This is a genomic window from Saccharicrinis aurantiacus, from assembly GCF_947489045.1.
Lineage (GTDB): Bacteria > Bacteroidota > Bacteroidia > Bacteroidales > Marinilabiliaceae > Saccharicrinis > Saccharicrinis aurantiacus.
Window position 1 is genome coordinate 1 of the sequence record NZ_CANLCN010000007.1, and the last position, 230,686, is coordinate 230,686.

Consider the following 230,686-nt stretch of genomic DNA (forward strand, 5'->3'; position numbering starts at 1 on the left):
CGAGTGGTACTAATTACCCGAAACTTTTAGTTAAGTATTAGAATTAGAGTATGATTTTGGTTGAGCTAGTATGTTATTATTTTAGTTATAAATTATAAGTTTTAAGTTATAAACGAATAAGCGCGTTTATCATTTATCCCTTATCCTTTATCATTAAAGAAAGATATTAAGGTGGTTATAGCGTAGGGGTTCCACCTCTTCCCATTCCGAACAGAGAAGTTAAGCCCTATAGCGCCGATGGTACTGCAGAAATGTGGGAGAGTAGGTCGCCGCCGACCTTTAAAAAGAGCAATTACATTTATTTGTAGTTGCTCTTTTTGGTTAAAGGAAATTAGATAAGAGATAATAGTATCAAGATACAAGACACAAGTATCAAGACGATTTAAATTGCATAATACAAGCTGTCAATCATCTTATTACTTGATACTTTTTACTTGATCCTAAAAAACGCCGAGGTAGCTCAGCTGGTTAGAGCGCATGATTCATAATCATGAGGTCGGCGGTTCAAGCCCGCCTCTCGGTACAGATAATACATCAATAATGGTAAAGCCTTGCAGAGTTTCTGTGAGGCTTTTTTTGTGCCTTAAAATGGACTTTGAATCTTTATTATATTACTACTTGAATAGTTTTTGTGTGTGGGATTGAAGTGACATCCTTTGTGAGCCCATTATGGCGAAGCAAAGATATAACGCAAAGCCCGACTCACAGGGGCACACCCAAAATAGAGTCATCTTCTGGTTTTGAGGTTTTGGTTTAAAATATTATCTTCAAATGAGTTATTGCCAAACCTATTGCTATGTCTTTTCAAACTTATTCTTTTATTAAATTCTTATTTTGTTTGTTACTCGGTAGGCTTCTGGGTGATCAAATAGGTTGGAGTTCGCATTTTTATATTCCTCTGATAATTGGTTTTTTATCTTTGGTGCTATTCTACGTTCACCCTAATATATTATCTTATAGGAGTAGGCATTGGATTGGAATAATAGTTAGTTTTCTCTTTGTTTTTATTGGAATAGTTACTTCCCCAGATAGGCAGAAGGAAGTATTAAGTTGTGATAAGCCGCTGATATTTTCAGCAGTTGCTAAGAAGGTGTTGAAGAATTCAGGTGGGCAACAGAGTGTGCTGTTTAACTGTATAACGGTTGATAGTTTACGATCACAAAGCTTTAATGCAATAGCTTATTTTAAATGTGATATTATTGGTAAACGTGTATTACCAGGGGATAAATTAATTGTTAACACGAGAATTAATCCTTTTAAGGAAACGGGAAATCCTTTTTCGTTTGAATATTCAAAATACATGGCGTCAAAAGGCGTGTTTTATTCTTTTTATATAAATAAACCCAATTTCATAATAGTTGATTCAGAATACAATTACCGTCGTTATTTCTATAAGCTACGCGAAGCTGCTGAGTCTCGATTGAAATTATTAAGGTTATCACCTGACGAATATGCAATTATTTCAGCTTTATTGTTAGGTAATAAAGACCATTTAGATTATGATCAGAAACAAGCTTTCTCAGACTCAGGAGCTATGCATATACTTGCAGTTAGTGGCTTGCACTTGGGTGTTATATTTATGTTGGTTACCTCTGTTTTAGGCAAAATTACCCGCAGTAGATTAGGCGTATTAAAAGTTATCATCACAGTGAGTATATTATGGCTTTATGCTTCGGTATCTGGTTTGTCGCCATCTATTGTTCGCGCAAGTATAATGCTTACTATATTTTTGATTTCAAAATTGGTGAGTAATAAGTATAATGTATACCACACTTTAGCTATTGCTGCGTTTATAATTCTCGTTGGTAACCCATATGCCCTTTTTAATGTTGGCTTTTGGTTGAGTTTTTTAGCTGTTGGATCTATTATCTACTTTTTTCCGCTTATAAATGCCTTGCTTTATTTCAGGAAGCCATGGAATAAGTTGGTTTGGGATATTGTTTCAGTATCATTAGCTGCACAGATTGGAACTATATTATTGGGTGTTTTTACCTTTAAGTTCTTCCCTCTTTGGTTTTTAGTTTCTAACATATTAATGCTCCCAATCTTGCCTGTTATATTATTATCGGCTTTACTAATTGTTTTAACACCCGAGGGTGGTTTTGTTGCTGATTTATTTTCAGGGATATTAAAAGATGGTTTGTGGTATATCAACGAGATTACCAATTATGTGAGTGATTTGCCAAATGCACGTTTCACTCTAGTACAAATTGGTTTTTACGAAATGCTAGTTTTGTATTGTATCTTATTGAGTTTGGTTTTATGGTCAAATACAAAACGCCTAATATATTTGAATAGTTGTCTATTGTTGTTAGTTCTTTTTATGGCCTTTAATATTGCTGACTATTGGCAAAAAGGTAAGCGTAATTTATTAGTTATTGCAAATGTAAAAGGAAGTAGTTTAATATTTGAATCAGATGGTAAAAATGGATATGTAATATCAAATGATACGCTTGAGGATCGAATAATTAATCAGGTCGTTAATCCTATACAGCTTCACGAAGGACTTGATAGTTTGATATATGTAGTTTCAGAAACTGAAGTTTTAATGCCTTTTGAGACTTCTGATAAGCGGATACTACGACTCAATGGGGAGTGTAATAATATTGCAAGTTGTTTAGATCGCTTTAAGACTGATATTGTTATTATTACCAGTAAAACACCTCTTAGCACTATTCAGCATTTAACTCAATTGAAAAATATTCAGCTTATATTTGATTCTTCATGGAGCGCAAGAGGTCTTAGAAATATCAGAAAAATTAAAAGAAATAGCACTTCTTATTTTGCTAAGGATGGGGCTTATGTTCTTGTTGATCAGCTATAATTTCACTTTGGCTCGTTTTATGTATTGGCTTATTTGATAGAGGGAATCATAGACTGAAGTATAGTTAATGTTCAATTATCATTGAATTAAGCTTATTTATAGAATAAGTGATACGAATTAATTTATATAGATTAAATTTGTATCGATTTTCAAAAATAGTACTTTCGAGGTCAATTTTATTATTGAATTAAACAAAAGATGAGAATTATAATTGCAGGAGCTGGTGAAGTGGGTACGCATGTGGCAAAACTTATGTGTAATGCTAATCATGATGTTATTCTGATTGATGATAATGCAGAGCGTTTGCAGCAAATGGAAGCACATTTCGACTTAATGACTATAGTTGGGTCGGTGTCATCAATTGATGATTTAAAAAGCGCCAATGTAGAGTCATGTGACTTGTTTATTGCAGTGCCTCCTTATGAAGAATTGAGTATTATGTCTGCTATTCTAGCTAAAAAGTTAGGAGCTAAAGTAACTATAGCACGAATAAATAATTACGAATATCTTTTACCTGAAAACAAAGAGTTCTTTCAACAATTAGGAGTTGATCAGTTAATTTATCCAGAAGAACTTGCTGCTAAAGAAATAATGACATCTCTGAAAAGAGTTGGAATTAGACAGCAGATTGATTTTTCTGATGGACAATTAATTCTGTATGCAATTAAGATTAGAGAGAATGCACCAATAGTAAATAAAACACTTGCTGAAGTCGGTGAAATTCATAGTCAGAAATTATATAATATAGTTGCCATTAATAGGGATGGGGAAACCATTATTCCAAGAGGAAATGAATCGTTTAAACATAATGATTTAGCTTATTTTATCACTACACCTGAAGGAACACAACAATTAATGACAGATGCTGGCAAAGAGCAATTTGACATTAAAAATGTGATGATTCTTGGTGGTAGTAGAATTGGAAAAAAAGTAGCCCAACGCCTTGAGGATGATTATAATGTAAAACTTATTGAAATTGATAAGGAGAAAAGTAATCGCTTAGCTGATGAGTTAGAGCGAACGCTTGTTATTAACGGTGATGGAAGAAACCTTGAATTATTAAAAGACGAAGGGATTAAGAAGATGGATGCCTTTGTTGCTGTAACAGCTAATTCAGAAGTTAATATCTTAGCCTGTCAGTTGGCAAAAAAAATGGGTGTCCGTAAATCGGTTGCTGAAGTTGAAAATATGGATTATATTGATTTGGCAGAAAATGTTGGTATTGGTACGCTCATTAATAAAAAACTGATAGCGGCTAGTTATATATATAGGTATACTGTAAAGGCCAGAGTTTCACATGTTAAATGTTTAACTACTTCAAAAGCTGAGGTGCTTGAACTTGTTGCGAGTGATGATTCTAAAATAATCAAAGGTAGACTATCAGAAATTAAATTACCTAAAGATGTAAATGTTGGTGGTATCATTCGTAATGGTCAGGCTATTATTGCTACCGGCAATACTCAGATAATGCCTAATGATAAAGTGGTTATTTTTGCAATGCCATCTGGAATTAGAAAAATAGAAAAGATGTTTAACTAAGTGTTTCTATTTATTAGTTAAAAGAATACATTAAATTACTATTACGCAAAGGGTGTTCGTCATGTTAAATCATCGCATTGTATTGCTTATATTAGGCTTGCTTCTAGTGGTAGAAGGAGTCTTTATGTTATTAACATCAGTTGTCTCACTGATTTATGGTGAGTATGACTTGCCTTATTTTTTAGTATCTGCTTTAATATGCATTTCAATTGGAGGATTATTTTATCTCACCAATAAAAATACCGATAAATCTATCGGGAAGCGTGAAGGGTATATTGTGGTAACATTAGTGTGGCTCGTGTTTTCATTTTTTGGTCTCTTGCCATTTTGGTTAAGTGGAGCAATTCCTTCTTTTACAGACGCATTTTTTGAAACCATGAGTGGTTTCACCACAACCGGATCCTCAATATTAAATGATATTGAAGCACTACCTCATGGTATTTTATTCTGGAGGAGTATAATACAATGGCTTGGAGGTATGGGTATTATAGTTTTATCCTTAGCCATATTGCCGATTTTGGGAGTGGGAGGTATGCAGCTTTTTGTAGCAGAGGTTCCAGGGCCTGTACCAGATAAACTACACCCTAGAATCGCAGATACAGCAAAACGTTTATGGGTTATTTATTTATCATATACTGCAGTTGAAACGATTTTACTTTGGATTGGAGGAATGACATTGTTCGATGCAGTTTGTCACTCATTCACTACAATGGCTACAGGAGGTTATTCAACTAAACAGGCTAGTGTAGCCTTCTATGATTCTGCATTTATTCAGTATGTAATTATCATTTTCATGTTTGTTGCAGGTGTTAATTTTTCATTGTCATATGCAGCCTTGCATGGTAAATTTAAAGCTGTCATTAAAGATGAAGAGTTTAAATATTATACTTTAATAACGGTTTTTGTATCTGTTTTAGTAGCAGTTGTATTGTATTTCTCAGGAGATGTACCACATGTAGAACAAGCTTTTCGCGATGCTCTTTTTCAGGTAGTATCTTTAATAACAACAACCGGTTATGCAACGGCCGATTATATGATTTGGGTACCTACTATTAGTATTATCATGTTTATGCTAATGTTTGTTGGAGGTAGTGCAGGATCTACTGGCGGGGGAATTAAGGTAGTTAGAATAGTCCTTCTGATTAAAAATGCCTATTACGAGCTTAAAAGATTAGTTCACCCAAATGCAATTATACCTGTTCGTTATAATTCACGAGCGGTATCGTCACCAATTCTTACAAATATTTTGGCTTTTATAGTTATTTATATGGCAACCGTTGGGGTTAGTATGGTTATTATGTCTGTTATGGGTTTTGATTTAGATTCATCCATTGGTGCTGTTGCTACATGTTTAGGAAATATAGGACCAGGGCTAGGAGAGTTCGGACCGGCATCAAACTTTGCTGCTGTTCCTGATTTTGGTAAATGGTTTTTGTCTTTCCTAATGTTATTAGGACGATTAGAAATATTTACTGTAGTATTAATTCTCACTCCATACTTTTGGAAAAATTAATTGTAGGTGAGTTTTGTATTTCTATTACATTATAGCCTGCATTTTATTGCTCCCGGTTTAATAGCTTGGCTTTTTTTTCGCGATCAGTGGAAGAAAGCATGGTTGATTATGCTGGCTACTATGCTAGTTGATATTGATCATTTATTGGCTAATCCGATTTTTGATCCAGATAGGTGTAGTATTGGATTTCATTTATTACATAGCTATCCAGCCATAGTTTTATATACCGTAATGTTATTCTTCAAAAAGACAAGAATAGTAGCTGTTGGCTTATTGTTTCATATGTTCACAGATTGGCAAGATTGTATGTGGATGAAGTTAGGAGTACATTAGTACTCCAAAATGCCTTTTCCTTCACGTATTAGTTCTACATCACCATTGGTACAATTAACTATTGTGGAAGGTGAGTTATCGCCAAAACCGCCATCAATAACTATGTCTACTAGCTTATGATACTTTTCATATATAAGTTCAGGATCGGTAGTATATTCAATTATTTCATCATCATCAATAACCGAGGTACTCAATATTGGGTGGCCTAATTCATTAATTAATTCTCTAATAATATTATTATCAGGTATCCTAATACCAACAGTTTTCTTATTGTTCTTAAATAGTTTAGGAACGTTTGAATTGGCATCTAAAATAAAGGTAAACGGACCAGGTAGGTTTCGTTTCATTATTTTAAATACATTATTATTAATGTTCTTGGTATAATCTGATATGTGGCTTAAATCGTAACAAATAAAAGAAAGGTGGTCCTTTTTTAGGTTGATATTTTTAATTCTCGCAACTCTTTCAACGGCCTTTGTATTATTAATATCGCACCCTATACCATAAATAGTATCCGTAGGATAAATGATCACTTTACCCTTGCGTAACTCTTCCGCAATGAATCTTATATCTTTAGGATTTGGATTTTCAGGGTAAATTTTAAGTAGCATAATTCTTTTATTAAGTTAAAGGATTGGAGGCTTACGAATGTTCAGACTAATAAATGGTTAATACTAAAAAAGCCACCCTAAAAAATTAGGATGGCTTTAGTAGAGCGAAAGACGGGGATCAAACCCGCGACCCTTAGCTTGGAAGGCTAATGCTCTATCAGCTGAGCTACTTTCGCATAATGTATTCTCTAGTTGTTAAACTGAGAGCCAATGGAGGGACTCGAACCCACGACCTGCTGATTACAAATCAGCTGCTCTAGCCAGCTGAGCTACATTGGCAAAATAAAGTTGGTGGGCAGAGCAGGATTCGAACCTGCGAAGTCGAAAGACAACGGAGTTACAGTCCGTCCCAGTTGGCCGCTTTGGTATCTGCCCAAACAATATTTTATTCAATAAACTTTGTCTTAAACGCCTTAAGACTGTCTCTTAATGTTTTCTACGTTTAGAAAACTGAGAGCCAATGGAGGGACTCGAACCCACGACCTGCTGATTACAAATCAGCTGCTCTAGCCAGCTGAGCTACATTGGCGGGTGGGCAAGCTACCTGCATCGCACCGCTACAACCATCTACCCTTGCTGCCGTCAGGCCCTGGGGGAATTCAATAGGAGCTGGTCGTACAGGACTTGCCCGTTTTTCTTAGCGGTTGCAAATGTAGGCAAAAAGCTTAACCCTGCAAGCGATTTGAATAAAAAAAATGAATTAATTTTGCATTAATTATTTAATGTTCTTGTTATCAATAGTTTATTTTTTGAACTTTTTTTGATAAAAAATCGAGCTTTCTTTAGCAATTAGATTTTTTATTCAGATCCAGAATTAATTTTAGCGGATGTAGGTTTGATATTAATGTAGAATTGGATACTTTGCTCATTCAAATATTAATCATAAATAGTACAATTTAAAATTTTGAAAATGGAAAACCCGAAACGATCTTTAATTAACAAGAGCCTCGAAGATGGATTAATCCTAGGTGGAGTAATCGTGTTTATAAACTTTATTTCTTATTTAATAATTGATCTCGAGAGTATTTCTTTTATGGCTCTTATGTCGGTTGGTGTAATTGTTGGGATTCTACCTTTAATTATCGGATTGGTTTATTTTATTAAAAAATATAAAAAGGTTGAGCTAGGTGGAGTAATAACACTTAATCAAGGAATTAAATATGGTGTTCTCGTTACATTTATAGTAGCGTTATTCTCGTGTGTTTACAATATTACGTTCAATAATTTTATTGCTCCTGATTACGTAAAAGAATCCCAAGAGATAATCGCTGAGAAGACGATCGGTTTTATGCAAGATATGAATGTACCTGATGAAGCTATTGAAGAAACCCTCAATAAATTAGAAGAAGAACGAGAATCTACTATTAAAAAGAGTAAGTTTGTATCTCCGATATTATCCATACCAGGCACTGTAGTTATTGGTTTAATTATATCCTTAATAATATCGGCAATTATTAAAACAAAGAAACCGCCTTTTAGTGAGGTTGTTTAAGTATAGCATATGAATTTATCGATTGTAGTGCCGCTTTATAATGAAGTGGAATCAATAGTGGAGTTAAAGGATTGGGTAAGCCGGGTTGTTGCAAAAATGAATATTGCATACGAAATCATTTTTATAGATGATGGTAGTAATGATGGATCGTGGGGCCTTGTTGAAGAAATGGCTGCAGCTCATAAGGAAGTATTGGGCATTAAATTTAGACGTAATTATGGCAAATCGGCAGCCTTATTCTCAGGTTTTAAAGCTGCCAATGGTGATGTTGTTATTACAATGGATGCCGATTTACAAGATAATCCGGATGAAATACCCGCTTTGTATAATATGATTGCTGAGGAAGAGTATGACCTAGTAAGTGGATGGAAGCAAAAGCGACACGACCCAATAGGTAAAACTTTGCCAAGTAAATTATTTAATCGTACTGCGCGTGTGATTTCAGGTATAAAGTTGCACGATTTTAATTGTGGACTAAAGGCCTATAAAAAGGATGTCGTTAAGAATATTGAAGTGTATGGCGAGATGCATAGATATATTCCAATATTGGCAAAGAGAAGTGGCTTTAATAACATAACAGAAAAAGTAGTTATTCATCGTGAGCGGCAGTATGGTGTATCTAAATTTGGTATGGAACGTTTTCTAAAAGGTTTCTTAGATCTGTTATCAGTTAGTTTTATTTCAAAATTTGGTAAAAAACCCATGCATTTATTCGGTGGCCTCGGAACATTAATGTTTTTGGTTGGATTTATTGCATCAAGCTATTTGGGTATAAATAAACTATACCATGTTTATCATGGCATTAAAATGCAGCTATTAACTACAAGCCCTTATTTTTATATTGCTTTAACTTCGATGGTTATCGGATCGCAACTATTTTTAGCAGGCTTTTTGGCAGAGTTAGTTTCTCGCAATAGCCCAGATAGAAATCAATATCATATAGAAAAAGAAGTTAATTTATAAAGTTGAAACCATGAGCGAATTTTACCATTCAATTTCTGAATCATATGATCAGTTGTTTCCTTATAATCCTGTACAGGAAGAATTTATCACGCGTAATTTAATGTCCTTGTCAGGAAAGAAGATTTTGGATGCAGGTTGTGGTACTGGTAGTTTGGCTATTTCAATGGGTCGCAAAGGAGCTAGGGTTGATGGTTTTGATCTCGATGACTCGATGATTGCTGCTGCCAAAGCAAAGAAACCTCAGGCCATTGATGTAAATTTTGCTGTTGGAGACTTGAAAAATGTTAACCAGAATTATAAGGAGGGGATGTATGATTTTGCCTACTGTTTTGGCAATACTCTCGTTCACTTAGATAATTCAACTGAAGTTGAGCAATTTATTTCTAGTATATCAGAAATCCTTAAGCCTGAAGATTCAATGTTAGCCATTCAGATTGTTAATTATGATAAGATCATGGCTAAGCGTGTGAAAAAGTTGCCAGCTATCGAAAACGATAAGGTGTTTTTTAAGCGCTTTTACAAGCATCTTGATAATGGTAAAATTGACTTTTTAACGACTTTAAGCGATAAAAAGACTGGGGAAGAGTTAAAGAATTCACAAATTCTGACGCCGATATTGGTTGAGGATTTAATGGATATAGCTGCCAAATACTTCCCGTTTGTAGAGGCTTTTGGCTCATTTAAGGAAGAAATGTGGACCGATGGTAGTTTTCATACTATATTACTTGCTTCGCGATAAAGTAGCTATAGCTGTTTTTCTATGTGTTTTTTAATTTCTTCAATATCGCTGGGGTTAAACCACGTAATTTCAGCGTCGCGTTTAAACCATGTAAGTTGCTTTTTAGCGTAACGTCGAGAGTTTCGTTTAATTAGTTCAATGGCTTTTTCAAAGTTATATTCGCCATCGTAGTGGGCAAAAAGTTCTTTATAACCTACTGTATTTAATGAATTGAGCTCTTTAAGCGGATACACTCCTTTTACTTCATCCTCTAAACCTGCTTCAAGCATTTTGTCAACCCTCAAATTAATTCGCTCGTATAAATCAGCTCTATCCATTGTAAGACCAATTTTAATCATATTAAATGGTCTTTTTTTGATTGAGTTCGTACGAAGGGAGCTGTATGGTTTTCCTGTCATCAGGCAAATTTCAACAGCATGTATTACTCGTTTATGATTTTTTAGGTCAACAATATCGTAAAACTCAGGGTCGAGTTTCTTTAATTGTCGCCTAATGTTTTCAATGCCTTCTTCTTCGTATTGTGCTTTAAGTGAATTGCGTAACTCTTCATCTATTGTAGGTAAATCATCTATACCTTTGCAAACAGCATCAACATACATCATTGATCCACCTGTTAAAACTAGGGTATCGTGCTTATCGAATAATTGTTTGCTAAGCTTCATCACATCTTGCTCAAATTCCCAAGCACTATAGTAATCCTTAATAGAATGTGTAGCAATCATGTGGTGCTTAGCCTGACTAAGTTCTTCTGAGGTAGGAGTTGCTGTACCAATATTTAATTCTTTAAATATTTGTCTCGAATCAGCAGAAATTATCTCTGTATTGTAGGAATTGGCAATGTTTATTGCAGTACTTGTTTTGCCAATTCCCGTAGGGCCAACAATTATTATAAGAGTTTTCGACATTTGTGATTAAAGGTCTTCTAAATTGTCAGAATATGAAATCATAGGATCGTTATCATCCTTAAATTCATCATCAAACTTGTCAATATCAAATTCGTTAGAATCATCACCTCCTTGTAAAATATCATCCATATTAGCTGGTTTAGGAGGATCTCCTACGCTTCTTAATACTTTTGGATCTTTACATTTTTTATTGTCTACTTCAAAAACTTCAATAAAAATATTTCTGTCACTGAATAGATCGAATGTATACAGAAGTCTTTGTTTAGCTTCAGAAATGTAATCTCCTAATTTAGCTTCAGCCATGGTAATTACAGCATCATCTGATTCAGGGTTCATATCCATTAATGGTATCTCAATTTCTTTTGTCCAGTCGTTATCTGTTTCGAAAAAAGAAGCCATTTCTCCATTTTTATAACCTAAGGCACCTTGTAAAAAGTTATGAAGGTCTAAAAATGTATTTTCTGAGTCTATTTCAACGTCTCTAATAAAGTTTTCACTCTCATCAGAAATCAATCTTAATCTTATAGCCATTGTTCAAAATTTTGGAGGGCGAATATATTTAAATTACAGCAATTTATTGGTGTTCTATCATGTTCTATTAACAAAAAGCACACCAGTTTGTTTATAATGAGCACTATGTGAGTTTTTTAATGAGTTTATTGTATGATATAGGATAAACATATCTTTTTGTATGTTTGTGGCACTTTAATTAATAATGTTTTCTATATGTTTAAGTTATGTGTTAGTATGTTGGTTTTATTCACTTTAGTATCGTGTAAAAACGCGAATAAGAAAAGTGAAGATTCTACTAAATTAAAGAGTGAAAAAGCGATTTTGATGGATTTGGAGTTGGGTAAAACAGTTTATCGAGCTAATTGTGCTGCATGTCACCAACGAAATGGTATGGGAATTCCCCGCGTTCATCCTCCTATTGTGAATACTAAAAATTCAGAAGGCGATAAGAATTATTTAATAGAAACTGTTCTTAATGGAGCTCGTGGAGAAATAAAAGTTGAGGGAGAAAAATACAATAATGTAATGACCAATTTTAAGAAGTTATCTGATAACGAAATTGCTCAAGTCTTAAATTATATTCGTAATGGTTTCGATAACAGCGCAGAAGTAATAATTGCCGAGGAGGTTAAAGCATTACGTTAATACTTCTTATTCAGTAGGTGTTAAAAGGTATAATCTTGCAAATAGAAACCAAAGAAGTAAATAGAGTAAGTAAATTATCTTTATTATTTGTGGAATTCTACAAATTGTTATTTTTTTACACAATATTCTCAAAAATTGATATTCATGACAATCAAAAAAGGTTACACAAGCCAATCAATACATACTCCATTTTCAAAAAAAGATGCTCATAATTCCCTTCATATGCCAGTTTATGATGGCGTGGCTTACGAATTTGATTCTGCTGAAGAAATTGAAGAGGCTTTTATGGGAAAGAAGTTCGCTCATGCATATAGCAGAACAAGTAACCCTACAGTTGAGCACTTTGAGAATAAGTTAAAAGCGGTTACTGAGGCTTCGAGCGTTATTGCCCTATCATCTGGAATGGCGGCTATTTCAAATACATTTTTAGCTTTGGTTGAGTCGGGGGCTAATATTATTTCTTCAAATCATCTATTTGGCCACTCCTATGCTTTATTGAAAAGCACTCTTCAGCAATGGGGGATTGAAGTTCGTTTTGTAGATATGAGCGACCTTAAGGAGATAGAGAAGAATATTGATGGTAAAACGCGCGCAGTATTTTTCGAAACCATTACTAATCCGCAATTAGAAATTATTGATATTGCAGTGGTAGCAAAATTGGCTCATGCACATAATATTGCTGTTGTTGCAGATACTACAGTTACTCCTCCATATGTTTTTAAATCTGCTAAATTCGGTGTTGATATTGAAGTAATGTCTACTACCAAGTTTATTTCTGGTGGTGCGGCGGCTGTTGGTGGTGCTGTGGTTGATAATGGTACTTTCAATTGGTCTAAGCTTCCTGCATTAAATAAGTGGGTTGCTAATTTCGAAACCAAAGCGTTCGAATTTAGAGTACGCAAGGAAATATTCAGGCATTTAGGTGGATGTATGTCAGCACATACAGCGCACTTTTTAAATTTAGGGCTCGATATTTTGGCTTTGCGTTTAGATAAGTGTGTTCAAAACTGCATTGAATTAGGGAGCTTTTTTAAGGAGCATAATAAAGTTAAATTGGTAAGGTATCCTGGTTTAAAAGGAGATGAAGCCTATGCTTTGGCGCAAACACAATTTGGAGGAAAGCCAGGTGCGGTTATGACTATTGACTTAGCCTCGCAAGAAGAATGTTACTTGTTTTTAAATCGTTTGCAAATGGTACGTAGAGCTACTAATTTAAATGATAACAAAACTTTAATTATTCATCCTTGGTCAACAATATATAGCGAGTTCTCAGAAGAGGAACGTGCTGAAATGGGAATACGTAAATCGATGATTCGTATTTCTATTGGGATTGAAGATGCGGAAGATTTAATAAACGATTTTAAACAAGCTTTGGAGGCCATATAAATTTATGTTTAAACGACTACTAGCGTTTGTTGTAATTGTTTTTTGTATTACAAAGATTGATGCGCAAACAGACACAACTCAGCATTATCCTAAAAGTGTTGAGTGGATTACTGATGTTGCAGAGTGGGGGATTGATTTAATTACATTTGAGCGTGAAAATTATACTTTCTTCGTGATACCAATGGCTGGCTACGAAGAAAGAACAAAGTTCTCTTTTGGAGTTATGCCGGTTTGGAGGTTTTATTTAAATAATTCAGATGAAGATTCTGAATATTTTCGACCCTCAAATATTAGTCCATCAGTAATGATATCTACAACAGGTATGTATGAGTTGGATTTATCATCCGGTTTTTACACCAATAACAATTGGCTATTTGAAAATAAATGGCTTTTTCAATTTATGCCCGACCGTTTTTATGGTATAGGTAATCAGGATAAAGGAGATATTTATTCTGACTTTGATATGGAAAAGTTCGAATTTACAGGAACCGTTTCCAAAGGTCTTTCTAATACTGTATTCTTAGGTGTGAATTATGATTTAGGTTTTTTTGATATTTCTAATATAAGCGGAACTACTTTAAATCAAGATGTCCTTGGATATGAAGGTGGCTTTGTAATGGGAATTGGGCCAACAGCTTACTATGATAGTAGAGATAATATTTCCTATCCAAGTAGTGGTCAGTATTTAGCTATTTCCTATGATTATTACTTCGGAGATTATGATTTTTCATCCTTTAAAATTGATGCTAGAAACTATATAAAGCTGAGCGAAAATGATAAAGTATTAGCTTTTCAGGCTTATTTGAATTCAGCTTATGGAGATGTACCATTCTTTCGTATGCCAACCTTAGGAGGTAAGCGTTTGTTTAGAGGAATAGACAGACCGTATAAATATATGGATACTAATGTTGCGTATTTGCAAGCAGAATACCGTTCTCCCTTATGGTGGCGGATTGGTTATGTATTAAATACTGGTGTGGGAAATGTGTTTAATAAGTGGGATAACTCTATAGTTGAAGATGTTCATGTTATGTTTGGTGCAGGTTTTCGCTTTCAGTTATTGCCAAAAGAGAAGTTAAGTTTTCGTGCTGATTTTGGTATGACTAATCGGGGTGATAAGGGGGTTTATTTTACTTTAGGGGAAGCTTTTTAGTTTTAAATCCTATTATAAAGGTGGGTTAAAATTGACTTTTGACTTGCTTGTTACTTCATAACTCTGTTTATTTGTAAATCATATTAATTTGAAAGGTTATTGCTATGAAGGTATCGAAAAAAACAGAATATGGTCTACGTTTTCTATTGGCATTAGCTGAGTTGGGTGAAGGAAAATTTATGGGGATTTATCAAATCTCTTTACGACATAAAATTCCAATGAAGTTTCTTGAGGCTATTGCTGTTCAGCTTAAAAAGTTTGGTATGCTCGAGGTGAAGAAAGGAGCAGGTGGTGGTTATAAATTAAAATATCGTCCTGAAAGGATTAGTTTATTGATGGTTTTTGAATGCCTAGAAGATGCCACTCGTAAAGATTATGAACTAGATGGTGATATATCGAGTAATCAGAAGGCTGTATCTCTCGTTTTAAATAATGTTATTGGTGATGTTAGAGATGTGTTGGAAGCTAAAACATTATCTGATATACAAGGAGAATATAGAAATCTAAATGAAAGTTTAATGTACTATATTTAGTAGTATCTCATAAAGAGTTTTTAAAAGGAGTCATTCGTAATAATGGCTCCTCTTATGATTTAAAATCTTCCAAACTATCATTAAGAGTTTTTGATTCATTAAAGAGATACGATGAGTTGCCGCTTAGTTCTTCAGATAGTCCAGCGTTCGATTGTGTTGTGGTATTAATTTCGTTAACTGCTGAAGTAATTTGATCTGAACCTGTTTTTAACTCCATGCTTGCACTCGTTATTTCCGTCATAAGCTCTTGGGTGATCTTCATGGTTGGAATGGTGTCATCTAAGTTTTTAATGAGTTCTTCAGATAATAGTTTGCACCTCTCCGAGAGTTCTTGAATTTGCAAGGCAGATTTGCTACTGTTTTCGGCCAAGTTTTTAACTTCAGCAGCTACAACATTAAAACCTTTGCCTGCTTCACCAGCTTGCTTGGCTTCAATAGATGCATTTAGTGCGAGCAAATTTGTTTCTGTAGCTATTGTGTCAATTACTTTTATATGGCCTGTAATATCAAGTATTGCCTCTTCAAGTTTGCGCGCTGAGATGCTACTTTTGTTAAGGGCGGTATTGCTTTCTTCCGATTTTTGTTTCGTTAATTGTGCATTGTCAAAAGATGCAGAAATGTTCGCGCTCATTTCTTCCATTGATGATGAAATCTCTTCTATGGAACTTGCCTGTTCGCTATTGCCCGTTGATAGGTTCTCTGCCATAATATTCATATCGCTACTCATATTATTGATCGCGTGACTTGAAGCTTTTATTTTGGCAAAAGCGTTCACTAAAATACTGCTAAGTTTATGAGTAGATTCATCTAGTAATTTGAGTTCTCCCGAGTATTTGGTTTTGTCTTGTTTTTCTAAATTAAGATTCCCATTTGCCAATTGATTGATATTTTCAATGGCTTTGTTTAGTGGTGTTTTTACCATTTTATAGGTCAGGTAGAAAAAGAAGGCCGTATTGCCAAGTCCGAGTGGTAGAGCAATCCAATAGGAAAAATCATCAGGGTAGGTGTATAGGAATTTACTAATGGAAGCGTTGATGATGACGTTAACAATCCATAGGAACCCAATTCTCTGAAATACGCTATTTTTAAAAAATAAACGTAGTGTAAAGTAGCCCACAATTGAGCCGGCGATAAGCATCCTGGATAATTCAAAAAGTGTGGTAAGCATACGATTTCAATATTTAAGTGTGTGGTGGCTTGTGTTTCAATGTATAACAAATTCGAGAATTATGAAAGATCTTGTTGATAACTGAACGGGTTTTGGTGATTAAATAAGTAAGGTAATTTAAGATGTGTGTTATGGGTATTGGTGTTCTTATTTAATCATACTAAAAAAGTATGTAAATGGTTTTTGTTAAAATTCTTGTGTTTATTTATAGATAAGATATTGTAAATTAATAACTTGTAATATTTTCATGGACTAAGAATTGTTATTAATCATACTATTAAGATATGACTAAAGGGTGATTTTGTCTTGTGAGGTATAAATTCTTCTATTATGTTTGTCTCAGAATTAAAATAGTAAATCAATAGGAAATCATATAAACAACTAATATTATGAGCGGAATTGCACAGAACGTTACAGAATTAATTGGTAAAACACCACTAGTACAAGTAAACAGATTAAACGAAAGCGAAGCGCAAGTAGTTGCCAAACTAGAATATTTTAACCCAGCTAGCTCAGTGAAAGATCGAATTGCATTTGCAATGCTTGAAACTGCTGAAAAAGCAGGAGACCTAAAAGAAGGAACTGTAATTGTAGAGCCAACAAGTGGAAATACAGGTGTAGGTTTAGCTTTTGTAGCTGCAGTTAAAGGGTATAGATTAATTTTAACAATGCCTGAAAGTATGAGTATTGAGCGTCGTAAGCTTTTAGTAAAGTTTGGTGCTGAGTTAGTACTTACTCCTGCAGCTAAAGGGATGAAAGGTGCTATCGAGAGAGCTCAAGAAATTGCTGATGAGCACGAAAGTTCATTTGTTCCACAACAATTTAACAATCCGGCGAACCCAGCTATTCACAAAGCTACAACAGCTGAAGAGATTTGGGCTGATACAGATGGTAATATTGATGTTTTTGTTTCAGGTGTTGGTACAGGAGGTACTTTAACAGGAGTTGGAACAGTATTGAAAGAAAAGAATCCAAATATAAAGATTGTGGCAGTAGAGCCTGTTGACTCACCAGTTATTTCAGGTGGACAACCAGGACCTCATAAAATTCAAGGTATTGGAGCTGGTTTTATTCCAGGAAACTTAAATACAGACTTAATTGATGAAGTAGTAAAAGTTTCAAACGAAGATGCTGTACATACTAGTCATAAAGCTGCTAAACAGGAAGGTTTATTGGTTGGTTACTCTTCAGGAGCTGCGCTATGGGCTGCATTAGAAGTTGCTAAAAAGCCAGAGAATAAAGGAAAGCGTATTGTGGTACTTCTTCCTGATACAGGAGAGCGTTACCTAAGTAGTTTTGAGATTTAATAATATTCATAAATCTTTTTTCTAAAAGTATTGTTAAGGATTATTGTATAGGTGCTACATGTGCCACAATAATCCTTTTTTATAAACCCTCGAGCATATCTATAAACCAATGCTCACGAATAAATTCAGACAAACAGAATGATTCAGTCTTTACAAAATATATTTTCGCCAGAGCAGGTTAAGCAGGCTCAGGAGTTGTTTGCTTCTTTATCTGCAGAGCAGCGCATTTGGGCATCCGGTTACCTAGCAGGTTTAAATCAGTCGGGAGAACTATTGGGACAAAGTCTCGTAAACGGATCTTCTAATGGAGCCGCTACTGTTGAAACTAACGTTCAAGCGCCAGCAAAACTTACTATTTTATACGGTACGCATACTGGAAATTCAAAGTTATTGGCTTTGCAAGCACAAGAGCAGGCAGAAGCTGCAGGTGTTCAGGTGCAGTTATCAGACATCCAAAAATATAAAAATAGAAATCTAAAAGAAGAAGAAAACCTTTTAGTGATTGTTTCTACGCATGGCGAGGGAGATCCACCGGTTTCTGTTGAAGATTTTTATGCCTATATACATGGTAAAAAAGCACCTAAATTATCAGCTCTAAATTTTGCGGTACTAGCCTTGGGCGATAGTAGCTATATCAACTTCTGTAAAACTGGTAGGGATATTTACGAGCAACTAACAAAGTTAGGTGGCAAAGGAATTTATGATATTGTTGAGTTGGATGTAGATTTTCAGGATGCTGCGGCCGTTGCGATACCAAGTATTGTTGAAAAGTTTGCTGGTCAAAACGGTCAAGCTGCTGTGTCGGCACCAACAGCAAAAGCAACAAGTGCTAATAAAGCCAATGAGTGGGTTGAAGCAGAAGTGCTCGAGAAGGTATTATTAAATGGTAGGGGTTCTGCAAAAGAGACGTATCATATTGAAATAGATATTGAAGAAACAGGCATTGTTTACGAAGCCGGAGATGCACTTGAAATAACAGCAAAGAATAGTGCAGCTTTAGTTGCAGATATTTTGGAGCAGTTAGCTATAGGTGCTAGTACGGTTGTTCAGGTTGAAGGTAAAGATGTAGCTATTCAAGAAGCATTAATCAATCAGTTTGAATTAACGGTTGTTACCCTTCCTGTTCTTAAAAAATATGCTGATTTAGCATCTAACGACAGTTTAAATGCGATAGTTGCTGACGAGGAGAAAATTGGGGAGTTTCTTTATGGATTAGATTTTCTTGATTTAATTAAGGATTATCCAGTTAAACTGGAAGCCCAAGCCTTGGTTGATTTACTTCGTAAATTACCAGCACGCTTGTATTCTATTTCATCAAGTTATGCGTACAATCCTGATGAAGTACATGTTACTGTAGGTGCGGTACGATTTGTAAATAAAGGACGCGAGCGCAACGGTGTTTGTTCAAGCTTCTTAGCAGATCAGATTCATCCGGGTGAGAATGTTTGGGTTAGAGTTCGTAAAAATGAAAGTTTCAGATTACCAGCCAACGAGTCTAACGTAATTATGGTCGGACCAGGAACAGGTATTGCTCCTTTTAGAGCCTTTTTACAAGAGCGCGAAACGCAAGAGGCAGAAGGTAAAAACTGGTTGTTTTTTGGCGATCAACATTTTGAGTCAGACTTTTTATATCAAACTGAATTATTGCAATACAGAGCAGATGGTTTACTACAAAAGATAGATGTAGCATTCTCGCGCGATCAGGAAGAGAAAGTGTATGTGCAAGATAGATTACGCGAAAATGGCGCTGAGGTATTTCAATGGTTAGATAATGGAGGTTACTTTTACTTATGTGGCGATAAGGATAGAATGGCCAAAGATGTGAAAAAAGCTTTGGTACAAATTATCGAGGAACATGGAAAAATATCAACACGTGAGGCTGCTGATTATTTAAAGAAGCTAAGAGCCGACGGATATTTTAGAGAAGATGTTTATTAGTAAGGCAATCCGTAACCTATCAACCTGAATTCGATGTAAAATTTTGGATTCAGACCATTTATAAATAGTAAGATTCGATTAAAAATTATGAAAGAATAGCGGGCTATTTTGAATAATTTTTAAGATGAAGGTTACTGTTTATAATGAGACAATTTATGTCTTTTGATTAAATAACACATATACTGCGTTAAATTTTTCTAGCTAGCTCGCTAGCTTTGCAAAATTTGCCTTGTATATAAGTTCTTAAATCAATCTGAATTCAAAAATTTTAATTGAAATCAGGTTTTAAAAAAGTAAGATCATGGCAGAAGTAAAGAACAACGAAATATTTCCAGAATGGAACCCCTCAGATGTCGAAGGCATCAAATCGCGAAGTAATTTCTTACGCGGTACACTCGAAGAAGGATTGGCGGATTTAGCCACCGGTTCTGTAAGTGAAGACGATACACAAATGATTAAGTTTCACGGTAGCTATCAGCAAACCGACAGAGATTTAGATGTGGAGCGTAAAGGGCAGAAGCTTGAGCCTTTATATAGTTTTATGATTAGAGTGCGTATTCCTGGAGGTTTGGCATCGGCCGATCAATGGATTGCATTTGATGAAATATCTAAAACACATGCTACCAGCAATACCTTAAAGTTAACTACGCGTCAGGCATTTCAATTTCATGGCATTATCAAGCAAAAGCTTAAGCCAACTATGCAAGCCATTAACGAAACCTTATTGGATTCAATTGCTGCTTGTGGCGATGTCAATCGTAATGTAATGTGTAGTACCAACGAAGCGTTATCGCCATTGGTACCTGCAGCCTATCAAATGAGTAAAGATATTAGTGAGCATTTGTTGCCACGCACAACTGCATATCACGAAATTTGGCTGAATCAAAAGTTATTGGTAAATGGTAGGGTAGATGAGGAGCCTATTTACGGAAAGCTTTATTTACCACGTAAATTTAAAATTGCCATTGCAACACCTCCGTATAACGATACAGATATATTTTCAAACGATATTGGTTTAATTGCCATTGGTAAAGACGATAAACTTACGGGTTTTAACGTAGTAATTGGTGGTGGTTTAGGAATGACTTTTACCGAAAAAGGGACTTACCCTCGCCTTGGCGATGTGGTTGGTTATGTGCCTTACGAGAAGACGCTTGAAGTAGTTGAAGAAATAGTAAAGCTGCAACGCGACTATGGTAATCGCGAAAATCGCCGCAAGGCTCGTTTAAAGTATACTGTAGATCGTTTAGGGCCCGATAATTTTAAAGGTCTCTTGCAAGATCGTTTGGGTTATTCTCTTGATGCGCCAAAACCATACAAATTCAAAAGCAATAGCGATGTATTAGGCTGGAAAAAAGCCAAAAGTGGTAAGTGGTTTTTAGGTTTATATATTGAGCATGGTAGAGTAAAGGATACCGAGGATTATAAACTAAAAACAGGATTACGTGCCATTGCCGAGCTCAAAAAATGTGACTTCCGTTTAACCGGAAATCAAGGTTTATTACTTGGTGCCATTAAGGATGAGGATAAAAAAGAAATTGAAGCCTTATTGAAAGAGTACAAAATATGGCCTAAGCCAAAAATGAGCGAAGCCCGTAAACACGCCTTAGCTTGTGTAGCTTTAAATACCTGTACTATGGCTTTTGCTGAAGCAGAAAGGTATCTGCCAAAGCTAATGGATAGAATAGAAGAAGTGTTGGCTGAAAGTAATTTAACCAACGACGACTTATTAATAAGAATGACTGGATGCCCGAATGGTTGTGGTCGACCGTTCCTAGGAGAAATAGGATTTGTTGGGCGTTCAATGGGTAAATATAATATGTATTTAGGAGCCGGTTTTACAGGCGATAGATTAAATACACTTTACAAGGAAACCCTATCTGAGGAGCAAATTATTGAAGAGCTTCGAGTACTACTACCACGTTATGCAAAAGAGCGTAATAAAGGAGAAAAGTTTGGTGATTTTGTGGGCCGTGTAGGTATAATTCAGCACGAGCCGGCTGTGAAAGTAATATAGAACCATATAGATTTAAGATAGTGTATTTAATAAAGACTGGGGTTGAATGACTTTAGCTTCGGTCTTTATTATCACAGTTGTAATATTAGTTCTGTTTCTCACTTTCTCAAGTTATATAGTGTTCAAAAACTATCTGTAAATCAATCTTGATGTTCGTATAAATATCAGGATGCTAAATTTTAACTCATGAAAGAAAAAAGATATAGAACCCTACTCAAAACTGTTTCGTGGCGAATAACAGGTACCATCGATACCTTTGTTATTTCATATTTAATAACAGGGCATATAGGTTTAGCTGCATCCATAAGTGGAGTAGAGGTTTTTACCAAAATGTTCCTATACTATTGGCACGAACGCCTTTGGAATGTTATTAAATACGGTAAAGAAAAACCAAAGCCGCCAGAGTATTATATATAAGTGATATCAAGTATCAAAATTTGCTATTAATGCAATGCATGATAGTAATAATTTGAGTGTCTCGTTTACAGGCCTTTTTAAAAGCAGGCTTTATTTTCTAAGCTTACTGTTGTTCATACGGCACAGTAAGTCGGGTTTTGGCTAAGCACCAATAAACACCCATTTTATTATCAATTAATACCCAACAGCATGTTTAAACGATTCAGAAGTACCAGGTTAAGTCCTGAAATAAGAGATAATCATGCCGATGTAGATTTACAAACGCGAGATTTAATATACCCCTACTTTCTAGTAAGTGGTGAGGCCCGTAAAGAAGCTGTACCTAGTATTGAAGGTGCATTTAAGTTTTCACTCGATTTATTGTTGCAAGACCTAGAAGGAACCATTGCCTCAGGCATTGATAAAATTCTTTTAAAAGGAATTGTAGATGATCGCGAAAAATCAAAAGATGCACGTGCAGCATTTAAGCACAATAATCTGATTGAATTAGCCGTAAAAAAAATAAAGGAAACTTATCCTTCCTTAATCGTAATTACCGATGTAGATTTAACACCCTACACCAGTCACGGACAAGGCGGTATTTTGCGCGGACTAACAGTTGATAACGATAAAACCATTGAAATATTAGCAAAAATGGCCGAGAGTCATGCTCGTGCTGGTGCCGATTTTGTAGCACCATCAGCCATGATGGACGGACAAGTGCATGCCATCAAAACGCACCTTAAAAAACGCGGTTATCCCGATGTTAAATTAATGAGTTTTGCAGCCAAGTATGCATCCAATTATTACGGACCAGATAGAGGTATCGACGGTTTAAACCCTGCTGGGCGCGAGCAAAAAGCCTATCAGGTTGATTATCGCACCCGCTTGCAAGGACTCGATGAAGTTGCCACTGATCTCGATGAAGGGGCTGATTGGGTTGGTATTACCCCGGCGCAAACCTATTTAGATGTTATTGTGCGTTCGCGCATTAAATTTTCATCGGCACAAATTGTAGGCTATCAATCCTCAGGCGAGTACATGTCTATTGTAAATGCCGCCAATCAAAATCTATTGGAGCAACAGCCCGCTATGATTGAGTCGCTCACTGCCATTAAACGCGCCGGAGCCAATTATATAGTTACCTATTTTGCCCCCGAAATGGCGCAATATCTCAACGGAGATCCGTACTATGTAATATAGTATACGGACATAAAATATAAAGAAGCAATTCCGATACCTGATGGGTTTTATAGCAGTAATGCTATTGAGTCTGTCGGGTATTTTCATTTTAAACCGCACAGCCCTCCTATCATTTCTTTTTAACCTGGATTAGTAATAGATAGGTTAATGTATATTGCAGGTTTAATAATTGGGTGTTCCCCTCGCCATTAACAACCATAAACTAAAAACACTATTCAGGCTCGGGTCGGGCTTTACATTATATCTTTGCTTCGCCATAATGGGCTCACAAAGGATGCCATTCCAATCCCTAACACAGGTCTGCGGTGTCTTTCCCTATTTACTCATTGCTTGTGTCATACGTAAAAAAGTCAGAATACTCCTTTGTAAATAATCCCGATAGTGTGGTTACGTATGCCTTATCATTATAAAACGAGATAGATGAAATTTTATGGCCTTTTAATCCATCATTTACCAAATATTGCCAGCTTATTTCAGTATCGCTTAATGAGAATTCTAAAATTTGACTATTGTAATACCCAATAAGTCGCCCGTTTATTACTGAATAATTAACTTGATGCAAGTTGCCGATATTGCTACTAAGTACCTTCCAGTTTAAGCCCTTGTCATCAGAACATAAAAAATCATAATCTGAAAATGCATATAACTTTCCATTAAATTCAAATATTTTCACCAGGCTTGTTGGGTATATGTAGTCTACCTTAAACTCATCATCAATTCTAATAGTGTGATACAGGCATGATGCAAAGAAATATTTACCAATAGAATGCAGGCTCCTTATTGATCCCATTTCTTCTTCTAACGGTAGTTTTACGGTGTTGGCAATCTCTATATAAGACCTACCGTATTCATTGATAATTGATAGTTCTGTAATGATAAATTTTGCATTAATATATGTTGAAGATTGTTCTCCATCGCTATAACTGTAGTAGGGTATTAAACATTGGTTTTTGTGATTCATTACAAGGGCTTTGCTTGTAGCGTAATAAGGCGCACAAACTCTACTGCATGTAGAATCAATGTCTGGGATAGAAAGAAAGTCATAAGTGTGGCCATGACTTGGGTTTTTTGTTGCATTGAATGCTACACCTTTTTCTCCTGTTCTTGCAATAATCTCAGAAGTGATAAGGGTTCTTTGATGTATATTTAGATCGTTTATTAATACATAATTTGTAAAATTTTCTTGCTGTGCTGATTTATCGTATTCAACTTTATAAAAACCATTAGGTCCACTGGCGTAAAATGCGCTGGTATCCGAATAACCATTTGTTAGAATCTTATTTTCATATTGAAAATCTTTGTGTGCTTTCCAACTGTATAAATCTTCGCCATTTATTATTTTCTCCTTAGTACAGGATGTTAAACTAAATATGGCAATGGCAAATAGGTTAGCGATTAGTGAGAATTTCATAGTGTATTTTGTTTGAGTTTCAGTTTTATTCGCCGCAAATATAATATAAATATGTAACATAATATGCGGATTTGCTTTCTGCTAAAAAAGCTTATTCTCTCAATAATTTATAAAACCAAATCTAAGTTATTTAGGACAATGTTGATTTCTAATGATGACGATAATAGATTTACGCGTATCATCGAGTGTCAATCTCGCATCAAGGATACCCAATCTCGCATGCGAGATTCACCTTCCTTGATGCGAGATTGGGTATCAGAGGTGCGAGATCGCCATACCTGCATGCGAGATTCATGAAATACCCCTGCGAGATTGGCTTCCTCCTATGCGAGATTCACCTCCGCCATAGCGAGATTGAACTTCCTTGATGCGAGATTGGGGTTCCCAGATACGAGATTCACCTCACCGTATGTGATATTGTATGTTTTTTATTTGAATTTGATGGATTGGAGTAAGCGCTTGAGAAAGCCCCATGCGAGATTGTTGAAAAATCGCATGGGAGACTTTATTCACTATCTTTTAAATCTTCCAGAGCCTTTAGGCGCTCTTGGTAATAAGTTTTTAATTTAGAAATGGCTTCGGCACCGCCTGATTTAATGATCTTTTCCGATTTTGAATTATCGGTTTTTGCATAGGTGTTAAACAGATCGAGCCAGCCCGAATTAGAACTGCTTTTTCTTTGCGTATTTAGCTTTTTATCATCGCTATCCTTGTCTTTCTGATTGCCTGAAAACAACTGTTTGATGATATCTTTTGCTTCAATATCCGATAAATCGGCCAATTCCATTATCGATTGCATTTGTATGCCAAACGAGTTTACCGAAAAATAATCGAGGCGCAAATCAATGGGCAGTTTGTTAATTCCTCTATACAATTTATGGTAGCGCATTATGGTTCGCTTGGTAACGCCAAACTCCGCCGCTAAATTCTCAGCCTCATTGGTATCTGATTTTTTGCCTTCGGTAATAATGCTGTTGTAAATATATCCTATATGGTAATAATACCCCTGTTTGCTTAAGTTACGACGCGAAAGTTGTCGGCGCGACATGTAAATTTTCAGCTCATTAATGCTTTTTATATGCTTAATCTGATCCTTATCAAAAGGGAAATTCAGAATAAACTGTGGCGTAGCATCGCCCATTTCGTCGCTTAACTCACATATGGCCTTGTATCTATGGTGGCCATCAACAATAATGTAAAGAAGTTCTTCCGATTCCGGATTTTGCCATAAAAGAATGGGTTCGCGCACGCCATTCTCCTTAATATCTAGCTTAAGTGCATTATATTCCTCGGTTTGTAGTGGAGTAATATGGCTGTTGAGCTCTTCGTTAATGGTAATGCTTTGGCGAATAGATGCATGTACCGAGGCGTTGGCCGGATTTTCGGCTAGCTTTTGGTTGGCGTCGTTAAAGTTTGTTGGCGATTTAAAACCATTGTCCTTTTTCTTTCCTTTGGCAGCGGATTTATCTGTTGGCTTATCGTTTTTTGATCCTATTCGTCCCATGGTATTACAATAATTCTTTAATTATCGATTCAATTTCTTTTCGCGATTCATTGGCTTCATGATCATCGTACAATGTTTTCATTCGCTGAACACTTTTAGGTACTTGAGTACGCGATGAGAATTTTGTTTCTAAAACTCTGATATCAGTAATGTGTTCTCTTACGTAGGCCATGTTGGTTTTGTGCACCATGGTGTTTGCTTTTACCAAGGTGAATAATAAACCCTCCAACGAAAGTGTGCCTTGTTTTACCGACGATTGTAAATTTATGAATTTTATCAGGTTTACAATCCCCTGTACGGCCGACTTCTCGGGCTGTACTGGTATCAGCACGCTGTCGCTCGCTAAAATGGCGTTGGTAACCAAAATATTCATGGCCGGGGGGTTGTCAATCAGCACAAAATCATACTCTCCACTTACCTTTTTTAATACCTGATCGAGTCTGAATGAGCCAACGGCACCCATTGAGGTGAGTTCATTTTCAAGGTTTTGTAACAGTAGGGTAGAAGGGATGATATGAAAATCGAGTTTTTTACGTCCGCCCACCAAAGCATCGTATCTACACTCTAAAGGATCCACATAACGAGGGTTGTCCTCCAATAGCATACAGTTGTATAATTCAACATCTGAATCTTGTTTGTGGTATAATTCTTCACCCTCTTCATCGGTGTGCGAATAAGTACCCAATATATCCGTTAAACTTCCTTGGGGATCATTATCAATTAATAAAACCTTGTAACCACGCTCAGCCAATCCACGACCAATATTTGCAGTGAGTGTTGTTTTTGATACACCGCCTTTATTGTTCACAATAGAAATTACTTTAGCACCTTCTTGTGGTTCAAAACCATATTTTTTTAAGATGCTTAGGATGCTTTCAAGTGATTCGGCTTTTATCTTTTTCACCCTACCGTGCATTAAATAGGATAGGTTGCGATCGGTAATTCCCGCTTCTTTCTCCAAACCTGAGATACTTAAAGACGGATTATTGCGTAGAAAGATTCTTATTTGATCAGAAATATTCATGAGATAAATATGATTAAAGTGACAATTGTGTCACCTTACGGTTTAATTTCTCACAATATTAATACATAATTACCTATAATCACAATGTTGTGATGCATTAAATTACCCTGTATTACTGTTTTATTTGGTGTAGGTGCTTTTTTCGCAGTTAAAATGTGCCATATCTCACAAAATATTGCAAGATGACTCATTCGTGTATACGAAATGTTCAGATGGGTGGTTAATCTCGATGGGTATACTTCAGACAAAAACACATATTAAAATTAGATATTGCATATCGCTAGGCGTTATTGTGTATTATAATCTTGTTTCAATAGCGACCGAAATGATTTGTTAATTTATTTCTAAGCTGTTCGCGAATAGTCTTTTTTGAATGTGTGTTTTTATAAGATTTTAATTAAGCGCCTTGTTAGGGTGGCCTCTTTACAAAGGGCTTTTGTTTTATTTGAGGCTTTAGTAAGATTGGCTAGCTGAGAGCTTTGCTCTTAGATCCGCCAGCCGCACTTAAGCATCAAATAAATAAGAAAGTTTTTTGTAAAGCAGCCTTGAATTATTGCCGTAAGCGAACGCAGTATCAAGTTCACTTGAATAATGCTGAGTGTGGCAATAATCTTGAAGAAATTTCTTTGCCCTGCCTTTGCCGGCAGGCAGGTTCCGTTTCTTGCTTCAAGGCATCGGGACGATTAAGAATTGAGTATTCTTAATGGTTTCAGGATGAAGTTGGGCAAACAGCCCAATACGTAATATTATTTAGGATAACATTGATCTTGTATAATCAATATATATTCTATATTTTGACACGCCTTGAACCTCACCTCCATATATGGGACTAATGATTTATGAAAAACACGAATATACCTAAACATCAGTTTAAATATAGCTTGAAGCGGGTTGATGGATTCGATATCAATTCATTATCTAAAGTAGAGGAACTTAGAGGCGAGTCGTTATATGAGCCGCATACAATGGGGTTTTATATTCTCATTCATGCCAAAAAAGCAAGTGGTATTCTTTCCATCGATTTTAAACAAATTTTATTGCGCGATAATATAATTATCCCAGTAGCTCTTGGGCAAGTAATACAATACGATAGAAATGTTGTGATGAAAGGGGATGTTATAAAATTCACCTCTGATTTTTTGTTAAAAGAGAAGGTAAATCTGTGTTACCTCTATGGTTCTATTCTGCTAAATCCTCATGTATCCTCACCTGTTTTTGCAGTAACTAAAACCATTAAACAACAAGTAAAAAGTATTATAAAAGCATTTGAAAATAAATGCAATTCTTTTCAATACGAAGAGCTCTTGCGTTGTCACCTGAAAATTTTGATTATTAATTTAGAATCCAAAAACCTCGACGAGGTTAATGATGACGTAGAAACAGATATATTTGAAGATTGCTATTTTTATGAGTTGTTAAACAAGCGTATCAGTTATCGTTTAAAAGTGGTTGATATAGCGGATGAGTTAAAAATTACACCCAAAAAATTAAATCGCCTCTTAAAAAAGAAGACCGGAAGAACCACAAAAAGTTTTATAGATGAACGCCTCATTTTGGAGATTAAACGTTTATTGGTTCACTCAGATATGACCATAAAAGAGATTGCCTATCAGCTTCATTTTGATGAGGTTTGCAATATGTCTAACTATTTTAAGCGACATACATCCATCAGTCCCCTTCAGTTTAGAAACGAATCAAATAGTGTTTTTTTATAAGCAATTGGCATTTTTTTATAAATACCTATCCTTATTCTTTAGTCATATTTGGAGCTATTAAACAAAACACATCTGATTAAGGTTATGAAAAAAGGTAATGGAACATCAAGAAGGCAGTTCTTAAAAATTGGTGCCTTAGGTTTAGGCGGACTAGTTATTAGCGAACGTTCTTATAAATATTTTAAACGAAGCAATGTAAAAGCTAAAATCGTTATTGTAGGCGGTGGAGCTGCAGGTATTACAATGGCCGCTTATTTGAGTGAAATGATTCACGATGAGGATATCACCATAATTGAACCCAATGTAAAGCACCATTACCAACCTGGGTATACAATGATTGCTGGAGGCGTTTTTGATGCGGATGATGTGGTAAAAGATACCAAGTCCTTATTACCTCGCAATGTAAAGTGGATTCAGGATTCGGTAAAAGAACTAAATCCTGAAAATAACTCCTTAACCACCAAAAAATCAGGCGTAGTTGATTACGATTACATGGTGTTAGTGCCTGGCGGACAATTGAATTTTGATTTAATTGAAGGCATTTCACGTAAGGAATTAGGCAAGGGGAACGCGCATTGTATATACGATTTTAATGGTGCACAAAAGTGTTATGAAGCCATTACTAAGTTACCTCAGAAAAAGGATGCACAGCTTGTATTTGCAGATACTTATACCAAAATTAAGTGTGGTGGTGCTCCTAAAAAGATTGCTTTCATGACCGAAGATTATTTGCGTAATGAGAAGGCACGTCAAGGAAAGCAGGTTAATTTTTATACCAATAGTGGTAGCTTGTTTAAACCTGCTGTTTTTGGCGATAGGTTAGAAGAGTTGTTTGAGCAGAAAGAAATTAAACCGCATTTTCAACATCGTTTGGTATCGGTAGATACCTATGCTAAAAAAGCAGTGTTTGAAAAATTACCAGCTCCTACATTAACGGCCACTCCTTTTGATGCCAACTACGAAAAAGTGAATCTCGATTACGATTTCTTACATTTTGTACCACCAATGAGTGCGCCTGATTTTATAAAAAAATCGGATGTAGTAGTCAAACAAGGCGACCTAAAACATGGGGGTTGGGTTGACGTAGATAAGTATACAATGATTCATAATAGATATTCTAATATTGTATCGTTGGGTGATGTTTCGTCGTTACCAACTAGTAAAACCGGTGCTGCCATACGCATACAGGCACCAATTGCTGCAAAAAATTTAATTGCCATTATGGAAGGCAAAACACCAACTGAGAAATACAATGGATATACTGCATGCCCTATTGTTACTGAATACGGGAAAGTATTGATGTGTGAGTTTGGGTACGATAAGGAAGTGATGCCAAGTTTTTCTATGTTAGATCCGGGTGTTGATAGAAGTATGTGGTGGATGCTGAAAAAGCATGGTTTAAAACCAATGTACTACCACGGAATGCTAACAGGCCTAATGTAAAATAGATATAGCTAAGGTGACATTAAAGTCACTTTAGAGTTTGAAAAACCCTTGCTTGAGGGTGTAATGTAAAAATTAGAGAGATGAAATGAATCATCTCTCTAATCTATTTATAAGCTGTCTTTATTTTAAATCAAATCGATCTAAATTCATTACTTTATCCCATGCAGCAATAAAGTCGATAACAAACTTTTCTTCAGCATCAGAACTACCATATACTTCTGCTAAGGCTCTCAATTCTGAGTTTGATCCGAATATTAAATCCGCTCTAGTAGCCGTATATTTAATAGCGCCAGTTTTACGATCTCTCCCGTCGAAATATTCCTTGTCTTCTGATGAAGGCACCCAAGCAGTATTCATATCCAGAATATTCACAAAAAAGTCGTTGCTTAATACGCCTTTTTTATCCGTAAATATACCATGCTCTGAATTGTTATAGTTGGCATCTAAAGCACGCATTCCACCTAAAAGAACTGTCATTTCTGGTGCACTTAAGGTTAATAGTTGTGCTTTATCTACCAATAAATCTTCAGTGCTAACTCCATACTTTTGTTTTAGGTAGTTTCTAAATCCATCGGCAACAGGCTCAAGTACAGAGAAAGATTCTGCATCCGTTTGCTCTTGGCTAGCATCCATCCTGCCAGGTGTAAATGGTACTTCAATATCGTAACCTCCATCTTTGCTCGCTTTTTCCAAAGCAGCACAACCTGCCAGTACAATTAAATCGGCCATCGAAACTTGCTTGTCTCCGCTTTGTGCCTCGTTAAAAGCCTGTTGAATTACAGTTAATGTATTCAATACTTTTTTAAGTTGTGAAGGATTATTGGCTTCCCAATTAATCTGTGGCTCAAGCATAATTCGTGCACCATTGGCACCACCACGCTTATCAGATCCTCTAAAGCTCGATGCTGAAGCCCAAGCAGTCGAAATTAATTCTGACACGGTTAATTCCGATTCTAATACCATCTTCTTTAAACCCTTAACATCCTCAGGGGTAATTAGTGTGTGATTTACCGCAGGAATAGGATCTTGCCATAGCAAATCTTCAGATGGAATTTCGGGCCCTAGGTACAAGCTTTTTGGACCCATATCGCGATGTGTTAACTTAAACCATGCTTTTGCAAAGGCCTCAGCAAACTCCAATGGGTACTCATAGAAACGGCGAGATATCTTTTCGTATTCAGGATCGAAACGCAAAGATAAATCAGTGGTAAGCATTGTAGGAGCATGTTTTTTAGAAGGATCGTGTGCATCAGGAACTATATCTCCAGCATCCTTGGCAACCCATTGATGTGCACCTGCCGGACTTTTAGTTAATTCCCAGTCGTACTTAAATAGGTTTTCAAAAAAGTAATAACTCCATTTGGCAGGTGTTTGTGTCCAGGTAACTTCAAGTCCACTTGTTATTGTATCGCCACCTTTACCTGATTTAAATGAACTCATCCAACCTAAACCTTGCTCTTCTAAATCAGCAGCTTCAGGTTCAGGGCCAACGTGAGCTGCATCACCAGCACCATGTGTTTTTCCAAAGGTATGCCCACCTGCAATAAGGGCCACTGTTTCTTCATCATTCATTGCCATGCGCGCAAAAGTTTCTCTAATATCTTTTGCTGCGGCTAAAGGGTCAGGATTTCCATCAGGACCTTCAGGGTTTACATATATTAATCCCATTTGCACTGCGGCTAATGGATTATCCAAGTCTTTTTCTTTAGAATAACGTTGGTTGCCCTCAAGCCACTCCGATTCGTTACCCCAGTATACATCCTCTTCAGGTTCCCACACATCAGCTCTACCACCAGCAAAACCTAAGGTTTTAAATCCCATTGATTCGAGAGCAACATTACCTGTAAGAATCATTAAATCGGCCCAAGAAATTTTGTTGCCATATTTTTGTTTTATAGGCCAAAGTAAACGACGTGCTTTGTCGAGATTACCATTATCGGGCCAACTGTTTAAAGGTGCAAAACGTTGCTGACCTGTTCCTGCTCCACCACGGCCGTCGCCAGTTCTGTAGGTTCCTGCACTGTGCCAAGCCATACGTATAAATAAAGGACCATAATGGCCAAAGTCAGCAGGCCACCAATCTTGCGAATCCGTCATTAGTTTATGAAGATCGGACTTAAGAGCCTTAAAATCTAGTTGCTTAAAAGCCTCCCCATAATTAAAATCATCATGCATTGGATTAGATAAGCTAGAGTTTTGACGCAGAATATTTAGCTTTAATTGCTTTGGCCACCAATCTCTATTTTGAGTGCCGCCTCCTGTGTGTTTGTGTTTTCCTACGGCACCTGTAACGGGGCACTTGCTTGCATGTTCTTTGTGTTCTTCCATGATTTGCGTTTTATTTTTACGTATTAGAAATTTCGTATTGCATAAGTAGCTCTTGAACTGGATTTTAAATTTATCCAGAAGTTACTTTGTTTCAGGATGAAAATCTAGTTTTACATTGATTTTACCTGATTTCAATAAGAAAAAAAACACTCAGAATAAGCTTATAAATATGGGGTTGAATCTTATAAATTTTAGATGATTTTTATTGATTCTCGAAATGCAGAGGGTGAGCAGCCCACATGTTTTTTAAAATAATTTGCCATGTTAGCAGCTTCATCAAATCCTAATTGATGAGCAATTTCTTTTATACTCAAATTGGTATAAGATAATAAGCGCTTCAATTCTAAAACAATTCTCTCGTCGAGCAGTTGTTTGGGGCTTTTATTTACCGTTTTTTTAAGAGCAGCAGATATTTTTTTGCCATCAGTATTTAATAATTTAAATATGTCGGCTATTTTAGTTTTGTAATTAATGTGGTGGCTAAGCTCCTGATAAAAGCTAGAGTATACGTTAAATGGTAAATCATTTGAAGATCCTACAGACTGTCGTTTAATTTCCTCAACTTTTAAAATAATAAGCTTAAGATAGCTGCGGAGTACTTCTTGATATTCAAATGTATTGTTGTTGATAAATGCTTTTTTAAGCATCATGATAAGTGTGACGAGCTCATCATCACATTGAATTTGAATGGGTTTAATAAACGGATTAAAGGTGAGTGAATTAAATAAATATTTTAGATTAACTTCTTCGTGTATTAAGAAATTGGAAGTAAAAACAATCGTAAATCCTTTAATATTTTGGTCTGCAATATGACTTTGTACTTGTCCACTGATTAATGGAATTAGTGTATTTTTTTTGATGCTAAATTTTTCGAAATCCACTTCGTGCTCACCTTCTCCATCAGAAACAAAAAAGAATTGATGAAAATCGAGGCAGTGTGGCTTAAATATTCTTTCTCCAACTCTTTCATAAACATCTGATATTTCATCCATCTTAAATTCGATGTCTTTGTACCATTCTTTTTTATAATAATGTGTTGGAATCGTTTTCATGTATATAATTTGAGCATGCAAATTAATTAAAAATTTCAATTAAGGTTTAATCCCCTTAAAATGGACTTTTAATTAGTTACTTATAATTGCTGTTTCTTCTGCTTTTCAAGAACCATCTTCGCATTTTAATTCCGTGATAATTCTGTGATACTTATATCATACCTTTACAAAAATGGGATATGCTATCTGTTTTTAAGGACATAAATACTTTGGATTAAACCTTTTTATCATAAATGTGGTTTGGTATTAAGTAGCTTATCAATAAACTCAGCTCTATGACAAAAGTATTATTAGTAGAAGACGATGAAAACATAACGGATTTGTTAAGCATCCACCTAAGTGATTTAGATTGTTCCACTGAGATTGCCAACGATGGTAAACTAGGGTTTGATATGGCCATGGAGCATCAGTATAATTTAATTGTGCTTGATGTTATGTTGCCTGGAATGAATGGAATTCAAGTCTGCCAAAAACTGCGTGCCCTGGATAACCATACCCCAATATTAATGCTTACGGCTAAGTCGGAAGAAATTGATTTGGTATTGGGTTTAGAGTCGGGGGCCGATGATTATTTAACCAAGCCTTTTGGTATCCGCGAATTTATTGCACGTGTTAAAAGCATCTTGCGCAGGCAAGAGGTAAACAAGCAAGAAACCGAAAGTAAAGAAAGTACGCATCATCAGTTTGAGGGATTGGTGATTGACGAACTCAAACATCGTGTTATACTTAATGGTGAGCGAATAGAACTTACCCCAAAGGAATTTGATTTGTTGGTGCTGCTTTGTAAAAACCCCGGGCGAAGTTACGATAGAGATCAGCTGCTGAAAATAATATGGGGATACGAGTTTAATGGATACGAACATACGGTTAACTCGCATATTAACAGGTTGCGAGCTAAAATTGAACCAGATATTACCAATCCCAAGTACATATTAACCACTTGGGGTGTAGGTTACCGATTTAATGATGATATAGATTAGATGTTAGATGAATAGGTTTTAGATTGTTAGTGATTTATTATAAAGGGATCATATAAGGAGCTTGGTTGGTCGGCCTCTTTTCAAAAGGTTATCGTTTTAACTAAAGCTTTAGTAAGACCAGAAAGTTGAGAGCTTCGCTCGAAAATCGTCTGGCCGCACTTAAGGTTTAGGTAAATAAGAAAGCCTTTTGAAAAGCAGCCTTGATTTTTTTTGCTTCTATTTTTTGCATCAAGACAAAAAAAGAAGTCAGGTTTGGGCAGACAGCCCAATACGATATTGTTATTTATGATGCTATGGTCTAGATCTATTGTTTTAATATGTTCATTTTATTACTTAAGAAGAAAATCTCATGGGAATAATAAACTTCAGAAAAAGCTTATACTGGCGCTTGTCGCTATCCTTTTTATTGGTGCTTTTGCTATTGGCAATTTCGTACATAGTAATTGTTACTTATGCCACCGATAAATACTATAACGAAACCACACAAAGGCTAAATGCTGAGGTGGCTGATTATTTGGTAAAGGAATCTCCACCCTTTAAAAATGGGGAAGTTGATAAGGAATCACTGGGTGTGATTATGCATTCTATGATGGCTGTAAACCCTGGTATAGAGGTTTATTTGGTGAGTCCTGATGGCGAAATATTATCCTTTGTGGTGCTTGATAAAAAAGTGAAATTGAGTAGAGTAAATACTGCACCCATTAAAAGTTTTATAGGCAGCAAAGGGCAACAATATGTATTGGGCGATGATCCGCGTAACCCAGGTGAGGAAACAATTTTCTCGGCCACTGAAGTACATCAGGATGGTCTGTTTTTAGGATATGTATATATAGTATTAGCCAGCGAAAAGTATGAAACTACACATGCTTTGGTATCCAATAGTTATTGGATTAAGTTGGGTGTAAATTCTTTTCTGTTAACTCTTATAGCTGCTTTTACCATTGGTTTAATTTTAATATGGGTGCTTACCCGTAACCTTCGGGTGATTATACAAACGGTAAAGCAGTTTGCTGATGGCGATTTACATGCGCGCATTCCTGTGAGTAATAAACAAAATGAATTGTCGGTGTTATCAACCAATTTTAACGATATGGCTGATACCATCCTTAAAAATATTGATGAGCTTAAGCAAGTAGATAGTTTACGAAGGGAATTAATAGCCAATGTATCGCACGATTTACGTAATCCGCTGGCCATTATTCAGGGCTACATTGAAACACTGTTGATGAAATCGGATAGCTTGAGTAAGGAGGATACCATTAAATACATGAAGGTGATTCATAAAAGCAGCGAAAAATTAACGCGTTTGGTGGCCGATTTATTTGAATTATCGAAGCTTGAAGCCCGACAAGTGCAATTGCAAAAAGAGCCGTTCTTTGTGCAAGAATTAATTAGTGATGCTTGTTTAAAATCGAAGTTATTAACCGATAATAAAAACATAAGTGTTGAATCAGTAATTAGTGAAGGTATACCAATGGCCTATGGCGATTTGGCTATGATGGATCGGGTTATTCAGAACTTGCTCGATAATGCCATTAAGTATACGCCAGCCGATGGTCATATTAAGTTGTTGGTTGATAAAGTGGATGGAGGAATAAATGTGAGCATTCAGAATACTGGTGAAGGTATACCCGAAAAAGATTTGCCTAATATTTTTAATCGCTACTATAAGGTGGATAAAGAAAAAGAAGGCATTGAAGGTACCGGCCTTGGATTAGCCATAGTAAAGAATATTCTAGAGGTGCATCAATCGCAAATTAAGGTGGAGAGTACCGTTAATGAAATAACCAATTTCCACTTTACACTGCCTGCTTATAGTGCTTAAATAATTGTTAATTTTTATTTGCAGCTAGGAAAGCGTTAAGGTATTTTATTCAATAAAAACGTAAATCTTAAATAATCAAGGGTCCAGTTATATACTTTAACTGGGCCCTTTGTTCTACTTCATATTTCTATCATAAACTAAAATTAATTGCCACTTTTTTAAAACTTTATACTTCCGTGATAATATCGTGATACTTAATCAGGAAATTTGAATCAAAATAATAACTCAATAAAAACTTTAATTATGAAACGATTTAGATTTCCTTTAGCAGTTCTTTTTTTATCACTATTTATTATTTCATGTGATAACGATGATGACAATGATGATGTTATGCTTGATAATATGCTAACACTCGATATTAAATACTTAGAAAACCTAGGCGCCGATGAGGTGTATGAGGGTTGGATTGTAGTTGATGGTAAGCCAGTAAGTACAGGTACCTTTACTGTTGATGATGATGGTAAACTATCAAAAACAACTTTTACCGTTGATGAAATGTACTTAATAGCAGCTACTGATTTTGTACTATCTATTGAACCAGCTAACGATGATGATCCGGCACCGAGTGCAATAAAAATACTAGGTGGTAGTTTTTCAGAGTCGTCAGCAGATGTGAGTGTTAGCCATGGTGCAGCTTTAGGTAGTACTTTTAAAAGCGCAGCTGGTAAATACATATTAGCAACACCAACAACAAACTCAATGGAAGATGAATTGAGCGGTGTTTGGTTCCTAAGCTTAGAGAGTGGTGCACCTGCAGTAGGTTTAAATTTACCTGAACTACCAAGTGGATGGGCCTACGAAGGTTGGGCTGTAATTGATGGAATGCCAGTGAGCACAGGTACTTTTACCGAGGTTGATATGGCTGATAATGCAGCACCTTACAGCGGTACTGATAACCTAGGGCCAAGTTTCCCGGGAGAAGATTTTATTCAAAATGCTCCTGATGGTTTAACATTCCCTACTGATTTATCAGGAACCACAGTGGTGATCTCCATTGAGCCAAGTCCGGATAATAGCTCAGCTCCATTTATGTTTAAGCCTTTAGTAGCACCTGTAATGGAGGACGCAATGGATCATAAAACTTATGACTTCATGAATAAAGTAGCAGAGACTTTCCCAATGGGAACAGTAACGAGATAGTAGATGGATTTTAATAACAAAGAAACCCACTGGTTGAAAAGCTAGTGGGTTTCTTTGTTGTATGATTTTACTTATTTAAGCTCTGAAACTTACTTTTTTTAATAGGAATGGCCATAAAATTAGCTGCGGACTATACAAAACATGCGGAAAACTGCCAAAAGTATACCCAGAGATGGGTAAATAATACTCGGAATAGACCAAAAACTAGTGGAAAGCTACTATAATTTAGTGGTGGAGTATATAAAATGTACTAGCGGAGGGGGCAAATATACCGGGGGACTAGTAAAATCAAGGGGTTTGAGAAATGTTATAATTTAAAACCCAAGGCTTTTACCACTGTATCTTTACGCATGCGCGAGATGCTTACTTGCGATTTATCGTGCATTAGCAGATAACCACCATCCGTTTTAACGTAAGCTTTTACTTCCGATTTATTTACCAAGTGCGACTGGTGTACACGCAAAAAACCTTCGTCGCTCAATAATTCCTCAAACTCTTTTAGCGTGCGCGATACTAAAACTTTTGATCCATCGATTAAATACACATGTGTGTAATTATTATCGCCTTTGCAGCGAATAATTTCTTTGGTTTTAACAAATAGTACTTGATCCGATGAGGGGAGCCCAATGCGTTTTTCACTTGCATTGTTATTTAAATCTAATGTTTCCCATTGTTCTTGCAAATTACTTTGCGCCGAAGTAATTTTTTGACTTACACGCTCAATGGCTTGGTTTAAATCAGTATCGTTTAATGGTTTTAGTAGATAATCGAAAGCACAAAAACGAATGGCCTTTATGGCATACTCATCAAAAGCGGTGGTAAAAATCACTTCAAAGTTCCTATTGGGGATGGCATCAAGCATATCGAAACCGCTACCTCCTGGCATTTTAATATCCAGAAATATTAATTGAGGGTTGTGTTTTGTAATAAGCTGTACACCATTTAAAGCATTGTGTGCAATATCAATAATAGTGATGTTTGGGTGGTTTTGGTTAAGCTTATTTTTAAGATATTGGCAATTGTTTGGTTCATCATCAACAATAATAGCTGATATGTTTGTTGGTTTATTCATCATCAAGGGGTAAAGTAATTTTTACTAAAGTACCTTTTTCTTTACTGTTAATATCCGATTTATTCAGGATTTTTATGTTCTGATGATTATCCGATGCATGGTAAATCATATTAAAACGCTTTTGCGATAGCTTAATACCTTGACCATTGATCATATTCTCTTCTACAGGATAATAGCCACTGCCATTATCGTCGATTGAGCACATTATTACGCCATTATTTTTAGCTATACAAATGCGTATTTCTCCTTTGTTTTGTAAGGATGATATACCATGGATAACGGCATTCTCAATAAATGGCTGCAATAACATGGCCGGTACCTCGGTGTTGAATAAATCGAGGCTTTCATCCACCTCGATATGATAAAAGAAATTAAAACGCAGCGATTCTAATTTTAAGTAAGTACGGCTTGCCTTAATTTCTTCGTTAAGCGATATCATACTTTTGTTGGAGTTGTGCAATACCTGTCGCATTAAGCCCGAAAACTCACCAATGTATTGCGACGCTTCGTTATTTCTATTGTCGCCTACCAAATGCTGAATTGAGCTAAGGGTGTTAAACATGAAATGTGGGTTGAGCTGCGAGCGAATGGCTTTGAGCTCTAAGTCTAACTTCTCGCGTTTGTGTTGCGCTATTGCTTTATTTCGTTTTTGCCACCAGTATACACTCAATAGGCTTATAATTGTAAGAGTAATAAATGCTAAAACTCCCCAAACTAAATTACTCTTGTTGAATTCTACGGTATTAAAATCATCTTCGCGTAAGTCGAGATAACTTTGTAGCCAATTAATAGATTCTGTTAAATAAGAATCGTATCCTTCGACATTGGTAGGTAAAAAGTACGAAGTACTTTCTATTATTCCATTAGGGTTTATCAGGAAACTAGCGTGTTTGGAAGAAATGCCGTAAGGCTTTGTAGAAGGAAACTGCCAGTTAGGATTACAAAGAATAGTTCCGTTATAGTATTTAGTTAAAGAATCTATTTTTTCGGAAGTAATTACTTTATCCGTTAAAATCAACAAGGGTTTAACTCGCTTGTCATTTAATTGCTTAAAATAATTTCCTAGATCTTTTACACTTTGTAATTCAATATCAGCCTCGGAATCAATAAACTTAAAGTATACCCATTTGCCTTTATAGTTGCTTAAGTTTACTTGTTTACCCTCGAGTGTGAGTGATGTGAAATTGGGTGCCGCAAGTCCTTTTTGTATTTTTAGGGCATCACCAATATCGTTTTTAAAGTAAGTGGCAATTTCACTTTTAGGGTACATTTGGCAAAAATCTTTCACCAATTCTTGTGCATCGCTGTTGTTTCTATTTAATAGCAGTTTTTGTATTTGATTGGCAAGGGCATAATATAGCACATCGTCTTTAAAAATAAGTTTAGCCAAGGTAAACTGATCTTTTGTAGCATTGGTACTGAATAAATTAATCTGATTCTTTTTAAATCCGCAACACTGTGTAGTTTGATTCAACTGATATTGTAAAAACGAGCCTATATATTCCCTCATTTCGTTTGATGAATAACTACCGTAAGTATTAAAATCTGCTGCAGCTAAAAATGTATTTTGCCAATTGTTATCATAACCATTTGTAAAGTAACCTTTCTGATTACAGAATAGGGATGCATTATAACATCCAAAATAAATGCTTGCTTTTAAATGTTGTTTGCTGAGCGCCGATATGTTTTTAGTTTCAGTCTCCTTTATTAGTTTATTTTGTAATTGAAGCATTTCGGTTTTTAGGTGGTCAACAGAAGTGTAAGTTCCCCATTGTAATAGGTTAATTTGATGCTTAATCTGTTCGTGTAAAATGAATTTAGTAGCATTGTTTCCTGAAAACTCCCAGCTATTTTGTGCATTGTTGGCATCAATATTCATAATGACGTTATCTCCAGGTTCAAAGAAGAATTGTTTAGTTATTGAATTTTCATCTTCAACATCGCCTATTCTAAAATTAAGTTCGCAAGCTCTATTTAAAGGGAAAGTCCAGTTAAAATATCCACTTTCATCCACTTCTAAAGAGTCGAACTGAAAATAATAACTATCAGGATATTTATTGAGAATGTATAGGCTAAGCTTGCGTGCATTTAAGTTTTTTATAGTTCCGCTTAGTTTAAAAGTTGTATTAGCGGCTTTTATGGTGTCATCTATAAACTCGACTCTATGATAAGGTATGTTCTTTGTTTCATAGGTGTACCTACCTTTAGTAAAGCGGCCTTTCTTTTGCGAAAATAGAAGTGGCCCTTCACACGGACTATTCATGTAGTTGGTATCAAGTATTTTTGGATGCCAATAAGCAGGCTGAAAGAATAGTAAGGAATCTTTTTTGGTAAGATATCCCATGGGAATTGATGTATCACCCTTTCTAATTATCGAGTCTTTCATTTGTTTCGCATCATAGCTAAGCGGAAATGCACCTTGCGTTATGTCTTTTATAAAGTTTTGCTTGCCAAAATAATAGCTTTCAGATTTTTTGCTGATATATTTATCAAAGTCCTTTTCATCAGATGGTATTAACGCAGTTTTGTTAAGGGCTTGAGATGTACTTATATTACCATCGGATTGAACTACTATTTTATATTTATCGCCAATCTGATTCAATAAAGAGAAGTCCTCTTCAATAAACGGAAGTGCGCCCGTATGTGTATCAAAATGATGATAAGAGTTATGAGTAATAGCCCTCACTATTTCAGCTTGTAGTTCAGTCGAGTCCGGATATTCCTTGAGCGCTTTAAATGCTACGAAGTATTCATTATACCATGATTCTTTTAAAGAATTCGGATTCCATCCGCGTAAATCTTGAAGCTGCAAGCTTCTTATCATAAAGGTATCCCCCTGTTTTATGTGGTATTGAATATCAGATGGCGTGTTGCTCGCCATTGTGTTAATGGAAAAGCAGAATACGAGAATGATGAGCTTGAGAAGTTTCATAGTTTTAAAATAGAGTAGGTGCAAAAATGTAAAATAAGTAATTAAAATGGATAAAGACTGGGTAATAATTATTCTACTGAATAGCTATAATTATTTATTCAGTATAGATCTTAACTCTCTCTCCAAATCGGATTCCTCACCGTCTTTTACTTCAGTGGGCCGCGGAGCACTGTAATTTGCTAATTTACCATCCTTATCAAAAATCATATAGCAAGGAACCCAGAATATTTCCATAAAGTTATGAAGGCTTGAGTCAAATCCATTTTCAAACAGGTAATGATTGTCTTTAGTCTGTGATACCTCATATAATGTATCCCAAAGATTATCATTATTTCCATCAACAGTTATGTATACGAATTCAATAGGCTTGTTGGCAAGTTTACTTTTAAGTTTTTTAGAATGTGGCATCGCCATTCGGCATGGGCCGCAATATGGTGACCAAATATCTAGGTATACTACTTTTCCTTTAAATTGTGTCATCATTTCGCCAAAAGTGGATTTTACACCTGCACTATCTACGACAATGGCATTAGCCATTTCTGGGTGTAAAGGCTGACCTAGTAAGGATTGTTTGGTTTTATATTTTTTAATGGCAGTGGCCACTTCGTAGGATGCAATTTCATCGTTATTGAGTTTATAAAATGCATCAATAAATTTTTGATCATAATTAGATTCACTTAGTTTAGACTGTATTTGTGCTGCCATAGCATATGACCTTGTTTTACCAGATAAAGAGTCGTTAATGGCAATAAATTTGGCATCATCTTTACTTATTTTATCATCTTTAATTCTAATTATCTCGCTTATTTCGTGTACTACACTTGCTATGTAATCATTATAAATACTATATTTTGTATCGTGGTCATTTAGTAGAGATAGATCATATTTTTCAGTATATATTTGAGGCCATTTTACCGAGTCGCTATCTATTTTGTATTTGTGGCAGTAGAAACGTTTGGCACTTTCAATGGCACCATATCTCGCATACTTTATATCGGCTAAATAGTAATTGATAAATGCTTCTTCAAGTTGATAGGTTTTCTGATAATTGTATAAAAGCTGTGTTCGTCCATCTATAAAACGATTTACCTGATAAGCAAAAGTATCTAAGTTTAAATCATCGCTACATAAAGCTTTATAGATATAATCGGAATTGAATTCACTTTTCTCAATTGCTTGTAGAAAGTTGTTTTTGTTGGCTCCTTTACCCTTAAAGAGTATAGAATCACCATCTATATCTATAATGATATTATCTCCAGGAAAAAAACAAACGGGTTGCGTGTAATTACCCACTTGCATTTGTCCGTTCATCAGCCGTTTTGTAGGAATTTGTAAGGTGCAAGTTTGGTTTACAAACACGCCTTTGTAGTCATCGGATAAATATGAAATGGGATTATCGTTCATATACTGAAATTCAATTTCAGTCGGGTTTCCAGAAATTATATTTCCGGTTATTTTTACAGGCTTTTGTGCATTAGTAAGGATGCAGCATAATATACTAAAACATAGTAATGAAAGCGTTTTCATATAGGCTTTTTTTAGGATTTATAATTATGCTAAGTTATCCTACAAAGCCTACTTTAAGTAGTAGCATGAGTATATGGTTGCTTATAATTAGAATTTGGTAAGCTCCGTATGTAACTCTACTTTAAAACACCATATCTTCATTTTTTTATTTTGGTTTTAGCATGGTGTTATCTAATGATTCACTAGGTTTATGGTTCGCACATTAAAAATACTTTTTCAGGACTATAGAAGCTCCTGTCCTATGCCATATTTAAACGATGGCTTTAATGAAATTGGGGTTAAATTTAGGGGTAATGTCTGACGGATTTCATCTGTTTTGTTACAAGTAAAAAGTGAATGTAATGCAATAAAATAAGGCGGTTTCATTACCTTATTAAAGTGGAATATTAAGGATGGAATTCCTCTTCTTGCCTTTAGAATATCGAGGATGTAGATTCAAATACCCCTCGTTTATAGGACTAAAAATAGGAGATGAAACCATTCAAATGATAGTATATTACAATATTAAAATAAAGAATAATTACACTATCTAATATTTAAATTTCCATCATGAATATTACAAATTACCTCAAAGCACTTATCATTCTAATGCTTCTATTTCCGCAATTGGCAAAAAGTCAAGAAAAGCCCAATCTTGTGATCATCTATACCGATGAGCATAATTTCAGAACGCTAGGTTGCTACCGTGAGCAACTAAGCGAAGATCAGGCTTTTGTTTGGGGAAAGGGTGTTGAAGTAAAAACACCAAATATCGATAGATTGGCGCACGAGGGTTCTATCTGTAACAATTTTTATGCGTCATCTCCGGTGTGTACGCCATCAAGGGCTTCTTTTGTATCGGGTAAATATCCTATTGCAACACGTTCGTACCGAAACGATATTCCTATGTATGATGATGTGCAAACTTTTGCTGAGGTACTAAAAGAAAGTGGTTACGCTACATCTTACATTGGTAAGTGGCATTTAGATGGTGATGCCAAACCTGGTTTTGAACCTGCACGTAAATTCGGGTTTACTGATAATAGGTATATGTTTAACCGAGGGCACTGGAAAGCACTTGATGATGAAAATGGAGAACCAATTATTTATGGCAAATATGATGCTGAGACCCAAAGGCAGCAGGTTAATTTAAAAAAGATAACAGATGAAAACTTTACTACTGATTATTTGACCACAAAAGGCCTAGAGGTTTTAGAGCGTGATAAAAAAGGACCTTTCTGTTTGATGCTTTCTATTCCTGATCCGCATACGCCAAACACAGTTCGCCCTCCTTATGATACTATGTATGAGAATTTATTTTTTGAACAACCTAAAACCATGCAAACACCAAAGGATAAGATGCCAAAATGGGCAGCTGTTGGTGGCAAGAGCGAAGCAAAAGAACTCGATCAGGGAAAAATGCAACGTTACTTTGGAATGGTTAAATGTATTGATGATAATGTGGGGCGTATTCTTCAGTTTTTAGATGATAATGATTTAGCCGATAATACCATTGTATTGTTTACATCCGACCATGGCGACTTAATGGGCGAGCACCGCAAGCACAATAAAGGAAACCCTTACGAAGCATCGGCAAAAGTGCCTTTTGTATTGCGTTATCCGAATAAAGTGAAATCGGGAAAAGTGATTAATAAGGCATTTACATCTACCGATTTTAAACCTATTATTTTGGGTTTAATGGGTGCCAAATTTACTGAAGAAACACATGGGATTGATGCCTCCGGCGATTTTACATCGAAGAAAAAAGTAGTTACCGATGATCGTATTACTTACATGACAAGCTCAGCACAATCGTGGATTGCTAGTTTGAGCAATAGATACAAATTGGTATTATCAACAGGAAGCGAGCCATGGTTAATTGATTTACAGAAAGACCCAAATGAAGAAATCAATTTCTATAAGAATCCAGAATATAAAGAGATTGCAAAAAAAATGCAAAGCGAATTAATACGCCAAGCAAAATTGTATAAAGACCCTGTTTTTACTAGTAATAAGAAATTGCTTTATGAGTAGTGTTCTCTAAGGAAGATAGGGATAGAAATTAGTAGTAAGATAAAAGTATAAAGATGAATTCAGATACTTATGAATCTCTTTATACTTAATACTATGTTTAATTAAATAGTAACAACTATGAAAAAAATTACATCATTTATTTTATTGATTATTGGATTAGCCGCTTGTGCTCCTAATCCATCTCCATCCAAAGAAAAACCAGAATATTATGAAGCTAATTGGTCGTCGTTACAAAAACATCAAACACCGCAATGGTTGCTCGATACCAAGTTTGGTATTTATTCTCATTGGGGAGCACAATCTGTAACCCTAGAAATGCAACAGCACGATATGCCAGCTCATGAAGCTATCACGCATTGGAAAGGTAACAAGTTTAATGCTGCTGAATGGGTGCAATTGTTTAAAGATGCTGGAGCTCAGTTTGCGGGACCGGTGGCATGGCATGTGAATGGTTGTTTAAATTGGGACAGTAAAATCACCGATTGGAATAGTTTAAAAAAAGGCCCTCAAATTGATATTTATGGTGAGTTGGCCAGAGAAATAAAAAAAGCAGATATGAAGCTTGTGGCTTCATTCCATAGCACTACACTGTGGGGCACGATGAGTAAAAGAGATGATACTTACATGGAACCTGGTAACGATTATTCTAAAAGGGGTAATACACCTAAAGTTCATGGAGCTGGAGGACGATATAATTCTGAATACCTAGAGGGTTGGCTTGATAGAATGACAGAGGGTTACGAATTATATCAGCCAGATATGGTTTGGGTTGATGTAGGTTTTGGAGGTACAGTTGGTCCTGAGAAAAAGCATATGATTAAAGAGGGCAAGATTATGCAGTCGGATAAAGACTTGTTTATCGATGGCATTCGCGAAGATATACAACAACGTTATATCAGTGGTTATTTCAATGCCGCTCTTGATTGGGGTAAAGAGGTGGATCTGTTTTATAAGAGTAACGACATCCCTCCGGGTATCGCTATGCGCGATATTGAGAATGGTAACCTTGATGGTTTACAATACGACCCATGGATTGCCGATATTAATATGCAGCAACATATGGTATGGCCTACAGTTTGGTTTTACAACCCTAAAAATGAAATAAAGGATGCTAACATGCTTATTGATATGTTGGTTGATATCACCGCTAAAAACGGTCGCGTTTTATTAAATGTGCCTCCCAAAGCAGATGGTTCTTTTGCCGAGAATATTAAACAAGAGCTCTATAAAATGGGCGATTGGCTAAATTTAAATGGAGAAGCTATTTATAGTACTACGCCTTGGGTATTTTATGGTGAAGGCCCCGCTTACGTAAAAAATACAGGTCATCATGGACAAGGAAAAAATAAAGGACGCGATATCCCAAGTTACACTTCCGAGGATATACGTTTTACACAAAAAGATGGCGTGTTATATGCCATTGTTTTAGATTGGCCAACGGAAGCCATAGAAATCAAATCTCTAGGATATGAAGGAAAGTTGTATCCCGATGAAATAAAAAATATCAGCCTTATTGGGAGTGATGCATCCATAAAATGGGAACATAAAGCCCAAAGTTTAAAGGTGCAGTTTCCTGATAAGAAACCATGCGATTTTGCCTATGTGCTTAAAATAGAACGTAATAAATTGTAAGCTAAGATACCTACTTGAATATGAAAAGAAACTACTTAATAGTACCATTTATTGCATTTTTATTGAGCTGTACAGGTTCATATGATACCACTGCAAAAGTTGAGGTAAAACTATATGAAGCGGATTGGAGTTCTCTGCGCAAGCATCAGTCTCCACAGTGGCTTGATGGAATGAAGTTTGGCATCTATTGTCATTGGGGGCCACAAACAGTTCAGGTAGCTTCGGGCAATAAAGAAATGACAAGGCTTGATGCAATTGAGCAATGGAAAGGGGAACGCTTTGATGCCAAAGAGTGGGTCGATTTGTTTCAGGCTGCTGGTGCTCAGTTTGGCGGCCCTGTTGCATGGCACGGAAGTGGCTTATTAAATTGGGATAGCGATATTACTGAATGGAACTCAGTGCAAAAAGGACCTAAAGTAGATATTTATGGAAGCTTGGCAAAGGAGCTGCGCAAGCGAGGAATGCCAGTAATATCTTCTTTTCATACGGGAAATTTTTGGGAGCGTATGTGGGGGCCAATTTCAAAGGAAAATAGTACTTATCTCAATCCGTATGAGGATAACTCAGCATATGGAACTATGAATAATGGGAGAGTGGCCGACGTTATATACGACGCTTGGTATGCTCGTATATCAGAAGCTGTAGATAAATATCAGCCTGATATGATTTGGTTTGATACTGGTTTTGGAGGTACTGTAGGAAAGGAGTTAAAGGGCCAAGTTGATAGAGGTCGCTGGTTGCCACAAGCCAAACCGGAGCTTGGCGGAACGCCTGAAAAGTATCAACAAAAAATGATTAGTCACTTTTTTAATAAGGGCATAGAGTGGGATAACGAAGTTGAGGTAATTTATAAATCGCACGATATACCAGTAGGTATTGGTATGCGCGATATTGAAGATGGTAATCTTGTGGGCTTACAGTACGCCCCATGGATGGCTGATATTAATATGCAGCGCCATTACAAGTGGTATTCAACTTGGTTTTATAATCCGGTTAATAAACCGAAAGACGCGGGCACTTTGGTGGATATGTTAGTGGATATCACCAGTAAAAATGGGCGTATCCTATTAAATGTTCCTCCACAAGCCGATGGTACTTTTGCAGAACCAATAAAGAAGGAACTTTACGCCATGGGCGATTGGCTGAAAATAAATGGAGAGGCCATCTACAATACCATTCCATGGGTGTTCTTTGGAGAAGGACCTACCGAAGTAACGCACCCTGGGCATCATGGTCAAGGTAAAAAACATGGCGAGTTTATTCCGAAATACACAGCTGAGGATATCCGTTTTACCCAAAATGGGAAAAACTTATATGTCATTTGTATGGATTGGCCAGGAGAGGAAGTCGCAATAAGAACCCTTAGTTCGATGGGTAAATTATTTCCGGGATCCATAAAACGCATTAGTATGCTTGGTTCTAAAGAAGCAATTGAATGGAACCAGGATGATGAAGCATTAGTGGTTAAAATGCCTAAAGAAAAGCCTTATGATTTTGCTTATGTACTTAAAATAGTGAGGGAATAAGTATGTAGATGTGATGGATAAGAGATAATAGATTTTAGATTGAGATTCATTCTTGTATTTTGTATATCAGTCTAAAATATATTGTCTCTTATCTAACATCTCCTATCTATTCGCTGTTGATAACTGAAATTTAAACTTAAAGGCCTGCTCACTCATCATGGTTTGCATATCAGGTTTATTACCTCCCTGACCTTGCATAGAAGAAGCACCACCAGGTCGCATTCCACCACCGGGACCTCCCATACCAGGGCCACCCATTCCTCTACCACCGCCACCTTGGCCTCCGGGTCCGCCCATACCAGGACCTCTGCCACCTTCAGGCATCTGCATAGCTAGAACACGGGGTTCAATCATAAATTCAATTTTGTCTGCAGATTTCTGTTTGTCATGTGGTTCAACAAGTTCAGCAATTGGAATTTTAAATTCAATATTCATTTGGTTTAAATCATCCCAAGCAATATCGTAGGTAAAAGCTTTATCAGAACCATTGTTTTTTGAGATGCTAGTTACCCCGCTTACAAAACCTTCAGTATTAATGGCACCCATTAAAAATAGCCACAGTTGCTTGCGCTCTTCCATTCTTTGACTTCGGTCTTTCTGTCCTCCGCCTGATTGTTTATTACCCATTTCAGAGCCACCATTTTCTTTAGATCGGCTTTGGCCTTGCATTACCGGAAATATTATGGTAGCCCTTAGTTTGGGTTTTGTACTGGCGTTTACATTAAGGTTGAAACCCGATGACATTATTTTGTTTTGTATGGCTGTTTCTTTCACCTGAAAAGCCAAGTATAGGTAAGACTCATCGTTTTTATAATGATACATTATTTTTGATTCAGGATCGTAATATTTTAGCATTTCGCCCCAATCTTTAACCCCTCCATCAATGGTGATTTTACCATCATCCCATTTGCCTATTTCTTTTTGACTCGCATTTTGCTTGCTGCGTTCCATTTGGTTTTGTTGGGCTGTTTCTAATTCCGACGCTGTTATAAAACCATCACCATCTTTGTCAATTCTATCAAAATTGCTAGATAGTCGATTAAACTGTTCGTGCTGTTCTAATTCTGATAGACTAACCTTACCATCATTATCCAGATCAATTAAGGCAATTATTTCTTCAGGAGTATGTCGCTTTCTCTGTTGTTGGTTCTCCTGAGCGGAAGACCATTGACTAATAGCTATGGCACATGCTAAAACAAAAATCTTTTTAAAACACTTCATATAATACATTTATTTTTTTGCAAAAAATAAGTTATAAGTGTTAAATGATAAGTTATAAATTGTTGCAATGCTGCCCTCAAGCAGTAAATCCGTTTATAACTTAAAACTTAACATTTATCACTCGATAGTTTATTTAATATTAAAATTTCGTAAGCGATAGGTAAACGAAAGCATTACATAGCGTTGTAAGGCATTTGTTCTTATATCTTCAATGTAAGCATCCGTTACATTGCGCGTAATATTCTGGTTTTGGTTAAGTGCATCGTATACGGTGAGCTTTATTTCTGCAGCCTGATTTTTTAGGAATTTTTTACCCAATTCGCCATTTAAAATAAAGAACGATTCTTTGTAGGCATTATCAGTCCAATAATAATATTGATGCGAGCAAGAAGCCCTAAACACAAAGCCTTTCCAGAAAATAAGACTTAACTCACCTGTGGTATTTTGGTTGTAATAATTGTTGTTTTGCTCACTTTGTAAACTACTATTGGCTAAGTTGTAACTTGAGTTAGAACTGATGGTAAAATCTACATTCTCGCTTATGTTACTTGCTAAGGTTACACCTGCCGTAAAAGTATTGTCATCAGAATATATTTCTTCATCATTATAAATACCGGGGGTGTGGGTATATCGATAACCTAACGACATATTTAAGTTGGTTTTAATCGGGTTTATAGGTACTCCGTACGAACTCATCAATCTAACATTCCAATAATTATCCATGTTTTCAGGCGTAATTAGCTGGCTACCCTGCGGTAGTGTTATGGAGTTGTTAATAACAGTATCTCTTGTGGCGAATAAGGTGTTGTTTCCAATATAGTTTTGAGTGTATTGAGCACTTCCCATTATAAAAAACATGGTGCCATTATCCATATTCGACGATGTGTATCGTGCCATTAAACGATGATTTGTGCTTTCGTTCAAGTTAGGATTACCCATTGTTAACTGCAGTGGATTAGAATTGTCTATGGTGTTTTGCAATTGACTTACCGTAGGTTGTTGCGTGCTACTATTGTAAAATACCATTAGGTTTTTATTCCATGCCAAATTGGTTTTAAACCTGATGTTGGGCAAAATGGAATGGAAAGATTTGCTGATAGTATATAATTCAGGATACTGTTGCTCACTCTCCAATGTTGAGTATTGGTAATCGAGGCCAACGGTTAAAAAGGTTTTATTCTTTTTGTACATATATCCACCACCTGCTCTGTGGGTGGCGTAAACACTGGTAAATACATTTGATAAATCGGTATTATGATCGGTATAATCACCACCATCGTAGTTATAATCGAATACATTTCTATCGCCATCATCAAAAGTATAATTCGAATTGGCATTAAGCATAAGCTGACTGTATCTACCCATTGGTTCGGTATAAACCACTTTTGCACCTACTTTAGTTTTAGGATTTGAGTAGTCGGTATATTGGTTTAAGGAATCGCTCGGAAGCATCATTTCATCTTCAATGGTACGCGACATCTGATAACTATCAGATTGTTTAGAATTGTAAGTAGTATTTCCGCTTAGCGAGAAGGTTCTGCCTTTTTTTGAGAATTTGTGCATCCACACTATTTCATTCCCCAAACTATAACCAGCCATGTCGGTTGATAGCATATTTTCGGTTTTATTTACCAAAGTGTCGTTTATAAAGCTACTTCCTAAGATATTACTTTCGGAGTTATTGCCCTGAAAACTAAAACGAGGGATGATTAAGAGTTTGTTGTTATCGTTAATATCGTAATCAAATCTAAAATTAAATCGGTGGTTGTAATTGGTGCTATTTGCTTCGTTAGTTTCGGTATAATATTGATTGAAACCATCATCCTGAACAAAGTAATTTTGGTAGATATCTTGCTCGCTAAGGTTATCTGATTGGTTAAAAAAGTAACTACCCGATACCTTTATTTTTTCGCCCCATTGGTCGGCATAGTTTAGCCCTAAGGAGTGCGTTGTAGAAACACCATCTTGCTGACCTACCATGGAGTTTGAGTTGGATGATCCACCACCTCCTCCAGGTCTGCCACCTCCAGGTCCGCCTTTAAAACCACCCCCTTTTCTGTTACCACTGCTACCGATTGCGCCCAACAAATCATCGTTGGAAAAATCTTGCTTGTTAATATTGTTTGATTGACCAACAATAGAAATACGTCTATCGCCATTAAAAAAGTTAATGTTTCCACCGGCGCTGTATTTGTCAATACCATCGCTTCCGATGTACATATGTCCAAACTGGCCATTCTTTTTAGTCGCACGAGTCACCACATTCATTACTTTGGTGGTGTTTCCATCATCAAAACCTGTGAAGCGCGACTGCTCACTCATTTCGTCAAAAACTTCTATGCTTTGGATAATATCTGCCGGTATCGATTTTAAAGCTAGGGTAGGGTCTTGATCAAAAAATTCCTTACCGTCAACGTAAACTTTTTTTACTTCCTCGCCCTGCGCCTCAACAGTACCGTTACTTACTGTTATACCTGGCATCTTTTTTATTAAATCTTCAGCATCGGCATCGGGGTTTACCTTATAGGCATCGGCATTATACTGAATGCTATCGCCACTAACAGTGGCCAATGGTACATTTTTTTTTACAATAACTTCGTCTAGCTCATTTGCTTTGGGAAGGAGGGTAATGGTACCAACATCAGAATTGGTATTTATATTACTAAGCTTTTTACTTTGTACAGCATAACCTAAATAGCTAATTTGAATGGTATAATCACCAACAGGCACATCTGAGAAAATAAAATTACCTTGTTCATCAGTGGTTATAGAGTAGTTGTTATCGCCAGCCAAAAGTATATGGGCATTGCTAAGAGCCTTTTGATTTTGGTTACAAACTTTCCCTTTAATAATTATTGGTTCTGCCAATAAGTTTATTGATAATAAAAATAGGGCAATTAGTAATTGGAGTCTTGAGATAATCATTGCTATTATTTTATATCTCTTTGACGACAAAACTTAAATTACCCTTCACATTATCTGTTAGTCAAAATAATTATTTATCATAAAGATGGTATTGTGTTTTTTGTTACTTTCGCTTTTGTAAACATAAAACTTTAATTAGTTGTATACTTTACGTACCTAACCTAGCTATATCAAGGACTTATACTCTTAAGTCTTTCTTCATCTGTTTTTAGGTTTTTTATGTAAGGTAGATAACTATTAAGGTTATTCTTTAATCTAATATTTAAAATAGAACGATGAAAAAACTAATGATTACGGCTTGTTTAAGCATTCTACTAATAAGCTTAAGTGCTCAAATTAACAAAGGTGATTTTCTAATTGAAGGATTAGTGAATTATAATCAAAGTAACTCCTTAAGAGAGTCTAAGCCGGATTCTTGGAGTAAGAAGAATACAGGTAAATCGGAGAATCTATATTTAAGTCCTCGTGTGGGTTATTTTGTAAATGAATCATTTTTATTAGGCTTGGGTGTTAGTTATTCTCAGTCTAAATATAAATCTACTACAGATTTTGATGATTATAGTAATCATTATGAAACCACTAAAAATATGGTATTTATTAACCCTTACATTACTAAGTATCATAAGATAGGAGAGAAACTATATTTCAATTATACATTTAATGTTTTATTTGGGAAGGGAGTGGATAAATCCGAGGATTATGATGAGGGATCTAACGCTGGTACTAATAGAAAAGATGAAAGTAAAGTATCTGAATTGAAATTGAATGTAACTCCGGGGTTGACTTATTTTGTTTCTGATAGAATAGCTTTTGCAGCTAATATAGGTAGGTTACATTATAGTAAATCTAAAGAAATCCTACAAGATGTAGAGGATGAACCAAAGACTGAGCGTGAGTATTATGGTTTGAATTTGAGCCTAAACACTTTCACTTTAGGATTTCAGTTTTACCTACGATAGTTACAAGTTTAAAAAGATTGCAATTTAATTTTACAAGATACAAATGAAAAAAATATATATAGTTGCATGTTTAAGCATGTTATTTCTGAACTTGAGTGCCCAGTTTGAAAAAGGAAATTTACTTATTGATGGCTCGTTTAACTGGAATGGTAGTAGTTACGATGGAATCAGAAATATTTATTATGAGGAATATGATAAGATAAAGAGTAAATCAAACAGCTATACAATAGCGCCAAGTCTCGGTTGTTTTGTGTCAGAATCATTATTGGTAGGTATCGGAATATCATATAAGTATAGTACGAGTAGATCTGAGTATAACGAAGAATGGTATAGTGATTATTATAACAGAATAATAGAAGAGGAAATGGGTAAGGTTGAGAAAAACAGACTATTCTTATTTAACCCTTACGTTACCAAATATCATAAATTAGGTGAGAAATTATATTTCAATTATACTTTTAATTTACTGATAGGTTCAGGTTCTGAAACAGGCTATGATTATTCGTATCCTATAAACGATGACGATATTAAATATACTTATTATTCACATGACGATCCTATTGATATCTTTGAATTTGGGGCAAATATAACGCCAGGCTTAACTTATTTTCTTAACGATAAGTTTGCCGTGAATTGTAATATAGGTCAAATATACTATGTCAAAAATATTCGGAAGCCAGCGGAAGGTTATAACAAACCAGAAACTGCAAATGAGAATTTTGGGCTGAACCTTGATCTAAATACCTTTATGTTAGGATTTCAGTATTATATCAGATAGTATGTGTAGCTTAAATGTTTAAAGCTTTTAATAGAAAAACATATTCTATTATGCTAATAATTTTGAGTATAAAAAAAGTGAGTTCAATAAAATGAACTCACTTTAATTAGTCTCAATATTTTGTAATACTATTTAGTTTTAAAAATATCGCTAGGCGCATCTTCTAACTCAATTTTAAAACCTATGGCATTTTTAGCCGGTCGTTCTTTAGGGAGCTGAATAATTAGTTCATTATCCTTCTGTATCCAATTAATAGTTTCATCGTAACCCATTATTGAAACGCTTTTTATAGCATCGTTAATAACTCTATTCTCAGAACCTAAAGCGCTTAAAGAAAGGGTTTCTTTACCTTCTGCCCACTCTAATAAAAATGCATAAATAGTTTGGCTTTTCTGAGTGTATCTAACATCATCAGCAGTAAAACCTTTATCCTTCATATTGCCATGCAATACCATTTTAGCATTGGTAGGTCCTTGTCCGAACACAGTAAATGGAGTAGTTGAATAAATACCTTCGCCATTAATTTTTAACCAAGCACCAATTTCTTTTAATATCGCTTGTTGGTCGGCAGGTATTTCGCCATGTTTATTTGGAGCTACGTTTAATAATAGAACACCATTTTTACTTACAATATCAATTAAGTCGTTAATGTAAGCTCCCGGTTTGCGCATATCATAAGGCTCTGAGTACCCCCAACGCCATCCGCCAAGCGACATATCGGTTTGCCATGTTTCTTCGCGAATACGATCTAATTTTCCACTTTCAATATCTAAAACAGCAGCTCCGTCAGGTATAGGTTTCCACTTAATGTTTTTGTAATTCACAACAACCTCTTGGTTATTTTTTAAACCTTGATTGTAGTATTTTGCTAAGTATTTTTTACGTGCTTCTTCATATTCCGGTTCACATAAGCCAAGGTCAAACCACATTAAATCGGGTTTATATTGCGTCATCATATCAATGGTGCGTTTGTACCAATGGTTTACAAATTCAGGAGTGGCTGGCGACCACCTTTCGTGGGCTTTCCAATAAAAATCCTGTAGTTTCGGGTCTGTAGTTTCATACTTCTCGTCGTAAGTCCACCAGTGCCATGCATACGCATAGTGCGACGACATACCCACTTTCATATCTTTGGTCTTAGCTTCTTTAAATAATTCGCCTACAATATCACGTTTAGGACCCATATTTACGGCGTTCCAGCGCGTAACCTTAGAATTGTATAACGCAAATCCATCGCAGTGCTCGCCTACCGGAACCACATATTTAGCACCAGCCTCGTTAAATAAGTCAATCCATTCTTTTGCATTAAAGTTTTCAGCCTTAAATTCAGGAATAAATTTTGTATAACCATAATCCTCAGGCTTACCAAAGTTTTCAACATGGTACTCGTAAGCTTTTGAAGCTTTAGAGGTTGGGTTCCCCAAGGCATCTACAGTACCCTCATTCCACATATGGTATCCATACCATTCACTATCTTTTGCGGGTACAGTTGTTGGTCCCCAATGTATGAATATACCAAACTTCGCATCTTTATACCACTGTGGTATTTCGTATTTTTTTAATGATTCCCAATCTGCTTTATACGGCTTTTGTGCAAATACTGGTAGGCTAAAGCAGATTGTTAATAGAGTCGTAATAAACTTGAATTTGTTCATTTTATGTCTGTGTTTGTAGTTTTGAATAAATCGTTTATGTATAAAAAAGTTATGGTGTAAAAGTAAGCTTTAGACTTGCCTTTTTAGGTAAGAAAAAATGAGTAATTAGGGGGATATATTACAGAAAGGAGATGATTTGGAACAATCTGATAGACAGAATTGGTTTAAGTAAGGCGGTGTATCAGAATAGACAATAGAATGTGCAATAATACTTAATAATTGTACCCCACACATCTTTTAAGGTGTGTAGTTTAATTGATGTATGGGGTACTTGTTATATTAGAGAAATTTTATTGTTTGATAGATGTAAATAAAGCTTCGATGTTTTCTGGCGCAATGTCTGGTAATATTGCTTCATGACTAGGTGAAATAATTAATCCAGATGGAAACAGTTTTTTAATTTCATGAACTCTTTCCTTAATTTCGTTAGGTGTGCCGTTAACTAATAATTCCTGAGCATCAACACCACCACAAAATACACCATTATTAATAGTTCTTTTCAAATTCTCAGCACTCATATCTGTTGCTAATGCTTGTATAGGATGCACAATATCAACTCCCATATCATATAGATCGTTAATTATAGGATGTATACTTCCACATGAGTGATGAATTACTTTTAGTCCGTAACTTTTAGCTTGTTCTACTAATTTTCGTGTACCCGGAAAAACATATGTTCTCAGCATATCAGGGTCAACCATTAAAGCGGTTTGGCTTCCAAAATCATTTCCAATTAGTACACCATCTAGTCTTCCTTTAGTAGCCTCGTAGAATTGGCCATTCAATTCTAAATAGAAATCAGTTATTCTATTAATGACTGCTTCAAACATATCAGGATACATCATCATGGTAGTAAGGGCATTTTCCATACCAAAGGCCGCACAAGTATCCTGAAAATGAGCACTCCACATAATACCAAGTTTAAAGTGATTGTCAGGCGCTTCATTTAAAACTTGTTCGGTTCTTTTAATATCGAGATAATCCATCGGGTTTGGCCAGTCAAAGGTATCTATGATGGAAGGATCTACTTGCCCCTCAAAAAAACCTGGTGCCGTTAATGTTCGTTCATCTTGGGTACCGCCTTCGTCAATTTTAGCAAATTGCAAGGCACAACCAACATCATTAAATGGCGCATTATTATACGGAACTTCAATGGGCCAAACGTCGTCTTGTAGTTTTTGTTTCAAAGCTCCAATGCTATCAACATTAAAGTATTTAAATAATTGGGGCAGCGCGGCCGGAACAGGTAAACCCAACCAACTAGCTGGGTAATCAACAGGTTCTCTGTTGATAGTGGCAAAAACTCTTTCTTTTGGTGTCATATTGTAGATTAATTTAAAGCTGAATACAATGGTGAATTTAGCTTGAATAGTAATTTTTACCCCCTAATATTCCGACTAAATTTTGCATAAATCCGACATTTTGTTGCGTACTATTGTAGTGTTGTAAAATCAATAAAATTATGTTGGCACCAGGACTTATAAATGACATTAAGGTTAATATTTTTAATACCTCCAAGGTTACAGTTGGTATGGATTGGAATTATTCCAATATTGTGAGTCCGTTTTCACGTATATATTTAATAACGGAAGGAGAGGGTTTTGTGCTTCCAAACAATCAGATGTACAGATTAAAACCCGGATACTTGTATTTTATTCCAAGCTATACACACTGTGGTTATCACTGTGTTGAATCTTTGACTCAGTATTATTTGCATTTTACCCATCAACTTTCAAGTGGTATTAAGATATTTGATAATATTACGATACAACACGAGGTGAAGGCGAGTTTGTTAGATTATAGTTTGTTTAATAGATTGTTAGAATTGAATCCATCTTTGGCATTAAAATATTCCGACCCTAATATTTACGAGCAACGTAATTGGTATTCTAATAATATGTCGCACTTATCTAATGGAGTTCAGCTCGAAACTATCGGAATATTAAAACAGCTGTTTAGTAGGTTTATTGTTGATATTCCAGGAGAACCATCAAGCTCAAAGGCAAAAAGCAAGATGTATAAGGTTTTTGTTCATATTTCGGAGAATCTTTATCAGGATATAAAAGTTGAAGATCTTGCACAAATAGCTTGTTGCTCAAAAGACCATTTTTCTCGGCAGTTTAAAAAGCTAACTGGTATGTTGCCTACTGATTTTATAAATAACAAACGAATAGATAAAGCAAAGGAAATATTAATAACTACTTCAAAGTCGCAAAGACAAATTAGTGAAGAAATAGGCTTTAATAGTCAGCAATATTACACCCGAATCTTCAAGAAGATTACTGGAGAGACTCCTGCAGAATACCGTAAGATGGGGGGCTTAATATAATAAGGGGGTGGAGTAAATGTTAATTAGTAGGGTTCTATATTAGATATTTTTATGTAATTATTTGTTTATCAGTGTTGAATGTGATGCTCCCCTTATAGGGGTAATTGTATCCACTGCTTTTTATTATTATAGGGAGTAATTTTATTTTGTTATAAATTACTAATTAATCTTAAGAAGCTAATATGAAAAGAAAATTTACTTTTTTTACAAAAACGATTGGTATAATTGTTTGTTCGACATTATTATCACTTACTAGCAAAGCTCAGTACTCAACTATTTATGAAACAGACTTTAGTACATTAACAAATGGGCAGAATATCCTTTTAGAGAAAGAAGCAGATGAGATAATTTGGACTGGATCGAATCAAATTTGGAATAATTTTGTTAAACGAGAAGCTGGCTTACAAACTCATAGTAATTGGCGTGGTGCACACCTTTCTGGTAAACCTATAGGTACATGGGCAGTAGGTAAGAGTGTTAAAGTTACAACAGAAGTTATTATTACAGATTCAGGTATATTTGATGAAGTTATTAATGTTGGTGGTTCAGTTACACGCGACTTAATGTTTGGAATTACAGAAAGGGAAGATCATCAAAATCCAGGTTTAGATGCTGAAGGTAATCCTAAAGAACGTGGAGATAACCCTTCCTATGGGTCAGCTGTATCTATTGGTTTTGAATTAAGAGATTTATCCGATACAGAAGGTGAGTTACAAATACGTTTAGTTAATTTAACAAGTCAACTATTTGTAATTTCAGAAATTGCAAATAATGATGTTATTCGATTTGAATATACAGCGACAAAGATGGCAGAAGCAAATACTTTTAATGTAATCCTTGATATTTTCAGGAATGAAAGTAAAGTATCAACTTTATTGGGAACTTTTGAGCAAGCAGCAGTTTATAATGCGGCAGCTGAAATGACAGTGTTTAATGCCTACTGTAAAATACCATATAATGCTGGAGGTGTTTCAAATGGAACAGATGAAAATCATGGATTATTGTGGGCTTCAATGAAGTTAGAAATAGGGGATAATCCTACTAGTTTTTTACCAGAGACAAAAGACGAAGTAAAAGTTTACTGCTCAAATGGCGTATTATTTATTAATAATGTGAGTAACGAAGTTTCAGCTTACAAAATCTACGACATCCAAGGTGCTATAGTTAAAGAGGGGACTTTAGCATCCAATAAAATACAAATACCATTAACCCTAAATAAAGGTATTTATTTGGTAAGGGTAGGAAACACTACCACTAAGATTATTTTATAGATATTGTTTTCAATCATTTAATTTTTGTTTTAAAGAGGGTGCAGTTTCTGCATTCTCTTTTTTTTGCTCTAATATTTTATGGATTTAACACATTGAACTCTTCTGTATTATAGGTTTTATCCCCTAATTATTCTAAAGTTACCCACCTTTACTTTGTTGTGTACAGCCTATATTGCATTTGTTAATTAATGTTTAATAATTATAAAATATATGTATATGGATAACAGATACACTAATTTAAAAACAATATTACTTTTTATTTTTCTTGTGCCCTTTACATTAGTGAATGGACAGTATATAACAGTTTACGAAAATGACTTTAACAGTTTTGTCGGAAATTTAGATACTGATAAGTTAGATGATAACATAACGAACGCTTGGGTAGGAGCGAATCACCCAAATGGTTTAGCTTCAGATGGTGCTGGAGGTATAACTACTATAAGCAATTGGAGAGGGTATAATATGTCTGGTAATCCATTAAACTATTGGAAAGCTGGCAATTCTATTAGAATTACAAGTGATGTAAAGATTAATGACATTGATTTGACTAACGGAAATGCGGCTCGCAATTTTCTATTTGGGATAACTCAGAGGGTGCCTTTAAGCGGCAACACAGTAACTGCAGATAAAAACTCAAGTGGTTCTGATGTAACATTGGGTTTTGAAACTTATACTAATAATGGATTATTCTTTCGTTCAATAAATGATAATTTAATTAGTCATACTGCTGCAGATATAACTGATGGTGATATTGTAAGGTTCACTTATACAGTTACTAAAAAGGCAACAGAAAATATGTTTGATATAGAGCTAAAAGCTGAAAAAGTAGAAGGAGAAAATGTGATTGAAATAACTACTTTGAATAAAGCAGATCTAATGCATGAAAAGCTATATCAAGAGCGTGGAGATATGTTGGCATTTACTGTATATATTAAGCAGGGGCTGCAAGGCGCAATGTCATGGGATTATTTAAAATTAGAAATGGAACAAGCACCATATCCTCCTAATCCATCTGCAACTATTACTTCTGCTACCGATGGATACTCGCGTGGTGATAATATTACAGTAATGGCAACTGCCACACCCAATGCTACATCTGGGTCTCCAATTGCTAGTATGGAATTGAGTGATGGTATAAATACTTACCCTATGACCAATAATGGAGGTACATACGAGGCTAGCTTTGCTGCTACTAAATGGCAATATAACCTAACTGTAACAGCAAAGGATGAAGATGGTGTTACAGATGCTGATATAAAAATAATTACAATGGTTGAGCCTGCTTATGCAGGAGGTGATGGAGATACTAATCCTTATCAAATCAATAGTGCTGCGTTGTTAAGTGAAGTATCTCAATATGTAGGGCACTATAGTAAGAATTTCATATTAACATCTGATATTGATATGGATGGACATGTTTATCATCCTATGGGATATACCACAACTAATGGTGATATAACAAAATTTACTGGAGATTTTGATGGAGATAATCATGTTATTAAAAACTTAACGGTTACTCGTCACGAAGATCAAAATAATCAGTTCTTTGGTATGTTTGGAGATGCTTCTGGTAATATTATGAATTTAGGATTAATTAATGTAAATATTAATGCTGATGATAATCAAATTGATGAGCGTATTGCGGCATTCTGTGGTCAATTGTACGATTTTCATTCAGTTGAAAACTGTTACGTTTTAGGAGGTACAATTAGAGGTAGTGGAAAGGTTGGTTCTATTGTAGGTTATTTACCTAAAGGTAGTGTCACAAACTGTTTTGCTGATGTAAATATTGTAGCAAACTATAGTAGTGGAGGTATTGTTGCTATGCTTGGTGATACTTGGGCTAATGGTAATGCTTCAGTAAGTAATTGTGCATTTTATGGTCACATTAAGGATAATGGTGTTGAAGGCACTGCAAATGCTGTAGTAGGCCTTATTACTGCTTATACTGGCGATCCGGTATATACCCCTACAGTTAGTAACTCTTATTATGATGAAAATTGCGGTGTTACCGATGATAATGCAACATCTTTAACTGCTGTTGAATTACTAAATCAAGGAAGTTATGTAAATTTCGATTTTACAACTACACCTACATGGAAAATGCTTACAAATGGTGTTGCGGTTTTAAATTCATTTGATGATATTGATTACGGTGGTATTTTTGGTAGTGTTGAAGCTACTATTGAAGTGGAGCAAAATGATGAAGTAACAGTTCCATCTTATATAAATTCGCTGACTGCAATAAATTGGGAATGGACGATTTCGGATAATAGTATTTCACTGAATGGATCGGATAGTAGATCAGCTTTATTTACAGCTCCTATTGTGAGTCAAGATACTGATGTTACATTAAGTCTTACTGCTACCAACGATAATGGAGATATGTTTACTGGTTCAACGGTTGTTACCATTATTTACGATACATCTACAGCATTAGAGGTTGATAAAATAAGCAATATTGTGGTGTACCCTAACCCAATTCAGGATATGGTGTATATTAATAATGCTGCTGTTGGTGATAATGTAGTTGTTTATAGCGCAACCGGAAATGTTGTAAAAGCAGTAGTTGCATCAGATGAATCATTATCTATTGATATGTCAGATCAAGCAACAGGTGTATACATTATTAAAGTAGGAAACGAAGCAATTAGAGTGCTAAAGAAGTAATTTTCAATCATAGATTTTTTGTTTTTTAGGAGGGTACTTTGTGTACCTTCCTTTTTATAATATCAATTCAATTTTAGAATAAGCCCTAAATTATTTTTAGCAGTTTTATAATGTAAGCACGCACATTAACTATTTAAAACTTAAACAACCAATTTATAGGCAAACAAAGCTCAATTAAAACTTAAATTAGCTTTGTACAAATACACAAAGCTTGTTTAAGTCTTGTTTTTGCTTTACAAGTATCAACATAGCACAATTAAAAATTAAACAAGCAATATTGATGTTTATCTCACCTAAGAAATTACAATCAAATAATCTATTCCAAAAACACATACCACATCACGTTAGGTAAAATTTAAAAAGAGACGAAATTTAAAGTGTTACTATTATACTGGTTTTGTAAAGTGGTGTATTTAATTGTTGGTTATTAGTTATATAGCTTAATTATTCTTTCGTTTTTATCTTTTAGAAATATTGCATTTTACTTAAATAGGGGGTGTTTTCTTGAGTTGTTAAATAGGTTAATCCATAATTTACCCCTTTCATAAAATCTAAAATTTTGCCAAAGCAAATAGCTTTACCTTGTAATTTTGATTCATAAGAAATGTTAAAAAGTATTTACTAATTAAAAATTCTTTATATGAAAAAAAATTACTTTAAAATGATGTGTGTAATTGTTGTGCTAGCGATTACATCTTTTACGAGTGTTAGTGCGCAATATATGACACTTTATGAGAATGATTTTTCACAAGAAACAACAGGAACTTATCATCTTGGAACTGAATTGACACCAAATCCATGGACAGGGCTTAATTTTACTAACGCTTTTTGGAAAAAAGAAAATGATAACGGTTTGAACTTTGGTAATTGGAGAGGGGTAAATCTTAGTAGCGATCCATTAATAAATTGGCTTGAAAGCAAAAGGGTTAAAGTAACTTTTGGCTTATACCTTAATGTAGATGGAAGTGATAAAGCGAGAGCAGGTTTAATTGTTACTCCTGATGGTAGTAATGTAGTTCCTAAGGTTGGTTTTGAAATATTATCATACTCAGCTGCTGGTGGGCTAGAAATTAAAGTAGGTGGTACTACTTTCACAACTGCTGGTATTCCTAATGGAACATCTATAACTATTGAACAGGAAATAACAAAAAGTTCTACATCGGGTGAATTCAGTACAGTAACCGTAATTACTGATGGAACTACGGAATACTTAAATGAAACTATTGTATGTACTGATGCTGATTTATATGACACGGCTTTCAACGGAAACAATACATTGTTTAATTGCTATAATCAAACTACAAATAACATGGCCTTTTGGTCATCATTCAAGTTAGAAAGGGATATTCCACTTGGCTTCTTTGCAAATGGAGGTGCTTCTCAAACAGTTACTCCAAATACAACCGTTACTTTAAATGCAAGTTCCACATTCGATGGAGTAGCTGTAAATGATGCAACTTATCTTTGGGAGGCTCCTAATGGAATTACATTATCAGATGTTACAGCTGTTTCACCTACCTTTGATACCCCTACTACAGGCCGTATTACTGAATATCTATTTAAAGTCACAGCAACCAATGTTGGTGGTAGCTCAGAGACTTCTGTTTCTTATACAAAGGTGCTAATTAACCCCGATGACATATTCGGTTCTTCTACAGAGCCTTATGAAATTTCTACTGCAGATCATTTATTTAACTTGAGTCTTACAGGAGAAACTTATTTAGGAAGTGATTTTGTTTTAACTGGGGATATTGATTTAACTAACGAAGATTACTTCACACCAATTGGTGACTACACAGGAACTTTTGACGGACAAAACCATATTATAACAGGCCTTAAAATTATGGAAGAAAGCGGACATGTTGGTTTATTTACTCGCATTAAATGGGGCTCTCTCGTTAAAAATATCGGTTTGGTAAACCCAAATATCCTAAACACAGGTGATGGTAATACCGGTGGAATAGTTGGCTATTTAGATGCTGATTTAGTAGAGAACTGTTTTGTAATGGGTGGTGAAATAACTGGTTCTAAAAGAGTAGGAGGAATCGCGGGTACTTGTGCAAACTGGTCTGGTGAAATAAGAACCATTGTGAAAAATTGTTTTACTTACACCAATGTAATGGGAGCAGAACCAGGTGGCCTAATTGGTGCATCTAATGGAGGAAGTGGAAATATGATATTAGAGGACTGTGCAGTATATGGTAATGTGATGTATGAAGGAACAACTGATATGGGACCTGCAAGTATTGATGGAACTCCGACTGACATAGTACTTTCAGATATCTATTTTAAAGGCGGGATCGCAACTTCCAGCGCTATTGCAGGTGAAACTGAACTGTTATCTACGGATTTAGCAGATATAGCATCTTATCCGGGTTTAGAAACAACAATTTGGGGAATATCACCTAAATTTGGTTTTGCAGTATTGAGTGTCTTTGATGTGGAGTCTCTTGATATTGCTTTAGATATAGAAAATGACATTAAAGAAGTAAGCTTAAATGTTTACCCTAACCCTGTAGTTGATGTATTAAATATAACAGATGTAGCTGACGGTTCAATAATAACTGTATATAGTGCAACAGGAAGTATAGTTTCAGTAATAAGAGCAGCTGGTGGTTTAACTCAAGTTGATTTATCATCTCAACCAACAGGAGTATATCTTGTTAAAGTAGCTGATAAAGTTACTAGAGTACTAAAAAAATAATTTTGGATTAGATTTATTATAGAATGTAGTTTGGAGGAGGATGCAGTGATGCATCCTCCTTTTTTTATTGTATCTGTTTAAGTATGTTTTCTAATTGGGCTAACTCGCCACTTAAATGAAAAACTCGTTGAAAATGTGTAATTGAATCATTAGGCATTAATTCTTTCATTGCTGAGGTGCTTTCTAATTCGTAAAAAGCATTCTCATTAGGTTCAGAAAAGTCCATTGGTCCATGATTATAAACTTGTATAGGTTCCCCTAAGTATGGATTATCTTGAATGCTAACCTCAGAGTTAAAATATAAGGTATCATCCGTTCTTTGGTATTGTACAATTGTTAAAGTTTTGTTTTCAGGAGAAAGACTAGCAAAAGTATTTCCCATTAAAACATCAGGATTAAAACCTAACTTATTTCTATACTTTCCATCTGCCTTGTATTTCAGAATGCCATTATTAATAAGAATTCGGTCTTCATTAATATCACTTAAATAAATGCCAACTTCATTAAGTTTTACGTCTTTTTTTAAGGGTATGTATACATTGGTATTGTCGCTTCCTGGAAGCATAGCTAAACTCCAAATACAGGGAAGTCCGCTTTGTTTAGTCCACTGTATAGTATCTTTGTTAATAAGAGAATGTTTACTGTTAAAAGCAACGGCCTTTATGCTACTATTGAGTTTAATGCCTAGGTTAGTTTCTATCTCAAGTTTTTTTAATAGCGAAATAGTTTTATTCACACGGATGTTAAATTCAGTTCCTATAAAATTTCTTAACTGCATTTCTTTATACATCGAAACCAAACTTTTGCTTTGGTTAATAACTTCATAGGGTTCAGCATTAAAAGTATCTGGTACTTTCCAATTATCCTCGTCAATGGGCTTTATTTGTTGATAGTAGAAAGAGTATTGTCCACCAAGTGGCCCTATCCACAAGCGATCCTCTCCTCCAATATTTTGTCCCGTATTAAGGCTGTCATTATCAAAAGCATTGTAGTTAACCCAACCATTACTTGTCCCCTTAAGCCCATTATTTGAAGAGCTAATAACTCTTCCTTGATAGTGCGGGGTAATCATTACTCTCGATTGCCCATCTTCTGAGCTTAACTCAATAACTTCCGTGTTCTTCTTAATAAAATCAAGGTCGTAATTATAGGTTTTTGTAGGAGGTGTTGTACAAGAGTATGCTGTAAAAGCTATCACTATTAATGATAAAATATTTTTCATGACATAGTTTGTTTATGGGTGATTAATTTCTGAAGCAAAAAAAAGGTAGAACGTAAAAGCTCTACCTCTGTATGTGTTAATGATATTAGTCTTTATTCAAAACCTTTGTACTTTTGTTTTAATTTGTTGAGCTCTCTCGCCAAATTCTGTTCTCTTTCAAGCGCCCATTTACGATGTTTATCCAATTCGTCTTGTTTATCGTTAAGAGATTCCTTTGTTTTAGTGGTAACATAGTTACTTCGCTTAAATAAGAATACCAATACCGCAATTGCAATAATTAAAACAAGCACAATTAACCACATCATTGTACTGTAAGTACCCTTAAGCATCAAAAAGCCCATAAAAGAGAAACTATCCTTCTCATTACTAACTAAGGTTAATTTCTCATTAGTTTCAGATAAGTTTTCTTTTAGCTTATTTATTTCCTTAATATGGTTATCGTTAATTACTTCTAAATCCTTAATTTGATCTTTGTAAATCTGAATAGAATCTAAAGAATTAACTTTTAATTTATTTAATGAAGAGGTTTTTACAACTTTGTATGATTGGTAGGATTCGGACTTAGTAATTACAAAATCAAATTGTTCTTTTAAATTTAATTCTTGACCTTCTAAGCCTGATTTAACAATTTTGGCAGGCGTTGCGTTTTGTTCTTGTGCATTTATATCTTGATTGAATATTCCAATAATAAAAGCAAGAATAATAGTTGTTGTGTAAAATGCATTCTTCATGTAGCTATCAATTATATTACAAAACTAAATTTAAACCTTTTTTTTAGTTATAACAGATTAAATTTTAGTTCTATTGTTAAAGAGATTAATTAAAACGACACTAAGGTAACGCAAAAAATAGCATAAGGTTATATAAAATGATGTTTTTTGTTGATTAAAGGTGTAATTTTGGTGATGAATGATGATTATTCATGTCTGCAAATAAAAAATCCTGAGTCGGAGCTCGACTCAGGATTCAATTGTATATTTTATAATACTAAATTATAAGCTACTTGCTAAGTCAGCATTGGTTTTTTTAACCCCAGCAGCAGACTCTGTTAATTTAGCTTTTTCAGCATCTGAAAGTTCAATTTCAATGATCTTTTCAACACCATTTTTACCTATTACACAAGGTACTCCGATGCAAATATCGTCTAAACCATATTCTCCATCTAATAATACCGAGCAAGGGAAAATTTTATTTGAATCTAAAGCAATAGCACGTACCATTTCAGAAACAGCAGCACCTGGAGCATACCATGCGCTAGTACCTAATAACTTAGTTAATGTTGCACCACCTACTTTAGTTTCTTCAACTACAGAACTTTTTTGATCCTCAGAAAGGAATTCTGAAACAGGAACACAGTTACGTGTAGCTTTTTCAATTAAAGGAACCATACCTGTATCGCTATGTCCACCAATAACCATTGCACTAACTTCAGAAGAAGGACACTCAAGAGCTTCAGCTAAACGGTACTTAAAGCGAGCGCTATCCAATGCACCACCCATACCAATAATACGGTTTTTAGGTAAACCTGTAGCTTTAGCCGCAAGATAAGTCATTGTATCCATTGGGTTACTTACGATGATTAAAGTAACATCAGGAGAGTATTTAATTAAGTTTTCAGAAACTTGCTTAACAATACCTGCATTAATACCAATTAACTCTTCACGAGTCATACCCGGCTTACGAGGTATACCACTTGTAATAACAGCAACATCACTACCTGCAGTTTTTGAGTAATCACCAGTTACACCAGTAATGGTAGTATCAAAACCATTTAAAGAAGCAGTTTGCATTAAATCCATTGCTTTACCTTCAGCAAAACCTTCTTTGATATCAACTAAAACAACTTCAGCAGCAAAGTCTTTGATAGCTACATATTCCGCTACACTTGCCCCTACGTTACCAGCTCCAACTACGGTTACTTTCATAATTATATTTCTTTTAATTTTATTGAGATAATTTATTTCTATTTTTCCAAAATGCTAAGGTGTAATATCATTACAAATTCTACACGAAAGCCATAATTTATGAATTTGGAGAGACAAATATAAATAGATGCATTTAATTGAAGATATTTTTCAGTAATTAAAACAGATGTTTCATAACATTATTAGTGCAATTTCCACTATCAATTTAATAGGCTTTTAATAACTTCAGTTATGAGGTACAGTTAATCTTTTATTCAAACTTATTTGGGCGGGTTAATAACACGGTTTCATTTTCGCTGATACCTTCTATAATTCTCATTTTCGTTTCGTTTTCACCTCCTGTTTTAACGTATGTTTTTATTGGTAATCCGCTAGTTTTTTTGAATACGTATTTAATGGTATCATTACCAAAAATAGCTTCACGTGGAAGTATTAGTTCAGATGGATAATCAGCAACCGTTATCATATTGGTGGTGGTCATGCTAGGGAGAATCTTTTTCTCTTTTGCATTTATCTGAATCAATACCTTAAAGCCATTCATGCCTGTACCTGATATGGGTTGTCCTATATTGGCTATTCGAATAACTTCACCCTTAAAATTATCATCAGGAAATGCATCAATACCAATTTTTACTTTTTGCCCAACTTTCACTTTCGCGATATCAATTTCCTTAACAATTGCTTCAGAAACAAGTGTGCTTAAATCTGGTATTATGGCAATTGTAGGACTCCAAGGGCCAACATCACTATTAACTTTTACTTTATGACCACCCCAGCCTCGCGCATACACAACCATACCGTTTGAGGGAGATGTAATTTTTAATTGTGCAACTAATTCAGTTAGTTCGTTTTGCAGTTTAAGGGCATCTTGCAGTCTTTTGTTAGCTCGGTTAATTTTTACTTTATGTCTGTTTTGCTCTTTACTTAGGGTTCTTTTTTTTCTACTTAATTCTAATTGAGCCAATTCTAATTCTATTGCGGTCTGACGTTGAATGGCCTTTGATTCAAATTTCGATTGTTCAACTTTTATTTCTTTTTCAAGAATATCATCTGAAGCGTTAATTATCTGATCGCGAAAAGCTACAAGGGCAATGGTACTGTCCAAGGCGGCATTATCAAAAGCTAACTGATATTCATCTACTTTTTCCATGCTTTTTTTAAGCCTGTCTTCAACATCAGCAGGATCTAGAGTAGCTACATAATCACCTTTTTTAACTTGTGTGCCTTCAGCTACTAGGTCAGTTATTTTTAAACCCCAAATACGGAGTTTTCTATTTTTAAGTAGGGGAGGTATAGAAATTTCCTCATATTTTAAAGCTTGTATCTCTCCTGTAGCTTCAACTTCCATAGTAAATGGGCCTTCTTTAACATCCACTGTTTTACCACTATTAACTATTGCTGAAGGTTTAAATATAAAAAAGGCAATTAAGCATAAGGCGCTTATTCCTATTATGAGTTGATTTCTTTTGGATACTTTATTGAGCATAATTTTATTTTACGTCTTGTTATAAAGTGAAGCTTTTATAATAGAATACACATCTTATTTCTGAAGTAAATCATCAAGTTCATGAATTAATGATTCATGTGTTTCAAAATCAAAAAGTGTTTTCTTTCTGATGGAGAAATAACTATTCCAATAAGATTGTATACTACTGATGTAATTTCTTTTAGCGGCATCTAACGAGTTTCGAGCAGCATTAAGTTTTATCACGTCTACTTTATCAATTAAAAAGCGTTGCTTGGTTACTTCATAACCCATTTGTGCAATGGTATCAGCTTTAGATGCAATTTTAACTTGTTGTTCTTGCATGTTAAATTCCATTACGCTGATAAAAATATCTTGTTCAAAATCTATCTTAGCCTGCTTTACGGTGGCTTCAGTAACTTCTCTGTCTGATTTCGCCATTTGTACTTTTCCTTTTCGTTGTCCCCAATCAACTATTGGCATATCTAATGAAAAGCGCAAGTTTTCCTCTGTTCCAAAAGGGGTTTGATAGGCAAGTCCTAAATCATCCGTATTTTTATTAAATCCTACGTTTCCGTAGATGTTTGCATTTATACCATTTTGACTTCTGGTCTGCGCTAAATTCCTATCGGCTTCAATTAATTGTTGTTGAAACTGCAGAATTTCAGGATTATTGGCAAACGCTTCATCCATTGCTTCATTCACATTTATTTTAAATTTTGGGATGTCTCTCGGAATTATACATTGTATGAATACATTATCATCAAATCCTAAAAAAGAATTTAAAGAAATACGCGCCTGGTGCAAGTTAACTTTTGCCCGAGCCAATGCCATACTTGCATTCAGATAACTTAATTCTAAATCTAATAGTTCGTCTTGCGTTACAGTACCAATTTCAAACCTGCCTTTTCCTATTCGATAAAGTGTATCTGCGTTTGAAACATTAGTTTCAGCTATTGATAAGTTAATTTCGGCATTGACCAGATTGAAAAATGAATTAGTTGATCTAATTGAAAGTTCCTGTAAACTTTGCAAGTATTCTCTTTTGGCTTGTTCAAATTTAAGAGGTTCAAGTTTTGCCTGCCACTTAAATTGGTTGAAACCATTTAAAGGTTGCGAAATGCCTATGGTAACCGGAGTTGTGTAATACGATAGATTTCCAGACTCAAAATTTTGTATGCGTTGTAGACTCGTAGATGCGTTGATTTTAGCACCAGTAGGTGTAATATTCTGACTAATTTGTAACGAAGCATCAGATGTAAGTCGTTCTGTTGGAACAAATACATCTTCGTTTGTATCAGGGTCGTACCTTGAGATAACAGAATGCTGATAGTTAATTGGAGTAGAGGTTAAGCCTAATAAAGGTAAACGCTCTGCTTTGTAACTCCTGAATTCCCAGTATCGGGATAGATACATGTTTTTTTGTCGGAAACTATAAATTGACTGAGAATAGGCAAACTCAATTGCCTGATCTAAACTCAGGCTGAGTGATATACTATCGGTTTGCGCATAAACACAGTTTATTGAAAAGGATATTATGAGGGCAATTATTATTTTTTTCATCTGTATACTGATTTGTACTATGGAATAAAATCCAGTTTACTTATATGTTCTTTATCTGCAAATAATCTTACTATTAGTGCTATTAGTGGCGAAGCGATTCAACAGGATCTTGACTTGCTGCGCTTTTTGCTGGGATATAACCAAAAACAATTCCTACTGTGGCAGATACTCCAAAGGCAATAAATACCGATATAAAGGAGACAATTGTTTTTATGCCAGCAGTAGCTTCTATGGTGTAGGCCAATAAAACGCCTAACACAATACCAATTAATCCACCCCCAATACTAATTAGGGTAGATTCTGCTAAAAATTGAACAATAATATCTTTACGAGATGCGCCAATAGCTTGTCGTGTACCAATCTCTCGGATACGTTCCCACACTGAGGCTAGCATAATATTCATAATACCAATACCTCCAACTATAAGCGATATGCTTGCAATGGCTCCTAGCACGATGTTAAAAATATCATTGGTTTTCTGTTGCTGCTTCAACAATAATTCAGGAACAGTAACCTCAAAATCGTAAAGGTTAGCATGCCTTCTTAGCAACATTCTTTTTATTATATCAGCTGTAGCACTCAACTCATTGGTTTCTTTTACTTGAATGATAATTTTATCTAGCTGATTTTCTATTGTGGCTTTGTCTTCAGAGTTTGAATTATTACCGCCACGGCTCATTTGTTCAAATATTTTCGGATTAATTCTAGATCTATCTTTAAACCTTAATAGGAGTGCTTTTGTAGGGATAAATATTTTATTATCCGATGAGGAAATTCCCATTTCATCAGATGCGGAAGCAGTAAAGTCTCGTTTCTCGGCAACGCCAACAACTCTTAACCAGTTTTCGCCAACCTTAATGTATTTGCCAATTGGGTTTTCTTGATTAAAGAATTTTACTTTAATATTATTGCCAATAACACAAACAGGTACTCCCTTTTCGTTTTGCTCATCGCTAAATATTTTACCCTTAACAATGCCAATGTTTAGTAAGGAAAAATACTCAGGAGCTACACCTTCTAAAACAATGGGATAACTTTTATCGTATTTAACCGCATAATAATTCATTGATATAACCGGACTAACTTTATCAACACTTGGTATGGTTTTTTGAATAGACTCGGCATCTACCAAAGTAAGTCCTTTTGATTTTCGTTTAGATTTTTGGTTACTATCATCGTCTGAATTAGTGCCATCTCCACTAATTACAGTTTCCTTAACAGGAGTGATAATAATGTTATTTACACCAACCATTTTAATTTGCTCCAACACTTCTTGTTGAGCTCCTTTACCTATGGCAAGCATACTAATTACTGCTGCAACCCCAAACATAATTCCAAGGGCAGTTAATAGTGATTTTAGTGTATTTGCCGTAATGGCCTCAATGGCTATTATTACGTTATGAATGTATCTTGTATATAGCTTCCTTATTGGTAAGTTCATGTTATATAATTTATAGGGTGAACACTAAATAGGAGCTATGATTCTAGCTTCATTTTATTTCCACGTTTTCTTTTAGCCTTGGGGCTAATCGAATCAGGTTTAACAATTTCTTGAGGTTTTTTAATTTGTATCGTGTCATACATTTCAATTCCTTCAATTTGGCCTGCTTTGTTAATAGGTTCGTTAAGGTAAACAGACTCTTTTTCGCTCAAGCCATGTTTAATAACAACATAGTTTTCGTTTTCAGGACCTAGATATACTGCTTTTTTTGTGTTGTTTTTATTGGTGTAAACAAACGGTATACTATCTTGATAAAATATAGCTTCAAGCGGAACGTAAATCACATCTTCAAGAGTTTGCGTTGTAATTTTATTACTTGTGGTCATCGCTGGTCTCAGATCCGTATCAGATCCATTTATTTTTATGGTTACTTCAAAAACTTTTGAATCCCCGCCAGGGATTACCTGTCCGATATTCGCTACTTCTAATACTTCACCTTCAAATTGTTTTTCAGCAAATGCATCAACACCAATGTGTACAATTTGGCCAACTTTTACTTTTGAGATATCAACTTCATTAATAAAGGTTTTAGAAATCATAGCTGTTAAATCTGGTAGTTCGGCAATTTTTGGAGCCCACCTGTTAACAGAACTTCCTACTTTTATTTTATTACCCATCCTATCAAAACTATAAATAACCATGCCTGGTGCCGGAGCTTTTATATCAAGTGCCTCAAACAGATTCTCAATGTCATCTACTTTGTCTTGTACTTTCTTTACTTCGTTGTAAGCTCGTTTTACTTTAAATTGGCTTTGTTGTTTTTTGAGTTTGTAGTTTCTCAAATCTTGTTCAAGTTTTCGTTCAGCCTTTGATAAATTCAATTCTGCCTGTCTGATAACGGCAGGAGATTCGTATTTAGATTGCTTTAAAATCAAATCTTTTTCTTCTAAATCAATACGGGTACTTTGTAAATCATCACGCAAATTACTAAGGTTGATGTTGGTGTCAATCTTAGCATCTTCAAAAGCTTCCATTTTTTCGGTAAGTGCAGTTAATGCATCAGCAAGTTTTTCTTCAACAGCACTGTGATCTAATGAGGCTACATACTCTCCTGAGTCAACCACAGTACCTTCTTCAATAATTTGGGTAACCTTAATTTCGTATATATTTATTGATCGAGCCCCAAGCTCTTTTGGTACATTTATGGAAACGGATTTTTCGGCTTGAAGTTGCCCTGTGCTGTATACGAGCGATTGAAATTCACCCCGTTTAACTTTGCTAACGATGAGTGTATCTTCGGTTATGGTTGTGCTAAAAAAGAAGTAATAAATTAAATAAGTGAGGAGCAGGCCTCCGCCTGTATAAACTCCGATTTTTTGTTTTTTCGTCATTATTCTGAGTTATATTATATCAAGTTTTGATTTGATGAAGTAATTTGAAGTCGGCTAAAGGTAATTATTTAGTGCGAGTGCAACAAGTAAGAATCTATATAACAATTGAATTGTTTCAACAAGTAATTGAGTGCTTAATTAATGATAATGAGAGTTGTTTACAATTGAAATAATATGCAGAGTGAACTAATAAAGCCGGTAGAGCTTATTATTGTAATTTTAGCATTAATTTAGCCTTTCAATTATTTATAGCAATGTATAAAATGAAGTCACGCGTTAGTATAATCCTTCCTATAGCAATAGTAAGTTTAATTATTGTTTTTGCCTCGTTTGGTGTAAGCCTCGAGTACTTTTCGGTATCAAATAAATTAATGGCTCAGTTATGGTTAGGCATAACAAATATTGGGGGTGTAGCAGGTAGTGGAATTATTTTGCTTTTAACGGCCCTTTTTATCAGTATTATCAGAGGGAAATTTAAGTGGAAATATTTCCTGATGATATTTGTTGTTTTCTCAGGTATTTTTATTGGGGTTGCTCAAATTAACGAACACTTTATTAAGGAACAAATAAAAGCGCCACGACCAAATATTGAATGGTTATCAGAGTTTAATAAGTTTTCTTTAGAAGAAATGTATAGCCTCCATTCTAAAAAAGAGCGAACAGAGTACTTAAAAAATGTTATAGCTGAAACAAATCAAAGCTCTATTGTGTTAGGGGATATGGAGGTGCAACCCATTATTTGGAAACACTGGCTAAAAGAAACAGGTTATTCATTTCCATCAGGACATTCAGTTAATGCCTTTTTAATGGCATTTCTGATTAGTTATATTTTTTTGTTACGATTTAGTTGGTTTAACAAGTATGGTGTTGTTACTATTTATTTAATTGCCTTACTAATTGCTTACTCGCGTGTCTTATTGGGTGTTCATACAAACCTAGATATTAGCTTAGGCGCATTATGGGGAACAATTATTGGCATTGGAATTGTGTATACTGGTTTATTCGATTACCTGGATTCAAAAAATCAGGCAAATGATAAAAAGTATAAATCATAGGGTTTGAATGTGATGTTTAGGTTAAAAAAATAAAAGTATTTGGTAATGGGTAGTTAATATTGAAATGATTTCTTTGATCCGAGTATAAATTTGATAGAAAATATGAGAATAGTAAAATTTGTGGCTTTAATAGCCATTTTTGTAGGGGGGAGTGCAGTTACAAGTGCACAAGAAAATTATAAAGATAAAGCGGAAAATCTGAGTTATCAGAACGAGGATTTTTATGAGGTAAAAAAGTATACAGAGAGTGAGCTAAAATTTAAAAAAGAGCCTAAAAATATTATACTATTAATTGGTGATGGAATGGGCGTTGCTCAAGTTTTTACTGGTCTAACAGCCAATAAGGGCGAGTTAAATCTTTGTAATTTTAAGCACATTGGTTTTTCAAAAACCCAAAGTAGTGATAATTATGTGACGGATTCTGCCGCAGGTGGAACAGCTTTGGCAAGTGGAGTTAAAACTACCAATGGAACAATAGGCTTGGATGCTAACGGAAAGCCAGCAAAGACTATTTTAGAGTATGCTGAGGATAATCAGAAAGCCACAGGATTAGTAGCTACATCTTCAATTACACATGCTACACCTGCTTCTTTTATTGCACATCAGCCATCGAGAACAATGTATGAAGAGATTGCTGCTGATTTTTTAAATACAGATATTGATGTATTTATTGGAGGTGGAGCTGCTCATTTCAAAAATCGTAAAGATGGGAAAGACCTAACAAAAGACTTGTCTGAAAAGGGTTATCAGATCGTTTATTCGATGGAGGAAGCAGAGAAAATCCAGAATAATGGAAGATTAGCTGTTTTTACTGCCGACGAGCATAACGATGATTATCAATTAAGAGGAAATATGTTGGTTGATGCCACTAATAAAGCCATTTCAACTTTATCGGCTGATTTACATGGTTTCTTTTTAATGGTTGAAGGATCCCAAATTGATTGGGGTGGTCACCAAAATAGTACTTCATTTGTAGCTGGCGAAATGTTAGATTTTGATAAGGTTATTGGTGAGGTATTAAAGTTTGCAATTGAGGACAAAGAGACTTTAGTAATTGTTACAGCCGATCATGAAACGGGTGGTATGGCAGTTACAGGTGGTGATATGTCAACAGGAAGTGTTAATGGTGGCTTTGTAACAGGAAATCATACCGGAATTATGGTACCTGTTTTTGCCATCGGCCCAGGAGCTGAAGAATTTATGGGTATATACGAGAATACTGAAGTATTTGATAAAATGATGAAGCTTTGGAAATTTAAGAAGTAATATTCTTGTAACAATATAACAAAGGCGCATTGTACTTAATTACAATGCGCCTTTTGTTTTATTAGTCTACTTATCCATTTTTTTATTTATTTGTTTCTGGATAAAATAGAAACTCAATAAACCACTTCCACCAAAGAGTAACATCATTGAAAAATATGCAACAGCTTCATTTATATCGGTGCTTTTAGCCAAATAATCACCGACTAATAAACCAATGCCTAGGGCTACTGCAACAATACCAAACTTTAAGGCTGCAGATGTTTTTTCTTTCTTTTCCCCTTCATTAAACAAGCCCGCATCTTTTCCTGCTGCAATTAAAGCAAGGCGTTCTGTTTTTCTGGTTCTAAAATGGGCTATTGATATTATAACGGCTGTTATAGAGCCAAATACGATTCCGGGAACTAAAATTTCTACCATAGTTGTATGTTTTTATTTCTATTTATGTTCTGCTTAGTAAGACAACATCTCTTATAAAGAGGTTACAAAAAAAGAAAGAATCCGTGCAAAAAATAATACTTTTGCGGCATGCAAATAAATAGGGCTCAGCAAATTCTTAAAAATACTTTTGGCTATAGTAAATTCCGTCCAACACAAGAGGAGGTTATAAAAACTGTACTTCAAAAAAAGGACTGTATGGTTTTAATGCCAACGGGTGGAGGTAAAAGTATTTGCTTTCAGGTTCCTGCTTTATTGGGCAAAGGGCTTACAATTGTGGTTTCTCCTTTGATTGCTTTAATGAAAGATCAGGTTGAGGCTTTACGCGAGAATGGAGTATCGGCGATGTACCTAAATAGTTCACTCGGCGATATGGAGCAACAGCAAGTGATGAATGATTTAGTAGATCACAAAATCAAGCTGCTGTATGTATCTCCTGAGAAAATGAATAGCGAGCATTTTTTCTATACTTTAAAACAACTTCAAATTAGTTTAATTGCCATTGATGAAGCCCATTGTATTTCATCGTGGGGACACGATTTTAGACCTGATTACAAAAAGTTAGGGTACTTAAAGCGTCAGTTTAAAAATGTGCCAATTATGGCATTAACAGCAACGGCCGATCCGCTTACTCAAAATGATATTCTGCAGCAGCTTAATTTAGTTGAGCCTGTTGTTTTTAAAGATTCGTTTAGTAGGCCAAATATTTTTATTGAAGTTCAGCCTGCCTATAAACGAAAAGAAAAGATTCTCGAATTTATTAAGCAACACACAGATGAATCGGGTATAATATATTGTTTGAGTAAAAAAAACACAGAGGATCTATCAAAGTACTTAAGAGATAATGGCATATCTTCAGGGTATTACCATGCTGGTATGGAGGCAGGATCGAGAAATAGGGTTCAAAGTGATTTTATTAATGATAGAATCAGGGTTGTTTGCGCAACAATTGCTTTTGGTATGGGTATTGATAAATCTAATGTTAGATGGGTAATACACCATAACCTGCCCAAAAATATTGAAGGATACTATCAAGAGATCGGGCGAAGTGGAAGAGATGGGATGGCAGCTAATGCTTTGCTGTTTTATGGCGTTCGCGATTATAATATACTAGCTCAATTCAACGAAGAGGCAGAACGGAGAGTGATTTTAAATGCCAGATTAGATCGCATGCTTCATTTTGCTGAGTCGAATCATTGCAGGCGAAAGTTGTTATTGAATTACTTTGGCGAATGGACAACAGAAGATTGTGGTGCTTGTGATAACTGCAAAGGGCGACAGTTTTTATTTGATGGTACGGTGTTGGCTCAAAAAGCTTTGTCGGCAGTGGTAAGAGCCAAAGGTAAGTTAAGTAAGGAATTGCTGCCATATGTATTAGTGGGAGAATCACGACCAGATGTTTTAGCTGGCGATTTTCATAAAATTAAAACTTTTGGTGCGGGAACTGAAAAAACAGTCGACCAGTGGGCTACAATATGTAATCAACTATTAGGTTTAGGATATCTAAAAATTGAATACCAACGCGGAAGTATTTTAGCATTAACGCCTTTGAGTAATAAAGTGCTTTTTGAAGGAGCTCAAGTTCAGTTACATTTACTCAATCAAAAGATTGAGAGAGAGACAAAGGTTGCACCTAAAAAGGTTTCGATTAAAGCTTCAGTTCCTAAAACAGAAGGAAGCTTATTCGAAAAATTACGACAATTGCGAAGAAAGATGGCTGTTGAAAGAGGCGTTCCTCCATATATATTGTTTTCAGATGCTACATTATCAGAAATGGTATCTCACATGCCAACTAACGAATGGGAGATGAAAGAAATTTCAGGTGTTGGAAATCAGAAATGGGATCAGTATGGTCAAGCTTTTGTTGATGAAATAATCACTTTTAAGAATAAAGGAAAAAGAACAAAACCAGCATACGAAAAAACTTACGATCTATATAAAAAAGGAAGCTCACCTGAAGTGATTGCTGCTCAACTCGGAATTAATTTAATTACCGTATATTCTCACCTAGCTACGCTATATCAGAATGGAGAATCTGTTGATATTGAACAATACGTTATGCCCTATGAGCAAATGGAGGTTGAAGCAATTTTAAACGGTAACACTAAAGCAACTTTGCAAGAAGTGTATGAGTCTGCCAATAAAGCAATACCGCATCATGTGGTTCGTTTGGCAATGGTTTTGGCCGAAAAGAATTAAAGATCGCTATGGTTTAGAATGATAATATTTCAAAACCACAGCATATTTGTTTTAAGAATTAGTTTTGGGACCTAATCCCAAATATTGTTTTTAGAGAATGCGTATTTTCCTCCACCAGTAAAAAACAAAGCAAGGGCGCCAAATAAATAGAGTCCCAATAACTCAATAGCCCAACCGCCATGTTTGCCAAGGCTAAATATATCATTACTGTGTGCCATAAAAATGGCAACTAAACAATTAATTGCGAATAATGCTGAGGCTAACCTTGTTCTTATACCAATTATTATGGCAATGGGAGCTAATATTTCTCCAACAAATACTCCGTAAGCTAAAAATTGGGGTAAGCCCAATTGTGATACCATTCCTTTAATAAAGTTAATTCCTCCGCTAAGTTTAGCTAAACCATGCAGTAGCATTAACAAGCCTATAGATAAACGGATCAATAGTAATCCGGCGTCTGTGTTCTTTTTCATAATTTCTTTTGATTATTTTGTTGTTTACAATACAACAACCGTTATTGGTAGTTTTGTTCCAACAGAAGAAGTGCAAAAAGTATCTTTTTGTGGTGTAATTAGTTTGTAACCTAAACTTCTTTCAATATAGAAAAGTGATTATTGTAGGGTGGAACCCAAATGGTTAACCTTTGTCCTGGGTGTATATCTTTCGATTTTAAGTGGTTCCAATGTAATATGTCTTCAATTGTACATCTATGCATTATAGCAATCTTATGGAAGTATTCTCCCTTTACCACTGTATGTATAATTTTTTTTGTGCGAGGAAGAGGGTATTCTTTCTTTAATTTTTTTAGTTCCACATTAGAGCCCGTTTCGATAAATCGAGAAATATATTTTTTGGGTAGAAAAAGGCAAGTTGGCTTTTCTCTGTTCGGAATTATATTTTTCGTGAACATTGGGTTTAGCTGCTGTAGTTCCGCTAAATCAATACCTGTTCTGCTTACTATTTCATCAAACGATATTTTTTTGTGAACGTATACCGTATCTAAATCAGAAAATACATAATTGGGTTCAAGATTTGGCGTGTCGTAATATTTTGAATATTCTATGGCATACGTTGCTGCAATAAAAGCAGGTACATACCCTTTAACTTGTTCGGGTAAATATGGTCTGAGTTCCCAGTAATTTGTAATACCGCCAGATCGTTCAATCGCTTTTTTCACAACACCGACACCACCATTGTATGCAGCCAACGCCAATTGCCAATCGTTAAAATTGCGGTATAAATATTCTAAATATTTGCAGGCTGCTTCAGTGGCTAAAATCGGGTCGCAGCGTTCATCAACATAACTTGTAACCTTTAAATCGAACATTGTACCTGAATGGTATAAAAACTGCCAGAGTCCCATAGCTCCCGATGAAGATTTTGCTTTCGGGTCAAGTGCTGATTCAATAACAGCAAGGTATTTAAGTTCTAATGGTAGATTGTATTTTGCCAAATATTCCTCAAACAGGGGGAAGTATAGTTTTGAGCGACTAATAATGTTAGCTAAGTGATCTCTTCTTTTTACTGTGTAAACATCAATATAAGCTTTTACATTTTCGTTATAATTAAGCTCAATTGGTGTTTGTTCATTTAGCGTTTCAATACGTTGCTTTATCATCCACTCCGGAAATTGTGGTATGGTATTATCTTGTCCTGAAATATTGCTATAAATAGTAATAGCGATAATCAAAACCCACCAATTTTTATTTCCAAATAGCATCATGAATTAAGGTATTGTTTTGATATTCGTTCATTTAAAAGCCAAACGAAATGCTTTTATCTCAATTATTATTTGAGTGTAAAAGTCATTGTGCCAATATTTCTTTCATCAGCAAAAATATCAGCGGTATATTCTCCCTTTGTAAGTTCTCCTGAATCTACTTTATAGTATAAGCAAACATCCACTTCTTCGCCACCGTATTCAATTACCCTCTTACTCGAAAAATAAATCTCATCACTTTCGTATTTGAAAACATCTTCACGCGAGTGAAATAATAATGCGCCATCAGGTCGAAGGATTCTTAAAAATATTTCTTTTTCACCAACCTCGGCTGTAATATTTTTTTGAATAGTGAAGCAAATCTTAATTTTATCTATTCGAGATAAACGCGTGGTTTTGCGGCCATTTGCATTCACTGTAGAGGCTTCCATATTAAAAGTTTCTAATTTGGAGGCTATATCTACTACCTGTTCTAATTTTTCTTTTTCGGTTTCTAATTGCTCAGCACTAGATTGCATTGAGCTAACCCTTTTACGATAAGCAATATTTTCTTCTGTTAGTTCTTGGTTTTTCTGATTTAACGAATCTATTTGCGAAACAAAGCTTTTCAATACCCGACGCATTGAGGTTAATTGCTTTTTATATTCCCTAATTTTAGATGAATTGGTAGCTTTAACGGTTTGGATCTCTTCAATAAGTTGAGCAATCTTTTCTCTTTCTTGCTCAAGCATAATATTTAAAGTGTCACTATTTGATTGAAGCGAATCAAAATTAGTAGCAAGGTCCTGATATTCGTAGGTAAGAATTGCTTTTTCCTCCTGCATTTCATCTATATAGCCTTGCATCTCACTTTTGTTTTGAAAATACAAGTAGCCAATAATAACAACCAATATTGCAGCTGTAACTCCAATAATAATGGTGGTTTTATTCGACTTCTTTTGAGGGGGTGTGCTATTTTGCTCCATCTTATACCTATGCTTAATTTTTCTACAGCCCACAAAAATAAGATTTTTTACGGATGTCACAAGGTACAGCTGTTAAGTTTAATGTGTAGGCAATTTTCCATTGTCGGGCAATTTTATTTTCTTAGCACCGTTTTTAAAAAACTTCACATTAATTGAATCTTTAACATGATAAGAAAAACGATACAAACTGTTGCTTTAGGATTATTAGTGACTATTGGTGCACAAGCACAAAACAGTTCTACACTATTAACAATTGGAGATAAAGAATTCTCTTCGGAAGAGTTTAATTTCATTTACGATAAAAACAACAGCTTTTCTGAAACAAAGCAATCAAAAAAGGAATATATAGATCTTTTTGTAAACTATAAATTAAAGGTTGCTGAAGCTGAGGCTCAAGGTTTAGATACCGTTCCTGCTTTTGTTAAAGAGTTTAATTATTATAAAAAAGAACTTGCTAAGCCATATTTGACCGACCAAGCAATAACTGATCAGTTGCTGAAAGAAGCTTATGAACATTTAAAAGTTGAAGTTGATGCGAGTCATATTCTTTTAAGGTTGGATGAAAATGCTTCGCCTGAAGATACCTTGAAAGTTTATGAAAAGTTAATGGGTATCAAAAAACAAGCTGAAGAAGGAGCAGAATTCGGAGTATTGGCTCAGAAATATTCTGAAGATCCATCGGCAAAACAAAACAAAGGTCATCTTGGATATTTTAAAGGTTTCATGATGGTTTATCCGTTTGAGCATGCTGCATATAATACTGAAGTAGGGCAACTATCTGAGATTACACGCACATCTTTTGGTTACCATTTGATAAAAGTAAATGATAAGCGAGAGGATAGAGGAGAGTTATTAACAGCTCATATTATGATGATGTTTCCTCAAAATGCAACTCCAGAAATTAAAGCAGAGAAAAAAGCTAAAATTGACTCTGTTTATCAGTTAGTTCTTAAAGGGGATGATTTTGGTGCTTTGGCCACTTCATATTCAGAAGACAGACGCAGTGCCACAAACAACGGTGAGTTACCATGGTTTGGTGCAGGTAAAATGATTCCAGAATATAGCGAGCCTGCATTTGAGTTAGATAGTGTAAATAACATTTCAGCAGTAGTTGAATCGCCATATGGTTTTCATATCATAAAGTTATTAGACAAGCGCTCTATTGCTTCTTTCGAAGAGATGGAAGAGGAAATAAAAGGAAAAATTAAACGCGATGAAAGAGCTAATAAAGGCACTAAATCTTTAGTTGCTCGATTAAAGAAGGAATATTCATATAACGAAAATGAGGCTAATATGAGCTTGGTTAAAGATAAGGGTACAAGTACTGATTTATCCAACGAGGCTTACGTTGAACTATCCAACGAGGCTTACGTTGAACTATTGAAAAGTGAAGATGCTATTTTATTTACTTTGGCTGATTCAAGCTATACAGGAGCTGATTTAGCAAAATTTATTATTGATAATAGAACTTATACCAAAGCCAAAAGAATAAAAGAATTTGATGCAATGTTTGAGGCTTTTGCCGATGAAAAAATCTTGAGTTACGAGGAGGCACATTTAGAAGAAAAGTATCCAGAATACCGCTTCTTGGTTGATGAGTATCACGATGGGTTATTGATTTTTGAGATTAGTCAAGCTGAAATTTGGAATAAGGCTAACGAAGATTCTATAGGAATACAGAACTATTTTAATGCCAACTCTAAAAGCTATTACGAGCCAGAACAAATACAAGGTGAGATTGCATTTTTTAAGTCAAAGAAGGATCAAAAAGCATTTATTAAAATAGCAAAATCCACTATTTTATCTGATTTTGATTCCATTAAGTCAGCAATGCCTGAGCCCAATAATATTAAATTGGTGAAGGGAACCTTTTCTCGAGGCGACTTTAAAACAGTAGATGCTCAAATTTGGAAAGATAAAAAATCGGAAGGCAATGTAGATAAAGAATTTCCTTATAGCTTTGCACGTGGGAAAACAATTCCTAAAGTTTACAAAGCTCTTGAAGAAACAAAAGGCCAGGTTATTGCTGATTATCAAACCGAATTGGAATCACTGTGGCTTAGTGCTCTCAAGCAGAAATTCAATCCTATTGTAAATAAAAAAGCCTTAAAATAATAAGGCTTTTTGCTCATACTAAATGCAAATAATTATTTGCATGCATACCATATTTAACAACACATAATGAAGTTATTAATCGTTAGTATTTATATCACATTTTCATTGTTCATGTTTTCTTGTATTCAAGAAAGTGATACTGAGAATCAACAACCTGTAGCTCAAGTTGAGAGTTACATTTTAACAGTGAAAGAATTGTCGAGTGCAATCCCTGAGAACTTATCAGTTGCAGATAGTACATCTTTTGCACAAAATTATATTGCCCGATGGGTGAAAAGAATGCTGCTTCTTCGTAAAGCGGAGTTAAACTTATCGGCTAAAGAAAAAGATGTGGCGCAATTACTAGAAGATTATAGAGCCTCGCTCTTAGTGCATAAATATCAGCAGAAACTCCTAGAGCAAAAGTATGCTCCCGATATTACCAATAGTGAAATTGAAGCCTACTTTGAGGATATGAAGGATAACTTTGCCCTGCAGCAAACTATTGTGAAAGGTATGTTTATTAAAGTTCCGTTAACGGCGCCTAACTTGAATACTGTAAAAGCTCTGTTTAAATCAGATAAAGAAGAAGATGTAAAAGCGCTTGAAGCTTACTGTTATCAAAACGCCAATAAATTTGAGAATTTTGCTGATAAATGGACCGAGACAACAAAGTTTAATGCTTTGATGCCAGAGCCTGTACCTAACGATTCTCGCTTCTTTAAAAAGAATGAATTATTCGAAACTCAAGATTCTATCTACGTTTATTACCTTTATATTAACGAGTATAAACTCAAGAATGAGCTAGCACCAGTTGAATTTGTAAAGGGTAGGATTGAATCTATTTTATTAAATAAAAATAGAATTAAGTTTATACAAAATCTCGAAGAAGAACTCTATGAAGAAGGCCTAGAGCAAAAACAAATAAAGTTCTATGAATAATTTTCTGTAAAAGCTTAAAAAGAATGTTTTTATGATACTTCTGAAATTGCCTCTACATTTAAAGTTTAACTAGTTTTTAACTTTACTAAATATTAGCGACTAATTTAATATTACTTATATTTGTGCCTTTATTACAAGGAAACCTCTTGGATTTAATTTATTATACTGATGCTAAAAACAAAACATATTTTATTAGTAGTTCTTACTTTTCTTATAGCAGGAACTACTGCTGAAGCCCAAAAAAACATTATTGACGAAGTAATAGCCGTTGTTGGTGATAATGCCATTCTTAAATCAGATGTCGAATATCAATATCAACAAGCAGTTATGCAAGGTATGTCTGCTAAGGGAGACTTAAAATGTAAGCTTTTTGAACAACAATTGATTCAAAAGTTGATGTTGAACCAAGCTATATTGGATAGTGTTGAGGTGAGTGAGAATAATGTAATTAACGAAGTTGATAGACGTATGAATGAGTTTATCAACAGAGCCGGAGGTAAAGAAAAACTTGAAGAGTGGTTTAATAAATCGGTATTACAAATTAAAAAGGAGCAAATGAAAACCGTTCGTGAGCAAATCATGACGGAATCTATGCAGCGAAATATTACTGAGAATATTGAACCTACACCATCGCAAGTACGTGCTTACTATCGTAAAACAAATCAGGATAGTTTACCTATGGTTCCTGTTCAATACCAAATTCAGAAAATCGCAGCTTATCCTAAAATTGAGCAAAAAGAAATTGACGCTGTAAAAAATAAACTCCGCGATTTCCAAAAGCAAGTTGCTGATGGTAGAGATTTTTCAACTTTAGCAGTATTGTATTCTGAAGATCCAGGTAGTGCCACAACAGGTGGAGACCTAGGTTGGAGTACGCGTGGTACTTTTGTACCTGAGTTTGCCAACGTAGCATTTAACTTACAAGAAAAGGATAAGGTTTCTAAGGTAGTTGAAACAGAGTTTGGTTACCATATCATCCAGTTAGTCGATAGAAAAGGGGAGCGTATTCATGTTCGTCATATTCTTCTTAAGCCAAAAATTTCATCTCAATCCAATAACGATGCAATTGCCCGTTTAGATTCTATTAAGGGATTAATTGACGATGAAAAAATGTCTTTTGATGAGGCAGCTTTGCGTTTTAGTATGGATAAAGAAACGCGTAACAATAGTGGATTAATGGTAAATATGCGAACGCAATCGTCAAGTTTTGAACTATCTGCTATTCAAGATCCTTCTTTGGCAAAACAATTGCAACGATTAAAAGAAGGAGAAGTATCTGAACCTTTTAAAATTAAGGATGAAAAGGCGAAAGATGTTTACGTGATTATTAAACAGAAAGAAAAAATAGAGCCACATAGAGCCAATCTTAAAGACGATTATCAATTAGTACAAAACATTATGACTGAAAAAAGACGTAGTGATGCTATTGATGATTGGGTAAGACAAAAGCAGCTCGAAACCTATATTACCATCAACGAAGATTGGGCTGGCTGCAGCTTCGACTTTAAAAACTGGATTAAATAAAAACCTTGTCTTAAGCGAGGGCTTTTTTTCTATTAAAGTAATACTTCAATAATGAAGAGTGATTGTGTAAATGGTAGCGGAATCAAAAACAAGGTGTTATTCCTACTGATTCTTTTTACTGTTATTGCGACTAATGTTGTAGCTCAAAAGAAAGTAGATATTAAACATGCTGATTTTTTACGTCATAATGAAGTGAAATTCGGTGCTGATGTTCGTGTTTTAATAGGTAATGTTGAGTTTAAACACGGTAGTGCTTTAATGTATTGCGATACCGCTTATCAATACGAAAATGCCAATAGAATATACGCAATAGGTAATGTTCATATTATCCAAAATGACACCTTAAATTTGTGGGGAAATACGTTAGATTATGATGGACAAACTAGTTTAGCAAAAGTGCGAGGTGATGTTAAATTGCAAAATAAAGAGACAACATTAACTACAGAGTTTCTCGATTTTGATAGAATAAATAATATAGCCTATTATTTTAATGATGGAAAAACAGTTAATAAAGAAACTGTTTTAACTAGTAAAGAAGGCTATTACTACCCCGATACCGAAGATGTATTTTATAAAGATAGTGTTGAAGTGGTGAACCCTAAATACACTATGTTTTCTGATACTTTAAAATACAACACAATTACCGAAATAGCGCGTATTGAAGGGCCAACCTTTATTGTTAGTGATAGCAATACAATTTATGCTGAGGATGGTTATTATGATACTGCAAAAGATTTTGGAGTACTTAGAGAAAATGCCTACGTTGAAGGCGAGCAAACCCTTTATGGCGATACAATCTACTACAATCGTAATACTGGTTTAGGGGAAGTTTTTAATAGTATGGAATTACACGATACTATTAATAATACCATAATAAAAGGGGAGTACGGTTACTATAACGAGCAAACCAAGTACGCTTTAGCTACCGAAGATGCCTTAATGATACAGATTTATGAGTTAGACACGCTGTATTTGCATGGTGATACACTTCAAGCAGTCCCTATTGAAGAGGAGGAAGGCGAAAAGCTTATAAAAGCATACAGACACGTAAAGTATTTTAGGCGCGATATACAAGGTAGATGCGACTCCATGGTATTTGATTCCAGAGATTCTACCAATACTTTTTATTACGACCCTATAATGTGGTCATTGGGTAACCAGCTGACTGCTGATGTAATTAAAATGTACAGTAAGGATGGAGTAATGGATAGGGTAGATTTATTAAATCGAGCTTTTATTATTTCTGAGGAAGATACTGGTTCTTACAATCAGATTAAGGGTAAAGAAATGACTGGTTTTGTAAAGAACAATGAGCTTTATAAAATTGATGTGAATGGTAATGCACAAACCATATATTATCCGATGGATGATGAGGTGGTTATTGGCTTAAATAAGGCGGAATGTAGTAATATGACCATAAAGCTTAAGGAGCGACAATTAGAGCGTATTATAATGCGTGTTTCTCCAAATGGTACTATGAATCCAACGCAATTGGTTGTGCCTGAAAATACAAAGTTAGTGGGCTTTTATTGGCTCGATGTTTTTAGGCCTAAGGTATATACTGATATTTTCACATGGGAGGAACTGCCCAAATTTGATAGAGGAGAGGATAGGACAGAGTATAACCTTGATAATACCTACGATGACTTTAAGGAATAGCTAGGTAATTACGATTTACAACATAAAAAAAGGAGGCATTTGCCTCCTTTGTAGTTTTTTTGAGCTTAATACTCATCCTCGTTAAAGAAAAAATCATCTTTACTCGGATAGTCTGGCCAGATATCTTCGATACTCTCATAAACATCTCCCTCATCTTCAATTTCTTGAAGATTCTCAATGACTTCTAATGGAGCTCCAGAGCGAATGCCAAAATCAATCAACTCGTCCTTTGTAGCAGGCCAGGGTGCATCCTCTAATTTCGATGCTAGTTCTAGTGTCCAATACATACCCTGAAATTTTTATAGTTTATTATTATGTAATTATTATTTGTATTTTCTGCGAATATAGAAAAAAAGTAAAAACTTACAACTCTGGAACCCATGGAATTTCATTTATATTGTAATATTTTGATAAATATCGAGATAAAACAAATAAGTAATCAGATAATCTGTTAACATATCTGATCACCCAAGGGTGAATTTCACTCTCTTCCATCATGCTTAATATTCTTCTTTCGGTTCGTCGGCAAATGGTACGAGAAATATGACAATAACTAACTGCAGGATGACCGCCTGGTAGCACAAAATACTTCATGGGAGGAAGCTCGCTTTCCATGCGATCCATTTCGCTTTCAAGCTTTTCAATTACTGCCTCGTCATACTTTATTTTTTCTCGTAAATCAGTAACGTTTGAATCAGTAGCAAGAAAGGCCCCAATATAAAAGAGCTTGTGTTGGATATCGATAATTTGTTTGTCGGTAACTTCATCAAGTTCATATGACCTAATCATCCCAATAAAGGTATTAAGCTCATCAACCGTTCCGTATGCTTCGAGCCTGTAGTGGTTTTTAGGAACCCTTGTGCCCCCAATTAAACTCGTTTTACCTTTATCGCCTGTTTTTGTATATACTAAACTTTTACTCATTGTTTTACTGTTTGTTTCTATCCATCAAACACTAAACATTATAAAAAGTTTATCATAATGGCTAATTGATTTATTAGCTTTACTAACTAGAAATTTAGAAAAAACAGTAAAATTTGGGATTGTTACTTAAAGCATATTGACTATTGCAATACAACAACCTCTTTGTTAACTATATCGCTTTCAACCACGCCATCTCTAAGTCTGATTATGCGGTGGGCATGTTGGGCAATGTCTTCTTCGTGAGTAACTAATATTATGGTGTTTCCTGATGCATGAATATCGCCAAATAAGCGCATAATATCTACAGACGTTTTGGTATCAAGGTTTCCGGTTGGCTCATCAGCCAGAATTATGGATGGGTTATTTACCAATGCACGCGCAACAGCAACACGTTGGCGCTGTCCACCCGACATTTCATTGGGTTTGTGTGAGGCGCGTTCTTGCAGTCCTACTTTGTTAATAACCTGGCTAGCACGCTCAATTCTATCGGGTTTTGAAACTCCTGCATAAATAAGGGGGAGCATTACATTTTCTTGAGCTGTGTAGCGGGGAAGTAGATTGAAGGTTTGAAAAACAAAGCCAATTTCTTTATTTCTAATTTCGGCAAGCTTTTCATCTGTTAGGTGACTAACATCTGTACCGTTTAAAATATATTGCCCGCCAGAAGGAGTATCTAAAGCCCCTATTACATTCATGAGGGTACTTTTACCAGAACCAGAAGGACCCATTATAGCTACATACTCTCCTTTGTTGATTTGAACAGTAACGCCTCTCAGGGCCTTTACAACTTGTGTTCCAACTTCGTAATGTTTAATAATGTCTTTAATTTCTATAACGGGCTTACTCATAAATGTAATTGTTAGATGTGTAAAGTTAATGTTTTGATTGAGTTTTTTATCATAACTGTATCCTTTATGGCCAAGATACTTTATAGTGTTGCTTGCGAACATTCATGTTAATAAAAGCCAATCCGAAACGGAACAAATCAAAAGATACAGAAACTTCGTTATGAGCTATTATTTCATTCCATGCTTTGGTCATTTCTTTCGACCAGTTGATATCATCAAAAATAAATAGTGCTGATTCGTTTGCGTGTGGCAAACACATTTTGAAGTAATTTGCCGTAGCCTCATAATTATGATGGCCATCAAAATAAACCAAGTCTACTTTATCAAGCTTGTTTAATACTTTGGGTAATTCCTCTTTAAAACTGCCAATATGTTGCGTTATATTTTTAACCTTCGATTGTGCAAAAGTATTCTGAGCAGCTTTAGCAATAGCTGGGCAACCCTCAATGGTGTGTATGTTTGCTTTTGAATTTGGTTTCGCTAAATATAAGGTGCCTATTCCTAAGGATGTGCCAAGCTCTACTATATTATTTGGCTTAAGGTGGCATACCAACCTCGAAATTAATTCGCCTTGTTTTTGAGGAGTTGTGTTGTATTTAGCAATCTTGGCAATCTGTCTAATATTCGATTTAAAAACTTTTGAGCCTGCACCAAAGTCACTTACCTCTATGGTTTCTTTATTTCTTAATAAAGCTTTACGTACCTCACTAATCTCATCAAAATGATAGTAAGGATGCTTTTCGAAGAAAATGTTGCGAACTAAATTAAATGCAAAAGGCGGATGTATTCTATGGCCTTTTCGGTATTTGGCTCTTCGTTTGTGTTTTACGTAAGCTTTTAGTTTGTATCTATTCACTGTAAATAATTTATTCGAGGTCGGGAAGTATCTTTTTCTTAATTATTTTTTTTGCAGCATAGTAGCCAAGCTGAACTATTTCGTCCATTTTATTAAAATCCCACATCGAATAATCAACTAAGGTTGGAGGCTCAATAAAATAGTCGCAGTAGGTTTTACTAATTCTGAGGTTTTGAATGATGGATAAGTTAAAAACACGCTCAGCAACATCTTTTGGGTTCGATATTTCATCAATCTTAGAATCGGCAACAACGTTTGAACCTATAACCGTATCGCAATTTAAAACCAAAGGGTTAGAGGGTAAATTCATAAAAATACCACCATCAGAATAGTGGGCATTATTTATTTCAACAGGCGTAAAAATAACAGGTACACTGCTGCTTGCAATAACCCACTTTAAAAGTTGGTTTCCTTCGCTTATCACTTTAGCTTTGCCCGAGTGTAGGTTGCTAACCGCAATCATAAGCGGCGTTTTTAGTTGCTCAAACTCGTTGTGCTTAATGTGTTTAAATAAATTCTTTTCTACAGTATTTAGGTTTACAAAACCACCTTTAAATAAATCTATTTTAAACCAATTCCACACCTTCTCATCATGAAGAATTTGTAGCATTTCCCTTGGCGAAAAGCCAGCACAATATAGTACCCCAATTATTGAACCCATGCTAGTGCCAGATACAATATCAATCGGAATTTTAAACTCTTCAATGGCTTGTAATACGCCAATGTGAGCCAATCCCTTTGCACCTCCGCCACCAAGGGCTAAACCAACTTTGCCAAGTTTATGCATATGTTTTATTTTTTAGGAGCAGGTCTGTTAAAGCTCAACCATTTTTGAAGACCAAATAAAAAGCGTCGTAAAATCTGGTCTTTGCAAGTTCTATATTGTCCTTGACCTGGCTTTCTGAAAAAAGCACTCAGCTCGTGTTTGCTAATCTCAAAATCAGCCACCTTCAGAATTTCCAACATATCCGTATCCTTCAAGTTAAAAGCAATTTTTAGCTTTCGAAGTATGATGTTGTTGTTCAGCTTTTTTTCGTTAATAACAGGCTTGTCATCTTGCTTGCCTCGTTTCATAATGATAACACCATTTAAAAAGGCTGATAATTTTATATCGTATAGCGATTTATATTTTTCGTCTTCATCACTCAAAAACCAAGCTTTCACTTCCTCTAAAGGCACTTCAATACCAGCCGATTTAAGTAACTCAACAGTATGTTCATCTCTCAGGTTTAGTGTGAACCTAAGGTTTTTTAATATGTCGTTATTATTCATTCATCTAAAATTTTGTCAAAGATAGTCATTCGGCACAAATATCAATTGTATACCAATGTAAGTATAAGAACTAAATAGTTTTGTGGGCACCTTAAGCCGCCATCCACTATAGCCTTTATTATTTTACCTAAGTGTTACTAGTTAATGCGTGTGCTCCCCTGTCGCATCCGCTTAACAAGCGCCACTATGGCAAAATAACAAAGGGCTGCCGTTTCTGTCAGCGGTGCGGGTTGGCAGTAATTTATTCCTTATGCTCCTGTTCTTGATATTGGCGACGCAGTGTGGATAGAAGTGGCAGTAAGTGCATTGCTTGGCCTTTTTATAAGGAGGGCGTAGGCGACCTCAGGAAGCCCACGCAGCGACTATATAAAAAGAGCTAAGCATTGTGCTTGCTATAACGGATAGCCACTTTAACTGCCCTCAAAAATTTAGACAAAAGAGAAGAGAAGAGAGACTTTTTGCTTTGAGTGTGTAAATTAGGAGCTTCTATTGCAAAACCATAATTATAACTTATTTTTGCAGAAATTATACCCAATTAAAATAATTAAGATGACTGTAATAGGAACACCTTTATCGGCGGTAAGTAAAAAAGCCGTTTTATTGGGCTCAGGGGAGCTAGGGAAAGAAGTAGCGATTGAATTACAGCGTTATGGCGTTGAAGTGATAGCGGTTGATAAATATAAAAATGCTCCGGCAATGCAGGTGGCACACCGTTCTTACGAGGCTTCGATGCTTGATGGAGAACGATTGGCTGAAATTATCAGAGCTGAGAAACCTGATTTTATTATTCCTGAAGTTGAGGCTATTGCAACAGATACATTATTAGAATTGGAAGATGAGGGTTTTAATGTAATACCTACAGCTAATGCTACAAAGTTAACTATGAACCGTGAGGGAATTAGAACTTTAGCAGCTGAGGAGTTAGGCTTGTCTACTTCGCCTTATCGTTTTGCAGGTAGTCGTGAGGAGTTTAATCAGGCGGTTGCTGAAATTGGATATCCTTGTGTGATTAAGCCTATAATGAGCTCGTCGGGTAAGGGGCAAAGTGTTGCTAAAAGTGATGCCGATCTTGATTATGCTTGGACTTACGCCATTGAAGGAGGAAGAGGAAATAGCGATAGAGTAATTATTGAGGGTTTTGTTGATTTTGATTATGAAATAACGCTTTTAACCATAAGCCATGTTGATGGGATTTCGTTTTGCGAGCCTATTGGCCACAGACAAGAAGGGGGCGATTATCAAGAATCGTGGCAGCCACAGGTAATGACAGACGTAGCATTGGCCGAAGCTAAAACAATTGCTGAGAAAGTAGTACGCGCTTTAGGCGGATGGGGTTTGTTTGGTGTAGAATTCTTTATTAAAGGCGATAAGGTATATTTTAGTGAACTATCTCCGCGTCCGCACGATACGGGAATGGTAACTATGATATCTCAAGATCTTAGTGAGTTTGCATTACACGTAAGAGCTATTTTAGGATTGCCAGTTCCAAATATTGCATTTCACGGTCCATCAGCAAGTAGTGTTATCATGGTAAAAGGAACTTCTAATCAGGTTACTTTTTCAGGATTAGATTCTGCCTTAACTCAAGAAAACACACAGGTGCGATTATTCGGTAAACCAGAAGTTGACGGAGAGCGCCGCATGGGCGTTTGTTTAGCCCGTGCAAACTCAGTAGAAGAAGCACGTGCCATCGCTAAAAAGGCGAGTGGCTCTATTACAGTTTCACTGTAATGAAGTTATAAATGATAAGTGTTAAGTTATAAATTGCTTTACATCATCTAGGCGTTTATAACTTAACACTTATAACTTATCATTAATTTTAAAAATGTATGGCAGCTAGTATTGTTAGGGATAAGAGTTTTAGTTTTGCAATTAGGATAGTTAAGTTGTATAAGTACTTAACTAAAGAGCAAAATGAATATATACTTTCAAAACAAATATTAAGAAGCGGTACAAGTGTTGGAGCTATGATTAGGGAGGCTGAGTTTGCAGAATCGAAAGCAGACTTTATTCATAAGATGGCAATAGCACAAAAAGAAATTAATGAAACTAAATATTGGCTCGACTTATTGAAGGAAACCTCCTATTTGTCAGAGGATATGTACAATTCGATAAATAAAGACGCAACTGAAGTAATTAGTTTAATCACCAAAATAATAATCACATCAAAAGCAAATTTAAAAAAGTTATAAGTGCTAAGTTATAAATTGCTTTACATGAAGTAAGCGTTTATAACTTATCATTTAACACTTATAACTTAAGAAGGCGTTTATAACTTAACACTTATAACTTATCATTAATTTTAAAGCGTGAGCGACTTATCCACATTAGATATAACTTACCTGCCAGGCGTTGGACCCAAAAGGGCAGAGGTACTAAAGCGTGAACTGAAAATTCAGTCTTACGAGGATTTGTTGTATCATTTTCCGTACAAGTATGTGGATAGAAGCCGTACTTATTTGATAAGAGAAATTGATAATTCAGCATCACATATTCAGCTAAAAGGTAAAGTAGCCTCTTTAAATACAGTTGGTACAGGAAAAGGACAGCGTTTGGTGGCCAAATTTACCGATGGAACCGGAGTGCTTGAATTGATTTGGTTTAAGTATATCGATAAGATGAAGAAAATACTTGATGCCAAATCGGAGTATATCATTTTTGGAAAACCGTCTGCATTTAAAGGCACATATAGTATTGTGCACCCTGAGATGGAGAAGGTGGATGAAAGCAAACCTAAAATAGCTTCGGCCTTACAAGCCTTTTACAATACCAGTGAAAAAATGAAGAATAGCTATTTGAATTCAAAAGCTATTCAGAAGATGCAGCAAGGTATATTTCTATCTTTTAAGGGAGCCATTTCTGAAACATTACCAGCTTATATTGTGAAGCAATATAATTTAATGATTTTAGATAGTGCTCTTCGTACGGTTCATTTCCCAACTGATGCTAAGTTGTTGGAGCAGGCACAATTTCGCTTAAAGTTTGAAGAGTTATTTTATATACAACTCAATATATTAAAGCAAAAAACACAGCGCAGTAAAAATATACAAGGACATATTTTCGGAAAGATTGGTGATATATTTAATCAGTTTTTCTTTAATAATTTACCCTTTGAACTTACAGGTGCTCAAAAAAGAGTAATTCGTGAAATAAGAAACGATGTAGGTACAGGGCATCAAATGAATCGCCTGCTGCAGGGCGATGTAGGTAGCGGAAAAACAATGGTGGCACTCATGGTGATGCTTATCGCTTTGGATAATAATTTTCAGGCTTGTTTAATGGCACCTACGGAAATATTGGCATCGCAACACCTGGAATCTATTCAGGAGATGCTAAAAGAGATGCCAATAAACGTGAAGTTATTAACTGGTTCGAGCAAAAAGAAAGAGCGCGAACAGATACATGCAGAGTTATTAAGCGGAGAGTTGCAAATTTTAATTGGTACACACGCCTTGCTTGAAGATGTGGTGCAATTTAAAAACCTAGGTATGGTGATTGTGGATGAGCAACACCGCTTTGGGGTAGCGCAACGCGCCAAGTTATGGCGTAAAAATAGTATTCCGCCACACGTATTAGTGATGACGGCAACTCCAATTCCTCGTACACTCGCCATGACGGTTTATGGCGATTTAGATGTATCCGTTATCGATGAGCTTCCGCCAGGGCGTAAACCCATTGAAACAAAGCACTATTTTCATAATAAGCGAAATAACTTAAATCAGTTTATAAAAGGCGAAATAACAAAAGGTCGCCAGGTTTATGTGGTTTATCCTTTAATTGAGGAATCAGAGAAAATGGACTTTAAAAACCTTGCTGAAGGTTTAGAGTATATGCAAAGTGCATTTCCTGAATTTAAAACCACCATGGTGCATGGGCGAATGAAACCTGCCGAGAAAGATACTGCCATGCAAGAATTTGCCAGCGGTAAAGCACAAATATTAGTGGCAACTACCGTAATAGAGGTGGGCGTTAACGTACCTAATGCCTCGGTAATGATTATTGAAAGTGCAGAGCGCTTTGGTCTTTCGCAGTTACACCAGTTACGCGGAAGAGTTGGTAGAGGTGCTGAGCAGAGTTATTGCATATTAATGACGGGCTATAAAATGGGTGAGGATACCAAAAAACGGATGCGCATTATGGTGGATTCAAATGATGGTTTCGAGATAGCTGAAGCAGATATGAAACTACGTGGCCCAGGTGACCTAGAAGGTACCCAACAAAGCGGACTTCCCTTTGAATTAAAAATTGCCAATATAACCCGCGATGCCCAACTCATGCAGCATGCACGCAATGTGGTGGAGGTAATTTTAGAAAATGATCCAGATTTAATAAAACCCGAAAATCAAATACTAAACAAACAGCTTACTAAGCTGGCTAGGCAGAAAATGAACTGGAGTCTCATTAGTTAAGTTATTAACGCTGAAAGCGATTTATAACTTATCATTTAACACTTATAACTTATATCCCTTTTTTCGCTTGGTAACTATTGGACGATTTTTGCACCAATTTGTTTTTTAATGGTATGGACTCATATTGTTAATAATAGAGCTTAAAAGCCTTGGAAATGAATATTTCTTCTGGACCGAATTTTTCTGAAAAATCGGCCTGTAGGGGTCTGGAACGGGGCATCGTCGTACCTTGGTCGGTTATTCATTGGTTGTTTATTGGTTTCTATAGGACCGAAGAACATCCAATAAATACCCAATAAACATCCGAAGATGCTACGATGCAGGTACGAGTGTACCCCCTTCAACACCCAATGCGACATTTTTTGATAACCGAGTAGAATTTTACCTTGTTAAATATGTATTGTGTATTTTATGCTAATGCTAAAATAGAGGATAGTGCCTTCCTATATTATCAAATGGAGTTTTATTAGATTACTTAATTCAAAAATACTTATCAATAAAAACAATTTCTCTACAATACACAGCTGATACCGTAAGCACGTAATGTAGTGAAGGTAATTTTAGAAAATGATCCTGATTTGGCTCGTCTTGAGAATCCAATCTTTGATAAGCAATTAACGAAATTCGCAGGGTAAAAGATGAACTAGAGTTTAATGAGTTAGTATCTAGATATATACCTTATGTGAAGGTTTTTTGTAATAAAAACTTCTCATATATCAATTAGTGATAGTGGACTTTTATTAGGGTTTTTTAACATGAAAATCGACTAGTTAATTAAACAATATTGGCGATTTCTTATTCTAATACCTGTTGGCTTAGTGTGAGAGAAGTGGGGACTTTTCAATTAAAATAAAACTAACGTTAATTATTTTGTAGTCATTATATCTAAGAAAATAGTTTATTGGTGGTGTTATTTGGATTGTTCATAAAAACTTTGTGCTTTGGGTTAATTTACCTTAGGTGCTAGTAGTTGTTTTTATGCGCTATTTATGAAACTTTTGTGAAGTTATTATGTATAAAGGCTTAAACACATACTACCTACAACTATAAAATAAAATGTGAAATTGCTTGTGATATTGGATTTATAAAAAAAACAGAATAATGATTAAACCTAATTTTTTGGGTAAGGTAAGAGAGGTTATATTGATCTCTATTTTCTTATTAGTAAGCGTAAACACTTTTGCGGAAACTTGGTATACACTCGCTAGTGGTGATTGGGATGACCCTACAATCTGGACATTAGATCCTGCTGGAGCGGTTTCTGTTAACCCGGGGAATACTTACCCTCAATTAACATCGGATAATATAGTTATACTATCAGGTAAAACTATCACGATGCCGGATGGTAATGATGAATACAATGCTGCTAATAATGGAGGAACAGCTAGAAATATATCAGTTACCTGTGGTGTGCTTACTGTCGATGGGCGTTTAGACTTTAGGAGTACTGAGCAATCGACTTTCACAACAATTAGAGGGGGAGGTAAAATTCTGTTAGGAAAGAATAATTTCCCTATTGGAGACCGTGTTCATTTTATAACTAAGGGACAAGGTGAAGGAACGGTGGTTTATTATAATGATTATCCATGGCCTTCGGATGAGGAGTTTTTCAATGTCGAGGTTGATTTTATAGACCTTACAGGGGATAGAAGGTTAACCATTAATAAAGAACTTACAGTTAATGGTAACTTAACTGTTAAATCAGGTAAAGTAGTCATAGGTGGGAACAATGGTCTAGCAAAAGTTAAGATATATGGTGATTTAGTTGTTGAAGCAGGAGGGCAATTGGTTACAGCAAATGATCCTGGAGCAAGTGGATATCATACTCTAGAGCTTTATGGTGATTTCATTAATAATGGTACTGTAAATTTTACTGATGGAGCTCAATATTCAGAACCAGCAAATAGTGCAGTTAAGCTTAATTTTTTGGGTTCTACTGATAATCAATTGATTTGTAATGGCACTACAAACTTGTATCGCATTTTTGTAAATAAAGGTGGTGATAAAACATTTGGAGTAACTATAAGTGCAAATAATATTAATAACTTTAAATTATTCGGCCCTGTAACAGGATCGACCAGCGATAATGCAGATGGTTCTAAAGGATACGAACGTCTTCCATTAGTTATAGAAAATGGTACGCTACAACTAGGTGATAATATTAAGATAGACCGTTTAGGGGAAAATATAAACGGTAGTGAACCTAAGGAATTTACTATACCAGAAACAGGAAGGTTGTGGATTAATGGGGCAGATGTAATAACATCAAAAGCTTTAGGTTCTGCAACTGATCATACGGGTATTTCTATCTTAGGAGAATTGAAAGTCTCGTCAGGTACTTTAACTACGCCTAAAAACTCATCAGGTTTAACCTATCGTGAAACAACGGGTGTAACCTCTCGTGTGGTTGTTGAAGGTGGTAATGTGTATACCACAGCTTTAAAGCGCCGTGATGGAGATACGCCAATAGCATACGTACAGAGTGGAGGTATTGTTGATTTTTTTGAACCAAGTGCATTTTACAATGATTGGGGAGGGGATGGAGCTAATGCCGTTTTTTCATTGTTGGATGCAGATGATACATTTGCAATGTTAGGAGGTGAAATGATTTTTAGATATGCTAATAGTGATCATGTTACTGGTATATTTATTAATTCAGATGCCGGCAACTATAATGTTACCGGAGGTACAGTAAAGGTGGCGATGGAAACAACATCACGTGATTTTTACATTCATTCCAGCGCACCATTTTATAATTTCATCGTCGCAGGTGGCACGTCCTCTCAAGGGGTTTATGTTACGCATGCTCAGGGAGGAGAGCATAGTGATTCATGGCCTGGTGGTCAAACTATTATAAATGATTTTACCATTGAGAGCGGAGCTTTATTTGGCGATAAAAAATGTCCTATTGAAATTGGAGGAGCATTTAATGTTGCAGGTACTTATAATCAAACCGGTAGTTTGCTTTTTAATGGAGCGCAGGATGGTGCCATAAATAATATAACAGGGAGCATTTTGAGTTTACCAGGTTTATATATTTATAAAGACAAACACCCTGCCGATGGGCAATATTATACGGTAGCAATGGGGGGTGATGATAATGTTAATATTGTCGGTGCTTTAAGCGTGCAACGAGGTGCGTTTGACCCGGTAGATTACTGGCCAACAGTTACCGGAGGTATTGTCATTTCCGATGGCGATTTAACATCCTCTGGTAATGGAGGGCTTGAGTTAACGGGCTCTTCGCCTACATTACAAGGTAAATTCGGAAAGGAATTTAATTTTGGGAATATAAGGCTTGGCGTTAATGTATCCACACTTTCATTGGCTACGGATGTCAATGTAGCAAATTTTGATTTCTATAATGGAGGCACTGGTAAAGTAAGTCTTGGTACATATAATTTAACCGTTACAGGCGATATTTCAAATGCTACTAGTGCTCGATATTTCTACACTGATGGGAATGCCTCAGATGGCGGATTGACTCTAGAATTTGATGTGCCTACAACTGCTAAAACTATAGCAAGCTATCATGTTGGAACATCTAGTAGTGATTATTCGACTGTTGTTGTGAAATCATTTGCAGGGCAATCAGTTTCAACCAATGGATTATTTACTGTCATTCCGGTTAATAATACTCACCCGTCAACAGATCCTAATGAAAAGGGGAGTGTGTTGGCGTATTATTGGAAGACTAAAGCTTCTGGTTTTGATGGGTTAGAAGATAGTCATGTTCAATTAGAATTTACGTCTTCTAAGAGTGTTAAGAATTTAAGTCCGGCATTCTTAGATAATTATGAGTGGTCCGTTGGGAAAAAACTTAATGGAGGAACTACGCTTACGTATGATTACACTACGAATAATTTTGCTTATGTAAAGCTCATTGATAGTGATTATACAGCAGCTACTGATAATGGGAATGGGCAAATCCCAATAGGAGCAGTTAAGGTCTATAGGAGTACAGGAGATCACACATGGGCTTCTAGTAGTTGGGAGTATTATAATGGAACAAATTGGGTTTCGGGGACTCCTGGGGCATATGATATTGCTATTGTTCAAGCAGGCCATACTGTTACTATAGATACTAACAACGAAGCAGCTTCTCAAGTGGAGATTAATGGGACTCTATTTGTGAGTTCGACATATTATCAGGATGAATGGAATCCTTTTGTTCCAATTGATAATGTTGATATTGGTATAGTAAAGGGATCTGGAAGATTGGTGTATGAGAATACCGTTGATTATGGCCCAAATAACATTATAAAAGGTGATCATAGAGAGCTGAGTGATACCCCAGGCGCGACCATTGAGTTTACAGGGATTGGTAACTATACTTTACCAGCAGCATCTCAAGTTGCTTATTATCCATCCCTTACGATATCAGGGAGTGGCATAAAAAGTACACCAAGCAATGGTGATGTACTTGTGTTAGGTGATTTATACGTTGATGATGCGCAGTTTAATATTACAAATATTTATAATGGTGAATTAAATATTGCTGGTAACCTGAAGGTAAATACCGGAACACTTTCTTTATCGGTTGAGAGTACACATCATACGTATGTCGGAGGAGATATAGAATTTACAGGTATGGGTACTATTGAAGGAGGTGGTGCCGAGAATAATATTTACTTAGAAGGCAATATTATTACTGTTAATGGATCAAAACTAGATTTCTCTTCAAATAAAAAGGCTAACGTGGTATTTCAAGGTAATAACTCCGTTCGTATTTCGGGTGCAGGAACTATCGATTTTTACAGAGTTTACACCGATAAGCCAGCAGCAGAGAAGGTGGAGTTTACGGCTGGTTTTAGTTTAAATGGCCCAGCTAATGATGCGACTAAGTCTTTGGTTTTACAATCGGGCGAGTGCCATCTTAATAATAGCAGTATCGATCTAGAATTAAATAATTCCGGGGCTTATGATTTTCCAATTCCGGCAGGTGCCACCTTGCGGGTAGATAATGGGGCAAAAGTAAGTACATCCTCAACTAATTCTGGTATTGAATTAGATGGTAGTTTATATCTTGAAAACGGGGCGCAGCTGGCGACTATTCGTCATATTGAGTACTCAGCTTCTGGGAATGCTTTGTTGAGTGTTAGTTCGGGAGCGATCTTAAATGTTGGCTCACAACTGCGCCGTAATGCAACAAGCGATAATGGCATATTGAGTTTTGTGCAAAATGGAGGTATTGTAAATATTGGAACTCAAAGTGCTGGAGTAAATAGTCGAGGAATGTTCGAAATAATGGGTGCAGGTAGCTCTTTCTCTCAAACTTCAGACGATATTATTACTATTAGCAATAATAACGGTAGTACCTCGGTACCATCTATATATTATCATCCCGAAACGGTTAATGTAGCTGCAGGTTCAGGTTTTGTAATAGATGCTTCTGGTGAGTTTGGAATTAATGCAAATCAACCGATAAATAGTATTGAGTTGGCTGCAGAAAGTAATGCCATTGCTAAATTATATACGAGTGCACTTACTTTAGAGGAGAGTTTGATAATTGGAACTAATTCTACTTTTGATGCCAACGACTTGTACTTATATGTAGAGGGAGATATCACCAATAATGGAACCTTTGCACCGGGTACTGGTGCGGTATTTATGACGGGAGAAGGCGATCAGACCATTAGTGGTACTGCTACATCTACATTGTTCTACGATTTAACCAAAATTAGCGGAACGGGTGAGTTGGGTATGGAGACAGAAGGAGTTGAAGTGAATCGTTTCTTAACGCTTGAGGATGGTTCCATCAATACAAATACTAACACCATTATTGCTAAAGGCGATGTGGTTAATAACGGCCATTTTGTAACTGAAAATGGTGATGGTCTTGTAATGGGAGGTTCAGAATTACAAGGTATTCAAGGACGTGGAAATATTGATGTATTAACAATCGATAATGCAGCAGGAGTTAATTTACCTACACAATCATCGGCTTTTGCAATTGGTAAAAAGTTAAAGTTGACTAATGGTATCTTTGATATTGGTCGGAATTTACTTGTAATTAATGATGAGGCTATTATTGTAGATGCTAGTGATGGTTTAACAGGTTTTAGTGCTGGTAATATGGTGCAAACCAACTTATCCTTTACTGATGCAGGGATCAAGAAATTTTTTCCGTCATCATTTTTAGGAGAGTTTGTTTATCCAATTGGATCTTTTGGAAAATATACGCCTGTAAATTTAGATGTTAGTGCTAATACTGCAAATGATGGTTCTATACGAGTAAAAGCTGCTAATGAAGCTCACGTTAGTGTGTTAGATCCTACTCGGGTTCTACAATACAATTGGACTTTAGATGCAGATCAAGTTTCAGGATTATCAGCAGATGTTGTTATGCAATATGAGAATGCAGATGCATTGGGGGATGAGAGTAAATATATTAATGCCAAGCTCTTATTAACTTCTGATGAGTGGAATAAGTCAGATGGAAGTATTGATATTACTAATGATCAAATAAAATATAGTTGGACAGGTGCTGATGAGTTGGTGATTGATGGTGATTATACTGCGGGTGAGCCCGATGCTATTCCAGATGTCTTACCTTCATATATTACTATGAAAGGAGGTAGTAACTGGGGGGATGAAAGTGTTTGGGCAACCTATGATCCTGTTACAGGAGATAAAGGTGCAGCTGGTGTTATGATCCCGGCAGGAGGGCCTTCGGGGGCAATTGTTTATATAGAACATGATATTACTTTACCTGCTACACCAAGTAAGGTTGCGTACAGAACCTATATTGAAGGAACTGGAATTATAGATGTTGGATCAACTCATGGGCATCGTTTAGGAACGGTAAGTGGAACAGGGACTATAAAAATTACTGATGGTGGAGTTTTGCCAGCAGGAACTTACGACGCCTTTATTGATGCAATTGGAGGAACTGTTGAATATTATGGTAGTTCAGATTATGACGTAATGAGTGAGTTACCCGTCTTTAATAATGTTATATTCTCAGGTTCTGGTAAACGTAGATTGCCCAATAATGATGTTGTCGTGGGCGGTGCCTTGACCATTGATGGTGCTACATTATCAAACGAATACAATGAAGTGCTTTATATTGCCGGTGATTTAAATTTAATAAACGGTGGTGTATTTGAAGCTAACCAAGGAACAACTTCTTTTGTGGGAAGTACAACTCAAAATATTGATAGTGAATTTTCAGCAAGTAATGCATTTTACAACTTCGAAATTGATAATCTAAAAGGGGTAAATGTCAATAGTAATATTGAAATAAAGAATAAGCTGAAACTCAAAAATGGAATAATAGATATTGCAAATGGATCGACCTTAACCTTAAGCTCTCATTCTAGTGATATTATTACAGGAGGTAGTAATGACTCTTATGTTTCCGGAAAAGTAAGAAAATATATAGTATCTGGCAGTAGTTTTGTTTACCCACTGGGAGATGGGTATCGCTATGGTTATATCAAAGTGCTTCCGCAAGGTGGGTCTTTAGGCTACTGGGATGCACAATATTATAGTCAAGGTAAAGACCATACTATTATATCAGATGATGTAAAGTTTGTTAGTAATAGCGAACACTGGCAGTTATCTGCTCCATACGAGGGAGCACTTGCAAAAGTAACTTTTAGGTGGGATGCCCTTAGCGGTGTTGATGCAAGCGATGTGCAAATAGTAAATTGGGCTGATAATACTGGCTCAGGTAATGTTCGAGAAGAATGGGATGTTTTACCTGTTAGTAATATAACGGGCGATAATAATTCAGGTACTGTTGAATTACAAAATTATTTAGAGTTCGGGTATAAAGCAGGAGAAGCTTATCATTACTTTACCTTCGGTTCAGAATCGGAACCGCCTGCATTTTCATGGACAGGCGACATAGATACAGATTGGTTTAAGGCTGGTAATTGGAGTACTTTTGAAGTGCCACATTCAGGTTCAGATGTTACTATAACAAACACAACTAATAAGCCTGTTGTTTCAGCACTAGGGCATGTGTATTGTAATAATATAGAGATACAAAAAGATGCAAGTTTAACAATTCAAGCTGGAGCACGTGTTGATATATTAGGAAGTGTAAGTTGTACAGATGCAGAGCAATTAACTATTCAAAACACTACTGATTTACCATCTTCAGTAATCATAGGAGGTGGTGTTAATCAAGATATTAAATCAGAGTGGACTTATGTCGAAGAACTAAGGTATTGGTATATTGGACAAGCTATTAACGGAGCCACAGTAAGTGATTATGGTACACAGGGCACAGATGTATTATTGTTAAATTATCCAGGTTCTTGGCGAGAGTTAGGCGATAATGAGGCTTTGGTTGGGAAGTTAGAGGGCTATAGTGTAATGTTTAAAGACCCAAGTACAAAAGTTGAAGTTACAGGAAGCATCAATAAAGGTGAATTAACATCAAGTCTATCAGAAGGTTGGCATTTAATAGGTAACCCTTATTTATCCTATTTAGATGTTAATCGTGAAGCAGCCTGGGATTTTGATAACGATAAAATAGACCAAACAGTTTGGATTAGAACTGATTTAGCTAGTGTTAGAGGTTTTGCTACTTATAATATTAGTGAAGGTGTTGGTGCCAATGGAGGATCAAACGAAATTGCGCCAGGTCAAAGCTTTTGGCTAAATGCGAATTATGCGGCTAATTTTAAGCTAAATGAAGCAGCACAAATTCATGGAGCGAATACACGTGGAGAGGGAGGTTTAAAATCTGTATCAACTGAAGAAAGAGAAGAGGTTTTTAGATTTACAATAGGCGATGGTGTTTATACCGATGAGGTAATTGCTGTATTCAGGCCTTATGGAAGTACAGTACTCACCTCGAGAGACTCAAAAAAGAGATTCGTTTCTAATGCTGATTTCCCTCAAGTGTATGCGATGAAATCATCAACCAAAGTTGTAATAAATATTGCCTCAAGTTTAAGTGATGAGCAAAGTATACCTATAGGAATAAATGTTCCAGAGAGCAAAAAATACGTTTTTAAAGCAAATAGTTTAAATACATTTTTACCCACGTATGATATATCTCTTGAGGATAAGTTAATGGGAGAGTATTATGATATTAGGATTAATCCTGAGCTTGAGATAGAAATGGATAAGGGAACAAGCAATGATCGTTTTGTTCTGCATTTTGCCCAACGTAGTACTGATTTAGATGAACAAATAATTGCAAAAAAACCAACTATTTATGCAGCTAATGGAATGGCTTATATAAACATCGACCCTGAGCAATTTAATAATAACACAGGAGGCTGTTTTGTAGAGGTTTACGACTTTGCCGGAAAGAAACATATTATTCAAAACCTATATGCAGCACAAACTCAATTAGAGTTGCCAGAAAGTAATAAGTTGTGGATTATTGTAGTGCGTATTGGTAATAAAAGTTACCACGAGAAAGTGAGTAGTTCTAAATAAAAGCTATACTAAATACATAAAAAAGCACCCACCTCATTCATTTGTGGTGGGTGCTTTTTTATAGAGTATTAGACTTTATATAGTCTTTTTAGATGGATAGAGGTTACGAGTTACTTCTAGGATGCTCCCAAGTAACTTTGCTCACAGGTTTAGTTTATTACTTGAGAAAGCAAGGGTATTTCATTATATGAATATTGAAAACAGGCTTACTTCGTTATTTCCGAAGTCAACGGATACCTAGCCCCTTCAACATCAACAAACATCGCTTTAACAGAGCCTACTAAAATCTTAGCTTCAACAACTACAGGTATGCGGTTTTTATCATCTGTAACATAAACAGTCATTCCTTCACCTGATGAAAAAATAGTTCCTTCTACTAACAGAGGTGTGAATTTTAAGCATCTAAATTTGCGTCCGTTGCGTGTTTTTACTTCTTGTTTACCTAAGTAACGAATGTATAGGTCGTGTATTTCTCCATCTACAATCATTCTAATAGGTATTTTATCGCCTTCGTTATAGTTTGAGAAATCAAGGTTGCGCGCCTTATAAACCATCGTAATTAAGTCTCCTGTGCAATCTTTTAATTCTATGGAGGCATCTTTGTAGTTTGCAGGCTCTCCTTTGCTGATATGAGTGTCAATTACCTTATTTTCGTAATCGAAGTTATATTGATGGTGCGATACTGTACTGCCCTCTTTTGTAACCCTATTGAAGAAAAGAGGGTTAAAATTACTCTTATCTATATAGGTTTCAAAGGTATCCCTAACTGTCATGAATTTATCGTAACTAGGATATGTTTTTCCGTAGGCAGATAAAAACCATGTGTCTTTATCATTATACGTTTTATCCTCCACTGAGAAGTGAACAATACCAGCATTTATCCATATAAAATGCCAATTATAATAAGCATGGTAGGTTACCACTTCGCCTGATTTAAAAGCAAAGTTAGTTACATTACATTGGCTATTGCTATTTTGTAGTAAGCCTACGAATAAAGCAATTACGAAAAGTAGTTTGCGCACTAGTTTGTTATTTAGTAATACTCAATAATGAGTTTATGGAGTCAAAACAATTTCGTATTAATGGTTCACAGGACCTATGTTGGATTCAATGGCTTCAATTTTTGATTCCATTCTTCCCATTTCTCCTTTTCTGGCATCAATTGTTATGCTCGAATAAACTCTTTCATGATCTTTCTCAAGCAAAGAGTATGCCTTGTTTACAATTTCCAAGGCTTCCTGCATGGTTTCGGTTTCTACAGTAGTGCTCATGGGGCTCAGTTTATAGCTGACTCCACTTTTTTTAATCATATCTAAAACCTGACTAACGGCTTTGCTTTTGCTAATGCCAGCATCTGTTGGAAACATGGCAAAATTGAGTAAAACTGACATATTGTTATATTTAAAATATTAAAGACATCTTAGTTACTAACACCTAACACCTAACACCTAACACCTAACACCTAACACCTAGTATTTATTCTCTCTTTTTCGCTTTTCGATTGTTTTTAACAAACTCGTAGATGTCAAATTCGTATGGATCCCATGAAATTTCTACATCCCAGTTCGCTCTTACGTTAACAGGCTCTGCATAGTAATATACTTTTTCTGGTTGACGTTTCTCAGAGTAATCACCCGGATCCCATTGCCCATTCATATTTTCATCAATCACTAATTTTATGATGTATGAACTAGGTTTGATGTATTGAAATGCTAATTTTCCTGATGCTGGAACATACTTTTGTTGTAATATATTTCCAGAGGCATCAAGTAGTTGTATCAACCAATTTTCTTCGGAGTTAGCAATATCCAGAAGGAATAATCCGTAGCTGTCGAGTTTCTTTACCGAAAATTGACTGCCAATAGAATCGGTATGTAGGCCATAAATATCAGTAATGGCTAATGAGTCTATCCCAAAACTATATTGCCCTCCTGGAGTCCATCTTGTTTTTACCCAGTATTTGCGTTTAAAGAAAGCATCTTGTTCTAATTCAAAGTCAAGTTGCTCGGTAATTGTATCTATTTGTTGGTATAAGTAAAGCTTCTCTCTATCAATATTAGCAATTGGCGTAGGCATTATAAAGGCATAGTTGCTATAAACATCAACTTGCGATGATGATTTCTGAACTTTAAGCATTTCTTTTTTCTCAACTTGATCTTTATCGCGTTTACGCTTACGTTCTTTTTTTACAAACTCAAAATGGAACATAGTTAATGTATCACGCATTAAAGCGGGATTAAATAACGTATCTAAAGCCATGTAGTTGAGTTCTACCTTTAGCGTATCTTTTTTATAAAGGTTGCTATCAGCTACCCAAACTAATACAGTATCATTATTTACAGAAGGTTCGTAAATGGCCCAATCCGGTCCAACAACTGTATCTATTGGAGTTATCTTAAATTCTTCAGCAGGATTGTTGAAAAAGAACGACATGGTATTTTTTGTCTTTCTTTCGTTACCTAACATGTATTGATTCCCATTGTCTTCTGTAAACAAAAACATTCTTACGTCATTGGGGCTATACACAAGCTGATCGTAATAGTATATGGAATCTTCATAAATTGTATCAGCAAATTCAACGTATTCCATCGATGGCGATACGATTGAGTCGAACCAAGCGATTTGTTCTGCTGGCTGATCAAACATGTAATTGTTATTGGCATCACCAAGTGCATATAATCTATATTCGCCCGGACTTAAGTTTTTAAGAGCAAAAAAGCCTTCTTCGTCTGTTTTAGCAAGACGTTCGGGTACGCTATTGGTAAATGCAGTATCGTTTAAGTTTTTGTGTGCTAAAATTAATATACCTTCCATTGGGGATAAATCTTCAGCATCCCAAAGATTACCCATGATGGCAAATGAATCTACTACTTCTCCGGTTGAAAACGAAAATACAAAACTTGGAATTGGGTTACCTTCATTATTATCTTGTATGGCATTACCAAAGTCGAAAGTATAGGTAGTATTTTCCTGGAATTCTTCTTCTTCGTCTAGTTTAATTCTAAGTTTTGCACCTCTAGCATCTATTGCAGGGCGCTTTTTAAGAGGGGGCGAAGTAACAAATTTATTGAATACATCATCAAGCTTAATGATTTCATCAAACTCAATGTTAATTGTTTTTTTGCGGTAATTGAGTGCATTAAGCTCAGGAGTTGATTTTTTGACAACTGGTGGCGTTTCATCCTTTGGTCCACCCGTTGGAAAACCTGGGTTTGCGCATGAGTATGCAATAATTATTAAGGCAACTATTGCAGGTATAAAACTATATTTGGTATTATGCATATCGGTTTAATATTTTAAAACTCAAACAAAAGAATAAAGCTATTTAATTAAAGCTTCAATTTGTGCTTTATCCTGAATATTCGGGAATTTTGCAAGTATGGTTTTAGCTGTTGCTTTTGTTTTATCGGCTTTATTATTTTTCATATATAAATTCAATAATGCCATATAGTTGTTTGCATCATTTGGATTGATGTTTATAGCCTTATTTAAGTATTTTTCAGCATTAGCTAATTCGTTTTTAAAGTCGTACATCATCGCTATGTTATACATTACCCTAGGATTATCAGGAGATAATTTAGCAGCCTTTAGTAGGTAAGTCATTGACTCATCGTAGCGTTGTCGTTCTGATAAAAACAAGGCATAAGTAAAGGTTGTAGATCCATCCTCTGGTGAATGTTTTAAGTAGTCGAGCAATAGCTTTTCTGCTTTGTTGTGCTCTCCTTTGTTGTTGTACAAGATGGCCAAGTTAACTTTAATAGCGTGTAATTCGGGATCTTGTTTTAGGGCTCTGATATAAAATTTCTCAGCCTGTTGCACATTATTGGTATTGTAATAAAAATTAGCCAAGTTGAACTTTCCTGATGGGAAATCAGCGCTATACTCTAATGCAGCCTTATAATCCTTATTAGCTTTGGCAAACTGTTTTTTATATTTTGCTGGTATCTGATCTTGCGAAACATTATTAAGCTTTGTAGCCGCTTCAATTCTCATGGCTCGTGTGGGATCACTTAATTTATCTAATACCTTATCAAGTGATTTTTCATCATCAACCATTAATGCTTGCAGTGCATTGTACCTAATGTGGCCGTTGAAATCATTCATAGCTTGATAAAGGATCTCTTTACTACGAGTTTGATAATGACGGCCCATATAACTAATGGCTGTAGCTCTAACAATCTCAGGATATACCTCGTCGTTATAAATATTAACTAAGCCTTCGTATCCAGCATCACTTCCTGTTAAAGCCTCTTTGAAAGCCTCACCATATTGCGATTTTTTACTAGTTCCGTGCCATTTGTCAACGTTATCCATAGCCCATTGCGTTGATTTATCGGCATGGCATTGGTTACAGGCATTTGGTGTTCCGAGTGTTTTGGTTAAATCCGGACGAGGAACTCTAAAACTGTGATCGTTTCTGTAATCCGGTCCCATATAAAATTTAGCAGGCATGTGGCAATTGATACAGCGTGTACCTTCGCCAACCTCAAACTTTACTCCATCATCAGCAATAACGGCTTCTCCACTTTCGCCATATCCTTTATGGAAGTGATGATTATAAGTATCGTAATCATCGGCACGGTGGCATTGTGTACAAAGTCTGTTGTCTTCGAAATGACGTTTGGTACTGTGTACATCATGGCAATCGTTACACTTCACATCGCGCATGTACATTTTACTTTGTGTAAATGAGCCATACACATAATCTTCATCCAATATTTGACCATCAATGTGGTAATTATCTGGCATAGGAAGATTTGGGATAGAGTGATTGTAAATGTCAGCACTGTGGTGGAAATCAGACATTGAACCTCTTCGTGTATGGCATCGCATACATAAATCAACATATTCTTTGTTGTCAATTCCGCTGGTTTTTAGTACTAAGCCGTAGTTGTTATCTGTATCTCGGGCATATTCTGCTTTAGCAGCCCATTTTAAGTGATTGGAAGCTGGTCCATGACAAGCCTCACAACTTACATTTATCTCACTCCAAGTGGTATTATAGCTATCTGACTCAACATCGTATCCTTTTACCAAGTTTGTAGAGTGGCAATCGGCACACATCCCATTCCAGTTTTGAGCTTGGTTGGTCCAGTGTAACCAGTTTGTACTTTCAATCATTTCAGTAGGATACACCTCTGTGGTCATATGGTACCACTTGTTGTTTTTTGAATCCCAAGTAATTGGTAAACACTGTAAGCGACCTCTGCTAAACTCAATTAAATATTGTTGTAAAGGGTAGTAACCGAAGGTGTATTTAATCTCGAACTCTTCCATTTCGCCCGATTCTCCATCTGTGTACACCATGAACTTACCATCTTTCTTATACATTTTATGGGTCATCCCATTGTACTCTAAAGTCTGGTTATTAAAGTCGCCAAGTACTGTAGAATCGTTTACATGTTGCATGGCTTTATCATGATCAGAGCCCACCCAACTATTGTATTCGTTTAGGTGACATTCTTTACAAGTTTCTTTACCCACAAATTGCGCTTCCTCATTAAGCGGTTCTGTACCTTGGTAGGTTCTGATAACCGTGTATAGCGGAATAGTTATGATGGTAACTAAAAGTGCAATTAAGCTGATACGTTCTATTTTTTTACGATTCTCCATTATGCGTAAGTTAATTGCGATTTTAAGTAGGATGTTCTTTTAAATGGTTTAGTAGTATCAATTAATACTTCACCATTTTCAATGATAACGGGAAATAAATCAAGCGGGCGAGTTGCTGGCGCGGCCATTACTTCTCCGTATTTATTAAATTTTGATGCGTGGCAAGGGCATGCAAAGCCTTTACTATCTTGATTAACTACACAGCCTAGGTGTGTGCATTTAATTGACATTGCAAGGAATCCGCCATCTTCAAACCGTCTTAAAAAGAATTGATTTGATAAATAAGGATAGGTCTTTCCGTTTGAGAAGTTCTCGGCACTACCCGCATTAAACAATTCCTTTTCGTTACTACTAACACTTGATTTGTTAATGCCTCCTTTAATAAGGTATATCGCTTCTAAGGCAGCAATTCCTGCCAATAGACGTTTTATGAATTTTCTTCTGTTGAATTTCATTTTATTTTCAATGTAAACGGAAAAGTAATCAAATTAAAAAATTAAAGTCATTCCTTCACCTCTAAGCAGCAACGAAATAAATAACATGGATAGGTATGAAGAAAGAAGAATGCTTGTGCATGCCAATAATATTTCGGTATTCTCGGCTTGTTTTTTTGCCTTCCAAAAATATACATAAGCACCCATTGGTAGCATGTAAGCTAAAAATGGCAATATACCATTACTAATCCACATTGGCCACGAGGTAAACCATAGCTGAAAGTGTAAAAAGTGATCGAGTAGGTATATTAATACAAAAGTAAAAACAAAGGAAACAATGCTTGATTGTATGGTAATTTGTTTGCCTAATGGCGAATTAAACCAAACGCCAACATTTAAATTCTTTACTCTAAAAAATGGTAGATAAACAAAGAAAGCAGTTACAGCTAAAGGAACCAATACAGCACCAAAAACAGGGTGAAGGTGTAGTAGTAATTCTTGAGCTCCCAAGAAATACCAGGGTGCTTTACTTGGGTTTGGACTAACCAAAGGATTGGCTTCTTCTAATAATGGGGCATGGTAAAATGCCGATGTTAAAAATAATGCAGCAATAACAATAGCGGCTGCCATTATCTCAATCCAAATTAAATTTGGATTTACATTTACCTTCTCTGGTTTCTCTATTTTAGGTAGTGCAACACCTCCTGCTTTTCTGATTAACCAAAAATGCATACTCATTAATACTATAAATAATAGAGGTAGTATGCCCGTATGTAATGTATAAAAGTTTAATAAAGTTTGTTCATCAACTGTTGAACTGCCACGTACCATATCAGCTAATGGAACACCAATAAAAGGAATGTATTCGATGATTTGAGTAACTACAGTAACTGCCCAAAATGCCAACTGATCCCATGGTAAAAGGTAGCCCGTGAAACTTGCTGCTACCACAAAAAACATCATTACTAAACCATAAATCCAGTTCTCGGCTCTCTTCTTAAAAATAGCCATAGAGTATATAACTCTTACCATATGTAAGAACGATACAATAATCATAAGCTTAGCTGACCAATGGTGCAGGTTGCGAAGGAAATGACCAAAGATGGTTTCTCTCTCCAAAGCTAATATTGAATCATAAGCTCCGGCAACAGATGGTACATACGAAAAACGTAATACCATTCCGGTAACACAGAGTATTATAAACAATAATGCAGTTATGCCTCCTAAGCCAAATGTTCGTGTAAATTTTACAGCCCGAGCATCAATTTTTATGGGATGCAGGTGAAGAAGGAAATTTTCAATGGACTTCGGAAAGTTAATAGCTTTTTTATCTTTCATTATTGAATGACTTGTAGTTTCAATTTGAACAATATGACAAAGAAAGCCAAAAAGCTGCTAAAGTGAAAATGATATTCCAATAGATTGTTAGCCTATTGGATAATAGACATTATACTTTCTTAAAGTTGCTTTAGGTTAAGTAATTATAAGAATTGCCTTTTACATTACAACCATCGTTTAATAAGACAAATAGCTAAGGTAGTTGAAGAGTTTAAGGTTTTTAGCTAGAGTTAGGAATTAAAGGATAAGGTTAAAAAGATAACCCAAAGCAACGATAAACACGGTTATTGTCCCGAAAAATATAATAATAAGCTTCCATGTCATCACCTTTTTTAACAGGGTGGCTTCAGGTAAAGAAAGTCCGACTATTGCCATCATAAATGCAATTGCAGTGCCTAGAGGTACGCCCTTGGCAACGAAAACTTGAATAACAGGAACAATTCCGGCTGCATTAGCATACATGGGTACAGCCAGTATTACAGCTAATGGCACTGCATACCATTTGTCAGCTGAAAGATAACTTGCGAATAAGTTTTCAGGAACATAGCCATGCATGGCGGCACCTATTGCAATGCCAATAATTACATACACTATTACTTTACGAACAATGCTCCAACCTTCGTCAATTATTGAAGGCAATCGATCTATGAATGGTGTTTTCTCTGATTCCCAAACTTCTGTTTCTTTTTCAGAATTGGCCTGTATTTGTTTTACCCACTCGCTTAAATATCGATCTAGTTTAAACTTTCCAAGGATATAGCCTCCGATTGATCCTAACAATATCCCGCTTAAGGTATACACCATTGTTGCTTTTACTCCAAACAAACCTAAAAACATGGCAACCGCAACTTCATTAACAAGAGGTGAGGTAATTAAAAAAGAAAAAGTTACTCCCAATGGAATGCCTCCTTTAACTAAGCCGATAAAAAGTGGTATAGAACTACAGGAACAGAATGGGGTAATAGCTCCAAAAAGTGCTGAAAAAAAGTATTGAAACCCGTACATCTTTTTGGTAGTCAGATAAATCCGTAATCGATCTATAGGAAAGTAGGCATTTACTATTCCCATTAAGGTACTCACTAGAAATAGTAAAATTAGAATTTTGATGGTATCGTAAAAAAAGAAGTTGATGGATTGCCCAAGATGAGAGTCGGGGTTGAGTGTGAATAAATCATAAGTTACATAATCAACAATTGTAGCCAAGTAGTGGTATAATACTATTAAGGTAGGTAGAATAATTGCTATGGAAGTTATGATATTGATTTTTCTTCTATTCGCACTTTTATCTCCTTGGTCAGTGTTCCTTTCAATGCTATATTCTTCAGTTGTTGATGGCATAGTTTATTTATATAGATATTTATGAATTGGGTGAGTTATTTTATACGAAAAAGAATGTGATACTTTGGTAGAGTCCAATACCAATAAACACAAGAGCAACAATTCTTCTAAACCAAGTTTCAAAGGTTTTGATGTTATTATATACTTTACCCAAAGAGCCTACACTGAAAGCAATTAGCCATGCAAATATGATAACAGGGATTCCTGTAGCTAGGGCAAAAATAATAGGAAGTATCAAGCCACCCGTGCTGCTCATAGTCATGGGTATTAACATGCCAAAATACAGTACGCCACTATAAGGACAAAACGCTAGGGCGAATACAATACCCAGTAAAAGCACTCCCCAGAAACCAGTATTTGATTTCTCTTCCATTTTTTCACTGAGCGAGCCAAGTATTGCAATCTTAAAGTTTAACACGCCCAACATAAATAAACCAATAACAATAAGTATTGGTCCAAGTAGTTTTTCGCCCCACTCTTGCACTATGCCACTCAACTGAAACTGATCTGCTCCCAAATAAAATACCATGCCTATGGCCGTATATGTAATGGCTCTGCCTAAAGTATATATAAGGCCATTTAAAAACACCTTGCGTTTGTCTTCTATATCTTTGCTGATGAATCCAATGGCGGTTATATTGGTAGCCAGTGGACATGGACTTATGGCAGTCATTAGTCCTAATAAAAATGCCGAAAAAATAGGGAACTGTGAGTTCTCAAGAAAGTTTTGTAATAGCTCCATTCTACAACATTGAATCTATGGTTGATTTAATTTTTTGTTTAAGCTTTTCAGGCTTTGTACGCGCGTTCATAAAAGCATCGTTGGTTAAATTTACCACCTTGTCGCCTTTAATAATCAATAAAGTCTGTCCACTAATTTTATATTTTTCAATCATAAGGTTATCCTTATTTTCATCTCTATTTATCGATGTAAATGATACGCTAAAGCCATAGAATTCTTTTAAACTTTCTTTTGTAACGGTTTCTACAGCCTCGCAGGTTGCGCATCTGCGCGTAGCATGAAAATAGTAAGCTTTAATTTGAGTAGCATCATTTTTAGTAGAGCAGCATCCTGTTTCAGCAGAATTACCTGCTTCTATTTTTGAAGCACAACATCCTTCTGTTTGTGCAGGCTTTTCGCTTATCGCCTTTGTTTTGGAGTTTGAATTAGTACAAGATTGAATGAATGTTGCCACTAATAGTACGATGCTGAGTTTGTAAATTGTGTTTATCATCTGAGTTATTTTAGGGTGATTGTTATTTGGTTAGTAATTCTTTTATTTCTTTGGCAGATAGTAATTTTCCTTTTGACACAACTTTACCATCTATAACTAATGCAGGCGTTGACATTACATTGTAATTCATAATTTCAACGATATCCTCTATTTTATTAATTTGAGCGTTAATATTTAATTCTTTAACAGCATCTTCAGTGTTTTTAGTTAATGTTGTGCATTTACTGCAACCTGTTCCTAAAATTTTTATTTCCATCTTTTTATCTTTTGAGTTTATTATATTTTTTAATACGTATTTCGCAAAACAACGAACGTTAGGTGCAAATTTTTTTAAAGATTCAAGAATTCTTTAAATAGTAATTGTGCTTCACTCCAATTTTGCTTGTTGATGCAATATTTAATTTTTGGAGATTCAATTTCCCCTTGAATTAAACCAGCATCTTTAAGTTCTTTTAAATGTTGCGATAAAGTAGATTTTGCAATGGGCAGTTTCTCGCTGAGGTCGCCACTATAACAACAACTTTGCTCCGATAGTAAATTTAAAACATATATGCGCACAGGATGTCCCAATGCTTTTGCATATCGAGCTATCTTTTTGTCTTTATCTTTTAATTCGCTCATTGTAGTTCGTTAATTTACGAACAAATGTAATTGTTATTTTTTAATAGCAAAAATTTCAGTGAAGAATATTGCCTATTAGGTGTTGTTCACAATTCAGCCTTCACTCTTATAAACTAAGTAACTATTACTATATTCACACCCTCAATTAATTTAAGATTTTTGCAAAAATACCTCGACATATTAAAAAAGTACTGGGGCTATGATGGTTTCAGAGAGAAGCAAGATGAAATTGTTAAATCAATAGCTTCTGGTAAGGATACATTGGGGCTATTGCCTACAGGTGGTGGAAAATCCATAACTTTTCAGGTACCTGCTATGACGATGGACGGAGTTTGTATTGTAATTACTCCACTGGTAGCTTTAATGAAAGATCAGGTAGCCAATCTTCAGAATAAGGGAATTAAGGCACTGGCTGTTTTTAATGGTTTAAGCAATAGGGAAATAAATATTGCCTACGATAATTGTATTTATGGCGATTATAAATTCTTATACATGTCGCCCGAGCGTTTATCAACAGAATTGTTTTTAACAAAGCTGCCGCAGATGAAGGTGAGTATGTTGGTGGTGGATGAGGCGCATTGTATCAGTCAATGGGGGTATGATTTTAGACCATCGTACATTAAAATAGCTGATATTCGTAAAGAACTACCTGAGGTTCCTATTCTTGCTTTAACGGCTACCGCTACGCCGCAAATTGTAGATGATATTCAAGATAAGCTCTTGTTTGAAACTAAGCATGTGGTTCAAAAAAGCTTTGAACGTAAAAATCTGGCTTATATCGTTCGTAATGTCGAGGATAAATTAGGTGAGCTTATTAAAATAGTAAAAGCCATTAATGCATGTACCGTTGTATTTGTTCGTAATCGTAAAAAAACAAAGGAATATTGTGAGTGGCTCATTCAAAATGGCATTTCAGCGCACTATTATCATGCAGGTTTAACGCATCAAAGTAAAGATAAAAAGCAGAAGGAGTGGATGAACGACTCTGTGCAAGTAATGGTTTGTACCAATGCTTTCGGTATGGGAATAGACAAGCCTAATGTACGTTTGGTGGTGCATATGGATGCCCCGGATTCTTTAGAAGCTTATTTTCAAGAGGCGGGAAGAGCAGGGCGAGATGAGAAAAAAGCCTACGCTGTTATGCTCTGGAATAACGCTGATAAAACTAGGTTGAAAAGAAATATGGCCGTAACATTTCCTGAAAAGGATGTGATTAATAGGGTTTATCAAGCCTTGGGTAATTATTTTCAGATTGCCGTTGGGCACGGAGCAGAGCGCACCTTCGATTTTGAAATGATTCCCTTTGCTAAGGCTTATGGTTTTAATCTGTTGCAGGTGTTTAATAGTTTAAAGATTTTACAACGTGCAGAATATGTTGAATATACCGAAGAGTTAAATATTCCCGCTCGATTGCATATTACGGTTGGTAAAAGTGAATTGTATCACTTACAAGTGAGTAATTCTAATTTTGATGCTTTCCTGAAATTATTACTCCGTTCCTACACTGGTTTCTGGACCGATTATGTTGCCATTGACGAACAAACCTTAGCCAAAAGAGCTAACGTGCCACTGAAAACCATATTTACTTATTTAAATCAGTTAAGTAAGATGAAGGTGGTGCATTATATACCCAGAAAGAAAACTCCTCAAGTGTTTTATGTTCAGGATAGGGAGGAGCAGCGTTTTGTAAAACTACCCAATGCGATTTACAAAGATAGAAAAGCCGATTTTGAAAAACGCGTATCGGCAGTTATCAATTATAGCGATGATACACACATGTGTCGCAGCCAGTTTTTGCTCCAATATTTTGGCGATAAAAAAGCCAAGTCTTGCGGACAATGCGATGTTTGTATTGATAAAAAGAAGAAAGGAATTAACGCGGATGCCTTGCAAGAATTAGAACAAAGCATAAAAGAATTTCTGCAGGAACCCAAATCTAAATTAGAGCTTACTGCTAAGTTTTCAGATGAAAAACAGTGGGAGTCAATATTAGATTGGCTCATTGATAATGAAATAATTTATCAAAACGAGGAGGATAAATGGTGTATGAAATGAGTTATAAAATATCAAGGTATTTTAATTTACAGTTAACAATTAATCTTAGTTAATCGCCTTTAGCGCTAATATACTGTTATCTTATACTTTATTTTCTTATTTTTGCAACGCAAAATTTAAAAATGATTGAATAAGAATGGAAGAAGGATTAGATCACGTAGTATATACAAAAAACGTATTGGAGTTTGTAACCGTTGGTAACGAGTTTTGTCAGCAGTTAGAACATTCGGCAGAGGCCACCTCCGCAGAACTGGTTTACGTTATGGTTCGAATACTTCCTTTATTATATGTAAAATCATTAACGCTTCCTAAGGTGGATTATGAGCTAGAGGAACAAATTGAGAAATATATTTCTGAGGAAGATTACATCAGAATGAATCATTCTTTATTAGGAACTTTAGGTGCTAATGATGATTATTTAGAAGTTTTTGTTCCTGATAATGAATATGAGGAACAAGAGGTTGCATCAAGCATTAGCGAGAATTTAACAGATATTTATCAAGAGGTTAAAGATTTCTTATTTTCTTACCGAATTGGCCAAACAGAGATAATGAATGATGCTTTGGTTGATTTAGTAAATAATTTTGAGTTACATTGGGGACAAAAATTAGTGAATGTACTCCGTGCCTGTCATAGTTTAGTGTATGGAGGTAAAAACCTAGAGGATGAACTAGGCGGAAATGAGCTTGGTGATAACCCCGAAGGAAATAGTGGTTGGTTCGATAATTTCCAACAGCAATGGCAAGATTAAATTTAATAAAATAGCAAAGTAAGGTTCAGCCTTCCACGACTAAAATAAAATATTTTGATATACAATTCGATAAGTAACGATACCTTAAACGAACTTCCATTACGCCATTACGAAGGCGAAGTTGTAGTAATTGAAAATGCAGAAGAGATTCCTCAAATGATGGGTCACTTGAAAAAATGCAAAGTTTTAGGCTTCGATACAGAAACAAAACCAGCTTTTAAAAAAGGCCAAACTAATCAAATTTCATTACTACAGATTTCAAGTGAAGAAAAAACCTTTTTGGTACGGCTGAATAAAACAGGCTTAACAAATGAGTTAGTTGAGCTTTTGGCATCGAATGAGATATTAAAAGTAGGCGTGGGTATTCGCGATGATATTCGCGGATTAAAACGACTTTCGGAGTTTGAAGATGGTGGTTTCATCGAATTACAAACCAAAGCAACTGATTTAGGAGTAAAAGATTTTTCTCTTAAAAAGTTGGCAGGTATTTTACTGGAGTTTAGAGTATCTAAACGTCAGCGTTTGTCAAATTGGGAAACGGAAACCCTCTCTGAAGGACAAATAACCTATGCTGCCACCGACTCATGGGTTGCACTCGAAATTTATAAATCACTCGAAGAGCTTGATCCTAGTACACTGCAGGATTTACCAGAAACAGAATAACACATCAGATAGAAATTATAAAAGCATGTCATATATTAAAGTAGTTCTCAAGTCGGGAAAAGACCAATCAATGCGCCGTTACCACCCATGGGTATTTAGCGGAGCCATCAAAAAAATTTACGGTCAGCCAGCAGAGGGTGATATTGTTGAAGTATTCGATAATAAGGATGAGTATTTAGGAACAGGTCATTACCAAATAGGCTCTATTGCCGTTCGTATTGTATCGTTTCAACAAGTAGAAATCAACGAAGCATTTTGGAAGTCGCAAATTAAAAAAGCTTACGACTTGCGTAATGTGCAGGGTTTTATTGATAACCCAGAAACCAATGCTTATCGTTTGGTCGGTGCTGAAGGCGATAACCTACCAGGATTAATCATTGATATGTATGACGATACTGCTGTAGTGCAAATGCATTCAATTGGTATGTACCTAATTAAGGATACTGTTGATGCTATTCTTAAGGAATTATTTGGTGATGCATTAAAAGCCATTTATAATAAATCAGAAGGAACCATTCCTTTTAAGGCAGATGTTACGCCGGAGAATGGCTACACTTTTGGTCAGTCAGAAGCACGTATTGCTTTGGAGAACGGATTGAAATTTCGTGTGGATTGGGAAAAAGGTCAAAAGACAGGTTTCTTTGTCGATCAGCGCGACAACCGTGCCTTGTTAGAGCATTATAGTAAAGGACGTAAGGTGTTAAATATGTTTTGCTACACAGGTGGCTTCTCGTTTTATGCCATGCGTGGAGGTGCTGAGTTGGTGCATTCGGTTGATAGTTCAGCAAGGGCAATTGATTTAACAAATGAAAACGTGGAGTTAAACTTCCCTGAAGATCCTCGCCACGATGCATTTGCGGTTGATGCTTTTAAATATTTAGATGATATTAAGGGTAAATACGATTTGATTATCCTTGATCCTCCGGCCTTTGCCAAACACAATAATGTGTTGAATAATGCTTTGCAAGGTTATAAAAAACTGAATGCAAAAGCATTTGAACAAATTGCACCAGGTGGAATTATTTTTACGTTTTCGTGTTCAGGAGTAGTGACTAAAGAAAATTTCCGTAAGTCAGTTTTTGCTGCTGCAGCTCGCTCAGGACGTACAGTTCGTATCTTAAATCAATTAACACAACCAGCAGATCACCCGGTAAATATTTACCACCCAGAGGGAGAATATCTTAAAGGATTAGTGCTGCAAGTTGAATAAAAATAATAGGGTTTAGTTTAAGCTTGAAGGCTGAAGAGAAAAGACTGAAGAATTTTCTCTTCATACTTATCACTAATTTTTACTACTTATCTAAAATAAATAATGAAGTTTACTGAATTAGATTTTACACCCGAAGTACTAGAGGGATTGGATGCCATGAGGTTTGAAGATACCACGCCAGTGCAAGAATTAACAATTCCGGTTATTAAAACTGGTAAAGATTTAATTGCTTGTGCACAAACAGGTACCGGAAAAACAGCAGCTTATTTATTGCCTGTTTTAGATAGGATAGTGCGTGATAAACCAGAGGGCTGTAATACCCTAATACTTGTGCCTACACGTGAGTTGGCCCTACAAATTGATCAGCAGATTGAAGGTTTTGGTTACTTTTTGCCCGTAACCTCATTGCCTGTTTTTGGTGGTAACGATAAAAAATTGTGGGATCAGCAAAAAACAGCTCTAACACAAGGTGCTAATATTATAGTTTCCACACCAGGACGTATGATACAGCACCTAACAATGGGATATGTTGATTTTAGCACCATAACCCACTTTGTATTAGATGAGGCCGATCGTATGCTCGATATGGGTTTCAACGAGGATATTATGCAGATTGAAAGTCATTTGCCTAAAAAGCGTCAGAACTTATTGTTCTCGGCAACTTTTCCTCCAAAAATTCGAACGCTAGCTAAAAACTTATTAACAGATCCTGAGGAAGTAAATATTGCTATTTCAAAACCAGCTGAAGGAATATTACAGGCAGCTTATGTGGTTTACGAGGCGCAAAAAGACCCTTTGATTGTTGATCTTTTAAAAGATAAGGAGCTTCAGAGTATCATCATATTTGTGGGTCGTAAAGCCCGCGTAAATGATATTACGCGTATGTTGCGTCGTAACGATTTTAATGCGCGTGCCATACATTCTGATTTAGACCAAAATGAACGCATCGAAGTATTACGAGAGTTTAAAAATCGTAACGTACAAATATTAGTAGCCACTGATATTGTGGCACGTGGCATCGATATTGAAAATATCGATTTAGTAATTAATTACGATGTTCCGGGTGATGCTGCAGATTATGTACATAGAATAGGACGTACTGCACGTGCGAAAACCACAGGTGTAGGTATCACTTTTGTGAGTGAAACCGACCAGGCTGATTTTCATCAGATAGAGCAACTTATAGAGTCAACTATTTATAAAGTGCCGTTGCCTCCTGAGTACGATGAAGCACCAGAATACAATCCTCAGAAAAACCGTAAGTTCAATAAAAAAGGTAAAGGTGGCGGAAAAGGCAAAAAGCCCTTTAAAAAGAAATCACCTCCAAAAGATAAAAAGTAGTACTAAATTAAAATATAGAAAAAATATGCATGCTATGATTAACCATTGGTTAAAACGTAGCATGCATATTTTTTTTGAATTTGTTTATGATTGTAATTGAATTTTTGCAAAGTTGAAATATCGTTATTGGATTGCAATCTTCTTTACAAGGCTTTTTCCTCCTGAAACTACTTTTATAATATACATCCCGCTTGAGTAATTTTGAGTACTAATGTATAGGTCATCTTCTGTTTTTGACAAAGACTCCTTTATGGCACCTGTGATGGAGTATATAACAATGTCACTTGGATTCTCACTCTTAATAAGGACAGTTTCTCCTAATTGTTTCATGGAAATTATTTCTTGAGATTTTGTATTATTTTGGGTGGCTACATCATAGTAAATATTTAGGTCATCAAAATATACGATACTCCCCTCTTGAAGTGGATCTGGATTGTCTTGCATGACTATAATAAATGAGTTGTTAGATGTTGGGGAATCAAGTATGACAGAATTTTGGGAACTTAATTCAACCCATTTGTTTCTTTCGGTAACATCAGCTATTCTGAATATGAAAGCGTTATTATTGCCAGGTTCTTTCAAAGTTGCTTTTATAGTTCGAGGAACAGCACCAACAAGATATACCCATATTTTACCAACGTAGTTGGCGGCCTCAAGATCAAAAGTACCTTCTCCGTTTGTTGCATTTGCAGTTTTGAGTTTAGGTTGGGTTGTACCGTCAATTATAGCCTTTACACTATAGCTACCACTGTGTTTTTGTTCACTAGATTGAGTGAATCCTTGCTCGCTAGTCCAAGCTTCAATAATGTTTCCACTTGTGTTTAAATAGGTTATTCCATTGGTATCTTCGAAGCCAAAAGTAGTTTGATTTAATAATTGAGCCTTGGTGTTTAAGGTGAATAATCCAAATGAAATAATGAATAATGGGAGGAGTAGTTTTGTTTTCATAACTTAAGTTGTTAATTGGAAGTGTTTTATGTGAATTTAAGTTACTAAATTATATTGAAAAAACATTGTTGTAGTAGTGTATTTTAAGATTTTGGTATCTATTAAGCTGTATTTATTGTTTTTTTTAGTTTGTTATCGAGCCTATTTTTTAGTTAATTTTGAACCTGATTTTTACGTTTTTCATAAATAAAACTATATGCGTTACTCTTTAGCAACATTAGCCATTGTCTTAATTTTATCATCGTGTCAATTTAGTAGTAAAACATCTTCAATTCACAAGGTAGAAGAAATTCACCATGAGGTTTTTAATAAGGAATTAAGCGCAAGTGGTATTCGATTCAGTGTTTCTTATGTAAAAGAGATTAGTGCCACCCTGCTTACTATAAAAACAGTTGGACTAGAAGCTCGCGAATTCAATGAAACTATAGATGTTCAGGGAGATTTTGTAGTTGGTGCCGAAGTAGCAGATTTAAATTCGGATGGTTCTCCCGAGCTATTTGTTTTTACCCAAAGTCCTGGCAGTGGTTCTTATGGTAAGGTATATGCCTTCTCGGTGAATAATAAAAAGTCGATGAGTCAAGTGTACTTTCAGCCAACTTCAGAAAATAAAGCTATTAGTGAAGGCTATATGGGGCATGATGCATTTTCAATATCAGAAAACAGTTTAGTGCAGCGGTTTCCTATTTATAAAAGAAGCGATAGTAATGCAAATCCAACAGGAGGAATGCGAAAGGTATCTTATAAGTTGTTAAATGGTGAAGCCGGTAGAAAGCTTGTTGTTGATAGAGTTACAACGTATTAATTGTTCTGTAAATAATATGAGGTGTATCTTTGTGGGTTTATATTATAGATATTTGTGTTGTTATCTGCTTTATTTGAGAATAATGATGCCATTGGAACGTTGGCCTTACAAAAATGCTAGGTTAGAAGAATATATTCATTCACAATTCAGATAGAATAATGAGCAGTGTTCGATATCAACTAAACCCAATTTCATTATATATGTGCAATGCCTCTTATAGGTTTATTTTTTTTATTAATTTTTTTGTTATTACAGAACCATCAAAGCCAGTTATTTTGATAATATATATGCCGGATGCAATAGGTTGTATATTGAGTTTTAAATTTGTTTTATTGTAGCCATCAGCATATAAAACATTTGTACCTGTGCTAGAGTAAATAGAAACTGATTTTATTTCAACGGCAGATCTTATGTCTATAAACAGGTTTGCTGGGTTTGGGAAAATAGTGGTATTTACATTTACTTTTTGAATATTGGTACTAGTACCACTTAGGACCATTACTTCATCGAATTCTGAACACGATTCGTTCGTTACTGTCCATCTAAATATATTATTGCCTGGTGATAAATTGCTTACAGTAGCTTTATGATTGGAAGCATCAGAGAATATTCCAGAACCTTCTATAAGTGACCATGTGCCTTGGCCAAAAACAGGGAGTCTAGCATCTAATTCAACAGAAGTATCTGCTACTCTCATGTCTAATCCAGCATTGGCTAATGAAGGGCTATTGTTAAATATACTTACATCATCATAAGTTGAAAAGCCATTCGAATTATAAATAGTCCATCTCAGTATATTTTCTCCATTAGCTAGGTTGGTTATCGTGGTTTCACCATTGTTGATATCTTCAAAAAAACCAGAACCAGTTATAATGCTCCAGCTTCCTCTTCCGTCAGAAGGTACATTTGCTGCCCCTGTTGTTGAATCTGTACAAATAAATTGATCACCTCCTGCATTTGCTATTGTTGCTGATCCTGCTGTAATTATTACTTCATCGTATTCTGAACACAATTCGTTCGTTACTGTCCATCTAAATATGTTATTGCCTGTTAATAAATTGCTAACTGCGGCTGATGGATTGATAGCATCCGAAATTATACCAGAACCTTCTATAAGTGACCAACGTCCAATACCTACAGTTGGCGGTATAGCATCTAAATAAGCCAAATTTGCAGGTACTTCAATGTCTGTTCCTGCATTAATAGGACCAGGTTTGTTATTATAAATAGTTACGGTATCTCTTGATACACAACTGTTGTTTGTAACAGACCAAATAAGTTTTGTGGTGCCGGGGGTGATACTTACTGTAGGGTTTGATACGTAACGGTTCGGGAAAAATAAAGCCCCACCGCCATCACTTACTAGGTTCCATTCTCCTGTACCTACCATGGGTTCTACGGCATTTAACTCTGCAATGCTTTCGCATACAGCTTGGTTTAGACCTGCATCTACATCAACCTTTTGATTATTGATTGTAAACTCTACTGTAGCGTAACAGTTTTCGTTTTGAACCATCCATAAAAATTTGTTTTCTCCTTGGGCTAAACCAATTACAGTTGAAGTAGGAGAGTTGGGATTTTCTATTACTCCAGAACCACTAACAAGTATCCATGTTCCAATTCCTACAGATGGTGTAACAGCGTTGAAGTCGTAGGTAGATTCACAAATATTTACAGAATTTACATCTCCAATAATTTGTGGATCATCTATTTGATTGTTGGTTACCGTTATATCTTCTGTTAATTGAGACCCATCATCAAGAGTAACAATAAGCCTAAATGTGTTTTGCCCTAATGTAAGGTTGGATACGTTTGTTGTAACTGAAGTTGCATTCTCAAATGTAGCAGAACCACTAATTATAGTCCAGTAGAAAAATGCAGCATTGCTAGGGATATCTGAGCTTAGTTGGGTAGTTCCATCACAACTTACTGCAGTTGCAGATACATTAAAAGTTTCAGAGATAGATTGAGAATTACAAAGGTGTAATTCAGCCTTAATAATTTGAGAAAAGTTTAGGCAAATGGATAGTAATAGTAAGGTTTTATTTAGGTTTTTAGTTCTCATAATAGGGTTTTAATTAAGTATGTGACGAAGATAGTATAAATATTATGATACACTAACTTGTTGTTTATTTATATACTAAAAGAATGAAGATTTTTATAAGCATTCACAATTGTTTCTATATTTGGTTTACACTTATATTTGATACTTCAATATAATGTTGGTGATTGTTTACTTTAAGCTTGATAGAGTGCGAATTAAAACCAAATAAATGAATAGAATTGCAATATTATATCAGGCTCAACTTCCTCCTACAAAGGATGGGATTCAGAAACCTATGAAAGTAGGAGGGTATTCTGATAGCGGTGCTGATATCGCATTTGAATTATTAGAAAATAATTTAGATGTGATTACGCCTGTTGAGAACCCAGATATAACTAATGATAAGGATTGGGTTTTCCCGGATACGAAAGATGGGATTGAGGCTGCATTACAAAAGGGAGTAAAAATATTTTGGTTGAATACAGTTTTATATCAGCAGCATACTATTGAACGTTATCTTTACAAAGGAATTAAAGTTGTAGGTCAGGTACCAAGTTTGGTAGATGTTTATGATGATAAATTGTTCACAAATAGTTTATTGAAATCCCACAATATTCCCATTCCTAAAAACAAACTTATCACAATTAAGAATTATAATAATTTATCCTTAGAATTGGAGTTTCCGTTGGTTTTAAAACCAATTAGAGGAAGAGGTAGTCAGGGAGTTACTAGAATTGACAGTCGATATGAACTCAATGAAAGTCTAGATAAATTATTTTCTGATAATCAATATGGAAAAGCTGTGTATGTTGAGCAATATTTAGAAGGACAGGAAATTACCATTACAGTAATGCCAAAGGGAAAATACTGGATTAATAATAATGAGGAATACATTAGCACCCCTTGGTGTTTACCAGCAGTTAAAAGATTTAATCATAATAAGGGAATTGCACCTTATAATGGAATTACTGCAGTTATTGAGAATAGTGAAGTTTTGGATGATGAAGAGTTGCAGACAAACGAAATTCAAGAAGTGTATCAACATTGTATCAAATCAGCCGATTTAATTGGAATTAAGGCTCCAATTAGAATTGATTGCAGAGCCAATAACCAAGGAAAATACTTGTTGTTTGACCTAAATATGAAACCGAATATGACTGGCCCATCACGGCCTCATAGAAAAAGACAAGATAGTTTAACCCTACTTTCGGCAAGGAAAATAGGCTGGAATTACCTCGACTTATTGCGCAATATGTTGAATCAAAGATGGAAGGCTAGTAGATAAGCCAGAATCAAGGAAACAAAAGCCTTCGTGGGAGCATATGGTAAATGATGTAAGGGCATAAAAAAAGGGATTTCAACCGTTGTTGAATCCCTTTTCTTTAACCTAAACCCTAATCTATGAAAAAAAACTTCTTATGTCTGTTTAATGTGGATTTCTATAAAATAGGAATGCCTTGGAGCCATTCCTATTTATAACCTAAACCCTAACTTATGAAAAACTCTCATGCTCTTCGGTATGCGGTAATACAAAGCTTGTGCCTAAAATTATCTGATTTGAATAATTAACTCTTGTTAACGGTATTGCCCCTGATAGAAGCGGCAGCCCTATGTATTGGTGGCTTAGTGCTGGTTGGCTGGCGGATGCGACCTTAGGAGCACACGCACTGCCTAGCAGTGCTTAGCCAACATTACATAGGCTATAGCGGATAGCGGGATATGGGCCCAAAAAGTAGGGTTTGTTTTTATACCAAAAACATCATCAAATGATTGATATAAATTGTTTCTGTAAAGCTTCTACTGCTTCATAAAATATCAATGTAGCTATGGCTATATCTCTATTTTATTCATTGTAGAATCTGTACATAATTCAATTTCTTATCAATCATTCAATAATGCATTTGGTATTATTTATATTTGATGACTCCTTTGTTTTTCCATTTGCCGCTTAGGTAATAGATTAAGGAGCCTAGCATGCCGGTGCACCATCCGGCTGGTATGGCCCACCATATACCTGCAACGCCTATTTTTTCGGAGAAGAAGAGGGCTAGTGGTATACGGATTAGCCATAGTGATAATAGGCTAATAAACATGGGTATTAGTGTGGCACCGGCTCCTCTGAGTACCCCATGCAGCACAAACATGGTTGAAAATATGAGGTAGAACGAGCTTACAATTACCAGATAGTCGACTCCATATTGAATTACAGCAGCATCGGAGGTAAATAGTTTCATGAGTTGCTCGCCAAAAAGATAGGCACTTGCCATTACAATGATACTGATTCCCCATGCCATGAAAAGTGTGGCTCGGAGTCCGTTTTTAATTCTATCGAGTTTACCTGCTCCTAGGTTTTGCCCCACAAAGGCCGAGAGGGCCGAGGCGAGGTTAAGTGCTGGCAGTGCGGCAAGGGAGTCAATGCGTCCGGCGGCTGTATAGGCCGCTAATACATCGGGCTCAAAGTTATTAACAATACGAATTAAGGCCATGATACCGAGGGCCACAAAGGTTTGCTGAAAGGCTGTGGGTAAACCTATGCGCATGCTTTGTTTCAGTAGGCGAAGGTCGATAACCCACTTGCGAAGGTTGAAAGAAATGATGTGTTGTTTTTTCTGTAGGTGTATAATGGCAGCGCCAAATGTGATGAATTGTGCGCTTACCGTGGCATATGCTGCACCTTGTATGCCCCATTTAAATACCATAACAAACAATACATCGAGCACAATATTTAATACGGTGGAATATATCATGAAACGGAGTGGGGTTTTTGAATCGCCCAAGCCTCGGAGTACAGAGGATACGCCATTAAAGCCGAAGAAGGCTATCATGCCCGTCATGTAAGCATTAAAGTATTCAACCGATTGGGGTAGGATGGCTTCGTCTACTTTAAGGAGTGTAAATATTTGGGTGCTGTAGCCTATGCCAACGGCCATAATAATGAGGCTCGCAAAAAATAATACAGAGAATATTGTGGTAATGGTTCGTTTTACTTTGGTGGTTTGTTTGGCGCCATAAAATTGCGATATTACTATGGTGGCTCCACTACCAATACCAATCATAAAAGCAATGAGTGCATAAAAAACTGGGAACGAGGCACCCACGGCTGCTAGGGCTTCTTTGCCTAAAACTTGGCCTACAATAATACTATCGATTACGTTATAAAGCTGCTGCAGTATATTCCCCAATACCATTGGGATTGCAAATCGGAATATAAGTTTTGCTTCGTTTCCTACCGTAAGGTCTTTCATGTATTAATGCTTTCGATAATTGAAATAGTCTGCGGCTTAAGCCGGATGTTAGAGCTTAAAAGCAGTGTGTAAAGCAACATAAATAAAAACTTTTATTCAAGTTTTAAACTCGCTTAATTAAGGGTAGGTGCTTGGTTTTTGAGTTAAGGTGAGTTATGGGGTATAAAAAAAGGCCGCTTATGGGCGGCCTTAATATATTTTAGTTTTCAACTAAAGTAATCTATATGAAAAACTTAAAGAGGAATAGTATCGCTAGTATGTACATAATAGGACTTAACTCTTTTGTTTTGCCAGTAAATAGTTTTAACAGAACGTATGATAATAATCCGAATACAATACCATCGGCAATACTGAAGGTAAGTGGCATCATAATTACCGTTAAAAATACGGGAATTGATTCTGTGAAATCATCAAAGTTTACTTTCAGAATAGGACTCATCATAAACGAACCTACTAATATTAATGCCGGAGCAGTAGCTGCACCTGGAACCATTAAGAATACTGGCGCAAAGAAAAGAGCTAAGAAAAACATACCAGCAGTAGTAAGCGAGGTTAAACCAGTACGGCCACCCTCAGCAACACCTGAAGCACTCTCAACATAAGTTGTTACGGTTGATGTTCCTAACATAGCACCTGCTGTAGTACCAATTGCATCGGCAAGTAATGCTTGCTTAACTCTAGGTACTTGTCCTTTTTTATCTAACATATTTGCTTTTGAAGCCACACCAACTAAAGCACCAATGGTATCAAACATATCCACAAATAATAGAGTGAATAATACAATTACCATATCAGCTGTAAATATATTATGGAAGTCGAACTTAAATGCAATAGGTTCAATGCTTGGCGGTAGAGAAACTAAAGTTCCATCAGGAATGGTTGTAATACCTAAAGGAATACCTACTATTGTTGCAGCAAAAATACCAATTAATAAAGCGCCTTTTACATTACGTGCTAAAAGTATACCGATTAAAACAAGCGTACCCAAGGCAATATAAGCTGCTGGCGACGAAAGATTACCTAAGGCAACAAAAGTGGCATCGTTTGATACAATAATTCCTGCATTTTTAAGACCAATAAAAGCAATGAACAGACCAATACCTGTGGAGATGGAATGCTTTAAATTCATGGGAATGGCATTCACAATCATCTCTCTAATATTAAACATGGTTAATAATATAAAGATGATACCTTCAATGAATACCGCCGTTAAAGCAAATTGCCAACTGTGGCCCATTCCAATTACAATGGAAAAGGCAAAGAAAGCATTTAGTCCCATTCCTGGAGCTAAAGCAAAAGGAAGCTTAGCAACTAATGCCATAACTAATGTACCAACAATAGCAGATAGTGCAGTTGCTGTGAAAAGTGCATTTTTGTCCATTCCTGTTGCAGAAAGGATATCAGGATTAACAGCAAGTATGTATGCCATCGTCATAAACGTGGTAATACCTGCAATTACCTCAGTTCTGATTGAGGTATTGTTCTTTTTCAGTTGAAAAAACTTTTCTAACATAGTATACTATTTAAAATGTATATTTTGCTGCTACAGTAGGGTTTACCATCCAGCCTTTGTTTAATGCAAAGTTGTTGCTGATTTCAATTTCAGAACCAAAGGAGAAGTTTTTGTTAAAGTTATACCAGAATTGAGGTTCGGTAAGGAAGACTGAACTTGCAGTTTCTTCATTAAGGCCAGGGATGTAAGCCCCATTTACTGGAACTTTCTCAGTCCACCAGTCTGCAAAACCAGTAGCAGTAAATTTGTTATCGAAGAAGTTAAGTACCCAAACAGCAGTAAATTGAACGTTGTTGTAACCAAAACCTTCAATGTTATTAACATTAACCGATTGTTTGTATAATGCTTTAAAGGTTAATACTTTCGACCAATCTTTGCTGTTCATTGTGTAGCTTGGTCCTGCCAAGTATGCTGTAGATAGTGGGTAACCTCCAGCAGAAGCATCTCTTAAGAAACCGCCGTTATATTCAACAGTCATTTCAATAGGAGCTTCCCAGAATTTAAAACCACGTGCTATCTCAAAATAGGCTAAGTTCATATTGTTAGTGCGCTCACCAACAAAATCTGCTACAGGAGTACCATTTGTGCCTCCAAAGTCCATGTCAACAAAAAAGAATGTACTACCATATTTATCAGGTTTAAACATTTCAATGGTTGCTGTGGCAAGTTTTCTTGATTCTCCGAAATCGTAGTGTAATTGAATGTTTTGTGCTTTTGCTGCTACTAGGGAAATAACTGCAAATAATACTAAAAAATAAGCTTTTTTCATAAGTGTTTTTTTTTGAAAATAGGATATAAAACGTTGAAATTAATATTTTTAGCTTAGGTTTTAAATTTGAAGGCGCAAAAGTAAACTTTTTTTTTAACCAAAAAGTGATATGTTCACAATTTCTTAATATTTAATCAGAATATTATCTTATTGTAGATGTCCTTAATATGTCATTTGAAATAGATAATAGCGCATTATAAAAAAGAGTTTTTCTATCTTTGTCGGCAATGAAATTAAACTGTATATATTTATTCTTGTTTCTTATTAGTATCAATTCAACGTTTGCTCAAGGCAGCTTTGAAGAGGAGCCAGAAGAAAAAGAAGTTGAGACGGTTGATGTGCACGACCGATTTAGAAATTGGGTGTTAATTGACAATAATACTTTTATAGATAGCGTTGCTATAGATACTACTTTAGCAGGCTTTCATGTTGATAACTTATCTTTTAAAGAGAGTTTCTCAAATACTTCTACAGGTAATATAGGTTCTCCATTTACTTCCAATTTATTATCGAATCAAGAGAGCTTTAATGAGTTTATTTTTGTTAGTAATATCAAATATTTGCTGAATCAACCCGAAGATATTGTTTGGTTTAATACTAAAACACCTTTCTCTGAATTAACTTATCGTAATGGTCAGCCAGCTAGGCGTAAGGAAGAGAACTTTTCTGCTTTCTTTAGTACTAATGTTACAAAGGATTTTAATTTTGGTGCTGAGTACAATACTTTATCTACGCAAGGTATGTATAATGCGCAAAATGTAGATGTGCGTAACTTTAAGTTTTTTACAAGTTATGTTGGGGAAAAATACGCCATTCATTCGGCTTTCTTATATAATAAAGCACTTCACCTTGAAAGTGGAGGTTTACTTAATGCAGATCATGAGTATATAACAAATCCTAATCCAGGAAATGGTGATTTTAGTCAACCCGAAGAAATCCCAGTTGAATATCTGGATGCTTATAATCGGGTTCAAAACTATAATTTCTTTTTATCGCATAGTTATAATATTGGTAGTATTACTATCAATAAACCAGCTTCTGAGGAGCTTGATTCTTTGGGTAATGTTATCAAAGACGATTCATTTGAGCCTATATCGGTACCGGTGAGTACCATATATCACACATTGAATGCTAGTACTTATAGGAGGAGTTATAATATTGATGATTTAACAAATAAGTATAACGATGCTGGGGAGATTCCAATTTATGATAGTATTTATATCAACCCTTACGAAACAATGGATAGTACAACCTATACGAAGTTAAGTAATGTATTCCAAATAAAATTTAATGAGGAAGCCAATTCCTTATTGCGTTTTGGATTAAGAGCATACATTGGTAATGATATTAAAATGTATATGATGCCAGATGTTCCTATTGAAGATGAGGATGATAATGGTGACCCTGTTTATACTTATCAATACCAAAAAGAAACCTTAGTAACCAGCTACTTCGGGGGTCAGGTTTTTAAGAATTTGGGAGATAATTTTTGGTGGAATGCAGACGGGCGTTTGTATTTTCAAGGGTATAAGGCCGGAGATATTCATGTTTCAGGAGAAATAAATTCTTTATATCGTGTTTTTAAAGATACAGCAGGTATTTACGCCAAGGGATATCTTGATTTGCGTACACCAGAATTTTTTGAAGAGAATTACTATTCCAATCATTTTATATGGAATGAGAATTTTAAACAAGAAAAAACAATTAACCTTGAGGCAGGTATAAATATTCCTACTCGAAGAATGAAATTATCGTGGCAATCGAAAACCATGACCGATTATATTTATTGGGATCAAAATGCTATGCCTGAGCAAACAACAGATGTAATTAGTGCATTTCAAATATCCTTGAATAAAGATTTTACGGCGGGGCCTTTCCATAGTAATAATAAGTTAGCCTATCAGTATTCTAGTAATCAAGAGTTGTACCCTGTGCCTGATTTCGCGGCATTTACCTCAAATTACCTAAACTTCTATTTGGCAAAACGTGTTCTTCAGTTTCAGGTTGGAGTTGATGTACGTTACCATACTGCTTTTTACGCCAAAGCTTATATGCCGGCTACTGGCCAGTTTTATTTGCAAAGTGATCAAAAAATTGGGAATTATCCCTTTATGGATTTCTTTATAAATATGCACCTAAAACGTGCTAACTTCTACTTTAAACTTGATCACTTCAACGAGAGTTTTATGGATCAAAATTATTTCGTTTCAAAGGGTTATCCATATCAGCCTATGCGAATTAAGTACGGAATTACTTGGCGTTTTTATGATTAAAATTGTAAACCTTATTGCCAATTACCTCGTATGTACTTATAAAACAAATTATTCTCTATGAGGTTTCTTATTGCTGTAATTGTATTATTGTGTTCATTAAGCTCATGTAGTACGCCTTCTGGTGCAAAATCAGAGGAGGTATATGAGGAGGAGGTAAGTATCGACTTTGATGAAATAAAAAAGCGTGGCAAATTAGTTGTTGTTACAGATTACAATTCAATTAACTATTTTATTTATAAAGGTACTCCCATGGGGTATCAGTTAGAATTGTTAAATGCTTTTTGCGATAATCTTGATTTAGAGCTAGAACTCATTGTTGATAATGATTTTGAGAATAACCTCGGCGACTTGAGAAGGGGTGATGTTGATCTTATTGCCAAAAACCTTACGGTAACCAATGACCGTTCTAGGCTGGTTACTTTTACAGAGCCTCATGCCTATGCGCGTCAGGTATTAATTCAGCGTAATGATGCCTTAATTGATAAGGCAAATTCAGATAGTCCATTCAAAGAGACCATCACCAACCAACTAAATTTAGCCGGTAAAACCATTTATATTCCCAAAGGCTCAGCGTATAAATCGCGCTTGAATCATTTATCAGATGAAATAGGCGATAGTATTAATGTGGTTGAAATTGCCCACTATGAAGCTGAGCAACTAATAGGATTGGTTTCGGAAGGCGAAATAGATTATACGATTGCCGATGAAAATGTAGCTAAAGTAAATACAAACTACTATAGCAATATCAATATTGATATGGCCATTAGTTTTCCTCAAAAAATTGCATGGGCAGTACGTAAGTCTTCGCCTGATTTATTATCCGTATTGAATAATTGGATATTGCGTTTTAAAGAAACTCGCAGGTATCGCTATATTTATAAGAAGTACTTCATCAACAGACGCTCAAGCCATATTGTCGACAATAGCTTTAATTCGTTTAAGGGAGGTAGTTTTTCTCGTTTCGATGATATTATAAAAAATGAAGTAAATGATTTCGATTGGGATTGGCGATTAGTAGCATCACTTATTTATCAGGAATCTCGATTTGAGCCTGAAATTGAAAGTTGGGCAGGAGCAAAGGGATTGATGCAATTGATGCCAGCTACGGCAGAACGCTTTAAGGTGGATGATGTGTATTCACCAGGTGAAAACATTAGAGGAGGGGTTGAGTTATTAAAGTGGCTTGACAAAAGAATGGCCATCAGAATTCAGGATCCTATTGAACGACAGAAGTTTGTATTGGCCTCTTACAATGTTGGGATAGGGCATGTGCTTGATGCGATGCGCTTGGCTGAGAAATATAAAAAGAATCCAAAATTATGGACTGATAACGTTGATTTCTATTTATTGAATAAATCTAATCCTAAATATTTTAAAGATCCTATTGTTCAATTCGGTTACTGTAGAGGTGCAGAGCCATATATGTATGTTAAAGAAATTATTGAACGATACGAGCATTACAAAAATTTAGTGGATTAATTCTTCTTCGTAATGCAAAAGTAATTGCTTTAATTCGCTAATAATCATTGCCGTTGCACCCCATATTCGGTGCTTGTTTATATCAAAATAGGGCGCTGTTATATCATGTCCATTTATATTCTTTTCAAATTGCTTTACACTATTCGGATTCATAATCTGATGCAGTGGAGCTTCTATAATTTCATCAACCTCATAATTATCGGGCTTAAATTCAGGCTCCTCAGAACAATAGGCGATAAATGGATAAACGTTAAAGTTACTATTGGGAATATAAGTTGGCGTTAGTGAACCTATGGTTGTAATGGAGTTGCTATGAATTCCAATTTCTTCGTAAGTTTCTCTTAGGGCTGTATGTTCAAGGTCTCTGTCTGTTTCTTCAACCTTTCCTCCAGGCAAACTAATTTGACCGCTGTGCGCCCCTTTATATTGTGCCCTTAATGTAAACGGAATGTAGATGCTTCCATTTTTAGGATATAAAAGGATGAGTACACTGCTGTTTTTAGCTGAATTTATTGGGTATGATCGGTTGGAAGTGTTTCTGTCTGAGGGAGACATGATGAGTTGTGCTGCCTTGCCAGGGAGTTCTGTTTTTGTTTTTTCTTGAATGTATTTTATGAGTTTCAGATTCATGCTTTAATAGTTTTGTTTTAAACTACTAAAAATCTCACAAAAGTCCATAAAAAAAGCCGGTTTCCCCACCGGCTTTTTTTGCATTGTCTTTGTCTATTATTAATCTAAACCTTTGTCTAAATATATATAGTGTATTATAAATTTCGTGCCAAAAAATCTCGCTACGGTAATTTGTTTGTTAAATATTGTTACTAGGCTGTGCTTCTTAATCAAAGCGTATGGCTTCAACAGGTGTTATCTTGGTAATTAAGTAGGAAGGTCCTACCATCATTAAGTAAGAAACAAGTAGGGTGCCAATGTTTAAATACACAATATGTAAGGCATTAATGTATATTGGTACGGTATCTAAATAGTAGTTTTCTGGATTTAATTTAAACAGGCCAAATTGCTGTTGGATTAAGCAAAGTGTAAGCCCAATTATATTACCAATTAAAACTCCTCGTATTATTATAAATGAACCTAGGTAAAGAAATATTTTTCTGATATTCCAATTTTGTGTTCCTATCGATTTTAAGATACCAATCATTGATGTTCTTTCAAGAATGATAATTAGTAAGCCTGATATCATATTAAAGCCTGCAACAATTACTATTAAAGTTATAATAACAGCTACGTTCATATCTAACAATCCAAGCCATCCGAAGATTTGAGGTTGTTGTTGTTGAATGTTTGAAATGCGTAACATTCCACCATCTGGCGAAATTCGAGAGGCTGCAAGTATGTCTATTTCTCGGCTTAGTTCCTCTAATTGATCAAAACTATTTAGTGTAATCTCGTAACCAGTTATTTGGTTGTTATTCCAATTGTTTAGTTTAACAATTTGTCTGATGTCAACAAACATGAACATCTTATCAAATTCTGCTAAATGCGTGTCGTATATTGCTGCTATTCTAAAATTACGCGCCCTTATTTTATCCTGGAAAAAGTACATTGGTACCTTATCTCCAATATTAAGTTGCAGTAGTTTAGCTATTGTATTTGAAATGATAATTTCATTGGATGTTTTAGAGGTATTGTAATTGGGAAGTTTCCCTTCTGTGATGGTAGATTCCAAGTAGCTCCAATCATAATCACTGCCTGTTCCTTTTAAAATAATACCTTGTATATTATCTTTCGTTTTAATCAGTCCGGGCTTAGTAGCAAATTCTTGGATGTGTTTGATGCCTTCAAATTCATAAATTTCTTTAACAAATATGCTATCCTTTCTGATAGGATTTGTTTCAAACGAAGAGTTGTAATCGTAATTTATTATTTGAATGTGCGATCCAAAACCAACAATCTTATTTCTAATTTCGCGTTTAAAGCCCGTGCCAATGGTAAGGGATAAAATCATTACTGTAACTCCTAAGATAATCCCTAGGGTTGCAATGGTAATGACAGGGCCCGCTATTTTTTTACCGGTTATTTTCCCTTTTCGTATTTTATTGGCAATATATAGATTGATGTTCATGCTTAGAAATTAAAAACGCCCTAAAGATAGTATTTAGAGCGCTTTTATTCCTTAAGAATTATTATTTCTTTCCAGGATAAACTTCAAGAGCTTTTTCAAGGATAATGAGTGATTTTTTTAAGTCTTCTTGCTTTAGTACGTATGCGATTCGTACTTCATCTTTACCCAAATACCTGCTGTGGTAAAAACCAGATCCCGGAGCTAACATTAAGGTTTCGTTATTGTACGAATACTCTCCTAACAACCACTCGCAAAAATGGTCGGAGTCATTTACCGGTAGTTTCGCCATTGTGTAAAACGCTCCCTTCGGAGTCAAAGATTTCACACCAGGTATTTTATTTAATCCTTCAACAAGCAGGTTCCTACGTTCTAAATATTCCTTATAAACATAGCCACTATATTCAATAGATGCATCTAGTGAGGCGCAAGCGGCTAACTGTCCGAACAGGGGAGGACTTAATCTGGCCTGAGCAAATTTCATTGCAGAGCTTATCACACTTTTGTTTCTACTAACTAATGCCCCTATTCTGATACCGCATTCGCTATATCTTTTACTTACAGAGTCTATTAGTACAACATTTTCTTCTATGCCTTCTAGTTGTAATGCTGATATGTGTTCTTGGTCATCATAGCAAAACTCGCGGTATACTTCATCTGAAAGAAGGTATAAATCGTGTTTTAAAACAATGTCTCTCAAATGATTTAACTCTTCTTGAGAATATAAATAACCCGTTGGATTATTGGGGTTGCATATAAATATTCCTTTTGTTTTATAGGTAATCAGTTTTTCAAACTCCTCAATTGGAGGAAGTGCAAATCCATCCTCAAATTTTGAAGAAATAGGTTTGATGTTAATACCTGCTGCAGTAGCAAATCCGGCGTAGTTCGCATAAAATGGTTCAGGTATAATTATTTCATCTCCAGGGTTGAAACAACAAAAGAAAGCGAATAAAAAAGCTTCAGATCCTCCGGTTGTAACCATTATATCATCGTAAGCAATATCAACATTGGCTTCTTTGTAATATTTGGTTAGTTTTTTTCTATACATTGGCATACCTGCCGAGTGAGTATATGCTGCAACTTTTCTATCAAAATTTTTCACCGCATCCAAGGCTTCTTGTGGAGTGTGGATGTCGGGTTGGCCTATGTTAAGGTGGTAAACTTTAATACCTTTACTTTTAACTTCTTCCGATATTGGTACCAATTTTCGTATTGGTGATTGAGGCATATCATTTCCTCTTTTTGATATTGATGGCATATATGTATTTTAATTTAGGAGGTAAAAATACCTAAAAGCTATCTTTTATCATGTTTTATTTACAAAAAAGATAAATAAAAATTTCAATGCCTTGACTGGTAGTTCAGTGTAGCATTGTGAAGTACGTATTAGTATATGTTTTATTTGATTATCACTATATGTTTGTTTAATAGGCTAATAATTTGTCCTATTTTTGCTCTACCTAAGTCAAATTTGCAAGTATGTTTTGTTATGATGGAGCTTGCAGATATTAAAAGTCATTTTCTATAAACCGTACTTACTTTATGAGAGTATTTCTTTTGTTCCTTTTAGCTTTTCTTTGTTCCGAATTCTCTGCGCAATCTGTATCAGGAACTATTTCTTCAATCGACGGTCAGAGTATTCCTTTTGCATCTATTTATATTAAGGAATTAACCACCGGAACCACAAGTAATGCCCAGGGAATATATAGCCTAAGGTTAGATAAGGGCGAATATCATATTTACTTTCAGGCTTTAGGCTTTGCCCGTAAGGAGATTAAAATTGTTGTAAGTAATGAGGATATAGAAATGGATATTACTTTGCAAGAGCAAGATTATCGACTTAAAGAAGTAAAGGTTTATTCAGGAAAGGAAGATCCTGCTTATGCAATTATGCGCAAATCAATTAGTCTAGCTCCTTATTTTCAACAGCAAGTTAAACGTTATAATGCTGATGTTTATTTAAAAGGAGGGTTTGATATGCATAAGATTCCTCTGATTATGCGCAAGCAATTAAAAGAAGAGGGTATTGAGCAAGGGCAGAATTACGTATCCGAATCGGTAAATAAAATAAAGTTCACCCTCCCTAATCAGTACGAACATATACAAGTTTCAAAGCGTTCTAGCATCCCAAATGATAGCGAAGATCAGGTAATGGGATTTTTAAATTATAGTTTTTACGATGTAGATAATGAAGATTTAATTAGTCCGCTTTCTCGTAAATCATTTTCATTTTATAAGTTTCAGTATATCGGTTTTTTTAAGCAGGGAGATTACTATGTGAATAAAATAAAGGTAATTCCCAAAAGGAAAAATCAGAAGCTGTTTTCAGGATACATATATATAGTAGATCAACTCTGGAATATTCACTCCGTAAATTTATCAAATACTCAGTTTTTTGGTACCATTAAAGTTAAGCAAGTGCAGGAGCAGGTTAAAGAACGTGTGTGGCTTCCTGTGAGTCATTTGTTTGATGTGGATGTTAAATTGATGGGTTTTAAGTTAAAGGCTAATTATAGTGGTTCGGTTGATTATCATGATATTGAGTTGAATGACGCCGTGATTGTTCCCGAATCTGTGCTAATTGCTTATGGGGGAATGGAAGAAGAGAAGAGTGACAGTATACCTCAATTATCAAAAAATGAAAAAAAAATCGAAGCCTTACTTCAGAAGGATGATCTAAGTAATAGGGACATGCTAAAACTAACTCGTTTGGTGAATAAGGAGAAGAAGGAGGAAAAAGAAGAGAGTTTGGAAATTGAAGACTGGGGTAATAATTATAAGGTAGTTAAGGATACCGTGAAGCGTGATAGTGTTCAGTGGGATGTGATAAGACCAATCCCTTTATCAGATAATGAGATCAATAGCTTTAATAAGAGTGACTCAATAAATATGTCTCTCAGATCAGCAGAAGGAGATACAACTAAAGCTTTTAATAATCATAAAAATAGGAGTCTGTTTTCGAAAGTAATTTCAGGGAATCATTCTTTTTCAAAGGATAGTGCCCTGCAAATAAGCTATCCCGGACTCATAAACCTTAAAGCATTTGATTTTAATTCAGTGGCAGGGTTTTCATATATGCAGACAATGGAGGCCCGTTGGAAACTGGATACAATTCACCACCTAACTGTTCAGCCTTATTTAAAATATGCTTTTGCACAGGAGCAGCTCACATGGAAGCTTGAGAATAAATACTATTTTGCCCCGTTACAAAGAGGTGTTCTTAGTTTGTCAGCTGGTCAGTGGTTTTCTGATTTTAATGATGAAAGTGGTACACACCCTTTGCTTAATGCGATGTCTTCGCTTTTTTTTAAAGAAAATTATTTAAAGTTATATCAAGGCAATTATATAAAGGGAGCATTTGATATAGATATAGTAAATGGTTTGCAGTTCTCAGCTGGGTTAAAACATGCTAGGTATATTGAACTTGAGAATAGTACCGATTTTGCATTAGCATACCCTAGTAGGTCGTATGAACCTAATAACGTGGTTTCAAACGTTGACTCAACATATTTTAATTCCCGATCAAGTAATAGTTTCAGCGCATCGCTACATTATACACCTAAGAATTATTATAAAATTGTACATGGCCGAAAAGTAATGCAGTATTCTGATTTTCCTACTGTTACATTAAGTTATAGAGGAGCGTTTGATTTTGGTAATACAGAAATGTCGAACTACAATTTAATGGAACTAAGAATAAGGCAAGAACTTGATTGGAATTTTATGTACGCCTTTAAGTACGACTTGGGTATTGGAAAGTTTTTTAATGTAGGTGAAATGCATTTTTCAGAGTTCAAACATTTTAACACCTCTGAAATACCAGTCTCTTTTAAGCAATGGCACAATGGCTTTGTGTTGCTGAATGATTACGAGTATAGTAGTAATGATTGGTTTATTCAGGGCCATTTAAATTATAAGTCACCTTATCTGTTACTTAAGAATCTACCATTTTTGCAGAATAAATTATGGAATGAAAATTTATATATTCACTTTTTGACGAATGAAAAAATATTGAATTATAATGAACTAGGGTATGGAATCTCAGATATACTATTGGTAGGTTCTGTTGGTGCTTTTGTTTCTTTCGAAAACACCTCTTTTAAAATGTGGGGAGTTAGAGTTGCTATTGCTATGCAAGGGTTATTTTAAGTATTTGTGTAACCTATTTAAATGCGTTGCGTATCATGCAGTAACGATGTATTTAGGTATCTAAATTTTTAAAACTCTCTGATATGAAAAATGTAAAATTCTCGGATATATTTAAAAATGCATTTATTTTAGTTTCCATATTTATTGTTTGTTGTTTCTTATTTTCGGCTTGCACAAAAGATGATTCTTTGTTAGAAGATGCTGAGGAGATATTTGATGAACTGCAATCTGAAGATGATAAAGGGAATGATGATGAATTAACAGTTGAAGAATCTGATGATTCAGAAGGTGAGGAAAATTCTGAGGAGGAGCAAGAAGAAGAGAACTTAGATGACGGTGAACAGAAAGAAGAGGAATCTGATGATTCAACAGATTCTGAAGAACAAGAAGTTGAAGAAGAAACTAGTGTGGATGTAAGTGATGCGATTGGAGTAAATAACACATATGATGTAGTTTATAAAATTACGGATAAAATATACTTCGACATTGAAGATGTTGATTTGTCAGAGATAAGTAAAATTAAAGTAGTTGGTATTAATGGGAATATGTACATTGGCCTACAAAGTAAAGAGAAACATAGTAAGTACATATTAATGGATATGTCAGCTACAAAAGCAAAAGTTACTGTTGGGGGTATTAATAATACTATTGAGGTGCTTGGATTAGAGCCATCGGATTGCAGAAAGTTAATCTTATTTAGTGCGATGCCGAAAACTTCAAGTATTTATAAGAAAAATGGGAAGGTGTATGTGGAAATAATACCAATAAATGACAACGAAAATTCTGGTTCTAGAGTATTGGTATATATTGGAGAAGAGAATGCAATGAGTGATTCGCAAATAACAACACAACAAGCTCGAATTATGAAAGATAATATTGAAACAGATTCATGGTAATAGTTGAATGAAAATAAATACATAAAAAAAAAGGCTGAATCATTTATTATGAAACAGCCTTTTTTTTATAATAATTATCCTTATTAAAGTCGAACACTCACTCCAATTCCTCCAGTGGCAACTTTACCACCACCGAATTCAGCATTTATGGCCCATTTGTCAGAAAACCACCAACGACCACCTACCTGTGCGCCAAAGTCAAGATTGTCATTCCCGTTATCATTAATAAGAGCGAAACCAAGATTCACACCTGCATAAACATCCCACGCAGCAGGTAATTTTAAAAGGGAATCAAAGTAATAATCTCCTTTTCCTCCAATTACCATCCAATCAAAATCCCAATTTGTTTTAGCAATTGGGCTTACTGTGATGTTTTTAGCTACTGGAAAATCGTAAGAAGCATATAAACCGGTTCCGATACCACCAAAGTTAAATTGTCTGCCTGCTCCTCCTTGATCTGTAGATTGTGCATTAGTAGTAGCTGCTAATCCTGTAATTACAAGAGCAATAAAAAATAATTTTTTCATAATAATCTAATTTTTAAGTTAGTGAATTTGTTTGTTTAACAATATGCAAGTGAAAAAGTTCGTGATAAAAATTAAACTTACGTTTAGTATTAAATCAAAATTATGTATTGTATATGTGAATGTCAATAGCTCGCAAGTAAATAATAAAGTAATTATTAATGATGCTTTACTTTCATAAATATGAAGTTAAAGGCTAATTTTTTGTACTTTTGTCATCCGAAAATTGAACAACTTTATTTAAATGCATACCTGCAAATAAGTTGTGTAGTAATTAAGTAACCATAGTATTATTTATAAAATGGAATTAGCAAGTACATACAATTCGGTTGAAACCGAGGATAAGTGGTATAAGTATTGGATGGATCAGAATCTTTTTCATTCAGAACCTGATGAAAGAGAGCCCTACACTGTCGTCATTCCGCCACCCAATGTTACCGGAGTATTACATATGGGACACATGCTAAATAATACTATTCAAGATATTTTAGTTCGTAGGGCTAGAATGATGGGTAAAAATGCTTGTTGGGTTCCAGGTACTGATCATGCATCAATTGCTACTGAAGCAAAGGTTGTGAATAGACTAAAAACGCAAGGTATTGATAAAGCTGATTTAACGCGTGATGAATTTCTTGGCCATGCTTGGGATTGGACTGAAGAGCACGGAGGAATTATTCTTGAGCAATTAAAAAAGCTAGGTGCTTCGTGTGATTGGGATAGAACTTGTTTTACATTAGATAAGGAACGTAGCGAATCGGTAATTGATACATTCGTTAAACTACATGAGAAGGGTCTTATTTATCGTGGCGTTAGAATGGTCAACTGGGATCCAGATGCTTTAACTGCTGTATCAGATGAAGAGGTAGTTTATAAAGAAGTAAAATCTAAATTATACTATTTAAACTACAATATTGAAGGAGAAGAGGGAACGGTAACTATTGCAACTACTCGCCCTGAAACCATATTGGGTGATACTGCAGTTTGTATTAATCCTAACGATGAGCGCTTTACTCATCTTAAAGGAAAACGTGTTATTGTGCCTTTGGTAAATCGTTCTATTCCTATAATAGAAGACGATTATGTTGATATGGAATTTGGTACAGGTTGTTTAAAAATTACGCCTGCACATGATATCAATGACTACGAAATGGGTATGCGCCATAATTTGGAGAGCATCGATATATTAAATGATGATGGTACCTTAAGCGAAAAAGCCCAATTATTTGTGGGTAAAGATCGTTTTGTGGTTCGTGAGGAAATTATCCCAGAATTACAAAAAGCAGGTAACGTATTAAAAATTGAAGATTACGACAATAAAGTTGGTTGTTCAGAAAGAACGGGTGCGGTTATTGAGCCAAAACTTAGTACCCAGTGGTTCTTGAAAATGACCGAGATGGCCAAGGTTGCACTTGATGCTGTTATGACTGACGAAGTTCAGTTTCATCCTGCTAAATTCAAGAATGTATACCGCCATTGGATGGAGAATGTAAAAGATTGGTGTATTTCACGTCAATTGTATTGGGGACATAGAATCCCAGTTTACTATCTCCAAAATGGAGAGTTTGTTGTTGCTAAAAATGATGAAGAAGCCGTAAGGTTGGCAAAAGAAAAAAGTGGCAATGACGCTATAGCTATTGCTGATCTTCGTCAAGAAGAAGATGTGCTTGATACATGGGCGTCATCATGGTTGTGGCCTATTTCTGTTTTTGATGGTTTTAATCCAGATAAAAATGAAATAGATTACTATTATCCAACAAGTGATTTGGTAACAGGTCATGATATTATATTCTTTTGGGTAGCGCGTATGATTATGGCCGGTTACGAATTTAAAGGAACATTCCCATTTAAGAATGTATACTTTACTGGTATGGTTCGTGACGATCAAGGTCGTAAAATGAGTAAGCAATTGGGTAATTCTCCCGATCCATTAGATTTAATTGCTAAATATGGAGCAGATGGTGTACGTGTAGGTATGCTATTGTGTTCTCCTGCAGGAGGTGATTTATTGTTCGATGATAGCTTAACTGAGCAAGGCCGTAATTTTGCAAATAAAATTTGGAATGCCTTCCGTTTGGTTAAAGGATGGGAAGTTGACAGTTCACTTCCGCAGCCTGATAGTGCAGCAAAAGGCATTGAGTGGTTTAGTCATAAATTAAACCAAACCATTGAAGTAGTTAACGATCACTTTAGTAAATATCGTATTTCAGATGCTTTAATGTCTGTTTATACTTTATTTAGAGATGATTTCTCTTCATGGTACCTTGAGATTGTTAAACCAGGTTATCAACAACCAATTGATGAAGTTACCTTAAAAGCAACTATCGATAATTTTGATAAGATTTTAAGATTACTACACCCATTTATGCCATTTATCTCAGAGGAAATATGGCAATTACTTGAGCCTAGAAAAGAAGGCGAAAGTATTATGGTTGCTCAGATGCCGGAGGTAACTAAGGTTGATGAAAAATTGTTAGCTAATTTTGAGTTGACTAAAGAAGCTGTTGCAGGAGTACGTAATATTCGTAAGCAAAAAAATATAGCCAATAAAGAAGTAATTGCTTTAAGTATATTAGATAATGATGGTTCTTTGGATAAAACATTTATTCCAATACTTAGTAAATTGGCTAATGCTAGCGAAGTAAACTTTGTAACAGAAAAAGTATCCGGAGCATTATCGTTTATGGTAAAAGCTACAGAATATTATATTCCACTTGGTGATTTAGTTGATGCAGAAGAAGAAATTAAAAAACTAGAGGAGGAATTAAAATATCAAAAAGGATTCTTGACTTCTGTTAGCAAGAAGCTGAGTAATGAGCGTTTTGTAAATAATGCACCTGAAAAGGTTGTTGCTATTGAAAAGCAGAAACAAGCAGACGCAGAAGCTAAAATAAAAGCAATAGAAGAAAGTATTGCGAACTTAAAATAAAAAACCATTTAAGGTTGAAAAATGAAGGGAGTTTGGTATCAGACTCCCTTTTTTTCGTATATGCAATTCTGTATTGTTAATAAGCTCAAAAAACACTCCCTCTAATTACGTAATTTTCATCCTTTATTGTACTTTTGCAGCAGATTCAATAAATCTCAAAACAGGAAGAAACATGGTCCTTTTCTTTAAAGGTAAATCTGAACAGATTTTAGCAGTAGGCTGCGATGCTAATTTAGCAGCAGAAGATGTAAAAAAGCTTGAATGGGCTTTTAGTGGTGCCACCAAAACCGATGAAACGGACTTAGGTGGTTTTTTTGTTGGACCTCGTAAAGAGATGATTACTCCTTGGAGTACCAACGCCGTAGAAATCACTCAAAACATGGGCATCGAGGGTATTACTCGTATCGAGGAGTACTTTAAAGTAGCTGATGAAAAAGCTGAGTTTGATCCAATGTTACAGGTATTGTATACCGGTTTAGATCAAGAAATTTTTAACATCGACAAAGAACCAGATCCAATTCAAGAGATTGATGATGTGGCCGCTTATAACAAATCGGAAGGTTTAGCTTTAAGCGACGATGAGGTTCAATACCTTGAAGGATTGGCCGTAAAATTAGGTCGTAAATTAACGGATAGCGAAGTGTTTGGTTTCTCTCAAGTAAACTCAGAGCACTGTCGTCATAAAATATTCAACGGTACTTTTATTATTGATGGAGAAGAGAAAGAAAGCTCTTTATTCAACTTAATCAGACGTACTTCTAAAGAAAATCCAAATTTCTTAGTTTCAGCTTATAAAGATAATGTAGCATTTGTTGAAGGGCCAAAGGCTGTTCAGTTTGCTCCAGCATCGCACGATAAGCCTGATTATTTCCAAACTAAAGAAATAGATACTGTTCTTTCTTTAAAGGCAGAAACACATAACTTCCCAACAACTGTTGAGCCTTTTAATGGTGCTGCAACTGGTGCAGGTGGAGAAATCAGAGACCGTTTAGGTGGAGGTAAAGCTTCTCTTCCTTTTGCTGGTACGGCTGTTTACATGACTTCTTATTCTCGTTCAGAAGAGGGTAGAGCATGGGAGCAAGCCAACGAGGCGCGTCCTTGGTTATACCAAACGCCAGAGCAAATCTTAATCAAAGCTTCTAACGGAGCCAGTGATTTTGGTAACAAGTTTGGTCAGCCAATGATTTGTGGTTCGGTGCTTACATTTGAGCATTTCGAGAACCAAAAGAAATTTGCTTTCGATAAGGTAATTATGTTGGCCGGAGGTATTGGTTTTGCTAAAAAATCGGATGCCTTAAAAGATACTCCAGATAAAGGCGACAAAGTGGTACTTTTAGGTGGCGATAACTACCGTATTGGTATGGGTGGTGGAGCCGTTTCATCAGTAGCAACTGGTGAGTTTGACAATGCCATTGAGTTAAATGCCGTTCAGCGTTCAAATCCTGAAATGCAAAAACGTGCCATGAATGCCATTCGTGCCATGTCTGAGGCCGATGAAAATCCAATTGTGTTAATTCACGATCATGGTGCTGGTGGTCACTTAAACTGTTTATCAGAGTTGGTTGAAGAAACAGGTGGTGTTATCGATTTAGATAAACTTCCGGTGGGAGATCCAACCTTATCTGCCAAAGAAATTGCAGGTAACGAGTCGCAAGAGCGTATGGGTCTTGTGCTTAAAGAAAAAGACATTGACAAATTAAAAGCGGTTGCCGATCGTGAGCGTTCACCAATGTATGTGGTGGGTGAAACAACAGGCGACATGAGCTTTGTATTTAAAGATAGTAAAGGTAATGCGCCAATCAACTGGCAGCTTTCTGATATGTTTGGAAATCCTCCTAAAACAATTATGGAAGATAAAACAGTTGAGGAGTCGTACGAGGCAGTATCTTACGATGCTTCTAAAATAGAGGATTACCTGAAGAGTGTATTACAATTAGAAGCTGTTGCAAGTAAAGATTGGTTAACTAACAAAGTTGACCGTTCGGTAACTGGTAAAGTGGCCAAGCAACAATGTGCCGGTGAAATTCAAATTCCTTTGAATAACCTAGGAGCTACTTCTATCGATTATACCGGAACTAGCGGATTGGCAACATCAGTAGGTCATGCACCTGCCATTGCTATGATCGATCCTGCTGCAGGTTCAAAAGTGGCCATTGCCGAGAGTTTAACCAACTTAGTTTGGGCGCCGTTTGCACGTGGTGTTAAAGGAATCTCGTTAAGCGCCAACTGGATGTGGCCTTGTAAAAACGAAGGCGAAGATGCCCGTTTATACAAAGCTGTTGAGGCAGTAAGTGAGTTTGCTTGCGATTTAGGAATCAACATCCCAACAGGGAAAGATTCTTTATCGATGACGCAAAAATATAAAGATGGTGAGCAAGTAATTTCTCCGGGAACGGTAATTATTTCGGCTGCTGCTGAGGTTAGCGAAGTGCGCCAAATTGTTGAGCCAGTATTAAAGAAAGATGTAGATACCAAGTTAATCTATATCGATCTTTCTTTCGATGCATTAAAATTAGGTGGTAGTTCATTTGCTCAGGTGGTTAACAAACTTGGAGCTGAGGCTCCAACGGTTGCCGATAACCAATATTTCCTTACAGGATTAGAAACACTTCAATCTTTAATTAAGGATGAATTAATTCTTGCTGGTCACGATATCTCTGCCGGAGGTATGGTAACAGCAATGTTGGAGATGTGTTTTGCCAATAAATCGCATGGTTTAAACATCGATTTATCAGCTATCGAAGAGCAAGATTTAGTAAAAGTATTGTTTGCTGAAAACCCAGGTGTATTGATTCAGGTTAAGGATGAGGCTAAAGTAACGGCTTTATTAACCGAAAATGAGTTGGCTTTCCAAGTGATTGGTTCTCCTGTTGAGGCACGCACATTAAGCATCACTAAGTCGGGCGAAACAATGAGCTTCGATATTGATGAGATGCGCGATACTTGGTACAAAACTTCGTATTTATTAGATCGTAAACAAAGCGGCGAGGCGCAAGCCAAAGCACGTTTCGAAAACTATAAACAACAACCATTACAATATAAGTTTAATGCCGATTTTGCAGGAACACTTGCAGCTTACGGTTTAGAGGCTAAGCGTAATGGCATGTCAGGCGTAAAAGCCGCTATCATCCGCGAAAAAGGGGTGAATGGTGATCGTGAGATGGCTTATTCAATGTATCTAGCCGGATTCGATGTAAAAGATGTTCACATGACCGACCTTATCACAGGTCGTGAAACTTTAGAGGACGTGAATTTCATCGTATTTGTTGGCGGATTCTCTAACTCTGATGTTTTGGGTTCTGCAAAAGGTTGGGCCGGAGCATTCCTTTACAACCAAAAAGCAAAAGCAGCACTTGATGCGTTTTATGCACGTCCTGATACTTTAAGTTTAGGTATCTGTAATGGATGTCAGTTAATGGTTGAGTTAGGGTTAGTTTACCCAAATCACGATGTGAAACCAACTATGGAGCACAACGATTCGCATAAATTCGAATCGAACTACGTGAACATGAACATCCAAGATAACAACTCTGTAATGTTAAAAACATTGGCAGGAAATACCTTAGGTGTTTGGATTGCGCATGGCGAAGGTAAATTCAACATGCCAAAAGCAGAGGCTGAGTACAATATTGCAGGTAAATACGCCTACGATGCTTATCCAGCTAATCCAAATGGTTCTGATTTTAGCACAGCAGCAATCGTATCAAACGATGGACGCCACTTGGCTATGATGCCTCACTTGGAGCGTGCTATTTTCCCATGGCAATGTGCACACTATCCAGAGGACAGAAAAGCAGATGAGGTTACCCCTTGGATTGAAGCATTTGTAAATGCTCGTAAATGGGTTGAAGCAAACAAGTAAAGAAGAGTGAAGTAGGAAGACAGAAGTGTGTTTTTACCATAGATATTAAGAAAGCCCGATTCGTGAGAGTCGGGCTTTTGTATTTTATGCTTTTTGAATCTGATTGAGTTAATCACAAATGTTTAGAAGGGTAAAAATTAAGGTTCGGTTGATATTTATTAACTACTTTAACTTTTTTGAGCAAACTATAATAAACTTGGTTCCCAATTTACCATCAGATTCTACTTTAACCTCGCCTTCGTGTTTATCCATTATCTTTTTTACAATTGAAAGTCCTATGCCAGTACTTTCATGGATATCTTTGTGAGCAAGAGTTTGAAATACTTCGAATATCTTTTCGTGATATTTAGAGGGAATTCCAGGGCCATTATCTTCAAAACTTATCTCGTAAAAATTAGGTTTTTCTTCACTTGAAATAGTTATCTGGCAAAGTTTTTTGTCGTTATACTCTATGGCATTGTTTAACAAGTTCGATATTAGTTGTGATATCTGTGTTTTATCTCCATTTATGGTAGGCAAAGTACCTTGAATTTCGAGTTTTACATTATTTAGGTTCTGGTATTTTTCATACTCCTCATGTACCAAAAGGTTAAGGTTAATGGCTTCAACGGTAATTTTACCAATTTTAGAATAATGTAATATTCCATTAATTAAATTTTCGAGTCGCTCAACTTGTTTTAATAGTGTGTTTAAATGATCCTGAACCTCTTCAGTTTGTCCGTCCTCTAAATCTGCTTTTATGAACGATGCTAGGCTATATATTCCCCTGAGTGGAGCTTTTAAATCATGCGAGGTAACGTAAGCAAAGCGTTCGAGTTCTTTATTTTTTAGTTCGGTATCACTTAAGTTTTGGTTTATTTCTTTAATTTTTTTAAAGCTATCTAGTCCTGAGCTAACCACAACAAATACAAAGTGTGAACCCAATAAGAATATTATCCCAGACAGGAACTCGAGTAATTCAGAGCGACCTAAAATAACCAATAGAACAACAAATAGATAACCAATAAAAAAAACAAACATGGATATACTCAAGCCTCGCCATTTACCCCTTAGTTTATTTGTGGGTAACATATTAAGGATTCTTTTTGTGCGGTTTGCGCTTAATAGCATAATAACTGCACCTACAGAAATAAAAGTTATTGTTATGTAATCGTATAAAGTCATGAAGGGCTATTTTAAAGTAGTTATACTTAATACAAAAATGCGAATGTGCCTATTTGTATTACTAAAATAACTATTGCTGAGTTATTTATTATGCTTTTTGAAATATTATACCATTAAAATTTTAAAAGCCCTTCTTTTATTGAATGTTTTATATTTACTGTATTATTGGTGGAAATAGAATAATATTAAATGGTTTAACCAGCGCAGAGTAACGATAGTACTCACTTTATATGTTACCTATTGTATTTAGTTTAGGATTAGCTTTATCGAAAAGAGCTGTTCATAATTTAATTTTAAAGTTTAAAACAGTACGATATTGTAAATACCAGGTTGTTTATTTTACCATAATCAAGTTCTGATACAGATACTAAGGATTGGCTCTTTATTTCGTAATTAGCAGAAAGGTTAAAGTAATTTTTATTTTGTGTATGCCATTTTAATCCGGCTCCAAATGTGTAAAATAGTTGATACTTACTTATACTAGCATCTTTCTCATTTTGGGTATATTCTGATCTGTGATTAACCAAGGTTGAGTTGTTATTAAGTGCAATGCTATTTATAATACCCGCATTTATAAAAGGTTGGAATTTTTTCATAGGGAGACTATATCTTACTTTTATAGGAGTCTTTATAGCAGTGTAGTCAATACTAACTAAATGGTAGCTATCATCGCTATAGGAGTTATATTCTATTTTGCTATCACCTTTATATTTTACGGCATACAGGCCAAGGGTAACATCCCAAACATAATGTGCCTTTAGAGGTTTAAACACAAAATCAACACCAACAGTAGCAGAACCTAAACTTAAGTCTGTATCTAAGGAGTTGATATTATATGTAATACCTGTATACCCAGCACCAGTTTCTAAATAAACTTTGTTTTTTGTTGTTTTGCTATAGTTCTGAGTATTCGGATTCTTAAACTGGTTGTATTTATTAGTAATATTTACTAGGCTTTTATAATAAAACTCTGTGTTTTTTATTTGAGAAGTTAACTTAGGTGCATCCCGAAAGGTGTATAATAAAGCACCTATATATTGTTTTGATTCTTTGCTGTACTTTGTCCCATCGTCTTTTTCAATTATGGTTTCCTTATTGCTTAATAAAGTTAGTCGGCCTTCCTGATCGATAAAAAATAAATCATCGCCACTATGCTTAAGGTAGTATAAACTGGCATCTCCTTGAACTAATACTTCTAAAAAGAAGTTTGCACTATCTGCATTAAGTTTTACTGTTTTACTAATGTAATATTTATCAGTACTAGCAGTGTATGCTTTAATATCGTTTGGGAGATAGGTGTGAGTGGTGTTTGTGTCTCTAAAAATACAGGATTCAGAATTTTTAATGTTAGATCGTAGGTTAACCTCTCCGTATAGGGTATCTCCATTCAGTGTGATAACTGATCCTTTTACAAAATCAGACTGGGCCATAGTAAGGCTTGTTATGCACAATAAAATGGCACAACTAATTTGTTTAATCATATCTAAGGGTTTATTATTTAGGAGGCTAAAATAACTACAAAAATTTAAAGGTGGGCTGTCTATTTCTAGAAAAACGATCGACGGATATTTGTTTTTGATTAGAGGTGTTATGTAAAGGATAAAAATAAAGTTGATAAACTATAAATGCTTCCTTCGGTATAGTCCATCATCAAAAGCTTAAAGCAGCGTTGCGGACCAGTTAATATATATATTTATAATTGTTTTACCCAGGGCAACCATAATCTATATAGATTCTGCTCGCTGAAAGAAGGTGAACCTTTGCCTATATGGGATATTGGCTTCAGGAAGTCATTTGGGCAATAATCTATATACGCAAAGCACTTCCGGAGAGAATTTGATCAATAATCTATATACGCAAAGCATTTCCTGAAAGGCTTTGGCCAATAATCTATATCAATTATGCCTCCCGGAAACAATTTGGGCATTATCCCATATGCGATAAGCCTTTAAACGATATAGCGAAAAATACTTTGTATAAAGTATGACTATGTTTTATAAAGCTTTGAGGTTTATTCTTTGTTCACTTTTAATAGATAACCACTTCCGTGGATGTTTACAATTTCTACGTGTTTATCTTCTCTTAGGTATTTTCTCAGCTTGGTTATATAAACATCCATGCTACGCGTAGTAAAATAATTATTCTCGCCCCATATTTTGGTAAGGGCTTTTTCACGAGGCATTACTTTATTAATATTCTCGCATAACATTTTTAATAAATCGGCTTCTTTCGGTGAGAGTTGTTGCGAGTAGTTTTCAGAACTTAGAGTACGCATTTCGTAGTTAAATTCTAAAAAACCTAATTTGTATACGCTTTCTTTGGGACTAACTTCTTGATGAGTAGATCTGCTAAGTATGGCATTTATTTTTGCTATAAGTATTTCAGAGTCAAAAGGCTTGGTTATGTAATCATCTGCTCCAACGCCATATCCCTGTAATACATCTTCTTTTAGTGTTTTTGCGGTTAAAAATATGAGGGGGATATTTTCGTTTATGGTCTTAATTTCTCTTCCAATAGTAAAGCCATCAACGTTTGGAAGCATAACATCCAAAATGCAAATGTCAAAATAATCAGGCATGTAGGTTTTCATTGCATTAGCGCCATCCTTCACCCAGGTTACATTGAACCCATTTATTTCGAGGTACGATTTCATAACAGTCCCAAAATTGAGATCGTCTTCTACCATAAATACCTTCTTCATATTTCTTAGTTTTAGTTAAGTTGTTTTTCGTTTAGGGGTAAAGTTAAGGTAAATTGACTTCCCTCGCCAAGTTTACTTTTGAGTTTAATATCGCCTTTGTGTTGAAGCATAACTGCTTTTACGTAGCTTAAGCCAAGGCCAAATCCTTTTACATTGTGTATGTTGCCTTTTGTTGCTCTAAAAAACTTATCAAAAGCTTTGGCTTGCTGTTCTTTACTCATTCCAATGCCATTGTCTTTTACGCAAATTTCAATGCTAGTTTTTGTATTTGTAGTACTTACCTCTATATGAGGTTCCTCTTTACAATATTTAATAGCATTTTCGAACAAATTAAGCAAAACATTGGTAATATGCACTTCATCAACCAAGCAAGAAGTTTTTGGAGCATTAAAATTTGATAAGATAACCCCTTCTTTCTCATTCACAAGAAGCGCTATTTTATTAATGGCTTCTTGAATTATTTTATGAATATCAACACTAATAGGGACCAACTGTAAATCTTTTTTTTCTATCAAAGACATTTGCAGAACACGCTCAACTTGTTTATTCATGCGTTGATTTTCTTCCTTAATAATCCGTATAAACGGAGAAATATTTTCCGGACTGTTCAATATTATTGGATTTGCAATATTATCTGCAGCTAAATTAATGGTTGCAATAGGAGTTTTTAGTTCATGAGTCATATTGTTGATAAAGTCCGATTTTATTTCCGAAACTTTTTTCTGATCAACAATAGTTTTAAGGGTGAAATAAAAAGTAAGAAGTATAATTACAGTAAGTAAAAAAGAGCCCCCAAATAATAAGGAAAGTGATTTCATAATAAATCGATCTTTATCGGGGAAGTATATATCGAGAACATAACTATTTTGGCCTCGCATAATATTATCCGGAAAGAGCAAGCAACTAAATAGTTTTGAACTTTCATCAACCTCATAATATTTAGATGATAAAGTGGTTTTGTTAGATCGGTTATTGGTGTATATACCAAATTCGTAATCTAAATTGACACCTCTATTAAATAACTCACTTTTAAGTGTTTTCTGAAGCTCCTTTTTATTTATAAATTTCCGTTTATCCGATTTTTGCATATGAAGCTCATAATTAAACTGATTAAAAAGCGTCATGGCATTTATCGTTCCGTTTTGAATGTGATTGATAATTTGGTTTAATGAATCTGTTAAATGATTCATAGCCTTTTCAATCTCATACATATTAGCACCGTTTTGAGGATCTAAAGTATTTCGTGATATCTGATATTTTCGGCTAATGCCATTCTCGGTAATATTTGCTTGTGCCGAGAATATACCATACGGATTGTGCTCCATTATTTTTACAACGCCCGTATTAGTAGCTTGTTTGTTGTTTTGAGTGGCTGTACTAGGAAAATATGGAACCGTGTAGCTTCTACTATTTTTTGCAGTATCAATACTCAATGAAACCTGATTATTTGGCGCATATTGATTCAAGAAATAATTAGCGGCTTGGTTTCTTTGAAGTTTATATACGGTTTGATTTAAAGCATCAAATACCGAAGCATTAAATTTCTCAGTTTGTACGTTAATAGCGTTGCTTACCCAAATGTACTGTAGCGCAATAATCCCGAACAGAGAAATGCACATTAATGTTACTAAACCAACTAAAGTTCTTTTTTGCATATTGTAGATTAACCTTTTTACCTATACAAATATAGAGTTTTATAATGCCTGCAATTACACTTTAACTAATCCTTAACTCACTTTAACCCGCCCTTAACCCTGTACTATTTATAAGATGCATACTTTTACAATGACAATAAAACAAGGGTTAATTTTCATAGTGTAGTGTAAAATAGTAGAAGAACATGAATTTGCTTGCAAGTTCATGTTTTTTTATGCCTAATTTTTAAATTAATGTAATGTTGGCTGTTGATGTGCTTAATTCATTACTCGATCTTTTACCTTGAGGGCAGGATTACCTCGATAAATTGAAAAAGCCTCAAGACTATTAGAAGCCACAGAATTAATTGCCAATACCGAATGTGTTTTGCAAAGTGTGTTAGCTGTTACAGTAGATTTTGCACCTATCCATACGCCATCTTCCAGGGTAATGGGACCGATCATTAAGTCAAAGGTTTCTTTAGTATAATTATGGTTTCCACAGAGCAAAAGAACACCTTGTGATAAGCAACAATTAGCACCAATCGTCACTGTATCTAAATTATCTATCCATACTTGTTCTCCTATCCAAGTATTTTCACCAATTGAAAGTTTCCAAGGATATTTAATATTCACACAGGGTTTAATTACTACACCTTTGCCTATGTGCGCCCCAAAACACTTTAACAGAAATACTTTTATACCCGATATCGGAATTAATGAATGATTGAATACCAAGGCATTTGTCCAATACCATAGGGTACGTTTAATAATGTTTCCGGGTTTATACCAACTATTATTGTATTTCGATAAATCGGTTCGTTTCATTATTTAGTTCCAAAAATGAGTAATGTGATACCAACAAGTATACCTAATAAATAAAGCGCTTTTACTTTAATATTCTTTTCATTAAAGAAGATGGCGGCAAATGTAAACGCTATAATAACACCTCCTCTGCGTAAAGCTGATATTACTGAAATCATACTATCAGGAATGTGTAAAGCATAAAAATAGAAAAAATCAGCTATTATTAAGAAAATACCAATTAATGGGATACTCCATCTCCACTTGAAGGTGGTAGTTTTGTTTCTTTGAGGTAACCAAATAATTAGTACAATAGGAATCATAAGGGCTACTTGATAGAAAGTAAAATAGCACTGTACGGCCATTCGGTTAATTTTCTGAAGTAAAAATTTATCGTATAAACCACTTACAGCACCTAATAAGGTTCCTATTATTATAAATAAAATCCATTTGTTACGTTTAAAATTGATGCCTTCTGTTTTACCTGCTATAGAGAAAAGGTAAAAGAACCCTAGAGTTACAATAATACCTATCCACTGAAGTGGACTTAGGCGTTCATTAAAAATAATGATTGCTCCTATTAAAGTCCATAAAGGCCCTGTAGCTCTTATTGGTGCTACAATGGTAAGGGGTAAGTGTTTTAATGCAAAAAATGAAAAACTCCATGATCCAACCACAATCACTGATTTTAGTAATAGCATTAAATGTTCAGTGGTACTTATTGTGGGAATATAAAATAAGCTAGATTCATTTAACAAACCAGAGTTGGAAAAATATAATAGTGGGATAAATAGGAGCGAACTGCTTATTGAGCTGAATAATAATATGGGAAATACAGCATTATTATTTAATGATACTTTTTTTACTACATCATATACACCTAAAAACAGCGCTGATACTAAGGCTAAGATCCACCACATTATAAATAATTGTTCTAATTAGTTTAATTCTGCTGCAAAACTATTAATTAGATTGAGTGCACGAAAGTAAATAGAGTTATTGTTTTGTATAAAGATGTGAAAACGCTAAATTGAGTTGTCTAAGAATATCTATATATGAACTATCTGCTATTAAAAAACGGTTTTGTTGTTAGTCCTCATTCTATTAAAAAGGAAGATATTTTGGTAGGCGGTAATAAAATATTAGAAATTGCCCCTAATTTAAAACGACCAACTTCAGAAACGCCGGTTATTGATGCATCAGATAAATACATAATGCCTGGTATTATAGATATTAATAGAAGTTTTCTCGAATTTATCAAATGTCAATCAGATACTGAAGAGATCTTAAGGTTGAACCAAGCACAGATGTATAATGGAACAACCATGATGATTGATTCTATTGAAGATAATCCTAAAAAAGATTACCAAAAAAATATTGAAGCAGCTAAAAAACGTGGCAGCCAGAATAGTATTGATTTTAGTTTTCATTTAAAGTTTAATAAGCTCAAAAACATAACAACAGATATTATTGATAATAGTTATTTGCACGAAGGTATAAGTAGTTTAACCATTAACATAGGTAGCCTTTATGCAGTTTCTGAAGAAGTTATACAAAATATATTATCTGGTATTTTAAATAACGATCTTTTGTTGGTTTGCGATTTAAGTATCAACCACAATAAAGAAGAGAAGTCTTCAGAGTTATACAGTACTATAACCATTGAGGATCATTTTCAAACATTGAATATGCTTATCAATGTAGGTGTTTCATATGGTTGCTCAATAATGTTTACCAATATATTATTTGTAGAAGAGTATAACCTTATTTACGGAGGTATTGAGCGAAAAGCCGATTTTTATGGAAGTTTAATTCTTCCATTCAATATCGGAGAAACTCAAAAAGTAAATGGTCTTTCAAATAGAAATTATCTATTTAAAGACGCAACTAATAAGTTAACATTTCTGAGTGAAGAGGCTGTTTGGCAAATTATAAACTCAAATAGATTCATAATTGCTAGCCCGCCATTTAATTTGCAAAGCTCTAAAGATGTTTCGGGCGGGTTGGTTTACAATAGGCCAGATAGGTATCATTATTTAAGAAATTATCAAAGTGTTCTTTTTACATCTGGAGTTAATCAAAAGCAAATTAGTATACAAAAGTTGAGTAATATTACTTCAACTCTGCCTGCAAAACTTATGGGTGTATATCCTCAAAAAGGTATTTTAGCAATTGGATCAGATGCAGATATAGTGGTTTGGAATCCTGATTTCGATAGGAATTTATATTGTACCTTGCCATCAGCAGAAGCAAATCATAATGAATACAAATTAAAAGGTAGGTGCGATTTTGTATTTTTAAAAGGACAAATGGTATACAATGGTGAACTTTTCGACTCACGTAAAACTTCGGGGAGTTTTATTTTCCGAACGTCCTTAGAGCCTCTAAATTTGGAATAATTATTGTTATCTAAATCTACTAAAATGTAGTATTATGCGTATTCTTCTCCTTTTATTTGCCATTGTTACAACATCTTTTTGCGTTAAAGCACAAGATAATATTGCAATGCAGAATATTGATCATGGTAGCGATATTATGCTTCAACTAGATTCTTTGGAACTAGTTTATAATATACAACCCAAAGTGAGTTATGAATTGGGTACAAGTGCTTTTACTAATTTCGATGGTTTTTACGGATTCAATACTTATGTATCTCCGCATATGGTATTTCAGCCAAGTAAAAAGTGGATTGTAGACGGAGGGGTTTATTTGGGCAGAACGCAGGCTTTTAATGTGCCATACTACAACAATACAAGTGCTGATCAAACTATTATAGATATGGGTGTTTATGCCAGAGGAACCTATTTGGTTAACGATAAGCTTTATGTAGGTGGAGCAGGATATATGAATTATGCAAATGTAGAAACATCGTTGCCAAATGATAGAAGAAATGCCTATAACAATATAACCGGAGAAACCTTTGTGGGATATAAATTCTCTGATTCATTTCGTGTTGAAGCAGGATTTAGCATAAGTAATTATAATACTAATAACCCTACATTCATGAATCAAAGAAACTTTTAATTATTCTTCGTCTCTGTAATTATCTCTATTTTTTATATTGACTACGAATGATGCATGGTGCATTTTCACATATTGATCTAACAGCCTAAAACCATCCCCGCTTAAATTCATAATTGAGGGATAAAACTCAACAATTAATTCTTTGGCTTTGGCATGAGTGAGCTCGATGAATTCAGAAACACCTTCAAGTGCTTTAATCTTTTTCACCACCCTTTCTACTCCAATTAGTTCTTCCTTTTTTCTGTAATCAGGATAGTTATTATCCTTATCGAGTACTGATTCAGAGGTAGATATAATTTGATTTGCAAAGGTCTCAATAATTTCTTCAGCAATATCATCTTCCTTACTATTAGGGTGATACTTATGAAACAACATAAGCATCTCTAATTTAAATTTAGTTCTAAATTTAGCATAAAACTCATCTGTAGCTTCAAATGCTTTTAGTAGTTCTCGAATCTTATCTTCTTTATTAAATTGCTTCATGACGTATTCTAATTCAAATGATTATTACCTATAAAGGTCTGAATATTAGAAATGTTTAGTTTGATTCCATTCAATTTACGTCAATTTTATTTATCAGTCTACATTTTTGTCGAAAAATAGATAATTATGTTTCCATTCTGTAGAAAATACTTTATGACAACTTACTTATTCGTTTGATTATTAGTGAATTGTTTTGTTTGGCATAGGTTTTATAACACACCCTAAGTATGAAACAGCCTTTTAGTATAAATACAAAACTCGAGATTGATAAAAATGGTGTTCTGTTTTTAAATGAGAAGAGAATACGATTATTAAAACTTATCGGAGATCTGGGTTCAATTAATGCAGCTACTAAGGAAATGAAGATGTCATATCAGCAGGCATGGTCATTTATAAAAGAGATGAACGAAATGTCACCTCTTCCATTGGTGATACGAAAAAGAGGAGGTTCAAATGGCGGTGGAGCCTACTTAACGAAATCAGGTGAGAATGCTTTGGCTGTATATAAGCAGATTGCGGCATCACAAGAAGCTTTAAATAAGCAGATAGTAGAGCATCTAGGTTGTCATTTTTTTTAAAAACCGTTATTCATTTCTATGAATAATGCAATTCAGTAATCTAAAAAATAATCATATATGAACACTATTAGTTTCGTGGCGATTGGAACTATACATACGCCGCATAAAACACTATCCGATATGCCAATTCAGCCCAATGGCGCAAAAGGCATAAGTGGGTTTATTGAATTACAAGAGGAGCTTATTGAAGGCTTAAGTGATTTAGATGGCTTTTCGCATTTAACTCTTTTGTATCATCTGCATAAAGTAGAAAAGTGTGAATTAAAAGTAACACCATTTATGGATAGTGTCCCTCGTGGCATTTTTGCCACACGATCTCCTATTCGACCAAATCCAATTGGTTTATCCACGGTAAAATTTAAAAATATTGAGGGCAACCGAATTTATATTGAAGATGTAGATATGTTAGATGGTAGTCCGTTAATTGACATTAAACCTTTCTTCGGAGAAATGGATAATCGTTACAATGTTTCTTTAGGTTGGCTCGATAAATCAAAAGGTTCGTGCTGTGAGACAGTTAGATCAGATGAGCGATTTGTATAGTATAAACCAAATCCGTCAACATTTTTAAATTTTAATTACCGTTATTCATTTTTTAGAACAAAGCTTATGAAGTACAATGCAATATTAATTTTCCTATTAATAATAACATTTCAGGTTGCGCGAGCTGCAGAAGAAGAGAACGAAATAAACCCATTTATTAAATTAGATAAGAATAAGTTATTTCAACCAGTGCTCGATCTTGAGTTTTGGTATGTATATAGTATGAACGAGAAACAATCAGGGGAGGAAGTTTATGATCGATCAGATGCGATGTTTAGAAGAGTAAGAATTGGAGCAAAGGGAAATCCCACACCTTGGTTAAATTATATATTCAGATTCAGTGCCGATAGGGTTGGTGAAGATGTATATACTGCAGTTAAGGGTTCTTACAATGGGATATCGGTATGGAATGGTTACTTTACAATAAAACCGTTATCAGATAAAAACCTTTTGAATATCCACATGGGATATTTTTGGACAGGTGTTAGTCGTGAATTTACAAACTCTCCATGGAATGTCGCAAGTTTAGATAAAACTAGGTCAAACTATTATTTGCGTCATTTTGTTAGTGGAAAGGGTAATGGTATTGAAAGTGGAATTGCCCTAGGTGGTATTAAAAACTTTAATAAATGCGCCATTAGTTATCGTACAGGGGTATATGAACCAAGTGCCTACTCATGCAGTAATTACGGGAATAAATTATTTACAGGTAGGGCGGTTTTAACTATTGGAGATGGAGAACAGTCGAAATATAGTTATATGGTGCCCGCTAATAATTGGCGAAAAACCAAAAGTATTTCAATCGGACTAGGAGGTTCTAGTCAGCAAAACGGTAAACTTTGTGATTCTGTTTTGTTTAAAACATCTTACACTTATGGTGCCGATTTGTTAGTTTGTTACAAAGGCATTCGTCTAGAAGGAGAGTGTTTTGCTATGAAACGAGAGGATCAAGCTAAGCAAAAAATAGATGCGATAACATGGTATGCAAGAGCTTCGTATAACTTTATTATTGCCAATAAATATATTGAAGCGGTGGTGTGTTATGATTCTTATGATGCAAGCGGAAATAAATCTGTATATAAGTTTATTGGTGATGACAATTCATTAGATATGGGGTTAAATTGGTACCTAAGTAAAGATAAACTTAAATTAGCCCTCCATTATATTATACAGGATGGTACAACATCGCCAAACTTAGGAAACTATATAGGAACAGCTCTACAATTTAGACTGTAATAAAATCTAACAAATAAAGAGGATATTAAGATGAGAGATATTAAAATAATTATAGTTGTAATTGCAATAGTACTTTGTTCATGTGTCAACAATTCAAAAAAGGATGCTCAAAATAGATTAGTTGTTTTTGCAGGCGCTGGATTAACAGATGCTTTAACTGAAATTTGCGATTCTTTTTTTATTACTAACGGTGTGGAAGTAAAGCTTAATTTAGCCTCAAGCGGAACACTTGCCCGCCAGATTGAACAAGGAGGAGAACCGGATTTATATATATCCGCAAGCAAAAGGTGGGCCGATTATATTGATAGTTTAGGCTATGTTGTTGATCAACAAAAAACGATGGTTGCAGGTAATAAGTTATCTCTTATTCAGCCTATAAATAGTAAAACTAGTGTTGATATAGATTCAGCAATTATTTGGAGTGATATACTAGCAGATGATTATTTTTCGATAGGAGATCCAAGTCATGTTCCAGCAGGCAAGTATGCTGTTGCAGCATTAAAACATTATGGATGGTACACTGCAATAAAGCCTAAGATGTTGCCTGCAAAAGATGTACGATCGGCTTTAATGGTTGTTGAATTGGGCGAAGTCCCTTACGGGATCGTATATAAAACCGATGCCTTAAAATCTTCAAAGGTTAAAATTGTTGCCGATTTTGCGGATGGATCACACCCTGCAATTCAAAATATAGCCTCTGTAATAAGCGATAAAAGTAACGCACAGTTGCTGTATAAATATTTGCAATCTCCATTGGCTAAATCAATTTGGATGAAGTATGGATTTTCTGTGCCAGAATAAAATAAACGAATTCTCTATAATCAATTAATGGAAAAGTAAGAAAGCTTGTTGGTTGAATAACAAGCTTTCTTACAATACTGTTTTATTCAAAGCTTAGCTTGAATTTTTCAGCCAAACTTTTTAAATCTTCTACTACAGGGGGAAGAAGGTCAATGCCATTTTTAAGTCGCTCTGCGGTAATGGCTCTTTCTGGGTCACCAGGAACCAATACTTGATCATGTCCTTCGCAAGGAACAGCATTTCGGAAAGTAGTTATCCAATTGTCCATATGCGATTTAAATTCGTCAGCAGGTCTAAATGCATCCACACGCATAGCTCCTAAAAAGTGTCCTATACCTTCACCAACTGGGTTTTCAGGCAATGGGGCATAAGCAACAAAAGGCGGAACCCATGGTCCGTAGTTTGCTCCTGGTAAAACAGCCGATAAGATATCTACCAAAGAACCTAAGCAATACCCTTTGTGACTTCCATGCACTCTATCGCTTCCCAAAGGCAACATTGCACCTCCTTTTTTAAGAATGGCAGCATCTGTTGATGGGTTTCCGTTTTCATCTTGAGCCCAACCTTCTGGTATACTCTCACCTTTACGCTGCAAAACTTCTAACTTACCATTGGCCACAGGTGTAGTTGCCATATCAATAACAACAGGAGGTTCCTTATCTGCCGGAATTGCAACCGAAATAGGATTGGTTCCTAAAAATTTACTTTTTGAGAAGGTGGGAGAAACCAGAGCACTTGCATTAGTCATACTCCATCCAATCATATCTTCCTCAGCAGCCATCATAGAGTGGTATCCGGCGATACCATAATGATTTGAGTTTTTAACAGCAACCCAACCGGTACCAGCAAGCTTTGCTTTTTCCATGGCAATTTTCATAGCCTTTGGAGCCACCATTAAACCTGCTCCTAGGTCACCATCAATAACGGCAGTACTGGGAGTTTCGTGAACTATTTTTACATTAGGTGTTGCATTTAAGCGACCCTTTTCCCATAAGCGAACATAGCCACTTAACCTTGCAACGCCATGAGAGTCAACTCCACGTAAATCAGCAGAAATAAGAACTTCAGCTGCTAAACTAGCATCGTCATTAGTACTACCCATGGCTAGGAATACATTTTTAATAAAATTTTGTAAATATTTTGCAGTATACATGTATCTGAATTAAAATGTGCAGCAAATATAACAAAAGTGAAATAAGTACTTTAATCAAAAAATAGCGATAGAATTATTATTTTAGAATTAATCTAAATGTATTATGATCTATATTTAGCCTTAGTTATACCTAAATAATCTAAAATCTATGAAAGAAAGACTGTTTGCCATATCCATGGCATTGCTGTGTTGTGTTCTATCAACGCAAGCAAAAGCACCAATCAAATTTGGAAAAGTTAGTATTGAAGAACTTGAAATGACAACGTATGAACCTGATACTAGTGCTGTTGCAGTAGTATTGTGTAAATATGGTTATTTTAGTGGAAATGATCTGACTTTTAGACAAGTACGAAGAGTTAAGGTTTTGAAGAAAGCTGGGGTTGGTTATGCTGAATTTAGTTTTCCAGGACCCGAGAGTATGGAAGTTCGCGGGCGAGTTTACAATTTGGTTGATGGTAAAATTAAAGAAGAGAAGCTTAAATCAGAATCGAAGTTTAAAGTTAGAATTGTTGATGACTGGTATAACATTCGTGTTGCGTTGCCTAACGTAAAAGTAGGTAGTGTTTTTGAAATTGAAACAACACAATTTTTGTTACCCTCTGAATTTAAATTCCAAGAAAGTATTCCGGTTAAGTATACAGAATTAAAGATAGAAAGCACACAGTATCTTGAATTTCGAAAGAGAAGTAGGGGATATATCACTATTAATAATATCGGCACTGATCATTTTAAAGCTAATGATGTTCCTGCCTTTAAGTCCGAGGCTTATATGGACTCTAAGGAAAATTATATAAGTAAATTAGAATTCGACTTACTTAAGGTTTCTTTTCCAGGATATTATCGTGAGTACACTACTACTTGGGGATCTGTAAACACCAGGTTAATGAAGAATTATTATTTTGGGCAAGTACTAAGAACCAGCCCTGGATTTTTATCAAAAATAAATAAAGAGATAGAGGCAAGCTGCTCAACAGAGAAGGATAAACTTCAAGCTGCATATGATGCTATAAAAGCCGTGAAATGGAATGGTAGTACCTCAGTTTACACCTCCGACCAAAGCTTGTCGCCTTGCTTCAAAGAAAAATCAGGTAATTCAACAGACCTTAATATGATGCTTCTAAAGCTTTTAAAGAAATTAGAAATAGAATCATATCCTGTTGTATTAAGTACAAGAGACCATGGGCAGTTGCATAAGTTCTATCCGAGTTTTAATAAATTAAACTACATGATAGTTCAGGCAGTTATTGGAGAAGAAACTTACTTGCTTGATGCTACAGAAAAGAATTTACCATTAGGAATGTTACCAAAGCGTTGTTTGAATAAAAACGCCCGATTGGTAAATGATTTCGAAGGGCTTTGGGTTGATGTAAGTACTACTGAAAAAGAAAAGGAACATTTTCAGTATGACTTAGTTTTGAATGAAGATTTGATTCTAGAAGGCACCTTAGATTGTAAAAGATACGGTTATGCAGCATTCGATTTCAGAAATAAATATATGAATTATGCTAGTGAAGAGGAGTATATAAACGATATAGAATCAAAGTTTGAAGGTCTTCGTATCATTAATCATAAATTAGATGATCTTGATTCAATAAAGCATCCCGTTGATGAACATTATGATATAAAGCTAGATGTTGGAGTTCAAAAAATGGGAGATTTGGTCATGTTAAGTCCTTTTATTCATCAACGAATTACAGAAAGCCCATTCAAATTAGAAGAACGCGTGTATCCTGTAGATTTTGCTTATAAACAAGAAGATTTTATCAGTAGTAAAATACAAATACCCGCAAATTATTCAGTTGAAGAATTGCCTAAACCATTGCGTGTTTCATTACCCGATAAAAGTGCATCCGCATTAATATCGTACTCTGTGTTAGGTAATGTTATTAATGCAATGTATTCTGTGAAGATTAGTAAAGAGTTGTTTTTACCTGAGGAATATGATTATCTAAAAAAGTTATACGCCTTATTAATTCAAAAACAATCGGAGCCAATAATTTTAAAGAAAAACCTTGATGAAGCTAAGTTATAATTTATTGCTTGTAACTGTTTTTATTGCCATAAGTGTTTCTGCGAAAAAAACACCTAAATATCCTGTTGCTGAAATTCCTAAAGAACTTCTCAATAATGCTGATGCAGTTGTGAGGCTAATGAGTACTGATATGTATGTTGCTTCAAAATCAAAAGTGCAGTATACAGAAACATATGTAATTACTATTTTAAAGGAAAGTGCAGCTAATAAAGGTAAATTCAGAGAAGCTTATAGTAAGCTGTCTTCGGTGTCTGATATACAAGCAACCGTTTATGATGCCAATGGCGATAAGATTAAATCGTTTAATAAAAGCGATATAACAGATTATGCTGCTATATCTGGGTTTTCAATATATGAGGATATGAGGGTTAAATATATTAATCCAAAAATTTCTACCTATCCATATACTATAGAATATAAGTATAAAAAAAGGTATAATTCTGCTTTTTATTCGCGAGGTTGGATGGCTTTTGATGGATATAATACGGCTATTGAAAAGTTGCAATTTCGTCTTCAGTATGGTAATGATTGTGAGGTTAAGTATAAAGAAAATAACTTAAGTACTGAGGGCACAGTTTCTACTGTTGATGGTACCACTTCTATTTTTTGGGAAGTTGAAGGTGTAGAAGCACCCATCAAAGAAACGAATAGTACTTACTTTCAGCATTACAGACCATATGTAAATATTGAGGCTAAAACTTTCTCACTCGGTGGAATCACAGGAAGTACAGAGTCATGGGAAGCCTTAAGTACATATTTTCATAAACTAAACGAGGGAAAAGATAAGATATCGGACGAAACCATTGAAAAAGTGGCTGCTTTACTTAATGATGATATGACGGATTATGAGAAAATAGCAGCCATATACCAATATAGTCAGAAGAAGAATCGTTACGTAAGCATACAAGAGGGGATAGGAGGTTTACAAACTTTTGGTGCGGATGTGGTGGATCGCCTTTCTTATGGCGATTGTAAAGCCTTATCCAATTACGTAGTTACCTTACTAAAGAACTTTGGATTTGATGCACAATATGCAATTATTCATGCTGGTTCCAAAGGGTATATGGATGAGGAATTTGTGAGTAATTACTTCAACCATGTTATAGCTTGTGTTCCTTTAAAGGAAGATACAGTTTGGTTAGAATGCACTAGCTCAAATTCGCCCTGTGGTTATTTAGGTGATTTTACAGATGATAGAAAAGCCTTGCTTGTAAAAGAAAAGGATGGTGGCATTGTTAATACGCCCGCTTTTAATGCGATGCAGAACAATGTAAATACCGATGCTGTAATTTCTGTAACTAAAGATGGAACTGCTAATATAGATGCCGTTTATACATATACAGGTAATTTTTATGGTGATAACTCGTATTTAATTCAGCTTGATGAAAAAGACAGAAGAAAGAAGTTGGTTTCTTCTATTGACTTGCCAAATATGAAATTAAATAGTTATGATTTAAAGGAAGATAAATTGCGCAAGCCAAAATTAGAAAAGCATATAAACGCTTCAGTAGATAACTTTAGTAGTTTTGTTGGTTCTCGTATGTTTGTAAATATAAATCCAATAAACTCTCAAAAGTGGGTGCCTCGATATTCTAGAAACAGAGTAGCTCCATTATTGTTAAAGGCAGATCAAAGCCATACTAAATCTATTTCGTTTGTTGTTCCTGATGATTATCAATTAGAGATAATACCTGACGACAAAAGAATTAATTCTGAATTTGGGAGCTATCAAATAAGTTTTCAAAAAGAGGATGGAAAAGTGAAATATCAGCGAAGTTTAATTCTTAATAAGGGTGAATTTCCAAAGGAAAAGTACAATGAGTATGTTGAGTTTATAGAAAAGGTTGTAAAGCTTGAAAAAGCCCAGTTGGTTTTTAAGAAGAAGGCCTAGTGAACTTTGTTTTGGTTTAAGGATAAATAAAAAAGGCATTAACGGTTTTAAGTTAATGCCTTTTAGTTTTTAATATCTTCTAGTAATTGTTTTATCCTTAGGGTATTTGATACTGTATTTTATAATTAGCTCCTTGGATTCATTAGGCTCAAGTTTAATTGTCCATTGGAGAATACCTGTTTCCTGTTCAATACTAGCATTAGAAATATTTAGAGTTTCAATAACGATACTTTTGTCTTTTGAGACTGGAATTTGATCATTAACGATTGTTTCTATAGGATAGGGCTTATTATTGCGAACAGTAATTTTTGAGGCAAATGTTTCTTTCTTGTTTGAGCCAATTAGTTTTTGCTCATAAAATTCAATTAGTTTTTCACGTTTAATATTGATGTTATTATCAATGCCAAATGAGATATCTAAAGTGTCAGTAAACTGTTTTGTGTTGAGATACGATTTACCTACATAAGCATCTTCAAGGTAAACATTAGCTCCGCCAGATAAAAAGTTAGCTTTATACCACTCTGGTATTTTTGCAACTAAATAAACACTTTCAATTAATTTAGGGCTAGTTTGATATTCAAAAAGGGCGTCAACAGCTGATTCTTTATAGGCTATTGTTGTAGCTTCATTATTTGAGCTTATATTTTGCGGACTATCAATAGTGTAATTGATTGTAGTTTCTGAGTGTGATTGTGTTGTTAATGGTACAGAAGATTTATCATTAGCTGCCTTTGTGGTTATCACTACAACACCATTTGTAGCTCTAGAACCATATAAAGCAGTTGCTGAGGCATCTTTAAGTACATCAATAGAAGCGATTCTATCCGCAGATATATTGGGGTTTTTACCCTGTGCTACACCATCTACAATATATAGCGGATCGGAGTTTTTTAAAGAGCTTGTTCCTCTAATTTGTACGCCGGGCACTCTTCCCTGTAGTGCATGAGCTACCTCTTCCTCTTCTAAACTCATATCAAATTCGATTTCTAAATCTTCATCAAATTCTACAGCATCATCAACAATATTTAATACACCTGTAACTGCAGGTGGTGGAGGTGGTGGTTGTAAGAAATTTACGTAATTGGGTTTTATACTTGGTATTTGAGCTGAGATATTAGTTTTTGCATTTGAAAGAGTAAGCTTCACATTTTCCCAATCAATACCTGTGTTTTGAACTATATTAGCTTTATAGTTTACTTTTAAGAGTTTATTTGTACCATTAAAACGCACATCGTATGATGGAGACCAAGTTGCCTTAGTTACCATGTAGTTAAATTTGATTGTTGCTTTTTTGTTAGAGGGCGAATTTATAATAATAGTTATGATCCCAGAAGGTATATCTTTTGTATTGTAGGCGCCATTCATCTGATTTTGTAATTTAGCCTTACTTTTCTGATATTCTTTTATCTGTTGTTGTTTCTTGAACTTTTCAATGCTTAAACTCTCATACTTTGAACCGTAAATATTATTCAAGGATTCAAAGCTTTGTGCCGAAATTACAATGCCTTCTGTTATTATCTTTTTATTATTTGTAAGAAAACTCAGTTTCTCATTAATGATGTTTATTCCAAGGTTTTCTTCATCAATTTTCAATTGAATAGCATTAATTTCATTTCGAAGTTCATTTATGTGTTCTTGTTTATCCAACTCATTAATAAAGTCTGTTGTTTGCTGAACATTTAATATTGTAAATGAGCCGTCACTCTTTATTTGGATGCTTTCTTTCTTGATATAGGGAGATAGGCCAATTAGAGTAATTTCACTTTTACCAGATTCTATATTACAGCTAGCTTCCCTTTCTATTTGAGCGCCTCTTGTAAATACGGTAACTTGTTTAATTTTGGAGGAAATTTCTTGTTTGCTTTGAGCACTTGAATTAGTGAGTATTAAAACTAAGGCACTGGCAATAAGTAGTAGTTTGTTCATAAGGAGGTTTTTATTATTAAACGAATGCAATATAAATAAAAAGGCATTAACTGTTGAAGTTAATGCCTTTTACGATATATGTTATTTTTTGATTATCCTCTTAATTGAGCGTTTACTTCACGCTCTAGGTTTTTAATCATGCTATTCATAATCTTATCGATTTGTTTATCGGTAAGGGTTTTGTTTTCATCTTGTAGAATGAAGTTAACGGCATATGATTTTTTATCGGCAGGTAAATTTTTGCCTTCGTAAATATCAAATAGAGATACTTTCTTTAAAAGCTTCTTTTCAGTTTTTTGCATTACAGCTTTAATCTCGCCAAAATTAACTGACTTATCAATTAGTAATGCTAAATCTCTACTAACCTCTGGGAACTTAGGGATATCAGTAAATAATACATTCTGACGGCCAGCTATTTTTAATAAGTTATCCCAGTTAAATTCTGCAAAATAAACCGCTTCTTTAACCTCAAGCGACTGAGCAACTTTTGAACTTACTAAACCAAAATCAACTAAACTAATTTTGTTTTTAGTGCTAATATTAATGCCCTCTGCAAATAAATCATTGTTAGCATCTTGCTCGCTTAATTGAGCTTCGCCAATATTTAATCGCTCTAATATATTGTTTACAACACCTCTAATATCAGCAAATGATACTTTGCGTTCTTGGCTATTCCAACTTGCCGGAATCATATTTCCTGTTAAGAAAATACCTAAATGTTGTTCTTCTCTAAACTTCTCTAACGAACCTTTTTCGCCTTCCGGATTTAAGTAATAACAATTACCGAATTCGAATAATTTAAGATCGCCTTTTCTGCGGTTGATATTGTGTTTTGCCGACTCTAAGCCACCCATTAAAAGTGTTTGGCGCATTCCGCCTAAATCTGAACTCAATGGGTTGAATAATGCTACCACATTCTTTTCAGGATAGGTTTCTGACTCAGCGTACAAACTTGGTTTTGTAAGTGAGTTATTCATAATTTCGTTAAATCCTAACGAAACCAATTGGTTGGCAATAGTATTTACTACTTTGTGGTTATCTGGCTTATCAGAGTATACTAAAGTTGAGTGAACGGCTTGTGGAATCTCAATATTATTGTATCCGTAAATACGAAGTATATCTTCAATAACATCAACATCACGTTGTACATCTACTCTATAAGGAGGAATAGAAAGCAAAACAGCTTCTTCATCTTCCTTGATAATATCCATATCTAAAGCAGCAAAAATGCTTTTGATTTTTTCTTCACCTAATTTCTTTCCTATTAAGCGGTCAATGTTTTTCCATTTTACCTCAACCTCAAAGTTTTTAATAGGTTCAGGATAAATATCTGTAATTTTAGATGAGATAGTACCACCAGCAACTTCTTGTATTAATAATGCTGCACGCTTTAAAGCGTAAATTGTGATGTTAGGATCGATACCACGCTCAAAACGGAAAGAAGCATCTGTACTTAAAGTATGGCGTTTAGCTGTTTTACGAACATAAACAGGATTAAAGTATGCACTCTCTAAAAATATTTTAGTTGTTGATTCTTTAACACCACTTTTTTCGCCGCCAAAAACACCAGCAATACACATTCCTTCTTCTGCATTGCAAATCATCAAATCATTATCTGATAATTCTCTTTCAATACCATCAAGAGTTGTGAATTTTGTTTTATCGTTTAAGGTTTTAACTACAACCTTATCGCCTTTAATTTCAGCACCATCAAAGGCATGTAAAGGCTGACCTAATTCGTGTAGTACAAAGTTGGTAACATCAACCACATTGTTAATGGGCGTTAAGCCAATAACTGATAATTTGTTTTTTAACCAGTCAGGTGATTCTTTTACTTTAACCCCACTAATTGTAAGTCCTGCATAACGAGGGCAAGCAGCTGTGTTTTCAACGCTAACCTCAACTGGGTAATCAGTATTTTCAACTTTAAAATCGTCAACAGATGGCCATTTTACTTCAGCTACTTCGTTGTTCGATTTTAAGTACGCTGCTAAATCACGAGCAGTACCAATATGAGAAGCTGCATCAACACGGTTTGGTGTTAAATCAACTTCAATAATAATATCAGACTCAACATTAAAGAAATCTTTAGCTAAAGTACCTGACGAAACTTCTTCTGGCAGTTCCATGATACCGCCATCAGCAGCACCAACACCAATTTCGTCGGCTCCACAAAGCATACCTTGTGATAATTCGCCTCTAATTTTCGATTTTTTAATAACAAAGCTTTCATCACCGCTATAAAGAGTAGTACCCACAGTTGCAACAACCACAGTTAAGCCGGCTCTTACGTTTGGTGCTCCACAAACTATTTCTAAAGTTTCGTTGGTACCAATGTTAACGGTTGTTTTACTAAGTTTATCAGCGTTTGGATGTTTCTCGCAAGTAAGAACTTTACCAATAACTAAACCTTCTAATCCGCCTTTTATAGATTGAACCTCTTCGATTCCACCTACTTCAAGACCGATGTCTGTAAGGATTTTTGAAACCTTATTGGTTTCAATGTTAATGTCTAAATAGTTCTTTAACCAGTTGTACGAAATTAGCATTTGTATATTTTTTGGTTCCTAGTAATTACAAAAGGAACTTTGTTTTACTTTATTATTTTATGAGAAAAGTATTATTGCTCATTTTTGGGAGAACAAAAGTAACTATTTTGAAGTCAACTTCCTTAATAGAAGATTGAATTTTATCTTTAAAGTTAAATTTTTTATAAAAGCGAATAGGATATGTAAATATTGTAGCACGTGTTGTATATTTGAAAACTGAAAAAATAGTGTTTAAATAATAATGTTTAACTATTATTTTCTAAGCTTTTATTACACACTTCTTATTTAATTATGAGCAATAAAAAACCAGTTATTTTAGTTAGTAATGATGATGGCATTAATGCCAAAGGTATTAATGAATTAGTAGATGCAGTTAAGGAGTTTGGGAAGGTTTTTGTTGTATCTGCTGATAAATCTTTTTCAGGAATGTCGCATGCCATCACAGTAAATGAACCTCTTAAAATAAAAGATTTAGGAGTTAGAGATGATGTTCATTATTACCAAACTAATGGTACACCAGTTGATTGCGTGAAATTGGCAATTCATTATCAGTTGGCTGAGAAGCCTGACTATGTTGTTTCTGGTATTAATCATGGAACAAATAGCTCAGCAAGTGTTCACTATTCAGGAACTCTCGGAGCTGCTCGTGAAGGGTGTATGAATGGAATTCCTTCTATTGGTTTTTCTTTATGTAGTTATGATGCCGATGCTGATTTTTCAGAAAGTAAACGAGTTGTTAAATCTGTATTGTCAAGTGTAATAAAAACGGGTTTACCTAAGGGAACATACTTGAATGTAAATATTCCGGATTCGGATAAACTTGATGGCATTAAAAAGGCAAGGATGGCTAAAGGAAAGTGGGAAGAAGAATTTGTTGAAGGCCAGGATCCACGAGGAAGGAAGTATTATTGGTTAAGTGGGCAATTTAAAAACGAAGAGCCAGAAGCAAAAGATACAGACGAATTTTTCTTAAATAATAATATGGCTTCTGTAGTTCCCTGCCATATTGATGTAACCGACTATTCTACACTAAATAATACAAATCTATTTTATGAACTGTAAGTGCAATAAATTATATATAGGACTATTAATAGGCTTAATATTACCAATAATTACAACATATCTAATATTTTACTTCCGTTTTGGAGATAATATGGAATACGGTGAATTTATGAGTCAATTAACCCAGGCGCATGGTTTAACAAAGTTGTTAAGTCTTAGTGTCCTTCCTAACCTTTTGTTTTTTTTATTAGCCATTAAATTAGAGCGATTACTAGCAGCAAGAGGAATTGTAACAGCAACTTTGTTGTATGCAATTGCAGTAATAGTTTTACGCTTTGCATTATAACCCATACACCTACCTATAGTACCGTAGATAATTAGATTAATTGAAATAATGAGATATTATATAATAGCAGGAGAAGCTTCAGGAGATTTACATGGTTCAAACCTAGTGAAAGGACTAAAGAATGAAGATCCGGAGTGCGAGTTTCGTTTCTGGGGAGGTGATTTAATGCAAGCTGAAGGAGGTGAGATGGCAATGCATTATTCTAAAACTGCTTTTATGGGAATAAAAGAGGTACTAAGTAATTTAGATAAAATAAAAGCCAACCTTCGTTATTGTAAATCAGATATTGAAGCTTACAATCCTGATGTTTTAATACTTATTGATTATCCAGGTTTTAATTTACGTATTGCCGAGTTTGCCCATAAAATGGGTTTAAAAGTATTTTATTACATCTCGCCAAAAATATGGGCTTGGAATACAGGAAGAGTAAGTAAAATTAAAAAATATGTGGACAGGATGTACACCATTCTTCCATTTGAAACTGAGTTTTATAAAAAGCATAATGTACCAATTAACTATGTTGGTAACCCTGTTCTTGATGCCATTGATACTCGACCTAATAAAGCAGAAACGGTTGGTGAGTTTACAAAGCGAAATGGTTTGAGTAATAAACCTATGGTAGCTTTGTTGGCGGGTTCGCGTAAGCAAGAATTGAACTACATTCTGCCAACAATGCTAAGTGTTGTAGAGTCTTTTCCTGAGTATCAATTTGTAATTGCTGGCGCACCTTCGTTTTCGGCAGAGCATTATCAAGAATTTGTAAAAGGGAAAGATGTTAGTATAATATTTGACCAAACATATGAATTGGTGCAGCACTCGCAAGCTGCCTTAGTAACTTCAGGAACAGCAACCTTAGAAACCGCACTTTTAGATTGTCCACAGGTAGTATGTTATAAAATGTGGGGAGGTAAATGGTTTTATGCTTTTATCAAGAAGTTTATCCTGAAAATACCGTTTGTATCCTTAGTAAACCTAGTACTAAACAAGGAAGGTGTTAAAGAGTTGATTCAGGATGAGTATACTACCGAATCTGTTACAGCAGAACTTAAAGATTTGTTACATAATCAGGATTACAGAATAAAGATGTTTATCAGTTATAACGATTTACATACAATTATGGGAAGACCAGGAAGTAGTGCTAAAGCAGCAAAACTAATGGTTCAAGAATTGAAGAATAACTAATTATGTGGAGTTTATACAAAAAAGAAATTATTTCGTTTTTTAGTTCCTTAACAGGCTATTTGGTTGTTGGTGTTTTTCTAATGTTAAGTGGATTGTTTCTGTGGGTTGTTCCAGGAGAATTAAATATTTTATTTAGCGAGTATGCTAGTCTCGATTCTCTGTTTTACCTAGCGCCTTGGTTGTACTTGTTTCTTGTGCCTGCTGTTACCATGCGTCTTTTTGCCGATGAGAAAAGAATAGGAACAATGGAGTTGTTATTTACTCGTCCGTTAACTGAAATGCAAATAGTTTTGGCAAAATACTTGGCCGGTTTAACTCTAATTATTGTGAGTTTATTACCCACTTTAATTTACTACTTTAGTGTGTATCAATTGGGTAGTACAGTTGGAAATATTGATACAGGCGGAACAAATGGTTCTTATATAGGATTGTTGTTTTTGGCTTCAATTTATGTTGCCATCGGTGTATTTAGTTCAAGTCTTACTGATAATCAGGTGGTCGCATTTGTAACTTCCGTAATACTATGTTTTGTATTTTACTTTGGTTTTGATGCACTTTCTGATGTTGTATCTAGCAATCAGTTACGATCTATAGTTTTAAATTGGGGTATCGATTCTCATTATCAATCCATAAGTAGAGGAGTAATTGACTCTAGAGATATAATCTATTTCCTTAGTGTTATTGGTGTCTTTTTGTTTGCATCAAAAACTGTTTTGTTAAGTCGAAAGTGGTAATTAAAAAATGCAATAGTTCAGATGCTTAAAAGTAAAAAAACACAACATATATCTCAATTAATTCTAGTTATTGGAGCTGCTATTGTTATTAATATGATAGCAATCAATTGGTTTTTTCGAGTTGATTTAACTAGCGAGAAGCGTTACACCCTTGCTGATAATACAAAATATTTTCTCGAAGATTTAGAGGAGGTTGTTTATGTAAAAGTTTACCTGCATGGAGATTTAAATGTTGGGTTTAAGAATTTATCACGCGCAACTAATGAGTTGTTAGATGAATTCAGAGTTTATGCTGGGAGTAATATCGAGTATAGCTTTATCGATCCAATGGAAGGATCAAAGAAGGAACAAAAGGAGCGCCTAAGCGAGATGGAAAGTTTAGGGATGGCTCCTCAACAAGTTTTTGAAGCAGGCGAAGATGGGCGAAATACGCGCACCTTGGTTTATCCTTTTGCAGTAGTGTACTATAATGGAAAACAGTTGCCGATAAATTTATTAGAAAATGTTCAAGGCTTCTCGGGTTCTGAAAACTTAAATAAATCACTAGAAACCTTAGAATATAAATTTGTAGATGCTTTTCGAAGAATTACGAGTGATGAGAAAATGCGTATTGCATTTTTAGAAGGTCACGATGAGTTGGACGAATTGGATGTGTTGGATATTACCGACCAGTTATCCCAAAATTATGAAGTTGATAGAGGTGTTTTGGGTGATGATCCAAACATATTAAGTCCGTATAAAGCAGTTATTATCGCTAAGCCCCAAGAGAGATTTTCAGAGTCAGATAAGTATATCCTTGATCAGTACTTAATGAATGGCGGACGCATAATGTGGTTGGTTGATGCAGTGAATATAACTGTTGATAGTTTGCGTAAGTCTGGTGAGGCTGTTGGTATATTGAGCGATATAAATATTAGCGATCAACTTTTTAAATATGGGGTTCGCATTAATCCTGTTATTGTTCAAGATATACAAGCAGGTATGATTCCTGTTTCAATTGCAAAACCCGGGCAACAACCAAGTATAGTACCTGCTCCGTGGCTTTACAGTCCTTTGTTAATACCGCAACCCAACCATTCCATAACACGAAATTTAAATGTAGTAACATCCGAATTTGTTAGTACTATTGATACTGTAAATAACGATTTAGATCTAGAAAGAAGTGTTTTGTTACGTAGTTCGCGTTACTCAAAGGTTGATCAAGTTCCGGTGTATATTACTCTAGCTTTGGTAAATCAGAAACCTGATAGGAGAGAGTTTACACAATCTTTTTTGCCAACTGCAATCGCGCAAAAAGGAGTATTTAAATCAATTTTTGAGAATCGTTTAAAGCCAAATAATATTAATTCTGATGTGCCGATTTTAACATCTAGTAAGCCAACAAAAATGATAGTTGTAGCTGATGGCGATATCATTAAAAATAAAGTACGCTTTAAGGGGACAAACCCCAAAGTGTTGCCTCTAGGTTTTGATGAAATGACCAATACCACCTTTGGTAATAAGGACTTTATTGTTAATGCCGTTAATTATCTTTGCGATGATGAAGGTTGGATGAACCTGCGTAGCAGAAGTTATACTTTACGAATGCTCGATAAAAGCAAAGTTTCTGAGCAATCATTCTATTGGAAGTTGTTTAATTTAATAGCTCCTATTTTCTTTCTTGCAATAATAGCCTCCTTAGTGTTCTATTATCGCAAGATTAACTATAAAAAATAAGCCAATATGCGCACTAAAATATTAGTTGCCTTTGTAATACTTGTAGGTTTGGTTCTTTTCTTTATGTTTAGGTCTAATTCAGGCACAATGAAAAAGGCTTTAGATCTTAAGGCTGATAAGGTGAATAGTTGGACGGATATTTTTATTGTATCTGGTGACGATTCGCTCCAAATTTCAAAACAAGGGGAGTTGTGGTCGTTAAATGATGGTTTAGAGGTTTCTAAACTTAAGGTAGATATGTTAAAAGACTACTTATCTAACCTATCTGTGCGATACCCCTTAACCGGACCCAAAGGCGAAACTGTAAAAAATAGTATTAAGCAAGTTGGAACTCGGATAACTGCAAAATCAGAAGGGAATGAAACTTATGAAGTCTTTTTGCAGCAAGATCATAATATATTATACGCTTATCGTAATAAGGCCAAATATCCTAATGTATTGTACGGTTCAGCTGAAGCTGATTATATATTCTCGAATGACCTCGTAAATCCAATGTTTTGGAGAAATAAAACTTTGTTTTCACTTCAGAAGGAATCCATTGAAAACGTAAATATGGTTTGGGCCAATGACGATGATTCATTTGTAATCAGTCAAGAGGATGAAGAGATAATTGTAAAAAGTAATATTAGCGAGGTTCTAGATAATGATATAGCCAAGTTTTACTTGTATGAGTTTAAGCACCTCGAACTGTCTCGTCGGATTTCTAAAGTAGATACTTGCATGGGGCAAAAGTTATGTGATTTATCAATAAGAGAAAAATCAGGTAAAAATCATAAGATACAGTTTTATCAGTTTCTTCAATCAGGTGAGGTTTCAAAAAGTGAACTGCTGGTTAATGTATCTGAATCTAAAGAATGGGGAGTTGTTTCTTTTATACAAGTAGATCCAATTTTACGAAAAGCCTCATTTTTTATTAAAAAGTAGCTATCAAATTCTCGACTTTACTTTTTTTGACCGGATGTTGAAAAATTGTAATAACTAGCTCAAAATAGGCTTGCTAAACTCAAAGAATTCTCTTATAATTACCAATGCTTATTAAAATTTCACCTGCTTTTTAAGTCTTTGATTTTTAACGAGCAGACAAGTAGTAATCAGTAAAATAAAAATTCATATAATGAAATTTGTTGTTTCAAGTTCCGAACTTCTTTATCACTTACAAGCCGTAAGTCGTGTTGTTAGCAATAAAAGTTCAATTCCTATTTTAGAAAATATTTTATTCGAATTAGCAGGGGATAAACTAACCATTACGGCTTCTGATTTAGAGTCTACAATGGTAACATCAATGTCTCTTGATAATAGCGAAGGTGAAGGTTTAGTGGCATTGCCAGCTAAAATATTGCTTGAAACGCTTAAAAAATTCCCAGAGCAACCCATAAGTTTTGATATTAACAACGATTCATTAGCTGTTGATATTCTTACGGATAGAGGTAAGTATAGTGTTGTTGGATTAAGTGGAGATGAGTTTCCTGAGATTCCAGAAGTGGATAAAGATAAATCATCGAATTTATTATTGCCAGCATCAGTTTTATTAGCAGGTATTAATAAAACTTTGTTTGCCACTGCTGACGATGAATTACGACCAGTGATGAATGGTATTTTAATGGAGATGTCTCCAGAGAATTTAACATTTGTAGCGAGTGATTCTCATAAATTAGTTCGTTATCAGCGTATGGACGCGACAACTGAGTTTAGTTCTTCATTTATTTTACCTAAAAAGCCAGCTTCATTTTTAAAGAGTGTTTTGGTAAAAGAAGATGGTGATGTAACAATTGAGTTTGATGATAAAAATGCATTCTTCGTTATGGAGAATCATCGTTTAGTTTGCCGTTTGGTAGAAGGTAATTATCCAAGTTATAATGCTGTAATACCTCAAGATAATCCGAATAAAATTATTGTTAATCGCCAGGAGGTTGTAAATACTTTGGGTAGAGTTTCTCTATTTTCAAATCAAGCTAGCAACTTAGTGAAGTTATCCATTACTGGAGATAAGATGATGGTATCTGCGCAGGATATTGATTTTTCTATATCGGCTTATGAGAACTTAAGTTGTCAGTATAGTGGTGATGCAATAGAAATTGGTTTTAAATCAGCTTTTTTAGCTGAATTATTAGATAATATTTCGTCAGAAGAGATTGTAATGGAGTTAGCAGATCCAGCAAGAGCAGGGATCTTTTTACCTTTAGAAAATGATGGGCCAGAGGATGAGCTAATGCTTTTAATGCCTATGATGATAAATTAAAATATATAAGTCAATATATAAAAAAAGGGAAGCGAAGGCTTCCCTTTTTTTATTCTAACAGTTTGGCTATATTCAAACCATAAAATAGTGAACAATATAATTAAGTTCATGTTTCCTAAACTGAATAAACAACTAATTAAAGAAAAAGAATTATGGAGAAGTCATATAGTTTAGAAAACCCGTGGGGGTTCTCTTTTAGAGGAGTATTTTTAATAATACTAGGTGTGTTTGCATTAACCAATAAGCCAAATACATTCGAGCCTTTAATGTTGATATTATCAATGTTGTACCTGTTTTCTTCTTTTATGACAATTGCAGGTATGTTTGTTTTGAAGAAAGAGCCAGTTACAATTTTCAGTTTGTTGCGTTTGTTTCAAAATGTGGCATCGTTTGTTCTAATGGCTGTTGGGTTTTTAGCTTATTATAATAGTGCTGTCACATTAGATGCTGCAAGGGAGTATGCAATTACGCTTATATTAATATCTTTTTTGATATCCTTAATTAGGATAATTGTTGATTTAATATATAATATAAAGCAGAACCCTCATTACGCATTAATTTTAATAATAGAATGTGTATTAATGTCGCTTTTAGTAATGTCATTTTATCAGGTTTATACTGAGTTGGGGAATCTTGTTATAACAGGAGATGCTGAGCATATTATACACAACCTTACGGTTTTTGGTAGTATCGGTATTGCTTTCGGAATTATAGAAATTGTATTAAATAGACTAATTGTCGTTTTAAAAATAAAGTAATTTATTAGATGCTTTTATCTTGAGGTTTTTTGCTTTAGGAAATCGCTATTTCATTGATACAAAAAGAGCTTGTCACTTAATAAAGTTGACAAGCTCTTTTTATATATAAGTTTGCTTTTCTTTTGTTATGGGAACTTTGGGAACTGTTTAAAGTCAGGATCACGTTTCTCAAGAAATGCATGTTTTCCTTCCTGTGCTTCCTCCATTAGGTAATACATTAAAGTTGCATCACCAGCCATTTCCATAATACCATGTTGTCCATCTAGTTCAGCATTTAAGCCTCTTTTAATCATGCGTAATGCCAATGGACTGCGTTTCATTATTGTTCTGCACCATTCAACAGTTGTATCTTCTAGATCTTCTAAAGGTACCACTTTGTTAACCATACCCATTGTTTCTGCTTCTGCAGCAGTATATTGTTCGCATAAGAACCAAATTTCACGGGCTTTCTTCTGCCCTACGTGGCTAGCCAAATAAGATGAGCCAAAGCCGGCATCAAAACTTCCTACTTTAGGACCAGTTTGCCCGAAGCGAGCATTGTCAGATGCAATGGTAAGGTCGCATACAACATGTAATACATGCCCTCCGCCTATAGCGTATCCGTTTACCATAGCTATAACAGGCTTAGGTAACGATTTAATCTTTTTATGTAAATCCAATACATTCAATCGAGGTACGCCATGTTCGTCAATATAGCCACCAACACCTTTAACCTTTTGGTCGCCACCAGAACAAAATGCTTTATCTCCAATTCCGGTAAGCACAACTACGCTAATGTCTTGGCGTTCACGACAAACCTCAATGGCTTCTAATAATTGCATAATTGTTTCCGGACGAAAAGCATTGTATACTTCAGGCCTGTTGATTGTTAGTTTGGCAATGCCTTCGAAGAATTCGAATTTTATATCGGAATACTCCTTTATAGATTCCCAGTTATATTTACTCATATCGTGTGTTTTATATTATCTATTGTTACTAAAATTCTTAAAGTAATTACGAAGTATCTTACCGTTAATATCTCCAGGTGTAAAAACCTCAAGTAATGAAGCTTTGGTGTTGTTATTTACGAAGTTATTATAAGTATCTTCTAGTTCCTCAAGTGATGATGCGCTAAAATAATCTAATCCATAGGTATAAGCAAGATGTTCTGCTTTATATTGGTGTTTGGCTTCGAAGAATTGCTCCAATTCTGGTGAATCTGATGGCCCAGGAATGAATCTGAAAATTCCACCACCACCATTATTGATAACAATTACTTTAAAGTTCTTTTTCAAATACGAATTCCATAAACCATTTGAATCATACATAAAACTAAGATCTCCCGTAATAAGGATAGTTGGGTTCTCAGAGTTAATAGATGCTCCAACAGCAGTACTTACGCTACCGTCAATACCACTAGTGCCTCTATTGGCAAAAGAGTGAACTTTAATATCGTTTTGGAACAGCTGCGCGTAACGAACAGGAGTGCTGTTGGCCAATTGTAATTGAGATTCTTCTGGCAAATGGGTAAAGATGTGATTTAGTGCTTTTAAATCACTCCACTTTGTTTGCTCAATAAACTGCTCGTGTAAAGCTTGATTTTTTAACGAGCGCTTTTGCCAAATGTCTTTAAATCTCCCGGTTTCAACCTTTAAGTGCGATGCTACTTGAGAGAAAAACTCATAAGCATCCATTTTTACTGTTAGGCTTAAACGTTGAAAAGTATCAATAACCTTATCGGATTGAGAAATGTGCCAATGCTCTTTTGGAGGATTGTTTCGTAAGAATTCTTTTATTTTTTTACTAACAATTTGTCCGCCCAATGAGATTAATAAGCTTGGTTTAAATAAAGCAGCTTCATCTTCGTCAATAGAGAACATTTGCCTATCGATACAAGTGATGAAATTATTGCAAAATTGATTTGTTGTTGTTTCGGTTAAGAATACTGTATTTGATAGTTGGCCTAAGTGACTAAGCACTTGGCTCATTTTTTCACAAGGAGCTAAAACTCCTGCTACAATCATTACGGATTCTGCTTTATTCCATTTTGTGGCTAATTCTTGTATTTGATCTACGCTTAAAGTCTGTTCCGGAATTAACTGTTCAATTGGTCGCGATACTCTTTTTTCAGCGGCAGTTCTTCCGTATAAAGGTTCGCGTAAAGGAATATTAATATGCACAGGGGCAGGCACGGGATGCATGGTGTTATTCAGTGCTTCGGATATTGACCTGTTGGCGTACCATGCATCATCATCATGAGCAATCTTTACAGGCAGGTCAATACTATGCTTAATGTAATTGCTAAAAATGTTACTTTGATCGATTGTTTGACCATCGGCTTGACCTACCCATTCTTTTGGTCTATCAGCTGTGAGAACAACTAGAGGAATCTCTTGATAATATGCTTCAGCAATTGCTGGTGCATAATTTAAAGCTGCAGTTCCGCTGGTGCATATTATGGCAACCGGGCGGCGCAGTTGTTGAGCCATGCCAAGAGCTACGAAGGCTGCGCTTCGTTCATCAACTATAGTGAAACATTCAATGTTTTCAATAGCGTTAAATGCTATTATTAATGGAGCATTTCTTGATCCTGGAGAGATTACAACCTCGCGGATTCCTTTTTTTATACATTGTTGTACAAGTAATTGTACGACAGATTTGTCTGATGTGGTTTTACTCACTTAAATCTTTTTAGTTTATAAAATGCTTAACATCAATCCTTATGGGTTTATAAAATATCCATATGAATTGATGAGGTTTGAGCCGTGTAAAGATAGGAGAATATAGTATTATCAAAAAATGTAATAGAATAATCTTTGGCCTATATTAAGGGATAAGAATTTGTAGAATCACAATAATATTTTTTCAAATGATATTTCCATTAGAAAGGAATTGATATTTGTATTTTTATTGATGCCGATAAATTGATAAGTGCATGGAGTCTCCTTTATTTGTGTATAATTAATTTGTACCTCCTGTTCGCAAGCTACCTCATGCATGTAGTTAATTAATGCATTGGTTACTTTGTTGTTAATATGCCAATCGCGGGGTAGGCAGTCGAGTACCCAATCTAAATAGCGAATGCTATTTAGGTGGTTGTTCATATCTAAATCATTGTACCTGACCTTCCTTATGCATTCGTCTTTTAAGGAAAGTTTGATGGGTTTTATTCGTTCTGTTGATACTTCACTTAAACCTGCTCCAAAAACATAAGGAATTGTAGCAAGTATCTTTGAAGGATCTTGTAAAACTCGGCTTTCTAAATCGGCTATAATCCAATCAGAACTGCCTTTTGCACAAACAATATCGTTTAAAATTACTTCAAAGTCTCGCCGTGCAAAAAGTCGGTTGGCGCTTACGGTCCATGTTCTTAAGGTAACTTCATCATTCCATTTGGGATATTTATTTACATTGATGTGTAATCGGCTTAAAGCCCAAAATGAATTGTGATTTTCCTTTAGGTGGAAGAATCCAAATTGTAACTCTTCAGCATGAAGCCAAGCTACTTCCTGGAAGAAGGCAAAAATTCGGCTGATTCTTATGTTTTGATTTATATCAACATCGTAGGTGCTTACTTCAAATTCTTTGGTATATATATTGCTCATTGGTGTCTTTTTTTTTGGGTAAAGGTGTTAAGTCAAATTTATTTTGAATAGTGTTCAATTATTTGTTTTACTGCAGGGTTATTTAAACTGTCTTTAGCATAGGATAATCCAATCTCTCTGTAATATTTTGGTCCATTATAAGGTTTTACAACAAACCCTTTAGCACCTTCTATTAAATATTCAGGGAGAAAAGAAATCCCTAAACCAGCCATCAACATGGTTAATACATCTGTTTTTGTGGCGCAATTTGCAATCGTATTCCACTTGTCTCCAGTTGTATTTAAAATAGATAGGCTTTGTTGGTGTGCTTCGCAAGGAGGACAATGAATAAAAGGTTGATTCTTCAAGTCAATTAAATCAATAATGTCTTTTTCTGCTAGTGGGTGATTTTCAGGGATGCATAATACGTAATTTTCTTTCCAAAGAGGTAAAAAGTGATGAGACTCAAACTTCCATTCTCTAACCAAAATATTTATTTCGCATTCTTGTGCCATTGGTCTTAAGTCCCATTCAATATTATTTATTTCATTCGATAATATATTAAAGAAACTTCGTTTGTAGTGTTGAGAAATACTATCAGCAATACCAACAACTACTTTTTGTTTTAAAGATCCCTCTCTAAATATTTCAGGAATTGACTGTAATTCGCCAATAATGCGTTTGGCAATAGGGTATAAGTAATGTGCATCCTCTTTTAATTCAACTCCACGTTTGTGTCTATTAAAAAGAGGTTTACCAATCAGCTCTTCCAACTGTTTTATTCCGTTGGAGATGTTAGGTTGAGAAACAAAGCATTTCTCTGCTGCGCGTGATAGGTTCTTTTCTTCGTAAACAGCTACGAAAAAACGGAGTAGTCTTTCATCCATAATTATAACTTATAATAGCTATATAAAAATAGTATTTTGAGCGGGTAAAGTTAAGCTATACCTTTGTAATATAATAATTCATATAAAAATGATTTGCTTATACATTCCTAATAATAAAGAGTTGGGGATGTATGTGGAAGTTAAAGTGGTTATAAAAATATATCATTATGAAAACTAATAATAAATTAATTGTTATTACAGGAGCAAGTTCTGGAATTGGAGCTGCTACCGCTCAGTTGTTCTCGAAAGAAGGATATTCTCTTTTACTATTAGCTAGAAGAGTTGAAAAGTTAGAGGCTCTTTCTTTACCCAATACCATTTGTAAAAAGGTGGATGTTACTGATATTACTGCAGTAAAAGATGCTGTTGCAGATGCTGAAAAAAAATATGGTACAACGGAAGCGATTGTTAACAATGCAGGGCTTATGTTGTTAGGGGATTTAACAACTCAAGATCCACAGGAGTGGAAAAGAATGTTCGATGTAAATATTATAGGAGTTCTTAATGGTATGCAGGCTGTTTTACCGCAGATGAAAGCGCGTAAAGGTGGAACTATTATAAATGTTAGTTCAATTGCTGGGCGAAAAACTTTTCCGAATCATGCCGCATATACAGGTACTAAATTTGGAGTTCATGCTATAACTGAGAATGCAAGAGAAGAAGCAGCTCCATTTAATGTACGTATGGTTACCATTGCTCCAGGAGCTGTTGAAACCGAGTTGTTATCGCACACTACTTCTGACGAAATTAAAGCTGGTTATGATGTTTGGAAAGAAGAAATGGGTGGGGTTTTAAAACCTGAAGATATTGCGAATGCAATATGGTATGCTTTTAATCAACCTCAAGGTGTAAATGTGCGCGAAATTGTATTAGCAGCAACAAAGCAAGAAGCGTAAAGTATGATTATAGAAGTATTGCTATCTTTCTTGTATTTTTTGTTAAATCTGTAAGAAAGGTGCTACCTTGCTTTCTGAATAAATATGAATACTATGAAGACTTTAAAATTTACGAATGGGGATATGCCTATTTTAGGTTTGGGTACATGGAAATCGGCACCCGGTGATGTATACAATGCAGTAAAGGAAGCGCTTAAGTTAGGATATAGACATATTGATTGCGCAGCTGTTTACGGAAACGAATCAGAAGTAGGTAAGGCAATTTCAGAATCAATAAGTGAGGGAGTTGTAACACGTGAAGAGTTATGGGTGACTTCTAAATTGTGGAATAATATGCATGGGAAGAGTAATGTTGTTACTGCCATAAAGCAAACATTGTCTGATCTTCAATTAGATTATCTTGATTTATACTTAATTCATTGGCCGGTACCATTTAAAAAGGAGGTGCCAGCAGCCTCTAAACCCGAAGATTTTGTTTCGTTAGAGGATCAACCAATTGCGGATACTTGGTTGGGTATGGAAGAGGCTTTTGCTTTGGGTTTGAGTAAGAGTATTGGAGTGAGTAATTTTAGTATTAAAAAATTAAAAGACCTTATAGGTAACTGCAAAATAAAACCATGTTTAAATCAGGTTGAGCTTCATCCATATTTTCAACAAGATGATTTGGTGGATTATTGCCAAAGTGTAGATGTGCATGTTATGGCTTATTCTCCATTGGGATCTTCAGATCGACCACAAGGTTTAAAAACAGCAGATGAACCTGTTTTATTAGAGGATATAAAACTAACGGAGTTGGCAAAGGAAAAGGGTGTTTCTATTGCTCAGTTAATTTTAGCGTGGGCAATGCAAAGGTCTATTTCAGTAATACCAAAATCAGTTAATCCTGCCCGATTAAAACAGAATTTAGATTCTGCTGATTTATCATTGACAGAACACGAAATGGCTCAAGTTAAAGCTGTAAACAAAAACAGAAGGTATGTGAACGGGAGTTTCTTTGCGATAGAAGGTAGTCCTGTTACTCTTGAAAATCTGTGGGACTTATAAAATATTAAGCTATGGAAATCCAATTATGTTGGATTTCCTATTTTTTTATTCCATTCCAACTTAATTCAAAAGCTTCCTCTATCGTCTGATCCGAAATAGTGTAGGTGCCTAAGAAATGTTCGGCAGCAATTTCTCTTATAAAGCCAAGCATTGAGTAAAATAATAAAGCAGCGTCAATATTAGATTTTACTTCACCTTCTTTCTGGCCTTCTTCTAATAGTTTGATGATTGGAACTTTTAAGTCATGTGCAATTTTGCGTTGTTCCTCACTAATGTACGGAGAGCGGTAATACTGTTCAAGAAAAACGCTTTCTTTATAGAATTCAATTCTGTGATTAAAATAGTTAATCCAAATACCTTTTATTTTATTTTTAAAAGGAGCAGTTTCATCAAAGTCAGCTAAAAATCGAGAGGCAGCATTCTCTTGTAGTTCAAGATAAAGAGCGTTAATTAGTAATTCTTTCGATTCAAAATAAATATAGAGAGTACCTGTAGCCAATTTAGCTTGCTTAGCTATTTTACTCATTGTTAACCCTCCAAATCCTTCTTTTTCAACAAGAAACATAACTGCATTATATATTGCAATCGTCTTATTTTTATCTTTAACTCTCATATTTCAAAAAAAATGTACTCTAGATAATATATTCTTTTGCTATCGATTAACGTAAAAGGGTTAAATAAGGTTTCATTAGCATGATAGATGAACAATAAAATTTGGTGAATCAATAAAATTATACCATTAAATAAATTCATCAAAAAATTAATGCACTGCTTTTTAGATGATATTATCTTATAAAAGTTCTAGATAATTCATGTTTACCTTTTGTTAAATAGTAGTTTATCCAAATTAACTCAGAATCGTCATTAGGTATTATCATAAAGAAATATGTATCAAAAGAAACGGGGATGTCATTAAAAATTACAAGTCCATCTTTATTGGTATTCAATATTTCTATAGAATTCTGTCGTATGTTTTGAGATGTCATCGAATTATTTTCCCATAACATGTTAGCAATTTTACTTGTTATTAGGGCAACTTCAGTGTTTTCCATAGGAGTAACAGAGTTGTTGTTTGTTTCTTCTTGAAATAAGGATAGTTCAAGTGATCCAATGTTACTTAATGGATCCAATACTATGTTTTTATTGGTGATGGTAAGTTTATTTATTTGTTTTGAATCTTGGAATAGTTTACCCTTATTTTCAATTTGTGCATATATGGCAAAACTTTCTTTTTTAATGGTATTAATATCAATTGATAAGTTTGAAGAACTTACTTTTTCTTCATTAATAAATAATTCAGCATTCTGACCTATTACATTAATGCTAATGTTTTGTTTATTAGGTGAATTGTAAGTAATCTCAGAATTGTCGATTTTGCATGATGTTAAAAACAAACAACTTAATAATAGATAATTTAATGTTTTCATAGTTGGTTTAAAAATCAGAACCATTCTTACTATAGCAACGCCAGCTAGTTAGTGTGGTAGGGTTCTGAAGTGTATTTGCAATGTCTAATATCGGGTGCAAATATATGAAAACAATTATTATCATATACACTAAATTATATCATTCAATAATTTAGTGTATAGTAATAGGTTGTTATAGTTGAATTAGAGGAGTTTATTTTTCTTCTTCTGGTGTATACTCTTCTATATTTCCATTGTAAGAAATTTGTTGTAAGTGGTCGGATCCAACAGATAGGCTGGCAGACCCACCTCCAAACATATCAAGAATACACCTGTAATTTTTGCCATCATCTTTAATTTCGAAGATTAAAGTTACCTTCATTTTCTTTTCGTTTATTTCTATGCTTTTTTCAATCATTTCTGATTCAAAACGGATGCCACCTCTCTCACCTAGAGTTGCAGAAAAAGCTCGACCAAAATATGGCATTTCTGCATGAGCAGAATCATTAGATATGCGCAGAAAATTAGGGTTTGTAGTTAAATCAACGTTTCGGTAGCCGGTAGGGAATGCTCTATCTGCAATAAATTCTATCTTTTTATTTGAAATTAAATCTTGTAGTTTTTCAAATTCTTCTAATTTTTCAAGCTGGCGTTTTTCCTTTTTACTTAATTTATCTTGAGCAGTAATAGTTGAAATACTTACCATCAGTACTAAAAGTAATCCTAAAATCTTATTCATAACAATAAATTAAATGGTTATACTACTTTTGTAAAGCAAATTCAATACCAAATATAATTTTTGAAATATTGATAGCTATTACAATATAGTAATAATAAGGAAAAAGGTAATTTAAAACGTATCCGTTTGAGGTACAATTTAGTATAATAAGATGAATTATTTATCGGTTGAAGACCTAACGCAGCACTGGGGAGAGATTAAGTTATTTGATAATCTAACGTTTGGTATCTCGGAGGGACAGAAAGTTGGATTGATTGCAAGAAACGGAGAGGGTAAAACAACTTTGCTTAATATTTTAGGTAAAGTTAAGCCTGCAGAAACAGGTTCGGTTGTTTATCGTAAAGGAATTTCTTTAGGATACCTGTCGCAAGATCCGGTTTTGAATAACGATAATACAGTAATCGAAGAGATTTTTGCTTCAGAGAATCCTCAGGTAATTGCAATTAAGGCTTATGAAAATGCGCTTGCAAATGAAGATCATGAAGCTTTAGGTGATTTAATTGAGCAACTTGATAAATTAGGTGCTTGGGATTTTGAAGCACGTATTAAGCAAATTCTATCTCAACTTAAAATTACGCGTTTTGAACAAAAAATTAGTCAGCTAAGCGGAGGGCAAAAGAAACGTGTTGCTATGGCTAATATTTTAATTAACGAACCTGATTTTTTAATATTGGATGAGCCAACAAATCACCTTGACTTGGAGATGATTGAGTGGTTGGAGGAGTACTTGAAACGTTCAAAGGCTACTTTAATAATGGTTACGCATGATAGGTATTTTTTGGATCGTGTTTGTAACGAAATTCTTGAGATGGCAGATAGAACACTCTATCCGTATAAGGGTAATTATGCCTATTTTCTCGAAAAAAGAGAAGAGCGTATTGCCACAACAGCACAGCAAGTTGAAAAAGCAAAAAATCTCTTAAAGAAAGAACAAGATTGGATGAATCGTCAACCACAGGCTCGTGGTACAAAAGCGAAATATAGAATTGATGCTTTTCATGATTTAAAAAAGAAAGCCAATAGCGGAACAACAGAGAAGTCTATTAATCTGAATATAAAATCAGCTAGGTTAGGTAAAAAAATTATTGAGTGTTTTGATATAAATAAGAGTTTTGATGATTTAGCTATACTAAAGGATTTCAGTTACAAATTTGCCCAAGGTGAAAAATTGGGTATTATTGGAAAAAATGGTACGGGTAAATCAACCTTTTTAAATACCATTACAGGTGCTTTGCCTCCGGATTCAGGAACCATTGAAACAGGTGAAACTGTTGTGGTTGGTTACTATCATCAGAATGGAATGAAGATAGATGAGTCGAAAAAAGTAATTGATGTAATTGCTGAAATTTCGGAGAATATTACATTAGGTTCTGGAGATTCAATGGGCCCGGCTCAGTTTTTGCGTTACTTTTTATTTGGAAACGAAATGCACCATGTGCAGGTTGATAAATTGAGTGGAGGCGAGAAGAAACGTTTGTACTTGATGACTGTATTGATGAAGAATCCAAATTTTCTGATTCTTGATGAGCCTACCAATGATTTAGATATTTTTACTTTAAACCTGTTAGAAGAATACCTTCAGGCTTTTAAAGGTTGCGTTATAATTGTTTCGCACGATAGGTATTTTATGGATAAAATTGTAGATCATCTTTTTGTTTTTGAAGGGCAAGGAGAGATTAAAGATTTCCCTGGAAATTATTCAATTTATCATGATTTTAAATTAAACGAAGAAAAGGAAAAGCGCAAACAAGAGCGAGCAGTAAAAGAACCTGCTAAACCAAAAACTGAAGTAAAAGAAAAACCTCGGAAATTATCTTTTAAAGAGAAGAAGGAAATGGAAGAGATTGAAGCTAATTTGGAAGCGTTATCTGCCGAAAAAGTAGAGATTGAAAACGGTTTGAATTCGGGTACATTGGATAACGAAACGCTTACTGAAAAATCAAAGCGCTTAAATGAAATTATGGCAGAGCTCGACGAAAAAGAAATGCGTTGGTTAGAGTTGAGTGAAATTGGCAGCTAACAGTTTATTACGTATAGGAAGTTTCAAATGACAAATTTCATTAAAATTCGGTAAATTTTAATCAATTTATTTTTACCGCTAAAAATAATTATTACTTTTGTCAGCGTTACAATTAAAACAAGAGATTTAGTGATGACCCACATTGCATATTTTTATAGCTTTTATTTTTACTTTTTTGGTTTCTGTAATCCAAAAGAGGTGGGTATATAATATATAATTACTAACAAGAAATTATAAAAGTCCCACCATAACAGGTGGGACTTTTTTTTTACGTCAATATTAAACGAAGAAATAGGAATGAGCTTAAGAAAAGTAGCTATACAAGGCGGTGCCGGTTCAAATCATGAGATTGCCGCAAATGCTTTTTTTGAAGAAGATAGTTTGGAGATGGTTCCTTGTGAGTCTTTTCCAGAGCTCTTTGATACTTTAAAAAGCGACAATAGCATATACGGTATTGTGGCTATAGAGAACACTTTAGTTGGAAGTATCCTTGAAAATTACACTTTGCTTAAAGATTCTGGTTTAGTTATTATCGGGGAGTATAAGCTGCGTATTAAGCATCAGTTAATGACTTTGCCAGGTCAAAAAATTGAAGATATAACAGAGGTGCATTCTCATCCAATGGCACTCGCTCAATGTCGTCAGTTTTTCAAGGATTATCCCCACATTAAATTAATTTCTGCTGATGATACAGCCCTAAGTGCAAAGCGTATTAACGATGGTCAGCTAACAGGTGTTGCTGCTATTGCTCCTGATTTGGCCGCAGAGCAATATAATATGGAAATTATAGCTCAGGATATTGAAACCAACAAACGAAATTTCACACGTTTTTTAATTGTTTCAGATAGAGGAAAAACGGAAGTGGATGATTTATTAATCAACAATAAAATTAATAAATCGTCTATCGTATTTGCACTTCCTCATTCAGAAGGAAGTCTATCAAAAGTGCTTTCTATATTAGCATTCTATAACATAAACTTAACTAAAATACAATCATTACCTGTTGTAGGGCAGGAGTGGGAATACTTATTTTACGTTGATCTAATCTTTGAAGATTACATAAGATATAAACAATCATTAGACGCTATAAAGCCACTGACAAAAGGTTTACAAAGCCTAGGTGAATATCATGTTGGCAAACGTTCTTTCGATACTGTTAGTAACGATAATAAACCTTTATCAGAACAAAAAACCTTCTAATAAAATGAGCATACAACCTGCAAAAAGAATTAGCGAAGTAAAAGAATATTACTTTTCTAAAAAGCTAAGAGAAATTGATGAAATGCGTCAGCAAGGAATGTCTATTATAAACCTTGGGATAGGTAATCCTGATAGACCACCGCATGAAGATGTTTTAGCGGAGTTAACTCAGGCTTCTAATGCATCTACTAATCATGGTTATCAGAGTTATGTTGGTATTCCCAAATTACGCGAAGCATTTTCAAAGTGGTATTCAACGCATTTTAGTGTTGAGCTAAATCCTGCAAAAGAGGTATTGCCATTAATGGGGTCTAAGGAAGGTATCATGCATATTTCAATGGCTTTTTTAAATAAAGGCGATAAAGTGCTTGTGCCAAATCCAGGATATCCTACTTATGCTTCGGTATCTAATTTGGTGGAAGCGGAAATGGTTAATTATGAACTTAAGGAGGAGTTAAATTGGCAGCCTGATTTTGATGAGTTAGAAAAGCAAGATTTATCAAAAGTAAAACTCATGTGGGTAAATTACCCCAATATGCCAACGGGTGCTAATGCTACTATTGAGTTGTTTGAAAAGTTAGTTGCCTTTGGTAAAAAGCACAATATATTAATCTGTAATGATAACCCTTACAGCTTTATATTGAATGACAAGCCGCTTAGTATATTTAGAGTAAAAGGCGCAAAAGACATTTGTATTGAGTTAAACTCATTAAGCAAATCGCATAATATGGCAGGTTGGCGAGTTGGAATGGTAGCTGCGAAGCCAAGTTATATCCAATATATATTACGTGTAAAAAGTAATATGGATAGCGGAATGTTTAAACCATTACAATTAGCTGCAGTAAAGGCTTTAAGTCTTGAAAAAGATTGGTACGATGAGGTAAATAAAGAATACCTAGAGCGTAGAGAGTTGGTATGGAAGATTATGGATATGCTCAATTGTAAGTACGATAAAGATCAATCGGGTATGTTTATTTGGGCTCGTATTCCTGAAAATATTAGCTCGGCCATTGAATTGTCAGATGTAATTTTGAATAAAGCACATGTTTTTATTACACCGGGCACAATATTTGGTAGTCAAGGTGATAAATTTATCAGAATTTCATTGTGTGCCAATAAAGAAGTGTTAAAAGAATCAATAATAAAAATACAGAACAGCTTAAAATAAAAGAGAGATGGATAAATTAAATCTTGAAAAAATAAGCCTTCCAGGGCTTGACCTAGAGCGTCCGTGGGTAATTGCAGGACCATGTAGTGCAGAAACAGAAGAGCAGGTTTTAGAAACTGCTAAACAATTAAAAGCCGAAGGGTACAATATTTTTAGAGCTGGAATATGGAAACCACGTACTCGTCCGGGTGCTTTCGAAGGTGTTGGAACTTTAGGTTTACCATGGCTTAAAAGAGTGAAAGAAGAAGTAGGTATGTATGTTGGTACAGAGGTAGCCAATGCAAACCATGTTTTCGAAGCTTTAAAATATGGTGTTGATATCCTTTGGATTGGAGCTCGTACTACTGCAAACCCATTTGCTGTTCAAGAGATTGCTGATGCACTTAAAGGTGTTGAAATTCCTGTATTAGTAAAAAATCCAGTGAATCCTGATCTTGAGTTATGGATTGGTGCTTTAGAGCGTATCAACCGTGCAGGTGTTACTAAATTAGCTGCTATTCACCGTGGATTCTCTACTTACGATAAAACAAAATACCGTAATCATCCACAATGGCAAATTCCAATTGAGTTAAAACGTCGTATTCCTGAGTTGCCAATTATTTGTGATCCATCTCACATTAGTGGAAAAAGTGAATTGATTTACGAGATTTCTCAAGAAGCAATGGATCTTGATTTCGATGGTTTATTAATAGAATCACATCGTTGTCCTGAGAAAGCATGGAGTGATGCATCTCAACAAGTTACGCCTAAAAACTTAAAAGAGATTACAACAAAAATTGAGTTGCGTGATCCTCAAATTGGTGAGAAACCACGTACTGAATTAGATAATCTTCGTTTAACTATCGATGAGTTAGATACTAAAGTATTAGAAGTTCTTCAAAAAAGAATGGAAATCTCTGAATCAATAGGTAAATATAAAAGAGACAATAATATTACCATTCTACAGTCGCGTCGTTACGATGAGATTATGAATAACCGTAAAGAGCGTGGTATGAAATTAGGTCTTTCAGATGAGTTCTTAACAGATCTTTTCGAAAGTATTCATAAAGAATCTGTATCGCGTCAGAACGATATAATGAATAAATAATTAAAGTATCAAGTAATAAGACACAAGTATCAAGATATCATTCTGATATTTGCGTCTTATTCTTGAAATAAATTAATTCTACAAATAATGAAGATAAAGTATACTAAGGCCTTGCAAAACATCTTGTGTCTTGATACTTGCATCTTGATACTTTAAAATAAAATGAAAATCTGTATACTTGGAGCCGGAAAAATGGGGACTTGGTTAAGTGATGCACTATGCCTCGATCACGAAGTAGCCCTTTACGATCCAAACTTAGAAAAATTGAAATACGTTTTTAATACGCAACGTCTTACAAAGCTCGAAGAAATAACTGAGTTTGCACCCCAAATTCTAGTTAATGCGGTTACTTTAAAGTATACCATTCAGGCTTTTGACGAGGTAATTCCTTACCTACCTAAAACTTGTATTATTTCTGATATCTCATCGGTTAAAACCGGATTTAAAGAGTATTACGAAGCATCAGGTATGCCGTATGTTTCTACCCATCCAATGTTCGGACCAACTTTTGGTAACCTCAAAAGCTTGGGCGATCACCATTCAATTATTATTTCAGAAGGTGATCATTTGGGTAAAACATTTTTCAAAGATTTTTATAGTAGTCTCGGACTAAATATACATGAGTATTCGTTTGTTGAGCACGATGAAACAATTGCATATTCATTGTCTATTCCTTTTTCATCAACTCTTGTGTTTGCATCGGTCATGAAAAAGCAAGAAGCACCTGGTACTACCTTTAAAAAGCATTTCGATATTGCTAAGGGCCTCTTAAGTGAAGATGATTATTTATTATCAGAAATATTATTTAATCCATTCACAAGCGGACAGGTTGAACAAATTAGGCTTAAACTAAAAGAGCTATTAGCAATTATTGAGACTAAAGATACCAAGAAGATGCAAGAATTTTTGGCTGAAGTAAGAGAGAATATTGAATAACCTTTTACTGGTTGTTTACAAGGTGTAAGTTTACAACTTAATGAACCTATTTATTTAGAACAGATATTCTATATAAATAGGTTTTGCTTTATAGGGCTTTATTGATTTGATCTAGAAATGATTCTACCTCATGTAGGTTTATGTCTTTAACTATACGTGAAAGTACCTTCCCGTCGTTTAGCTCTAGTTCTAATTCGTAGTTTTCACGATAATCTTCAACGTTAAATAGTCTTCTAACACTAAATGGAGTTTTTACCACTGCTAGAAAACTAAACCAATAACTCAAACGAGAATGAATAGGCGTATATGCTTTGTCGATAGTAACTTCTTTTAAGCTATCAAAATCTATTTTATGCTCTTGGGTGTAATTGTCATAGAAAATGATTTGTTGGTCTTCTATAGCTAATCCCAGTTGTTGTAATATTTCTATATCACTCATAGGGTAATAATACTTAATATGATTGGATACTCCAATTAGATTCTACGAAAGTTAAGTTATTTAATTATGGAATTTATTTATAAGGGTATTGTTCTTCTGGAGTTAAGTGAATTCTTATTTTAGAATTTATGAGTAGTAATACCTATGCACTCGTAGTTGTTATTTCTTAATTCTCAGAAAGTGGTTTATAGTCAAATATGCTGAAATAGGATTAATGCTGATAGTTATTTTAGTTTCTTTTAATTCAGTTTTTTTGCACGAGGAGTAAAATTATTAAACGTCTGTAGTCTTTTCTTTAACAAACTCATTATCTTTGTGCGTTTTTTGATATTAAAATATTCATCATATGGTTAAAATAACCTTCCCCGATGGCACAGTGCGTGAGTACGAAGCAGGTGTTACCGGTTTAGAAATAGCAAAAAGTATTAGTCCTCGCTTAGCAAAAGAGGTTTTATCTATATCTGTTAACGACGAAACTTGGGATATATCTCGTGCGATAACGTCTGATGCATCTATTAAATTATATAAGTGGGAAGATGAAGAAGGAAAGCATGCTTTCTGGCACTCTTCAGCTCACCTTATGGCCGAAGCCTTAGAGGCTTTGTATCCAGGTATGAAATTTGGTATAGGACCATCTATCGAAAATGGTTTTTATTACGATGTTGATCCTGGTGATGGAGTTGTAATTCGTGATGCTGATATGCCTAAAATCGAAGCAAAAATGAAAGAGTTGGCGCGTTTGAAAAATGCATACCAACGTTCTGAGGTTAGCAAAGCTGAAGCATTAAGCTATTTCACTGAGAAAAATGATGAGTATAAGCTTGAGCTTATAAATGAGCTCGAAGATGGTACTATTACTTTTTACAAGCAAGGTGAATTTACCGATTTATGTCGCGGACCACACTTACCATCTACTAGTGCCATAAAAGCTGTAAAGGTATTAAGTATCGCTGGAGCTTATTGGCGCGGTGATGAAAAACGTAAACAGCTAACGCGTATTTATGCAATTACTTTTCCAAAGCAAAAGATGCTTGAGGAGTACTTGGTTAAGCTTGAAGAAGCTCAAAAACGCGATCATCGTAAAATAGGTAAAGAACTAGAGTTATTTGCTTTTTCGCAAAATGTAGGTCAAGGTTTACCGTTGTGGTTACCCAAAGGGGCTATGTTACGTGAACGTTTAGAGAATTTCTTGAAAAAAGTTCAACGTAAATATGGTTACGTACCTGTAATTACACCGCATATTGGAAACAAGCAACTATATGTTACTTCCGGTCATTATGCAAAATATGGTGAGGATTCATTCCAACCTATAAATACACCTGCAGAAGGAGAGGAGTTTTTGTTAAAACCGATGAACTGTCCACACCACTGTGAGATATTTAAAACAAAGCCTGTTTCTTATAGAGATTTACCAATTAGAATGGCTGAGTTTGGAACTGTTTATCGTTACGAGCAAAGTGGAGAATTGCATGGATTAACACGTGTTCGTGGTTTTACTCAAGATGATGCCCATATTTTCTGTCGTCCTGATCAGTTGAAAGATGAGTTTAAAAAGGTTATTGATATTATTCAATATATTTTTAAAGCGCTCGATTTTAAAGATTATATAGTTCAGGTTTCTTTACGAGATAAAGAAAATCATGAAAAATATATAGGAACTGAAGAGAATTGGGAAAAAGCAGAGTCTGCGATTATTGAGGCTTGCGACGAACGTGGTATGAATACCATTGTAGAGTATGGAGAGGCTGCATTTTATGGGCCTAAGCTTGACTTTATGGTACGTGATGCTATTGGTCGTAAATGGCAATTAGGTACTATTCAGGTTGATTATAACTTGCCAGAACGTTTTGAATTAGAGTATATGGGTAGTGATGGAGTAAAGCATCGTCCTGTAATGATTCACCGAGCACCATTCGGAAGTATGGAGCGTTTTGTTGCCGTATTAATAGAACATACAGCCGGAAAGTTTCCATTATGGTTAACTCCTGAACAAGTGGTTGTTCTGCCAATTAGCGAAAAATATAACGAATACGCTGAAAAAGTTTCAAATGTTCTAAATAATTCCGATATTCGCAGCGTTTTAGACGATAGAAATGAGAAGATCGGAAGAAAAATCCGTGATAACGAGCTGAAACGCATACCATTCCTGCTTATTGTAGGCGAAAAAGAAGCCGAAACAAATACCGTTTCAGTACGTAAACAAGGGGATGGAGATAAAGGAGCAATGACAATTGAAGAATTTTCAACCTTTATTAACAACGAAGTAGAAGAACAATTATCTTCAATAGATAAATAAATAAATTATTAACTAATTATAGGAGGACTTAACAATAGCAACTCATAGAAGAAGGACAGGCAGGCCCCCTCAAAAAGAAACGCCGCAATTTCGTGTAAATAACGCGATTCGAATTCCAAAAGTAAGACTTGTTGGAGAAAATATTGAGAACCCGGGGGTATTTTCTACTACTGAGGCTATGAAAATGGCTGATGAGTTAGAATTAGATTTAGTTGAGATATCGCCAAATGCTGATCCTCCTGTATGTCGTGTAATCGATTATCAGAAGTTTTTGTATCAGCAAAAGCGTAAACAAAAGGAACTGAAATCGAAAGCAGTTAAAGTTGTAGTTAAAGAAATCAGATTTGGTCCGAATACCGACGACCATGATTATGAATTCAAACTAAAACATGCGATTAAGTTTCTTGACGAAGGAGCAAAAGTGAAAGCTTATGTATTCTTTAAGGGACGTTCGATATTATTTAAAGAGAAAGGGGAAATCTTACTATTAAGATTTGCACAAGATCTTGAAGAGTATGGGAAAGTTGAACAGTTACCAAAGCTTGAAGGAAAGAGAATGATTATATTCTTGTCTCCTAAGAAAGTTAAAAAGTAACGATCAATTATATTAAACAATTTAATATTAGTTACAATGCCAAAAATGAAGACGAATTCCAGTGCTAAGAAGCGTTTTAAAATCACTGGAACTGGTAAGATTAAAAGAAAACATGCTTTTAAAAGTCACATTTTAACAAAAATGTCTAAAAAGCGTAAAAGAAATCTTACTTACGCAGGTCAAGTTCATGCAGCTGATGAGAAAAACATCAAGTTATTATTGAACATGAAATAATAAGGACGGTACCTTATTACAATTATTATTAATCGAATGAAGTTAGCTAGAAAGACTCCAAGAGTGGAGCGCTAATCATTCTAAAAAGCAAAAAAATGCCAAGATCAGTAAATGCTGTTGCTTCAAGAGCAAGAAGAAAAAGAATTTTAAAAGAAACTAAGGGTTCTTTTGGAAGAAGAAAAAATGTATGGACGGTAGCCAAAAATGGATATGAAAAAGGTTTAGGTTACGCATACCGTGATAGAAAAAGAAAGAAAGGTCAATTTAGAGCATTATGGATTCAAAGAATCAATGCTGCTGCTCGTTTAGAAGGAGTTTCATACTCTAAATTAATGGGTGCAATGACTAAGCAAAATATTGAAATTAACCGTAAAGTTTTAGCTGACTTAGCTGTTAATCATCCAGATGCTTTTAAAGCTGTGCTTACAAAAGCAATGGAAGCTGCTAAAAACTAAGAGTAGCTCAACGAAATAGAAGCCGTTAAGAATATTACTTAACGGCTTTTTTGTTTTTATACTTACAGAAACCAAGTAACATCCTCATATCCTCAGTTTCTCAATTAGTCACTTATAATTGGGCTTAGTTCTGATATCAGGGTAACTTATTTCACGAAGAAATATTGGTGCTTATGTAGTGTTTATTCGGGTTGGTTAGTTGACTTAGTATCGTAAAAAAAACAGGCCGTCTCAGCGATTAAGACGGCCTGTTTTTTTATATTATTTGAATGCTTAATCTGAATTCATAGAGATTAAAAACTCCTCATTAGATCTAGTTTGTTGCATTCTATCTTTTAAGAAATTCATAGCTTCAACAGGAGTCATATCTGCTAAATAATTACGTAAAATCCATAATCTACTAATGTTATCTTTCTCAACAAGTAGATCATCTCTACGAGTACTTGATAGAGTAACATCAACAGCAGGGTAAATACGCTTGTTAGATAACTTTCTATCTAACTGAAGTTCCATATTACCTGTACCTTTAAATTCTTCAAAAATAACTTCATCCATTTTAGAGCCAGTCTCAGTAAGAGCAGTAGCTAATATGGTTAATGAACCACCATCTTCAATATTTCTCGCTGCTCCAAAGAATCGTTTTGGTTTGTGAAGAGCATTTGCGTCAACACCACCGGACAATACTTTACCAGAAGCAGGAGATACTGTATTGTAAGCTCTCGCTAAACGAGTAATAGAATCTAAAAGTACTACCACATCGTGTCCGCACTCTACCATACGTTTTGCTTTCTCTAATACAATATTAGCTACCTTAACGTGTCTTTCAGCTGGTTCATCAAATGTAGAAGAGATAACTTCTGCATTAACGCTCCTTGCCATATCAGTAACCTCTTCAGGACGTTCGTCAATAAGTAGTATAATCATGTATACTTCTGGGTGATTAGAAGCAATAGCGTTGGCAACTTCTTTTAAAAGAACAGTTTTACCAGTTTTAGGTTGTGCAACAATAAGTCCCCTTTGTCCCTTTCCGATAGGGGCAAACATATCTACAACACGTGTTGATAAGCTATCTTTGCCACTTCCTGCTATTTTAAACTTCTCATCTGGGAATATTGGCGTTAGGTGGTCGAATGAGACTCTATCTCTAACGATTTGAGGAGAGCGTCCATTTATTTCTTCAACTTTAATTAATGGGAAATACTTCTCTCCTTCTTTTGGTGGTCTGATGGCACCTAATACTGTATCACCAGTTTTTAATCCAAATAACTTTATCTGTGACTGAGATACATAAATATCATCAGGAGAATTTAAGTAGTTATAGTCCGACGATCTTAAGAAACCATATCCATCTTGCATGATTTCAAGAACGCCAGATGCTGAAATTATGCCATCAAAATCAAAAGATTTGTCTTGGTTTTTTCTATGGTGTTGGTTGTTGTTATCTTTTTGGTTCTTGTTGTCATGTGGCTTGTTTCTTTTGTCATCATGACGATTGTTTGCTTGTCTTTTATTTTCGGATGCAACAGGAGGATTCTCTTTTGCTTGAGGCTCTTTTTGTTCTGGTTTTTTATCCGAAGTTTTAATTTCTTGAGGTTTGGTTTCCTTTTTGATTTCTGCTTTCTTTTCAGGTTCAATCACGGATTCCTTTTTAACCTCATTTGCAGCAGCCTTGGCAACTTCTGCAATCGGAGAAGTTTTTTCAGTAGCTTTTTCTGCAGGTTTCTTTTTATCTGTAGGGGTTTGCTTTACAGGCTTGTTAACTCTAGGGCGTTTGATGTGCTTTTTATCTGCTGGTTTGTCAGTTTTCTTTTTTTCAGAGGCAATAATTGCTTGCTCATCTAGGATTTTGTAGATTAAATCCTGTTTTTTAAACGAATCAATTCGTTTAATGTTAAGCTCCTTAGCAACCTCTTTAAGTTCTGCTAAAAGCTTCTTGTTTAATTCAAGAATATCGTACATAATATAATACTACCAATAAATAACTGGGGAAATAAGTGAAACGAACTAATGTTCGATATAATAAGTTTAAAATGTTCTGATTTGTCTGAGTTGACTGTATGAAATACATTATTTTAAAAGATGTGATACTCAGAGGTACATTGCAAACTTAGTAAAATAGAAATCAAGATGCAAATTTGATTGTTTAAATTTTAATAATGATGATTTTACAATTCGTTATTATGCAACTATGGTTAGTTAAGATTAGAATTAATTAGAAAATGTTTTTGTGTTATAAATTGCCACCTTGCTCTTAAGTTTCTTAATTTTCATGTAATCTAACTCCCTTTTTATTAGCCTAAAAAAACCAAAAGTGCTATTTTTTGTTATATTTACTAACTGCTGAACAAATCATACATTAATTTGAACATTTATTTTGGTGTTGGTTAACTTCATGTAAATTTAGCTTAAACTATTATTGACCTATAATTTAAACCTTGTAAGATTGTTATGCGACAGTTAAAAATAACGAAACAAGTTACAAATAGAGATACTCCTTCCTTAGATAAATACCTTCATGAGATTGGTAAGGTGAAATTATTAACGGCAGAGGAGGAAGTTAAACTAGCCAAACGCATTAAGGAAGGAGATACTGTAGCTTTAGATCGCCTCATTAATGCCAACCTTCGATTTGTGGTTTCGGTTGCCAAACAATACCAAAATCAAGGTTTAAGTTTACCCGATTTAATAAATGAGGGAAATCTTGGATTAATAAAAGCAGCTCAAAGGTTTGATGAAACTAGAGGGTTTAAGTTTATCTCCTACGCAGTTTGGTGGATACGTCAATCGGTACTTCAAGCACTGGCCGAACAAGCTAGAATAGTTAGGTTACCGCTGAATAAAATTGGCTCAATGAATAAGGTAAATAATACCTTTGCTGCATTGGAGCAGGAGTATCAAAGAGAGCCTACAACTGAAGAGATCGCTCAAGTGTTAGACCTAACACCAAAAGAAGTGAAGGATTCATTAAAGGCAATGCATAAGCATATCTCTATGGATGCACCTTTACGAAAAGATGAGGATAATAACTTGTATGATACATTGCTATCTACAGATTCTATTAGTCCAGATAATACACTTCTAAGTGATTCCTTACGTAAGGAAATAGAACGTTCATTATCTACATTATCTGACAGAGAATCAGATATTATTAAGTTGTACTATGGCTTGAATGGAGAGCCTCCATATTCTTTAGAGGAAATAGGAAACTTATTTAATCTAACACGTGAACGTGTAAGACAAATTAAAGAAAAGGCTATTAAACGCCTAAAACATACTTATAGAAGTAAGATTTTAAGATCTTATTTAGGTTAATTAATTTTAAACCTTCCCATTATTATTAGTCGGAAGGTTTTTTTATTCTTATTTTTGCGCGCAAACTAAAAAATAGAAATGAAACATCTTATAGCACCATCACTACTAGCTGCTGATTTCAGCAAAATGGAGTCGCAAATAGAAATTATAAATAAAAGTGAGGCTGACTGGCTTCATTTAGATATAATGGATGGTCGTTTTGTGCCAAATATTTCGTTTGGTATGCCGATATTAAAATCATTAAGGCCGCATATTGATAAACCTTTTGATGTGCACTTGATGATAGTGGAACCAGATAATTATATTTCTGATTTTAAAAAAGCAGGTGCTGATCTGCTAAATGTGCATTATGAGGCATGTACTCATTTGCACAGAACAATTGATGCCATCAAAAAAGAAGGTATGCAAGCGGGTGTTACTCTAAATCCGCATACTCCGGTATTTTTATTAGAAGATATTATAACTGAGGTTGACCTAGTATTACTCATGTCAGTCAACCCGGGTTTTGGTGGGCAGAAGTTTATTGAAAATACCTATAAAAAGATTGCTGAGCTAAAAGCTCTTATAGAGCGTAAACATAGTAGGGCTTTAATTCAAGTTGATGGAGGTATTACTGTTAGTAATGCCCAATCGTTAATAAACTCAGGTGCTGATGTTCTTGTGGCTGGGAGTGCTATTTTTAATGCGCCAAATCCCATACAGGCTGTTAAAGAAATGAAACATTTCTTACCAGATCCACCTGCATCAAACCTTGTTTAAACATATATAGAATTGTGCAATCAAATAATTTTCTTCATAGAGGTTAAATGATAAAAGGATATCTTAATTAAATTACTTTAAGGCATCTAAGATTATAAAAAAATAAGGTTGTAGCCAGAAGTATTCAAAATACATCTGTTACAACCTTATTTTTTTATTGTTTCTTATTCGATTAGTCGTTCCAATGTTTATCAACAATGGCTTTTAGTTCGGGGTAGTTAGCATCCGTTTCGTTTAATTCTTCACGTGTTTGTTTAAGTTCTGCCTTAAGCTCTGCTATAATTGTTTTGTAAGCAGGATCGTTATAACGGTTGTGTAATTCATTAGGATCATTTTTTAAATCGTACAATTCCCACGTATGCGGCGTTTCTTGCGCTATTCCATTATAAGTTTTACCCCAATAGAACTTACTAAACTCTTCCTCGGGTAGGTAGTGTTTACCGTAGTAAAAAATCAATTTATAATCTTTAGTGCGTATTCCAAAATGAGCCGGAACATAGTGATGAATAATATGCATCCAATAACGGTAATAGGTTCCTTTACGCCAATTAACTTCAGGTTTTCCTTGTAGGGTGTTGATAAATGATTTTCCTTGCATATAATCCGGAGTTTTTCCACCGGCAAGTTCAATCATGGTAGGTGCATAATCTGTGTTATTAATAATTAAATCACTCACTTGATTTTTTTCAATCATTTTTGGATTGTGCACAATAAAGGGCATACGCATGGCTTCTTCGTACATCCAACGTTTATCTATCAAATCATGCTCACCAAGCATCATACCTTGATCTCCAGTATAAATAATAATTGTGTTTTCCCAGAGGCCTTCATCTTTTAAATATTGAAATAACCTCCCTAAATTATCATCCACACCTTTTACACATCGTAAATAATCTTTTAGGTATTTCTGATAAGCTAAATGAGTTGCTAAACTTGCGTCGATACTATCTCCGAACCAACGATCAGAATAGTTAGTGTCGTAATTTATTTTTTGCTGATGACGAGGAGAAATAGATGTGCCGATGTAATGTATTAAACTATCGTTTTTTCCTCTAGTTCCTTCAGAACCCCAGAAGGGTTGATTGTACATACTCGCTGGTTCAGGAATTTCAATATCGGCTAAGTAATCTTCGTAGCGAGGTGCATATTCAAACATATCATGCGGAGCCTTGTAGTGGTGTGCTAAAAAGAAAGGTTTCGACTTATCTAGGTTCTTTAAATAGTCTATTGATAAATCAGTAATGACGTCAGTTGAGTGCCCCTCAGTTTTAACTTCATTCTTTGGCCAAGTGCCTTTACCTTTTTCCCTAAAAGTGGGGTTAAAATATTTTCCTTGACTATGCAATACTTTATAATAATCGAAATTAACAGGCTCTTTTTTTAAGTGCCATTTCCCGATGATAGCTGTAGAGTAACCAAGAGCTTTTAATTCTTTGGGCAAATATTGCTTTTCAGGATCTAATGCGCCATCTAAGTCGAGTACTCCATTGGTTTGAGGATATTGACCAGATATAATACTGGCTCTACTAGGTGTACAGATAGAGTTATTACAAAAAGCATTTTCAAAGCGGATACCTCCAGCTGCCAATTTATCAAGGTTAGGGGTTGGATTTAAGTTCGCTAACAATCCTCCATAAGCACCTATGGCTTGGGCGGTATGATCGTCGCTCATTATAAAAATAATGTTGGGTTGTTTCTTTTTAGCAGATACAGGCAAGAGTATGCAGGCTAATAGTGCAATAAATATGTATTTCATTTTATAAGATTTTTGTGAACCTCTTAAAGGTTTAAACGGTATTGTACCAATGTGTAATTGGTATAGCAAATTTGTTAATTGTATTTGCTATTTGCTAAAGAAACCAAAGTATTTTGAGGGGGGAAATACAATTAATTGTGGTGTCTATTTAAAATCGAGTTGAGTTTTGTTTAGGTTTAGTTATAATAAGAACTAGCAGGTAGTTTAGTCTTGTTGGATAATAGTTCTGAAATTACTTTGTAGTAATCTGAACTTGTCGCTGATAAAGGCAGTATATACCCACCTATATAGCTCTATTTTTTGGTGTGTGGCTTTACTTGAATTGTATATTTTTGTTGCACACAAGTACACACTATGCAAGTATCTTTTTATAAACAAGATTTCATTGGAGAGTTAATCGGAACTTTTATGCTCATCGTATTTGGTTGCGGCGCTATTGCTGTAGCTACTACATTAAATGGGTATGAAGGAATTTTTCAGGTGGCAATGATATGGGGTTTGTCTGTTACCCTAGGAATTTATACCGTTCGTCATTTATCATGCGCTCATTTTAATCCGGCCATTACCTTGGCTATGGTGTTTAGTAGGCGGATGAGTTGGAAAAAAGTACCTTCCTATTTTCTAGGGCAGTTTATAGGGGCGTTTTTAGGAGCTTTAATGGTGTATATCTTATTTTCGGCACCTATTGCCGACTATGAAAGTAAGCACAATATTGTTCGAGGTTCCATAGAATCAGTAAAAACAGCACGCATATTTAGTGCATTTTATATTTATGGCGATGGTACTTCGGTAATTACATTATCTGCTGCAATGATAACTGAATTATTTGGGACATTTATGTTGATGCTGTTAGTATTAGCCTTAACAGAAGGTTGTCATGTGGGCCGACCAGGCAATAATCTGTCGCCCATTATAGTTGGTTTGGTTGTAGCGTCAATCATCTGTTTAGTTGGCCCATTAACACAAGCCGGTTTAAATCCGGCTCGCGATTTAGCACCACGGTTAGTAACCTGGATTATGGGCTGGGGCGAAGCCTCTATGCAGTCGATCAACGGAGGTTTCCTTTTGGTGTATACCTTTTCTCCTATACTAGGAGCTGCTGTTGCAACAGTGTTTTACGATAAAGTTCTGAAGAAGTCAATGATGGAAGCATCTTCATCTTGCATTTGCAAGGATGAAGATTAACTTAAATTATCCGCAGCATTATTACTCAAATTTCACGCAGCATACTGATGCAATACCATTTATTTGCGATCGATAATTAAGCGTCCCTTTATGCACATCTATGCCAAAGCATACAATGGATTCAGAATCTTGATTACCAACAATTAATGCTTTTCCATCCGGGGATAGTTCAAAATCACGTGGCGTAATACCTCTTGTACCTGTCTCCTCAACCAAAAGTAGAGTCTCGTTTTCAGTATCAAACTTCAAGGTTGAAATGCTATTTGAACTTCTAAGCCCAACATATAGGTATGCTCCACACTTTGATATTTTAATGGCAGAAGCCGATGCATGATTAAGATGAGGGGTACTTATGGCACTTACATTTTTAATCCATTTCCACTGGTTGCTTTCCCATTTAAGTAGACTGATTTCAGCCGTCATTTCATTATTCACAAATAGGTACTCTCCGTTCGGGTGTTGTACCATATGGCGAGGGCCGCCACCTTTAGGTATGTCAACGGAATTTACTTGTTTAAATAGTTTGTTTTCCATCTTTAAACAATACACCTTATCACATCCTAAATCAGCCAATAACAGCTGTTTGTGTTTGCTATCAAAGTGCGCCATATGCGCGTGCGGACCTTCTTGCCTTTCTTTGTTAATACTATTACCACCGTAAGTAATATTCTGAGGATTAGATTGAGGGATACCATTTTCGCCTAAATCGTAGCTTAAAAAATTGCCAGTTTCATAACAACTAACCACAATACAGTTGTGTTCCTTAATATATAAAATATGACAAGGTAATCCGCCCGTTATCACCTGTGTCGATAATAATTTGGGCTCTTTTCCTGCAATATTAAAACATAATAAAAGAGGTAGTTTGGTCTTTAATCGTTCCTGAAAACTGTAGAGTAATTGCTTTGATTGGTTAATACATAAATAGCCTGGGTTAATAGTTTCCGAACTAGTAAGTGGAGTTATTTCTCCCGACTCATCATCTAAATTAAAGCATTGTATACCCACTCCATTTCCAGCTAAATCTCCGCCAACATGTTCCGTATATGATCCTGTGTAAAACTTCATCCTTTATTTATGAAAATAGTATTTGTTTTAAGCCTTTGAAAATAGCTATTTTCTTATTTTTGTGGAAATTAAATTGTGCTTATGCCTAATTATTATGCGCCCGCTTTAGATAAGGGTTTAGATATCTTAGAATTCCTTTCAGCTCAGTCAGTTCCGCAATCACAAGTGGAAATCGGAATCGGAATTAATCGTAAACCAAACGAGATATACCGAATGTTGGTGTGCCTCGAAGATAGGGGATATGTTAATAAGGAGCCTATATCGGGCAAATATCAGTTAACCTTGCGTTTGTTTCAGCTGTCGCACCATCACTCGTCAATCGATAAATTGGTAAAAGCCGCCATGCCTTACCTCGAGCAGTTATCGCACACCATTAATCAGTCCTGTCATTTAAGTTTCTTTTATCAAGGAAAACTCTTAATCATTTGTCAGGCTAAAAGCATGACTCCAATTTCTCTGTCTGTTGAGGTGGGAGGGGTGTTTCCCATTACCCAAACCAATTCGGGTAAAATAATATTAGCACACAAAACACCAGCAGAGCGTAAGCAAATTCTTAAGGCTTCCGACGATTATAAAGAATTATCGAAAGAAGAAAAAATACAATTAGAAGAAGAGCTTAAAGAACTAAAGGATATCAAGTGTTTAATCCGTAAAAGTACCTTAACCGAGGGGGTTACCGATTTTGCTGCGCCTGTATACGATGTAAATAACGATGTAATGGCCGTACTTATGGTATCTGGTTTAACCTCGCAGCTTCGTAAATTAGTATCAAACGATACCATTGTTGAGGAGACCTTAAAAACCGTGAAAGCCATACATGTATCTATAGGCGGAACGCAAGAGTAATATGATTTGGGCAGCTCAACGCGCTATCCACTATAGTAGCAACTTTGCTTGGGTGTTTTATATGGTCGGTACGTGGGCTTCCTGCGGTCGCCTCCGCACTCCCTATAAAACAACACAAGCACAGCTGCCACTGCCGTTCCTATCGCGGCTGCAGCGAATGACTGTATAAAATAGAGACTCAAAGTGGTACTTGTAGTTGAGCATAAGATATTTTTTTCTACTTTCATATCCGAATTAGATATTCCCTCTTGTGCGTATATTACCCAATGAGGTGAGTATGCAGAATATACGGTAATTTTGTATAGTGCGGTGGTGAGTATATGAGTTAGTTGGGCAATATTAAAAAGAGCTAGAAAGTCAGATATATATAACAATACGTAATGAAGAAAAGGTTAATGCTAATAGTTTTATTTGTGCAGGTATTACAGTTAAGTTATGGACAAATAAAGGTTGTGAAACAGAAAAATAAAGAACTAAAAATAGCTGAGGTTTATGAAGTTCAGAAAGATTTGCCAGATATTAAAAGTGGCGCTTATTCAAAGTATGTCTCGAATGAAATAAAAAAGAATTTATTAATAGAGAAAGGGAAGTATGAAAATGGAGAAAGAGTTGGCGTTTGGGAGTTTTATGATTTTGGAGGAGACATATCTTTGAGTTATAACTTTGATAATGATTCAATACTTATTTATAATTCAAATAATGTAAATGGGTTAAAAGAAAATCGACCGTTATTATATCTGGGGAGTACATCCGAAATTACACATATTATTGCAGTTGGTTTGAAAATTCCGTCTCATCTTATAGGACAAGGAACTGTTGGAAAAGTTACAGTTAAGGTTAATGTAACCAAAGATGGCAAGGTCTCTTCTTATGAAATATCTAAAGGAATGTCAACGGAAATAAACGATGTTGCAATTGAGACTGTTAAGCATATTCCGGAGACTTGGTTGCCTGCCAAAAGAAATGGAGAGGGAGTACCTAGTAGCACACAGATTCCAATAACATTTATACTATAAAAATAACATTGCCTAATAAATTGGAATAAACAATGTGGGGCTGTTCTTTTCTTTTGGGAAAGCCATATGACGAAACAAGTTCTGCCAAACTTTTCATTCCAATTGGACTGAAAAACTACAAATAAAATAACAAGCTTTGGCTCAGTAGGATTTCGGAAGTGGATTTCGGTTTTATCTCCAAACAGTTCATCCTAGTGGCCGTTATGGATTTGCACATTTAATTTTTAAGCAAGCTCTACCCGAGCTGGAATTGCACATTTAATTCCTAAGCAAGCTTCACCCGAGCCGGAATTGCACATTTAATTTTTAAGCAAGCTTCACCCGAACCGGAATTACACCTTTAATTTTTAAGCAAGCTTCATCCGAGCCGGAATTGTACCTTTAATTTTTAAGCAAGTTTCACCCGAACCGGAATATGAACTTTTAATTTTTAAGCAAGCTCCACCCGAGCTGGAATTGCGCTTTTAATTTTTAAGCAAGCTCCACCCGAGCTGAAAATGCCCTTTTACTTTAGCAGCAAGCTCTACCCGAACATATTCTTATGTTATAAATGACTTGATTTATTGCGACTTCTGCCCAGGCAATAATGATGCGAAAATAAGTTTCATAAAAAAGGCCTGCTTCATTTGATTGGAGCAAGCCTTGATAAAAAACGCTTATAGATATTTATTTATCCTTTTTATTCGCCAATAATATATGATCACAAACCAATACTAGCTCGTCTTTTTGATTGAATACCTCAACGTGTTCGTTTACTTGTCCGAACTCTGGTTTTTTCGATTCTGTTTTTTCAGAAATCGTAACCTTTACTCGGATGGTATCGCCAATATGAACCGGCTTAATAAAACGCAAGCGGTCGTATCCTTTAGAGAAAGCCTCAGGATTAATCTCTGTAGCCGTCATGCCAATAGCCACACTAAAAGTTAATGTGCCGTGAGCAATTCGTTGCTTAAAAGGCTGTGTTTTGCACCACTCAGCATCCATGTGGTGTGGAAAAAAATCTCCCGTTTGACCCGCATGAACAACAAAGTCGGTTTCAGTAATCGTTCTACCAAGAGTCTCTCTAAAATCTCCCAGTGTATAATCTTCGAAATATTGTGATTTGATATGCATATTCTTAGTCCTTAGTTATTAGCTAGTAGCTAATAGTTTGAATGAAAATATTGCTAGTAGCCATCAACTACTAGCTAAAAACTATAAAATTAGCGCCCCATCCAGCCGCCATCAACAAGCATTACAGCTCCTTGCATGTACGATCCTGCTTCAGAACAAAGGAATACAACTGGTCCTGCAAAATCCTCAGGCTTACCCCATCTTCCTGCTGGAATACGAGATAAAATTTGCTCAGAACGAACTGGATCCTGACGTAAAGCCTCTGTATTATCGGTATCGATATAACCTGGCGCGATTGCATTTACGTTAACTCCTTTTGAAGCCCACTCGTTGGCAAAAGCCATAGTCATTTGGCCAATAGCACCTTTACTAGCTGCATAACCAGGAACGGTAATTCCACCTTGGAATGTTAATAACGAAGCGGTGAATACAATTTTACCCGATCCACGAGCTACCATTTCTTTACCAATTTCGCGTGTTAAAATAAATTGTGCATTCTGATTTACCTCAATTACTTTATCCCACATTTCATCTGGATGCTCAGCAACAGGGGCTCTTAAAATAGTACCCGCATTGTTTACCAAAATATCGATAACTGGGTTCTCAGCTTTTACTTCATTAATAAATGTGTATAAAGATGTACGATCAGAAAAATCGCATGTGTAAGCCGTAAACTTACGACCTAAAGCGGTTACCGCTTTTTCAACAGCACTACCTGTTTTTTCAAGAGAGGCACTCACACCAATGATATCAGCTCCGGCTTCAGCTAATGCCACGGCCATTCCCATACCAATTCCTCTTTTACATCCTGTTACTAAGGCAACTTTACCTTCTATTTTAAATCTATTTAAAACGCTCATTTTTATGTTTTTAGTATGTGTTATAACGACATAAATATAGAGATAAATTATGTCTTGATAACTCTGTTTGATGCTTAATTTAATCCTTCGTCATTAGCTAATCTATTGATAATTCTCGTAGCCATCCCAAGGCGGCTTGTAGGAAAATATCTTCCCTTGAGATCGCTTCTTGCATCGCGATGACGCAATATCGTTTGTAAATCCCTTCTGACTTCAAACTTCAGCCTAAATTTACTGACAATCCACTAAGAACTTCATTCCTGTTGGCGTAGCGTCAATATCTTCGAATAATTGCTGAATTTGATCCAATGGTTTTGTATCTAATATTGCGTCATTCCGAGCCGCCAACCAATAAAAATTAGCCATAATGAGTTGATGACAGGGATCAAGCCACTTGTTAATAGATGTTAATGATAATTTCATAAAGCACTATTAAACAGGTAAATATAATTTTCTGTCATTGGTAGGAACGAAGGAATCTCAAGGCGCCTTGTAAAAACATCTTCCCTTGAGATCGCTTCTTGTATCGCGATGACGCAATATCGTTTGTAAATCCCTTCTGACTTCAGTCTTCAAACTTCAGCCTAAATTTACTGACAATCCACTAAGAACTTCATTCCTGTTGGCGTAGCATCGATATCTTCGAATAATTGCTGAATTTGATCCAATGGTTTTGTATCCGTAATAATACTCTCGAAAGGATATTCGTTTTTAGTAATTAACTCGATTGACTCTTCGTAATCTTCTTTTTCGTAAACGCGAGCACCAACTAATTCAAGCTCTTTCCAGAAGAATTTGAATAAATCGATTGGTTTTTTCTCGCCATGAATGGCCACCATAACAATACGTCCTCTGATACCAGCCACTTCAGTCATTACATCTAGTGAAGGTTGAACACCAGCCACTTCAAAAACAACATCGGCTAAACCGCCATTTGTTTTCTTTTCAACGTATTCTACTAAATCTGTTTTAACAGGATTCACTACTTCAAATCCCATTTCTTCGGCCATTTTAATGCGAATTTCGTTCACCTCAGAAATAACAACATTAGCACCTTTGCTTTTTGCAACCATGGCAACTAATAACCCGATTGGACCACCACCAAGAACTACTGCAGTTTCGCCTTTTTGTAAACGACCTCTGCGCACATCGTGACAAGCAACAGAAAGTGGCTCAATTAAAGCGGCTAATTTAAGATCAGTCTCTTCTTTTAATTTGTGTAAAGTAAAAGCCGGAACATTCCAATATTGCTGCATGGCACCAGGACTATCGATACCAATAAACTTTAACGACTTCGCAATATGTCCATGCCCTTTATCAGAAGCTGTTTCTCCACGGTTATCCAATGGACGAACCGTAATTTTTTCTCCAACTTTATAACCTGTAACACCTTCGCCAATGGCATCAACCGTACCCGACATCTCGTGCCCAATAATTTGTGGAATGTCCACACGCTGATCCATCATACCATGGTAAATGTGTACATCAGTACCACAAACACCACAATAGGCTACTTTAATTCTTACTTCACCTGCTGCAGGTGCTTCAATTTCTTTTTCGACTACTGAGAAGGATTTATTCCCTTCGTACAACGTTGCTTTCATTATGGATGTTGAGTTTTAATTATTTTTAATTTAGTGTTGGCCTAAATTCATTAAGCATCTTTCCTTGAGACTGCTTCATTCTTCGCAGTGACGCAATATCGTAAGTCAATTGAACCTTAATGAGCGCCTCGTTAAAACAAAATGTAAATCCGTTTATCATTTACAACTTATCCTTTATCATTATAAAACGCCTTGTGATGGCTTCTTACATCGCGATGGCGCAATATCGTATGAGATTTACTTCTGACTTCTAGTTAATTACTATTTAAATTGAATCATATTTAGGTGCAATGCCACCCGCATCGCTCGATGCATAAGCTGCTTCAACCACATGCATGGTATCTAACACATCATCTACCGAAGTGTCTAATTTATCTGTTTCGCCATTTGCGTAGCAAATTAAAGATGACATGGTTCCGATAAATGCATCAGGGAACCATGAGCCTTCTAATTTCATTGATTTCCATTCAGGCTTTTTACCTTCTTCTAGAATGCAATATTCGAAAGCATCAGGCACACCATCAGGATAATTCATCAATAAACCCATTTTTGCATAGATGGCTCCTTTAGTACCTTCCCACTTCACATAGCTTTCTTGGTGATTGTGACCAAAAATATGATCATGGTTCGTACTTACTAAGGCGCGTACATCATCGGCATACTCCATAATAACATTGGTACGTGTTGATGACATCTCTTTGCCAGGATGTTTCAGTGTTTTAGCCATAATTCCTTTCGGGTTACCTAAGAAAGAACGCACTAAATCGATATGATGAATACTGTGTTGTTGAATCTCTAAACGTGGGTGATACATTACATTTGGAAATAATTCCCATGGCATATGCACGGTTACCTTTACTTCCATATCGTAAATCTCGCCAATGGCACCTTGCTTAATTAAATTACGAGCCGCCATAATATACGGTGCAAAACGCAATTGACAATTAACCGCAGCAATTAGTTTTTTACGACGGCAAACTTCAATGATTTCTTTGGTTTGCTCAAAGTAATCGCCCAAAGGCTTTTGAATTAACACTGCTGCTCCATCAGGTAGTTTTTCTAATGTATCAACAAACTGATTGGGCATTAATGTTAAGTCGAATACTGCATTTTCAGGAGCTTGAGCAATGGCGTCATCGATGCTATCGAATACGCGTGGAATTCCGAATTTTTCAGCAATTTTTTCAGCTCGTGCTTTGGTTCTGTTGGTGATACCATATACTTCGAAACCTGCCTTTTTGTAGGCTGGCATATGTGCATCGTTTACAATACCTCCGGCACCAAAAATAATAATTGGGCGAGAAGTCTTTGGTAATGTATAGTTATAATTGATTTCCATTTTTTAATCTTTTACAGCTTGTTTACTTTAGTTTGTGCAGTCTCTAAAATAGACTCAATGGCTTCTTCTGTATTGATTACTTTCAATACCAATTCATCAATAATATCCGCTATTTGCGACCAGTTACCCATGCGTGGTAACGATTTTGTATTTTGGTGCAGCTCTTCTAATTTATGATAATAAGGTATCTCGGCATTCACCTTAGGGCTGCGCCATGTTGATACTCTACAGCCAATACCTCCTTCGAGGGTTAACAACTCATCGTTTTGAGCCGAAGTAGCGAATTTAATAAATTCGTAGGCTATTTGCTGCTTTTTACTTCCGGCGCCAATCACATACATCCAATAGGCATTTAAGGAAACCCCTTCGCCGCCTTCGCCTGCAGGAATATAGGCAACATCAACTTTACCTTTAACTTTAGAATCGGCATTCACTTCGCAATTGGCAGCAAAGCCAAACCAGTTTACGCACATTGCTAGCTCGCCAGCAGCAAAGGCCAATCCGGCTTTTACAGAATCGAAATCGCGCGAAGCAGGATGTATAGCATCTGTATTCTGAAGTGCCTTACGGTAAAAGTTCATACCTGCTACGGCTGCTTCTGAATTTAAGATTACCTTTTTATCATCGGTAATTAATTGGCCACCACGTGTCCAAAGTTGCAGACAAAAATCAAATACCGTATTGTGTCCGTCAGGATAGGCAGCAAACGTAGTTCCGTATAAATTATCTTCAGGGCGATTAAAGAAAGTGGCTACTTCCATTAAATCATCCCAAGTTTTTGGCAATTCTAATTCGCGACCATATTGTGCCTTAAAAGCTTCTTTTTCTTTGGGATCGTTAATTAAATCTTTACGATAAATTAAGCACTCAGGCCCATTGTGAAATGGCAAGCCCATAAAGGCATTATCAAAACTTTGTTTGCTCAACATAGAGTTACTCCATGCTTCTGTATCAATAGAAGAGTCATTATTGATAAACGGAACAAGATCGAGAATAGCATTGGAGCTATATGCCTCAGTAATCCAATCGGTATTGATTAAGGCAATATCCCATTCTCCATTTTTAAGGCCATCATTTTTTAAAGTGCTATCGTATAAAGGATGTAAATCCATTGGGATAGCTTCCAACTCTAAGTCGCAGTTATTCTGCTTGCAGAAGTCGGCCCATATTTTATCTATAGCACTCTCAAAAGGACCGAATTTACGAACGGCAATTCTTAATTTTTCCTTCATTGTTTACTAGCTTATAGTTCGCTTAAAATTTTTGCTGTGTGCTCACCAATTGAAGGAGAACCCAGTGATGAAGTTAAATACTCACCATCTATTTTAATAGGACAACGTGTTGTTTGATACTCGAAACCATCGCCCATTTTCACATTCTGAATCATCTGCAATGCCTTGAAGCCATCGTGAGCAAAAAGCTTGTCCCAACTCAATACATCAGCACACCAAATATCAGCAGGCTCAAGAATAGATAGCCAATGCTCAGTACTTTGTGTTTGAAGATGTTTTGCTAGAATATCTTTAATTTCATCACGCTGCGTAAACCAACTATCTGGCTCAGGATACTCCGTTAAAGCTTTACAGCTTAACAATTCTCCTAAAACCGGAATAGCACCCATGGCTAAAGCCAGATGACCATTTTGTGTTTCGTAAACTCCATAAGGTGCACCAAGGTAAGCGTGTGCATTATTACTAGCGGTACGCACAGTTGGTTCGCCACCATCATGGTAATAGGTAGTGATGGTTTCAAATTGGAAATCGAGAATAGATTCCAACATACTTACAGAAACTTTGCTTCCTGTATTGCTTTTAATGCGTTTCACTAAAGCGGCTAAAATACCTTGTGCTAAGTGTGATCCTGCTAAGATATCAGCAATGGCAATTCCCATAGGTACAGGACCTTTATCGGCATTTCCGCTTAACCAAGTAACTCCCGAAAGTGATTGTAATAATAAATCCTGACCTGGTTTTTTTGCCCAAGGACCTTCTGATCCGTAACCAGAAATCTCACCATAAACAATAGATGGGTTGATGGCTTTAACAGTATCATAATCCAAGCCTAATCGCTCAATTACTCCCGGGCGGAAGTTGTGTACTAGTACATCTGCTTTAGCAATAAGCTTGAGTACTTTATTTTTATCGTCTTCAGTTTTTAAATCTGCCTGAAAACTTTCCTTGTTTCTATTAATCGCTCTGAATACTGATGATTCGCCGTTGAGCATTACATTAGAAACGTATAGCTGACGACAGATGTCACCTGTTTCGGGGCGTTCAACTTTAATAACTCTGGCACCTAAATCGGCTAAGCGTAAAGTAGCTGAAGGAGCAGACAAAAACTGGCTTAAATCAACTACAAGTATATCTTTTAATGGTAGCATATCTTTGTCTCTACAGGTTAAACTCTTTAGTAATGGCATCCGTATCCTGTCCTACGCGCGGTGCAGGTTTTGGTGCAAATATCTTTTCATCGTTTAAACGGATAGGGCAACGTGTGGTGTGAATTTGCTCACCCGTATCTAAACTCAATTTCTGATCCATTTCAAGAACCTTATATGCCTCGTGGTTTAACAGTTGTTCGTAATCGAATACTGCCGAAGACCAAATGCCTGCAGGCTCAAAAATATCGAGCCACTCTTGCGTTGTTTTGCTTGCAAGTATGTCTCGCAAAATGGCCATAATCTCATCACGTTTGGTAAAGGTTTCAGCCTCGCTATATCCTTTAAGTTCGTCTGCATTTAATAGTTCGACTAAAGTATCGAATGAACCCATTGCCAATGAAATATGACTATCCTTTGTTGCATAAACTCCGTATGGTGCGCTTAAGTAGGCGTGGCCTGAACCTTGAGCAGCTCTTTCAGGAAGTTTATTTCCATCGTTTAGGTAGGTTGTAATTACTTCAAATTGGAAATCGAGCATGGACTCCAACAAGCTTACTTCAACCATGGCACCTTTTTGTGTTTTAGCACAGCGCAATAACGCAGCTAAAATACCATGCACCATATGAGAGCCTGTTACGATATCGGCAACAGCCAATCCGAATGGAGTAGGGCCATCTTCTTTATCGCCACTTAGGTTTGCCAAGCCCGACATGCATTGCACTAATAAATCCTGACCAGGCTTTGCCGACCAAGGACCTACAGTACCATAACCAGTTACTGTGGCATAAACTAATTTAGGATTAATAGCCTTTACAGTATCATAATCTAAACCAATTTTCTCCATTACACCAGGGCGGAAATTGTGCGTCATCACATCCGCTCTAGCGATCAGTGCTTTTACTCTTTCTAAATCATCCGCATCCTTAAGGTTAGCTGCGTATGATTCTTTATTTCTGTTTAAGGTATGAAATACCAAGCTGCTGCCATCAACCCTAAGGTTTTTAATGGCGATTTGACGGCCAGCCTCACCGTGGTTTGGTCGCTCAATTTTAATTACACGAGCTCCCAAATCCGCCAAACGAAGTCCGGCAGATGGTCCTGCCAAAAATTGGCAGAACTCAAGTACCAACATACCCTCTAAAGGTTTTGCATTACTCATTTTCTGAAAGGGATTTGATGTATAACTCGTTTAATTGTTTCAGTAATTGCTTAGGATCTCCACCATTCATCATGTATTCACGGATAGGCGCACCCGCTCTATCTTGGAAGTACATATGTCCGTTGTATCGTGGACGTAAAAAAGCACGATCTAAAGCAGGTAAAGTATCTGAAAAGAAATTCATACACTGGCTGTTTACTCTTTCGTCAGTCCAAGCTTTTCTGTGTCCAGGTTGTCCACCATTATCAAAGAAAATTCCTTTTTGTACCTCTAAAGAACCTGCGTACTCTAAGAATTTAGCTGCTATTTCTTTTTCTTCACATTTAGATGAAAGTGCTAAACCTGTTCCACCTAAAGTACTGATTAGTTTTTGATCGTTAATAGCAACCATATCATGATACTTTAAGGTAACACGTGCATATCCTTCGCGGGAATAATTGGTGTATCCATATCCAAATGGCGCATATACATAATCATCAGTTAAGGTCATTGCCTCACAAACCTTGATAGGGTTCCAATCGTAACTTTCCGGTTTGATGTTCTCTCCCAAATCGCGTAGCATTTGTAACGCTTTTAGGCCTATTTCGTCAGATACTACGTAATCTTTAGTTTCGCATACATTCTCACCTAAAGTAGAACATACCATATAAAAACTCATTAAAGTATCCTGTGGAATTCCTGGAATAGCCACCTTACCTATTTTTGAAAGTTCAACTAAATCGTCCCAAGTTTCAGGGAATTTAAGTCCTTCTTTCTGGAATAAATCTGGACGACTAGAGGCAACCGGTGTAGCAGCATCTACAGCCAATGCCCATTGGTGATTGTTAAAAGAATAACTCTCGTGAGAACGCCCAACAGAATTCTCAGCTAAATCTGTCATTAAGTCTTTAGATAGAATTGTATCCAAAGGCATAATTACTTGCGTTCGAGCTGCAAATCCTGCCCATGGGTGATCGATGATTAAGAAATCGTAACGCTCGGCCAGTTGATCGATAGGCTCATCAGCAAAAGCTTGTAATGATCTTTTCTCCCATGAAATTTGAACACCTGGGTTTAGTTCTTCAAAACGTTGCGATACAGCAACAATTGAAGTAAATCCACGACTATGGTTCCAAGTAATTCCTTTTAATTTTTTAATATCAGTGCTCATATGTATGTTTTCTATTTTTTTAAATCAGATGATTGTGAATATCTTGTTAGATTAGAGATAATAGTATTTGACCTTTAGTATTAATTTTTCACTACTGGCTCCTATCTAAAAACTAATTAACTATATTTTAGTGCCCAATAGTCTCAGTGCCCATGCTACTTCCGTAGGTCATAATTAAGAATGATGAAATTAAGACGGCCAAGGCAAAAACTAGTGTTCGGTAAGTTCGTTTTGAAACTTGAGACCATTCTTTCATTACTATACCTAGTATGTAACTAAAGAATATTAGCATGGACATGTGAATTACCCAACTAGCGAATTTAAATCCGCCCATGCGTACATGTGCCATGTTGTAAAAGAAGAATTGTCCGTACCAAAGTGCACCACTGATTATTGACATAAACATGTTAAGTCCTATTGTTTTACCACCAAGACCTTTTACATCAACTATTTCTTTTAATGTTTTTTGTTTTATGCCAATCACAACAAACCAAACTAAGTTTGTGGCAAATGCACCCATAGTTGAAAGCATTAAGTTGGCATTTCCTTCAAAATGGCCAGCACCATGTTTTCCTGCTATTTCGGCAATTGGAGCACCTACCTCTAGTGAGATGCCAAACACAGCAGATAATACACCCGCAATTAAAGTAAGGGTAAAACCTTTTTTCATGTTGAAAGAAGATTTTTCACCTGACTCTTTATTAAGTTCAGTTAAATCTTTTTCTTTTCTATATCCGGCTACACCGCATAAGCTAATTCCTATTAAAGAGATTAGCATTCCTAGATAGATAATATTGCCACCAGGTTCATGAAATTTAGAGATAAGTTCTCCGTGCATAATTAAGGGAACGATAGTTCCGAGGATGGCTGAAATACCAATTGAAATAGTATAGGTTAAAGAGTATCCAATATGTTTAATGGCATAACCAAAACACATGCCCCCAAATCCATAAATAGAACCCAACAAAAATGCTTTTACAATTAAATCGAATGGCGATTCAGCAAATACCTCCCATAAATTGGGTACAGTTATATACCCGACAATTAATGGAAAAATTAACCAAGCAAAAGTAGCTTGAACCAACCAATAAGAATTCCAATTCCATTGTTTTACTTTCTGAAATGGTACGTAACAAGTAGAGGCCGAAACACCACCTACAGCATGTAATAAAGTACCCATTAATGGATTTTGTTGTATCATAGAATTTAAATATGAATGAGTGTTTTAAATATGAAATACAAAGAAGCAATTTAATATTGAAAGCTACAAGAGAAATAGGTGCGATATATAATTACCCCCTTAAATTCAATATAAAGAACGGCTGTAGTGCCTGTCAGTAAACAAGTTTTTGAACAATAAATAGAACCTAAAACACGGAGGTGAAAACGATATGAGATAGGTTGGATACTCAAATACCCCCCATCTTTATTTATTTTACTCCTCGATTAGTCCTTGGATAGAACACTAACTTGCAGGATAGAAAAAAACAAACGCAATAAATAAATCTAATGAACAACAAATTTTTAATTCTAATGAGTTTGGTGTTGTGCGTGTGCTTAAATGGTTTTGCGCAAAACATCAATTTTAACGATTCGTGGCGTTTCTTCAACGATAAGGCTGAAGGAGCAGAAAAACCACAATTTGATGATTCGAAATGGAGAAGTTTAGATTTGCCACACGATTGGGCAATTGAAGGACCATTCGATATTAAGTACAATGCACGTAGTGGCGGTTTACCATTTCACGGTACTGGTTGGTATCGTAAAACCTTTAAAACGCCCGAAGGAGCAAAGGGAAAAGTAATTCGTTTAGAGTTTGAAGGGGCCATGTACGATGCTCATGTATGGGTAAATGGTACTTTCGTAGGTAATCGCCCATATGGTTATATTGGTTTCGAATTTGATATCAGCAAGCACTTAAAGTACGACGGTAGCGATAATGTGGTGTCTGTACGTTTAGAGCCTAAAGATTTATCATCGCGTTGGTATCCGGGTGCAGGTATTTACCGTTCGGTTTGGTTAAAGGTGGATGCGCCAGTGCATGTAGCACAATGGGGTACTTTTATTACTACACCAACGGTCAGTAATGCAAAAGCAGTAGTACAAAACGAGACTACTATTAATAACAAAAGTAATAAGGATGCAGCTATAGAAGTTACGCAAGAGTATTTCTCTCCTGAAGGGAAATCGGTAGCAACGGTTAGTGAGAAATTAACCGTTAAAGCCAATGCATCGGCCGTATCTGGTTTATGGTGTAATATCGAGAATCCGGCAAAATGGGATTTAGATACACCCAACTTATACAATGCCGTAACAACTGTTAAACAGGATGGTAAAGTTGTGGATACTTACAAAACGCGTTTTGGTATTCGCACCATCCATTACGATAAGGACGGCTTTTATTTAAATGGTCGTAAAGTTCGTTTTAATGGCGTTTGTTTGCATCATGATAATGGTGCTTTAGGAACGGCTACATACAGAAGAGCGGATCAGCGTAAGCTTCAAATTATGAAAGATATGGGTGTGAATGCCATTCGTACCAGTCATAATATGCCATCGCGTGAGTTATTAGAACTTTGTGACGAATTGGGTTTAATGGTTCAGGATGAGGCTTTCGATGTTTGGAAAATGGAGAAGGTAGAGAATGGCTACAACGTATTTTTTGAAGATTGGGCTGAGCGCGATATCAAAGATATGGTACTTCGCGATAGAAACCATGCTTCAGTTGTAATGTGGAGTATTGGTAACGAAATTATTGAGCAAAAGGATAAGAAGAATGGTTGGAAAACAGCGAAAATGCTGAACGACTACGTAAAGGAGTTAGATTTAACACGTCCTACTACAGCTGGCTTTAATCATTACGATGCGCCATATAAGCACAACATGGCTCAGCAAGTTGATATTGCAGGAGTAAATTACAAGCCTACTAAATATGGCGAGCTTCGTGAGAATTATCCTGATATGCCATTGTATGGTTCAGAGACTTCGAGCTGTACAAGTAGCCGTGGTGTGTATCACTTCCCAGTAGAGAAGTATAAAATTGCCGATGATAATCAAGTTACGAGTTACGATATTGTTGGTCCACCATGGGCATACCCACCAGATATTGAATTCCACTTTCAGAAAGAGTTTGAGTTTAGTATGGGTGAGTTTATCTGGACTGGTTTTGATTACCTAGGTGAGCCAACGCCATACGGAGGTAGAGATAACTCAACAAACGGATATTGGAACGATAACTGGCCATCGCGTAGTTCTTATTTTGGTGCAGTTGACCTTTGTGGATTCCCTAAAGATCGTTTCTTCTTATACCAAAGTCAGTGGACTACAAAACCAATGGTTCACCTATTGCCGCATTGGAATTGGAAAGGCATGGAAGGTAAAACCATCCCAGTATACTGTTATACCAATTGCGATGAGGCTGAGTTATTTGTGAACGGAAAGTCGATGGGTAAAAAAGTAAAAGGAAAAGACCTAAGTACTGTATTGGTCGATTTCTTACGTTACGAACCTAAAACATTCGATTCACCATACCGCTTATCGTGGGATGTTCCTTACCAAGCAGGATCTATTAAAGTGGTAGCTTATAAAGATGGCAAAGCTATTTTAGAAGAGCAGATTAATACTGCAGGTGCACCAGCTAAAATTAGCCTATCTGTTGACCGCGAAAGCATTGATGCTTCAGGTGAAGATTTGGCTTACGTAACTGTGCGTGTTGAAGATAAAGATGGTAACCTTTGTCCGAATGCAGATAACCTAGTCAACTTTAAAGTAAAAGGAGTTGGTAGTTTAGTGGCTGTTGATAATGGTAATGCTGCTTCGGTAGAATCATTTCAGGCACCTTATCGTAAGGCTTTTAACGGCATGGCATTGGCTGTATTAAAATCAACTAAAGATGTTGGTACAATTCAAATTACAGCAACCGGTAAAGGTTTAAAATCAGCAAAAGTTGTGGTAACCACAAAATAGAATAAATTGATTATACTGCATCACACAAGCTCTGTGGTGGAGTTTTACTGACTATCATATTAAAGAAGCATCTTCATTTATTTTGAAGGTGCTTTTTTGTTTATAACCTATTCGAGTATATCATTTGGCGATCGGTGGTGAAGATGTCCAAAAATAAAGTTTCACTCTAAAAACGTTAAGATTTTCGTAAACAATGCAAAGGATAGAATGGCAATATCTATTTTATTTAATTTGTACTATTAACACTCGCTTAATGTGTTTTTATCGATTTTAGATGTTAACAATATTTCAATAACATACATCCATATTATCATTTACCTATTGTGGAAATAATTTTTTGTTGCAATTCCTGCTTTATTCGGATTACTTAAGTGTTTTTTTAATGTTAAAAAACTATTATAAGTATATATGTGTACTCAGGGAATTGACCTTAATTATGATAGTAGCATAAGGTTAATTTTAAGTTGAAGTGCAATACATCTCGTTTATTTGCCATCGTTAATTAAGATGAACGAAGATAAATGATGAACACTCAATTAGGCATTATTTTTATGATGCTGCTCATTCCTCTGAATATATTTGCTGAGAAATATGAGGTAAAAGGTAAAGTAACTGATAATAATAAAGAGCCTTTGGTTGGCGCAACAGTTGTAATTTCTGGCACAACAGAGGGGTCAGTAGTGGGTTTTGATGGAAGCTACATAATAAAAGGATTAGAACCTGGTGAATATACCTTTACGGTATCGTACATTGGATGTAAGCAGGAGCAACATACAATAAAGCTTACCAATAATGAAGAAATCAGCTTCATGCTTGATGAGGATGACTTGTTGATGGGGGAAATAGTAGTAACGGCAGGTGGTATTAAAAATACCATTTCAAGTGCGCGTGCTACAGAACGAATGGCTCCTATGGTTGTTAATGTGGTTTCGGGAGCTGCAATTGAGCTTTCTCCTGATTTAAACGTAGCTGATGTAATGCAACGCATCTCAGGGGTATCACTTGAGCAGAGTAATGCGGGTGTTGGGAGTTATGCCATAGTTAGGGGAATGCCCAAAAGGTATAGCTACACTCTTGTAAATGGTGTTAAAATTCCATCTCCAGACAATAAAAATAGATATGTGCCATTGGATATGTTTCCTTCAGAATTGATGGATCGTATTGAGGTAACAAAAGCCTTAACGCCCGATATGGAAGGGGATGCAGTTGGTGGAGCTATGAATTTAGTTATGAAAAATGCACCAGATAATTTTATGTTTAAAGTAAATGCATCTGTTGGTATGTCAACTTTATTTAGTAAGGATGGGATTCCTTTTAGATCGTACAGTCAAAATAACACTGATTATAACTCACCACATAGCAAGCATCCTGCAGGTTATAGTGCCAGTATTAACGATTTTACCAATAACAATCACGGACAAACACAAAGCTATAATCCGATAGATTACAATTTAGGATTATCGGTGGGAGATAGGTTTTTTAATAATAAGTTAGGGCTTGTGATAGCTGGTAATGTGCAATCCTTACATAGAGGTTCAGAAACCGATTTTTTCACGCTCGGAGCCTACAATATCGAAGATAATACCGTTGCAGTACAAACCATGCAAGAGCGTGAATATTCATCGTATTTATTTCGTGGTGGTTTTCATAATAAACTCGATTATCAGTTTAATCATAATCACTCCATCAGTTTATACAATGCTTATATATATGAGCGAGAAGATCAGGTTCGTGAAAACAACAGGATACTGTTTACGAACTACGATTTTGAAAGTAAAACAGGCGAGGTAGTACATCGAACGCGTAACCGCACAACGGAGCAATCGATATATAATTCAACTTTGCAAGGAAATCATCAGCTTACCGCTAGATGGAAGATGGATTGGTCGGGTGTATATTCAATGGCGCAGCGTATAAGACCAGACCAGCTCGATTTTAGAAGAAGAATTACGCATTTGGGAGGCAATATATTGGCATATGATATTGACCGATACGAATATTTGCCAACTCGTCAGTGGGAGGATAATAGCGATAGAGACTTGTCTTTTTATATAAATACTCAAATTGATTTATCGAGCCAATTTAATATAAAACTAGGAGGCATGTATCGCGACAAAGAGCGTGAGAATAACTTTGTGCAGTATAATTTTAAACCCGATACTGAGTTTTATGAAAGTGCTATTACCCGCAAGGATAGAGATTGGAGATATGACGAAATTACTTGGGAGTTAGGAAACCCAAGAGGAAGCTCATCAAACCCTTTAAACTACGATGCTTCAGAAAAAATAAGCTCAGCCTACACGCAGTTTAAATGGGATATTGATAAAAAAATAGAATTAGTAGGTGGGGTGCGTGCTGAGCATACCATACAAGGTTATGAACTCAGAAATCTAGGCGACTTTAGTACTTTAGATCCAATAGGAGAACAGGAGTATACTGACTTTTTACCTTCTTTCCACGCCAAATACATTGTTAATAATAAAACGAATATTCGTACTTCATATTTCCGATCAGTAATTCGCCCTGGCTTTTTCGAGATAGTACCTTATAACATTGGTAGTGCCTACTCCGATAGTGAGTTTGATGAGCGAGGAAATCCGGATTTAAAGCGAACATTAGCTAATAATATTGATCTGCGTTTTGAGTTTTTCCCCTCTCCACAGGATAATCTTTTTATAGGAGCTTTCTATAAAGATATAAACGATCCAATAGAAGAAGGAATTGTAGTAGATGGAAATTCAACCTATCTGCAACCAGGAAATTACGGTAATGCTACAAATTATGGTCTGGAGTTCGATATGACTAAGTTTTTCAGACAATTTGGCGTAAAGGCCAATTATACATTCACCGAAAGTAGTATTACTACGGATAAGGTTATCTACGAACGAGAAGATGTTAATGATAATAGTTCGGATATCGTAGCTCGAGAGGTGGAGCAAACCCGCCCATTACAAGGGCAGTCGCGTCATATAGGTAATATTTCATTATTGTATAGAAATCCTGATAGGGGCCTCGAATTTCAGTTGGCTAATGTATTTACTGGTAAACGTATTGCTCAGTTAACAGCCTATTACGAAAAAGATTATTGGCAAGAAAGTATGTGGCAGTTAGACTTTTCGGCAGAGAAAACTTTTGACTTCGGTCTAGTTGTTTTCCTAAAGGCGCGCAACTTGCTCGATACCGAGCGAGTTTGGTATATCAACCAAGGGATTACAGAAACACAAGTTGATTACGAAAGTCAAGGAAATGTAGGTGATAACCTTGTGGTGCGGAACGATAGGTATGGACGAAATTTTTTAATCGGATTAAAATATAAATTTTAAATAAAATCAATTAATTAAACTAAAATGAAAACAGTTAATTTTTTCAAAACGCTTTTTTTTGCAACAGCTATAGTTGGTGCGCTATCTCTTAGTTCTTGTAATGATGATGACGATCCAAAAACAGATGAGCCCGGTGTTGAGAATCCTGATGATGAGGATGGTGATGAAGACCAACTAGTTATTGATATTGATGGCAATACTCTTATTAGTGAAAATACAACATGGAAAGCTAATTCAATAGTAAATTGGGCAGGACACATTGTAATTAACCCAGGTGTAACTCTTACTATCGAAGAAGGTGTTACAGTGTTGGCCGATAAAAGTGTAGGCCCAGAATTATATATTGAAGGGAGTTTAATTGCTATTGGAACAGCTGATAAGCCAATTAAATTTACTGTGCCAGAAGCGGACAGAACTGAAAATAATATTCTAAAATTAGCTGCTTGGGGTGGTTTTATCTGTTCTAGTACTGCTGAAAATTTTGTGATGGATCATTGTGTTATGGAGTTTTGTAATGCAACGCTTACGGATGAGTATCCATCAATACAAAGAGGTGAGGTTAAGTTAGACGAAGGGGATCCATCTTACGGATTTTACTCAGAAAACCCAAATACTAAAGTAATTGTTCATAACTCTGTTATTGCTTATACTATCGATGATGCTTTTCGTCCAGAGGGTGGTCAGCTTTCGTTCTACAACAATGTTTTTGCATTTATTGGTTCAACAGGTGGCGAGGCTTTAAACATCAAAAAAGGAACTACTGGAGATATTGCTTATAACCTATTTTACAACTGTGCTACCAATGGTCCAAAATGGTCGAGCAAAAATGCTGGCGAAGTACAAACCAATATGAATGTGTATAACAATACTATTTTAAATGGTGGTTACCGTCGTTCTTCATTAGGAAGAGGAGGTTCAATTAACATTGAAGAGTCTGCACGCGGAACAATTAAAAACAACCTAATTGTAAACTGTCGTTATGGGTTCCGTGTAGTTGATGAGTCTGTAGATATGGCCAATACAGCTTATGGTTACCAATATTATTTTGGTAATGATGCAATTATGGTTTCAGAGTTTGTGCCTTCAAATGGTTTATTAACTGAGGCTGCAGCTACCTCTATTACAGATAATAATGACCCTATGTTTGCCAACTACGATGTAAACTCATTTAAAGTAACTTGGGATACTGTTGATGATGAAGGTACTTCAGTAAATGTGCCTGTTTCAACTACTGAAACGCTTAAGTTTGAACAATGGACAAATTTTGATTTTCACTTAAAGTCAGGTTCTCCTGCCTTAAGTGTTGGACAAGATGGTATTTCGGCTACTTATAATCACAATGTTGCAGGTAAAACATTCTCTGTTCCTGCTTCGAAAAATTATATAGGAGCTTTCGGAACAAATTAATCATTTGTAAAAACAATATTTTAGCGGCCCTTTTATGGGTCGCTTTTTTTTTCAAGAAAATGAAACAGCTTTATTTATTATTAGTCATCTTTTTTTATGCGTGTGATACGCACGAATTAACGGAAGGGATTGAAGATGCGGATTACATTCCTTTTGAAGTAAGTTATAATCCGCTCTATTTTGATGTTGATACAACATATTTTGAATTTAGCAAAAGCATTAAAGTTGTTAATGCTATTGAAGAGGCTTCAGGGCTAGCACAAGGTAGAGTAAATTTAGATTGTTATTATACCCATAATGACAGGGGACATTCTAATATTGTATACCTGTATAATAGCCAAGCTGAGCAACTCGGTAGATTTCGTTTAGGTATGGCCTGGAGTATCGATTATGAAGATATCTCAAACTTTACATCTCAAACTGGTGAGCACTTTTTATATGTTGGCGACTTTGGCGATAATCCATTAAACCGCGATTGGTACGAAATACATTACTTCAAAGAGCCTGAAGCTCCTGCTGATAAAGACTTTTATGTAGTATTGGATGATGTTAAAACCATCAAATATCAATACCTGCCGAGTAAAGAGATTGAGGAAACTTACCCAAACTACGATTGTGAGGCTATGTTTGTAGAGCCCGAAACAAATCATATCTATTTATTTACTAAAGCCGCTACTAATTGTTTGGTTTATCGAATTAACTATCCGTTTTTAGAGGATGAGCAAAATGAAGCCGAGTATCTTGGAAAGATTAAAATAAATGGACAAAAAGTAACAGCGGCTGATATTTCAAAAGATGGCACAAAAATTCTTATAAAAACCTATGAAACGGTCTTTTATTGGGAACGAGACCATAGTGAGAGTATAGTTGACCTTTTGCAAACTGAACCTTTACGTGTACCCTATGTTGGAGAAGTGCAAGGAGAAGCAATTTGTTTTACTACAGATGGGGGTTACTTAACCACAAGTGAAAAAGATAAAAACGTGCATCCTAGCTTTAATTTTTATAAACAGAAATAAATTAAGATTAATATGTTGAGGCAAATAAAATACGTAATAAGAATAGGGATGGCCATATCCATCTTAATATTGCTATTTATTTATGCTTGCACTCCTGTTGTGAGAGTTAGCGAGGGATCAAAAAAACATCAGAGCCTTATTAAACCTAGTGTTACAGCTAAATATGAAACAGACCCCGTTCCTGCCGGAATTCATGAGGATTCAGCTGACGATCCTGCTATTTATGTGGCTGCGCAGCACCCTGATTCTATTTATATTATCGGAACTAATAAAAAAGGAGGAGTAGGAGTGTATACCCTTAAGGGTAAGGAATTGCATTATTACTCGTTTGGCAAAGCCAATAATGTAGATGTACGTTACGGATTCCCATATAAAGGTGGGTTAATTGATATTGTAGCTTTTAGTAACAGAAGTTCACACTCTACAGATATCTATCAAATTGATAAAAGTGGCGCTTTGCATCCCTTAAGTGTAGGGCAAATAGTTTCCGATTTCTCCGATGAGGTGTACGGATTCTGTTTGTATAAAAATCCGCAAACCAATAACTTTTATGCCTTTATAAATTGTAAGCAAGGCTCGGTAGAGCAATATCATTTTTGGAGTGAAGCAGATACCATTGGCTTTAAAAAAGTGCGCGCATTTAAACTGCCATCTCAAACCGAAGGTATGGTTGCCGATGATGCACAAGATGTATTGTATATTGGAGAAGAAAAAAGTGCCATATGGAAGTATGGAGCCGATCCTAAACATGGTACTAGGGGTACCGTTTTAAAAGAAAGCATCATTAAAAAGAATCCTCTTTTTAGAGCCGATATTGAAGGACTCGCCTTATATCCAACAACAGATTCAACGGGATATCTGCTAGCATCTATACAAGGGAATTACTCGTATGCTCTTTTTGAACGAGAGGGCGATAATAAATACCTGGGTTCTTTTAAGGTGATGGATGGTATTGTTGATGGCGTGGAAGAAACGGATGGTTTAGAGGTAATTAATATTAATTTGCCCGAATTTCCTGAAGGATTTGCAATTGTGCACGATGGTTATAACTACGATGGAGAAGAATTAAAACCACAAAACTTTAAGGTGATAGATTGGCAAGAAATTAATAATGCCCTGAAGCTGAAATAAAGTAAAAATACAAACTTATTTTGTATCAAAAACGAGCGTTTTGGCCTGTGCATAACGCTCGTTTTAATTATTATAGTATTTAAAACCTAGTTTTTAAGAGCCTCACTTTCGGCATTTCTCGTTGCCTTGGCTTTTAAAAGGGCATCCTGTTCTTTTATCAATTGGTTAATTCTATCCAGAATGGTATAGCACAAAGTATCGCTATCTAGCACAGCCAAGCCTTCCATAATGCCTAAATACATTACAAAATGTTTGGCAATTATTCTTCTTACGTTACGCACTTTGGGCGATTGCGCGTTGCCCTTGTTAGTGCGCTCTAAGTGGTACGACTTATAGGCTCCTGCCGATGTTTTTAAGGCCTCTAAATCGTCGCTTAGCCCAAGTGTGCTAAAGTGCGCCGTGTTTTCTGGCGTAGCCCAATAGTTTAAAACCTTATCAAGCTCCGTGGTTTGCTCATTTAAGGGCAAATAATTGAGTTGCCTGTTAAAACTACCATATACACTCAGTAGAGCAGTAGCCGCTGCTTTATTACCAGCATCGCGACTAATGGCATGGGCATCGAGCATGGTGTTTAGGTAATTTAAATCATCATCGCGTTGCGCATCAAAGTCGCTGCGAGCACTTAGGCTAGTTTCTTCGTTTAACAATTGTTTTAACACCGTTAAGTTGGTTTCAATGCTCAGGGTGCAATTGCCAAGTACGCTGTGGGTGCTAAGGTCTTGTTCCTTAGCAATGGCAAGGGCCGATGCTACTAATGAAGTAAAAGCATTGTTTGTTAAAGAATTGTAGTTTACTCTTTCTCTTTCAATTTGGTATTCCATTTTAAATTAAAGTTTTAATAATACCAATGCTAGTTTAAGCGAGCGATGAGAAATGAAATGCTTATAAATTGAGCTGTTAACTATGGGAGCTTAACAGGAAGGTTTATAAGCGAATTATTTAGGCTTTATTCTATCAATCTACAAGGGCTAGCTTGGTATTATGGGTTTAAAATTGTTTAAATGTCTTACTGTTAATGCTTATAAATATATAAATTATCTAACTAAAGTCATGGCATAGTAGTGTTTTATTTGCCACTTTGGTGCAGGTTTCACTTTGTGGTAAAAGCACCTTGCCATTTTGGTGCAAGCATCACTTTGTGGTAAAAGTATCTTGCCACTTTGGTGCAAGCATCACTTTGTGGTAAAAGTATCTTGCCATTTTGGTGCAGGCTTCACTTTGTGGTAAAAGTACCTTGCCATTTTGGTGCAGGCTTCATTTTGCGATAAAAGTAGCTTGCCATTTTGGTGCAAGTATATTTTATTAGTGTCTTGCACATTTTTGACCCGT

General features: G+C 35.4%; 177 protein-coding genes, 5 tRNA genes, 1 rRNA gene and 1 other RNA gene. 93 read left to right on the forward strand and 91 right to left on the reverse strand.

Annotated features, from left to right (window positions below):
* Positions 1–167 precede the first annotated feature (167 nt).
* The 6 genes from rrf to QMO11_RS09680 all read left to right on the forward strand — a co-directional run bounded on the left by rrf (position 168) and on the right by QMO11_RS09680 (position 6,209).
* Positions 168–278: ribosomal RNA gene (rrf, locus tag QMO11_RS09655) — 5S ribosomal RNA — on the forward strand.
* Between the two features lie 171 nt (positions 279–449).
* Positions 450–523 (forward strand) — tRNA-Met (locus QMO11_RS09660).
* Between the two features lie 273 nt (positions 524–796).
* On the forward strand, positions 797–2,824 hold the full coding sequence (locus tag QMO11_RS09665; protein ID WP_282037060.1) for a ComEC/Rec2 family competence protein: 2,028 nt from the start codon (positions 797–799) through the stop codon (positions 2,822–2,824).
* A 198-nt stretch (positions 2,825–3,022) separates the two neighbouring features.
* The gene (gene trkA, locus QMO11_RS09670) at positions 3,023–4,363 is read left to right on the forward strand and encodes a Trk system potassium transporter TrkA (RefSeq protein WP_282037061.1); all 1,341 of its coding nucleotides are present in this window, start codon (positions 3,023–3,025) and stop codon (positions 4,361–4,363) included.
* 124 nt (positions 4,364–4,487) lie between these two features.
* On the forward strand, positions 4,488–5,876 hold the full coding sequence (locus tag QMO11_RS09675; protein WP_245820756.1) for a TrkH family potassium uptake protein: 1,389 nt from the start codon (positions 4,488–4,490) through the stop codon (positions 5,874–5,876).
* 6 nt (positions 5,877–5,882) lie between these two features.
* The gene (locus QMO11_RS09680; RefSeq protein WP_282037062.1) at positions 5,883–6,209 is read left to right on the forward strand and encodes a DUF6122 family protein; all 327 of its coding nucleotides are present in this window, start codon (positions 5,883–5,885) and stop codon (positions 6,207–6,209) included.
* Here QMO11_RS09680 and QMO11_RS09685 read toward each other — a convergent pair.
* The 6 genes from QMO11_RS09685 to ffs all read right to left on the reverse strand — a co-directional run bounded on the left by QMO11_RS09685 (position 6,206) and on the right by ffs (position 7,450).
* Positions 6,206–6,820, reverse strand: coding sequence for an L-threonylcarbamoyladenylate synthase (locus QMO11_RS09685; protein ID WP_282037063.1), 615 nt, complete (start codon positions 6,818–6,820; stop codon positions 6,206–6,208). The two genes, QMO11_RS09680 and QMO11_RS09685, sit on opposite strands and share 4 nt — an antisense overlap.
* A gap of 103 nt (positions 6,821–6,923) precedes the next feature.
* Positions 6,924–6,996, reverse strand: a tRNA-Gly gene (locus QMO11_RS09690).
* A 29-nt stretch (positions 6,997–7,025) separates the two neighbouring features.
* Positions 7,026–7,099 (reverse strand) — tRNA-Thr (locus tag QMO11_RS09695).
* Between the two features lie 10 nt (positions 7,100–7,109).
* Positions 7,110–7,195, reverse strand: a tRNA-Tyr gene (locus tag QMO11_RS09700).
* Between the two features lie 80 nt (positions 7,196–7,275).
* A tRNA-Thr gene (locus QMO11_RS09705) sits at positions 7,276–7,349 on the reverse strand.
* A 7-nt stretch (positions 7,350–7,356) separates the two neighbouring features.
* Positions 7,357–7,450, reverse strand: an RNA gene (gene ffs / locus QMO11_RS09710) — signal recognition particle sRNA small type.
* 280 nt (positions 7,451–7,730) lie between these two features.
* On the opposite strand from ffs, the gene QMO11_RS09715 reads away from it, so the two are divergent.
* Genes QMO11_RS09715 through QMO11_RS09725 form a run of 3 tightly spaced genes read left to right on the forward strand, consistent with a single transcriptional unit; the run spans position 7,731 to position 10,014 of the window.
* Entirely contained in the window at positions 7,731–8,312 is a 582-nt protein-coding gene (locus QMO11_RS09715; protein WP_282037064.1) for a DUF4199 domain-containing protein, read from the forward strand.
* 9 nt (positions 8,313–8,321) lie between these two features.
* On the forward strand, positions 8,322–9,275 hold the full coding sequence (locus QMO11_RS09720) for a glycosyltransferase family 2 protein (protein ID WP_282037065.1): 954 nt from the start codon (positions 8,322–8,324) through the stop codon (positions 9,273–9,275).
* Positions 9,276–9,285: 10 nt separating this feature from the next.
* Positions 9,286–10,014, forward strand: a complete 729-nt coding sequence (locus QMO11_RS09725) for a class I SAM-dependent methyltransferase (RefSeq protein ID WP_282037066.1) — start codon at positions 9,286–9,288, stop codon at positions 10,012–10,014.
* Between the two features lie 5 nt (positions 10,015–10,019).
* On the opposite strand, the gene miaA is transcribed toward QMO11_RS09725, so the two are convergent.
* On the reverse strand, positions 10,020–10,919 hold the full coding sequence (gene miaA, locus QMO11_RS09730; RefSeq protein ID WP_282037067.1) for a tRNA (adenosine(37)-N6)-dimethylallyltransferase MiaA: 900 nt from the start codon (positions 10,917–10,919) through the stop codon (positions 10,020–10,022).
* Between the two features lie 6 nt (positions 10,920–10,925).
* Positions 10,926–11,450 (reverse strand): IS1096 element passenger TnpR family protein, encoded by a 525-nt coding sequence (locus QMO11_RS09735; RefSeq protein WP_282037068.1) that lies wholly within the window; start codon positions 11,448–11,450, stop codon positions 10,926–10,928.
* 195 nt (positions 11,451–11,645) lie between these two features.
* On the opposite strand from QMO11_RS09735, the gene QMO11_RS09740 reads away from it, so the two are divergent.
* From QMO11_RS09740 to QMO11_RS09755, 4 genes are all read left to right on the forward strand, one after another.
* Complete coding sequence (locus QMO11_RS09740) at positions 11,646–12,077, forward strand: c-type cytochrome (protein ID WP_282037069.1); 432 nt, start codon at positions 11,646–11,648, stop codon at positions 12,075–12,077.
* A gap of 144 nt (positions 12,078–12,221) precedes the next feature.
* Entirely contained in the window at positions 12,222–13,463 is a 1,242-nt protein-coding gene (locus QMO11_RS09745) for an aminotransferase class V-fold PLP-dependent enzyme (RefSeq protein WP_282037070.1), read from the forward strand.
* Between the two features lie 4 nt (positions 13,464–13,467).
* Positions 13,468–14,616 (forward strand): BamA/TamA family outer membrane protein, encoded by a 1,149-nt coding sequence (locus QMO11_RS09750; RefSeq protein ID WP_282037071.1) that lies wholly within the window; start codon positions 13,468–13,470, stop codon positions 14,614–14,616.
* A gap of 104 nt (positions 14,617–14,720) precedes the next feature.
* A complete protein-coding gene (locus tag QMO11_RS09755) occupies positions 14,721–15,149 on the forward strand; it encodes an RrF2 family transcriptional regulator (protein ID WP_075601558.1) in 429 nt (142 codons plus the stop codon).
* Positions 15,150–15,201: 52 nt separating this feature from the next.
* Here the strand turns inward: QMO11_RS09755 and QMO11_RS09760 are convergent, their stop codons facing one another.
* Complete coding sequence (locus QMO11_RS09760; RefSeq protein ID WP_282037072.1) at positions 15,202–16,317, reverse strand: methyl-accepting chemotaxis protein; 1,116 nt, start codon at positions 16,315–16,317, stop codon at positions 15,202–15,204.
* Between the two features lie 389 nt (positions 16,318–16,706).
* On the opposite strand from QMO11_RS09760, the gene cysK reads away from it, so the two are divergent.
* The 5 genes from cysK (at position 16,707) to hemB (ending at position 23,178) form a co-directional block, all read left to right on the forward strand.
* Positions 16,707–17,624, forward strand: coding sequence for a cysteine synthase A (gene cysK / locus QMO11_RS09765; RefSeq protein WP_282037073.1), 918 nt, complete (start codon positions 16,707–16,709; stop codon positions 17,622–17,624).
* Between the two features lie 138 nt (positions 17,625–17,762).
* Complete coding sequence (locus QMO11_RS09770; protein WP_282037074.1) at positions 17,763–19,562, forward strand: assimilatory sulfite reductase (NADPH) flavoprotein subunit; 1,800 nt, start codon at positions 17,763–17,765, stop codon at positions 19,560–19,562.
* 301 nt (positions 19,563–19,863) lie between these two features.
* Positions 19,864–21,579 (forward strand): NADPH-dependent assimilatory sulfite reductase hemoprotein subunit, encoded by a 1,716-nt coding sequence (locus tag QMO11_RS09775; protein ID WP_075601562.1) that lies wholly within the window; start codon positions 19,864–19,866, stop codon positions 21,577–21,579.
* A 186-nt stretch (positions 21,580–21,765) separates the two neighbouring features.
* Positions 21,766–21,996 (forward strand): DUF2061 domain-containing protein, encoded by a 231-nt coding sequence (locus tag QMO11_RS09780; RefSeq protein ID WP_075601563.1) that lies wholly within the window; start codon positions 21,766–21,768, stop codon positions 21,994–21,996.
* Positions 21,997–22,185: 189 nt separating this feature from the next.
* Positions 22,186–23,178: a porphobilinogen synthase gene (gene hemB, locus QMO11_RS09785; protein ID WP_282037075.1), complete on the forward strand. Its 993-nt coding sequence runs from the start codon at positions 22,186–22,188 to the stop codon at positions 23,176–23,178.
* 319 nt (positions 23,179–23,497) lie between these two features.
* Here hemB and QMO11_RS09790 read toward each other — a convergent pair whose 3' ends face one another.
* The 3 genes from QMO11_RS09790 to QMO11_RS09800 form a co-directional block, all read right to left on the reverse strand.
* Positions 23,498–24,589, reverse strand: a complete 1,092-nt coding sequence (locus QMO11_RS09790; RefSeq protein WP_282037076.1) for a Rossmann-fold NAD(P)-binding domain-containing protein — start codon at positions 24,587–24,589, stop codon at positions 23,498–23,500.
* Positions 24,590–25,094: 505 nt separating this feature from the next.
* The gene (locus QMO11_RS09795) at positions 25,095–26,093 is read right to left on the reverse strand and encodes a ParB N-terminal domain-containing protein (RefSeq protein WP_282037077.1); all 999 of its coding nucleotides are present in this window, start codon (positions 26,091–26,093) and stop codon (positions 25,095–25,097) included.
* Positions 26,094–26,097: 4 nt separating this feature from the next.
* Positions 26,098–27,117, reverse strand: a complete 1,020-nt coding sequence (locus tag QMO11_RS09800; protein WP_075601566.1) for a ParA family protein — start codon at positions 27,115–27,117, stop codon at positions 26,098–26,100.
* Between the two features lie 839 nt (positions 27,118–27,956).
* Here QMO11_RS09800 and QMO11_RS09805 point away from each other — a divergent pair.
* Positions 27,957–28,832 (forward strand): helix-turn-helix domain-containing protein, encoded by an 876-nt coding sequence (locus tag QMO11_RS09805; RefSeq protein ID WP_282037078.1) that lies wholly within the window; start codon positions 27,957–27,959, stop codon positions 28,830–28,832.
* Positions 28,833–28,916: 84 nt separating this feature from the next.
* A complete protein-coding gene (locus tag QMO11_RS09810; protein WP_282037080.1) occupies positions 28,917–30,275 on the forward strand; it encodes an NAD(P)/FAD-dependent oxidoreductase in 1,359 nt (452 codons plus the stop codon).
* Positions 30,276–30,398: 123 nt separating this feature from the next.
* On the opposite strand, the gene katG is transcribed toward QMO11_RS09810, so the two are convergent.
* Both katG and QMO11_RS09820 read right to left on the reverse strand, forming a co-directional pair.
* On the reverse strand, positions 30,399–32,606 hold the full coding sequence (katG, locus tag QMO11_RS09815; RefSeq protein ID WP_282037081.1) for a catalase/peroxidase HPI: 2,208 nt from the start codon (positions 32,604–32,606) through the stop codon (positions 30,399–30,401).
* Positions 32,607–32,797: 191 nt separating this feature from the next.
* Entirely contained in the window at positions 32,798–33,658 is an 861-nt protein-coding gene (locus tag QMO11_RS09820) for a helix-turn-helix domain-containing protein (RefSeq protein ID WP_282037082.1), read from the reverse strand.
* Positions 33,659–33,933: 275 nt separating this feature from the next.
* On the opposite strand from QMO11_RS09820, the gene QMO11_RS09825 reads away from it, so the two are divergent.
* The 3 genes from QMO11_RS09825 to QMO11_RS09835 all read left to right on the forward strand — a co-directional run bounded on the left by QMO11_RS09825 (position 33,934) and on the right by QMO11_RS09835 (position 37,603).
* A complete protein-coding gene (locus tag QMO11_RS09825; RefSeq protein WP_282037083.1) occupies positions 33,934–34,638 on the forward strand; it encodes a response regulator transcription factor in 705 nt (234 codons plus the stop codon).
* Positions 34,639–34,987: 349 nt separating this feature from the next.
* Complete coding sequence (locus tag QMO11_RS09830) at positions 34,988–36,463, forward strand: sensor histidine kinase (protein ID WP_282037084.1); 1,476 nt, start codon at positions 34,988–34,990, stop codon at positions 36,461–36,463.
* A gap of 243 nt (positions 36,464–36,706) precedes the next feature.
* Positions 36,707–37,603, forward strand: coding sequence for an anti-sigma factor (locus tag QMO11_RS09835; protein WP_075601571.1), 897 nt, complete (start codon positions 36,707–36,709; stop codon positions 37,601–37,603).
* A gap of 307 nt (positions 37,604–37,910) precedes the next feature.
* On the opposite strand, the gene QMO11_RS09840 is transcribed toward QMO11_RS09835, so the two are convergent.
* The 3 genes from QMO11_RS09840 to QMO11_RS09850 all read right to left on the reverse strand — a co-directional run bounded on the left by QMO11_RS09840 (position 37,911) and on the right by QMO11_RS09850 (position 43,134).
* Entirely contained in the window at positions 37,911–38,675 is a 765-nt protein-coding gene (locus QMO11_RS09840) for a LytR/AlgR family response regulator transcription factor (protein WP_171973127.1), read from the reverse strand.
* On the reverse strand, positions 38,668–41,607 hold the full coding sequence (locus tag QMO11_RS09845) for a histidine kinase (RefSeq protein WP_282037086.1): 2,940 nt from the start codon (positions 41,605–41,607) through the stop codon (positions 38,668–38,670). Before QMO11_RS09845 ends, QMO11_RS09840 begins: the two co-directional genes overlap by 8 nt.
* Before the next feature lie 90 nt (positions 41,608–41,697).
* On the reverse strand, positions 41,698–43,134 hold the full coding sequence (locus QMO11_RS09850) for a TlpA family protein disulfide reductase (RefSeq protein WP_282037087.1): 1,437 nt from the start codon (positions 43,132–43,134) through the stop codon (positions 41,698–41,700).
* Between the two features lie 549 nt (positions 43,135–43,683).
* Between QMO11_RS09850 and QMO11_RS09855 the strand changes: the two genes are divergently transcribed.
* From QMO11_RS09855 to QMO11_RS09865, 3 genes are all read left to right on the forward strand, one after another.
* Complete coding sequence (locus QMO11_RS09855; RefSeq protein WP_282037088.1) at positions 43,684–45,147, forward strand: sulfatase-like hydrolase/transferase; 1,464 nt, start codon at positions 43,684–43,686, stop codon at positions 45,145–45,147.
* A gap of 117 nt (positions 45,148–45,264) precedes the next feature.
* A complete protein-coding gene (locus tag QMO11_RS09860) occupies positions 45,265–46,779 on the forward strand; it encodes an alpha-L-fucosidase (protein WP_282037089.1) in 1,515 nt (504 codons plus the stop codon).
* Between the two features lie 20 nt (positions 46,780–46,799).
* Entirely contained in the window at positions 46,800–48,305 is a 1,506-nt protein-coding gene (locus QMO11_RS09865; RefSeq protein WP_282037090.1) for an alpha-L-fucosidase, read from the forward strand.
* Positions 48,306–48,407: 102 nt separating this feature from the next.
* On the opposite strand, the gene QMO11_RS09870 is transcribed toward QMO11_RS09865, so the two are convergent.
* On the reverse strand, positions 48,408–49,526 hold the full coding sequence (locus QMO11_RS09870; RefSeq protein WP_282037091.1) for an EF-hand domain-containing protein: 1,119 nt from the start codon (positions 49,524–49,526) through the stop codon (positions 48,408–48,410).
* A 129-nt stretch (positions 49,527–49,655) separates the two neighbouring features.
* Positions 49,656–52,451: a TonB-dependent receptor gene (locus QMO11_RS09875; RefSeq protein WP_282037092.1), complete on the reverse strand. Its 2,796-nt coding sequence runs from the start codon at positions 52,449–52,451 to the stop codon at positions 49,656–49,658.
* 275 nt (positions 52,452–52,726) lie between these two features.
* On the opposite strand from QMO11_RS09875, the gene QMO11_RS09880 reads away from it, so the two are divergent.
* Both QMO11_RS09880 and QMO11_RS09885 read left to right on the forward strand, forming a co-directional pair.
* Positions 52,727–53,410 carry an outer membrane beta-barrel protein gene (locus tag QMO11_RS09880; protein ID WP_282037093.1) on the forward strand — a complete coding sequence of 228 codons (684 nt, stop codon included), beginning with the start codon at positions 52,727–52,729 and terminating at the stop codon, positions 53,408–53,410.
* A gap of 43 nt (positions 53,411–53,453) precedes the next feature.
* Positions 53,454–54,188 (forward strand): hypothetical protein, encoded by a 735-nt coding sequence (locus QMO11_RS09885; RefSeq protein ID WP_282037094.1) that lies wholly within the window; start codon positions 53,454–53,456, stop codon positions 54,186–54,188.
* Between the two features lie 128 nt (positions 54,189–54,316).
* Here the strand turns inward: QMO11_RS09885 and QMO11_RS09890 are convergent, their stop codons facing one another.
* Together QMO11_RS09890 and QMO11_RS09895 are read right to left on the reverse strand one after the other, a co-directional pair.
* A complete protein-coding gene (locus tag QMO11_RS09890; RefSeq protein ID WP_282037095.1) occupies positions 54,317–55,843 on the reverse strand; it encodes an alpha-L-fucosidase in 1,527 nt (508 codons plus the stop codon).
* Between the two features lie 290 nt (positions 55,844–56,133).
* The gene (locus QMO11_RS09895; RefSeq protein WP_282037096.1) at positions 56,134–57,165 is read right to left on the reverse strand and encodes a uroporphyrinogen decarboxylase family protein; all 1,032 of its coding nucleotides are present in this window, start codon (positions 57,163–57,165) and stop codon (positions 56,134–56,136) included.
* A 140-nt stretch (positions 57,166–57,305) separates the two neighbouring features.
* On the opposite strand from QMO11_RS09895, the gene QMO11_RS09900 reads away from it, so the two are divergent.
* From QMO11_RS09900 to QMO11_RS09915, 4 genes are all read left to right on the forward strand, one after another.
* Positions 57,306–58,172, forward strand: a complete 867-nt coding sequence (locus QMO11_RS09900) for an AraC family transcriptional regulator (protein ID WP_282037097.1) — start codon at positions 57,306–57,308, stop codon at positions 58,170–58,172.
* A 182-nt stretch (positions 58,173–58,354) separates the two neighbouring features.
* Complete coding sequence (locus QMO11_RS09905; RefSeq protein ID WP_282037098.1) at positions 58,355–59,443, forward strand: T9SS type A sorting domain-containing protein; 1,089 nt, start codon at positions 58,355–58,357, stop codon at positions 59,441–59,443.
* A gap of 216 nt (positions 59,444–59,659) precedes the next feature.
* Positions 59,660–62,113 carry a T9SS type A sorting domain-containing protein gene (locus tag QMO11_RS09910; RefSeq protein ID WP_282037099.1) on the forward strand — a complete coding sequence of 818 codons (2,454 nt, stop codon included), beginning with the start codon at positions 59,660–59,662 and terminating at the stop codon, positions 62,111–62,113.
* 640 nt (positions 62,114–62,753) lie between these two features.
* Positions 62,754–64,817 carry a T9SS type A sorting domain-containing protein gene (locus QMO11_RS09915; RefSeq protein ID WP_282037100.1) on the forward strand — a complete coding sequence of 688 codons (2,064 nt, stop codon included), beginning with the start codon at positions 62,754–62,756 and terminating at the stop codon, positions 64,815–64,817.
* Between the two features lie 64 nt (positions 64,818–64,881).
* Here the strand turns inward: QMO11_RS09915 and QMO11_RS09920 are convergent, their stop codons facing one another.
* The 7 genes from QMO11_RS09920 to QMO11_RS09950 all read right to left on the reverse strand — a co-directional run bounded on the left by QMO11_RS09920 (position 64,882) and on the right by QMO11_RS09950 (position 73,824).
* Entirely contained in the window at positions 64,882–66,039 is a 1,158-nt protein-coding gene (locus QMO11_RS09920; protein ID WP_282037101.1) for a DUF6786 family protein, read from the reverse strand.
* A gap of 92 nt (positions 66,040–66,131) precedes the next feature.
* Positions 66,132–66,770 (reverse strand): hypothetical protein, encoded by a 639-nt coding sequence (locus tag QMO11_RS09925; protein ID WP_075601589.1) that lies wholly within the window; start codon positions 66,768–66,770, stop codon positions 66,132–66,134.
* 261 nt (positions 66,771–67,031) lie between these two features.
* On the reverse strand, positions 67,032–67,964 hold the full coding sequence (locus tag QMO11_RS09930) for a malate dehydrogenase (protein ID WP_075601804.1): 933 nt from the start codon (positions 67,962–67,964) through the stop codon (positions 67,032–67,034).
* Positions 67,965–68,214: 250 nt separating this feature from the next.
* Positions 68,215–69,450, reverse strand: coding sequence for an efflux RND transporter periplasmic adaptor subunit (locus QMO11_RS09935; RefSeq protein WP_282037102.1), 1,236 nt, complete (start codon positions 69,448–69,450; stop codon positions 68,215–68,217).
* 54 nt (positions 69,451–69,504) lie between these two features.
* Positions 69,505–70,992: a TolC family protein gene (locus QMO11_RS09940; protein WP_075601591.1), complete on the reverse strand. Its 1,488-nt coding sequence runs from the start codon at positions 70,990–70,992 to the stop codon at positions 69,505–69,507.
* Between the two features lie 82 nt (positions 70,993–71,074).
* Complete coding sequence (locus QMO11_RS09945; RefSeq protein ID WP_282037103.1) at positions 71,075–72,433, reverse strand: ABC transporter permease; 1,359 nt, start codon at positions 72,431–72,433, stop codon at positions 71,075–71,077.
* A gap of 35 nt (positions 72,434–72,468) precedes the next feature.
* Complete coding sequence (locus tag QMO11_RS09950; RefSeq protein ID WP_282037104.1) at positions 72,469–73,824, reverse strand: efflux RND transporter periplasmic adaptor subunit; 1,356 nt, start codon at positions 73,822–73,824, stop codon at positions 72,469–72,471.
* Positions 73,825–74,087: 263 nt separating this feature from the next.
* On the opposite strand from QMO11_RS09950, the gene QMO11_RS09955 reads away from it, so the two are divergent.
* Together QMO11_RS09955 and QMO11_RS09960 are read left to right on the forward strand one after the other, a co-directional pair.
* Entirely contained in the window at positions 74,088–74,879 is a 792-nt protein-coding gene (locus QMO11_RS09955) for a phosphatase PAP2 family protein (protein ID WP_282037105.1), read from the forward strand.
* Between the two features lie 102 nt (positions 74,880–74,981).
* The gene (locus QMO11_RS09960; RefSeq protein ID WP_282037106.1) at positions 74,982–76,145 is read left to right on the forward strand and encodes an alkaline phosphatase; all 1,164 of its coding nucleotides are present in this window, start codon (positions 74,982–74,984) and stop codon (positions 76,143–76,145) included.
* 66 nt (positions 76,146–76,211) lie between these two features.
* Here the strand turns inward: QMO11_RS09960 and QMO11_RS09965 are convergent, their stop codons facing one another.
* A complete protein-coding gene (locus QMO11_RS09965; protein WP_282037107.1) occupies positions 76,212–76,562 on the reverse strand; it encodes a DUF6249 domain-containing protein in 351 nt (116 codons plus the stop codon).
* 108 nt (positions 76,563–76,670) lie between these two features.
* Here QMO11_RS09965 and recQ point away from each other — a divergent pair, with 108 nt between their 5' ends.
* Complete coding sequence (recQ, locus tag QMO11_RS09970; RefSeq protein ID WP_282037108.1) at positions 76,671–78,779, forward strand: DNA helicase RecQ; 2,109 nt, start codon at positions 76,671–76,673, stop codon at positions 78,777–78,779.
* Positions 78,780–78,850: 71 nt separating this feature from the next.
* Here recQ and QMO11_RS09975 read toward each other — a convergent pair whose 3' ends face one another.
* The 3 genes from QMO11_RS09975 to QMO11_RS09985 form a co-directional block, all read right to left on the reverse strand.
* The gene (locus QMO11_RS09975) at positions 78,851–79,252 is read right to left on the reverse strand and encodes a DoxX family protein (protein ID WP_282037109.1); all 402 of its coding nucleotides are present in this window, start codon (positions 79,250–79,252) and stop codon (positions 78,851–78,853) included.
* A gap of 110 nt (positions 79,253–79,362) precedes the next feature.
* Entirely contained in the window at positions 79,363–80,502 is a 1,140-nt protein-coding gene (locus QMO11_RS09980) for a lytic transglycosylase domain-containing protein (protein ID WP_282037110.1), read from the reverse strand.
* Positions 80,503–80,567: 65 nt separating this feature from the next.
* Positions 80,568–81,464, reverse strand: a complete 897-nt coding sequence (locus QMO11_RS09985; protein ID WP_282037111.1) for a coiled-coil domain-containing protein — start codon at positions 81,462–81,464, stop codon at positions 80,568–80,570.
* 165 nt (positions 81,465–81,629) lie between these two features.
* On the opposite strand from QMO11_RS09985, the gene QMO11_RS09990 reads away from it, so the two are divergent.
* From QMO11_RS09990 to QMO11_RS10005, 4 genes are all read left to right on the forward strand, one after another.
* Positions 81,630–83,579 (forward strand): peptidylprolyl isomerase, encoded by a 1,950-nt coding sequence (locus tag QMO11_RS09990; RefSeq protein WP_282037112.1) that lies wholly within the window; start codon positions 81,630–81,632, stop codon positions 83,577–83,579.
* A 66-nt stretch (positions 83,580–83,645) separates the two neighbouring features.
* On the forward strand, positions 83,646–84,500 hold the full coding sequence (locus QMO11_RS09995; protein ID WP_282037113.1) for a hypothetical protein: 855 nt from the start codon (positions 83,646–83,648) through the stop codon (positions 84,498–84,500).
* Positions 84,501–84,668: 168 nt separating this feature from the next.
* Positions 84,669–86,024 (forward strand): peptidylprolyl isomerase, encoded by a 1,356-nt coding sequence (locus tag QMO11_RS10000; protein WP_282037114.1) that lies wholly within the window; start codon positions 84,669–84,671, stop codon positions 86,022–86,024.
* 51 nt (positions 86,025–86,075) lie between these two features.
* Positions 86,076–87,683 carry an OstA-like protein gene (locus QMO11_RS10005; RefSeq protein ID WP_282037115.1) on the forward strand — a complete coding sequence of 536 codons (1,608 nt, stop codon included), beginning with the start codon at positions 86,076–86,078 and terminating at the stop codon, positions 87,681–87,683.
* A 65-nt stretch (positions 87,684–87,748) separates the two neighbouring features.
* On the opposite strand, the gene QMO11_RS10010 is transcribed toward QMO11_RS10005, so the two are convergent.
* From QMO11_RS10010 to QMO11_RS10035, 6 genes are all read right to left on the reverse strand, one after another.
* A complete protein-coding gene (locus QMO11_RS10010; RefSeq protein ID WP_075601604.1) occupies positions 87,749–87,970 on the reverse strand; it encodes a DUF2795 domain-containing protein in 222 nt (73 codons plus the stop codon).
* A gap of 76 nt (positions 87,971–88,046) precedes the next feature.
* Positions 88,047–88,607: a cob(I)yrinic acid a,c-diamide adenosyltransferase gene (locus QMO11_RS10015; RefSeq protein ID WP_075601605.1), complete on the reverse strand. Its 561-nt coding sequence runs from the start codon at positions 88,605–88,607 to the stop codon at positions 88,047–88,049.
* Positions 88,608–88,747: 140 nt separating this feature from the next.
* A complete protein-coding gene (locus tag QMO11_RS10020; RefSeq protein ID WP_075601606.1) occupies positions 88,748–89,455 on the reverse strand; it encodes an ABC transporter ATP-binding protein in 708 nt (235 codons plus the stop codon).
* Between the two features lie 64 nt (positions 89,456–89,519).
* Entirely contained in the window at positions 89,520–90,311 is a 792-nt protein-coding gene (locus tag QMO11_RS10025) for an O-methyltransferase (RefSeq protein ID WP_282037116.1), read from the reverse strand.
* A gap of 10 nt (positions 90,312–90,321) precedes the next feature.
* A complete protein-coding gene (locus QMO11_RS10030) occupies positions 90,322–91,098 on the reverse strand; it encodes a patatin-like phospholipase family protein (protein WP_282037117.1) in 777 nt (258 codons plus the stop codon).
* 5 nt (positions 91,099–91,103) lie between these two features.
* Positions 91,104–91,583: a YehS family protein gene (locus QMO11_RS10035; RefSeq protein ID WP_075601609.1), complete on the reverse strand. Its 480-nt coding sequence runs from the start codon at positions 91,581–91,583 to the stop codon at positions 91,104–91,106.
* 549 nt (positions 91,584–92,132) lie between these two features.
* On the opposite strand from QMO11_RS10035, the gene purT reads away from it, so the two are divergent.
* The 3 genes from purT (at position 92,133) to recG (ending at position 95,992) form a co-directional block, all read left to right on the forward strand.
* Positions 92,133–93,314, forward strand: a complete 1,182-nt coding sequence (purT, locus tag QMO11_RS10040) for a formate-dependent phosphoribosylglycinamide formyltransferase (protein WP_075601610.1) — start codon at positions 92,133–92,135, stop codon at positions 93,312–93,314.
* A 98-nt stretch (positions 93,315–93,412) separates the two neighbouring features.
* Positions 93,413–93,775 (forward strand): four helix bundle protein, encoded by a 363-nt coding sequence (locus QMO11_RS10045; RefSeq protein WP_075601611.1) that lies wholly within the window; start codon positions 93,413–93,415, stop codon positions 93,773–93,775.
* Positions 93,776–93,892: 117 nt separating this feature from the next.
* Positions 93,893–95,992 carry an ATP-dependent DNA helicase RecG gene (gene recG, locus QMO11_RS10050; RefSeq protein WP_282037118.1) on the forward strand — a complete coding sequence of 700 codons (2,100 nt, stop codon included), beginning with the start codon at positions 93,893–93,895 and terminating at the stop codon, positions 95,990–95,992.
* 140 nt (positions 95,993–96,132) lie between these two features.
* On the opposite strand, the gene QMO11_RS10055 is transcribed toward recG, so the two are convergent.
* On the reverse strand, positions 96,133–96,351 hold the full coding sequence (locus tag QMO11_RS10055) for a hypothetical protein (protein WP_282037119.1): 219 nt from the start codon (positions 96,349–96,351) through the stop codon (positions 96,133–96,135).
* A 742-nt stretch (positions 96,352–97,093) separates the two neighbouring features.
* Between QMO11_RS10055 and QMO11_RS10060 the strand changes: the two genes are divergently transcribed.
* Positions 97,094–105,394: a hypothetical protein gene (locus QMO11_RS10060; protein ID WP_282037120.1), complete on the forward strand. Its 8,301-nt coding sequence runs from the start codon at positions 97,094–97,096 to the stop codon at positions 105,392–105,394.
* Positions 105,395–105,600: 206 nt separating this feature from the next.
* Here QMO11_RS10060 and QMO11_RS10065 read toward each other — a convergent pair whose 3' ends face one another.
* The 11 genes from QMO11_RS10065 to QMO11_RS10115 all read right to left on the reverse strand — a co-directional run bounded on the left by QMO11_RS10065 (position 105,601) and on the right by QMO11_RS10115 (position 115,973).
* Positions 105,601–106,416: a DUF3108 domain-containing protein gene (locus QMO11_RS10065; RefSeq protein ID WP_282037121.1), complete on the reverse strand. Its 816-nt coding sequence runs from the start codon at positions 106,414–106,416 to the stop codon at positions 105,601–105,603.
* Between the two features lie 57 nt (positions 106,417–106,473).
* Positions 106,474–106,785 carry a thiamine-binding protein gene (locus QMO11_RS10070; RefSeq protein ID WP_075601615.1) on the reverse strand — a complete coding sequence of 104 codons (312 nt, stop codon included), beginning with the start codon at positions 106,783–106,785 and terminating at the stop codon, positions 106,474–106,476.
* 85 nt (positions 106,786–106,870) lie between these two features.
* Positions 106,871–108,676 carry an Ig-like domain-containing domain gene (locus QMO11_RS10075; protein WP_282037122.1) on the reverse strand — a complete coding sequence of 602 codons (1,806 nt, stop codon included), beginning with the start codon at positions 108,674–108,676 and terminating at the stop codon, positions 106,871–106,873.
* Between the two features lie 39 nt (positions 108,677–108,715).
* Positions 108,716–111,007 carry a tetratricopeptide repeat protein gene (locus tag QMO11_RS10080; RefSeq protein ID WP_282037123.1) on the reverse strand — a complete coding sequence of 764 codons (2,292 nt, stop codon included), beginning with the start codon at positions 111,005–111,007 and terminating at the stop codon, positions 108,716–108,718.
* On the reverse strand, positions 111,007–111,462 hold the full coding sequence (locus tag QMO11_RS10085) for a QcrA and Rieske domain-containing protein (protein ID WP_075601618.1): 456 nt from the start codon (positions 111,460–111,462) through the stop codon (positions 111,007–111,009). Before QMO11_RS10085 ends, QMO11_RS10080 begins: the two co-directional genes overlap by 1 nt.
* Before the next feature lie 33 nt (positions 111,463–111,495).
* Positions 111,496–112,779: a cytochrome b N-terminal domain-containing protein gene (locus QMO11_RS10090; RefSeq protein WP_075601619.1), complete on the reverse strand. Its 1,284-nt coding sequence runs from the start codon at positions 112,777–112,779 to the stop codon at positions 111,496–111,498.
* A 237-nt stretch (positions 112,780–113,016) separates the two neighbouring features.
* Entirely contained in the window at positions 113,017–114,117 is a 1,101-nt protein-coding gene (locus tag QMO11_RS10095; protein WP_282037124.1) for a permease, read from the reverse strand.
* 40 nt (positions 114,118–114,157) lie between these two features.
* Positions 114,158–114,859, reverse strand: a complete 702-nt coding sequence (locus QMO11_RS10100; RefSeq protein ID WP_282037125.1) for an aromatic aminobenezylarsenical efflux permease ArsG family transporter — start codon at positions 114,857–114,859, stop codon at positions 114,158–114,160.
* A gap of 1 nt (position 114,860) precedes the next feature.
* A complete protein-coding gene (locus tag QMO11_RS10105) occupies positions 114,861–115,352 on the reverse strand; it encodes a nitrophenyl compound nitroreductase subunit ArsF family protein (RefSeq protein ID WP_282037126.1) in 492 nt (163 codons plus the stop codon).
* A 22-nt stretch (positions 115,353–115,374) separates the two neighbouring features.
* The gene (locus tag QMO11_RS10110) at positions 115,375–115,608 is read right to left on the reverse strand and encodes a thioredoxin family protein (RefSeq protein ID WP_282037127.1); all 234 of its coding nucleotides are present in this window, start codon (positions 115,606–115,608) and stop codon (positions 115,375–115,377) included.
* 74 nt (positions 115,609–115,682) lie between these two features.
* Positions 115,683–115,973, reverse strand: a complete 291-nt coding sequence (locus tag QMO11_RS10115; protein WP_075601622.1) for an ArsR/SmtB family transcription factor — start codon at positions 115,971–115,973, stop codon at positions 115,683–115,685.
* A 159-nt stretch (positions 115,974–116,132) separates the two neighbouring features.
* Here QMO11_RS10115 and QMO11_RS10120 point away from each other — a divergent pair, with 159 nt between their 5' ends.
* The 5 genes from QMO11_RS10120 to QMO11_RS10140 all read left to right on the forward strand — a co-directional run bounded on the left by QMO11_RS10120 (position 116,133) and on the right by QMO11_RS10140 (position 121,993).
* Complete coding sequence (locus tag QMO11_RS10120) at positions 116,133–118,028, forward strand: RecQ family ATP-dependent DNA helicase (protein WP_282037128.1); 1,896 nt, start codon at positions 116,133–116,135, stop codon at positions 118,026–118,028.
* Between the two features lie 136 nt (positions 118,029–118,164).
* A complete protein-coding gene (locus QMO11_RS10125) occupies positions 118,165–118,779 on the forward strand; it encodes a DUF5063 domain-containing protein (protein ID WP_282037129.1) in 615 nt (204 codons plus the stop codon).
* Positions 118,780–118,833: 54 nt separating this feature from the next.
* Positions 118,834–119,442 carry a 3'-5' exonuclease gene (locus QMO11_RS10130; RefSeq protein WP_245820758.1) on the forward strand — a complete coding sequence of 203 codons (609 nt, stop codon included), beginning with the start codon at positions 118,834–118,836 and terminating at the stop codon, positions 119,440–119,442.
* Between the two features lie 25 nt (positions 119,443–119,467).
* Positions 119,468–120,652 carry a class I SAM-dependent rRNA methyltransferase gene (locus tag QMO11_RS10135; protein ID WP_282037130.1) on the forward strand — a complete coding sequence of 395 codons (1,185 nt, stop codon included), beginning with the start codon at positions 119,468–119,470 and terminating at the stop codon, positions 120,650–120,652.
* A 102-nt stretch (positions 120,653–120,754) separates the two neighbouring features.
* Positions 120,755–121,993 (forward strand): DEAD/DEAH box helicase, encoded by a 1,239-nt coding sequence (locus tag QMO11_RS10140; protein WP_282037131.1) that lies wholly within the window; start codon positions 120,755–120,757, stop codon positions 121,991–121,993.
* Positions 121,994–122,116: 123 nt separating this feature from the next.
* On the opposite strand, the gene QMO11_RS10145 is transcribed toward QMO11_RS10140, so the two are convergent.
* The gene (locus QMO11_RS10145; protein ID WP_282037132.1) at positions 122,117–122,941 is read right to left on the reverse strand and encodes a T9SS type A sorting domain-containing protein; all 825 of its coding nucleotides are present in this window, start codon (positions 122,939–122,941) and stop codon (positions 122,117–122,119) included.
* A 196-nt stretch (positions 122,942–123,137) separates the two neighbouring features.
* On the opposite strand from QMO11_RS10145, the gene QMO11_RS10150 reads away from it, so the two are divergent.
* On the forward strand, positions 123,138–123,743 hold the full coding sequence (locus tag QMO11_RS10150) for a PliI family lysozyme inhibitor of I-type lysozyme (protein WP_282037133.1): 606 nt from the start codon (positions 123,138–123,140) through the stop codon (positions 123,741–123,743).
* Positions 123,744–123,957: 214 nt separating this feature from the next.
* On the opposite strand, the gene QMO11_RS10155 is transcribed toward QMO11_RS10150, so the two are convergent.
* Positions 123,958–125,808, reverse strand: coding sequence for a PKD domain-containing protein (locus tag QMO11_RS10155; RefSeq protein ID WP_282037134.1), 1,851 nt, complete (start codon positions 125,806–125,808; stop codon positions 123,958–123,960).
* Positions 125,809–126,016: 208 nt separating this feature from the next.
* On the opposite strand from QMO11_RS10155, the gene QMO11_RS10160 reads away from it, so the two are divergent.
* Positions 126,017–127,072 carry an ATP-grasp domain-containing protein gene (locus QMO11_RS10160; protein WP_282037135.1) on the forward strand — a complete coding sequence of 352 codons (1,056 nt, stop codon included), beginning with the start codon at positions 126,017–126,019 and terminating at the stop codon, positions 127,070–127,072.
* Between the two features lie 622 nt (positions 127,073–127,694).
* Here the strand turns inward: QMO11_RS10160 and QMO11_RS10165 are convergent.
* From QMO11_RS10165 to QMO11_RS10175, 3 genes are all read right to left on the reverse strand, one after another.
* Positions 127,695–129,032: an MATE family efflux transporter gene (locus QMO11_RS10165; RefSeq protein WP_282037136.1), complete on the reverse strand. Its 1,338-nt coding sequence runs from the start codon at positions 129,030–129,032 to the stop codon at positions 127,695–127,697.
* 220 nt (positions 129,033–129,252) lie between these two features.
* Complete coding sequence (locus QMO11_RS10170; protein WP_075601630.1) at positions 129,253–130,545, reverse strand: NCS2 family permease; 1,293 nt, start codon at positions 130,543–130,545, stop codon at positions 129,253–129,255.
* A 10-nt stretch (positions 130,546–130,555) separates the two neighbouring features.
* Positions 130,556–131,314: a DUF5020 family protein gene (locus tag QMO11_RS10175; RefSeq protein WP_282037137.1), complete on the reverse strand. Its 759-nt coding sequence runs from the start codon at positions 131,312–131,314 to the stop codon at positions 130,556–130,558.
* A 227-nt stretch (positions 131,315–131,541) separates the two neighbouring features.
* On the opposite strand from QMO11_RS10175, the gene QMO11_RS10180 reads away from it, so the two are divergent.
* The gene (locus tag QMO11_RS10180; RefSeq protein ID WP_282037138.1) at positions 131,542–133,587 is read left to right on the forward strand and encodes a putative porin; all 2,046 of its coding nucleotides are present in this window, start codon (positions 131,542–131,544) and stop codon (positions 133,585–133,587) included.
* A 57-nt stretch (positions 133,588–133,644) separates the two neighbouring features.
* Positions 133,645–135,066, forward strand: coding sequence for an MltF family protein (locus QMO11_RS10185; RefSeq protein ID WP_282037140.1), 1,422 nt, complete (start codon positions 133,645–133,647; stop codon positions 135,064–135,066).
* On the opposite strand, the gene QMO11_RS10190 is transcribed toward QMO11_RS10185, so the two are convergent.
* The 3 genes from QMO11_RS10190 to QMO11_RS10200 all read right to left on the reverse strand — a co-directional run bounded on the left by QMO11_RS10190 (position 135,055) and on the right by QMO11_RS10200 (position 138,404).
* Entirely contained in the window at positions 135,055–135,696 is a 642-nt protein-coding gene (locus tag QMO11_RS10190; RefSeq protein WP_282037141.1) for an NUDIX hydrolase, read from the reverse strand. The genes QMO11_RS10185 and QMO11_RS10190 overlap by 12 nt on opposite strands.
* 205 nt (positions 135,697–135,901) lie before the next feature.
* The gene (locus tag QMO11_RS10195; protein ID WP_282037142.1) at positions 135,902–137,146 is read right to left on the reverse strand and encodes an ABC transporter permease; all 1,245 of its coding nucleotides are present in this window, start codon (positions 137,144–137,146) and stop codon (positions 135,902–135,904) included.
* A 61-nt stretch (positions 137,147–137,207) separates the two neighbouring features.
* Entirely contained in the window at positions 137,208–138,404 is a 1,197-nt protein-coding gene (locus tag QMO11_RS10200; RefSeq protein ID WP_282037143.1) for a pyridoxal phosphate-dependent aminotransferase, read from the reverse strand.
* 284 nt (positions 138,405–138,688) lie between these two features.
* On the opposite strand from QMO11_RS10200, the gene QMO11_RS10205 reads away from it, so the two are divergent.
* Positions 138,689–141,295 carry a DUF5686 and carboxypeptidase regulatory-like domain-containing protein gene (locus QMO11_RS10205; RefSeq protein ID WP_282037144.1) on the forward strand — a complete coding sequence of 869 codons (2,607 nt, stop codon included), beginning with the start codon at positions 138,689–138,691 and terminating at the stop codon, positions 141,293–141,295.
* 83 nt (positions 141,296–141,378) lie between these two features.
* The gene (locus QMO11_RS10210) at positions 141,379–142,191 is read left to right on the forward strand and encodes a hypothetical protein (RefSeq protein WP_282037145.1); all 813 of its coding nucleotides are present in this window, start codon (positions 141,379–141,381) and stop codon (positions 142,189–142,191) included.
* An 83-nt stretch (positions 142,192–142,274) separates the two neighbouring features.
* Here QMO11_RS10210 and QMO11_RS10215 read toward each other — a convergent pair whose 3' ends face one another.
* The gene (locus tag QMO11_RS10215) at positions 142,275–142,718 is read right to left on the reverse strand and encodes a porin family protein (RefSeq protein WP_282037146.1); all 444 of its coding nucleotides are present in this window, start codon (positions 142,716–142,718) and stop codon (positions 142,275–142,277) included.
* A gap of 298 nt (positions 142,719–143,016) precedes the next feature.
* Here QMO11_RS10215 and QMO11_RS10220 point away from each other — a divergent pair, with 298 nt between their 5' ends.
* Both QMO11_RS10220 and purL read left to right on the forward strand, forming a co-directional pair.
* Complete coding sequence (locus QMO11_RS10220) at positions 143,017–145,641, forward strand: valine--tRNA ligase (protein WP_282037147.1); 2,625 nt, start codon at positions 143,017–143,019, stop codon at positions 145,639–145,641.
* A 172-nt stretch (positions 145,642–145,813) separates the two neighbouring features.
* A complete protein-coding gene (gene purL / locus QMO11_RS10225; protein ID WP_282037148.1) occupies positions 145,814–149,503 on the forward strand; it encodes a phosphoribosylformylglycinamidine synthase in 3,690 nt (1,229 codons plus the stop codon).
* A gap of 162 nt (positions 149,504–149,665) precedes the next feature.
* Here purL and QMO11_RS10230 read toward each other — a convergent pair whose 3' ends face one another.
* The 6 genes from QMO11_RS10230 to QMO11_RS10255 all read right to left on the reverse strand — a co-directional run bounded on the left by QMO11_RS10230 (position 149,666) and on the right by QMO11_RS10255 (position 156,726).
* The gene (locus QMO11_RS10230) at positions 149,666–150,667 is read right to left on the reverse strand and encodes a sensor histidine kinase (protein ID WP_282037150.1); all 1,002 of its coding nucleotides are present in this window, start codon (positions 150,665–150,667) and stop codon (positions 149,666–149,668) included.
* A gap of 293 nt (positions 150,668–150,960) precedes the next feature.
* The gene (locus tag QMO11_RS10235; protein ID WP_282037151.1) at positions 150,961–152,148 is read right to left on the reverse strand and encodes an outer membrane beta-barrel protein; all 1,188 of its coding nucleotides are present in this window, start codon (positions 152,146–152,148) and stop codon (positions 150,961–150,963) included.
* Between the two features lie 530 nt (positions 152,149–152,678).
* Entirely contained in the window at positions 152,679–153,368 is a 690-nt protein-coding gene (locus QMO11_RS10240) for a response regulator transcription factor (protein ID WP_282037152.1), read from the reverse strand.
* A gap of 11 nt (positions 153,369–153,379) precedes the next feature.
* Positions 153,380–155,023 carry a sensor histidine kinase gene (locus QMO11_RS10245; RefSeq protein WP_075601643.1) on the reverse strand — a complete coding sequence of 548 codons (1,644 nt, stop codon included), beginning with the start codon at positions 155,021–155,023 and terminating at the stop codon, positions 153,380–153,382.
* 258 nt (positions 155,024–155,281) lie between these two features.
* The gene (locus QMO11_RS10250) at positions 155,282–155,830 is read right to left on the reverse strand and encodes a WcaF family extracellular polysaccharide biosynthesis acetyltransferase (protein ID WP_282037153.1); all 549 of its coding nucleotides are present in this window, start codon (positions 155,828–155,830) and stop codon (positions 155,282–155,284) included.
* Positions 155,830–156,726, reverse strand: a complete 897-nt coding sequence (locus QMO11_RS10255) for a DMT family transporter (protein ID WP_282037154.1) — start codon at positions 156,724–156,726, stop codon at positions 155,830–155,832. The genes QMO11_RS10250 and QMO11_RS10255 overlap by 1 nt, the downstream gene beginning before the upstream one ends.
* A 135-nt stretch (positions 156,727–156,861) precedes the next feature.
* On the opposite strand from QMO11_RS10255, the gene QMO11_RS10260 reads away from it, so the two are divergent.
* Both QMO11_RS10260 and QMO11_RS10265 read left to right on the forward strand, forming a co-directional pair.
* Positions 156,862–158,205 (forward strand): amidohydrolase family protein, encoded by a 1,344-nt coding sequence (locus tag QMO11_RS10260; RefSeq protein ID WP_282037155.1) that lies wholly within the window; start codon positions 156,862–156,864, stop codon positions 158,203–158,205.
* Positions 158,206–158,239: 34 nt separating this feature from the next.
* Positions 158,240–158,830, forward strand: coding sequence for a hypothetical protein (locus tag QMO11_RS10265; protein ID WP_282037156.1), 591 nt, complete (start codon positions 158,240–158,242; stop codon positions 158,828–158,830).
* Here the strand turns inward: QMO11_RS10265 and QMO11_RS10270 are convergent, their stop codons facing one another.
* Positions 158,831–159,313 (reverse strand): hypothetical protein, encoded by a 483-nt coding sequence (locus QMO11_RS10270; protein ID WP_282037157.1) that lies wholly within the window; start codon positions 159,311–159,313, stop codon positions 158,831–158,833.
* Between the two features lie 227 nt (positions 159,314–159,540).
* Here QMO11_RS10270 and QMO11_RS10275 point away from each other — a divergent pair, with 227 nt between their 5' ends.
* The 4 genes from QMO11_RS10275 (at position 159,541) to modA (ending at position 162,471) form a co-directional block, all read left to right on the forward strand.
* Positions 159,541–159,891 carry a winged helix-turn-helix domain-containing protein gene (locus tag QMO11_RS10275; RefSeq protein ID WP_075601649.1) on the forward strand — a complete coding sequence of 117 codons (351 nt, stop codon included), beginning with the start codon at positions 159,541–159,543 and terminating at the stop codon, positions 159,889–159,891.
* Between the two features lie 57 nt (positions 159,892–159,948).
* On the forward strand, positions 159,949–160,434 hold the full coding sequence (gene tsaA / locus QMO11_RS10280; RefSeq protein WP_282037158.1) for a tRNA (N6-threonylcarbamoyladenosine(37)-N6)-methyltransferase TrmO: 486 nt from the start codon (positions 159,949–159,951) through the stop codon (positions 160,432–160,434).
* Between the two features lie 66 nt (positions 160,435–160,500).
* Positions 160,501–161,670, forward strand: a complete 1,170-nt coding sequence (locus QMO11_RS10285) for a porin (RefSeq protein WP_282037159.1) — start codon at positions 160,501–160,503, stop codon at positions 161,668–161,670.
* Between the two features lie 30 nt (positions 161,671–161,700).
* The gene (gene modA / locus QMO11_RS10290) at positions 161,701–162,471 is read left to right on the forward strand and encodes a molybdate ABC transporter substrate-binding protein (RefSeq protein ID WP_282037160.1); all 771 of its coding nucleotides are present in this window, start codon (positions 161,701–161,703) and stop codon (positions 162,469–162,471) included.
* Between the two features lie 82 nt (positions 162,472–162,553).
* Here modA and QMO11_RS10295 read toward each other — a convergent pair whose 3' ends face one another.
* Positions 162,554–163,624 carry an Ldh family oxidoreductase gene (locus tag QMO11_RS10295; RefSeq protein WP_282037161.1) on the reverse strand — a complete coding sequence of 357 codons (1,071 nt, stop codon included), beginning with the start codon at positions 163,622–163,624 and terminating at the stop codon, positions 162,554–162,556.
* Between the two features lie 148 nt (positions 163,625–163,772).
* Between QMO11_RS10295 and QMO11_RS10300 the strand changes: the two genes are divergently transcribed.
* Both QMO11_RS10300 and QMO11_RS10305 read left to right on the forward strand, forming a co-directional pair.
* A complete protein-coding gene (locus QMO11_RS10300) occupies positions 163,773–165,656 on the forward strand; it encodes a hypothetical protein (protein ID WP_282037162.1) in 1,884 nt (627 codons plus the stop codon).
* Positions 165,640–167,547: a DUF3857 domain-containing protein gene (locus QMO11_RS10305; protein WP_282037163.1), complete on the forward strand. Its 1,908-nt coding sequence runs from the start codon at positions 165,640–165,642 to the stop codon at positions 167,545–167,547. Before QMO11_RS10300 ends, QMO11_RS10305 begins: the two co-directional genes overlap by 17 nt.
* A 69-nt stretch (positions 167,548–167,616) precedes the next feature.
* Here the strand turns inward: QMO11_RS10305 and QMO11_RS10310 are convergent, their stop codons facing one another.
* Positions 167,617–169,473: a mucoidy inhibitor MuiA family protein gene (locus QMO11_RS10310; protein WP_282037164.1), complete on the reverse strand. Its 1,857-nt coding sequence runs from the start codon at positions 169,471–169,473 to the stop codon at positions 167,617–167,619.
* A 92-nt stretch (positions 169,474–169,565) separates the two neighbouring features.
* Positions 169,566–172,022, reverse strand: a complete 2,457-nt coding sequence (gene pheT / locus QMO11_RS10315; protein ID WP_282037165.1) for a phenylalanine--tRNA ligase subunit beta — start codon at positions 172,020–172,022, stop codon at positions 169,566–169,568.
* Positions 172,023–172,313: 291 nt separating this feature from the next.
* Here pheT and surE point away from each other — a divergent pair, with 291 nt between their 5' ends.
* The 8 genes from surE (at position 172,314) to QMO11_RS10355 (ending at position 179,999) form a co-directional block, all read left to right on the forward strand.
* On the forward strand, positions 172,314–173,084 hold the full coding sequence (surE, locus tag QMO11_RS10320; protein WP_282037166.1) for a 5'/3'-nucleotidase SurE: 771 nt from the start codon (positions 172,314–172,316) through the stop codon (positions 173,082–173,084).
* Positions 173,074–173,370: a hypothetical protein gene (locus QMO11_RS10325; protein WP_075601656.1), complete on the forward strand. Its 297-nt coding sequence runs from the start codon at positions 173,074–173,076 to the stop codon at positions 173,368–173,370. Before surE ends, QMO11_RS10325 begins: the two co-directional genes overlap by 11 nt.
* Positions 173,371–173,418: 48 nt before the next feature.
* The gene (gene lpxB, locus QMO11_RS10330; RefSeq protein WP_282037167.1) at positions 173,419–174,552 is read left to right on the forward strand and encodes a lipid-A-disaccharide synthase; all 1,134 of its coding nucleotides are present in this window, start codon (positions 173,419–173,421) and stop codon (positions 174,550–174,552) included.
* Positions 174,553–174,554: 2 nt separating this feature from the next.
* Entirely contained in the window at positions 174,555–175,286 is a 732-nt protein-coding gene (gldF, locus tag QMO11_RS10335; protein WP_282037168.1) for a gliding motility-associated ABC transporter permease subunit GldF, read from the forward strand.
* 21 nt (positions 175,287–175,307) lie between these two features.
* Positions 175,308–177,002, forward strand: coding sequence for a gliding motility-associated ABC transporter substrate-binding protein GldG (gene gldG / locus QMO11_RS10340; RefSeq protein ID WP_282037171.1), 1,695 nt, complete (start codon positions 175,308–175,310; stop codon positions 177,000–177,002).
* A 6-nt stretch (positions 177,003–177,008) separates the two neighbouring features.
* A complete protein-coding gene (locus tag QMO11_RS10345; RefSeq protein ID WP_282037172.1) occupies positions 177,009–177,926 on the forward strand; it encodes a hypothetical protein in 918 nt (305 codons plus the stop codon).
* 190 nt (positions 177,927–178,116) lie between these two features.
* Complete coding sequence (gene dnaN, locus QMO11_RS10350) at positions 178,117–179,241, forward strand: DNA polymerase III subunit beta (protein WP_075601661.1); 1,125 nt, start codon at positions 178,117–178,119, stop codon at positions 179,239–179,241.
* 152 nt (positions 179,242–179,393) lie between these two features.
* Positions 179,394–179,999 carry a hypothetical protein gene (locus QMO11_RS10355; RefSeq protein WP_282037173.1) on the forward strand — a complete coding sequence of 202 codons (606 nt, stop codon included), beginning with the start codon at positions 179,394–179,396 and terminating at the stop codon, positions 179,997–179,999.
* A gap of 125 nt (positions 180,000–180,124) precedes the next feature.
* On the opposite strand, the gene menB is transcribed toward QMO11_RS10355, so the two are convergent.
* From menB to QMO11_RS10375, 4 genes are all read right to left on the reverse strand, one after another.
* Positions 180,125–180,946: a 1,4-dihydroxy-2-naphthoyl-CoA synthase gene (menB, locus tag QMO11_RS10360; protein ID WP_075601663.1), complete on the reverse strand. Its 822-nt coding sequence runs from the start codon at positions 180,944–180,946 to the stop codon at positions 180,125–180,127.
* 15 nt (positions 180,947–180,961) lie between these two features.
* A complete protein-coding gene (gene menD, locus QMO11_RS10365; protein ID WP_282037174.1) occupies positions 180,962–182,659 on the reverse strand; it encodes a 2-succinyl-5-enolpyruvyl-6-hydroxy-3-cyclohexene-1-carboxylic-acid synthase in 1,698 nt (565 codons plus the stop codon).
* Positions 182,660–182,827: 168 nt separating this feature from the next.
* Positions 182,828–183,583: an acyl-[acyl-carrier-protein] thioesterase gene (locus tag QMO11_RS10370; RefSeq protein WP_282037175.1), complete on the reverse strand. Its 756-nt coding sequence runs from the start codon at positions 183,581–183,583 to the stop codon at positions 182,828–182,830.
* Positions 183,584–183,621: 38 nt separating this feature from the next.
* Complete coding sequence (locus tag QMO11_RS10375) at positions 183,622–184,449, reverse strand: LysR family transcriptional regulator (RefSeq protein ID WP_282037176.1); 828 nt, start codon at positions 184,447–184,449, stop codon at positions 183,622–183,624.
* A gap of 167 nt (positions 184,450–184,616) precedes the next feature.
* On the opposite strand from QMO11_RS10375, the gene QMO11_RS10380 reads away from it, so the two are divergent.
* A complete protein-coding gene (locus QMO11_RS10380) occupies positions 184,617–185,345 on the forward strand; it encodes an SDR family oxidoreductase (RefSeq protein WP_282037177.1) in 729 nt (242 codons plus the stop codon).
* 93 nt (positions 185,346–185,438) lie between these two features.
* A complete protein-coding gene (locus QMO11_RS10385; RefSeq protein WP_282037178.1) occupies positions 185,439–186,389 on the forward strand; it encodes an aldo/keto reductase in 951 nt (316 codons plus the stop codon).
* 37 nt (positions 186,390–186,426) lie between these two features.
* On the opposite strand, the gene QMO11_RS10390 is transcribed toward QMO11_RS10385, so the two are convergent.
* From QMO11_RS10390 to QMO11_RS10400, 3 genes are all read right to left on the reverse strand, one after another.
* Positions 186,427–187,002 carry a TetR/AcrR family transcriptional regulator gene (locus QMO11_RS10390; RefSeq protein ID WP_282037179.1) on the reverse strand — a complete coding sequence of 192 codons (576 nt, stop codon included), beginning with the start codon at positions 187,000–187,002 and terminating at the stop codon, positions 186,427–186,429.
* A gap of 172 nt (positions 187,003–187,174) precedes the next feature.
* The gene (locus QMO11_RS10395; protein ID WP_282037180.1) at positions 187,175–187,816 is read right to left on the reverse strand and encodes a hypothetical protein; all 642 of its coding nucleotides are present in this window, start codon (positions 187,814–187,816) and stop codon (positions 187,175–187,177) included.
* Positions 187,817–188,009: 193 nt separating this feature from the next.
* Positions 188,010–188,534, reverse strand: a complete 525-nt coding sequence (locus QMO11_RS10400; protein WP_282037181.1) for a DUF4251 domain-containing protein — start codon at positions 188,532–188,534, stop codon at positions 188,010–188,012.
* A gap of 151 nt (positions 188,535–188,685) precedes the next feature.
* Here QMO11_RS10400 and QMO11_RS10405 point away from each other — a divergent pair, with 151 nt between their 5' ends.
* The 5 genes from QMO11_RS10405 to QMO11_RS10425 all read left to right on the forward strand — a co-directional run bounded on the left by QMO11_RS10405 (position 188,686) and on the right by QMO11_RS10425 (position 194,945).
* Positions 188,686–190,554, forward strand: coding sequence for an ABC-F family ATP-binding cassette domain-containing protein (locus tag QMO11_RS10405; protein WP_282037182.1), 1,869 nt, complete (start codon positions 188,686–188,688; stop codon positions 190,552–190,554).
* 297 nt (positions 190,555–190,851) lie between these two features.
* Positions 190,852–191,754 (forward strand): prephenate dehydratase, encoded by a 903-nt coding sequence (locus QMO11_RS10410; RefSeq protein ID WP_075601673.1) that lies wholly within the window; start codon positions 190,852–190,854, stop codon positions 191,752–191,754.
* A gap of 4 nt (positions 191,755–191,758) precedes the next feature.
* Positions 191,759–192,922 carry a pyridoxal phosphate-dependent aminotransferase gene (locus QMO11_RS10415; RefSeq protein ID WP_282037183.1) on the forward strand — a complete coding sequence of 388 codons (1,164 nt, stop codon included), beginning with the start codon at positions 191,759–191,761 and terminating at the stop codon, positions 192,920–192,922.
* A 7-nt stretch (positions 192,923–192,929) separates the two neighbouring features.
* Entirely contained in the window at positions 192,930–194,009 is a 1,080-nt protein-coding gene (locus QMO11_RS10420) for a bifunctional 3-deoxy-7-phosphoheptulonate synthase/chorismate mutase type II (protein ID WP_282037184.1), read from the forward strand.
* 162 nt (positions 194,010–194,171) lie between these two features.
* Positions 194,172–194,945, forward strand: coding sequence for a prephenate dehydrogenase/arogenate dehydrogenase family protein (locus QMO11_RS10425; protein ID WP_075601676.1), 774 nt, complete (start codon positions 194,172–194,174; stop codon positions 194,943–194,945).
* An 88-nt stretch (positions 194,946–195,033) separates the two neighbouring features.
* On the opposite strand, the gene QMO11_RS10430 is transcribed toward QMO11_RS10425, so the two are convergent.
* The gene (locus tag QMO11_RS10430; RefSeq protein WP_282037185.1) at positions 195,034–195,384 is read right to left on the reverse strand and encodes a hypothetical protein; all 351 of its coding nucleotides are present in this window, start codon (positions 195,382–195,384) and stop codon (positions 195,034–195,036) included.
* Positions 195,385–195,730: 346 nt separating this feature from the next.
* Between QMO11_RS10430 and thrS the strand changes: the two genes are divergently transcribed.
* The 4 genes from thrS (at position 195,731) to rplT (ending at position 198,964) form a co-directional block, all read left to right on the forward strand.
* On the forward strand, positions 195,731–197,680 hold the full coding sequence (gene thrS, locus QMO11_RS10435; protein WP_282037186.1) for a threonine--tRNA ligase: 1,950 nt from the start codon (positions 195,731–195,733) through the stop codon (positions 197,678–197,680).
* Positions 197,681–197,714: 34 nt separating this feature from the next.
* Positions 197,715–198,275, forward strand: a complete 561-nt coding sequence (gene infC, locus QMO11_RS10440; protein WP_075601679.1) for a translation initiation factor IF-3 — start codon at positions 197,715–197,717, stop codon at positions 198,273–198,275.
* Positions 198,276–198,320: 45 nt separating this feature from the next.
* The gene (rpmI, locus tag QMO11_RS10445) at positions 198,321–198,509 is read left to right on the forward strand and encodes a 50S ribosomal protein L35 (RefSeq protein ID WP_425595547.1); all 189 of its coding nucleotides are present in this window, start codon (positions 198,321–198,323) and stop codon (positions 198,507–198,509) included.
* 95 nt (positions 198,510–198,604) lie between these two features.
* Positions 198,605–198,964: a 50S ribosomal protein L20 gene (gene rplT, locus QMO11_RS10450; RefSeq protein ID WP_075601681.1), complete on the forward strand. Its 360-nt coding sequence runs from the start codon at positions 198,605–198,607 to the stop codon at positions 198,962–198,964.
* 273 nt (positions 198,965–199,237) lie between these two features.
* Here the strand turns inward: rplT and rho are convergent, their stop codons facing one another.
* A complete protein-coding gene (gene rho / locus QMO11_RS10455) occupies positions 199,238–200,923 on the reverse strand; it encodes a transcription termination factor Rho (RefSeq protein ID WP_282037187.1) in 1,686 nt (561 codons plus the stop codon).
* 489 nt (positions 200,924–201,412) lie between these two features.
* Here rho and QMO11_RS10460 point away from each other — a divergent pair, with 489 nt between their 5' ends.
* Complete coding sequence (locus tag QMO11_RS10460; RefSeq protein WP_282037188.1) at positions 201,413–202,276, forward strand: sigma-70 family RNA polymerase sigma factor; 864 nt, start codon at positions 201,413–201,415, stop codon at positions 202,274–202,276.
* Positions 202,277–202,354: 78 nt separating this feature from the next.
* Complete coding sequence (gene rpe / locus QMO11_RS10465) at positions 202,355–203,035, forward strand: ribulose-phosphate 3-epimerase (protein WP_282037189.1); 681 nt, start codon at positions 202,355–202,357, stop codon at positions 203,033–203,035.
* A 172-nt stretch (positions 203,036–203,207) separates the two neighbouring features.
* Here the strand turns inward: rpe and QMO11_RS10470 are convergent, their stop codons facing one another.
* Positions 203,208–204,791, reverse strand: coding sequence for a sulfatase family protein (locus QMO11_RS10470; RefSeq protein WP_282037190.1), 1,584 nt, complete (start codon positions 204,789–204,791; stop codon positions 203,208–203,210).
* Between the two features lie 354 nt (positions 204,792–205,145).
* Between QMO11_RS10470 and QMO11_RS10475 the strand changes: the two genes are divergently transcribed.
* On the forward strand, positions 205,146–205,976 hold the full coding sequence (locus QMO11_RS10475; RefSeq protein WP_282037191.1) for an MIP/aquaporin family protein: 831 nt from the start codon (positions 205,146–205,148) through the stop codon (positions 205,974–205,976).
* Positions 205,977–205,997: 21 nt separating this feature from the next.
* Here the strand turns inward: QMO11_RS10475 and QMO11_RS10480 are convergent, their stop codons facing one another.
* Entirely contained in the window at positions 205,998–207,044 is a 1,047-nt protein-coding gene (locus QMO11_RS10480; protein ID WP_282037192.1) for a lactonase family protein, read from the reverse strand.
* Positions 207,045–207,125: 81 nt separating this feature from the next.
* Between QMO11_RS10480 and QMO11_RS10485 the strand changes: the two genes are divergently transcribed.
* Positions 207,126–207,890, forward strand: a complete 765-nt coding sequence (locus QMO11_RS10485; protein WP_075601691.1) for an IclR family transcriptional regulator — start codon at positions 207,126–207,128, stop codon at positions 207,888–207,890.
* A gap of 413 nt (positions 207,891–208,303) precedes the next feature.
* Complete coding sequence (locus QMO11_RS10490; RefSeq protein WP_282037193.1) at positions 208,304–208,906, forward strand: energy transducer TonB; 603 nt, start codon at positions 208,304–208,306, stop codon at positions 208,904–208,906.
* Positions 208,907–209,572: 666 nt separating this feature from the next.
* Here the strand turns inward: QMO11_RS10490 and QMO11_RS10495 are convergent.
* The 10 genes from QMO11_RS10495 to QMO11_RS10540 all read right to left on the reverse strand — a co-directional run bounded on the left by QMO11_RS10495 (position 209,573) and on the right by QMO11_RS10540 (position 219,712).
* The gene (locus QMO11_RS10495) at positions 209,573–210,019 is read right to left on the reverse strand and encodes a MaoC family dehydratase (RefSeq protein WP_075601695.1); all 447 of its coding nucleotides are present in this window, start codon (positions 210,017–210,019) and stop codon (positions 209,573–209,575) included.
* Between the two features lie 89 nt (positions 210,020–210,108).
* Positions 210,109–210,879 (reverse strand): SDR family NAD(P)-dependent oxidoreductase, encoded by a 771-nt coding sequence (locus QMO11_RS10500; RefSeq protein WP_282037194.1) that lies wholly within the window; start codon positions 210,877–210,879, stop codon positions 210,109–210,111.
* Positions 210,880–211,110: 231 nt separating this feature from the next.
* Positions 211,111–211,245: a hypothetical protein gene (locus QMO11_RS10505; protein WP_282037195.1), complete on the reverse strand. Its 135-nt coding sequence runs from the start codon at positions 211,243–211,245 to the stop codon at positions 211,111–211,113.
* 224 nt (positions 211,246–211,469) lie between these two features.
* Positions 211,470–212,483: a zinc-dependent alcohol dehydrogenase gene (locus QMO11_RS10510; RefSeq protein ID WP_075601697.1), complete on the reverse strand. Its 1,014-nt coding sequence runs from the start codon at positions 212,481–212,483 to the stop codon at positions 211,470–211,472.
* Positions 212,484–212,748: 265 nt separating this feature from the next.
* Positions 212,749–213,822, reverse strand: coding sequence for a Gfo/Idh/MocA family protein (locus QMO11_RS10515; RefSeq protein WP_282037197.1), 1,074 nt, complete (start codon positions 213,820–213,822; stop codon positions 212,749–212,751).
* 11 nt (positions 213,823–213,833) lie between these two features.
* Complete coding sequence (locus QMO11_RS10520) at positions 213,834–215,054, reverse strand: ABC transporter substrate-binding protein (protein WP_282037198.1); 1,221 nt, start codon at positions 215,052–215,054, stop codon at positions 213,834–213,836.
* Between the two features lie 11 nt (positions 215,055–215,065).
* Positions 215,066–216,202: a CaiB/BaiF CoA transferase family protein gene (locus tag QMO11_RS10525; RefSeq protein ID WP_282037199.1), complete on the reverse strand. Its 1,137-nt coding sequence runs from the start codon at positions 216,200–216,202 to the stop codon at positions 215,066–215,068.
* A gap of 10 nt (positions 216,203–216,212) precedes the next feature.
* Positions 216,213–217,361, reverse strand: coding sequence for a CaiB/BaiF CoA transferase family protein (locus QMO11_RS10530; protein ID WP_282037200.1), 1,149 nt, complete (start codon positions 217,359–217,361; stop codon positions 216,213–216,215).
* Positions 217,354–218,511 (reverse strand): ABC transporter substrate-binding protein, encoded by a 1,158-nt coding sequence (locus QMO11_RS10535; RefSeq protein ID WP_282037201.1) that lies wholly within the window; start codon positions 218,509–218,511, stop codon positions 217,354–217,356. The genes QMO11_RS10530 and QMO11_RS10535 overlap by 8 nt, the downstream gene beginning before the upstream one ends.
* 127 nt (positions 218,512–218,638) lie before the next feature.
* Positions 218,639–219,712, reverse strand: coding sequence for an L-rhamnose/proton symporter RhaT (locus QMO11_RS10540; RefSeq protein ID WP_282037203.1), 1,074 nt, complete (start codon positions 219,710–219,712; stop codon positions 218,639–218,641).
* A 308-nt stretch (positions 219,713–220,020) separates the two neighbouring features.
* Here QMO11_RS10540 and galB point away from each other — a divergent pair, with 308 nt between their 5' ends.
* From galB to QMO11_RS10565, 5 genes are all read left to right on the forward strand, one after another.
* Positions 220,021–222,477: a beta-galactosidase GalB gene (galB, locus tag QMO11_RS10545; protein ID WP_282037204.1), complete on the forward strand. Its 2,457-nt coding sequence runs from the start codon at positions 220,021–220,023 to the stop codon at positions 222,475–222,477.
* A gap of 521 nt (positions 222,478–222,998) precedes the next feature.
* On the forward strand, positions 222,999–225,800 hold the full coding sequence (locus tag QMO11_RS10550) for a TonB-dependent receptor (protein WP_282037206.1): 2,802 nt from the start codon (positions 222,999–223,001) through the stop codon (positions 225,798–225,800).
* Between the two features lie 24 nt (positions 225,801–225,824).
* Positions 225,825–227,207 carry a hypothetical protein gene (locus tag QMO11_RS10555; RefSeq protein WP_282037208.1) on the forward strand — a complete coding sequence of 461 codons (1,383 nt, stop codon included), beginning with the start codon at positions 225,825–225,827 and terminating at the stop codon, positions 227,205–227,207.
* Between the two features lie 59 nt (positions 227,208–227,266).
* Positions 227,267–228,226, forward strand: coding sequence for a hypothetical protein (locus tag QMO11_RS10560; protein WP_282037210.1), 960 nt, complete (start codon positions 227,267–227,269; stop codon positions 228,224–228,226).
* Between the two features lie 12 nt (positions 228,227–228,238).
* Positions 228,239–229,357, forward strand: a complete 1,119-nt coding sequence (locus tag QMO11_RS10565; protein WP_282037212.1) for a phytase — start codon at positions 228,239–228,241, stop codon at positions 229,355–229,357.
* A gap of 86 nt (positions 229,358–229,443) precedes the next feature.
* On the opposite strand, the gene QMO11_RS10570 is transcribed toward QMO11_RS10565, so the two are convergent.
* Positions 229,444–230,178, reverse strand: coding sequence for a DUF6261 family protein (locus QMO11_RS10570; protein WP_282037213.1), 735 nt, complete (start codon positions 230,176–230,178; stop codon positions 229,444–229,446).
* Positions 230,179–230,686 lie beyond the last annotated feature (508 nt).

Coding starts and splice junctions, on each gene's coding strand:
- QMO11_RS09850 (WP_282037087.1), bottom strand. CDS start 43,134: ATGAAAACGCTTTCATTACTATGTTTTAGTATATTATGCTGCATCCTT.
- QMO11_RS10155 (WP_282037134.1), bottom strand. CDS start 125,808: ATGAGAACTAAAAACCTAAATAAAACCTTACTATTACTATCCATTTGC.
- QMO11_RS10370 (WP_282037175.1), bottom strand. CDS start 183,583: ATGAGCAATATATATACCAAAGAATTTGAAGTAAGCACCTACGATGTT.
- QMO11_RS09685 (WP_282037063.1), bottom strand. CDS start 6,820: ATGCTACTTAAAATTTACCCTGAAAATCCAAATCCTAAAGATATAAGA.
- QMO11_RS09990 (WP_282037112.1), top strand. CDS start 81,630: ATGATAAGAAAAACGATACAAACTGTTGCTTTAGGATTATTAGTGACT.
- QMO11_RS09845 (WP_282037086.1), bottom strand. CDS start 41,607: ATGAAACTTCTCAAGCTCATCATTCTCGTATTCTGCTTTTCCATTAAC.
- QMO11_RS10520 (WP_282037198.1), bottom strand. CDS start 215,054: ATGAAGGAAAAATTAAGAATTGCCGTTCGTAAATTCGGTCCTTTTGAG.
- QMO11_RS10020 (WP_075601606.1), bottom strand. CDS start 89,455: ATGAGTAAGCCCGTTATAGAAATTAAAGACATTATTAAACATTACGAA.
- QMO11_RS10125 (WP_282037129.1), top strand. CDS start 118,165: ATGGAAGAAGGATTAGATCACGTAGTATATACAAAAAACGTATTGGAG.
- QMO11_RS09920 (WP_282037101.1), bottom strand. CDS start 66,039: ATGAAAAATATTTTATCATTAATAGTGATAGCTTTTACAGCATACTCT.
- QMO11_RS10375 (WP_282037176.1), bottom strand. CDS start 184,449: ATGGATGAAAGACTACTCCGTTTTTTCGTAGCTGTTTACGAAGAAAAG.
- QMO11_RS09805 (WP_282037078.1), top strand. CDS start 27,957: ATGAAAAACACGAATATACCTAAACATCAGTTTAAATATAGCTTGAAG.
- QMO11_RS10250 (WP_282037153.1), bottom strand. CDS start 155,830: ATGAAACGAACCGATTTATCGAAATACAATAATAGTTGGTATAAACCC.
- katG (WP_282037081.1), bottom strand. CDS start 32,606: ATGGAAGAACACAAAGAACATGCAAGCAAGTGCCCCGTTACAGGTGCC.
- galB (WP_282037204.1), top strand. CDS start 220,021: ATGAACAACAAATTTTTAATTCTAATGAGTTTGGTGTTGTGCGTGTGC.
- QMO11_RS09860 (WP_282037089.1), top strand. CDS start 45,265: ATGAAAAAAATTACATCATTTATTTTATTGATTATTGGATTAGCCGCT.
- QMO11_RS10235 (WP_282037151.1), bottom strand. CDS start 152,148: ATGATTAAACAAATTAGTTGTGCCATTTTATTGTGCATAACAAGCCTT.
- QMO11_RS10230 (WP_282037150.1), bottom strand. CDS start 150,667: ATGACTTTATACGATTACATAACAATAACTTTTATTTCTGTAGGTGCA.
- rho (WP_282037187.1), bottom strand. CDS start 200,923: ATGTACGATATTCTTGAATTAAACAAGAAGCTTTTAGCAGAACTTAAA.
- QMO11_RS09890 (WP_282037095.1), bottom strand. CDS start 55,843: ATGAACAAATTCAAGTTTATTACGACTCTATTAACAATCTGCTTTAGC.
- QMO11_RS10220 (WP_282037147.1), top strand. CDS start 143,017: ATGGAATTAGCAAGTACATACAATTCGGTTGAAACCGAGGATAAGTGG.
- QMO11_RS09955 (WP_282037105.1), top strand. CDS start 74,088: ATGAAGTCACGCGTTAGTATAATCCTTCCTATAGCAATAGTAAGTTTA.
- QMO11_RS09790 (WP_282037076.1), bottom strand. CDS start 24,589: ATGAAATTCTCACTAATCGCTAACCTATTTGCCATTGCCATATTTAGT.
- QMO11_RS10540 (WP_282037203.1), bottom strand. CDS start 219,712: ATGATACAACAAAATCCATTAATGGGTACTTTATTACATGCTGTAGGT.
- QMO11_RS10275 (WP_075601649.1), top strand. CDS start 159,541: ATGAAACAGCCTTTTAGTATAAATACAAAACTCGAGATTGATAAAAAT.
- QMO11_RS09720 (WP_282037065.1), top strand. CDS start 8,322: ATGAATTTATCGATTGTAGTGCCGCTTTATAATGAAGTGGAATCAATA.
- QMO11_RS10425 (WP_075601676.1), top strand. CDS start 194,172: ATGAAAATCTGTATACTTGGAGCCGGAAAAATGGGGACTTGGTTAAGT.
- QMO11_RS10475 (WP_282037191.1), top strand. CDS start 205,146: ATGCAAGTATCTTTTTATAAACAAGATTTCATTGGAGAGTTAATCGGA.
- QMO11_RS09840 (WP_171973127.1), bottom strand. CDS start 38,675: ATGAATAAACCAACAAACATATCAGCTATTATTGTTGATGATGAACCA.
- QMO11_RS09760 (WP_282037072.1), bottom strand. CDS start 16,317: ATGCTTACCACACTTTTTGAATTATCCAGGATGCTTATCGCCGGCTCA.
- QMO11_RS10190 (WP_282037141.1), bottom strand. CDS start 135,696: ATGAATCTGAAACTCATAAAATACATTCAAGAAAAAACAAAAACAGAA.
- QMO11_RS10355 (WP_282037173.1), top strand. CDS start 179,394: ATGGAGAAGTCATATAGTTTAGAAAACCCGTGGGGGTTCTCTTTTAGA.
- QMO11_RS10005 (WP_282037115.1), top strand. CDS start 86,076: ATGAAGAGTGATTGTGTAAATGGTAGCGGAATCAAAAACAAGGTGTTA.
- lpxB (WP_282037167.1), top strand. CDS start 173,419: ATGAGATATTATATAATAGCAGGAGAAGCTTCAGGAGATTTACATGGT.
- QMO11_RS09865 (WP_282037090.1), top strand. CDS start 46,800: ATGAAAAGAAACTACTTAATAGTACCATTTATTGCATTTTTATTGAGC.
- QMO11_RS10285 (WP_282037159.1), top strand. CDS start 160,501: ATGAAGTACAATGCAATATTAATTTTCCTATTAATAATAACATTTCAG.
- QMO11_RS10200 (WP_282037143.1), bottom strand. CDS start 138,404: ATGCCATCAATATCAAAAAGAGGAAATGATATGCCTCAATCACCAATA.
- QMO11_RS10000 (WP_282037114.1), top strand. CDS start 84,669: ATGCTAAAAACAAAACATATTTTATTAGTAGTTCTTACTTTTCTTATA.
- QMO11_RS09900 (WP_282037097.1), top strand. CDS start 57,306: ATGTTGGCACCAGGACTTATAAATGACATTAAGGTTAATATTTTTAAT.
- QMO11_RS09750 (WP_282037071.1), top strand. CDS start 13,468: ATGTTTAAACGACTACTAGCGTTTGTTGTAATTGTTTTTTGTATTACA.
- QMO11_RS09875 (WP_282037092.1), bottom strand. CDS start 52,451: ATGATTATCTCAAGACTCCAATTACTAATTGCCCTATTTTTATTATCA.
- QMO11_RS10215 (WP_282037146.1), bottom strand. CDS start 142,718: ATGAAAAAATTATTTTTTATTGCTCTTGTAATTACAGGATTAGCAGCT.
- QMO11_RS10110 (WP_282037127.1), bottom strand. CDS start 115,608: ATGGAAATAAAAATTTTAGGAACAGGTTGCAGTAAATGCACAACATTA.
- QMO11_RS10395 (WP_282037180.1), bottom strand. CDS start 187,816: ATGAAAACATTAAATTATCTATTATTAAGTTGTTTGTTTTTAACATCA.
- QMO11_RS09725 (WP_282037066.1), top strand. CDS start 9,286: ATGAGCGAATTTTACCATTCAATTTCTGAATCATATGATCAGTTGTTT.
- QMO11_RS09880 (WP_282037093.1), top strand. CDS start 52,727: ATGAAAAAACTAATGATTACGGCTTGTTTAAGCATTCTACTAATAAGC.
- QMO11_RS09735 (WP_282037068.1), bottom strand. CDS start 11,450: ATGGCTATAAGATTAAGATTGATTTCTGATGAGAGTGAAAACTTTATT.
- QMO11_RS09825 (WP_282037083.1), top strand. CDS start 33,934: ATGACAAAAGTATTATTAGTAGAAGACGATGAAAACATAACGGATTTG.
- QMO11_RS10060 (WP_282037120.1), top strand. CDS start 97,094: ATGATTAAACCTAATTTTTTGGGTAAGGTAAGAGAGGTTATATTGATC.
- QMO11_RS09755 (WP_075601558.1), top strand. CDS start 14,721: ATGAAGGTATCGAAAAAAACAGAATATGGTCTACGTTTTCTATTGGCA.
- QMO11_RS09800 (WP_075601566.1), bottom strand. CDS start 27,117: ATGAATATTTCTGATCAAATAAGAATCTTTCTACGCAATAATCCGTCT.
- QMO11_RS09915 (WP_282037100.1), top strand. CDS start 62,754: ATGAAAAAAAATTACTTTAAAATGATGTGTGTAATTGTTGTGCTAGCG.
- QMO11_RS09740 (WP_282037069.1), top strand. CDS start 11,646: ATGTTTAAGTTATGTGTTAGTATGTTGGTTTTATTCACTTTAGTATCG.
- QMO11_RS10510 (WP_075601697.1), bottom strand. CDS start 212,483: ATGAAAGCAACGTTGTACGAAGGGAATAAATCCTTCTCAGTAGTCGAA.
- tsaA (WP_282037158.1), top strand. CDS start 159,949: ATGAACACTATTAGTTTCGTGGCGATTGGAACTATACATACGCCGCAT.
- QMO11_RS10345 (WP_282037172.1), top strand. CDS start 177,009: ATGCGCACTAAAATATTAGTTGCCTTTGTAATACTTGTAGGTTTGGTT.
- QMO11_RS10570 (WP_282037213.1), bottom strand. CDS start 230,178: ATGGAATACCAAATTGAAAGAGAAAGAGTAAACTACAATTCTTTAACA.
- QMO11_RS10515 (WP_282037197.1), bottom strand. CDS start 213,822: ATGGAAATCAATTATAACTATACATTACCAAAGACTTCTCGCCCAATT.
- QMO11_RS10160 (WP_282037135.1), top strand. CDS start 126,017: ATGAATAGAATTGCAATATTATATCAGGCTCAACTTCCTCCTACAAAG.
- QMO11_RS10410 (WP_075601673.1), top strand. CDS start 190,852: ATGAGCTTAAGAAAAGTAGCTATACAAGGCGGTGCCGGTTCAAATCAT.
- cysK (WP_282037073.1), top strand. CDS start 16,707: ATGAGCGGAATTGCACAGAACGTTACAGAATTAATTGGTAAAACACCA.
- QMO11_RS10500 (WP_282037194.1), bottom strand. CDS start 210,879: ATGAGCGTTTTAAATAGATTTAAAATAGAAGGTAAAGTTGCCTTAGTA.
- QMO11_RS09950 (WP_282037104.1), bottom strand. CDS start 73,824: ATGACGAAAAAACAAAAAATCGGAGTTTATACAGGCGGAGGCCTGCTC.
- QMO11_RS09995 (WP_282037113.1), top strand. CDS start 83,646: ATGAAGTTATTAATCGTTAGTATTTATATCACATTTTCATTGTTCATG.
- QMO11_RS10180 (WP_282037138.1), top strand. CDS start 131,542: ATGAAATTAAACTGTATATATTTATTCTTGTTTCTTATTAGTATCAAT.
- QMO11_RS10185 (WP_282037140.1), top strand. CDS start 133,645: ATGAGGTTTCTTATTGCTGTAATTGTATTATTGTGTTCATTAAGCTCA.
- QMO11_RS10525 (WP_282037199.1), bottom strand. CDS start 216,202: ATGCTACCATTAAAAGATATACTTGTAGTTGATTTAAGCCAGTTTTTG.
- QMO11_RS10015 (WP_075601605.1), bottom strand. CDS start 88,607: ATGAGTAAAAGTTTAGTATATACAAAAACAGGCGATAAAGGTAAAACG.
- QMO11_RS09775 (WP_075601562.1), top strand. CDS start 19,864: ATGGCAGAAGTAAAGAACAACGAAATATTTCCAGAATGGAACCCCTCA.
- QMO11_RS10505 (WP_282037195.1), bottom strand. CDS start 211,245: ATGGCTAATTTTTATTGGTTGGCGGCTCGGAATGACGCAATATTAGAT.
- QMO11_RS10420 (WP_282037184.1), top strand. CDS start 192,930: ATGGATAAATTAAATCTTGAAAAAATAAGCCTTCCAGGGCTTGACCTA.
- QMO11_RS10090 (WP_075601619.1), bottom strand. CDS start 112,779: ATGAAAGATAAAAAAGCTATTAACTTTCCGAAGTCCATTGAAAATTTC.
- QMO11_RS10305 (WP_282037163.1), top strand. CDS start 165,640: ATGAAGCTAAGTTATAATTTATTGCTTGTAACTGTTTTTATTGCCATA.
- miaA (WP_282037067.1), bottom strand. CDS start 10,919: ATGTCGAAAACTCTTATAATAATTGTTGGCCCTACGGGAATTGGCAAA.
- QMO11_RS10390 (WP_282037179.1), bottom strand. CDS start 187,002: ATGAGAGTTAAAGATAAAAATAAGACGATTGCAATATATAATGCAGTT.
- QMO11_RS10030 (WP_282037117.1), bottom strand. CDS start 91,098: ATGCATAAACTTGGCAAAGTTGGTTTAGCCCTTGGTGGCGGAGGTGCA.
- rplT (WP_075601681.1), top strand. CDS start 198,605: ATGCCAAGATCAGTAAATGCTGTTGCTTCAAGAGCAAGAAGAAAAAGA.
- QMO11_RS09675 (WP_245820756.1), top strand. CDS start 4,488: ATGTTATTAACATCAGTTGTCTCACTGATTTATGGTGAGTATGACTTG.
- QMO11_RS10550 (WP_282037206.1), top strand. CDS start 222,999: ATGATGAACACTCAATTAGGCATTATTTTTATGATGCTGCTCATTCCT.
- thrS (WP_282037186.1), top strand. CDS start 195,731: ATGGTTAAAATAACCTTCCCCGATGGCACAGTGCGTGAGTACGAAGCA.
- QMO11_RS10055 (WP_282037119.1), bottom strand. CDS start 96,351: ATGTCGCATTGGGTGTTGAAGGGGGTACACTCGTACCTGCATCGTAGC.
- menB (WP_075601663.1), bottom strand. CDS start 180,946: ATGAGTAAATATAACTGGGAATCTATAAAGGAGTATTCCGATATAAAA.
- QMO11_RS10165 (WP_282037136.1), bottom strand. CDS start 129,032: ATGAAAGACCTTACGGTAGGAAACGAAGCAAAACTTATATTCCGATTT.
- QMO11_RS10170 (WP_075601630.1), bottom strand. CDS start 130,545: ATGTTAGAAAAGTTTTTTCAACTGAAAAAGAACAATACCTCAATCAGA.
- QMO11_RS10270 (WP_282037157.1), bottom strand. CDS start 159,313: ATGAAGCAATTTAATAAAGAAGATAAGATTCGAGAACTACTAAAAGCA.
- QMO11_RS10485 (WP_075601691.1), top strand. CDS start 207,126: ATGCCTAATTATTATGCGCCCGCTTTAGATAAGGGTTTAGATATCTTA.
- QMO11_RS10255 (WP_282037154.1), bottom strand. CDS start 156,726: ATGTGGTGGATCTTAGCCTTAGTATCAGCGCTGTTTTTAGGTGTATAT.
- QMO11_RS10140 (WP_282037131.1), top strand. CDS start 120,755: ATGAAGTTTACTGAATTAGATTTTACACCCGAAGTACTAGAGGGATTG.
- QMO11_RS09980 (WP_282037110.1), bottom strand. CDS start 80,502: ATGATGCTATTTGGAAATAAAAATTGGTGGGTTTTGATTATCGCTATT.
- pheT (WP_282037165.1), bottom strand. CDS start 172,022: ATGCTAATTTCGTACAACTGGTTAAAGAACTATTTAGACATTAACATT.
- QMO11_RS10405 (WP_282037182.1), top strand. CDS start 188,686: ATGAATTATTTATCGGTTGAAGACCTAACGCAGCACTGGGGAGAGATT.
- QMO11_RS09965 (WP_282037107.1), bottom strand. CDS start 76,562: ATGGTAGAAATTTTAGTTCCCGGAATCGTATTTGGCTCTATAACAGCC.
- QMO11_RS09835 (WP_075601571.1), top strand. CDS start 36,707: ATGAAACGATTTAGATTTCCTTTAGCAGTTCTTTTTTTATCACTATTT.
- QMO11_RS10560 (WP_282037210.1), top strand. CDS start 227,267: ATGAAACAGCTTTATTTATTATTAGTCATCTTTTTTTATGCGTGTGAT.
- QMO11_RS10495 (WP_075601695.1), bottom strand. CDS start 210,019: ATGCATATCAAATCACAATATTTCGAAGATTATACACTGGGAGATTTT.
- QMO11_RS09795 (WP_282037077.1), bottom strand. CDS start 26,093: ATGGGACGAATAGGATCAAAAAACGATAAGCCAACAGATAAATCCGCT.
- trkA (WP_282037061.1), top strand. CDS start 3,023: ATGAGAATTATAATTGCAGGAGCTGGTGAAGTGGGTACGCATGTGGCA.
- QMO11_RS10150 (WP_282037133.1), top strand. CDS start 123,138: ATGCGTTACTCTTTAGCAACATTAGCCATTGTCTTAATTTTATCATCG.
- QMO11_RS10415 (WP_282037183.1), top strand. CDS start 191,759: ATGAGCATACAACCTGCAAAAAGAATTAGCGAAGTAAAAGAATATTAC.
- dnaN (WP_075601661.1), top strand. CDS start 178,117: ATGAAATTTGTTGTTTCAAGTTCCGAACTTCTTTATCACTTACAAGCC.
- QMO11_RS09745 (WP_282037070.1), top strand. CDS start 12,222: ATGACAATCAAAAAAGGTTACACAAGCCAATCAATACATACTCCATTT.
- QMO11_RS10205 (WP_282037144.1), top strand. CDS start 138,689: ATGAGAGTATTTCTTTTGTTCCTTTTAGCTTTTCTTTGTTCCGAATTC.
- QMO11_RS09910 (WP_282037099.1), top strand. CDS start 59,660: ATGGATAACAGATACACTAATTTAAAAACAATATTACTTTTTATTTTT.
- QMO11_RS10295 (WP_282037161.1), bottom strand. CDS start 163,624: ATGTATACTGCAAAATATTTACAAAATTTTATTAAAAATGTATTCCTA.
- QMO11_RS09975 (WP_282037109.1), bottom strand. CDS start 79,252: ATGAAAAAGAACACAGACGCCGGATTACTATTGATCCGTTTATCTATA.
- QMO11_RS10380 (WP_282037177.1), top strand. CDS start 184,617: ATGAAAACTAATAATAAATTAATTGTTATTACAGGAGCAAGTTCTGGA.
- QMO11_RS09985 (WP_282037111.1), bottom strand. CDS start 81,464: ATGGAGCAAAATAGCACACCCCCTCAAAAGAAGTCGAATAAAACCACC.
- recQ (WP_282037108.1), top strand. CDS start 76,671: ATGCAAATAAATAGGGCTCAGCAAATTCTTAAAAATACTTTTGGCTAT.
- purL (WP_282037148.1), top strand. CDS start 145,814: ATGGTCCTTTTCTTTAAAGGTAAATCTGAACAGATTTTAGCAGTAGGC.
- QMO11_RS10300 (WP_282037162.1), top strand. CDS start 163,773: ATGAAAGAAAGACTGTTTGCCATATCCATGGCATTGCTGTGTTGTGTT.
- QMO11_RS10210 (WP_282037145.1), top strand. CDS start 141,379: ATGAAAAATGTAAAATTCTCGGATATATTTAAAAATGCATTTATTTTA.
- QMO11_RS10080 (WP_282037123.1), bottom strand. CDS start 111,007: ATGGAGAATCGTAAAAAAATAGAACGTATCAGCTTAATTGCACTTTTA.
- QMO11_RS09870 (WP_282037091.1), bottom strand. CDS start 49,526: ATGAAGTGTTTTAAAAAGATTTTTGTTTTAGCATGTGCCATAGCTATT.
- QMO11_RS10460 (WP_282037188.1), top strand. CDS start 201,413: ATGCGACAGTTAAAAATAACGAAACAAGTTACAAATAGAGATACTCCT.
- modA (WP_282037160.1), top strand. CDS start 161,701: ATGAGAGATATTAAAATAATTATAGTTGTAATTGCAATAGTACTTTGT.
- QMO11_RS10085 (WP_075601618.1), bottom strand. CDS start 111,462: ATGAAATTCAACAGAAGAAAATTCATAAAACGTCTATTGGCAGGAATT.
- QMO11_RS10310 (WP_282037164.1), bottom strand. CDS start 169,473: ATGAACAAACTACTACTTATTGCCAGTGCCTTAGTTTTAATACTCACT.
- QMO11_RS10135 (WP_282037130.1), top strand. CDS start 119,468: ATGTCATATATTAAAGTAGTTCTCAAGTCGGGAAAAGACCAATCAATG.
- QMO11_RS09885 (WP_282037094.1), top strand. CDS start 53,454: ATGAAAAAAATATATATAGTTGCATGTTTAAGCATGTTATTTCTGAAC.
- QMO11_RS10325 (WP_075601656.1), top strand. CDS start 173,074: ATGAACTGTAAGTGCAATAAATTATATATAGGACTATTAATAGGCTTA.
- QMO11_RS10385 (WP_282037178.1), top strand. CDS start 185,439: ATGAAGACTTTAAAATTTACGAATGGGGATATGCCTATTTTAGGTTTG.
- QMO11_RS10145 (WP_282037132.1), bottom strand. CDS start 122,941: ATGAAAACAAAACTACTCCTCCCATTATTCATTATTTCATTTGGATTA.
- QMO11_RS09945 (WP_282037103.1), bottom strand. CDS start 72,433: ATGAACTTACCAATAAGGAAGCTATATACAAGATACATTCATAACGTA.
- QMO11_RS10175 (WP_282037137.1), bottom strand. CDS start 131,314: ATGAAAAAAGCTTATTTTTTAGTATTATTTGCAGTTATTTCCCTAGTA.
- QMO11_RS10195 (WP_282037142.1), bottom strand. CDS start 137,146: ATGAACATCAATCTATATATTGCCAATAAAATACGAAAAGGGAAAATA.
- QMO11_RS10555 (WP_282037208.1), top strand. CDS start 225,825: ATGAAAACAGTTAATTTTTTCAAAACGCTTTTTTTTGCAACAGCTATA.
- QMO11_RS09715 (WP_282037064.1), top strand. CDS start 7,731: ATGGAAAACCCGAAACGATCTTTAATTAACAAGAGCCTCGAAGATGGA.
- QMO11_RS10095 (WP_282037124.1), bottom strand. CDS start 114,117: ATGCCATCAACAACTGAAGAATATAGCATTGAAAGGAACACTGACCAA.
- QMO11_RS09665 (WP_282037060.1), top strand. CDS start 797: ATGTCTTTTCAAACTTATTCTTTTATTAAATTCTTATTTTGTTTGTTA.
- QMO11_RS09930 (WP_075601804.1), bottom strand. CDS start 67,964: ATGAAAGTAACCGTAGTTGGAGCTGGTAACGTAGGGGCAAGTGTAGCG.
- QMO11_RS09830 (WP_282037084.1), top strand. CDS start 34,988: ATGGGAATAATAAACTTCAGAAAAAGCTTATACTGGCGCTTGTCGCTA.
- QMO11_RS10470 (WP_282037190.1), bottom strand. CDS start 204,791: ATGAAATACATATTTATTGCACTATTAGCCTGCATACTCTTGCCTGTA.
- QMO11_RS09770 (WP_282037074.1), top strand. CDS start 17,763: ATGATTCAGTCTTTACAAAATATATTTTCGCCAGAGCAGGTTAAGCAG.
- QMO11_RS10115 (WP_075601622.1), bottom strand. CDS start 115,973: ATGAGCGAATTAAAAGATAAAGACAAAAAGATAGCTCGATATGCAAAA.
- QMO11_RS10240 (WP_282037152.1), bottom strand. CDS start 153,368: ATGAAGAAGGTATTTATGGTAGAAGACGATCTCAATTTTGGGACTGTT.
- QMO11_RS09935 (WP_282037102.1), bottom strand. CDS start 69,450: ATGCTCAATAAAGTATCCAAAAGAAATCAACTCATAATAGGAATAAGC.
- QMO11_RS10480 (WP_282037192.1), bottom strand. CDS start 207,044: ATGAAGTTTTACACAGGATCATATACGGAACATGTTGGCGGAGATTTA.
- QMO11_RS10100 (WP_282037125.1), bottom strand. CDS start 114,859: ATGGAGCTATTACAAAACTTTCTTGAGAACTCACAGTTCCCTATTTTT.
- QMO11_RS10035 (WP_075601609.1), bottom strand. CDS start 91,583: ATGAATAATAACGACATATTAAAAAACCTTAGGTTCACACTAAACCTG.
- QMO11_RS09925 (WP_075601589.1), bottom strand. CDS start 66,770: ATGAAGAATGCATTTTACACAACAACTATTATTCTTGCTTTTATTATT.
- QMO11_RS09810 (WP_282037080.1), top strand. CDS start 28,917: ATGAAAAAAGGTAATGGAACATCAAGAAGGCAGTTCTTAAAAATTGGT.
- QMO11_RS10430 (WP_282037185.1), bottom strand. CDS start 195,384: ATGAGTGATATAGAAATATTACAACAACTGGGATTAGCTATAGAAGAC.
- surE (WP_282037166.1), top strand. CDS start 172,314: ATGAGCAATAAAAAACCAGTTATTTTAGTTAGTAATGATGATGGCATT.
- QMO11_RS10245 (WP_075601643.1), bottom strand. CDS start 155,023: ATGCAAAAAAGAACTTTAGTTGGTTTAGTAACATTAATGTGCATTTCT.
- gldF (WP_282037168.1), top strand. CDS start 174,555: ATGTGGAGTTTATACAAAAAAGAAATTATTTCGTTTTTTAGTTCCTTA.
- QMO11_RS10565 (WP_282037212.1), top strand. CDS start 228,239: ATGTTGAGGCAAATAAAATACGTAATAAGAATAGGGATGGCCATATCC.
- QMO11_RS09905 (WP_282037098.1), top strand. CDS start 58,355: ATGAAAAGAAAATTTACTTTTTTTACAAAAACGATTGGTATAATTGTT.
- gldG (WP_282037171.1), top strand. CDS start 175,308: ATGCTTAAAAGTAAAAAAACACAACATATATCTCAATTAATTCTAGTT.
- QMO11_RS10105 (WP_282037126.1), bottom strand. CDS start 115,352: ATGATAAACACAATTTACAAACTCAGCATCGTACTATTAGTGGCAACA.
- QMO11_RS10070 (WP_075601615.1), bottom strand. CDS start 106,785: ATGTCAGTTTTACTCAATTTTGCCATGTTTCCAACAGATGCTGGCATT.
- rpe (WP_282037189.1), top strand. CDS start 202,355: ATGAAACATCTTATAGCACCATCACTACTAGCTGCTGATTTCAGCAAA.
- QMO11_RS09895 (WP_282037096.1), bottom strand. CDS start 57,165: ATGACACCAAAAGAAAGAGTTTTTGCCACTATCAACAGAGAACCTGTT.
- QMO11_RS10400 (WP_282037181.1), bottom strand. CDS start 188,534: ATGAATAAGATTTTAGGATTACTTTTAGTACTGATGGTAAGTATTTCA.
- QMO11_RS10010 (WP_075601604.1), bottom strand. CDS start 87,970: ATGTATTGGACACTAGAACTAGCATCGAAATTAGAGGATGCACCCTGG.
- QMO11_RS09820 (WP_282037082.1), bottom strand. CDS start 33,658: ATGAAAACGATTCCAACACATTATTATAAAAAAGAATGGTACAAAGAC.
- QMO11_RS10075 (WP_282037122.1), bottom strand. CDS start 108,676: ATGCATAATACCAAATATAGTTTTATACCTGCAATAGTTGCCTTAATA.
- hemB (WP_282037075.1), top strand. CDS start 22,186: ATGTTTAAACGATTCAGAAGTACCAGGTTAAGTCCTGAAATAAGAGAT.
- QMO11_RS09940 (WP_075601591.1), bottom strand. CDS start 70,992: ATGAAAAAAATAATAATTGCCCTCATAATATCCTTTTCAATAAACTGT.
- rpmI (WP_425595547.1), top strand. CDS start 198,321: ATGAAGACGAATTCCAGTGCTAAGAAGCGTTTTAAAATCACTGGAACT.
- QMO11_RS09780 (WP_075601563.1), top strand. CDS start 21,766: ATGAAAGAAAAAAGATATAGAACCCTACTCAAAACTGTTTCGTGGCGA.
- QMO11_RS09960 (WP_282037106.1), top strand. CDS start 74,982: ATGAGAATAGTAAAATTTGTGGCTTTAATAGCCATTTTTGTAGGGGGG.
- purT (WP_075601610.1), top strand. CDS start 92,133: ATGACTGTAATAGGAACACCTTTATCGGCGGTAAGTAAAAAAGCCGTT.
- QMO11_RS10535 (WP_282037201.1), bottom strand. CDS start 218,511: ATGAGCACTGATATTAAAAAATTAAAAGGAATTACTTGGAACCATAGT.
- QMO11_RS10265 (WP_282037156.1), top strand. CDS start 158,240: ATGCGTATTCTTCTCCTTTTATTTGCCATTGTTACAACATCTTTTTGC.
- QMO11_RS10530 (WP_282037200.1), bottom strand. CDS start 217,361: ATGAGTAATGCAAAACCTTTAGAGGGTATGTTGGTACTTGAGTTCTGC.
- QMO11_RS10045 (WP_075601611.1), top strand. CDS start 93,413: ATGGCAGCTAGTATTGTTAGGGATAAGAGTTTTAGTTTTGCAATTAGG.
- QMO11_RS10260 (WP_282037155.1), top strand. CDS start 156,862: ATGAACTATCTGCTATTAAAAAACGGTTTTGTTGTTAGTCCTCATTCT.
- QMO11_RS09855 (WP_282037088.1), top strand. CDS start 43,684: ATGAATATTACAAATTACCTCAAAGCACTTATCATTCTAATGCTTCTA.